Raw genomic sequence first — 221,283 nt, forward strand, 5'->3', positions numbered from 1 at the left:
CCACGTCGGTAATGTCGACGGAAGCGTATGAACCCCGGAAGCCGAACTCCTGACCGATAGCTCCGGTAACTAATTTCGATCACGACGCGACACAGTCGAATGACAGCTCCGATAGAGATTCGTGCGTAAGTTTGTATCCGTGGGCTAGTACGAGCACGTCTGTTCCAAACCGTGGGTCGGCATGCGCGTGTTGCGGCACCGTCCCGATCGTTCCCGTTTCCGACGCGAAAAGGAAAACATGACCGAGGCCAGTGGTGAGCGACCGTCCGTCGCTTCCTACGCGCCCCGTCACCGACGGGACGATCTCGCTGAGCCGAAGGCGTTCGAAGACCCCTTCGTTCGGCCCGACCCCGTCATGGAGAAGTTGCTTCAGTGGCGAGCCGAAACGGCCGGGCCTGCCGAGCCTTCCCTGAACGGGGACGACACGAGAGCAGACGGGGTCGATGCAGACGGGACGATATCGACTGCCGCTGCGACGTCAGAGGGCTCGGCGCCGAACGACACCGTGATGCTCTCCGAAGACTCGGCTCCCATGGATCGCGTCGGCGGCGGTGATCCCAAGAACGGTTGGGTGCTAGAAGGCGCCGCCCCCTCGACGTCAGTTTCCGACTCGGACCCCGCTGCGTCGGTGTCAGCGGAAGTGACCGCACCGCTGCAAGCTGTGAACCCTGTCTCGCTCTCGCCTGTGTCACCGTCTTCACCGATGTCGACGGCTCGGGCAAGAGACGCGCACCCCGCCATCGAGGCGAAAAACCTGCACAAGCGTTTCAAAGACATGGTGGCCGTCGAAGACGTGAGTTTCACCGTCGCGGCGGGCAGCATCGTCGCCCTGCTGGGGCCCAATGGCGCCGGCAAGACGACAACGGTGAACATGCTGTGCACACTGCTGAAGCCGGACGGTGGAGTCGCCACGGTCAATGGGCACGACGTGGCCAAAGAGGCCGCGCAGGTTCGTCGAAGCATCATGCTGACCGGGCAGTTCGCGGCTCTGGACGAGGCGCTGAGCGGGCGCGAGAACCTGATCCTGTTCGGCCGACTGCTCGGGATGAACAAGAAGCAGGCGCGATCGCGCGCCGATGAGCTCCTCGAAACCTTCGGGCTGACCGATGCCGCGGGCAAGCGTGTCGGTCAGTACTCCGGCGGGATGCGACGTCGAGTCGACATCGCCTGCGGCCTGGTGACCGCACCGAAGGTCGTGTTCCTAGATGAACCGACGACGGGCCTGGACCCACGGAGTCGCCTCGAGGTCTGGTCGCTCGTCAAAAGGATGCGTGCCACCGGCATCGGCGTCCTCCTGACGACTCAGTATCTCGAGGAGGCCGATTCGATGGCCGACGAGATCGTCGTCATCGACAAGGGTCGGGTAATCGCCAAGGGAAGTGCGAACGAACTCAAGGCAGCAACGGGCGAAGCCTACTGCGAGGTGACACCGTCGGACCCGTCCGAGCTGCCCAGGTTGCGCGAATGTCTGAGCGACCTCGTCGGACGCTCGGTTCGCGAGGACGCCGCTCGATCGGTGTCCGTGCCGGCGCCCCACGGTCCGCAGACGCTCTCCGAGGTGATCATTCGCACCGAAGCGGCGAACATCCACCTCTCCGACATCGCGCTTCGGCGTCCGTCGCTGGACGAGGTATTCCTGGCCCTGACCGGGCCCGACGGGTCGTCGACGTGACCCAGGTCTTGCCATCAGACCAGGAAACAGACAGGGCTTCGCAGACCGATCCGGTCGCAGATGCTCCATCGGTGCGTGTCCGTCCGATTCATCAGTGGTGGGTGCTGACCGCACGTGGAATCGGCAAGATCGCCCGCAACGGTGAGTTTCTCCTGGCGTTTCTCTCACCGGCACTCCTCGCGGTGTGCTTCTACCTGCCTCTACGAAAACTAGTGGACACCACCGGTTTCGATTACGCGCAATTCCTGATGCCGATCGTCATGTTGCAGTCGGTGGCTTTCGTGGCCTCCACCGCGGCGATGCGCTCGGCTCTGGAACGTGACCGCATCCATGACCGGTTCCGGGTGCTTCCGATGCCTGCGGTGATCCCCTTCCTGGCTCGAACGTCCACGAACGTGGTGATGCTGACCGTTGCGCTCCTGTGTGGTCTCACGGCCTGCCTTCTGATGGGTTGGCGGCCGGACACGGAGTACGGGGCCGGTCTCTGGGGAACGGTCGTGGTCCTGGCCGTGGCGGGTGGTTTCGGGATGTTGCTGGCGTTGACCGCGGACGCGATCGGCCTGGTGGCTTCGTCTCCCACGTCGACGAGTCAATTGATCGCCTTTCCGACGCTCATCCTGGGGATGCTCTCGACGGGATTCGTCCCTTTGTCCGCCTTTCCGGAGTGGATTCAGGGCTTCGTCGAGAATCAGCCGATCTCACAGATCACCACGGTCATGCGATTTGCGGAGAGTGGAGATCTCACATGGGAGATCGTCTTGCCGTCCTTGTACTGGAGTCTGGGACTCGCGGTTCTGGCCTTCTCGCTTTTCGCACTGTCGGTGAGGAGGTCGAGACGATGAGCGTTCAGACCACGGAGAACGCTGGGCTGCATTTTCCGACCGTGACTGCGCCTGCGGAGAATTCGGCGCGTGCCTGGTGGTGTCAGACCGCCGCACTCACCGGCCGGCAGTTGCTGGTCATCTGGCGCGATGTACCGACGCTGATCCAGATCATCGTGTTCCCGATGCTGACCATGCTGATGTTCAAAGTGGTCCTCGGCGACATCGTGGGCAAGGCGACCGGGCAGAACAGCGCCTTCGGGACCGTTCCGCTGATAGTCCTCGTGAGCGCGATGTTCGGGTCGGTGGCCGCGGCCACACGTCTGAACGAGGAGCGGCGGACAGGGCGCCTGTCGCGGATGTGGGTGCTACCGGTGAACCGGACGGCGGACTTCTCCTCGCGGATCATCGGCGAGGTCTTGCGCGTCTGCGCTACCACGACAGTGATCTTCGCGGCGGGTCACCTGATCGGGTTCCGATTCACCCAGGGCGTGATTCCCGCGGTCGCGATGTTGTTAATCGCGATGGCATACGGGGCTTGTTATGCGATGTTCGTTCTCGCCTTGGCGGTCAACGTCAGTCCCGGGGCGCCTTTGGTGCCCTTTCTCGGCCTGCTGTCCAGCGTGCTCATGTTCTTCAATTCTGGATTTTCTCCCATCGATGCTTATCCTGGATGGCTGCAACCGATTGTCGCCCATCAACCCATGACACCGGCGATCGATGCCATGCGCGCCCTCGCTGTCGGCGGGCCGGTTGCGTCGGACTTGTGGGAGGTGGCTGTTTGGACGCTCATCATCGGTGGCCTTTCTTTCTATCCCGCGCTGCGCGGATATCAGCGGACGGCGGTGGGGCGATGAGTGTCCTGACGAGTGACGTCTGGTCATCGGCGGGCGAAAACGCCCGACCGGATCAATGGAATCCGCCTCGATTGACGCCGTGTGACATCGGGTACGACGACCATCTGCGAGAGGGAAAACAACTGTGACACGCCGCGATGACCAGAGCCAGTCGTCTCGGAGCGAAACGAACATGAACGGGAGCATGATGGCGGACGCTGGTGATCGTGTGCCGGAAGGCGCATACCCGTTGTCTGCGGCCCAGTTCGGGCTGTGGCTCTCGCAGCAGCTGAACCCCGACGTGCCGATCAACATGGCGCAGTACGTCGAACTGCGCGGTGAACTCGACGTCGATCTGCTGGAACGTGCCATGATCGGCGTCGGCAAGGACATGGGATCGGGGTATCTCCGGTTGCTCGATGTGGACGGCACGCCGTACCAGGTCGTCGACCCGGAGCTCGAACAAGCCGTAGTCCGGCTGGATTTCACCGATCGAGCCGATCCCAGGGCCGCTGCACACGAATGGATGCAGGCGGAGTATCAGGCCCCGCTCGACATGCTGTCGGATCATCTGTTCCTCTGTGCGGTTCTGAAGATCGACGAGAACCTGCACTATTGGTATTCGCGTGTGCACCACATCGCTCTCGACGGCGTCGGCGCGATCACGCTGATGAACCGCACGGCGGAGCGGTACACCGCGGCGCTCGAGGGCACCCCGCTGCCCGAACCAGGCGACGACGGCTTGCTGGCCCTCTACCGGGCAGAGGAAACCTACCGGAACTCAACGCGTTTCGAGTCCGACCGTGCCTACTGGACCACCATCGCGGCAGACATGCCCGAACCGGCCACCTTCGCGCCTCGACACGCCCCGGCGCAGGCGAAGAGTGTCGTGGCGAGTACCCCTCTGCACGCGGAGACGGTGTCGGCTCTCGAGTCCACCGGCTCTTCCTTCGCGCCTGCGACCATCGCGGCTTTTGCCGCCTATCTGTCCCGGATGACCGGGTCCGAGGACGTCGTGCTCTCCCTGCCCGTCTCGGCGCGCACCACCGCGGCGATGCGACGTACCGGCGGCATGGTGTCGAACGTGGTTCCGCTGCGTGTCTCGGTCGACTCTCGGACGACTGTGCAGGCTCTGATCGATTCGGTCGGCGTCCAGCTGATCGGTGCTCTGCGGCATCAGCGCTACCGCACCGAGGACATCAATCGCGATCTGGGGCTCGCCGGGCCGGACCGCAGCCAGTTCGGTCCGCTGGTGAACATCATGATCGGGCTGGGCAACCTCCGACTGGGCGCCATCACATCTCAGCTCAACGTCCTGTCCTCCGGTCCGGTCGACGACCTGATGCTCAACCTCTATGAGACCGGTACCGGTGGACTACACATCGACTTCATCGGCAATCCGGGGCGCTACACCGACCAGGAGCTTCGACGGCACCACGATCGCTTCGAGGGCTTCTTCACCCGATTCGTCAGCGCGGACGGCGACACGCCCGTCTCCAGGGTCGAGGTCCTCGACGCTGCCGAACTTGCCTGGCTGACCGGTCGGGCCCCCGAGTCCCGCTCCGCCGAACGTACTTTCGCCGATATCTTGGCGGGCACCGCGGACTCCTTCGGCGATGACATCGCGATCACCTACGGCGGGGTGGACTGGACCTACCGCGAACTCGACGAGCGGTCGAATCGGTTGGCTCGCCTCCTCATCGCGCGCGGGATCGGACCGGAGTCGTTCGTGGCCCTCGCGGTGGCGCGATCAATCGAGTCGGTGTTGTCGATCTGGGCTACGGCGAAAACGGGAGCCGCCTACCTGCCGATCGATCCGAACTACCCCGACGAGCGCATCAGCTACATCGTGTCGGATGCTGCTGTGACGCAGGGCATCACCGTAGGCAAGCACACGGAGTCGCTGCCGCAGTCCGTCGACTGGATCGTGGTGGATTCGGACGAGGTCGACCAGGCCTGCCGAGGGTTGTCCGCGGCGAGGATCGGCGACGCCGAACGTTCCGGGCCGATCCGTTTGGACAACCCGGCGTACATGATCTACACGTCGGGCTCGACCGGCCTGCCGAAGGGTGTCGTTGTCACCCATCGCGGCCTCGGCAACCTGGTGGCCGAGCAGCAGGATCGCATGCGCATCGAACCGCGTTCGCGGACACTGCATTTCGCATCGCCGAGCTTTGACGCCTCGGTCTTCGAGATGATGATGGCGTTCGGTAGCGGATCGACCCTCGTGGTGGCTCCGGCCGAATTGCTCGGTGGCGAAGAGCTGTCGGACTTCATGCGTGAGCAGCGCGTGACGCACGCCTGTGTGACGCCGGCGGCGCTGGCGGTGGCGGACCCGGCGCATCTGGACACATTGCGGGTGCTGACCGTGGCCGGCGACGCGTGCCCGCCCGAGCTCGTGGCGCGATGGGCACCCGGGCGCACCATGCTCAACCTCTACGGCCCCACCGAGGCAACCATCTGGTCGACGGTCTCGGCGCCGTTGCAGGTGGGGGAACCGGTCACCATCGGCGCACCGGTCAGTGGCGTCACCGTGCTGGTGCTGGACAGCCGGCTGCGGCCGGTGCCGATGGGCGTCACCGGAGAGCTCTATCTAGCGGGCCCGGCGCTCGCGCGGGGATATTTCCGTCGCGAGTCGCTGACCGCGGGCCGCTTCGTCGCCGACCCATATGGTCCGGCGGGGGAGCGCCTGTACCGGACCGGTGACGTGGTCCGCTGGACCTCTGCCGGGACCCTCGAGTACGTGGGACGTTCGGATTTCCAGGTCAAGATCCGTGGTTTCCGCGTCGAGCTCGGGGAGATCGACGACGTTCTGGCCTCGCACGAGTCGGTGGATTTCGCAACCGCCCAGGTGCGGTCAGGAGCTGCCGGCCAAGATCGGATCGTCGGTTATGTGTTGCCGAAACCCGGGGAAGCGATCGACGCCTCGGACCTGTTGGTCCATGCGGGCCGTTCGTTGCCCGCCTACATGGTGCCCAGCGCGATCGTCGTGCTCGACGAGATCCCGCTCACCGTCAACGGCAAGCTCGACCGCGATGCGCTGCCCGACCCTCAGGTAGTACCGGTGTCGTCGACGCACCGCGAACCGCAGACGCCCCTCGAACTGCGTATCGCCGCAGTGGTCGAGGAGACCCTCGGCGTCGAGAACGTCAGCGCAGACGCCGATTTCTTCGAGATGGGCGGCGACAGCATCGTATCGATGCAGCTCGTCTCGCGGGCCAAGGCCGCCGGTGTCGTGTTCACCGCGCGCGACGTGTTCGAGCGGCGGACGGTCGCCGGCCTCGCTGAGGTGGCGCAGACCGCCGATGCGCAGCAACAGGATGACAAGCGTCTCACCGAACTCCCAGGAGATGGCGTCGGCGAGATGCCTCTGACGCCGGTGATGCACGAGATCCTCTCGCTCGGCAACTTCGATGCGTTCGCTCAGTCGCTGGTGCTGGTTCTCCCGCAGAACGCGGAGCAGAGCGCCGTGCTCTCGACCGTGCAGGCTGTGCTCGATCGACACGACATGCTGCGGGTCCAGCTCGTCGACGCGGACCCGCGTGATGCCACCCCGGCCGACGAGACCCACACGCCCGTGCTGCTCACCCGTCCCGTCGGTTCCGTGTCGGCCGAAGACGTGGTGCGCGAGGTCCAGGCAGTCGCCGTACCGGGCACCGACGCCTTCGCCGCCCAGGTCGCGGAGGAGACGCGAATCGCAGCGGAGTCGCTCGACCCGCGCGCGGGGGCGGTCATCCGCCTAGTCCGCTTCACCGGCGGACGGCGGGCCGACGACGGCGACCGGGTCCTCGTCGCTATCCACCATCTCGCCGTCGACGCCGTCTCGTGGCGCGTACTCGTACCGGATTTCGCGATGGCGTGGGCTCAGGTGGCCGCCGGTGCCGAGCCGGTGCTCGGCGCGATGGGCACCTCGATGCGGCGCTGGACCCATGGGCTCTACGAATCGGCGTCGGCCGCCGGACGTCTGGATGAGTTCGAGACGTGGCGTGCGATCGCCGCGCAACCCGATGTGGCCGTGGGCTCGCGTTACCTCGACCACGAGGTCGATGTCGCGGGAACCGAGCGGACCGTCGAGATCACACTCGATGCGCGCACCACCGACGCCGTTCTCAACACCCTCCCGTCCCAGTTCCGTAGCAGTGTCAACACCCCTCTGCTCACGGCTCTCGCGGTGGCCTTGGCCGCCTGGCGACGCGGTCGCAACCTCCCTGAGCACGCGTGTCTGATAGCGCTCGAGGGGCACGGACGCGACGAGGCCGCGATCGGCGGCGCAGATCTGTCGCAGACCGTCGGCTGGTTCACCACAGTCCACCCGGTGCGCCTCGACGTCGCCGGTCTCGACCTCGCCGACGCGCTCGCCGGCGGGGAGTCGGCCGTCGAGGCACTGAAGTGGGTGAAGGAGCAGCTGCTCGTCGTCCCGGGCAGCGGGATCGGCTACGGCCTCCTGCGCGAACTCAATCCCACGACCGCGGAGGTGATGCGCACCTGGCCGCAGCCGCAGATCGCGTTCAACTATCTCGGTCGACTGTCGTCCGGCGACATTCCTGCCGAGTTGCGCGAGGTCGGGTGGCTGCCTGATGCGGAGTCTCTGGGGACCGGTGCCCATCGCTCCCCGGACATGCCGCTGACCGCAGCGCTCACCATCGATGCGATCGCGACTGTCGACGACGGCCGCACGCACCTGACCGCGACCTTCGGCTATGCCTCCGAGATCCTCGACGATCTGGCGGTGCGCGAGCTCGCCGAGCTGTGGAAGCAGGCTCTGCAGGCCCTTGCTCAGCACGCCACCCGGCAGCGCCGAGGTGGCTTGACCCCTTCGGACCTTCCGCTCGTGACGGCGAGCCAGAGTCAGATCGAGGCATGGGAGGCGCGCTATCCCACGCTGGCCGATGTCTGGTCGCTCTCGCCGCTGCAGTCGGGCCTGCTCTTCCACACCCAGCTCGCCGATCAGTTCCTCGACGTGTACACCGCGCAGGTTGTCGCCGATGTGGACGGTGTGGTGGACGCCGATCGAATGCGGCGCGCGGGTCAGGCACTCGTCGACCGGCACGACAGTCTCCGCACAGCATTCGTCTACGACGCCGACGGCGTGCCCGCCCAGCCCGTCGTCGTGGACGCACCGCTACCGTTCACCGAGGTCGATCTCACCGGGCAGGGTCTCGACGACGACGACATCGCGGCACGCGCCCGGGCGCTGATCGAGGCCGACCGCATCGCGAGGTTCGACCTGACAACGCCCCCGCTGGTGCGCATGTTGCTCATCAGGACCGGACCGCACCGGTACCGACTGGCGATCACCAACCATCATCTGCTCGCGGACGGTTGGTCTCTGCCGCTCATCCTGGCGGATCTGCTGCAGCTGTACGCCACTGCGGGAGCTCGCGCCTTCACTCCTGGACGCTCGTACCGGACATTCCTCGAATGGCTGGCCCGCCAGAATGTTCCGGAATCGCTCGATGTGTGGACGCGTACGCTCGACGGTCTCGAGGAGCCGACACTGTTGGCGTCGGTCTCCCCAGACGGGGCGCTGCCCGTTCCCGAAGAGCTGACCGTCGATCTCGGCGCCGAGATCGAGAGCGGAATCGTCGCTCTCGCACGCGAACTGGGCGTCACCGCGAACACACTCGTCCAGGCCGCCTGGGGTGTGCTTCTCGCGCGCACGAGCGGACGTACCGACGTCGTCTTCGGCGCCACCGTCTCGGGACGCCCCCCGGCGCTGGCGGGCATCGAGGCGATGGTCGGACTCTTCATCAACACTCTTCCCGTCCGGGTCCGTTTCGATGAGAACGAGTCGGTAGCCGCACTGGTTCGACGCCTTCAGGGCGAGCAGGCCGATCTGCTCGACCACCATCTCGTCGGACTGACCGACATCCAGCGCGCGACCGGTATGGGTACGCTTTTCGACACACTGACCGTCTTCGAGTCCTATCCGGTCGATCGCAGCGCCCTCTCCGAGGCCCTCGACCTCGGCGGGTTGAACGTCCTCGATGTCGACGTCCACGACGCCTCGCACTACCCGCTGACCCTCATCGCCCTGCAGGACCCAGCCCTGCGCTTCAAGGTCAAGTACCTGCCGAGTGTGTTCGCCGCCGACGAGGTGGGCGTCCTGATGTCCCGGCTGACGAGGATCCTCGCAGCTTTCGCCGCGCGGCCCGACGAGGCGGTCGGCTCGATCGATCTGCTCGACCCCGCCGAGCTCGGGCGTCTCGCGCCCGCCCGCGGTCTGCCCGCAGTCGGCGCCGAGTCCGGGGTGGAGTTCTTCGCCCGAGGTCTTCGGATCCGGCCCGAGGGGACAGCTGTGTCCGCTTCCGGGCGGTCCTGCACCTACCGGGAGCTCGACGAACACTCGACCCGTCTCGCTCGCGCACTGATCTCTCAGGGCGCCGGCCCGGAGACCTTCGTCGCCCTCGGGATGACACGGTCCATGGAGTCCGTGATCGGTGTCTGGGCGGTGCTCAAGACCGGTGGCGCCTTCGTGCCCGTCGACCCGAACTATCCCGGTGAGCGCATCGGGCACATGCTCACCGACTCCGGCGCGGCCATCGGCCTCACGGTCGAGTCCGAGCGTCACCTGCTGCCCGACAACGGGATCGAATGGATCTCGATCGATGGCGCAGAATTCGCCGAAGTGCTCGCGCAGCAGTCGACGGTCGCGATCACCGATGCCGAACGAGTGCACCCCACCCGGGTGGACAACCCGGCCTACATGATCTTCACCTCGGGGTCCACCGGCACCCCGAAGGGTGTGGTCGTCACCCGCTCCGGCCTCACCAACTTCGCGGCGGAACAGCGCGAACGCTATGAGGTCACACCGGATTCACGTGTCCTGCACGTCTCGTCACCGAGTTTCGACGCCTCGGTGCTCGAGTACACGATGGCCTTCGGTTCCGGGGCCACTCTCGTGGTCAGCCCCGCCGCTGTCTTCGGTGGGACCGATCTCCACGACCTCATCGCCGCCGAACGGGTCACCCACGCCTTCATCACGCCGTCGGCGCTCGCGTCGGTCGATCCGAGGGGTCTCGACTGCCTGCAGCACCTCGTCGCCGGCGGGGAGGCCGTGCCCGCCGACATCGTGAACCGTTGGGCGCCGGGCCGATTCCTGCACAACGGCTACGGGCCGACCGAGACCACGATCATGGTCGCCATCAGCGACCCCATGGAGCCCGGTCGCACCATCACGATCGGTGGGCCCGTCCGCGGAAGCCAACTCCTGGTTCTGGACGACCGGATGCGGGTTGTGCCGCCGGGCGCGACGGGCGAGCTCTACATCGCCGGAGTCGGCCTGGCGCGCGGCTACCATGCGCGCCCCGCGCTCACCGCTCAGCGATTCGTCGCCAGCCCGGTCGATCCCGCCGCGCGGATGTACCGCACCGGCGATCTCGTGCGCTGGCGGGAGCACCCGACGACCGGGGCCCTCGAGATCGAGTATCTGGGCCGCAGCGACTTCCAGGTCAAGATCCGGGGTCTGCGCATCGAACTCGGTGAGATCGATGCGACCCTCAGCGCACACGATGCGGTCGACTTCGTCGCCACGTTGGGCGTCGACAACGATCAGGGTCAGACCCAGTTGGTGGCGTACGTGTTGCCGAAGGCCAATATGGCTGTCGACCCGGCCGAACTGACCGAACTCGCCGGGCGCACCCTGCCCGCCTACATGGTTCCGTCGTCGGTGATGGTACTGGACGAGGTTCCGCTGACCCCGGTCGGCAAGCTCGATCGTCGCGCGCTTCCGCGGCCCGAGTTCGGTTTCGAGAGCACCGAATACGTTGCACCGGTCACTCCGACGGAAGAGCTCGTCGCGAACATCTATGCCGATGTGCTCGGTGTGGACCGAGTGGGCGCGAACGACGACTTCTTCGCCTTGGGTGGGGACTCGCTCGTCGCAACCCGCATCACGGCCCGTGTCAATTCCGAGCTCTCCGCGTCGATCGGCGTTCGAGACCTGTTCGAGGAGCCGACCGTCAGCGGGCTGGCGCAGCGCGCCGAGCAGTCGGTGGCCGGTGCCGTGGACCGTCCGGCTCTGGTGGCGGGGGAGCGGCCGAACCGCGTTCCGCTGTCGTTGGCGCAGCAACGGATGTGGTTCCTCAACCGGCTGGTGCCCGGCGCGGGTACCTACAACATCCCGTTGGCCATCCGGCTGACCGGAGAGTTGGACATCGAGGCCATGCGCGAGGCGCTCCACGATGTGCTCGACCGACATGAATCGCTGCGCACGGTGTTCCCCGCCTCGGCGGATGGCCCGGAGCAGGTCGTACTCCCGATGTCGGAGGTCACGGCCGACCTGCCGGTCATCGAACTCGCCGAAGCCGATCTGCCCGGCACCGCGCTCGAACTCGGCTCGGCCGGGTTCGACGTCACCGCCGAGATCCCGGTGAGGGCCCACCTCGTCCGGATCGTCGGAGACGATCGGTCCGCGATCACCGACGGGCCCGACCAGTATGTGATGGCCTTGGTGATTCACCACATCGCCACCGATGGTTGGTCGCTGGCCCCCTTGGCGCGAGATCTTGTCGTGGCGTACTCCGCACGGACCCAGTCGGTGCCGCCTGCCTGGTCACCGCTGCCGGTACAGTACGCCGATTTTGCGATCTGGCAGCGCGTGGTCCTCGGAGACGAATCCGATCCCGAATCCCTCGCCGCACGCCAGATCGCATTCTGGACTCGGGAACTGAGCGGGCTGCCGGACCTGCTCGACCTCCCGACCGACCGCCCGCGCCCCTCCACTCCCAGCGGAATCGGTGGGCGCGTCGACTTCGCCCTCGACCACGAGCTGCGTTCAGAAGTCGAAGCGCTCGCGCAACGGCACGGCGCGACACCCTTCATGGTGCTGCACGCGACTCTTGCCATACTGCTGTCGCGGCTGGCGGGCGAAACCGATGTCGCCATCGGCACGCCGGTCGCCGGCCGGGGCGAACGGGCGCTCGACGACCTCGTGGGAATGTTCGTCAACACCTTGGTGCTGCGGACCCAGGTCGACGGCGGGGACGCCCTGTCGGACCTGCTTTCGCAGGTGCGCGCCACCGATCTCGCCGCCTTCGAGCACGCGGACATCCCGTTCGAGCGCCTGGTCGAGGTCATCAACCCCGTCCGGTCGACCTCCCATTCGCCGCTCTTCCAGGTGCAGTTCTCGCTCGAGAACTTCAGCGAACCGGTCATCGATCTACCCGGGCTGCGGGTCGCGGCGGAGGGCATCCAGACCGCGATCTCGAAGTTCGATCTGGAGGTCACGGTCACCGAACCGTCCGATGGCGGCTACGGCGTGACGTTCCTGTACGCAGCGGACCTGTTCGACGACGCGACCGTGTCGCGTTTCGGACGCTGGTACGGAGCGCTGCTCCGTCAGATCGTGGTCTCGCCGGATACCGCTATCGGCGACCTGACCATCGCCGGCGAGGATGACCTCGCCGTCATCGGTGCCGCGAACGCGACCTCGCACCAGGTCGACGACGTCACCCTCGTCGACCTGTTCGATGCGCAGGTGCGGCGTACACCCGACGCGGTCGCGCTGACCTTCGAGGGTTCCGGCCTCACCTACGCTGAATTCGACGCGCGCGCAAACCAGTTGGCTCGCAAGTTGATCGGCGCCGGCGTCGGACCCGATGTCTGTGTGGGCCTCGCGGCCCGTCGGTCGCTCGATCTGATGATCGCCATGTACGCGATCCTCAAAGCGGGCGGTGCGTACGTTCCGGTCGACCCGGACCATCCGGCCGATCGCACCCGCTACGTCCTGGAAGCCGCTGATCCGGCGGTGGTGCTGACCGGGCCGGGCGTCATCGTCGACGTGCCGGCAGGAACGCCGACGTGGGCGCTGGACACCGTCGATGCCACCGACCACGCCGCAGACCCGTTGACCGATGACGATCGTCGCCGTCCGCTGCGTACGACCAACCTGGCCTACGTCATCTTCACCTCGGGTTCCACCGGTCGGCCCAAGGGCGTGGCGGTGCCGCACCGCGGCGTCGTGAACCGTCTGCGTTGGGGCCAGTCGCGCTACCCGTTGGGCTCCGAAGACGTCGTGGTGCAGAAGACCCCGGTCACTTTCGATGTGTCGGTGTGGGAGTTGTTCTGGCCGTTGCAGGTCGGTTCCCGGTTGGTGATCGCTCGTCCCGACGGTCACCAGGATCCGCTGTACCTCGCCGGCCTGATCGAAGCGGAAACGGTCACGGCCGCACACTTCGTGCCGTCGATGCTGTCCGCGTTCACCGCGGTGGTCGGGCCGGGCCGAGTGCCGTCGCTGCGTCGGGTGTTCTGCTCGGGGGAGGCGCTGACCCCGCAGGCCGTCGAATCCTTCACCGCCCTGAGCACGGCCACCGTCCATAACCTGTACGGCCCGACCGAAGCCTCTGTCGAGGTCACCTACCACGACTACTCGCCGGCCGACGTCACTGCGATACCGATCGGTGCGCCGGTGTGGAACACCAGGCTGCACGTGCTCGATGACCGTCTCCATCCGGTACCGGTCGGCGTCGCGGGCGAGCTGTACCTGGCCGGTGTGCAACTCGCACGCGGTTACGTGGGTCGGCCGGATCTGTCGGCGGACCGTTTCGTCGCCGACCCGTCCGGCTCCGGCGAACGCATGTACCGCACCGGAGACCTGGTCAAGTGGGTCGTCGGGGCATCAGGCGGGCTCGAGCTGGAGTATTTCGGACGCACCGACTTCCAGGTGAAGCTGCGTGGTCTGCGCATCGAGCTGGGCGAGATCGAGAGCGCGTTGCTCTCGCAGAGCGGTGTCGATCAAACCGTGGTGCGGGTCCACAGCGATCCCCACACCGGGGATCAATTGATCGCCTACGTCGTAGGTGCTGAGACCGATGCCGGTCGCCTCCGTCACGACCTCGCCGATCTCCTGCCCGGGTACATGATCCCGGCTGTGTTCATCGCGCTCGAGGAGATGCCTCTCAACGCGAGTGGCAAGCTGGACCGTCGGGCATTGCCTGCTCCGCACATCGAGATGGACGAGTCCGCGTTCGTCCCCGCCCGGGGGCCGGTCGAGGAGATCATCGCGGGTATCTTTGCCGAAGTCGTCGGTACCGACCGTGTCGGGGCGAACGACAATTTCTTCGAACTCGGCGGGAACTCGCTGATCGCCACCCGCGTGATAGCGCGGGTCAACGAAGCGCTCGACGCCGACCTGGGTGTGCGCGAGATCTTCGACTCTCCGACGGTCTCCGAACTCGCAAGGCGCGCAGAGGTGCCCGGCGTAACTCAACGCATTCCGCTCACGCGCCGCGCCCGCACGGCGCAGACGCCGCTGTCACTGGCGCAGCAGCGCATGTGGTTCCTCAACCGTTTCGACAGCCAGTCGGCCGCGTACAACATGCCGTTCGCGATCCGGTTGTCCGGTGACCTCGACGTCGACGCCCTGCGTGCCGCGATGGCCGACGTGCTCGAGCGGCACGAGGTCCTCCGGACTGTGTACCCGGACTCCCCGTCCGGCCCGCACCAGATCGTGCTCGACACGGCCGGCGCCGCCGAGATCGCGGGCCTCGAGATCGGGCGGGTGGCCGAGGCCGAACTGGAACGCGAGGTCATCTCGCTGGCAACCGGCCCGTTCGACGTCACCGCCGCGCCCCCGATGAGGGCGAGACTGCTCTCGACCGCCGACGACGAGCACATGCTCGTCTTCGTGCTGCACCACATCGCATTCGACGGCTGGTCGTCGGCGCCCCTGGCGCGCGATCTGATGGTGGCCTACACCTCGCGGCTCACCGGAGGAGCGCCTGACTGGGAACCCCTGCCGGTGCAGTACGGCGACTTTGCCGTCTGGCAGCGAGAGGTCCTCGGGGACGAGGCAGACCCGGAATCCGGTGCTGCCCGCCAACTCGCGTACTGGCGCACGGCCCTGGCCGATCTTCCGGACGTTGTCGAACTGCCCACCGACCGCCCCCGTCCCGCCGAACAGTCCTTCCGCGGCGGGGAGGTGCACATGCACGTCGATGCGCAGGTGCACGCCGCCCTGCTCGACGTCGCGCGAACCACGAACTCGACCCTGTTCATGGTCGTCCATGCCGCGATGTCGGTGTTGTTGTCGCGCCTGTCGGGTAGCGAGGACATCGCGATCGGGACCCCGGTCGCCGGTCGCGGGGACGCTCGCCTCGACGACGTGGTGGGGATGTTCGTCAACACCTTGGTGCTGCGCACCGAGATCGACGCCCGACAGCCGTTCACCGAACTGCTCGGGCAGGTGCGAGAGCGCGATCTCGAGGCGTTCACCCACACCGATCTGCCGTTCGAGCGGCTCGTCGAGGTCCTGAACCCCACGCGGTCGACGGCGTACCACCCACTGTTCCAGGTGTCGCTGTGGTTCCAGAACGTGACGCGTGCGAGTCTCGAACTACCCGGTCTGACCGTGACACCGGTGGAGTACGAGACGGGTCTTGCGCGTTTCGATCTCCAGCTCACCGTCACCGACAGCGTCGACGCACAGGGCGCACCGGGTGACATCGGCCTGGTCCTGACCTACGCCGACGACCTGTTCGAGCGGGCCACCGCGGAGGCCTTCGCCACCCGGTTCACCAGCCTGCTCGAGACGGTCGCCGAACGACCGGACATCGTCGTGGGCGACATCGAGTTGACCTCGACGGCCGAACGCCACCTGCTTCTCGACACCTGGAACGACACCACGCATGTCGTGCCGGAGGTCGCCGCAGGCGAGGACACCCTCGTCGCACTGTTCGACGCGCAGGTGGGCCGGACGCCGGATGCCACCGCCCTCATCTTCGAGGGCGAACAACTGACGTACCGGGAGTTCGACGCGCGGGCCAATCGCCTGGCGCGGCATCTGATCACGCTCGGCGTGGGCCCGGAATCAGTTGTGGGATTGTCCATCCGACGTTCCGTCGATCTGCTCGTCGGCATGTACGCCATCGTCAAGGCCGGCGGCGCCTACGTGCCGCTCGATCCCGATCATCCGGCCGAGCGCAACGGTTACGTCCTCGACAGTGCGTCGCCGATCTGTGTGTTGACCACGTCGAGAGACGCAGATGGGCTACCGGACTCGGCACCCGTCGTGGTACTCGACCAAATCGACACGAGTGCACTGGATTCGGCTCCGGTCGCCGATGCCGACCGCGTCTCCCCGCTGCGTCCCGAGCATCCGGCGAACCTCATCTACACGTCCGGCTCGACCGGGCGGCCGAAGGGCATTGCGGTTCCGCATGCGGGTCTGGTGAACCAGCTGCGCTGGATGCAGGCGGAGTACGAACTGACCACCGCCGATGCGGTCATGCTGAAGACTCCTATGACGTTCGACGTATCGGTGTGGGAGTTCTTCTGGACCCTGCAGACCGGGGCCCGCCTGGTCATCGCCCGTCCCGACGGACATCGGGATCCCGAGTATCTCTCGCAGGTGATGGTCGACGAGAACGTCACCGTCGTGCAGTTCGTCCCGTCCATGCTGGCGATGTTCGTGACGAACTCGTCCGCGCAGATCCCGGACTCCGTCCGCGCCGTGATCGCGATCGGTGAGGCATTGCCGATCGAGACCGCCGAGCGGTTCCGCGCGTTGTCGTCGGCCCCGCTCGACAACCTCTACGGCCCGGCCGAGGCGTCCCTCGCGGTCACCTACTGGCGTCACACCCCCGCGGACCATGGGGTCGTGCCCATCGGTCTGCCCATGTGGAACACCCGTGTCTACGTTCTGGATTCGCGTCTGCGACCTGTTCCGGTCGGTGTCGCGGGTGAGCTGTATCTGTCGGGCGTCCAGCTCGCGCGCGGGTATCACGGACGGTTCGACCTGAGCTCTGACCGATTCGTCGCGGACCCATTCGGTCCCGAGGGTGCTCGCATGTACCGCACCGGCGATCTCGTGCGCCACCGCCCGCAGGGCGACGGTAGCGATGACCTCGCCGGAGCCGGTCGATCCGCAGGTGTCCTGGAGTACATCGGCCGAACCGACTTCCAGGTGAAGGTGCGCGGCAACCGCATCGAGCTCGGCGACATCGAGGCCGCCCTGTTGTCGGCCGAGGGCGTGAGTCAGTCGGTAGTGGTGGTCCGGACCGACCCGCACACCGGAGATCAGCTGGTCGGCTACGTGGTGCGCACCGAGGGCGCCGAGGTCACCGCAGCCGCGGTGACCGCCCACATCGCGCAGTCTCTGCCCTCCTACATGGTCCCCGCATCGGTGGTCGTGCTCGATGAGTTCCCCCTCAACGGAAGTGGCAAACTCGACCGAAAAGCACTGCCGGATCCTGTCTTCGAAGTATCCGTGGTCGACTTCGTCGCGCCACGCGACCCGGTTGAAGAGGTCGTCGCCGGCATCTTCGCCGACGTGATCGGCGTGCCGCGCATCAGCGTCGAGGAGAGCTTCTTCGACGCCGGGGGCAACTCGTTGATCGCCACACGACTGGTCTCTCGGGTCAGCGAGGCGCTCGGGACCCGGGTGGCGGTCCGGGATCTGTTCGAGGCGCCCACGGTGGCGCAGCTCGCCGCGCGGGTGGAACTGTCCGGTGACGGCTCCCGTCCGCCGCTCGTGCCGCAGGACCGCGGCAGCGCAGTGCCGTTGTCGCTCGCACAGCAGCGGATGTGGTTCCTCAACCGTTTCGATCCGTCGTCGCCCGCGTACAACCTGCCGCTCGCCGTCCGCTTCGTCGGTCCACTCGACGTCGATGCGCTGAACGCGGCCGTCGCCGACACCATCGAACGCCACGAGTCGCTGCGCACGATGTTCCCCGATTCCGATGACGGGCCGCACCAGGTCATCGTCCCCGCGAGTCGGGTTGCGCCCGACCTGACGGCGGCCCCGGTTGCCACCTCAGGTCTGGAACGGTTCGTCGCCGATACCGTCACTCGCGGATTCGACGTGACCGCCGAGGTGCCGCTGCATGCACGTCTGGCCCGCGTCACCGACGGTGACGAGCGAGGCGAGCACGTCTTGGTGCTCGTGCTGCACCACATCTCCGGTGACGGGCTGTCGATGGGTCCGCTCGCCCGCGACGTGATGATCGCCTACGGCGCGCGCAGCGCCGGAGAGATGCCGGGGTGGTCGCCGTTGGTTGTCCAGTACGCCGACTACAGCGTCTGGCAGCGAGCGGTCCTCGGCGAGGCCTCCGATCCGGAATCGGCTGCGGCACGCCAGATCCAGTACTGGCGACGGACCCTGGCGGGTCTGCCCGACCGCATCGAGCTGCCGACGGATCGTCCGCGTCCGGCAGTGCAGTCCGGGCGTGGCGCCGATCATCGCTTCGATTTCGGTGCGGAGCTCTACGCCGAGGTCAACGACTACGCACGGCGCAACGGCGTGACACCGTTCATGGTGCTACACGCGGCCTTCGCCGGCATGCTCTCGCAGCTGGCCGCGACGGAGGACATCGCCATCGGTACGCCGATCGGAGGCCGCGGTGAACGCGCCCTCGACGACCTGATCGGCATGTTCGTCAACACGCTCGTGCTGCGTACCCGGGTGAGCCGGGGGCAGAGCTTCGACGATCTCGTCGAGGAGGTGCGGGCCATCGATCTCGCTGCCTACGAGCACGCCGAGATCCCGTTCGAGCAACTCGTCGACGTCCTCGACGCGTCGCGCTCTACGTCGCATGCGCCGCTCTTCCAGGTGGCACTGGCCTTCCAGGCGTCGAGCGACACCCGCTTCGAGCTGGCTGGCCTCGAAATCGAGGCACTCGACCTACCCACCAGCACGGCGAAGTACGATCTCGGCCTCACCGTCGTGGAGGATGTCGAGAACGGTGCGCAGGGCGTGTTCAACTACGCCACCGACCTGTTCGACGAGTCCACCATCGTATTGTTCGCAGAGCGGTTGCTGCGCCTGCTCGCCGAGGCCCTGGCCGAGCCCGCACGCGCCGTGGGCGAGCTGTCGGTCCTCGACGACGACGAACGGACCGAACTCTCCGGAGTGCGAGGTCTGCCCGCCGACCCGCCGCGCACCTTGGCGGGCATCTTCTCCGCGAGCGCCGCCGAGTTTGCCGAACTCACCGCGATCGAGTGGGCGGGGGAGAAAATCGTCTACGCCGAGCTCGCCGAACGCGCGAACCAGCTCGGCCGAGAACTCATCGAGTTCGGCGTCGGCCCGGATGACATAGTGGCGATCGCGCTGCCACGGTCAGCCGACGCGATGATCAGCATCTGGGCGATCGCGATGGCAGGCGGGGCCTACCTGCCGATCGATCCCAAGTTGCCGGTCGACCGGATCGCCCACATGGTGCGCGACTCCGGTGCCAAGGTCGGACTCACCCATTCAGAACTCGTCGCCGAGGTGCGTTCGGCGGCGACGCCGGTCCACGGTTGGCTCGAACTCGACGATCCCGAGGTCGCCGCGCGGATCGACAGGCGCTCGGTCCGGGTGATCACCAACTCGCACCGCACCGTACCGCTGACACCGGATCATCTGGCCTACATGATCTATACGTCGGGAACCACCGGTCTGCCCAAGGGCGTGGCGATGTCGCATGCCGGCCTCGCCTCGCTCACCTCCGATCTGCGCCACTACTATTCGACGTCGACGCGCGCCCGGATGCTGCAGTTTGCCGCAATCAGCTTCGACGCAGCCGTCGGCGAGATACTGGCGACCTTCGGGGCAGGCGCCACGATGGTGATCGCACCGACCGATCTGTACGGCGGCCGCGAATTGGCCGACTTCATCGCCGAACAGCGGATCACCGTCTTCGTCGGCACGCCCACGGGCGTGCAGACCATCGACGCCACCGGTCTCGATCATGTCGAGCGCGTGGTGGTCGGTGGTGACGTGTGTCCGCCGGAACTCGCGGCGCGCTGGACCGGCAGGTTGCGCAATGCCTACGGCCCGACCGAGACGATGGTGATCGTCACGATCACCGATCCGCTCGCGCCCGGTGCAGCCATCACCATCGGCTCGCCGATGAAGGGCGTGCACGTATTGATCCTCGATGCCGCACTGCGTCCCGTCCCGGTGGGGACGCCGGGTGAGCTCTACGTCACCAACGCCGGGTTGGCGCGCGGTTATCACCGGCGTCACGCCCTGACCGCGGAGCGGTTCGTCGCCAATCCGTACGGCGCTCCGGGCGAGCGCATGTATCGCACTGGCGACGTGGTGCGCTGGGCGTCACCCACGCGCGACGGCATCGATGCCGAAGCCGATGCCGCTGAGATCGTGTACGTCGGCCGCTCGGACTTCCAGCTGCAGGTGCGAGGCTTCCGCGTCGAACTCGGTGAGATCGACAACGCCCTGAACGCCCATCCGTCGATTGCCTACGCGGTCACCGTGGGCACCGCCGGTCCGGCCGGCGACATCGCACTCGTGGCCTACGTTCAGCCGGTGGCGGGACAATCCGTCGACACCGCAGATCTCGCCGCTTTCGTCTCTCGGACCCTGCCGTCGTACATGGTGCCCACCTCGATCATGGTTCTCGACGAGGTGCCATTGACTGCACTCGGCAAGGTCGACCGCGCGGCACTCCCCGAACCCGAGTTCGTCGGGGCCGCGGTCCATGTACCGCCGGTAGGTGACCTGCAGCGCGGCGTCGCCGAGATCATCGGTGACGTACTCGCTGTCGAGCGGGTCGGCGCCACAGACGACTTCTTCGATCTCGGCGGCAACTCGCTGGCCGCCACCCGCGTCATCGCCCGCATCAATCAGATGTTCGGCGCCTCCCTGGGGGTGCGCGACATCTTCGATGCCCGCTCGGTGGCCGAGCTCGCAGACCTCGTCGAACACGGTGCAAGCGATGCACGTCCGCGCCTGTCGCCGCGAGCGAGCGACTCCGAGGTGCCATTGTCGTTGGCGCAGCAACGTATGTGGTTCCTCAACCGTCTCGACCAGTCCTCCGCGGCGTACAACATCCCGCTCGCGATCCGGCTGAGTGGCGACCTGGACGTCGAAGCGTTCCGGTCCGCGCTCCGCGATGTGGTCGACCGTCACGAGGTGCTGCGCACCGTGTACCCCGAGACCATTGACGGCGGGCGGCAGCACGTTCTCGACGTCGACGACTCCGGCGTCGAGCTACTGGCGGAAACCGTTGCCGCAGAGGAGGTGTTCGCGCGCGTTTCCGAGCTGGCAGTGGGCGGTTTCGACGTGACCGAGTCGGTTCCGGTCAGGGCAGCGCTCCTGACGATCGAAGGCCGAGGCGACGAGCACGTCTTCGTGCTGATCATGCACCACATCGCCTCGGACGGCGGCTCGCTTCGTCCGCTGGTCTCCGACCTGGTGACGGCTTACTCGGCACGCGCCGAGCACCGTACGCCGGAATGGGCGCCGCTCGCGGTGCAGTACGGCGACTATGCGATCTGGCAGCGAGAGGTTCTCGGGGATCCGGCCGATCCCCAGTCCCGCGCCGCGGCACAGCTGCGGTACTGGGTCGCGGCGCTGGCGAACCTGCCGGATCAGCTCGACCTGCCGACCGATCGACCCCGCCCCGCGCGCGCGTCGATGAGTGGCGGCCGGATCGATTTCCGCATCGACGCGGAGATCCATCGCGGTGTCGCCGAGATCGCTCGCGCTCAGGGCGCGACGGTGTTCATGGTTATGCACGCCGCGCTGGCGACGCTGCTGTCGCGGTTGAGCAACACCTCGGACATCGCCATCGGTACGGCCATCGCCGGCCGCGGCGAACCGGAGATCGACCCGTTGGTCGGCATGTTCGTCAACACGTTGGTGCTTCGCACCGAAGTGGAGCCCGAGACCGACTTCGCCACACTGCTCGAGCACACGCGGACCGTCGATCTCGGCGCCTTCGCGCACACCGAGTTGCCGTTCGAGCGCCTAGTCGACGAGCTCAGCCCGACACGTACCGAGTCGCACCATCCGCTGTTCCAGGTGGCCATCGACTTCCAGAACGCCACCGATCTGCGACTGGAGCTCCCGGGACTCACGGTCACGCCTGAGTCGGTGGAGGCCGAGATCGCCAAGTTCGATCTCCAGCTCACCCTCGGTGAGCGCGTCGACGACGACGGTCGTCCGGATGGAATGCTCGCATCGTTCGGTTACGCCACAGATCTCTTCGATGCGGAAACGGTGCAGACGTTCGCCGACCGCCTCGTGCGGATCCTCTCGACGGTGGTCGTGGATCCGACGGTGCCGGTCGGGGACATACCGATCCTCCATCCGGTGGAAGAGCATGAACTGTCCAATGCCGTAGGGCCGAACAGCCTTCCGCCACGCACGTTGGCCCAGATCTTCGCTGACGCCGTGGCGGTCAACCCCGGACAGACCGCTGTCGAGGCCGGCGACGCCCGGATCACCTACCGGGAACTCGATGCCCGTTCGAATCAGTTGGCCCGGGTGCTGTTCGACCGTGGCGTGCGCGCCGGCACCTTCGTCGCGATCGCGATGCCCCGGTCGATCGACACGATCGTCGCGGTATGGGCGATCGCGAAGACCGGTGCCGCGTTCCTGCCGGTCGATCCGAACTATCCGTCCGACCGCATCGAGCACATGCTCACCGACTCGGCGGTCGCCGTCGGGATAACGACGACGACCCACCGCACTGCGCTGTCCGATCAGGTGAACTGGCTCGCACTCGACGGCGCGGCCGAGATGCTCGCATCCGTGCCCGACTCGCGGATGGATGGCACCCGGCGTGCGACGCCCGACGATGCCGCCTATGTCATCTACACCTCGGGTTCGACGGGCGTACCCAAGGGCGTCGTCGTCAACCACCGTGGTCTCGCCGACCTCGTCGCCGAGCAACAGGCGCACATGTTGATCGAGCCCTCCTCGCGCACACTGCAATTCGCCTCCCCGAGCTTCGATGCCTCGGTCTTCGAGATGATGATGGCGTTCGGCAGCGCCGCGACCCTGGTCGTCGCCCCGCCGGATCTACTCGGCGGACTCGAACTGTCGGACTTCATGCGCGTTCGCGACGTCACCCACGCGTGCGTCACACCCGCCGCCCTGGCGGCCGCGGACCCCGCAGGTGTGGGCCTCAGTGTCCTGGCCGTGGCCGGTGACGTGTGCCCGCCGGAGTTGGTGGCACGCTGGGCCCCCGGTCGGGTGATGCTCAACCTCTACGGCCCCACCGAGTCGACCGTGTGGGCAACGGTGTCGGCCCCTCTTGCGCCGTCCGGTCCGATCACCATCGGTGCACCGATCCGTGGGTTCCAGGTGGCAGTGCTCGACGGGCGTCTGCGACCGTCCCCGGTGGGTGTCACAGGTGAGCTGTATCTGTCGGGGCCCGCACTTGCTCGCGGCTATCACGCCCGTGGCCCGCTGACTGCCGAACGATTCATTGCGAGCCCCTTCGGCGTGCCCGGGCAGCGGATGTACCGCACCGGTGATGTGGTGCGGTGGAGGTCCGACGGCAACCTCGAATACGTCGGCCGTTCGGATTTCCAGGTGAAGGTCCGGGGTTTCCGAATCGAGCTCGGCGAGGTGAGCGGCACTCTCGCGTGTCACGACAGCGTCGGATTCGTGACCACCGAGGGCGTGGTCGCCCCAGACGGCGGCACGGTGCTGGTGGCGTATGTGCTGCCGGCCGCCGGCCGCAGCGTCGACGAAGGTGCACTGCGGTCTTTCGCCGCGGAGTTCCTGCCCGCGTACATGGTCCCGTCTCATGTCATCGCCCTCGACGAGGTCCCTAGAACGCCCGCCGGCAAACTGGATCGTCGCGCGCTGCCGCTGCCCGATTTCGTCACCGAGCCAAGCGAGTACGTGGCGCCGCGAACGCTGACCGAGGAGATCGTCGCCGGTGTCTTCGCCGAGGTTCTCGGCGTGGACCGGGTCGGCGTGACGGCGAGCTTCTTCGACCTCGGCGGTAACTCGCTCTCGGCGACGAAGGTCACGGCGCGCGTCGGTGCAGCCCTCGGCGTCCGGGTCGGCGTTCGTGACCTGTTCGAGGCTCCGTCTGTCGCAGAACTCGCTGCGCGGATGGAGAATTCGGCGACCCTACAGGCACGTCCGCTGGCGGCCGGACCTCGACCGGAGCAGCTCCCGTTGTCGCTGGCGCAGCGTCGGATGTGGTTCCTCAATCAGTTCGACACGACCTCGGCGGCTTACAACATCCCGATGGCGGTCCGGCTTTCCGGCGACCTCGACACGAACGCGCTCGAGCATGCCGTCGTCGACGTACTCGAGCGCCACGAGATCCTGCGGACCGTGTACCCGGAATCGGCCGGGGGGCCCGTGCAGAAGATCCTGCATGCCTCCGACGTGCCCGTCTCGCTGGCGCCGGTACGGGTGCGCGAGGACGAGGTCGTCGACAGGACCATCGAGATCGTCGCGTCCGGCTTCGATGTCGCGGCGGCGCCACCAGTGCGCGTCGCGCTGCTGGAGGTTTCGTCGACCGAGCGGATCTTCGTCGTGGTGATGCACCACATCGCCTCCGACGGTGCGTCGGTGGCGCCGCTGGCGCGCGACATCATGGTCGCGTATGCGTCCCGGACACAGGGTAATGCGCCACAGTGGTCGGCGCTGCCGGTGCAGTACGCAGATTACGCCCTGTGGCAGCGAGAGGTCCTCGGTTCGCCGGACGACCCCAAGTCGCTGATCAGCGCGCAGGGCTCATATTGGCTCAACCAACTCGCCGGTCTGCCCGAGGTCCTGGACCTACCGACAGACCGTCCCCGCCCGGCGATCCAGTCGACCGCGGGTGCCAAGGTCGAGTTCGTCATCGACGCCGGCCGGCACGCCCGTCTGCTCGAACTCGCCCGCGCCCGGGGCGGAAGCCTGTTCATGGTGTTGCACGCGGCCTTCGCCGTGCTGTTGGCCAAGATCGCACGGGAAACCGACATCGCGATCGGTACTCCGGTAGCGGGTCGGGGCGAGCAGTCGCTCGATGACCTGGTGGGCATGTTCGTCAACACCCTGGTGCTGCGGACCGCTGTCGAGTCCGACTCGAGTTTCGCCGATCTGCTCGACGCAGCACGCGAGACCGACCTGTCGGCGTTCACCCACGCCGACATGCCGTTCGAGCAGCTCGTCGAAGCCCTCGCCCCGGCTCGGTCGACCGCGTACTCGCCGCTGTTCCAGGTGATGTTCACCATGCAGAACAACCCGTCGGTGGACCTCGAACTTCCTGGCCTGACGGTGTCAGGCCTGACCTCCGATTTCGACGTCGCACGTTTCGATCTGCAGCTGACCGTTGTCGATTCGCACACCGACGCCGGAACCCCCGGGGATCTGGTGTCGTCGCTGACCTATGCCGTGGACCTGTTCGACGAGCAGACCGTCCGTGCCCTCGGCGATGCCTATATTCGTGTTCTCGACGCGGTTGTCGCCGACCCTGCCCGCCCCGTGGGTGATGTCGAGATCGCCGATGCCGCCGATCTCGGGGCCATCGCGCAGGTCAACGACACTTCGCAAGCTGTCGTCGGTTCGACGTTGGTGGAGTTGTTCGATGCGCAGGTTGTGCGTACGCCGGATGCTGTCGCTGTGGTGTTCGAGGGGGAGCGGCTTACTTACGCGGAGTTCGATGCGCGGGCGAATCGGTTGGCGCGCAGGTTGATTGAGGCGGGTGTCGGTCCGGACGTGTGTGTCGGAGTGGCGGTGCGTCGGTCCTTCGAGTTGCTCGTCGGTATCTATGCGGTGATGAAGGCCGGCGGCGCTTACGTGCCCGTCGACCCTGATCATCCGGTTGAGCGGACGAAGTATGTCCTGGAGGTTTCGGCTCCGGTCGTCGTGCTCACCTCTGACGGCGTGCAGCTTGATATCCCTGCCGGGGTGGAGTTGTGGAATCTCGATTCGGTTGATGTGTCGGCGTATTCGGCGGACTCGGTTAAAGACGCGGATCGGGTCGCGCCGCTGCACAGTTCGAACACCGCCTATGTGATCTTCACTTCTGGTTCGACGGGTCGTCCGAAGGGTGTTGCGGTGCCGCATGTCGGCATCGTGAATCGTTTGGTCTGGATGCAGGCGCAGTACGAACTATCCGGTGATGACGTCGTCGTTCAGAAGACGCCGGTGACGTTCGATGTGTCGGTGTGGGAGTTGTTCTGGCCGTTGCAGGTCGGCGCGTCGTTGGTCATCGCGCGCCCCGATGGTCATCGCGATCCGCTGTACCTCGCCGACCTCATCGAGGCTCGCGGCGTCACCATCGCGCACTTTGTGCCGTCGATGTTGTCGGCGTTCACCTCGGTGGTCGAACACGGGCGGGTGCCGTCGTTGCGGCAGGTGTTCTGTTCGGGTGAGGCACTCACCGCGCAGGCGGCGCGTGCGTTCGCAGCTCTCAGTGGTGCGGTGTTGCACAATCTGTACGGTCCGACCGAGGCGTCGGTGGATGTCACGTTCCACGAGTACTCCGCGGCTGACACTGTTGCGGTGCCGATCGGTGCGCCGGTGTGGAACACACGCCTCCAGGCGCTTGATGAGCGTCTGCATCCGGTGCCGGTGGGTGTTGCGGGTGAGTTGTATCTCGCGGGTGTGCAGTTGGCGCGTGGGTATGTGGGTCGTGCGGATCTGTCAGCGGATCGGTTTGTGGCTGATCCGAGTGTCACCGGCGAGCGGATGTATCGCACTGGTGATCTGGTCAAGTGGGTGCACACCGGGTCGGGTGCTCTGGAGTTGGTTTATCTAGGTCGTACCGATTTCCAGGTGAAGTTGCGTGGTCTGCGTATCGAGTTGGGTGAGATCGAGACTGCGCTCGTGGAGCAGCCGGGTGTGGGTCAGGCTGTGGTGCTCGTTCGTGAGGATGTGCCGGGCGTTCAGCAGTTGGTGGGTTACGTGGTGGCCGCGCCGGGCGGGCTGATCGAGGTCGATGCGTTGGGGGCCGTACTCGCGACCAGGTTGCCGGAGTACATGGTGCCGGCGGTGTTTGTGTCTCTGGATGCTCTGCCACTCAACGCTTCGGGCAAATTGGATCGTAAGGCTTTGCCTGCTCCCGACATCGCCGAGAGGACGCAGACGTACCGCGCGCCGGGTTCCGTTGCCGAGACGGTCCTCGCGGGAATCGTCGCTGACCTTCTCGGTGTCGAGCAGGTCGGTGTGGACGACTCGTTCTTCGCCCTTGGTGGCGACAGCATCATGTCGATCCAGCTGGTCTCCCGGGCCAAGCGCGAGGGTATGGTGCTGCGTCCGGCAGATGTCTTCGAACACAAGACCATTGCCGCGCTCGCCCGTGTCGCCGAGATGGGTGCCGCGGCGACCGTTCTCGACGAGCTGCCCGGCGGTGCTGTCGGTCAGTTGCCGCTCACGCCGATCATGCACTGGATGATCGAGGACCTGCGCCGCTACGACGAGTTCGCGCAGTCGGTGCTTGTCACCGTGCCGGCCGGCGTTACCGGATCACGCTTGCAGTCTGCCGCGCAGATTCTGCTCGATCACCACGACATGCTCCGATCCCGGCTGGTGCGCTCCGACGACGGAGCACATCTCGAGGTCGTGCCGGCAGGCGAGGTCTCCGCCGAGGATCTCCTCACCCGGGTCGGCACCGAAACGCTCCCGGGGACCGACGCCTTTGCCAGCCTCGCGCAGGAGCACTTGCGCCGTGCCGCAGCGGCTCTCGACGTCGAGCGCGGTGTCACCATCCGGTTCGTGTGGTTCGATCTGCCCGGTGATGTACCGGGCAGGCTGCTCGTCGTCGCCCACCACCTCGTCGTCGACGGGGTGTCCTGGCGGGTACTGCTCCCAGACCTCGCGCTCGCGTGGTACCGCGTCGCCGACGGTGCAGCCGTCGAATTGTCCTCGGGTGGAACAAGTTTCCGGCGCTGGGCAACCGGACTGGCGGATGCTGCAGCGGGTCGGTTCGCCGAACTGCCGCTGTGGCAGGGCATTCTCGCCGACCCCGATCCGATACTGGGATCGCGGGCCCTCGACCCCGAACTCGACACCGTCGCCACAGTGCAGGACCTGCGGGTCGAGCTCGAGGGCCCTGTCGCCGATACCGTTCTCGGCCGCCTGCCTGCGGTCGTCCACGGTTCGGTCAACGACGGCCTGCTCGCCGCGCTGGCCCTCGCCGTCGCCCGCTGGCGCCGCGATCGCCGGAGCGATGCCGATTTCGTCCTGGTGACCCTCGAGGGTCACGGCCGCGAGGAGCAGGCCGTGCCCGGGGCGGACCTGGCCAACACGGTCGGCTGGTTCACCACCTCGTTCCCGGTGCGCCTCGACCTCGACGCCGTTGACATCGACGACGCCTTCGCCGGCGGCCGGGCCGCGGGATCGGCGATCAAGCGCGTCAAGGAACAGCTGCACGCGATCCCCGACCACGGCATCGGTTACGGCATGTTGCGCTACCTGGCCGAGGACTCGGCCGCGGCGCTCCGCGGTCTCGCGATGCCGCAGATCGGCTTCAACTACCTCGGACGCGTCAACACAACGGGTGACCAGACGGCGGACTGGATGCCCGACACCTCTGTCGCCGATCTCGGCGGCATGCGTGATGAGGACATGTCGGTGCCGGCGATCCTCGACATCAACGCATCGGCTGTCGACACCCCGACGGGTACCCGGCTCGGCGCCACCTTCTCCTATGCAGCCGGCGTGCTGACCGGTGAGCAGGCGCGCGAGATAGCCGACCTATGGGTCGAGGCGCTGACCGCGCTGGCGACATACGCCGACACCCCCGGTGCCGGTGGACGCACGCCGTCGGATCTGCCACTGGTCGCCATCGACCAGGCCGGTGTCGAGCAGCTGGAGGAGCGGTACCCGGATCTGACAGATGTCTGGTCGCTCTCGCCGCTGCAGGAAGGACTGCTCTTCCACGCGCAGTTCGCCGGGGAGCATCTCGACGCGTACATGGTGCAGACGGTTCTGGACCTCGAGGGTGCGGTCGACGCGCAGCGCCTTCGGGCTGCGGGCCAGGCCCTGTTGCGCAGGCACGCGAACTTGCGGGTCGCCTTCGACACCGTGTCGGGTGAACCCGTGCAGGTGGTGCCCGCTGACGCCGAACTCCCGTTCCAGGAGATCGATCTCAGCGGTACCGACTACATCGAAGCCGCCTTCGATCAGCTGCTAGCCGCCGATCGCGCGCGTGGTTTCGACATGGCGAACCCCCCGCTGGTGCGGTTCACCCTCGTCGATCTCGGTGGCGGACGGTACCGGATGGTGTCGACGAACCATCACGTGCTCCTGGACGGTTGGTCGACCCCGCTGTTGCTGAAGGACCTGCTGTATCTGTACGCAACCCGCGGCGACGCCTCGGCGCTTCCCGCGCCGGGTGAGTATCGCGACTTCCTCGCGTGGCTGGCCACGCGGGACCGTGAGACTTCGCTCGCCGCCTGGCGCGACGCGTTCGACGGACTGGACGAGCCGTCGTTGCTCGCCGCCGGGGAAGGTGACGGGTCGGTCGCGTCCGCAGACACTTCCCGGTACGCCTCGGCGGGATTGACGGCTGAACTGTCGGCACTTGCGCGTGATCTCGGCGTCACCATGAACACCCTGGTGCAGGCCGCGTGGGGTGTCGTCATGTCCGCGCTGACCTCGCATCGGGACGTGGTCTTCGGGACGACCGTCTCCGGCCGGCCCGCTGACCTCTCCGACGTCGAGACGATGATCGGCCTGTTCATCAACACCCTGCCCGTCCGGGTGACCGTCGACCCCGGGCTGACCCTCACCGAGCTGATCACCCGGGTCCAGTCCGAGCAGGCGGCCCTCCTCGACCACCACCATCTGGGGCTCGCGGAGATACAGCGTTCTATCGGTGCAGCGGCCTCCTTCGACACCCTGACGGTGTTCGAGTCGTACCCGGTGGATCAGGCTGCGCTGGCGCAGGCCGCCACCGACATCGACGGGATGCGGGTCACGGGTCTGCGTGGATTGGACTCCACGCACTACCCGCTGACACTGGTCGCGAGCATCGGTGACCGGCTGCATCTGCAGGTGAAATACCTCACCGGCGTGTACAGCGCCGATGAGGTCGACGCACTACTGGGCCGCGTTCTCCGGGTTCTCACCGCTTTCGTGGAGACCCCCGGACAACGCATCGCCGCGGTCGATGTCCTCGACGCCGCCGAGCGGGACGCGGTCTTGACCGGGTGGCTCGACCCCGGTGTCGAAGTGCCCCCCGCGACTCTCGCCGCGGTGTTCGCCGACCGCGCGGGGCACCATGCCGACCGCACAGCCGTCGTCGCGGGCGGCGAGAGGTTGACCTATGGAGAGCTCGCCGATCGGGTGAACCGGCTTGCGCGCATCCTGATCGACGAAGGGGTCGGGCCGGAATCGATGGTCGCCGTGGCGATGCCGCGCACCGCCGACCTCGTCGTCGCATTGCTGGCCGTCATCACCGCCGGCGGTGCCTATGTCCCGGTCGACGTCACCTACCCGCAGGACCGGCTCGCCTACATGCTGGCCGACTCGAAGCCGGTCGTGGTGCTGACCACCGGTGAGGATGCACAGGCTCTGCCGGACAACAACATTCGTGTTGTCCTGCTCGACTCTCGGGAAACGGTCGAACGCCTGGCTCAGGTGTCGGGCGCGCCCGTGACCGACTCCGAACGCACGGGCGGGCTCTCCCCGCAGCACCCGGCCTACGTGATCTACACGTCCGGTTCCACCGGCCGCCCGAAGGGTGTCGTCGTTCCGCACGTGGACGTCCTCACCCTCATGATGAACACCCAGACAAAGTTCGGTTTTGATGAGACCGACGTGTGGACGATGTTCCACAGCTACGCCTTCGACTTCTCGGTGTGGGAACTCTGGGGCCCGCTGCTCCACGGCGGGTCGCTCGTCGTCGTCGACTTCGCGACCTCGCGGTCGCCGGAGGACTTCCTGGCGCTTCTTCGTCGGGAACGGGTCACCGTGCTCAATCAGACGCCGTCGGCGTTCTATCAGCTCGCCGAAGCCGACCGGGTAGCAGGGGAGGAGTCTGTCTCCGTCTCCAGCAACGGGTCCGGACCCTCTGCTCTGAGCCTGCGATACGTGATCTTCGGCGGGGAAGCGCTGGACTTGGGTCAGCTCGACCGCTGGTACACCCGGCACGCGGAGGATTCGCCGCGATTGGTGAACATGTACGGCATCACCGAGACGACGGTCCACGTCAGCTATCTCTCGTTGAACCGCGAGTTCGCCCGTGAGTCCACGGCTAGCGTCATCGGCCGCGGATTGCCCGGAGTCGGCGTCTACGTCCTCGACTCCCGGCTCCGCCCCACCCCGGTCGGCGTCGAGGGTGAGATGTACGTCCACGGGGGTCAATTGGCCCGCGGCTACCTCGGCCGTCCGGACCTGACCGCCGGCCGGTTCGTCGTCGACCCCTTCGGGGCGGCTGGTCACCGGATGTATCGCACCGGCGATCTGGCTCGATGGAACGCCCATGGGCAGCTGGAATACCTGGGGCGCACGGACTTCCAGGTCCAATTGCGCGGATTCCGAATCGAGCTCGGGGAAGTCGAGTCCGCACTGCTGCGGTACTCCGGTGTTGCCGCATCGTCGGTGCAGGTGCGCTCGCACGAGAGCCTCGGCGACCACCTCGTCGGATACGTGGTACCCGAGACCGGCACGGCGATCGAGGTCGACAGCCTGCTCGCCTTCGTCGGAGGCTTCCTGGCGTCGTACATGATCCCGTCCGCGATCGTCGTGCTCGACGAGTTCCCGCTGACCGCCAACGGCAAGCTGGACCGGCGGGCACTTCCCGCGCCCGACTTCCTGTCCGGCGCAGTCGAGTTCGTTGCTCCGAGGACTCCGGTCGAGGAGGCCGTCGCCCAGGTGTACCGCGACGTCCTCGGTGTGGAGCGGGTCGGGGTGCATGACTCGTTCTTCGACCTCGGTGGCAACTCGCTGGTCGCCACCCGGGTGGTGGCGCGTGTCAATGCTGCTCTCGATGCCCGGCTGGGTGTCCGCGCATTGTTCGACGCGCCCACGGTGGCCGAACTGTCCACACTGTTCGAACACGCCGCGACCGACGAGTCGGATCGGCCGGCGCTCGTCGCAACGCAGCGCCCCGATGTGGTGCCGCTGTCGCTTGCGCAGCAACGGATGTGGTTCCTCAACCGGTTCGATCCCGAATCACCCGCGTACAACATCCCGTTGGTGATCCGGCTGACCGGCCATCTCGACATCGGGGCCCTCAGGTCGGCCTTGCGCGATGTCGTGGCGCGGCATGAGTCGTTGCGCACCGTGTACCCGGACTCTCCTGCCGGACCTGCCCAGGTGATCCTCACGCCCGAGGACATCGACGTCGACCTGACACCGTCGGCAGTGTCCGAATCCCAGCTTGCCGCCGCCGTTTTCGGTCTGGTCAGTGCAGGTTTCGACGTGACCACAGCGCCTCCGATCCGCGCGGGCCTGCTGAGTGTGGGGACCGACGACCACGTGCTCGTCGTGGTGGTGCACCACATCAGCGCCGACGGGATGTCGACGGCACCGCTCGCACGGGATGTCATGCTGGCCTACAGCTCTCGTGTCCACGGTGTGGGTCCCCAGTGGCCGCCCCTGCCGGTCCAGTACGCCGACTTCGCCGTCTGGCATCGCCGGGTCCTCGGCGACGAGGACGACCCCACCTCGCTGATCTCACGGCAGATCGACTTCTGGCGCACCGAGCTGACGGGACTGCCGGACGTTCTGGCCCTCCCGACCGATCGTCCTCGACAAGCCGAGCGGTCCAGGCGGGGCGGACGCCATTCGTTCCGGATCGACGAAGACCTCCGCGGTCGGGTGAACGCGCTGGCCCGGGCCCACGACGCCACGCCGTTCATGGTGTTGCACGCCGCGCTGGCGCTGATGCTGGCGCGGATCAGCCGGGAGTCCGACATCGCCATCGGCACGCCGATCGGCGGTCGCGGCGACGAGGCGCTCGACGACCTCGTGGGGATGTTCGTCAACACCCTGGTGCTGCGCACAGAGGTGGACCTCGACGTTCGATTCACCGATCTGCTCGCCCAGGTACGTCGTCGCGATCTCGCGGCGTTCGAGCACACCGATGTGCCGTTCGAACGTCTCGTCGACGTCCTCAGCCCGGTCCGGTCGACCTCTCATCACCCGTTGTTCCAGGTCTCGCTGTCGCTGCAGAACCAGCAGCGCGCGGAGCTCGCTCTGCCCGGCCTCACTGTCTCCGGCTTCGATGCGGGCAGTGAGGTGACCCAGTTCGACCTGGGCCTGACCCTCGGCGACGCGATCACCGAAGACGGCCGGGCCGACGGGATGTACGCGTACTTCACCTTTGCCGTCGACCTGTTCGACGAGTCGACGGTGGCGGGCTTCGCCCGGTGGTACGTGCGATTGCTCGAGGGGGTCGTGTCTGCACCCGACCTCGCGGTGGGTGACGTCGCGTTGCTCGGCATCGAGGAAGAGGCCGCAGTCGCCGTTCTCGGCTCGGCTCACCATGTTCCGGCTTCACCCGGGCTGTTGCTCGACGACTTCCATGCCCAGGTCCGGCGCACACCGGATGCGGCGGCAGTCTCCGATGATCAGGTGTCGCTGACCTATGCGGAGTTCGAGGCACGGGTGGCACAGGTGGCTCGTGAACTGGTCGATGCAGGCGTGGGGCCGGAATCGTTCGTCGCGGTGGCGATGGGACGTTCGGTTGAGTCAGTGGTGGCAACCTACGCGGTCGTCGAGGCCGGCGGTGCGTACGTGCCGGTGGATCCGGAGCAGCCAGCCGACCGGAATTCGTATGTGCTACAAGCCACGTCGCCGATCTGCGTGCTGACCACCGCGGTCGACGAGGCGTCGTTGCCATTGGCCGGGTATCGGGTCCTCCGGCCGGACCAGCTGGGCCATCGACGGTCGGCAGCACCGCTCACCGACGCTGATCGGTTGGGCGTGCTGCGGCCCGAACACGCTGCCTACGTGTACTTCACGTCGGGCTCGACGGGTCGTCCGAAGGGTGTTGTCGTAGCTCACCATGCGGTGACCGCACATCTACGCTGGGTCCGCGACGAGCAGGGCATGAGCGCACACGATGTGCTGCTGCACAAGTCGGCGCCGACCTTCGACATCTCCGTGTGGGAGATGTTCGGCGGACTCCAGGGCGGGGGCCGAGTCGTCGTCGCGCGTCCGGGTGGGCATCGGGACGTGGACTACCTTTCGGCACTGATCCAACGGGAGCGGATCACGGCCGGTCACTTCGTGCCGTCGATGCTGGACGTCATGCTCGGCGCCGACCGGGACTTCGCGTCGTCGCTGCGGCTCGTTCGAGTGGGGGGCGAGGGGATCTCGTACGCGCTCGCGGTGCGCGCAAGTGACGCAGGACTGTCCGTCCGCAATGGTTACGGTCCGACGGAAACCACTGTGACCGCCACTGCCGCACCCATCTTCGATCCCACAACGATGGTTCCGGGAGGGATCGTCCCGATGGGCGCGCCCGGCCGTGGCGTGCGTGCGCATGTGCTCGACGACCGCTTGCACCCGGTCGCGGTGGGTGTCGCGGGTGAGCTCTACCTGTCCGGTGATCAGGTGGCACGCGGCTACCTGGGTCGACTCGACCTGACGGCGGAACGATTCGTCGCGGACCCGTTCGTCGACGGCGAGCGCATGTACCGTACCGGTGACCTGGTCCGTTGGAATGCGTCCGGAGAGCTGGAGTTCTTGGGCCGCACCGACTTTCAGGTCAAGCTGCGTGGCCAGCGCATCGAGCTGGGAGAGATCGAGTCGGCGTTGCTGGCGCAGCCGCAGGTCTCGCAGGCCGTGGTCGTCGTGCACCGTGACCCCCACACCGGTGATCAGCTCGTGGCGTACGTGGTCGGCGAAGACGCCGATGCCGGTGTTCTGCGACGGCAGCTCGGACAGGTACTGCCCGCTTACATGGTGCCCACCGCTTACGTGGGGCTGGCGGTCATGCCGCTCAACGCGAACGGCAAGCTCGACCGGCGGGCTCTGCCCGAACCGCAGATCGAGGTCGACGCCGCACGTTTCGTGGCGGCTCGTGGTCCCGTCGAGGAGATCATCGCAGGCATCTACGCCGAGGTGATCGGTGTCGAGCGCGTCGGAGCAACGGACAGCTTCTTCGAGCTGGGCGGTAACTCCCTGGTCGCCACGCGGGTGATCGCCCGGGTCAATGCGGCGCTGGGTACCGATCTCGGGGTCCGCGAGATCTTCGACTCGCCGACGGTCATGGATCTCGCACAGCGTGCCGAGAGCGCGGTCGGACGCAGCCGCGTCCCGTTGTCGCCGCAGCCGCGTCCCAGCCGCATCCCGCTGTCGCTGGCGCAGCAGCGCATGTGGTTCCTCAACCAGTTCGACCAGGGCTCGGCGGCGTACAACATCCCGCTGGCGGTCCGGCTGACCGGCGACCTCGACGCCACTGCCATGTCGGCAGCGGTGCGTGATGTCGTCGCCCGCCACGAGTCGCTGCGGACGGTGTTCCCCGACTCGCCTGACGGACCGCATCAGGTGATCGTGGACGTCGGCGACGTCATCGGGGACCTCACCCCGATCGACCTCGCCATGGACGAGATCGCCGAGACCATCCGCGGTTTCGTCCTGGCACCGTTCGACGTCACCGACCGGGTGCCGCTTCGTGTCGCCCTCTACCGCGTCTCGGCGCAGGACCATGTGCTCGCCTTCGTCGTCCACCACATCAGCGGCGACGGTGTCTCGACCGCGCCGCTGGCACGCGACGTGATGACGGCCTACCTCGCCCGGTCCGCGGGCGAGGAGCCGGGGTGGTCGTCGCTGCCGGTGCAGTATGCGGACTACGCCCTGTGGCAGCGCACCGTTCTCGGTGCCGAGTCCGACCCGACATCGATCGCGGCGAACCAGGCCGAGTACTGGACCAGAGCGCTCGCCGGGCTGCCCGAGGTGCTGGCACTGCCCACCGACCGGCCGCGCCCGACGAATCGCACCCAACGCGGCGCGACCGTCTCCGTCGAGATCGACGGGGCCGTCCACCAGGGGCTCCGCGCGTTGGCATCCGAGCGCGGCGCGACCCTGTTCATGGTCATGCACTCGGCACTGGCGACCCTGCTCGCTCGCTTGTCGGGAACGACCGACATCGCGATCGGCACGCCGATCGCGGGCCGGACGGAGCCGGAGCTCGACCAGCTCATCGGCATGTTCGTGAACACCTTGGTGCTGCGCACCGAGGTCGATCCGGAGGCCGATTTCGCCGGTCTCCTCGATCGTGCCCGTGAGGTGGACCTCGACGCGTTCGCCCACGCGGACCTGCCGTTCGAACGCATCGTCGACCTCCTGCAACCGGTCCGGTCCACGTCGCACACCCCGCTGTTCCAGGTGGTCTTGGCGAGCACCGGAACGGGCGAGGACCGCTTCGAACTGCCGGGGCTGACGGTCAGCGGCATCACCGACGAGACCCACATCGAGAAGTTCGACCTCGAGTTGTCCTACGCGGAGAGCCTCGACGGCGCCGGTCACGGTGCCGGGATGACACTCACCTTCGGGTACGCGACGGACATCTTCGACGAGAGCACGGTGGCATCGTTCGCTGCCCGCATGGCCAAGGTGCTCGAGTCGGTCGTCGCCGAACCGGCGCGCCCGGTCGGCGACATCGTCCTGCTCGACGACATCGAACGTGCGGCCCTCGTACCGGTGCGTGGTGCGCCCGGCGGGCCCCCCCGTACCCTGGCCGCCATCTTCGACGCTGCGGCGCATCGGGATCCGTCGGCGACCGCGCTGGTCGCCGAGACGGGCGAGTTGACCTACGCCGAGCTCGACGAGCGGTCCAACCGTGTGGCGCGGGTGCTCATCGAGCGGGGAGTCGGTCCGGAGAGCTCGGTTGCACTCGGTATGTCCCGCTCGATCGAGTCGATCGTGGCCGTCTGGGCGGTCGCCAAAGCCGGCGGCGCCTTCGTGCCCGTCGACCCGAACTACCCGGCGGATCGGATCGAGCACATGCTCACCGATTCCGGGGCTCGCGTCGGAATCACCCTCGAAGCGCATCGCGGGCTGCCCGCGGGCTCCGTCGAGTGGCTGGTCCTCGACGACGAGACCGACGCTCTCGACGTGGCCCGGCAGTCGGGTGCGGCCGTCGGCGACGCCGATCGTCGGGCGCCACTGCGGCCCGAGCATCCGGCGTACCTCATCTACACGTCCGGTTCCACCGGCGTGCCGAAGGGTGTCGTCGTCACGAACGCCGGTCTCGGCGACTTCGCCGACGAGCTGCGCGAGCGGTGCGCGGTGCCCTCGACCGGCCGCGTACTGCACTTCGCGTCGCCGAGCTTCGACGCGTCGGTGCTCGAGTATCTGCTGGTCTTCGGTTCGGCGGCGACCTTCGTCATCTCGCCGCGGTCGATCTACGGCGGTGCGGAGCTGACCGCACTGCTGCGTGAACAGTCGGTGACGCACGCGTTCATCACCCCGGCGGCGCTGGCTTCGGTCGACGACACCGATCTCCCGTTGCTGCGGATGATCGCCGTCGGCGGTGACGTCTGTCCGCCGGAACTGGTCGCCAGGTGGGCGCCGGGTCGCACGATGCTGAACATGTACGGCCCGACCGAGGCGACGATCTCGGTGACGATCGACGGGCCGATCGACACGGGCTCGCCGATCCGGATCGGTACGCCGAACCGAGGGGTGGAGGCGCTGGTCCTCGACACCCGTCTGCAGCCGGTTCCGGTCGGGGTGCCCGGCGAACTGTATGTCGCCGGACCGGCGCTGGCGCGCGGCTACCAGAACCTGGTCGGCCAGAGCGCGGAGCGCTTCGTGGCGAATCCGTTCGGCGGCGCCGGTGCGCGGATGTACCGCACCGGCGATGTGGTCCGCTGGGTTGCGGGTGGCGCGCTGGAATACCTGGGCCGCTCCGACTTCCAGGTGAAGGTCCGTGGTTTCCGCATCGAACTCGGCGAGATCAGTGGTGTGCTGGCGCGTCATGACAGCGTCGGCTTCGTGACGACCGAGGGCGTGACCGCGCCCGACGGTGGCACGGTGCTGGTGGCCTATGTGCTGCCCGCGAGCGGGCACCCGGTTGCCGAGGACGCACTGCGTGCCTTTGCCGCGGAGTCCCTGCCCGCCTACATGGTTCCCACGTACGTCGTCGCATTGGACGATGTCCCGCGGACACCCGCCGGCAAGCTGGATCGTCGTGCGCTGCCCGTCCCCGAGTTCGTGAACGAACCCGAGGAGTATGTCGCCCCGCGGTCGCTGACCGAGGAGATCGTGGCGGACGTGTTCGCCGACGTGCTCGGGTCGGCGCGGGTCGGGGTCACGACGAGCTTCTTCGATCTCGGCGGTAACTCGTTGTCGGCGACGAAGGTCACTGCTCGGCTGGGTGCCGCGCTCGGGGTCCGCGTCGGTGTGCGCGAGCTGTTCGACGCGCCCAGTGCGGAGATGTTGGCTGCCCGGGTGGAGAGCCTGTCCGCGGTCGAGGGCCCCGCACTCGTGGCGATGGAACGTCCGGAGCGGATTCCGTTGTCGCTGGCGCAGCGTCGGATGTGGTTCCTCAACCAGTTCGACACCGAGAGTGCCGCCTACAACATCCCGCTCGTGGTGCGGCTGTCGGGTCACCTCGACGTGACCGCGCTCGAGCAGGCGGTGACCGACGTCGTGTCGCGTCACGAGGTGTTGCGCACGGTCTACCCGACCGGGCCCGAGGGGCCCTACCAGGAGATCTGTGCGACATCCGATCTCGACCTCGCGTTGTCCCGGATTCCGTCGGGGGAGGACGAGGTCGTGCGGACGGTGACCGAGTTCGCCCTGCGCGGCTTCGACGTGACCGTGGCGCCGCCGGTACGGATGGCCGTTCTGGAGATCTCGGCGACGCAGCACGTGCTGGTCCTCGTGATGCATCACATCGCCGCCGACGGGGCCTCGGTGGCTCCGTTGGCTCGGGACATCATGGTGGCCTACAGCGCCCGGTCGCTTGACGGGGTGGCGCCGCAGTGGTCGCCGCTGCCGGTGCAGTACGCCGACTACGCCCTGTGGCAGCTGGCACGGTTGGGGACACCCGACGATCCGGAGTCGTTGGCGCGCAAGCAAGCCGACTACTGGCGGGCCCAGCTGTCCGGCTTGCCGGACGTGCTGGACCTGCCGATGGACCGACCCCGTCCGGCCGTGCAGTCGACGGCCGGCGCAGATGTCGAGTTCATCATCGACGCGGGCCTCCACGCCCGCCTGCTGGAACTGGCCAAGAGTCGCGGCGCGAGTCTGTTCATGGTGTTGCACACCGCGTTTGCGGTGACGCTGTCCCGGTTGTCGCGCGAGTCGGACATCGCGATCGGTACACCGGTCGCCGGCCGGGGCGAACAGGTCCTCGACGATCTGGTGGGCATGTTCGTCAACACCCTGGTGCTACGCACTGCGGTCGACGCCGGCGCGTCGTTCGAGACCCTGCTCGAGGCTGCGCGCGACACGGATCTGTCGGCGTTCACGCACGCGGACATGCCGTTCGAACAGCTGGTGGAGATGCTCGACGTGGAACGCTCCACCTCGTACTCGCCGCTGTTCCAGGTTATGTTCACGATGCAGAACAATGCGCAGGCGCAGTTCGAACTGCCCGGCCTGACCGTCAGCGGTGTGCGATCGGACTTCGACGTCGCCCGGTTCGATCTGCAGCTGACCGTGATCGATTCGCGTGCCGCAGACGGTTCCGCAGCCGACCTGGGTGCGACGCTGACCTACGCGAGCGCGCTCTTCGACGAGTCGACGGTGACGGGCTTCGCGGAACTGTTCGTGCGTGTACTGTCGGCGGTGGCGGCCGATCCGGCTGTCGTCGTCGGCGATGTCGGCATCCTCGGGGAGGCCGACACGAGGGCGATCTCGACGCGGAATGCGACCGAGCGGGCGGTCGTCCCGGCGACGCTGGTGGACCTGTTCGACGCGCAGGTCGCTCGCACACCGGACACGCTCGCCCTGGTGTCGGAGGACGTCCGGCTGACCTACGCGGAGTTCGATGCCCGAGTGAATCGGTTGGCGCGCAGGCTGATCGAGTCGGGTGTGGGTCCGGATGTGGCGGTGGCCGTCGGTGCCCGTCGGTCGGTCGCGATGCTGGTCGGCATCTACGCGGTCCTCAAGGCCGGTGGCGGATATGTGCCGGTGGACCCGGATCATCCGGCCGAGCGGACCCGCTACGTGTTGGAGTCGGCCGCGCCGGCGGTCGTGTTGACCGCCGGTGGGGTCGCGCTGGATGTTCCCGCCGGTGTGCCGGTGTGGGATCTGGATTCGGTTGACGTGTCCGGATATGCGGACGCGCCGATCGTCGATGCGGATCGTCGTGGTGCTCTGCGGGATTCGAACATCGCGTACGTGATCTACACGTCGGGGTCGACGGGGCGTCCGAAGGGGGTTGCGGTTCCGCACGCGGGGATCGTGAACCGGCTCGAGTGGATGCAGGCGGAGTACTCGTTGACCGCCGACGACGTCGTGGTGCAGAAGACGCCGGTGACCTTCGATGTGTCGGTGTGGGAGTTGTTCTGGCCGTTGCAGATCGGTTCCCGGCTGGTGATCGCGCGGCCGGATGGACATCGGGATCCGCTGTACATGGCGGATCTGATCGAGTCGCACGGTGTCACGACCGCACACTTCGTACCGTCGATGCTGTCGGCCTTCACCTCGGTCGTCGAGGTGGGTCGGGTGCCGTCGTTACGGCAGGTGTTCTGCTCCGGTGAGGCGCTGACCCCGCGCGCCGCGCGCGCATTCGCCGACCTCGGCGATGCCGCACTGCACAACCTGTACGGGCCGACCGAGGCGTCGGTGGATGTGACCTACCACGAGTATTCGGTCGCCGACGCGGTGTCGGTGCCGATCGGTGCGCCGGTGTGGAACACGCGATTGCACGTGCTCGACGATCGCCTGCACCCGGTGCCGGTGGGTGTGGCCGGCGAGTTGTATCTGGCCGGTGCGCAGCTGGCGCGCGGGTATGTCGGACGCGCGGATCTGTCGGCGGACCGGTTCGTGGCGAATCCGTTTGCTGCGGGTGAACGGATGTATCGCAGCGGCGACCTGGTGAAATGGGTTCACGGGGTGTCCGGTGCCCTCGAAGTGGAGTACCTGGGACGGACCGACTTCCAGGTGAAGATGCGTGGTCTGCGTATCGAGCTTGGTGAGATCGAGGCAGTGCTGCTCGAGCAGCCGGGGGTGGCGCAGGCGGTCGTGCTCGTCCGCGAGGACGTCCCGGGTGCGCAGCAACTGGTGGGCTACGTGGTGGCCGAATCCGGTGCGGTCGTGCCGGTCGACGAGTTGACCTCGGCCCTGTCGGCGCGGTTGCCCGAGTACATGGTGCCGTCGGTGTTCACGGTGCTCGATGCCCTGCCGCTCAACGCCTCGGGCAAGTTGGATCGCAAGGCGCTCCCGGCGCCGGACCGCTCGGTCGGCGAGCACGCCTACCGGGCACCGGGGACTCAAGCCGAAACGGTGTTGGCCCGGTTGGTGGCCGAACTGCTCGGGGTCGAGCGGGTCGGCATCGACGACTCGTTCTTCGCGCTCGGTGGGGACAGCATCATGTCGATCCAGCTGGTCGCGCGGGCCAAGACGGCCGGGATCGTACTGACGCCGCGAATGGTCTTCGAGCACAAGACGATTGCGGCATTGGCCCGGGCTGCCGGGGCGGCCGAGGACGCGGCGGTCCTCGACGAGCTGCCCGGCGGTGGGGTGGGTGAGGTCCCGCTGACACCGATCATGCACTGGATGATCGAGCACGGTCGTAGCTACGACCGGTTCTCGCAGGCGTCGGTGCTCGCGCTGCCGCGCGACATCGATCCGGTCCACCTCGTCGGCGCGGTGCAGGCCGTACTCGACCATCACGATGCCCTGCGCGCACGACTGGTCCCCGGACCCGAACAGCGCAGCGCCGACGGTGCCCGTCTCGAAGTGCTGGGAGTCGGCGCGGTCGACGCCGCCGACCTGGTCCGGACGGTGCGCTACGACGGCGAGTTCGTCACCGTCGCCGCAGCCGAGCTCGACGCGGCCGCGGACCGCCTGGACCCAGCCGGGGCCGTGCTGCTCCAGGCGGTGTGGTTCGTTCCGGCCGACGACCGGGAAACCGGCCACCTGCTGGTCCTCGTGCACCACCTCGCCGTCGACGGGGTGTCGTGGCCGGTCCTCGGCGGTGACCTCGTCACCGCGTGGGGGCAGCTGGCCCACGGCCAGCCGGCGGCGTTGGCCCCGGTCGGCACGTCGTTCCGGCGTTGGGCGCACGGCCTGGCCGACGAGGCGCGGTCCGAGCGGAGGATCGCCGAACTCGACACCTGGCGGCGAGTCCTCGACGGGCCGGATCCGGTTCTCGGCAGACGCCCGCTCGATCCCGACCTGGACCTCGTCGGTTCCGTGGCGGACCTCCACGTCGAGGTGCCGGCGCAGGTCGCCGAGGCGGTGCTCACGGTCCTGCCGGAGAAGTTCCACGGAACCGTCAACGACGGTCTGCTCACCGCTCTCGCCCTGGCCACCGTCGCGTGGCGGTCCGAACGCGGCGTCGCCGAGCCGACCGCACTGGTCACCCTCGAGGGTCACGGTCGTGAGGAGCAGATCGTTCCCGGAGCCGACCTGTCGCGGACGGTCGGTTGGGTCACCAGCCAGCTGCCCGTCCGGTTGGATCTGTCCCAGGTCGATGTCGCCGCCGCACTCGCGGGGCGGGATGACCTCGGATCGGCGATCAAGGCGGTCAAGGAACAACTGCTGGCCCTGCCGGACCGCGGGATCGGATACGGACTCCTGAGGCGACTGAACCCGGAAACCGCGGGAGTCCTCGAAGGGTTCGCCGCGCCTCAGATCGGGTTCAACTACCTCGGTCGACGTGGCGCGCCCGATCAGCGGCAGGATTCGGTTGCCGATGAGAACCCGGTGAACCTGGCAGGTGCCCGCGACGACGACATGGTGGTGCCGGCAGTGCTGGACATCAACGCGTCTGCTGTCGGCAGCGTCGGTGCGTCGAAACTCATCGCGACGTGGTCGTACGCCACCGGCATCCTCGACCGCGCCGAGGTCGAGCGGTTCGCCGAGTTGTGGGTGGCCGCGCTGACCGTGCTCGCCGAGTACGCCGGCCGGCCCGGTGTCGGGGGCTTCACGCCGTCGGACTTCGAGCTCGTCGACGTCGACCAGCACCAGGTCGACGTCTGGGAGGCCCAGTACCCGACGCTCACGGACGCATGGTCGTTGTCGCCGTTGCAGGAGGGCCTGCTCTTCCAGTCGCGACTGGCCGGTGACGCAGCCGCCGGCGGGGCGACGGACTTCTACCAGGTCCAACTCATGCTCACGCTGATCGGAGTCGTCGACGCCGAACGGATGCGGGCGGCCGGTCAGGCAATGCTCGATCGCTACCCGAACCTGCGGGTCGCGATCAGCTATGCCGGCGGGGTCGGCGCCCAGGTCGTCCATGGCGACATCGAGTTGCCGTGGCGAACGGTCGACATGAGTACGGTCCCGGTCACCGACCGGGAGAGCGAACTCGCGGCGCTGCTCGAGGCGGATCGCGCCGAAGGGTTCGATCTGGCTGCGGCTCCGCTGATCAGGTTCACCATGGTGCGCCTGGCCGACGACGAGTTCCGGTTGATCGTGCTCAACCACCACGTGCTGCTCGACGGCTGGTCGATGCCGTTAATGTTGCGGGAGTTGTTCACGCTCTACGCCACACGAGGCGACACGACCCACCTCCCGCGGCCGAGGAACTACCGGGACTTCCTGGTGTGGCTCTCGCAGCAGGACCAGGCCGAGTCGCTGGAGGCGTGGCGCGCGGCCTTCGACGGCAGTACGGAACCGACGATCGCACTCGGCGACACCGGCGCGGACGCCGGCGAGTCGCGTGAGCTCGAGGTCCACCTGGATGCCGAGGTCACCGACGCGCTGGTCTCGCTCGGCCGGCAGAACGGGTTCACGATGAACACCGTCGTGCAGGCCGCCTGGGCCATCGCGGTGTCCACCCTGTCGAGTCGCTCCGACGTGACGTTCGGGGCGACCGTCTCCGGTCGGCCTCCGCAGATCGACGGCATCGAGGAGATGCTCGGCCTGTTCATCAACACCCTGCCGGTGCGGGTCCGACTGGACCCGGCGGAATCCGTGACCGCACTCCTTCGCCGGGTACAGGAGGAGCAGTCGGCGCTGCTCGACCACCACCATGTCGGGCTACCCGACATCCGTGCGGCCGCGGGGCAGGGTGCGGTGTTCGACACGCTCGCGGTCTTCGAGTCGTATCCGACGTCCGGCGCCGAGGGCGGGGCCGACATCGACGGAATGACCGTCGCCGGTATGTCCGGCAACGACGCCGTGCACTACCCGCTCGCGCTCGTCGCAGCTCAGGGGCGCACGTTGGCGCTGCGACTGAAGTTCCTCGACGGTGTTGTGGACGCGGACCGGGCACGCGACGTGCTCGGGCTCGTGGTGCGGGCGGTCGAGGGGTTCGCGCGTTCGCCGCGCTCCCCGCTGGCATCGATGGACCTGCTCGACGCGCACGTCCGTGGCGAATTGGTCCCGGCGCGCGGCGGGCGGGACAACGGATTCCGCAGCCTACCCGACATGCTGTCCGATGCCGTGGAAACGAATCCGGAAGCGACAGCCCTCATCTCGGGTGAGACCACCGTGTCCTATCGAGAACTCGACGAACGGTCGAACCGTCTCGCGCGGTTGTTGACGTCCCGAGGGGCAGGACCCGAACAGGTGGTCGCCCTGGCGCTGCCGAGGTCGATCGAGTCGATCATCGCGATCTGGGCGGCGGCCAAGACCGGAGCGACGTTCCTGCCGATCGATCCGGGATACCCGTCCGAGCGCATCGAGCACATGCTCACCGACTCCGGCGCGGTTCTCGGACTGTCCCTGGGCGCGCATCGGTCGTCTCTCGGTTCGGCCCTTCCGTGGGTCGACCTCGATTCCGCCGACGTCGTCGAAGCCCTCGCGCGCGAGTCGGCCTGGCCGGTGGGCGATTCCGATCGCGCGCATCCGATCCGTCCGGACTCGGCGGCGTACATGATCTACACCTCGGGATCGACCGGGCTGCCGAAGGGGGTCGTGGTCACCCAGCGCGACCTCCTGAACACCGCCCGCGACGCAGTCGAGCGCTTCCGCCTTGCAGCGGGCGACCGCGTCACCCACCTGGTGTCGCCGAGCTTCGATGCGTCGGTCCTGGAGTTCCTGATGGCGTTCGGGTCGGCGTCGACGATGGTCATCGTGCCGCCGGAGGTCTTCGGTGGCGTCGACCTCGCGGAGCTGCTGCGCACTCGACGCGTGACGCACACGTTCATGACCCCGGGCTCTCTGGCGTCGATGTCACCGGATGGTCTCGACGACCTCCGCGTCGTCGGGGTCGGTGGCGAGGCGTGTTCGCCGGACCTCGTCACCCGGTGGGCCCCGGGCCGCAGGTTCGTGAACGCCTACGGTCCGACCGAGACCACGATCTGGGCGACGGCCAGCGATGACCTGCAACCGGGCGACCGGGTCGACATCGGTGAGCTGCTGTCCGGTGTGCGGGCCGTGGTGCTCGATACGCACCTGCGACCGGTTCCGGTCGGTATGGCCGGCGAGTTGTACGTTGCCGGCCCGTCGCTGGCGCGCGGCTACCATCGACGCCTCGGACTGACCGCGGAACGATTCGTCGCCGATCCATACGGTGAGCCGGGTGACCGGATGTACCGAACCGGTGACGTCGTGGCATGGCGCCGTGATGCAGAGCGGTGGGTCCTCGACTATCTCGGTCGCTCGGATTTCCAGGTCAAGGTCCGTGGTTTCCGCATCGAGCTCGGTGAGATCGAGTCGGCGCTGCTCGCTCATCCGGATGTCGAGTTCGCGCATGTCATCGGGACCGATGGGCCGGGCGGTGCCACCGCCCTGGCGGCATACGTGGTGCCCCGCGACGGTGCCGAGGTCGACCCGGTCGTGCTCGCCCGCTTCGTGGGTGAGTCGCTGCCGGCGTACATGGTCCCGGCTGCTTTCGTCCCGATCGACTCGGTTCCGCTGACCGGTGCGGGCAAGATCGACCGGTCGGCCCTTCCGGTGCCCCGATTCTCCGCGAGGGCGGCCTACGCGGCTCCGTCCACAGCCCTGGAGCAGATCCTGGTGGAGGTGTTCGAGGAGCTGCTCGAGGTCGAGGGCGTCGGCGTCGACGACAACTTCTTCGATCTGGGAGGCCAGTCGCTGATCGCCGCCCGACTGGTGTCCCTGGTCGGGGAGCGAACCGGTCGGAGTTTGCCGCTGCAGACGGTGTTCGCCGATGCCTCTCCGCGTGCGCTCGCGGCAGGTCTCGCCGCTGACGGCGACGAACCCGCCCCGGCGGACGACGGTCTGGGGATACTGCTTCCCCTGCGTCCGAGCGGTGCGCTGGCCCCGGTGTTCTGTATCCATCCGTTCACCGGTCTGGGGTGGTCGTACCGAGGCCTCACCGACCACCTCCCCGCGGATCGGCCGCTCTACGGCATCCAGTCGCCCGCGTTGTCGGGAGGTGAGATGCCGGCGACGATCGCAGAAGCAGCCGCTTTGTATGTGCGGTACGTACGTGCCGTACAGCCAGACGGTCCCTACCATCTGCTGGGCTGGTCGTTTGGCGGCGTGATCGCCCATGAGATGGCGGTGCAGCTGCGTTCGGCCGGGCATCATGTGGCGTCGCTGGTGCTCCTCGACAGCCACCTCGAACTGTTCGAGGTGGGTGAGCACGAGGTGGCCGTCAATCTCGTCGAGATCCTCGACGGGATGGGAATCGACCTCGATGTGGAGGCCGACGAGAACGTAGTCGATCGGTTGCGGGAACTGCCGGGTCTGCCCGAGGGGTTGGCAGGCGATGGGCTCGACCGCGTGATCGACGGCGCGAGCCGGGCCGGGGAGATGATCCGTACGCACGTTCCCGGCTACTACGACGGACGCGTGGTCTACTTCGCCGCCCGCCTGGGCCGAAACCTGCGGACGGCGCCGGAGGCGGACTGGCGACCGGTGGCGGCCGCCGTCGACGTGATCGACACCTGGGCGTCGCACGACAACATCACGTCGACGCGGGCGTGGGCGCAGATCGGACCAGTGGTCTCGCGGGTGGTCGACGGAGTGGCCGACGGCGGAGTGGCCGACGGGGACTGAGCGCGATGCAACGCCGAGAACCCGAGTACCGACTTCTCCCGGAGGCGTTGCATCGCGCTCGGACGGTGACCGTCACTGTGGCCACACGGTTATCCGATCGCAACATCAGTAACATCAGTAACAGGTTCGGCCCTGGTAGCGTCGGTTTTGGGTGTCGCGGACGCGGTGCTCAGGGAACGGCGTCGCGGCTGGACGCACGGTGGGTCACGGAGCCGCGGGCGCGCACCGGGCCGACACGGCCCTGGATGTTCAACGTGAGGACCGGCACACGTTGTTTACAAACAACTTCGCGGCCAGCACTTCCCGAAAGGCCACTCATAGGGGAGTATCTACCCAACGTCATCCGAATGAATGACGTTGCTCGTAGGGGGGAGAAAGATCGGGCATGGACATGAATGACTTACTCGCCGACATCGACCACCGCGGTTACACCACGCCGCGAATGGTTGCCGTCCGTCTCGCCGGCCATCCGGTGACCTACGGCGTGTTGGCAGAGCGGTTGTCGGAATTCGGCGCACAGGCGGATTCGTCCGCCGTGCTGTACACGGCCCTGATGTCGTTGCTGCCGTATGACCTGAGGACTGCCACGCCCGTAGAGGATCTACGCGTCGTCGGTGACGCGATAGCGTGGCTGGGTCGCCACGTGGAGGTTGGGTCCGGAGCCGGTCTGCATGATATGCCGCGTCTGAGAATCGCGGGCTGAGCATCTGTCTGCTCGGTGACCGATCCGCACCGGGGGACGGTGTAGCTCGTCCGGATGGGTGGTCGCGTGTGATTGGCGCCGCTCGTAGGTGCCACGCTAGTGTGAACCAGCGGTGAATGCGGGTAGCATCACTGACCCTGACCCTACGGAGAAAAGCAGCCGACGATGACCAACCCATTCGATGACGAGAACGGCGAGTTCTACGTGCTGGTCAACGACGAGAACCAGCACTCACTGTGGCCCACTTTCGCCGACGTGCCGGCGGGGTGGAAGCAGGTCTTCGGCCCTGGTAGCAGACAGGACGCCATCGACTACGTGAACGAGAACTGGACCGATCTGCGTCCCGCCAGCCTGATCAAGGCGATGGAAGAGGATCAAGCGACCGGTTAGTCCGGCACCGAATACAGCCGAATGAGGCCCGTGTCCGCATGCGGACACGGGCCTCATTCGGCTGTGGGTCCCGCGTCACTCGCCAACCCGGCCAACGACGTCACCGTCACCATCTCGGCCGGAACTGCACGATGGAAAGTCACTGCAGGTCGCGCTCGATCATGGGCCAGGTCCTGCGCACATCGTCCTGCCAGTAACCCCACGAATGGGTTCCGGTCGGTCGAAGGATCGTGGTGGTGGGGACGCCCAGCTCGCGGAGGCGTTGGGCCATCTGCCTGGTGCAGGTGTCCACCGCGGCCTCGACCACCCCACCGATCACCGCTTGGTCTCCGAGACGGATCGCGTTGCCGTTGATCAATTCGTCGTCGAGCCGATCATGGGCGCCGGGGCGTCCGGTGCCGGTCGTCATGTACACCTTTGTGTTCCCCAGCTTGTGTGCGTTCAGATACGGATCGTTCGCCCGCCATCCGGCACGGTCGAACGGACCCCACATGTTTCGCGCATCGGCACCGCCCCGACCCTCGACGACGATCCGGACATAACGTTGGCCCAACGGGTCGCTGGTACGTGCACAGCCGCTGTAGGCGCCGATGGCCCGATACAACCCCGGCGCAGCGATCGCGAGATTGAACACGGACGTCCCCGACATCGATATCCCGGCAGCAGCGTTGTTACCGGTGGTGTCGAACTCGTCGTCGATGAGCGGCGGGAGTTCCTTCGTGAGGAACGTCTGCCACTTGGCGACGCCGAGTTTCGGGTCCGTGTGGATCCAGTCGGTGTAGTACGAATGCTCGCCCTCGAGAGGTGTGACGACGAAGACCTTGCGGTCGGCGAAGTACGCGTTGTACGCGGCGCGGGCGCGCGAGGTCGGTGAGTCCTCGCCGGCTGCGCCGTTCAGGAGATAGAGCGTAGGGCTGGGACTCGAGGTGTCTCGTGGCGTGCGCACCGAGACCGTGATGGCGCGCTTCATCGATGCCGAGTACACATGCAGCTTGGTCTGCCGGGGGTCATCGACATCGACCACCCGGGAGACGACCGAGGAGCTCCCGATGGGCGCGGCCTCGGCGTACACCGGGGCAGCCACGCACGAAATGGCCAGTGCCAGTAGCGCCATGGCTCCGACAGCACTTTGTCTGATTTTCTCCAAACCTCCGCTTCTCACTCATCCGAAGGAACAGCCGACCTGGATCACACATGCGAGATACCGCGAAGAGCGTGGAGTACGCGTCGCCAGACCCCTCGTGGCTCGATACGACTGCACCCCCGTAAACGCCGGGGATTCGTGCTCACCACGGCGCAGATGCACCGCAGACGCCGAGGGGCGCAGTCACGCTGGAGTGTACGGACCGCTACCTGGATGTGCTCGACCTGCGCTTGTGCAGTCACACATCTAGCGTGGATTTGTCGTGCAACTCGACTCGAACGCGGTGCGACGCGACGTCCCGGCGAGCGGCCGACCTGTCGTCGTGGCGGTCGTGTGTCTCAGAGGGAGGAGATGAGAACGACGAGCAACAGGATCGGGCCGCCGACGATCACGCTCCCGGCGCCGGTCACGATGCCCGTGATCGCGCGACCGGTGCCCTTGCGCTCCGCGGGGGCGCGTCGAACCTGCCTGACGCCGACCGCGCCGGCGACGACGGCGATCAGTCCGAGGATCGCGCCCAGCCCCAGCAGGAGGGTCAGGGGTATGGAGATCAGCCCGGTGGTCAGCGCCAGCGAGGCTGCCGGTGCGACGGAACGGCAGCCGACGGGCCGGGTCAGGTACGGTGCCGAGCGCACCGGAAAGGTCCGCGCGGGCAGCGGCATAGCGGCAAGGGGTGCCCGTCCGGCGTTCTCCAGGTCCCAGAAGTCGCCCACCGGTGGTAGTGCGGCATGCTCTCGTGCCGGCAGCCGGCCCGCGTCGCGCGTCACCATCCGCGGTGACGATTCTGCCGCGGGCTCGACCTTGGTCGGCAGCTTCGGCGACGCGGGTACCGCAACGTGCAGGTCGACCCGCGTGCCGGTCGGTTCGGCCGCAGCCGGCAACTCGGTGTCGTCGAGATCGTTGACGAGCGGCCACCGCGCGTGCCGCTGGGTCACCGGCGGAGCGAACGGTTGGGTGGGTTGATCGGTACGCACGTACACCTCCTCGCCGCCCGGCTCCGGGTCGGAACCGCACCCGTCCGAGTGTAGGCGAGGAGGCGACGTACGCCGTGGGTCTAGTTGCCCTCTTGCTGGCCGCTGCCCATGCTGATCAGCTGCTGAATGGCGTCACCACTGAGCTTCCAGTCGCCGTCGACCTTGACGAAGCCGAGCTGGATGTCAACCGGCGTCGAGGAATGCGGGCTCTTCACCGCGACGGTCGCGGTGGCCTTGTCGCCGTCCTCGGTGACCTCCTTCACGGAGAACGCGTCGGGGGTGTATCCCGCGGCGGAGGCGCCCTTGGCGAAAGCCATCGCGGCCGGTTTGGTGGCCGGGTTGGTGACGTCGATGACCTGGTCGAGCTCCTCGGAGGAAGTGTTCGGGTCGATGGCCTGGCGCAGGGTTTCCTGTGCGTCGTCATTGCTGAGCCCGGTGACCTCGTCGACCGCGTCGCTGGCGGCGGTCTCGACCTGGCTCGCCGCGGACTCGACGGCGGTGGACACCGCGCTCGTCGCCTCGTCGACGGTGTCGGTGGACTCCGAACAACCGGTGGCGACGAACAAAGCGGCCCCGGCGAGGGTGACGGCAGCGACGGACTTCCGGATCTTCATGCGACTCTCCTCGATGCAGTTGTCTATCCGCGGCGCTTCTCCGCAGTGAGCCAACACTAACTCACCGGCCACCGGAATTAATCGGACCGCGGTCCGGTTATGCTCGATGTAACCATCACAAGGAGGCGCGACATGCAGTTCGGACTCTTCAGCGTCAGTGACATCACCACCGACCCGACCACGGGCACGACGCCCACAGAACACGAGCGGATCAAGGCGATCGTGCAGATCGCCAAGAAGGCCGAGGACATCGGGCTCGACGTGTTCGCGCTCGGTGAGCACCACAACGAGCCCTTCTTCTCGTCGTCGCCCACCACGACCCTGGCCTACATCGCGGCCCAGACCGAGCGCCTGCAACTGAGTACCGCGACCACGCTGATCACGACCAACGACCCGGTCAAGATCGCCGAGGACTTCGCGATGCTGCAGCATCTGGCGGACGGGCGTGTCGACCTGATGCTCGGGCGCGGCAACACCGGTCCGGTCTATCCGTGGTTCGGCCAGGACATCCGCCAGGGGATCCCGCTGGCGATCGAGAACTACCACCTCCTGCATAGGTTGTGGACCGAGCATGTGGTGGATTGGGAAGGACAGTTCCGGACCCCGCTGACGTCCTTCACCTCGACGCCGCGCCCGCTCGACGGCGTGGCACCGTTCGTCTGGCACGGTTCGATCCGCAGTCCCGAGATCGCCGAGCAGGCGGCCTACTACGGGGACGGGTTCTTCGCGAACAACATCTTCTGGCCCAACGAGCACTTCCAGCGGCTGATCAACTTCTACCGCGAACGGTACGAGCACTACGGCCACGGCAAGGCCCACCAGGCCGTTGTCGGGCTCGGCGGACAGTTCTTCATCCGGCCGAAGTCGCAGGACGCGGTGCGCGAGTTCCGCCCGTACTTCGACAACGCGCCGGTGTACGGACACGGTCCGTCGCTCGAGGACTTCACCTCGCAGACGCCGCTGACCGTCGGCAGCCCGGCCGAGTTCGTCGACAAGACGCTGACCTTCCGGGAGACCTTCGGCGACTACCAGCGTCAGCTGTTCCTCGTCGATCATGCGGGACTGCCGCTCAAGACCGTGCTGGAGCAGCTCGACCTGCTGGGCGAGGTGCTACCGGACCTGCGCGCCGGGTTCGCGGAGGGACGTCCCGACGACGTTCCCGACGCGCCGACGCACGCCTCGCTCGTCGCCGCCCGCCAGGAAGCCGATCAGGATGTGGAGGTGTCCTCGTGACCGCCCTGCGGATCGTCGCGGTGAACGCCGGTCTCTCCGAACCGTCGTCGACGCGACTGCTCGTCGACCGGATGGTCGCCGCCGTCACCGAAGGACTCGGGGCGGGCCGCGCGGACGTCGAGATCGTCGACCTGCGTGACCTCGCCGCCGACCTGGGACAGGCGATGACGGTCGGCTTCGCCTCGGGCCGGGCACGCGCGGCACTCGACGCGGTCGAGGGGGCCGATGCCCTGATCGTGGCGACCCCGATCTTCAACGCGTCGTACAGCGGACTGTTCAAGATGTTCTTCGATCTCGTCGACATCGACGCCATGTCGGGCAAACCGGTGCTGATCGGGGCGACCGGCGGCAGCCAGCGCCACTCGATGGTGCTCGACCACGCGCTGCGACCGTTGTTCGCCTACCTACGTGCCGTCGTCCTGCCGACCGGCGTCTACGCCGCGTCGGCGGACTGGGCGGGCGCCGGTGGGGACACCGCATCGTTGAACGACCGGATCGGCCGTGCCGCAGCCGAACTCGTCTCGCTCCTCGGACCGAGGGGTGGCACGGGGCCGGGGAATGCCGCCGACGGGGAACCGCCGCGCGCGGCCGTGGCCGACGGCAGGCAGCAGGCGGTCGAGGCCGCGGGGATCGCGAACTTCGCGAGGTTACTCGGAACGGCGTGACGCGTTCTCACTCGGGGGCGGCGCGCCCCGGGGTGTTGGCCCGGGCGCGCAGCCGTGAGTGCGGCAGCGGCGGCGCGGGCAGGTGCTGCGTCGAACCGACGTAACCCTGCACCTGCCCGAAGCGTTCGCTGCGCGCCTCCCACTGGTCCCGGAAGCCGACGATGTCGTCGTGTGTGCGCCCGATGAAGTTCCACCACATGACGATGTCCTCCGCCAGCGGTGCGCCGCCGAGGAAGATCACCCGGGCGTCGGTCTCGGCGACGTTGGTGAGCGTGATCCGCTTTGCGCCCAAGCCGATGTAGCCCAGCTCGGTGCGGGCCAGCGGTGCGGCGTCGGCGCCGGCGACCTCGACGGTGCCGGTGTCGACGAGAACGCCGTGTTCGTGTTCGGGGTCGACGTCGATGTCGATGGCGGCGCCGGGTGCGAAGTCGAGCTGGGCGCCGGTCAGCGGCGTGAACGTGTGCACCGGCGAGCGGGTGCCGAACAGTTCGCCGAGAAAGACCCTGGCGGTGACCCCGCCGAGGTCGAGAGCATCGGGCCGGTGGTGTGCGAAGTCGCGTGCGGTGTCGGCGTTCTCGGCCGGCAACGCGACCCACAGCTGCACCCCGTGCAGGGTGGTGGTGTCGAGTGTCGAGACCTCGGTGTGCGCGATGCCGTGCCCGGCGGTCATGAGGTTGATCTCGCCGGGGCGGACCATCGCGTGGTTGCCCATCGTGTCGCGGTGCTCGACCTCGCCGGTGAACAGCCAGCTGACCGTCTGGAGTCCGGTGTGCGGGTGTGGTGGCACGTCCATCCCGCCGCTGCTCGCGACGTCATCGGGGCCGTAGTGGTCGATGAAGCACCAGGCTCCGATCAGCGAACGTGACCGCTGCGGGAGGGTCCGGTGCACCGTCATCGCGCGTGGGCCGCCGAGCGGTACGTCGCGCGCGGTCAGGACGTCCATGTGGAGGAGGCCCGAACCTGCGGCGACGCCGGCATCGGCATGGCACTCGACCTCGACCGGGTCCGTCTCGAGATTGCTCATGGAACCATTGTCCGCGACCGCGGCACGGACGTCCGCGAACCCGGCGGAGATCGCGGTCAGACCAGCGTGGGGTTCTCGAAACGCATCGTGATCCGATCGACCGAGCTCGACATCAGGGCGTGCCGCCCCAACTGCAGGGATCGGAGTTCGTCGGCGATGGGGTGGTCGCCGAGGGTCAGGCGCGCGCCGCCGATGCGGGTGCGGGTCCCGGTGGTCGAGGTGAGCCGCCACGGTGTCATCCGCGTGATCCCGTCCAGCTGCGAATAGGCGTGCAACACGGTGTCGGCGGTGGAGTCCGGGACCTTGAGCCCCGGCTTCACACTCAGGTCGGCGACGAGTGCGCCGTCGGACACGAGGCGGCCGCGTCTGGTGGCGGAGGAGTGATCGACCTCGAACTCGGCGAGTGTCTTCGGGAATCCCCAGATGCCGCGCCCGGCGGCCAGGGTGAAGTCGCCGTCGACGGGGAGCCGGTGCACCAGCGCACGCGCGTCCCCCTTCAGCAGGGAGCGCAATGCCCGGATCGGTGAGGCGGGTGGGGTGGTCGGATCCTCGACGAGGAAGCACACGCCGAACTCGTTGTACGGTCCGAGGTCGCCGTCGACGTAGTCGACGAACACGAGCATGCACATGGTGCGACCCGGTCGGATGCGCAACGGGCGAAGCGTCCCGGGCTGTGCCGATTCGGCGTCGATGGCCCGTGCCACGGCCCGGGTGTCGGCGGTGAAACCGGCGACGAAGCACCGTGCGTGCCGGATCTCGACCGGCATGGTCACCGGGGTGCCGAGTACATCGTGCGTCGAAGGTGCGCTCACCTGTTCTGCTCCTGCGTGTCGGGTCGGGTCTGGTCGGGGGGGGGCTGGTCGGTTTGTCGCCGGCTGGCGCCGGCACGATCACCCTTTTTAGAACATGTTCTAGTCTTGCATGCCTTCGCTCCCGGCGGGACCCATCCGGGTGGTGTCCCCAAGAATGTGGACACGCCAGCTGTCAGATCGGGACCAGTTGATGCAGTTTCGCGCTCCGACGGGTGATATGTCCGACTCGGCACGTAGCTTTGGTCGAGGTTTCAGTAACGTGAAGCTGAGTAAAGGCTGAGAGTCTCGCATGTGCCTCGTGGGGGTGTTGGTGAACGACGAGCAGACGACCTTGATCGACGAGGATTCGTCGGAGGGTCATGCAGCGATCCGGGTTGGAATGGTCGACGACCATCGGTCCCCGATCTGGGGAATCGAACGAGTGTTGGACCCAGTTTCGGACATCTCGTTGGTCTGCTCGGCGACGACGGTTGCCGGCGTGCTCAGTGTCATGCAGCTCGACGTGGTCCTGCTGGACCTCCGTCTCGACGACGGAACCACGCCTCGCGAGAACGTCAACGCATTGTCGGCGGCCGGAGTGGCCACCGTCGTGTACACCTCTGGAGAGCATCCGGCGCTGTTGAGATCGGCGGCGCGCGCCGGAGCGCTCGGCGTGGTGCTCAAGTCGGCGGACGAGTCGGTCATCATCGACGCCATCCGGGCGGCCGCCGACGGCCGGGCGGTCCTCACCACAGAATGGGCTGCCGCCATAGACGGCGACCCCGAACTGGCGACTGTCGACCTGTCGCCTCAGTTGCAGAAAGTGTTGGCGCTGTACGCGTCCGGCGAGACGTCGGCCCGAGTCGGGGCTGCTCTCGGGGTCTCCGCGGAGACGGTCAACGAGTACCTCAAGCGAATTCGCCAGAAATATGCGGACGCCGGGCGGCCGACGCGCACCAAGGTGGATCTCTTCAAGCGTGCCGTCGAAGACGGATGGCTCCCGGTGCCGCAGCGGTACCGGCACGAGGGACGGTCAACACCTGACGGGGCCTGGGGGCGAACGAAACATGGCTGACGGCATGGCAGCGGGAGTCGAGTCCCCATTTCTGGGTCTACCGACAGTTACTACGCCGTCTTAACGTTGGAACAGATTGATTTGGGGCGTCGGGGACACACGAGATAGCGCCGGTCTGAACAGGGGATGGGAACAATGACGGTCACTTCAGATATCTTCCGAGCCAGGACGGCGGCCGCACCGCGGCACGGAGTCGTGCCACGGCAACGTTCCAAGCCGGTTGATTACCTGGTTCCCGTCGAGCGCTCAGCGGCAGTGACACGTCCGAGTCTGTCGGACCGGGAGGTCGAGGTTCTGCTCGCCTGGCTAGCCGCCGAGTCCAAAGAAGATGCCGCCGCACGACTCTTCATCTCGGCGTCCACGGTGAGCACGCACCTTGCGCGCATCCGGGCGAAGTACACCGCGGTCGGGCGAAGTGCGCCGACGAAAACCCACCTTTTCGCGCGAGCACTCCAGGACGGTTACACCGGTCTCGACCAGTGGTGAGGCCTGGCCCTCGAATACTGAGCGCTCAGCGCAGGTCGCGTTCGATACGCGGCCAGGTCTGGTACAGGTCGTCCTGCCAGTAACCCCATGAGTGGGTGCCGGTCGGGCGGAAGTTCACCTGGACCGGGAGGTCGAGCGCACGCATACGCTCGACCATCTGGCGCGTGCAGATGTCGATGGCGACCTCGATCCCGCCGCCCACGATCGCCTGGTTCGCCAGCGTGAAACCGTCGCCCGCGATACTCGGGTCGGTCAGCTGCTCGTGGACACCCGGTGCTCCCGTCCCGGTCGTCATGTAGACCTTGCTGCCGCGCAGTTTCGCCGCGTTCAGGTACGGATCGTTGGCTCGCCAGCCGGGACCGTCGAGCGGGCCCCACATGTTGGTCATGTCTGCCTGACCGCGGTCCTCGACGACCAATCGGATGTACTGCTGGCCGGCCGGGTCGCTGGTCCGAGCGCACCCGCTGAAGGCGGCGACGGATCGGTACAACCCGGGGGCGGCGATGGCGAGGTTGAGCACCGATGTCCCCGCCATCGAGATCCCCGCGATCGCGTTGACGCCGGTGGTGTCGAATTCGTCGCTGACGAGGGGCGGCAGTTCTTTCGTGAGGAAGGTCTGCCATTTGTTGCGCCCGAGAGCGGGATCGTCGCGCTGCCAGTCGGTGTAGTACGAGTAGGCGCCACCGATCGGGGTGACGACGTAGGCGTGCCGGTCGGCGAAGTACCGCTTGTAGGTGGTCCGTGCGTCCCAGGTCGCGGAGTCCTCCCCGCCACCGGCGCCGTTGAGTAGGTACAGGGTGGGTGCCGGCCGGGTCCGATCCCGTGGCGTGAGCACCGTGACCGGGACCGTGCGGTTCATCGAGGCGGAGTGGACGAGCAGCGTCACCTGCTGCGGGTCATCGGTGTAGGAGTCGACGACGCGGGAACCGTCGGGGGACGACGGGGTGGCGGCCGCCGGCGCCCCGGGAGCGGTCGCGAGGCCCGCGATGACCGCACCCACCGTCAGCAACCCGGCGAGGACTCGCCACCCGCCGAGATGTCGCTGCCGCTGTTCCCGACGACCGATTCCGTTCACATCGCACCTACTCGTTCTCGAGATCCCGTCGGATCGGACGCGCCGACGTGCCGGCCCCACAGTCTATGGATCGCCCGCACACAGAAGAACGATACGAGCGGAGATCGCCAGGGCTGTCACCCGAAGGATCGAATTCTCGCCGGCCTAGAGGGCGACCTGGGCGAGGATCGGTGTCGTCGGCTGCGGCGAACCGCCGGCCGGTTCGATGGTGACCGCGAGCACGCTCGACCCGCGCACGTCGTCCACCACCACCGGGGCGGTGTCGTCTCCGGGGATCAGCCCGGCCGGCACCGGCTGCGGTGCACCGCCCACCAGCCACAACTGATACGTGCTGTCGGCCGGGATGGGCGTGCGCAGGTCCCGCAGGAGCGCGACCGCCTGGTCGGCCGATTCGGACGTCACCACCGCGATGGTGCCCCGGTCGTCGGCCAATGGCGCGACGCTCACGGACGCGTCCGCGGCCGTGAGTACCCCGAGCACCTCACGCTGGGAGTCGCTGAGCGCCGTCGACGAGGTGGACGACTCGGGGGCGGTGGTGCGACCGATGAGCACGCCTGCCCCCAGCGCCACGGCCACGGTCACCGCCGCGGCCGCCAGGATCGCCGTTGCGCGTGCCGGGCGCCGCGCGGTTCCACCCGATCGATGCTGTCCGTGGCGCGAGTCGCGGGGCCGCAATTCGACCGGCGGCGGCGGCGGCGTGAGGTCGCTCTCGCCGGATCGGCCCGTTCCCGCGGGTGCGACCGGCGGGACGGGATCGACCGCGGCGGCCGGGTTCTGCGGGCCCGGATCGATGCCCGAGGGTACGTAGGCCTCCGGGGTCAGCGCCGCACCCTCGAAGACGTGCTGCAGCACCCGGTCCCGGAGTTCGGGCGGTGCGTCGAGCGCATAGGTCGTCGCGAAACCCGCCATGGCCGCCTGGATGTCGGCGATCTGGGCGTCGTGTTCCGCCCGCTCGTGGGGTGGAAGTGCGGCGAGTTCTGACTCGACGCGTCTGGTCTCGTCGGGGGTCAGCGCGCCGACGGCGAACAATTCGACGTGGTCGTCGAGCCAGGTGGCCCCGCGGTCCCCGGTCGTATCGGATGTGGTCATTGTGGGATCAGGCGTCCTCGTGCGTCCTCAGGCAGGTTCTCAACCGACGCAGGCCATCTCGAATCCGAGATTTGATGGTGGGCAAGGGGGTATCGGTGTGCCGGGCGACCTCGGGATAGGTCAGGCCCCCGAAATACGACATCTCGATGCAGCTCCGTTGCAGTTCCGTGAGCGTGCCGAGACATGTTCGTAGCGTACGCGCCTCGTCGGTCTGCACAACGACCTCGAGCGGTATGTTCCGCGGTGTCTCCACCGAGACCGCGCCGTACTGCGACATGCGCTGTTGCTGCAGCTCCTCGGATCGGACGCGGTCGACGGCCCGCCGGTGGGCGATGGTCATCATCCATGTGATGACCGAACCGCGCCCGGGCTGGTACTCGCCGGCCTTCTGCCAGTACTGCAGGTACGCCTCCTGGACGATCTCCTCCGCGTACTGACGGTCCCGCACGACGCGGAACGCGAGTCCGTAGATCCGTGAACTCGTGCGGTCGTACAGCGTGGAGAACGCGGTCCGATCGCCTGTCGCGGCTGCGGCCAGCAACTCCCGCAGCATCTGTGCTTCGCCCCCGCGTCCGTGGTGCGCGTCGGTGGCCGCGCTGCCATCGTCCGGTGTCACGGTTCCACGGTAACGAAGACGTAGGGATTTCTCGGGTGATCGTCGATCCCGGGGCTACCGATCGCGAATCCATGGATCACTGACCTGCAGATCACCGGTTGGCGGCGCGGCGGTACAGGATGAGCGAGGCGGGTATGCACACCGCCAGTATGACCAGTGCCGATCCCACCGAGTATCCGACCGCGTGGTCGGCGACCCATCCGGTGGCCTCGGGGAAGGTCGGCGGTGCCTCGTTGCCGAAGAGCTGCCGGGACGCGGTCGCCACTGCCGTCACCGGATTCCACTCGGCGATCGCGCGCAGCGGACCCGGCAGGCTCTGGGCGGAGATGAACGCGCTCGACAGGAACGTGACCGGGAACATCCACAAGAACCCGATGCTCTGTGCGGCTTCGACATTCGGCGCGGCGAGACCGGTCACCGCACCCACCCACGCCATGGCGAGCGCGAACAGTCCGATGATGCCGAAGGCGAGGGCGGCGTCGCCGGCACTGCCCTGGACCCGCCAGCCGATGGCGAGCCCGCACGCGACCATCACCGCGAGGCCGACGACGCCCAGGAGCATGTCCGAGGTGACACGGCCGCTGATGACGCCCAACCGGGACATCGGTAGCGACCGCAGCCGGTCGACGATGCCGTCGGAGGTGTCGTTGGCCAGGCCGACCGTGGTGAAGGCCGCGTTGAAGACGACGGTCTGCGTGAAGATGCCGGCCATCAGGAATTCCCGGTAGGAACCCCCGCCGAAGGTCGCGCCGAAGACGTAGGCGAACAGGAACACGAACATCAGCGGCTGGATGGTGGCACTGATCAGCAGGGTGGGAATTCGCTTGACGGTGAGCAGGTTTCGCTCGACCAGCACTGCGGTGTCAGTGAGCATGGAGTCGATCCGTTCGGGTCGTCGGGGCGTGGGAGAGATCGGGATCGGCGTCGGCCACCGTCGGGATGACGGTGGTCTCGGCATCGGCCGTGGCCGATGTTTCGCCGTGGTCACTGCCGCCATCGTTGTCCGGCGTGTCCCGCTCCGTGAGGGCCAGGAACACATCGTCGAGGGTCGGCGTCGCGACGGTGGCGTCGACGACGACGATTCCGACGGCGTCGAGCGCCCGGACGGCGGCGACCGCGCTGCGGCTCCCGTCGCTGACCGGCAGGGACCACCGTGAGTTGTCGGTGTGTGCCGGGTCGGGGCGATCCGACTCGTCGAGTCGTTCGGGCATGCCGAGTCCGACCTCGGCGAGGGTCGTGGCGACCAGCTCGTCGTGAGCGGTCCCGTCCGAACGCACCTCGATGGTGAGGATCGACGCACCGGTGGAGGCCTTGAGGTCGGCGGCACTGCCCTGGGCTCGGATCGTCCCGTGGTCGATGACGGTGATCTCGTCGGCCAGGGCGTCGGCCTCTTCCAGGTACTGCGTCGTGAGCAGGACCGTCGCGCCGTTCGCGACCTGTTCGGTGATGACCTCCCACATCTGGCGTCGCCCACGGGGATCCAGCCCGGTCGTCGGTTCGTCGAGGATGACCAGGGACGGTCGGTTGATCAGGGCGCCGGCGAGATCGAGCCGCCGGCGCATGCCGCCGGAGTAGGTACGCATCGGGCGGTCCGCGGCGTCCTGCAGGGCGAGGTCGGCGATCAGTTCGCGCGCCCGTGCCGAGGCCTCGCCCCGGGAGAGGCCGTACAGCTGACCGACCATCCGCAGGTTCTCGAAACCGGTCAGGTTACCGTCGACGGCGGCGTACTGCCCGGACACGCCGATGATCTTGCGGGCTGCGCCGGGCTCGGCGAGCGCGTCGACACCGTCGACCACGACGCTGCCCTCGTCGGGCTTCATCAGCGTCGCCACCGCGCGGACGGTGGTGGTCTTGCCGGCTCCGTTGGGGCCGAGCAGCGCGTGCACGGTGCCGGCGGGCACGGTCAGGTCCAGGCCGTTGAGGGCATGGACGCGGCGACCCCGGCCGAACAGCCCGGTGCGGAACGTCTTTCGCAGGCCGCGCAGCTCGAGGGCGTTGCGGGCGGGGGAGACGCCATCGGTGGACGTCTCGCCGGGAGTCGTGACCGGACCGGACGGCGACGCCGTGGTCCCCGGAGTGGTTTCGGCCGACGTGGTGTCAGCCATACTGTGCCGCCCCATGTGTGACCTCCCTTTCACTGTTCTGCGAACGTTCCATCGCGCGGATCAGGCTGGCGGGCCGCATGTCTCGCCAGTTCTCCTCGACGTACTCGAGGCACTCGTCGTGAGCCGACGGACCGAACACGACGGTCCAACCGTCGGGGACGGGGGCGAAGTCCGGCCACAAGGAATGCTGGTTCTCGTGATTGACGAGGACGCGGAAGGTCCCCTCGGTGTCGTCGAACGGGTTCATCATGATTCCTCCTCCTGTGCTGCGATTCCCGGTGTGCCCGGGTCTGATTCGATCGGGCCTGATTCGATTGCGGTCAGCCACTCGGAGACGTTCTCCGGCAGCAACATGCGTGCGTGGGTGCTGGTCGCCTGGACCTCGACGACGCGACCGGTGACCTTGCTGCGCCAGTCGGCGACCGCCGGCGGGCCGTCGTGCGCGTCCACGGTCGCGGTGACGAAGGTGAGGTCGCCGTCGAAGACCCGGGGTCGCCAGTTCCGGGCGAGTGGGGACGCGTGGCGGAACACCTCGTGCACGGTCGTGAGCGTCTCCTCGGACAAGCCGCCGAGCGCGCCGCCCGCCGCGGAGATGACGCGGAACGCGTCCGCGACCGAGGGCTCGGTGCCCTCCTCGCCACCGTCGGGGACGTCGAGTCCGAACTCGCGCATGAGTTCTGCGATCGACGCCTCGGTGTCGAGGTCGGGCCGTTCGGCGACGACGTAACTGTCGAGCACGACGAGTTGCTCGACGGTTTCGCCGGCCTCCTGGAGTTGCACGGCCATCTCGTGGGCGATCAACCCGCCCAGCGACCACCCGAGCAGGTGGTACGGCCCCTCCGGTGACACCGTGCGCAGCTTTGCCACGTACACCTGGGCGAGGTCGGCGATCGTCTGCGGGCACGGATCACCGGCGAACGCCGGGTGCTGTAGGCCGTAGACCGCGCGGTCGGCAGGCAGGTGGGGCAGCAGGGAGGTGAAGCTCCAGGACAGTCCGATCGCCGGGTGGACCACGAAGAGCGGTGCGGGAGCATCGCTTCCGGCGTCGCTGCTGGTGCGGCGCAACGGCAGGAGGGTGTCGAGACCGGAGGCCGACGGTCCGGTGTCCCCGTCGGAGTGCGCCCCTCCGTCGAGCAGCTCGGCGAGTTCGGCGGGACTCGGGGCCCCGAACAGCGACTGCGCCGCCAGGTGCTGTCCGGTGAGCTCGCTCAGCTTGCCGGTCACGGCGGTGGCCATCAGGGAGTTGCCACCCAGGTCGAAGAATCCGTCGTCGGCACCGATGGCATCGAGGTCGACCTCGAGCACCTCCGCGAAGACGCGGGCGATGGTCGTCTCGGTCCCGGGGGCCGGCGCTCGGCCCGAGGCGGAGACGGCCGGGGTCGGCAGCGCCGCGCGGTCGAGTTTGCCGGTGGGGGTCAGCGGAATGTTCTCGAGCACGGAGACGGACACCGGCACCATGTGCCGCGGCAGCCGTCGTCCCACCCGGCGCCGCAGGTCGGCGGGATCGGGTTCGTGCCCGCGCGTCGCTGTCACGTAGCTGCGCAGGATCGCCTGGGCCCCGGTGCCGTTGACGAGTGTCACGGCGAAGTCGACGTCGGGTTCGGCGGCGAGCGCGTCGTCGATCTCACCCAGTTCGATGCGGAATCCGCGGACCTGCACCTGGGAATCGCTGCGGCCGACGTAGAGGAGCTGCCCGTCGCCGGTCCAGCGGACCAGGTCGCCGGTGCGGTACATCCGTTGGCCGGCGAACCGGGGCCCGGTGACCATCGGAGCCGGGACGAACCGGACCGCGGTGAGGCCGGGCCGACGGTGATAGCCGCGCGTGAGCTGCACGCCGGTCAGGTACAGGTCGCCGGTGACGCCGGGCGGCACCGGATGCAGCCGATCGTCGAGGACGAGCGCGCCGACGCCGTTGTTCGGCGTGCCGATCGTCAGCGGCGTGTTCGGGGTCAGCGACCGGCTGCCGGTCGTGATGATCGTCGTCTCGGTGGGTCCGTAGACGTTGATCATCGTGCGACCGGGCGACCAGCGCCGCACGAGGTCGGTTCCGTAGGCCTCGCCACCGACCGCGAGTGCGCGCAGTGACGGCACGGCGGCGGGGTCCATGCTGGCGACCGCGGCGGGGGTGATGAACGCATGCGTCGCCTGGCGCGCCCTGATCACGTCGCTGAGCGCAGTGCCGCCGTAGACGTGGGGTTCGACGATGGTCAGTGCCGACGAACCGGCCAGCGCGAGCAGCATCTCCAGCACGGAGGCGTCGAAACTCGGTGAGGCGAAGTGCAACACGCGGGACGTGGGTCCGGGGGTCATCCGTTCCGCGAGTTCGTCGTGCACCGCGCGCAACCCGCTGTGCGGGACCAGGACGCCCTTGGGCTTACCGGTCGATCCCGACGTGTAGATGATGTAGGCCAACTGATCCGGGCGGATCGTCGACGCCCGCTCGGCGTCGGTGATCGGCGCCGGCGAGGAGTGCTTCATGCGGGTCCGGGTCGACGCGGCGTCCAGGACGAGGGTCGGTACCTCGCTCCCGGCCGAGCTCTCCGCGATGCGTTCCCACGACGACGAGGTCGTCACGACCAGCTGCGCGCCGCTGTCGTCGAGCATGTGCGCGATGCGGTCGGCGGGATACTCGGGGTCGATGGGAACGTATGCGGCGCCGGCCTTCACGATCGCCCAGATCGCCACCAGGGAGTCGATGGAACGGCTGATCGCCATCGCGACCACCGGTTCGCGGGACGACCGGACGTCGGGACCCTCGGTCCCCGGCTCGTCGTCCGAGCGCGAGTAGGCCCCCACCCCGCGGCCCAGGAGGACCCGGGCCAGCCGGTTCGAGCGGGCGTCGAGTTCGGCGTAGGTGAGCGTCTCGGGGCCCTCGCCGTCCGCGGTGGGCTGCCCGATCGCGGCGAGCCCGTCGGGGTGCCGCCGCACCGCATCGGCGATCAGCACGTCCAGCGTCGTCGGTGCGTTGCCGCGCGGTCCGAGAGCGGGGGTGCGCTCGGCCACCTCGAGGGGGTCGGTGATGCGGATGTCGCCGATCGCGCGTCCGGGGTCGCCGAGCATGCCGCGCAACACGCGCATGAGCCGCGTTCCCAGCATCTGGGCGTCGTCGTGGCCGTATCGCGCCGCGTCGTAGGTGATCTGGACCGCGGCGTCGGTGTCGGAGTCGGTCGCGCCCAGGCCGGTGACGGTGAATTGCAGGTCGAACTTGGCGGCGAGGGACTCGAATTCGGCCACCTCGGCCATCAGGTCGTCGTCCATCGGAACGGCGGTCCCGGCGAGGGAATCCGCACCGCCCACCGGGGTCGGCGCGCCCCCGGCGAAGTCGTGCACCGACAACGCCACCTGGAAGAGCGGGTGTCGACCGTGCGCGCGTTCGGGATTGAGCGCGGTCACGATGTCGTCGAAGGGCACCCCGCGGTGATCGAGGGCGTCGATGTCGGTGTCGCGGGTCCGGCGGACCAGTGCGGCGACGGTCTCCGCGCTGCGCAGGTGACTGCGCAGCGGCACCATGTTGACGAACATGCCGACCACACCGCTGTAGTCGCGGTCGACGCCGGTCATACCGGTGCGGTTGTCGACCGGACTGCCGATGACCAGGTCATCGCCGACGCCCAGACGGTGCAGCAGGATCGCCAGTGCGGTGTGCAGGACGGAGAACGGCGTCGTCGACTGTTCGCGGGCGAAGGCGGTCAGTCCCGCCCGGGTGTATGCCGGGAGCGGCAGACTCACCGACCGGGCACCGGAACCGCGTCTGCCGCCGCCGACCGGTTCGACCGTGCTCTCGGCGGGCGCACCCGCGAGGTGTTCGGTCCAGAATCCCAGCTCGTCGGTCGCCGCGGGCGCCGTCGCACTCTCGACGGCGTGGTCGCGATAGTCGAGAGCGGCCGCATCCCAGGTCTCGGCGCGGCCGGCGCGTCGTTCTCGGTAGGCCTGCGCCAGGTCGCCGACGAGGGTCGGCAACGACGCGCCGTCGGCGGCGATGTGATGGACGACGAGCAAGAGGGTGTGCGTGGCGGTCTCGCCACGCACACCGGGGTCCGCGACGACCGTGGCACGCAGCGGCGCCTCGGTGGTCGGGTCGATGGGCGTCGATGCGAGGCGCGCGATCTCGCTCATCAGCGCGTCGGGGTCCGCGGGGACGACGGGGGTGAGCGGGCCGACGACGGCCGCGGGATCGTCGAGCACCCGGCCCGTCGGTGTCCCGTCGACCGCCTCGAAGACCGTCCGCAGGCTGGTGTGCCGGGCGACGACATCGGTGAGTGCGCCGCGGAGGGCCTCGAGATCGATGTCCCCGGTCAGTCGCAGGACGAAGGGCATCAGGTACTCGGTCGACCCGGGGTCGGCCGCCGCCAGCGACCACAGGCGGCGCTGGACCGGCGCGAGCGGGAATGTCTCCCGTCGGACCGGGCGACCCGACGACTCGTCGGACTCCGCGGTCGGTACCCAGTCGGCCGGCAGGCTGATCAGGTCCGCGAGGGCTTCGGCGGTCGGGTGGTCGAAGACGTCCCGGACGCGGAGGCGACCGTCGGCCGACACCCGGTTGATCCGACTGACCAGGGTGGTCGCCTGCAGCGAGGTGCCACCCAGCAGGAAGAAGTCGTCGGTGGCTCCGATCTCCTCGCGGGCGAGGCCGAGCACGTCGGCGACGATGCCGACCAGTGCGGTCTCGGCATCACCGCGCGGTGCGCGACCGACGGACGACATGCTGCTCGCCGACGGCTCCGGCAGTGCCCGATGGTCGAGCTTGCCGTTGCCGGTCAGCGGGATCTCGTCCAGCACGACGATCGCGGACGGGACCATGTGGCGCGGCAGGCGGCTGCGGACCGACTCCAACACCTTTGCGCTGTCCAATGTTTCCGGGGCGTCTGCAGTGCCGGCCGCCCCGCCCGACCGCGTCACGTAACCGACCAGGGTGGCCGATGCGCTCTCGCCGCGGACGACGGTGGTGGCGAAGTCGATTCCGTCCACGGCCGCCAGTGCCGCACTCACCTCGTCGAGTTCGATGCGGAAACCGCGGACCTTCACCTGGTTGTCACTGCGACCGTGGTAGGTCAGCGCGCCGTCGGCGTCGCGGTGCACGATGTCACCGGTGCGGTACATGACGGCGCCGTTTCCGTCGGGGGAGGCCACGAACCGGCCGGCGGTCAGACTGCGGCGCCCCAGGTAGCCCCGTGCCACTCCCGGCCCGCTGAGGTAGAGCTCGCCGGGGACGTGGTCGGGCAGTCGCCGCAACCGGTGGTCGAGGACGAGTGCGGTGCACTCGTGGACCGGCGTGCCGATGGTGATCGGCTCACCCGGGTGCAGCGGCGCCGACATCGTCGCGACGATGGTCGTCTCGGTCGGCCCGTAGGAGTTGATGTAGCGACGGCCGGTTCCCCAGCGCGCCACCAGTTCCGGGGTGCTGGCCTCGCCGCCCACACCGAGGGTCCGCAGGTGCGGGAGCGGATGGGGTGCCGCGGCGGCGAGCGCCGACGGCGTGATGAACGCGTGGGTCACCTTGCGCTCGTCGAGGAACTCGACGAGTTCGTCGCCACCGTAGATCGTCGTCGGTGCCACCACCATCGTCGCGCCGGACTCGACGGCGAGGAGGAACTCCAGCATCGATGCGTCGAACGAGGGGGAGGCGAACAGCAGGGTGCGATCGCCGGGGCCGACCTCGTACCGCTCCCGCTGGGTCTGGGCGAACGCGGCCAGGCCGCGATGGGACACGCTCACGCCCTTCGGTTTTCCGGTGGAGCCGGAGGTGTAGACGATGTAGGCGATCGAGTCCGGGTGCCGGGCCGGGGGCCGGAAGCCTGCGCGCTCGCCGGTACTCAGATCCTCCGGGGTCAGCCACCAGATGTCGTGCGGCACATCGCGACGGTGGTCGGAGCTGCTGATGCCCAGGATGGCGCCCGAATCGGCGATCATGTGGGCGATCCGCTCGGCCGGGTAACGCATGTCGACCGGCAGCGCGGCCGCGCCCGCCTTCGTCACGGCCCACGTGGCGACCACCGACTCCAGGCTGCGATCGACGGCGATCGCGACCACGTCCTCGGTGCCGACCCCGAGATCGCGCAGGGTGAGTGCCCAGCGCGTGGAGATCCGATCGATCTCGGCGTAGGTCAGCGTGCGGTCTCCGTCCTCGACCGCCACGCGATCGGAATGGTCGATGACGGTGTCGGCGAGAATGTCGGCGAGATGCCGCGGCTCGATCGAGCGGTGGTCGCGCACAGCTGGATCGGCGGAGTCCGCGAGATCGGCGGTCCCGGCGGTGTCCACGAGATCGGCCGTCACGGCCAGGTCGTCGAGAGGTGTCGACGGATCCGCGGCGACCGCGCGTGCGAGATCGACGAACATCCGGGCCAGTTCGCTGACGCGCTCGCGCGTGTGGACATCGGTCGCATAAGTGAACCGCGCGCGCCCATTGCGGATTCGCAGTTCGAGGTCGAACCGGGCGGCCGCGGTCTCGATCTCCTCGGCGACGACCTGCAGGCCGGGCAGATCAACCCTGGTGTGGTCCGGTTCGAGGGTGTCAGAGACCCCGGCGTCGAACGCCAGCGCGATCTGGAATATCGGATGCCGGTCCGTGCGAGGCGGATTGAGCATCGAGACGATCTGCTCGAACGGCATGTCGGCGCCCGCCAGCGCGTCCAGGTCGCGGCTGCGGACGGAGTCGAGCAGGGCCGCGAACCCCTGGCTCCCGTCGACCGGGGTCCGGAGGACGACCGAGTTCACGAACATGCCGACGATGTCGGCGAGCCGGGGATCGGCGCGTCCGGCGACGGGGGTGCCGATCACGATGTCCGACGCCGAACCGGCGACATGAACCTCCGGGTCGGCGTTCAGCCGATGCAGCAGCGCGGCGAACACCGCATGCACGCACATGAATTCGGTCGCCCGGCCGCCGCCCAGTGCGGACAGGCGGCTGCGCAGTTCGGCGTCGAAGTCGACCTCGACCACGCCCGCGGTGCGGGCGGACCCGCTCGGCGCGTCGGGCACGAGGATCGGACCGACATCGATCCCGTCCAGGTCCTGTCGCCACCGGTCGGCCAGATCGGTCCGGGTCTCGAGGTGATCGGCCTGCCAGCGCAGGTAGTCGCGATAGTCCAGGGCCGGCGGAGCGGCGGTGACCGCGGCTTCGGTACCGTTCTCGGCCGCCGTCCGCAGTTCGGCGTAGGCGGTGGTGATGTCGCGGTGCAGCGGCACCATCGACCAACCGTCGGCCGCGATGTGGTGGATGACGAGGGTCAGCTTGTGATGCGCGGTGTCACTGTCGATCCGGTGCAGCGCGACGCGCAGCGGTACGTCGACGGTCAGGTCGAACGGACGACGCGCCAGCGCCTGCGCCTGGGCCGGCCACTCCGCCGAAGTCGTCTCGACGACGGTGAGTTCGGTCTGCACCTCGTCGGTGGGACGTACGTCCAGGTCGGGGCGCCCGTCGTGCTCGGGATAGACGGTGCGCAGCATCTCGTGGCGGTCGACGGCGTATCGGAGCGCGCCGGAGAGGGCGTCCACGTCGAGATCGCCACGCAGATCCAGCGCGAAGGCGATGGCGTAATCGGCTGTCGACGAACCGTTGTCGGAGTCGGCTAGACCCGGATCGGCCTCGGCACCGCCCGCGAGCTGGTTGAGGAACCAGAGCTGCTGCTGCGCGGGTCCCGGTCGCGCCGGGCTGTCCGGATCGTGCCGGAGGTCGGCGAGCGTCCGCGCCTCGACGAGGGCGGTGTCACCCTCGTCGGCGCCGCCGAGCCGGGCGATGCCGGCGACGGTCGAGTGGTCGAAGACCTCGCGGACGGGGATTCGTCGCCCGGTGAGACTCTCGAGTGCGCCGACGATCTGGGTCGCCAGCAACGAGTTGCCGCCGAGATCGAAGAAGTCATGATCGCGGCCGATGGTGCCCGGCTCCAGCTCGAGACGCTCGGCGATCAGATCGGCGACTGCCTGCTCCAGGGGGTTGCGCGGCGCGACGAACGCCACGTCGCCGTCCACCGATCCCGGCTCCGGCGCGGGCAGTGCCCGGAGGTCGACCTTGCCGATCGGGGTCGTGGGGATCTCGTCGAGCTCGATGATCGTCGACGGGATCATGTGCCGCGGCAGGCGCTGTGCCAATCGGTCTCGCACCGCAGCGGCCTGCCCGTGGGCGCCCGCGGTCACGGTCACGTAGGACACGAGATGGGCGCGGTCGCCCTCGCCGTGCGTGGTGGTGACCGCCGCCCGCACCGACTCGTCGGCGACCAGGGCGGCGTCGATCTCACCGAGTTCGATGCGATGCCCGCGGATCTTGGTCTGATGGTCGGCCCGCCCGCGGAACTCGAGTTCGTGATCGGAGGTCCACCGGACGAGGTCGCCGGTTCGGTACATGCGCTCGCCGGGATCGCCATAGGGGTTGGCGATGAAGCGTTTGGATGTCAGCGGTCGGACGCCGTGGTACCCGCGGGCGAGATGCTCACCGGCGATGTACAACTCGCCGATCGCGCCGGGGGCGACCGGACGCAGGCGCTCGTCCAGGACCAGCGCGGAGATGCCGCGGATGGGCCGGCCGATGGTCAGCGTCGTGTAGTCGGGACTGATCGGCGGCGACACCGCGGCCACCACGGTGGTCTCGGTGGGACCGTACGCGTTGAACAGCTTCGGGCCGGTCGACCAGGTGCGGACCACCTCGGAGTTCGGGTGCTCGCCGCCGATGACGAGTGCCTCGAGATCGGGGACGTCGTCCGGGGACATGGTCGTCAGCACCGACGGGGTCAGGAACGCGTGCGTGATCCGCGCATCGCGCATCAGCTCGGCGAGTTCGGTGCCGCCGACGATCCCCGGCGGCACGATGTGCATGGTCGACCCGGCGGAGATCGCCATCAGGATCTCGAGTACCGACGCATCGAAACTCGGCGACGCCATGTGCATCGTCCGACTGGTGGGCGTGATCCCGTACTGCGTGACCTGTTGCGCGCCGAAGTCGGCGAGTCCGCGGTGGCTGACGACGACGCCCTTGGGCGTGCCGGTGGTCCCCGATGTGTAGATCAGGTAGGCGGGCTGGTCGACGTCGAGGACGCCTCGTCGCTCCGAGTCCGCGATGGGCTCCGTTGATTCGGCTTCGACCCATTCGCGGATCGCGGGGTCGTCGAGGACGACTGTGCTCAGAGCGGGCCCGGCGCCGGGATCGGACGACCGATCGGTGACGAGCAGTCGTGCGCCCGAGTCGGTCAGCATGTGTTCGATGCGGCCGGACGGATACGCGGGATCGACCGGGAGCCAGGCGGCTCCGGTGCGGGCGATCGCCCACATCGCGACAATCCACTCGACACTGCGCGGAAGTGCCACGGCCACATGGTTTTCAGGCCCGGCGCCACCGTCGATGAGCGCCCGCGCCAGCTGGTTCGACGCCGCGTCGAGTTCGCGGTAGGTCAGCGACCGGGTGCCGTCGGTGACCGCGACGCGGTGTGGCGAGGACTCCGCGGCCGCCGACAGCAGCCGGGTGAGGTGTTCGACCGGACGGCGGCCTTCGCCGACTGCCGGGACGAGATCGAGACGCTCGTGCAGGTCGAGCACCGGCAGGTCGCCGATCGGGGCGCTCGGGTCCGCGGTCGCCGCCTCCAGCATGCGGACCAGGCGCGAACCGAGTCCGGCCACCGTGTCCCGGTCGAAGAGAGCGGTGGCGTAACCGATCTCGAGGGTGAGGCCGGCGGGCTCGCCGGTCGCCCCGCGCACCTCGGTGAACGTGAACTGCAGATCGAAGGTGGTGCGACCGGTGTCCACGCGGGATGCGGTCGCCGAGAGCCCGGCGAAGTCGAGCCGGATGGCGGAACGGTCCTCCAGGGCCATCGACACCTGGAAGTACGGGTGGACATTGCCCGAACGGGCCGGGTTCAGTTCGGTCACCAGCCGGTCGAACGGCATGTAGGCGTTGTCGAACGCGTTCAGATCGGTTTCCCGGACACTTGCCACCAGGTCGGCGAACGGCAGGTCCTTGTCGACGACGGTGCGCAACGCCAGCGTGTTGACGAACATGCCCACGAGATCGTCGAGGTCGGCGTCGCCGCGTCCGGACACCGGTGTGCCGATGATGACGTCCGAGGACTGCGCGAGGGAACGGAGCAGGACCGCCACCGAGGCGTGGAGCACCATGAAGACCGTGGCGTCGGCCTCGGTAGCGATGGTCCGGATCGCGCCGTAGGTGTCGGGGCCGATGGTAGAGGTCACCGACGATCCGGACCGGCCGGTCACCTCTGAATCCCGGCTTCGGGGACGGTCCAGGGGCAGCTCGGTCTCGCTCGGCGCCCCGTCGAGGGTGTCCCGCCAGAACTCGAGTTCGGCTGCGGCATGCGGACTCTCGTCGAGCCATGCGTGACGTGCGGCGCTGGTCTGCGAGTAGGAGACCGGCAGCTGCGTCCATTCGGGCTCGATGCCGTCGCGGCGGGCGCGGTAGGCCGTGGCCAGGTCGCCGGCGAGGGGGGCCAGCGACCAGCCGTCGGCCGCGATGTGATGGATGACCATCGTGAGTCGATGATCGTCGTCGGCGGTTCGGACGAGGCGCGCACGGACGGGGATCTCGGCGGCCAGATCGAAGGGGAGCGAGGCGAAGTCGCGGTCCGCGCACTGGGCGACGTCACCGGTCGCGAGGACCGGCAGGTCGACGTCGACCGCGTCCGGGTCGATCGCGGAGATGCACGCCACACCGTCGATCTCGGTGACGACGCTGCGCAGCGGCTCGTGTCGCCGGACGACGTCGACCAGGGCCGTCCGGAGTGCGTCGGTGTCGAGTGCGCCGACGAAGCGGACGGTGAACGGCATGTTGTAGGTCGCCGAGGACGCGGAGTCCAGCCGTGTCGCGAGCCACAGCCGATGCTGGGCCGGGGACAGCGGCACGGCTCCGGAGACGGTCCGCCCGGCGGTGTCGTCGGAGGGGACCGAGGCGGAGCCGACGGCCGGCTCATCGGTGTCGACGCCCAGGTCGGACAGGGCCGCGACGAGGCCGGCGAGGTCGTCGGCGTCGAACACCGTACGGATCCCGATCCGATGGCCGGTGGCGCGGGACAGCCGCGAGGCCATCCGTGTCGCTGAAAGTGACGTCCCGCCGATCTCGAAGAAGTTGTCGCTTAGAGAAATCGACGCCGGAGCCGTGGCGTGGGCCTCGTTCGCCACCTCGTCGGACGTGTCGTCGTGCAGGTCGAGCACATCGGCGACGGTCGCCACGACGAAGCGTTCGAGCGCGGTGCGGGCCCGGACGAACTCGCGGTGGGTCCGCAGGTCGGGCCGAGGCAGCGCACGGCGGTCGAGCTTGCCGTTGGCGGTGGTGGGCAGCGAGTCGAGGACCATGATCGCGGTGGGGATCATGTGATCCGGTAGCGCGGTTCGGAGTTCGGCTCGCAGGTCCTTGTCGGTGAGTCCGGTGCCGGTGACGTAACCGACGATCGTGGGCTCACCGGCGACCAGATCATCCCGGATGACCACGCCCGCGGCGGTCACGCCGTCCAGCCGGCTGAGGGTCGACTCGATCTCGCCGAGTTCGACCCGCTGGCCGCGGATCTTGACCTGTGAGTCGGTGCGACCGAGGTATTCCAGCTCGCCGGCGGCGTTCAGACGGACGAGATCGCCGGTGCGGTAGAGCCGTTCGCCCGGCGCCGCGGGCGAGGCGACGAACCGCGATGCCGTCAGGTCCGCGCGGCTGCGATAGCCCCGGGCCAGCTGGACGCCGCCGAGATAGAGTTCGCCGATCGCGCCGGGCGGTTGCGGCCGCAGGCGGTGGTCGAGCACGTGGACACCGGTGTTCCACACCGGGGAGCCGATCGGGATCACCGGGACGTCGGCGCGACAGTGGTCGTGGTGGGTGACGTCGATCGCGGCCTCGGTGGGGCCGTAGAGGTTGTGGATCGGAGCGGACGTCAGCGACGCGGCGGCACCGACCGTCGCGGGAGTCAGAGCCTCACCGCTGGTGAAGATGCGGCGTAGGCTCGTCAGCTCCGATGCATCGTCGGCGTCGAGTGCCGCGGTGAAGGCGGCGAGCATCGAGGGCACGAAATGCAGTGTCGTGACGCGGTGTTCGGCGATCACGTCACGCAGATACCAGGGGTCGCGATGACCGTCGGCAGTCGGTACGACCAGTGCCGCGCCGGTGGTGAACGGCCAGAAGAACTCCCAGACCGACACGTCGAAGGTGGACGGGGTCTTCTGCAGCACCCGGTCGTCCGGTGCGAGCTCGTAGCGGGCCTGCATCCACGCGAGGCGGTTGACGATGGCGCGGTGGGTGATGACCACGCCCTTCGGCTTGCCGGTGGAACCGGAGGTGAACAGCACATAGGCGGCCGTGTCGGGGCTCGGGGGCGTCGGTGCGGCTACGTCGGAATCGTCGTCGGCGCGCAGTTCGGCGAGCACCGACTCGGTGATGACGAGGTCGGGGGCGGCCACCTCGAGGATGTGACCGAGCCGGTCGGCCGGTTCGGCCGGATCGATCGGCAGGAACGCGGCACCGGCCCGGACGACGCCGTGCAACGACACGACCTGGTCGGTGCTGCGGGGCAGCTGAACGCCGACGACGCTCTCGGGGCCGATCCCGCGACGCGCGAGCGCGGATGCGATCTGTGTTGCGGCGCAGTCGAACTCGCGGTGGGTGAGCGAGTGTCCGTCCTGTGCGTCGGTGATCGCGGTCTCGTCGGGGTGGGCCCGGGCCGCGTCGTCGAGCAGGTCGACGAGGGTGGTGTCGCCGTGCTCGACCTGCTCCCCGGTCATGCGCTCGGGGAGTTCGGCTCGTTCGGCATAGGTGAGAACGTGCAGGTCCGACACCTTGGTCTCGACCGGCGCGCCGACGAAGGCGGTGACGAAGTCGACCAGGCGCCGGTGGTGGGTGGTGATCTCCTCGGCCGGGTAGATGTTGGGGTTCGCCTCGAGGTCGAGGGTCATCCCGCCGTCGAGGCTGTCGTAGACGTTCACCGACAGGTCCTCGATGGGGCCCGTGGACAGGACGTGCAATTCCCCCTTGAGCGGACCGAAGTCGATGTGCTGGAAGAAGAGCATGACGTTGACGAGCGGTCCGAAGAATCCTCGTCGCGCACCGGCCGCACCGAGGATCTGAGAGGTGATGTCCTCATGCCGGAACTTCTGATGCCGGACGGCGACCTTGATCTCTGAATTGGCCGACTTCAACAGATCGGCCAGGGTGGCGGTGTCGTCGTCGAGCGCGATGCGCAGCGGGACGACGTTCGAGGTCAGGCCCGCCGAGGTACGGAGGACATCGCGATCGCGGGCGGCGACCGGCAGGCTCAGCATCGCCTCGTCGCGATCGGTGTAGCGCGCGACGTAGGCGGCGACGGCGGCGGTGATGACCGAGGCGGGCCGGACCCGCTGGGTGCGGCCGAGATCGCGGATGCGCGCGACGAGCGTGTCGTCCAGCACTGCCGACCGTACGTCCGACAACGGCGCCGCCGAGGCCGAAAGGCTGGTGAGAGTGGTCATCTCGGGCATGTCGGCCAGATGCGACGCCCAGTGTTCGCGATCCTCGACGAACTTCGCGGAGGCGCGGTACTCACGGTCGAACTCCGCGATGTCGACCATCGACGCGGTGTCCGCGATCGGGGGCGGGGTCCCGTTCACGATCGCGGTGTAGTGCGAGGCGACCCGCAACATCATGTACATGGCCGCGTAGCCGTCGAAGCCGATGTGGTGACCGTGGCAGTACCAGATCGAGTGCCCGGGACCGATCTTGAGCAGGTGGGTCTCGAGGATGCGGTCTTCGAACACGTCCGAACTCGCGCTTCGCCGGCGGTCGATCCAGGCCAGCGCTGCCGCGCGCGGGTCGTCGGCGTCGGAGAAGTCCTGTCGCCCGAGTACCACTCCCTGCGACCGGTCGAGCACCATCATCGGTTCGCCGTCGTCGGTCGGGATCAACCGCAGCAGTGGGGCTTCGGTCTCCCGCTCGGTCAGGGTGACCGCACGTTGCATGATGTCCGGATCGACGTCGACGAGGGGGTCGTCACCGTGCTCGGCCTGCGGACCCGATGTGTCGCCGCGGAACTCGACGTACGCGTCGATGGTCATCGGCACGTCCGGCTCGAGTTGCTGAGCGTAGAAGATGCCGCGTTGTGCGGCGGTCATCGGGATCGTCAGGCCGGCGTCGATGTCGGTAGCAACGGTGTTCCGGACCGCGTCGTCTGTGGTCACGCGTGCCTCCCCTGTGAATGCGCCCGCACGGCAGCGTCGAACCCGGATCGAGCGTGGGGATTCGAACTCGGGTCCACGAACTCGGGGCGGGTGGCCCGGAGTCGAGGACTCGCCGTCAGGCCCGCGGTTGTCGGACTGAACTGCGGAGCCGGGGAGCATGGTGATCGTTCGGCTCACGATCGGCAGCCGAGAGTTACCCCCGGCGCTGACACGCCCCCGGTGTTTCGCTCCCTTCCGGCTCGCACTGATTGCTCGCCGGACGGGCTTGTGTCTGGTCGATCTCGTCTCATGGGTGCTTCGCGTGGCGGTGCACCCCAGATGGGTCAGTGCGCGAAAAACTTTCCCGGCCCGGCGTCCTCCGAAACCCCGCGCGGTCGCCGGGGCCATCGATTTGGCCCGGACCTGGGCATTCCCCTACACTTGTGGGGTTGCCTGCGGCACCGCTGTGTCGCGAGTCGGCTCACGAACCCACTGGGGCGGACCGCTCAGGTGTCACAACCTGGTCAAAACCCCAGGCAGGCGTGTGTTCGATGGCAACGGACCGTGTGCGTCGGGTCGGAAATCCGCCGTACATAAGAAGCCAGGTCAAGGAGACTAACGAGTGATTCAGCAGGAATCCCGCCTGCGAGTCGCCGACAACACCGGTGCCAAGGAGATCTTGTGCATCCGCGTGCTCGGCGGTTCCTCGCGGCGCTACGCCGGCATTGGCGACGTCATCGTCGCCACTGTCAAGGACGCCATCCCGGGCGGCAACGTCAAGAAGGGTGAGGTCGTCAAGGCCGTCATCGTGCGCACCACCAAGGAGCGCCGTCGTGCGGACGGAAGCTACATCCGCTTCGACGAGAACGCCGCCGTCATCCTCAAGGGTGAGAGCGACCCCCGCGGCACCCGCATCTTCGGCCCGGTCGGCCGCGAGCTGCGTGAGAAGAAGTTCATGAAGATCGTGTCGCTGGCACCGGAGGTGATCTGACATGAAGGTCCACAAGGGTGACACCGTGATCGTCATCTCGGGCAAGGACAAGGGTGCCAAGGGCAAGGTCATCCAGGCCTTCCCGAAGACCCAGCGTGTCCTCGTCGAGGGCGTCAACCGAATCAAGAAGCACACCGCCGCGTCGGCCAACGAGCGCGGTGCCTCCTCCGGCGGCATCGTGACCCAGGAAGCCTCGATCCACGTCTCGAACGTGATGGTCGTGGACTCCGACGGCAACCCGACTCGCGTCGGCTACCGCGTCGACGAGGAAACGGGCAAGAAGGTCCGGATCTCGCGCAAGAGCGGGAAGGACATCTGACATGACCTCTACTGAACCCAAGATCCAGCCGCGCCTGAAGACTCGCTACCGCGAGGAGATCAAGGACACGCTGAACAAAGAGTTCGAATACCCCAACGTGATGCTGATCCCGGGCGTCGTGAAGGTTGTCGTGAACATGGGCGTCGGCGACGCCGCCCGTGACGCGAAGCTGATCAACGGCGCTGTCGAGGATCTGGCCAAGATCACCGGCCAGAAGCCGGAGATCCGTCGCGCTCGCAAGTCCATCGCACAGTTCAAGCTGCGCGAGGGCATGCCGATCGGTGCGCGCGTCACCCTCCGTGGCGACCGCATGTGGGAGTTCCTGGACCGTCTCGTGTCCATCGCCCTCCCGCGTATCCGCGACTTCCGCGGCCTGTCGGACCGTCAGTTCGACGGCAACGGCAACTACACGTTCGGCCTGAACGAGCAGTCGATGTTCCACGAGATCAACATCGACAACATCGACCGGCCCCGCGGTATGGACATCACCGTCGTGACGTCGGCCACCACGGACGACGAAGGCCGGGCGCTGCTGCGTGCCCTGGGCTTCCCGTTCAAGGACAACAACGTTAAGGACAACTGACATGGCAAAGAAGGCTCTGGTCAACAAGGCCAACAAGAAGCCCAAGTTCGCCGTGCGGGCCTACACCCGGTGCAACAAGTGCGGCCGCCCGCACTCGGTGTTCCGCAAGTTCGGCCTGTGCCGTATCTGCCTGCGCGACATGGCGCACGCCGGCGAGCTGCCGGGCGTGCAGAAGTCCAGCTGGTGATTTTCACCCGACGGATTTCGTAGCAGGAATGCGCTCATGGAGCGCATTCGTGCTACCGATTCCCCAGCGGCCCCATCTCGCTTCGGCGAGGTGGGGCCGTTGTCGTGTCACTGCTGAGCGAGCCACTCCTCGATGAGGTCGGGGACGCTCTCGATCGACGCGGTGAGCGAACGCTGATAGATGCGGTTGACGATGGGATCGGCCATCTTGCCGAACACCCCGCCGAAACCGGTCGAGGACGTGATCCGACACGTCACCCGGACGCCGTCGGAGGTCTCCTCCAAAGAGATGTGCGTGGTGAACGGGAACGGCGCTTCGACGGTCTGGAACTCCGTCTCCTTACAGGTGTCGACGCGGGTGAACTCTCCCCGCCAGTCCACCGTCCGACCGAGGACGGCCGTCTTACCCTTCCACTGTGAGCCGACGGCGAGTGGCCCATCGGACAGCGGAGTGACCTCGACGGTTCCCGGTAGGTAGGCGGTGGTGTGTTCGGGAGCGGACATGTACTCCCAGACGATGTCGAGTGGTTGCTGGACTGTGACGGATGCGCTGGATTCGGGCATGACGGAACCCTTTGTGTGCGAACGATTGTGGGTCGGCAGGCCGGAGCCACGCCGCACACCGTCTCGGGGCGGGTGGTGCACGGTCCGAACGAGATGCATCCGCCGGTCAGAGTACTCCCCGTCGGCCGCGAAGGCTACGTCCGAATTGTCCCCGATTCGTATGTCTAACAAAGACTTTCATGACCGTCGTCCTCATGGATTTCTCCGTCGGAGATCGATCGCTCGTGGCTGATGCCGACATCGCACTCCTCGGACCGCGTCGTCGTCAGCGGGTGGCGGCCCATTCGTCGACCAGGCGCGGCAGCTTCTTCGCGTTCGCGGCGAGCGACCGCTGATACGCGCGGATCGCCAGCGCGTCGGTAAGCTTCCCGACCGCCCCGCCGACGCCGGCGTTGCGGATGCGGTAGGTGAGTTCGACGCCGCGACCAACCTCCGCGAACGTGGCCGAGATGGCGAACTCGAGCGGTGACTCCGTGGAGGAGAACTCGGTGGCGGTGTGCGCATCCACCCGCGTGAACTCGCCGGTCCAGTCGACGGCGCGGCCGAGCCCCTTCATCTGGCCGCGCCAGACGGTCCCGACCGAGACCGGCCCGTCGGTGACGGTCTCGACGCCGATCACGCCGGGCGTCAGCGCCGCGACGTGCTCCGGGATGAGGCAGTACTCCCACACCGTGGTGAGGGGTTGTCGGACGAGGACGGTCGCACTTGCTTCGGGCATGACGTCGACGTTACCCGCCCGCCGGACTGCATGGCGAAAAGCGAACTATGGCAGCGTTTCTCGTTACGAGATCCCGTTGGGGCTCAGCGCCCACGGATGCCACCCAATTGCGACGTCGACTTGCCGGTGTGCCAGAAGTCGAGCTGGTGACTTCGCACTGGCCTGACAGTCGCGCTGTAAGGCCCCACCCCCCACCAGGGAGGTGGGGCCTTACGCAGTTCACCCGCACCACAGGTCGGGCGTGAACACTATGAAGTTCTCAAAGGGCATGCGCGCTCCGACGGATCGGTGCGAAAAGGTGCTACGCGGGGCGTCGTCTCTCGACGGATTCGCCTTCAGAAGTATCAGGCGCTCGGGCTCTCCGGCCGTTCGCCGATACGAGTCGGTCATCGACCACCGAGGTGGATCAGGCTGCGGCCCGGTCATCGAGAGTCATGGTGCGGCGGTTGTATGCCGGCAATGGCGTTCGGATCGGATCGATCGATGCGGGTGGGACCAGCCACGGGTGGCGGTCGCGCCCCATGATGATCTCCCACTGGCCGGCATGGATGTGGGCGTGGCAGGACGGGCAGAGCAAGCACCCGTTGTCGATGTCGGTGGAACCGCCGTTGCTCCAGAACTGGATGTGGTGGACGTGGGTGCGGCCCGCAGGCGCACCGCATTTGATGCAGCACCGGTCGCGGATGATGATCGCTCTACGCAGATGCGTCGGGAACAGTCGTCTGGAAGTGCCCATCTCCAGGGGGACGGTGTCGCCGTCGATGACCACGTCGGTGACAGAGGAGTCGCACGCAAGCAAGGACGCGGTGGTGGGGCTGATCGAACCCAGCCACAACAGGCTGGCCTTGTCGGGAGCAGCCGCCGGCAGGAGCACGCTGACGTGGGTCTTTGGTGGGGTTGCAAGGGTGATGTCGGCCACCGCCGCGGCATCGAGGATGAGTTCCAGAGCATCCGCGTTGCGGGCCCCGGTGGTCCGTGAGTCGTCGGTGCCGTCGGGCTCAGGCCTCGGAGTGTTCAGAGATTCGATTGCCGCGGTCAGCTTTTCGCCGATGACTGTGTCGAGATCGCCGCGTACGCGGACCCGGCCTTCCCCGGTCGGGGAGACGGTGAACTCGTTGATGGTGCGGTCCTCGCCAGCATGCAGGCCGCCGGACTCGACCGCATACTCGTTGCCCAGTTCGCGCGCCTTCTGGGCGATTTCGGCAGGGGTGGCGCCGGACATCGCCTGCGCGATAAGGGTCTGCTCGACCTCTGCTCGTTCCTCGGCGCAGACACCCTCGGGTGCTCGACGCGCGACATGAACTATGCCGTTCACGACGGCATCGGCGTGTTCCCCGGGGATCGCGCCGTCGGCAGTGTAACCGGGCAACCGAGAGAGCCATGCGTGTGCGTTGCCGATCCGCAACCAGCGGTGCGCGATTGCGGGTGCTGCGCCCATTGTGATCAGCAGGGCGGACGTCTTGCCGGTCGACTGTCGGGCCACACCGAGACGGTCGAGGGTGGCAGCTCCGACGGCGGCGTGATGGTCCAGGATGGAGCGCAGTTCGATCAGCAGAGACATCGCGGTGCTCGCTTGACGGCCGGTCGGCTCCGCGCCGCCAGGGGGCAGATCCCACAGCGCCTCGCGAATCGCAGTCAACACGGCGAGATAACCCTCACCGCCGGAGTGTTCGACACTGTCGGTCTCTGGGCGCAGCATGGTGGCGAGTGTTGTTGGCATGACGGACCTTCCACATCACAGGACGGAACTGGAGGCAGGGCTTCTCGTCATCGTTGGTTCGACACCGGCGTAACCGTCTGCCGATATGCGTCTTTCATCTGTGGCCTGTAGAAATCACTGTATCCGGGGGCACCGACAAGAACCGAACGGTTGAGGCCCCCGCAACTCAGGCTGATCACCTGGCCGCTCGCCTGCTCAGCGTCGGCGTCGGCGTCGGGCCGCCTTGCGCCGCTGGGCCCGGTTCATTCCGGGGTGCGGGTAGATGACGCGCGGACTGTCGCCACCGGTCGCTCGCGGGTCGTGCACGCCCATCACGAATTGGTGTTCCGGTGCAAGGGTGTAACCCTCTTCCCACGGATAGCTGCCCAGATCGTCAGGCCACACCGCCTGCAAGACCGGAGCGTCGGGGTAGAGGACGTTGGTGACGATGAGATCGGATTTGTCCACCAGTTCGATGACGGTGACCGGAACCTCAAGCGAATCCAGTTGTATGGGAACCGAATTCGACACGATCGAGTGCCAGTCATAGGTGTGAAACACGCTGCCCAGCTCGTTGAGAACCGATGCACTCGTTCTTGCATCCAGTCCGTACACCGCCAACTCGGGGAGGTCGTGTAAGCGCAGGCCGGTGGTGTACGCGAAAGAGCAGTCAGGTGCTTCGCATTCGGGAGAGTGACACGTGCACTCGTCACTGACGGCCGTCACCGCCCAACCGTAGCGCCGGATGCGGTCGAGCGTCTCGCGTACCAGCGGGTCGGGGTGCCAGCGGGGCAGACCCCGCAGATCGGAGAAGTGGTGGGTCATGCTCGCTCCTGTTGTTCGAAGGTGGAGCGTAGTAGAGCAGTCGGCACCGACAGATTCGGGCGACGTCCGAGTTCCGCCTCGTCAGCGCCCGAGGATGCCACCCAACACGCCGCCGGCCCCTGACCCGGCCGACCCGCCGCCACCGGTCCCGCCGACGAACCCGCCGGGCGGGAGTTCGGACGGCTGCACGACGACGAACCCGCGGCCGGAGAACTCGAGGGTGAACCGCTCGCCGGTGCTGCGTCCCATCAGGGTGCCGAGGTTGAACGAGTCGTTGGACTTCACCGAGGTGCGCAGGCTCGACGACCACGCGACCGCGGCCTGGGGGTCGGCATAGGTCGCGGCGTCGACGTTGAGGACGACCGGGGTGCCGTCGGTGGTGATGGCGATCCGGCCGCGCCCGGTGAAGACGCAGTTGAACAGTCCGGCGTTGCTCATCGCGCCGGCACCCTGCACACGGGCGATGTCGTAGGACAGCGAGGAGTCGAAGGCGAGGACGTTGGCGCCGTTGATGGTGAGGCCGTCGGAACCGTCGAGGTCGATGAGGTGCACGTCCGACGCCGCATCGGCGAGGAACAGGTCGCCCTGTCCGGTGACCTTCATCAGCGGAACGCCCTCGCCGGTCATCGCCTGACGCATCATCCGTCCGAGGCCGCCCGAGCCGAGCGCCTCGAACTTCAGGTTGCCCTGGTAGGCCACCATCGAGCCGGTGCGGGCCATGACCTCACCGGCGAGGCCGACCCGGCACATCTTGCTGCCCTGCTTCTGGATGCCCTGCCCGGTGACCTCGGCGTGGGACGGCGCGAACAGATCGCTGTGCATGGGAACTCCCTGTGGTTGGGCGGTGACCGGGGGCCGGGGCGAAGGCGGCGGTGCGGACGATGTATTCCATTGCGGGGCTGGTGGTTCGGGTGTCGACGGCGGCGCGGTTGGCGTCGACGCGGCCGGCGGCCAGGGCTGCGGATCGGTGACTCGCGGAGGCCGACCAGGAGGCGGCGTCGCGGGCTCGTCGTCGACCTCGATGCCGAAGGCGGTGGCGAGGCCCGCGAGACCGGCGGCGTATCCCTGGCCGACGGCACGGACCTTCCAGACGTCGTTGCGCCGGTAGATCTCGAGGCACACGACGGCCGCCTCGCTGGTGAGACCGGAGGGGCTGAAGACGAGTTCCGTACCGCCGCCGGTCAGCGTCGCGCTGAGGGCGCCGGCGGTCGCGAAACTCGTGGGCCCGGTCCCGTCGAGGCTCGCCGCGACGACGACCGTCGCGATCTCCCGAGGGAGGGCGGCGGTGTCGACCGAGATGATGTCGGCCGAGCCGGCAGAACGGTATCCGACGCCGGGGCCGCTGGGCTGGTTGTAGAAGATGAGGTCCGCGTCGGAGCGGACGCGACCGGCATCGGTGAGCAGGATCGCCGAGGTGTTGACCGGAGATGCCGAGCGCACCGAGACGGTCACGGCCGTCGACGGCAGCGGACGGTTCTCTCCGGCGGTCAGCGTGAGCACGGTGTCCATTGTGCCAACCATCGTCTTCGGTCGTCGGCGAAGTCGGGCCCGGCCGTCACCGTGGACGCGGTGTCGTGGAGCGCGCCAGCTCGATGACCTCGTCCTCGGTCGGCGGACTCGCCGGGTGGTAGGTGAGACAGAGCGGCGTCTCGGCCTTGGCGAACCGCCCGCCCTCGCTCGCGATGTAGAACGTCCCCGCCGGGAGCTTGCCGATGTCGGGAATCCTGCTGCCCTTGTTGGCGGCGAGTTCCTTGGCGCGTTCGATCTGCGTCGGATGATTGAGCAGTCCGAAGATCTGGGTCGAGGAGTTGGCCGAGATCTTGTTGTCGATGCCGGTGGGCGACTGGGTCGCGAAGATGAGCCCGAGGCCGTACTTGCGAGCCTGCGACGCCAATGCGCTCGTGCTCTTCGACGCCGCGGTCATCCGGACGGACGGGGCGAAGTTCTGCGCCTCGTCCATGACGAGCAGTCCGCCGAGTGGCCGGTCGGCGGCCGGATTCTTCTTGATCCAGGCGAACAGGGCCATCTGGAGCTGATTGACGAAACCGGCCCGCCGGTCGTCGGTGCCGAGGCCGGCGAGGTTCACGACCGACACCCGGGCCCGGAAACCCGGTGAGGGAGTGAGCAGGTACCCGGGGTCGGCCGGGGCGGCGTCACCCCCGAAGACGGGATCGATCGCCATCGAGGCCTTGAGGTTCTCCGCGAGTTCGGCGGCGAGCTTCGGGGCGTCGGCGAGGGTGCTCGCGTCGTCGGGCAGTTCGGTCAGCAGTCCGACGTAAGCCTGCAGGGCGCCGCCGCCGCGTCGTCCGAAGGCCTCCATGGACTGCTGCAGGACTGCTTGCTGCCGATAGGCTTTCGCGCTGGTCCCGATGGCCCGGGCATGCGGGATCAGGGCGCCGACGGCGGAGTCGACCGCGGCACGGAACTCGTCGGGGTTGCCGACCACCGTGCTGAAGTCGGGTAGCGGCTGGAAACTCAATGGCCGCCCCGATGCCCGACCCGGGGTGAAGACCGCGACCTCGGTGTCGTGCAGGTAGCGCTTGGCGCGCTCGCGGTCGTCGGGCGTCCACGGACGCGGGTCGGCGTCCGGCCACGGTGTCCCCAGGCGTGCGAGGTCGTTGTTCACGTCGAGGATGATCGACGAAACTCCCTGCAAGGCAGCCTCTTCGACGATGCGCCGAATCAACACCGTCTTCCCCGAACCGGATCCGGCGAACAGCGCCACATGCTTGCGCAGGGCGAGCAGCGAGACGGTCACCGCCTCGCCGGTGGCCACACTTCGCCCGAGGGTGATCGACTGTTCGCTGGCGGGGGTGGTTCGCGACGACGATTCGGCGGTGTCGGACCCCGACGTCCCCGACCGAGGGTCGGTCGACCGGAACTCGTCCGTCGTCGGCTCGCGGGGTGGCGTCGTGGTCGAGCGTTCGTCCGCGGTGCCGGGCTCGTGGCGTTTGGCAGGCGTGTCCGAAGTGGTTGCCGCGGAATCCGTTGACTGCACGCGTGGCGCCGGCGCCTCGAGTGCGGGGCCCAGGATGTCGGTGAGAAAGGCGATCTCGGCAGCCGGGTTGCGGTCGGAGATCCACTCCCGGAGATGCGAGGGCCGTTCGGCCCGCAGTTGTGCCAGCGCGCTCAGCCGTTTGATGTCCTGTTCGGTCCAGGCGACGACCCGCCCGCCCCGATCGTGCAGTTCCTCGACCATCTGCCGGGTCTTGGGCCCCGTCGGCCAGGGATCTCGCCGCAGGATCACCAGGGTGCGTTCGATGTCGCCGAGGGTGAAACCGGAGGTCGTCGTCGCGCTCGACAGGCGCGTCTGGACCGCACGCGCGTTCGATGCCGCGATGGCACGGAAGCTCCAGGACTGCTCGATGTCCCGGTTCGGGTCGACGAGTTGCCGGATCCGCCCGTGCAGCGGACTCTTCGGTCCCGGCCGGGCATCGAGCTGCCAGCGGTCGGCGTCGCGGGACAGTGCCTGGATCCACGTCGCCAATCCGGCATGGAGCAGCGAGGGGACGATCCGGTCCTCGGTGTCGGGTACCAACGCGGGTAGCGGGTCGGCACGCCGGATCAATTCCGCGTACCGCTGGTCGAGCTTCGCGAACGCGGGATTGTCCGAGGTGGTCGTCGACGACGAGTCGGTTGACGACGACCCTGCAGACGACGATCCCGCAGACGACGACCCCGCAGACGACGAGCGCCCCCGAGCGGACGCTCCCGTGTCAGGAACGTCTGTCGTGGTGCGGGATTGGGTGATCAGGGCGAGTGTGCCCTGGCCGGCGGAGGTCTTGGATGTGGCGCCGGAGAGGTCGGTGATCTCGGCGAACGTGTCGCTGCGGAGCATCGCGGCGATCTGGCGGTCCACGGTCACCATCAGCTCGCGCGGGGTGTAATCGGTGGCCGCCGTCAGTGCGGTGTCGGTGACCGGCCAGGTGGGATGGGGCGGCGTGAATCCGACGCCGGCGAAACCCGGCGCGAAACGCCGGGCGAGCAGGAGCCGGCCGAAGTCCGCACTCGCGGGTCGTTGCAGGGTGGGTGGCAACCGGAACCGGTCGACCGCTGATCGCATGACGTGTCCGGCGAGGTACTCCCATGCGGCGGTGATCGAGGAGACCACACATGTGGTTCGACTCATGGTGTCGCGCACCGACATCAGGCCGTGCGCCAGTTTCTCCACCTGTGATTCCTCGCCCGGCTCGGCGGTCTTGCCGGCCTCGATCAGGGTGTCGATCTGGTCGATCGCGAGAACCGCCGCATCGTCGAATGCGATGATCCGCGAGATGTTCTCGACGATTTCCTGATAACCGAGACGGGCATTGCGGATTCCCCAGGCGGCGAGTTCCTCCGCGTCGTCGATGTCCAGGTGCAGAAACGCCTCGCCGAGGTCTTTGGCCGCGAAGTCGTCGGACTCCAGCAGTACGAGCGCACGCAGGATGTGCTGTGACCGGCGCCGGTGCCGAGAGTGGCGGGTGTAGACGCCGTGGACGAAGTCATCGAGGGCGGCGGGTGTCAGCGGCGCGCCGCCGGTCACGGCGTCACGTGTCCCGTCCGCGACCCCGGCGTCGATCGCGAGGCGGTGGAGGAGCTGATTCAGCTGCGAGCGGTGGCGGGGCGTCGGTCGGCCGAGATCCTCGATGATCGCCACGAGCACCGAACGCCAGAAGTCGGTGGCGTCGAGCAGCTTGACGAGGAAGAAGTACCCGCCCTCCTCTTGGACACGATGCCGGACCCGGCCGAGGAGATGGGTCTTGCCGGATCCGGCCGGGCCGCGCACCGTGACCCCGATCGGACTCCCCGACGGCGAACGACGGGCGTCGTCGAAGGAACGGATGATGTCGACGATGGTGTCCTCGTGCAGGCCCCCGACGTGGAAGGGGTCGGCGGTGCCCCACACGTCGTCGGGGGTGTCGGCCCAGTTGAGGCGGATCGATTCCAGTGCGTGACGGCCGTCGGCGTCCATCGGATCAGCTCTCCTCGATCGCGAACAGATGGCACGGTTGCGTGCCCACCGTCACCGCGGCCGCCCGGTCGGCCGGAGTCAGCAACGCCTGGTCTTCCTGCGGGATGAGGCTGACCCCGGGTGCGCGCTGGAACTCCACCATCGTGGCGTCGAAGACCTCGTCGCTCATCCCGGGCAGGTCGGCGCGCAGATCGGTGACGAGGACGAAGTCGCCCGCCGTGACGGCCCGGGCGCGGTAGGCGGCCGCGATCTGGTCCCGGGGATCGACGGTGGACGACGCCGGGTCGGACGTAGCCGTTGCGATCGGGGTCCCGGGCTCCTCGTGGGTGGGGCGTCGGGGACGGCCGAACACCTCGTGGAGACGGAGGTCCTCGTCGTCGAGGTACCGGGCGAGGCCGGCGAGGACCGCGTACATGGCCTTCGTCGGTGCGGTCGACCTCTTCGGTGGCTCGGATGTCAGTTCGGCCGCGCACCAGGCCCACCCGCGGTCGGTCAGGGTGTGGAAGTACGCGCGGCGCGCGCCGAGTCGAGAGTCGACGAGGCCGAGGGCGTTGAGATGGTTGCGAGCAGGCTTGTCCAGCGCGGCACCGAACTCCTTCAACTCTGGGTTGGAGAGCTCTCGGGACTCGGCCAGCAGGACGAACAGCGCCGCACTCTGGATCGGCGTCAGCTGGGCGTGGTCCACGGATGCTCCTCGCGGGTCGAAGGGGGTCGGGCGGGCGTCGGTCGGGACGGTGCCGGTGGTCGGGAGCGCTCGGCGATCACGGCGGCCAGCTCAGCGACGACAAGGGACGTGTCGTCGAGAACGTGGTCGTTCGTGTAACGCAGAACGAGGTACCCGGCACGCTGAAGCATGTTGTCGCGACGTCGATCTCGCGCGTACTTTACCGGGCCGCGATGATCCGCGCCGTCGACCTCCACGACGACGCGTTCACTCGGCCACAGCAGGTCGACGATCACCGCGGGGTGGAGCGGATCGAGGTCGCGCGGACTCCGGTTCCACTGTCGGTCGCGAGCCCACGGTGCACGCGCGAGGGCGCGTTCGAGGGTTTGCTCGGCCTCGCTGTGCGGTGCCGGTCTCCCCGACGGACGCGAGGCGACGAGGACGGGCCTCGCCGAGGCCGACGACGGATCGGGCAGCGCCTCCACCGGACCGGGCGGCGGGAATCGCCGCCCCGCGGGTACTCCGATCCGGATGGCCGGCACCCTCGTGACCGCGGGCAGGGCGTCGGCGATGAGCCACACGGTGAGGTCGGCGTGGTCGGCCAGCCATTCGTACGCGGCGGCGGCCGCGTGCTGGGCCCGCTCGCCCAATGTGGTGTCGGCGCGCACAGCCAGGACCACGGAACCACGTCCGTATCCCCGTCGTAAGAGAAACGTCAGCGCGGCCGCCCGGGCGTCGTCGGCGGGGCCGGGGCCGGGACGTCCCGCGCCGGCGGCCGCACGGGCCAGATGGATGACGGCGGGCGAGGGGAAGCCGGCGTCCCGGCACAGCAGGCGCGCCGTGGCCTCGGCGTCGTCGGCGTCGACCGGCCGGCCCGGCTCATGGCCCGGGAGCCAGACCGGGAAAAGGGCGACGACGATGTCCTCGAGCGCATCGAGGACCTCCCGGACGACCTCCCGGGCGGTGCGATCGCCGGGTCCGCGATGGTCCAGGAACACCGGTAGGTCAGCCGAGACCGAGTCGACGAGGTCGGCCAGGGCGAGGCCGTCGACGTCATCGACACGGAGCACGTGCCCGGGACGCACGGCCGCGTCGAGAGCTGACGGGCGGATGTTCATCGACGCCGACGATATCGCCCGAACCCGACAGCCGCCCGGTGGTCACGGGTGATCTGCGGACCGCCACCACCGCTCGACGGCAGTCCACCGACCGCGGATTGGACCTTGTGGTGCCCGCGGGCACTGCGTTTGACTGGACGGCGACGGCCGCAGGGCGTCGTTCGACCCTGTCGGCCGGTGAGGAGGATTCTGTGGGTGCACCGCGAGCCATCGGCCGGCCGGTGGCTCGCTCGAACCTCGGGGTGAAGCAACTCGTCACGCTGCTCGGTGAGTGGGAGAGCGGCGACGCGGCCTACGCGGCCCTCGCCGCCCGCATCCGACTCCTCATCGACGACGGCCGGATCGCGACATACACGCGGTTGCCCGCCGAGCGAATTTTCGCCGATGCGCTCGGGCGGAGTCGGACCACGGTGGTGTCGGCGTACGGAGCGCTGCGCGCGGCCGGCTATCTGGTCAGCGTCCGGGGATCCGGCTCCGTCGCGATGCTCCCGCGGAGGGGGCCGGGCGCGGTTGCCGAGATCGACTTCGCGCACGCCGTTCCCGAACCGGTGCCCGGTCTCGAGGCGATCATCGAGCGGGTCACGGGTAACGTGCCCGACCTGCTGCGCAGGCCCGGACTCGACCTGGTCGGCGATCCGCTGCTACGCCGACGAATCGCCGAGCGATACACCGACCGCGGACTGCCCACGACCCCGGCGCAGATCGTGGTGACCCTCGGTGGGCAGCACGCCATCGCACTCGTCGCGCGGACCCTGCTCCGACGAGCCGACCGGGTGGTCGTCGAGACCCCGACCTATCCGCACGCCTACGAGGCGATCGCCGAGGCCGGCGGACGGCTCGTGTCGACGCCGGTCACCGCGGCCGGCTGGGACATGGACCACTTCCTCGAGGTCCTCAGCCGGTTGCGACCCGAGATGGCCTATTGCATACCGGATTTCCAGAACCCGACGGGTGCCTCGATGCCGTCCGCCCACCGAGAGCGGCTCGCCGACGCGGCGCGCCGGGCCGGGACCGCGCTGCTCGTCGACGAGACGACTGCCGAGCTCGACATCGATCGTCGGACGGACCATTTCCCGTTCGCCGCGCATGCGCCGGTGAGGTCCTCGGTGCCGGTGGTGACGATCGGATCGCTGGGCAAGACGGTGTGGAGTGGATTGCGGGTGGGATGGATTCGTGCCGACGAGGACATCGTCGACCGGATCGTCCGACGGCGACCCGCCGGTGACCTCGGTTCGCCGATCATCGACCAGCGGATCGCCGCCGAGGTCTTGGCCGGTTACGACGACCTGCTCGCCGTTCGTTCCGCGCAGCTTCGTACCGGCCGGGACACGCTCACCGAACTTCTGCGAAAACATCTGCCGGAGTGGGAGATTCCCGACGTGAACGGTGGGTTGGCGATGTGGGTCGGACTCGGGGCGCCGCTGAGTTCCGCGCTCGCGGCCGCCGCCCTGAACCGAGGTGTGCGGATCAGCGCCGGACCGAAGTTCGGCGTCGACGGGGCGCACGAACGCTACATCCGCGTTCCGTTCACCGAGGATGCCGACGACCTCGCCGCCGGCGTCGACGTGTTGCGGGACGTATGGACATCACTTGATCGCCCGGGGGCGCCGGACGCGTTGACGCGCCCGGCGTGAGAGGTACCGACCGTCGAGGACTGCGTGTCGTTGCCGCACCGGACTTCTCGGCGGTGTGCCGGATGATGCTGTCCGTCGGCGATGCCGTCGCCGGACCCCGGCACCGGCCGGCCGGAGAAAATCAGTGGCGCCGACCGGCGGAGTCGCGTCACCATGGGCGGGCAATTGAGTCCACGGATGCGCGGTTGGCATCTACCACCAGGTCGTGATCGGCGATTGAATGCCGGCACACCATGTTCCGGCGTCAGGAGGTCGTCATGACCGCACTGCTCCTCGCGATCGTCAGCGGCATCATCCTGCTCGTCGTCGTCGCCCGCACGTTGATCGTCACCATCCGCGACGAACGGGGACGGGTGCCGTATCGCCCCGCGTACGACACCCGACGTCCGACGATGTGACGACGCGGGTGGGTGGCCGCGGCTACTCCGCCCGTTTGAGCACCGCGAGCACGGTCAGGAGCAGGATCTTGACGTCGAGCCAGAGTGACCAGTTCTCGATGTAGTAGTTGTCCCACTCGGCGCGGTCGGCGATGGAAGTCTGACCGCGCAGGCCGTGCACCTGCGCCCAGCCGGTGACCCCGGCCTTCACCCGGTGGCGTTCGCCGTATCGCCGGATCTGCACCTCGAACAGCGAGACGTACTCGGGACGCTCCGGGCGTGGACCCACGAGACTCATGTCCCCGCGGATCACGTTGAGCAGCTGGGGTAGTTCGTCCATCGACGTCGAGCGCATGATCTTGCCGATCCTGGTGCGGCGGTCGACGCCCTCGACGCCGCCGGGTGCGCTGCCCTCGGTCGGCCGGAACTTCTCCGCGGCGGGGTCCTCGGGCCGCATCGAGCGGAACTTCAGGCAGTTGAACACCCGCGCGTCGCGACCCACTCGCGGCTGGGCGAAGAAGATCGGCCCGGGCGAACTCAACCGCACCAGCAGCATGAGCGTGAGGAACAGCGGTGAGATCGCCGCCAGGATCAGGGCCCCGGCCACCCGGTCCCCGATGTGCTTGGTTCGGAACTGCCACCCCCGCGGGTTGGTGTGCGGGACCGACATCAGGGGCAGCCCGCCGATGTGGTCGACCCGGCTGCGGCGTCCGACGACGTCGAACATGCGCGGCACGATCCACACCTTCACCCCATGCCGGTGGGCGATACGGACGGCGGCGGTGAGCCTTTCGACATTGGTGACCGCGAAGGCCACGACCAGGACCTCGGCCTTCGTCGCCCGGATCGCGTCGTCGAGTTCGTCCACCCCGCCGAGCTGCGCGATCTCGTTGGTGGGTCCCTCGTCCCGATCGGCGCGGGGTGGCGCGCCGGCGGCCAGGATGCCGACCGGCCGGAGGCCGTGCTCCGGCGCGGCCACCATGCGGCCGACCACCTGTGCGGTGATCGGCCCGTCGCCGATGATCAGCGTGGGGGACAGCAGATGACCGTTCTTGCGCAGGCTCCGCTGGATGATGTCGCGGATGAGACGACCGAACGGAACCCAGAACAGCGCCGACACCCACACCTTGGTGACCGCGGCGCCGGGTCTGTCGTCGGAGTAGGAGAGGAGCAGGGAGCACAGCAGGATCATCGCGGTGATCGTGCATCCGGTCATGACCCGGCCGACCTCGTCGAGGAACCGGCGATTGAGCCCCCGACGGTAGACCCCGCGCAAGGAGAAGACGATCACGAGGATCGGCACGAAGGTGGCGAGTGTCCACAACGGCGGGTTCGCGCCGCTGCCACTCCTCACCCACCAGATCCCGGCGGCCACCGCGATCGTCGCGGACAACACGTCGATCGACACGGTCACGATCGTGCTCAGGGGATCGTCGCGGATCAGCTCGTGAAAGGTGCGCCGACCGTTGGGCGACGAGTACACCGGGGTGCGCCTCGTGGTCTGCGGGAACTCGGCCTGCGATACACGGGTCGACAAGTCCACTCCATCCGAAAGAACAGCCCCCCGTCCCGACGATTGTAGGTGTACGCGGCGGTCCCGCGTGCGCCTACCGGCCACGTGTTGGGTACCGAATGCTCACCGCCAGGTCACGAGGGCACGCGCCCGTGTCAACGCCCGAAGATGAGCTCCTGGACCAGGATCGAGAGATCGGACATGAGCTGGACCTCCGCGGTGGACCAGTGATGCGCCTCCGAGTCCCAGGCGCAGAACGTGCCGATGACATGTCCGTCGTCGTCGGCGAGCGGGAGGCCGAGGTAGGCGGTCACCTCCCCGCTGACGGCGGTCGGGTGGTCGGCGAGGAGCGCGTGGTCGGCGATGTCGTCGATGATGAGGGGTGAACCGCTGACCACCGGGAGGACGCAGAGGGAGTTGACCAGCGACCGGGTGCTGGGACCGTCGGGACTCCCGGACCGGAAGGCGATTGCGGCGGTCGCCTGCTCGTCCGGTGTGATGAGGTTGACGGCGACGTGCGGGACGCCCACGGCATCGATCGTGAGCCGGATCGTCTCGTCGAGGCTGTGGGTCGGCGGGTCGTCGAGCAGGCCGCTGTCCTTCAGCGCGCGCATCCGCTCCGGATCGGACAGGATCGCGCGGAGCGACCGGGCCATGTCGGGGTTGCGCCCGCGCACCGCTTCGAGGACGGCGTGTACGCCGGCCTCGGGTGACGTGTCGAAGAGTGCGGCGAGCTGGGCGGGGTCCGTGGTCGCCTCGCCATCCGGAGTGGGGTCGTCGACGGGGTTCGCGGTGTTGGCACCGTCCTCGGTGTTCGAACTCATCGTCACTCCTCTCGCTGCCCGGGTCGACCCGGTCGGCACACAGCTCACGCGCAGGTGTTCGGCGGACGCTGTCCTGACCGCACGGCCCGGACCCAGTCGGTCGCCGCGGAGCCGATGTCGAGTATGCCGTGCGGCTGACCGCGGACCTCGATCGCGGTGATCGCATCGCCCAGCCGGCATCCCCGATCGATGGCTCCCGCGGTCCACGGGGCCGGGATGACGTCGTCGGCGTCGCTGTAGGCGACGAGCATCGGGGCCGAAGCCCGCCCCTGGGGCAGACTCACCTCGCGCAGCCACGTCCGGAGTCGGTCGGTGGCCGCGTCGTCGACCGGGTGATAGTCCTCCGGTCGTACCTCCTCGGCGATGGCCTGCTTCTGGACCATCGCGGCGTCGTTGCACTCCAGGAGCACGCCGAACGCCTCGCGCAGCGGTCCGTGCACGTAGTCGTCGATGACGAGTTCGGGATGGATCGCCTTCAATCCCGTCAGGACCAGCGGGAGAAACGCGATCTGCTCCGGGGTGAGGGTGCCGGCATCCATCGCATCGGCCAGCGGCGCGACGTCGAGCGCGGGACTCATGCTCACCGTCCCGCGCAGTCGTAGACCGCGACCGTAGGTCGCCGCGATCTCGTTGGCGTGGAACACCGCGTGCCCGCCCTGCGACACCCCGAAGCCCCACCACTGATCGCTGGTGCCGTCGACGATCATCCGCGTCGCACGCACCGAGTCGATGATGTCGTTCGCGGCGGGCGCCGGGTCGAGATACCGGTGGGGTCCTGGTGTGCCGAGTCCTCGATAGTCGGTCTGTACGACGACGAATCCCTGCTCGAGCAGCGACGCGATGAGCCCGACGGTGCCCAGCAGGTTGCCGTACAGCGACGGGGCGCAGTTGCCCGCGATGCCGGTCGTCGGGTGTCCGACCGCCAGGATCTGCCATCCGCCCGCCGGTGTCCGGCCGCGCGGCACGAACACGGCGGCCGAGACGGGGACCAGCTCACCGCTGACCGGGTCGGTGGACAGGTAGCGGAACCGCACGGTGCGGTCGACGATGCGCCGCAGCGAGATGTAGGCGTCGGTGGGAGTGGGTGATCCCACCAGATCGCCGGCCGACGCCCCCGGCGGTGCCGAAAAGCTCTGCGACGCGTCGTCAGACGCCGGGCCGGCGGAGGCCGAACATGCGGCGGTCAGCAGTGCTGTGACGAGCAGGACGGCCACGAGCACGGTCGCAGGCGGGCGCCCGACGCGCCGCGACACCGTCCTCATGAGCGCGCGAGCAGCCGATCCAGCAGGGACACCGGATCTTCGCAGAGGTGGTCGAGAGCCGCCTCGATGACCGGGCGACCGACGAAATCGCTGCAGAACGTCGCGGTGAAACTGCGCGAACCGTCGATCTCGCTGACGAGCATGCTCGCCGCATCCGGGCCATCGGGCTCGACATAGGCGAACAGGTGATGCGAGGCCGCCGCCAGATCCCACGGCAGATCACCGAAGATCCCGATCCGCCCGAGGTCGCTGACCGACAGTCGTAACCGGTCGGGCACCTCGACCCGGCGCGGGACGGGCGGCTCCTCGGGTGACGATCGACGCAGGCGCGCCCGGAGTTCTCCCGCAGCCAGAACGGCTGCGGGCCAACCGGATTCGGCGACCGCTCGGATGCGGTCCCCGATCTCCATCGGCGTCGCGTCGCGTGGGAAGCGCAGGGGTATGCCCACGGCGAAGTTGCCGTGGTCCTCGGCGTGCCCGGCGTCGAGATAGCGGCGGCAGTCGAAGAGGATCTGCGTGCGCTCGTCGAGCGAGACACCTTGCGCGGACAGGGCGGCGCGCCACAGTGCGACGGTCACCGCCGCCGAGGACATCCGGACACCGGTGTCGGCGATCGCACGCTTGAGTTCGTCGGTCTGCCCTGGGCGCATCGCGGCGGTGACGGCGCAGCGGGTGGCATGCCAGTCCTCGATGACGCGCGTGGGTCCGTGGGTCGGCGGCGAGACGTTCGCAGCGCGCAGGCGCATGATGTCGCGCAGACGTCTGGGGTGTCGCAGGACGTGACGACGCAACGCGTGCCAGGCGGCGTCCGGCGGCAGCGAGCGTTCGAACCGCTCGGCCATCGGGAACTCGTGGTGGCTGGCCAGACCGGCGATCTGCTCGATGCCGAGGCGGCCGTCGCCCATGCCGTGGGTGTGGTCGATGACCAGCCACTGACCACACACGAGCACCTCGAGTCGGGGCAGCGGCTCGGGACGGTTCCGCAGGCGCGTCATGATGTCGCCGATCGGCAGGTCGGCGAGGTCGGGCCGCTCGACGACCCGCGGCAGGGTCGCCACGTCGTGGGCCCAGCTCGCCGACGCCGGATCGGGGACGAGACTCAGTCTCGACGTCGGTGTCCACGCCCGGGTCAGGCGAGCCCGGATGAGGTCGAGATCCGGGGCCGTCATCGGGCCGGTCACCGAGATCGTGCGGGACGTGGCCAGTGCACGGTCGAGGACGGAGGCACGCTGCGCCCCGGCGGTTGCGGCGTTGTCAGAGCGCGGCATCGACGACCTCGCGCATCTCGTCGCGGAACCGTTCGCGCCGGAAGCGCTCGGCCCAGGCGCGGATCTCGGATCGGTCGTAGTCGTCGACGGCGAAGTCGCGCAACGACGCGGCCAGCCGCTCGACGATCTCGTCGTCGGTCCCCGGTTCGATCAGCAGACCGGTCGACCCGGGTACGACGGTGTCGAGGGCGCCGCCTTCACCGAGCGCGATGACGGGCGTGCCGGTGGCCATCGCCTCGACGGGCACGATGCCGAAGTCCTCGATCCCGGGCATCAGGACCGCGCGGGCGCTGCGATGCAGGTTCAGCAGGGTGTCGTGGGGGACGCGGCCGAGGAACGTCGTCTTCGGCCCGGCGAGCTCGCGACACTGCGGCATGGCCCGTCCGTCTCCCGCGACCACGAGCCGGACGTCGGCGCGGGCGGCCGCCGCGATCGCGAGGTCGGGTCGCTTGTAGGGGACGAGTCGTCCGGCGAGGAGGTAGAAGTCCTCACGGGGCACCGCGGGATCCGGTGTGAAGCCGTCGAGGTCCACCGGCGGGTGCACGACGACCGACTCACGTCCCCAGTGCTCGCGGATGCGCTCGGCGACGGCCGAGGAGTTCGCGACGACGGTGTGCAGACGGGGCGCGGCGCCGACTTCGCAGCGCCGGGCGACCACCGACAGCGCCGACAGGATCGCGGCGCCGGCTGCCCCGCCGCCCTCGCCCGCGCGCAGCGACGGATCCCATGCCCAGCGGGCCGGACTGTGTACGTAGGCGATGACCGGGGCGTCGGTCGCGTGCACCGCCTGGGTGGCGAAGGCGTGATGGCTGGTGACGACCGCGTCGGCATCCCGCAGCGGCATCCGCCGGAACGCCAGTGGCATCAGCGGGAGCAACGGGGCGTAGCTGCGTTCGCCGAGCAGGCGGTAGGCGCGATTGAGCGACGAGGTGATCGGCGGCTCGGCCAATCCGGCCGGTACCCCCTCGGTCCGTGAGATCGGCGCGTGTACCTCGACCGTCGGCCACGTCGCGGCGAGTTGTTCGACGACGTGCTCGGACCCGGCGATCTCCGTGAGTCGTTCGTGGACGACGGCGACGCGGTCACCGGGCATTGCTGCCCACATCTCCCGGCGCGGTGCGGAACCGGTCGGAATCGAGTGTCGCGCCTCGTCGATCGTCAGACGGCGGCTGGGGTGTCATGGGTGTGGCAACCTCGGCTCTCGATGCGGCTGTGGCCCCGGCACTTTCGCCCCCGGCACGATTGTCGGGGACCGGGTCCGCGGCGGTGGACAGGGCAGGCGCGGAAGGCTGCTTCCCCGTGCGCTGCACGATCAGATGACGGGTCGACCCGATGGTCGCGAGCTGGGACAGCGCCCGGTCGGCCGCCTTGCGATCACGTCCAGAAGACGAGACGACCACAGCCGCGAGCGCGACGTCCCCGGGATCGACGCTCTGCCACCAGGGCTCGGTGAGAGGGAACCGGACGATGCGCAGACGGTGCCCGGTGGTCGCGTCGTCCTCCGGGTGACGGATGTCGTCGATCGCGCGAGCGGCGTCGATGTGGTCGCCGGTGAGGATCAGCGCGACCTGGGCGCGGCGATGGCGTTGCGCGAACGCGGGCAGCAGATTCGCCGGCAGCGCCGGCTCGCCCCGCTGTCCGTAGGTGAGCTCCGCGCCGTACCGGTGCGCCGCGCGGCGGGCCCAGATCGGGTTCGGTTTCCGGCCGACCCGCCCACGGAGCAGTGCGAGCAGCTCCGCCGCGATGATCGTCGCGGCGATGCCGGCGACCGCACCCTCCTGGGCCGGTTTGGGGCTGACAGGCACCTCGCTCGCCGACGGTGCCGCGAGGATGGTGAGCGTGTCCGACGACGAGTTCTGCAACCGGGTGAGCTGGGAGTCGAGATCGGCGAGGGTCGCATCGGATTCGACCTTCGCCTCGCTGCGGTCGGGCAGTGCGCGGTTGCGGACGCGCTCGGCGGTCACCTGCGCACGCAGTTGATCGATCTGCCGGGTGATGTCGCGGGCATGGGTGGACAGCGACGCGGCGGAGATGGCGGTGACCATCGCGCGGGCGACGTCTTCGGCCTGGGTACTCGTCGGCGCCGTGGCGGTGAAGTCCATCAGTGTGGGAGCCGTTCCCGGAGTCGTGGTGACGTGCGAGCTCAACTCGCTTGTCGTCCATCCGGTGTCGACCTGGGTGAGCACCTGTTGCAGGACGTTCTCGTCGGTGGACAGCGCCACGAACGGGGCACGCAACTGTTCGACGAAGGCGTCGCCCGGAATGATCGTGCCGGCCGGCGTGATCTCGGTGACGACCGTGGCCGAGTACTCCTTCGGGACCAATGCGGTCCGCAGCGCGAACACCGAGGCGCCGACGAGGATGCCGATCAGGATCGCGGGGACGGCGACACGGACGAGATCACCGAAGTGCCCGAACAGGTCGACCGAGGGCGGCGCATCACGTCGCCCGGCGGCATCGAAGCTGGAGGTCACGCCTAACTCCTGTGGTGTCGGATGCCCCCCGACCATCCCCGGACATTGCAGTGTCGATCAGCTGTCAGTTCACCATAACGAAGGAAGCGGGCAATCGTGGTCGGCACCGGCGGGCGTGGCGTGTGCGAGAAACGATTTCGGAGGTCACCGCGAGGCGAGCATCGAGTACGCCTGCTTCGGTGACCAGTCGCGGCGCACCAGGCCGAAGTTGTGCTCGAGATTGTTCGGGTCGGTGCCGGCGTCTCGCAGCGAGTACACGAACAGCGGTCCGAGCCAGGGCGCGTCGCTCTGGGCGCCGATGGCTATCGCGATGCTCTGTGCCTGGACCTCCTCGGTGACGGCGTTCGTGCCGGTTCCGGTCGGTGCGCCGAACTCGGTCATCCAGATCTTCTTGTCGCCGTCGCCCGCGGCGACCATCACGTCGCGCATGTCCCACATCCGTGCCGCGGTGCTCCACGATGCCGCGGCGGGGTCGTTGGGCAGAGCCGGATAGGTGTAGGGATGCACGCCGAGTGCGTCCAGCGAGCGGTTGAATCCGCCCTGATGCAGAGTGCGCACGAAGGTCAGCGGTGCGATGTCGCGGCCGTTGTCGGTGCCGGGTGCGAGCCCTCCGGAGATCACCGCGACGCCGGGGACCGCGCGTTTGACGGCCGCGTAGGACGCAGCGAGCAGGCGGCCGTACTCGGCCGAGTTCGCCCTCGGCAGCCAGTAGTTCGCCAGGTTGGGCTCGTTCCAGATCTCCCAGACCGCGATCGATTCGGCGTACCGTTGCGCCGCGGCCGCGGCAAAGGATGCGAAGACGTTGGGGTCGGCGGGCCGGTAGTGGCTGTTGCGCGGGAAGTCGGACGCGCGTGCCGCCCACAGCGGTGTGTAGGTCACCAGCCCCAGCGGACACATCCCGTGGGCGACCACGGCGTTGACCACCCGGTCGATGGGCGCCCAGTTCCGTTGTCCGCGCCGGGGTTCGACGACCGACCAGTCCACGTCGAGTCGCACCGCCCACATACCGAGGTCCTGGGCGACCGACAGCTCCCGATTGAGGTCCTCATCGGACGCACCGAGCAACGAGGCACCCGGCGACGCCGCGACCTTGTGGTCACCGGCGGCGAGCGAGCATGCGGCCGGCGCCGAATGGGCGTCGCTGCGTACCCACACGATGGCGGCGAGGGTTGCGACGAGGATGCACACGTACGCGAGGGCCGACCGGGTGGCCCGACCGTGCAGGGACCGTGTCATGGATGGTGCCTATCTGACGAGACGCGCGTTGCGCGCGGCAGGTGCCGACGGTGGACTTCTCCTCAGCCGGACAACAACTCGTCGAGCATACGCGGTAGGGTCGCCGACTTGTCGTGTCCGTCCGCGATCCGACGACGCGCCTCCGCGGTCAGCGAACGGCGCAGGTCGGCGTCGTCGAGGACGCGGCTGATCGCCGCGGTCAGCGCGGCGGGATCCGACGGCGGGACGAGGACTCCGGCGCCGTCCCGCAGGAACTCGGTGGTGCCGCCGTGATCCGTGCCGATGACCGGTGTGCCGTAGGCCATCGCCTCGAGGACCGAGAGCGGTCCGGCCTCGGGCGTCACACTCGCCGAGAGCACGACATCCCATCGCTCCAGGGCGGCGCGGAGATCGGTGTGGCCGAGGAACCGGACGCGCCCGGCGAGGTCCGGTCTGGCGGCCCGGGCATGCAGTGCGGCAACGTGATCGGCGTCCCCGGGAAACGAGCCCCCGGCGAACTCCAATTCGACGTCCGGCAACCCGGCGACCGCGTCGAGCGCGACGGCGTGCCCCTTCCAGGGCGTGAGCAGTGCCAGCATCCCGACGACCGGTGGGTCGTGGAGTTGGGTGGGTAGGGCGGGGACCGGCCAGGTGACTCCGTTGTGGGCCACGACGACCGGCAGACCGAGGTCCGCGAGGGGGACCGACGTCGCCTCCGACACCGCCACGGCGCGCCGGATCACGGGTGCGCTGACGCGGATGACGGCGCGCTGCCGCCCCGACGAGAGGGTGTCGTGCACGAGCCAGGAGACGCGGCCCGTCGGTTGCGCGACGCGTGCGGCGGGGAGTGCGAACAAGGAGTTGACGATCGTCGAGGTGTCGGACCGACGTGTCACCCGGCGCAGGGTGCGACCGGCGCGTACCCAGTCGAGCACGAGGCGACCGGCGCCCGCGAGGCGCGCGACACCGCGCTCGCCACTCAGGCCGAGGGGCGGGATGGGCACGTGGTCGACCGGGGCCGGGAGTCGTCCGGCCAGGGGACCGTCGGGACTGACGACCCGCACCGGGTGGCCGCGCTCGAGCGCGACGTCGATCAGATCGAGCATCACCTTCTCCGCCCCGGAGACCTGGCCGGTGTGCGCGACGAAGACGATCGTGCACGGGTGCTCGGAATCGGTCATCGGACCACCTTCGTGTGTCGTCCAGGCGGCGTGGTGACCGCCCGGGTGAGCAGTACCGCGGGTCCGGCGACGATCAGTGCGGTACCGGCCGAGACGACCGGCCAGGGAATCGAATCCGCGAGCCAGACCCCGATGGCGCACGCCGCCACCGTCAACAGGGTCAACGTGGTGAGTGCGCCCAGTGGGAGCAGACCCGTGATGGGCAGCGTCCGACCGATGACGACCCACAGTGCCACCACCGCGAGGGCGAAGGTGATGACGGTGGAGAAGGCGGCCCCGTCATAGGAGTACCGCGGGATCAGGATCAGGTTGAGCACCACGTTGAGTGCCAGGCCGCCGACCGCGATCCACGGGTAGCGATTCGCCCGACCGGTCGCCGCGAGCAGGAAGATGCCGAGCACGATGAAGGCGGTGAGCGCCGCGCCCAGAACGAGCAACCGCGCGGCGTCGGCCCCGACGACGAACCGGTCGCCGTACAGGAGTCCGATGATCGGGCCGGCGCTCGGCCAGAAGGCGGCCACGGCCACGGCACCGCCCGCGGCGAACACCACCGCCGCACTCCGGCACCGCTGGCGCAGGACCGCCGACTGGCCGGGCCAGGCGGCGACCAGCAGGGTGCTGACGGGTCCGATCGCGGCCAGGATGAAGGTGTCCATGATGTCGGAGAACTTGTACCCGATGCTGTAGATGCCGACCGCGTCGAGCGAATCGAGCAGACTCAGCAGCAGGACGTCGACCTTCTGCAGCGCGATGGTCAGGGCGAGGCCCAGTGCGAGCGGAAGGGCATCGGAGAGCATCGGTTTCCATCGCGACCATTCGACGACCCGCGACGGCCGCAGTCCCGACGACCGGCGCGCGATCCCGACGACCTTGATGATCAGCGACAGGATCTCGTTCGCGACCGGGGCGAGCACGAACACCAGCAGTGCCGGCGCTACGAGCACGGCGGCGATGGTCAGCGCCAGCTGCAGAACCTGGCCCAGGCTCTCGGCGATCGCGGTGAGCAGGAGGCGGTGCCGGCTCTGGAAGATGACCGTGAGTGCCTGTGCGGGCGTGGCGAACACGACGACGAGTCCGGCGATCGCGGTCGCGCGGATCACGTCGCCGGGATACTGCAGCACGATCACGTAGGCGACGGCGATCAGGTAGCCGAGAAGGCCGAGCACCACCCGCAGGGCGATGAACGCCGAGGACGTCTTCGCGACGTCGTCGGGGTCGTCGGAGATGAGCCGGGCCATCACCGCCCGGCCGACCCCGAGGTCGGTGAAGATCGCGGTCAGACCGAGCAGCGCGAACACGAAGGAGTAGGTGCCCCAGTCCTCCGGGGACAGGGTGCGCGCGATGAGGACGCTCCCGGCCCAGCCGAGGGCGGCGATGACCACGCGACTGGTCAGCATCGCGATGGTGGCACGGGTGGCGGCCCGCGCATCCGAGGCCGGGTGCGCGCCGGGCTCGGCGGCCGGCGCAGTCGTCGGCCCGCTCGCTGCGCTCCCGGCGCCGGTGGTGTTCGGCCCGCTCGCTACGCTCCCGGCGCCGGTGATTCTCGGCCCGCTCGCTGCGCTCCCGGCGCCGGTGGTGTTCGGCCCGCCCGCTGCGCTCCCGGCACCGGTCGCGCGGGCCAGCAGCTCGGCTTCGGCCTGCTGATCCACCAGCGCATCGGACGGCAGCGGGCCGGTGACGTCAGGGCTCACGGCGCCCCGCACCGGGTATGTCGATGCCGCCGGCCCGGTAGGCCTCGACCGTCCGGCGGGCCGTGGTGTCCCAGCTGAGGGCTGACGCCACCGAGGTGCCGGCGGCGACGAGTTCGGTGCGCGCCGAGTCGTCGCGCACGAGGGGTTCGAGGGCACGGACCCAGTCGTCCTCGTCGTGGCCGTGCACCAGTGTCGCGCCGTCACCCACGACCTGGGGAAGCGCGCCCACCGCGCTCGCGACGACGGCACCGCCACAGGCCATCGCCTCGACGGGCGGAAGGCCGTAACCCTCGTAGAACGAGGCGTAGGCGGTCACGGTCGCCGCGGCGTAGAGCGCCGGCAGGTCCCCGACATCGACGTAACCGAGCCCGACCGCCGACGACGGGGCGCCCGGGCCCGTCGAACCCGCGCCGCCGAGCACGCACGGAATGTCGAGGCGCCGGGCGACCGCCGCGACGAGTTCGACGTTCTTGCGGGGTTCGACGGTGCCGATCTGCATCACGAAGCGTTCCGGCAGATCGTATTTCGCCCGAACCCGTTCGACATCGGCCGGCGCGGGTGGGCGGGCCCAGTCGGCGGGCGCGAGTTCGGTGACGTGGGCATCCCGTCCGCAGGTCTCGCGGATTCGTTCGGCGGTGAACTCGGAGACGGCGATCAGCACGTCGGCCCGACGGAGGGTCGTGCGGACGAGTACGGATTCGCCCGCGGCGCGAAACCGGCTCGACGCGGACGGCATGTCGAGCACCGACAGGTCGTGCACGGTCGCGACCGTGGTGGCGGGGCCGGCGACTGGTAGGTCGACGTCGAGACCGTGGAACACGCCGCCCGAGCGGGTGGGGAGTACGCCGAACACCGCCCGTCGGACACCGTCGGCGACGGGACGCTCCACCGGGGTGATCGCCGGGGGCAGTTCGCCGACCGCGTCGGTCTGCACGACTGCGGACAGGGCGGTGCCGTCGACGTGGCCGGGCAGTGCCCTCAGGAGTTCGCGGATGTAGGTCTGGACGCCGCTGCCTCCGGGACGAAGTGCAAGCGCACCGTACGTGATTCGTGTTGTGCCGTCGCGCATCCAGCAGCTCCCAACAGTAACCAGAAGTAGAAGTCGAGCGGGAAGATCTCGAAGTAGGTGGCGACCAGGCAGGCCACCATCGCCGCGACCATGGACGCACTGACACCCAGGACGAGGGCTCCATCCGGGTCGGGCATCCGGCGCGAGTACTGCACGCACCAGATGATCGCGGTCACGATCAGGGCCAGGAACAACCACAACCCGATCGGCCCGAGTTCGATGAGCAGCTTCACGTAGTAGTTGTCCGGCTGGTAGTTCTTCGACAACTGCTGCACGGTACCGCCGGCGCCGGCGGTGATCGTCCGCGTCGTGTCGCCCTGGGCTGCCGACATCGCGTCGGCCGCCGATCCGCTCGACGCCAGGCCGGTCCCGAGCGGGTGCACCCAGATGCTCGCGAAGATCTCACCCCACCCGGAGCCGCGCTGACTCAGGCTGCTCGACGAGAAGAACACCTTGGTGATGTTCGACGGCAGGAACGGCAGCGAGATGACGGCGACGACCCCGACTGCGAGCAGCGGGGCGATGAGGCGGCGGAAGCGAAGGGCCGCTAGCCAGATCACACCGACGATGAGGCCGAGGATCGCCGCCCGCACCACCGACGTGGACATCGTTATCGCCATGACCGGCCAGTAGACGAGGAACAACCGGTTGCGCCGGCGGGCGGTGTCCGACAGCGCCACTGCTCCGCCGACGAGCAGGGCCAGCATGACGAAGAGTCCGAAACCGAAAGGCTGATTGAACGTGCTGAACGTCCGGAACAGCGGACCGCTCGTCCGCACCTGCTCGCCGAAGGTGTAGCCGAGTTCGACCAGCCGCGCCGGACCCAGGAGCTGCTGGCCGATGCCCACGAGGGTGGTGAGCACCCCGAGCGCCATGATGATCGAGACCAGTCGGTCGCGGTCGAGCGCGTCGAACGGCGTCAGCCAGAGCGCGAGGACCACGAAGAGGTAGAAGAAGGTGACCTTGACGCCGTACAGCCCGATGGGGCCGTAGACGTAGAGCGCCGACACGACCCCGAACGCGACCAGCACGGCCGCGGCCGGCCACCACGGCAGCTGCAACGGCGGGTCCGTCCGGTCGGCGGGCCGGACCCGGCGATTGGCCGCGCAGATCAGCGTGAGCGCGAGGACGCCCTCCTTCCACGCCGAGGCGACGCCGGGCAACGGGGCGATGTCGAGGAGACCGTCGAGGGGGGTGAGCGCGGCCAAGACCAGGAGACCGCGTTGCGGACGCCGGTAGATGACGGCGACGAAGGCGACCGCGAGGACGAGGGCGACGAGTGCAGCGACCACGACCGGGAGGTGCGCCACGCCGACCTGCCTTTCCACGTGCCCCCGTGGTCTGTTCGAGCCCCCAGACCAACCATGGTGGCATCTCCGGGCTCCGTTTGTCCGGGGCAACACGGACACATGTCGCCCCGGACACGCCGGGAGGCCGCCGGCCGCAGGTCAGTGACCCGAGATGCGACGTGCCCGTCGCGGGCGGGTTCGGTCGGGCCCGGATTCGGTTGTGAGAAGGCGTGGTTGCGGGCGCGGGGGATCCAGGAGTTGCGGCATCCCCTTCACCGGCTGGTGCATCGGGAGCAGGGTGTAGCCGTCTTCCCACGGGAGGTGGCCGTGGTCGTCGGGCCAGACCACCTGCAGTTTCGGGTGGTCGGGGAACAACAGGTTCGCCAGGAGCAGCTCGTCGTGGTCGAGTTGCTCGATGAGTCGGACGGTCACGGCGACCGTCTGCAACGGGATGTCGGACTGCGCGGCGACGAGATCACGCCAGTCCTCCTGGTGGAGTAGGGCGCCCAGTTCGTTCAGCACGTGTGTCGCGGTCAGGGGATCGACGCCGTAGATCGAGAGCTCCGGGATCGAGTGCAGCGAGAGTCCGGAGGTGTAGGAGAACCCGCACTCGGTTCGAGCATCTGCAGGCGGTGCGTCGAACTCGGCGTCCGCCTCGCCGACCGAGGTCACCTGCCAGCCGCAGCGCCGGATGGTCTCGATGGTGGAACGGATGAGCGGATTGGGATGCCACCGGGGCAGACCTCGGATCGCGGCAGCGTGGTCTGACATGGATCGCTCCTTTGTTCGACGGGTGCGAACATCAGAACACGAGGCCCCGACAATTCTCCCGACGCCGCAGCCGAGGAGGTGGGCGTCAGGTGTTCGCCGTGCGTCGGATGCCGAACACGGTGAACAGGGCCGCGCACGTGGCGAAGACGACCAGCAGCACGAGCCCGATCGTGTAGCTGTGGGTGGTCGCGTCGTAGGTGGCCCCCATGACCATGGGCGGGAAGAAGCCGCCGAGCCCGCCGAGGGCACCCACGATCCCGGTGACCGAACCGACCCGCTCGGCGGGCGCGGCCTGCGCGACCCAGCTGAAGACCGACCCCGAACCGAGTCCCATGCAGACCGCCATCAGGACGAAGTCGAGACCGGCGGGTATCTCGAGGGGCGGCTTGGTGATCATCCACACGGCGAGCACGGCGGCACCGCCACAGGAGATCACGGTGATGATGCGCGGTCCGAAGCGATCGGACAGGACACCGCCGACGGGCCGGGCGATGACGGCCGCGATCGCGAAACCGGCGGTGCGCGTGCCGGCCGCCTGGAGGTCGAAGTCGTAGACGTCTTTGAGGTAGGTCGGCAGGTAGGTGCTGAAGGCGACGAAGCCGCCGAACGCCGCAGCGTAGAGAAAACCGAGCTGCCAGGTGATCGGCAGTTTGGCCGCACCGATCAGTTTGGGGACCACCGAGTCGTGGGACGCGGCCCACCTGGGTGAGTCGCGCATGAACAACCAACAGACCACGGCGACCACCGCGAGCGCGACGGCGATGATGATGTGCGTCGCGATGTATCCGAACCACGACACGAACCGGGGGGTGAAGAAGGCCGACAACGCCGTTCCGCCCATCCCGGCTCCGAAGACGCCGGTCGCGAACCCGCGCCGGGACTTGTCGTACCAGGCGTTCACGAAGGGGATGCCCACGGCGAACGTCGTCCCGCCGACGCCGAGGAAGAAGCCGGCGACGAGCAGCAACGCGTAGCTGTCGAAATGTCCGGCGGCGGCGACCAGCAGGACGAACGGAATGGTGGCGACCAGCAGAACGGTGAACATGAGGCGGCCGCCGAAGCGGTCGGTCAGTGCGCCGGTCAGGATTCGCCCGAGCGAGCCGACCAGGATCGGGATGGCGACGAGGATCGACTTCTGGGTGGCGCTCAGGTCGAGTTGGTCGGTGTAGACGACCCCGAGCGGACCGATGAGGTTCCAGGCCCAGAAGCTGATCGTGAACGCGAGTGTCGCGAGAGCGAGGTTCGTGGTCTGCGCACGCGAGCTGATGGCGGGCGTCGTGGTGTCGGTGCTCATCGATCACGGTCCTTCACTCCGACGGGCGCCCACCCCGGCCGATGGGGCTGGTTACCCGGCGCGACACGTCGGTCGCGGCTTCGGTACACGATGTAGGGACGGAAGAGGTAGTGCACCGGCGCGGTGAAGATGTGCACCAGCCGGGTGAAGGGGACCATCGCGAAGAGGAGCATCCCGATCAGGATGTGCACGTGGAAACGCAAGGGCGCCGCCGCCATCGCCGTGACGTCCGGTTGCAACACGAACAGTGAACGGAACCAGGGCGAGACGGTCTCGCGGTAGTTCACGCCGGGCGCGTGCGGGTCGAGCGTGCCGATCAGCGTGATGTAGGTGCCTGCCACCAGCGCCGTGACCAGCACCAGGTACATCGCCTTGTCGTTACGCGTGGTGGCCATGAACACCGGGCCGACGGTCCGCCTGCGGTACACCAGCATCGCGACCCCGACGAGGGTGGCGACTGCCGCCAGGATCCCGAAACCCCCGGCACCCCAGTGGTACAGCGTCTCCGAGACGCCGATGGCCTCCGTCCACGACTCCGGGATCAGCAATCCGATCGCGTGGCCGATGATCACCACGAGCACGCCGTAGTGGAAGAGCGGCGACGCTATCCGCAGGAGGCGGGACTCGTAGAGCTCGGATGACCGCGTCGTCCACCCGAACTTGTCGTAGCGATAGCGCCAGATGGTTCCACCGATGAGCAGTCCGAGCGTCGCGTAGGGCACCACGCCCCACAGGAAGATGTCCACGGGTCACCTCACGCTCGGGTCGGGTTGATCGGAAGCAGGCGGGGATCGAAGGGTTCCAGTCCCACGGTCTCCGTCGGTGCGGGTGCACACATCGCCATGGCCGTGGCCCGGTCGGGTGGGGAGGGACTGGGCAGGGTGGCGCACACCGCCGCCACCGCCCCGGCGTACGGCGACTCCGCGTCGAGCAGGGCGAACCGGATCAATTCCAGTGCTGCACGGTGCTTCTCGAGCAGCTCGACGCCGCGGCCCGGATCGGCCCGCGCGCTGAACTCGAGAACGATCGGCAGATGGTCGGGCAATTCACCGCGCAGGTCCACGAGAAATCCACTGTCGCGGTAGGCCTGCTTGAACTCGCCCAGCGACGCGCCCCGACGCCGGGTGTCGCCGTCGGACCAGTACGACAGGTAGAGCGTGTGCCGTTTCGAGAGATCGAAGAGCTCGATGTACTCGCGGCGCAGCGCTGCCGGATCGCCGTCGGCGAGGTGATCGGTGATCTGCCGCAGCAGATGTGGGGTCTGTGCGTCATCCATCTCGGCGAGGGCGGCCCGCATCAGATCGACGCGGCCGAGGACCTCGTCGTCGGGATAGCTCAGGCACCAGGACGCGATCAACCGTATGACGGTGCCCTCGTCGGTCGCCCGCGAGCGACGTGCGAACAACCGTGGTCCCCTCATCGTGCCTCCTCGTCGGGAGTCGATCCGGGTACGCGTTCGGGGAACAGGCCCGGCGGGGCCCCGTTGCCGTCCCAGTTGAGCAGGTTGGTCCGGCCCGCCATCGTGTGCTCGCCGGCCGCCGTGTCAGTGGTCTGACGCTGACGCAGCGCATGGAACGTCTCCACCGACACCGGCGCGGGACGACCGCTGGCCTCGCCGAACGGCGACGAGTCGAACATGCCGGGTCCGTCGTCGTAGTCGAGCGAACATCCCATCTCGTCCAGTTTCTCGGCCTGTTCGAGATGAGCCGTGGGGATCACGTACCGCTCTTCATATTTCGCGATCGCCATCAGGCGGTACATCTCGTACACCGCCTCCTCGGTCATCCCCACCGCGGCCGGTATTCCGGCGTCGGGTTCACGGCCCAGGGTCACGTCGCGCATGTACGAGCGCATGGCGGCCAGGCGGCGCAGCACCGTGTCGATGACGACCGTGTCACCGGCGGTGAACAATTCGGCCAGGTACTCCACCGGAATCCGAAGGGCCTCGATCGCGCCGAACAGTGTTCCCGCGCCCTCGGCGTCGTGACCCTGCTCGGCGAGCAGGTCGACGATCGGCGACAGCGGTGGGACGTACCAGACCATCGGCATCGTGCGGTATTCCGGGTGCAGCGGGAGCGCGACACGGTACTTCTTCGCCAGCGCGTAGACCGGCGATCGGCGCGCGGCCTCGAGCCAGTCGTCCGGGATGCCGTCGCGTCGAGCGGCGGCGATCACCGCCGGATCCTCGGGGTCGAGCATTAGATCGAGTTGCGCCTCATACAGATCGCGATCATCGGGGACCGAGGCGGCCGCAGTCACGGCGTCGGCGTCGTAGAGGAAGATGCCCAGGTAGCGAAGCCGGCCGACGCACGTCTCGGAACACACCGTCGGCTGCCCGACCTCGATGCGCGGGTAACACAGCGTGCATTTCTCGGCCTTGCCGGATTTGTGGTTGAAGTAGATTTTCTTGTACGGGCAGCCCGTGATGCACTGCCGCCAGCCGCGGCAGCGGTCCTGGTCGACGAGCACGATGCCGTCCTCGCTGCGTTTGTAGATCGCACCGGAGGGGCACGACGCCATGCATGACGGATTGAGGCAATGTTCGCAGATCCGCGGCAGATAGAACATGAAGGTCTGCTCAAAGCCGAACTTCACCGCGTCTTCGGACTCGCGCCGGAGCTTTTCGACGATGGGGTCGCGCTCGGCGAGTTCCGGTGCACCGCCGAGGTTGTCGTCCCAGTTCGCCGACCAGGTGACCTTGGTGTCCTTGCCGGTGAGCAGGGACTTGGGACGGGCGACCGGGAAATCGTCGCCGAGCGGGGCGTCGATGAGGGTCTGGTAGTCGTAGGTCCAGGGTTCGTAATAGTCCTCGATGGTCGGCTGGACCGGACTCGCGAACAGGGTCAACAGCTTCCGCACGCGGCCGCCGGCGCGCAGGCGCAGCCTGCCGTTGCGGTTGAGGACCCAGCCGCCCTGCCAGGTCTCCTGGTCGTCGTACCGTCGCGGATACCCCTGTCCGGGACGGGTTTCGACGTTGTTGAACCACACGTACTCGGTGCCGGACCGATTGGTCCACGCCTGCTTGCAGGTCACCGAGCAGGTGTGGCACCCGATGCACTTGTCGAGGTTCATCACCATCCCGACCTGGGCCATGACCCGCATCAGTACGTCACCTCCTGGCTGCGTTTGCGGATGGTCGAGACCATGTCGCGTTGATTGCCGGTCGGTCCGAGATAGTTGAAGGCGTAGGACAACTGGGCGTAACCGCCGATGAGGTGGGTCGGTTTCACCAGCAGCCGCGTCGGCGAGTTGTGGATGCCGCCCCGGCGGCCCGTCGCCTCCGACTTCGGGACGTCGATCGTGCGTTCCTGGGCGTGGTGGACGTAGCAGACCCCGGCCGGCATGCGATGGCTGACGATTGCACGGCACACGAAAACGCCGTTGGCGTTGGTGCATTCGATCCAGTCGTTGTCGGCGACGTCGATCGAGGCGGCGTCCTGGGGACTCAGCCAGGCGATCGGCCCGCCGCGGGAGAGCGACAACATGAACAGGTTGTCCTGGTACTCGGAGTGGATCGACCACTTCGAGTGTGGCGTCAGGTACCGCACCGTGATCTCCCGGGCGCCGTCGGGTCCGAGCTTGGGTTCGCCGAACAGGCGGTGCATGTCCAGCGGCGGCCGGTAGATCGGGAGCGACTCGCCCATGTCGATCATCCAGTCGTGGTCCAGATAGAAGTGCATCCGTCCGGTGAGCGTGTGAAACGGCTTGAGCCGCTCGATGTTCACCGTGAACGGTGCGTACCGGCGGCCGCCGGTCTCCGACCCGGACCACTCCGGCGACGTGATCACCGGCACGGGTGCCTTCTGGGTGTCGGCGAAGCGGATGCGCTTCTCCTCCGAACCGCGCGCGAGGTCGTCGAGGCGGAAGCCGACGCGTTGCTGCAGCTGTTCGAAGCCGGCCACCGCGAGTTCGCCGTTCGTGGTGCCCGACAACGTCAGGATCGCCTCGGCGAGTTTCTCGTCGGTGTCGATGGCCGGTCGTCCGTCGCCGGCGCCGCCGAGCATCACGCCGTTGGATTCGGCGAGTGTGCGTGTTTGTTCCTCGAGCGGGTAGGTCACGTTCTTGACGGTGAAGCCGAGGGTGTCCGCGAGCGGTCCGATGGACGCCAGCTTGTCCGCGATCGCGGTGTAATCCCGTTCCACCACGGTGAAGTTGGGCATGTTCCGGCCTGGCTGTCCGACAACGCCGTCGTGTCGCCAGTCCAGAATCCGGCCGTGCGGTTGTGCAACCTCGCCGGGGGTGTCGTGCTGCAGAGGGACGCTGACGAGATCGCGCCGTGTACCGAGGTGGGTGCGTGCCAGGTCCGACAGCTTGCGTGCGAGCCGGTGGAACAGGTCGAAGTCGGACTTCGCCTCCCACGGCGGGTCGATCGCCGGTGTGAACGCGTGGACGAACGGGTGCATGTCCGTCGAGGACAGGTCGTGCTTCTCGTACCAGGTCGCAGCAGGCAGGACGATGTCCGACAGCAGCGTGGTCGATGTCATCCGGAAATCCGCCGACAGCAGCAGGTCGAGCTTCCCCTCCGGAATGTCGTCGTGCCAACGGATCTCGGCAGGCCTCGGGGTCTCGGGTTTCTCGGCGCCGAGCACGTTGTGGTGGGTGCCGAGCAGGGTCCGGAGGAAGTACTCGTTGCCCTTCGCCGAGGAACCGAGCAGGTTGGATCGCCACAGCACGAGTGTCCGGGGCCAGTTCTCGGGTGCGTCGACATCGGTGATGGCGGATGTCAGTTGGCCGTTCTGCAGACGCTCTGCGACGTAGGACGCCGGATCGGCGGCGTCACCGCGATCCACGGCGGCGGTCGCCTCGTCGGCGACGTCGAGAGGGTTGGTGGAGAATTGGGGATAGAAGGGCATCCAGCCGAGCCGCGCCGACTGGGCGATGGCGTCGGCGGTGTGCTCGTGGTCCATCGTGCCGCGCGACAGCGGAGATGCGAGTGAGGATGTCGAGTACCCGTCGTTGCGCCATTGCCCGGTGTGCATGTACCAGTACGAGGTCCCGGTCATGGTCCGCGGCGGGCGCGTCCAGTCCAGCGCGTTCGCCAGCGAGATCCAGCCCGTGATCGGACGACACTTCTCCTGCCCGACGTAGTGCGCCCAACCGCCGCCGTTGCGGCCCATGCATCCGGTGAGGATGAGCAGGGACAGGATCGCCCGATAGGTCGCGTCGCCGTGGAACCACTGGCAGATCCCGGCGCCCATGATGATCATCGAGCGGCCGCCGGATTCCTCGGCGTTGGCGGCGAATTCGCGCGCGACGCGAATCGCCGCCGCGGCCGGCACGCCGGTGATCTCGGCCTGCCACGCCGGTGTGTACGGCGCCGATGTGTCGTCGTAACCGGTGGGCCACTCGCCGGGGAGCCCGTCCCGGGTGACGCCGTACTGCGCGAGCATCAGATCGAAGACGGTCGTGACGAGCCGTCCCCCGATCCGCCGCGCGGGGACACCTCGGCGGACCACGGCGCCGCTGCCGTCGGGGGCGTCGAAGACCGGGAACGCGACTTCGACGAATTCGGCCGCATCGCTCATGAGTGTCAGCGCGGGTTGCGCGCCACCGAGATCGAGATTCCATCGCCCCGCACCGGAGTCGGCGTACCGGAACCCCATCGAGCCGTTGGGCACCACCGGCTCATCGCGTGCCTCGTCCCAGCACACCGTCTTCCAGACGTCCTCGGAGGCAACATGTTCCGCGCCGGGCAACTCGTCGGCGGTCACGAACTTCCCAGGGACGAGTTTTCCGGGGACGTCGGTGCCGGTCGAGTCACCGTCCGGCCCGCCCGGTTCCTCGTCCAAGTGGATCAGGAACGGCAGGTCGGTGTAGCGGCGCACGTAGTCGTCGAAGAACCCGGTCGAGCGCCGGACGAAGAACTCGGTGAGGATGACGTGTCCCATCGCCATCGCGAGCGCCCCGTCGGTGCCGGCCTGCGCGGGCAGCCATTCGTCGGCGAACTTGGTGTTGTCGGCGTAGTCGGGGCTGACCGAGACCACCTTGGTGCCGCGGTAGCGCACCTCGGCCATCCAGTGCGCGTCCGGGGTCCGCGTCACCGGGACGTTGGAACCCCACATCATCAGGTACGTCGCGTCCCACCAGTCCCCGGACTCCGGGACGTCGGTCTGGTCGCCGAACACCTGGGGACTGGCCACCGGCAGATCGGCATACCAATCGTAGAACGAGGTCATCACCCCGCCGATCAGCTGGATGAACCGGGTGCCGACGCAGTGGCTGACCATCGACATGGCCGGGATCGGGGAGAAACCCGCGCACCGGTCCGGGCCGTGGGCCTTGATCGTGTGGACGTGCGCTGCCGCGGCCATCTCGACGGCCTCGTCCCAGGAGACGCGAACGAGCCCGCCCTTGCCCCGTGCGCGCTGGTAGGAGCGTCGGCGCAGCGGGTCTCCGACGACGTCGGCCCACGCCAGCACGGGATCGCCCAGCCGGCGCTTCGCCTCGCGGAACATCTCCACCAGCACGCCCCGGGCGTACGGGTGTCGGACCCGGGTGGGGGAGTAGGTGTACCAGGAGAAGGCCGCGCCCCGCGGGCATCCGCGGGGTTCGTACTCGGGCCGGTCCGGGCCCACCGAGGGGTAGTCGGTCTCCTGGGTCTCCCAGGTGATGATCCCGTCTTTGACGTAGACCTTCCACGAGCAGGAGCCCGTGCAGTTCACGCCGTGTGTCGAGCGCACGATCTTGTCGTGGCTCCATCGATCCCGGTAGAAGACGTCGCCCGCCCGACCGCCGTCCCGGAAGACGACACGACGATCGTCGGTCTCGTCCCATCGGGTGAAGAACCTGCCGATGTCCAACAGTGCGGTGGCTGCAGAACCCTGTACATCTTCTGACCGGGCCATGAGCGACACCATACGGAGGGTCGGCAATTGTTTCTTCCCGAATCGCAAAGTCGATCAGATATGCCGAAAACGTTTGTGGGAAATACACCCGTCGGTCATTCGGGAAACAATTCGGTCGCTTAGGTCAACGCGTGGCAACCGTCAACAGGATCGCCGAGTCCTCTTGTGCGGTCAGGCCGTGACGCGTCGACGGAATGGTCACCAGGTCGCCGGTGGCGCCCTCCCACCGGCCGGCCGGGTCGCCGTCCGCCGAGGTCAGGACGACATGCCCGCGCAGGACCTGCAGCGTGGCCTCGGTGGGACTGTCGTGATCCGACAGTGCCGCGCCCGCGACCAGTGCGATCACCGTTTGTCGAAGATGGCGAGAAGATTTGCCGTGCAACGTATGAGAGGCCCGTCGGCTCGACGCTTCGCGGGCCGAGGACAGGAGCTCGTCGACGAGCTCGGGCAGATGAGTCGAATCCACGTGTTCCACCATGACATCGCGGCGCGGCGACGAGGTGATGTTCGGCGGATCGAGGCCAGTTCGTTGTTCCGCTGTCGACCGACGCGGTGATCCTGCCGCCTGGAACAGGCCACACAATCGTTGCGAAAACACCCTGTGATGACGGGCTCGCACCCATGAGAGTCGGGCGATGAGACGATTTCGGAAAATGGTTCCGCGAAATGGTTTGAGAATCGAACTGTCGATTCCGGACAGAACCGATCGGCGCCCGTCGGATGGCTTCGGGTCCGCGCGCCGAACTGGGGTCAGCCGAGCCGCATCCGGAGCAGACGATCGTCGCCGTCGGCCGGCCGGCCGCGTCCGTCGGTGTTGCTCGTGCCGAACCACAGTGAGCCGTCGGGCGCGGCGGCCACGACGCGCAGCCGGCCGAACTCGTCGGCGTACCTGCTCACCGGCTCGCCGGCGGCCGACTCCGTGAGCGGTATCTCCCACAGCCGCCGGCCGCGGAGCGCGGCCATGTAGGCGCGGTCGCCGATGATCGCCAGCCCGGCCGGGGACGCCTCCTGCGTGGTCCAGGTGGCGGCCGGCGCGACGAATCGCGGATCATCGGAATCGCCTTCGACCTCCGGCCACCCGTAGTTGCCACCCGGTCGGATCAGATTGAGCTCGTCACGACGGTTCTGTCCGAACTCACTGGCCCACAGCCGGCCTGCGCCGTCGAAGGCCAGGCCCTCGACGTTGCGGTGCCCGTACGAGTGGACCTCGTTGCCGAACGGGTTGCCCGGCCACGGACGGCCATCCCGGTCCACCCGCAGGATCTTGCCGTTTAGTGCGCGGACGTCCTGGGCGACCTCGGGTACCGCGGCATCGCCGACCGAGACGAACAGGCTTCCGTCCGAACCGAAGGCGAGGGCGCCGCCGTGATGGTTGTAGGCCGCGTCGAGTCCGGTGATCAGCGGTCGGGGACGGGTGAGCCGGTCGCCGTCGAAGTCCAGGCGCACCAGCCGGTTGTCGGTGGCGGTCGTGTAGTAGACGAACACTGCGCTCTCGTCGCCCGGCGCCACCGCGATGCCCTGCAACCCGCCTTCGCCGCGCGGAGCGGCGTCAGCGAACTCGCCGACGGTCCGGACCTCGCCCCCAGGGGACACCCGCACGACCGTGGCGTCGTCGCGCTGGGTGACGAGGGCATCGCCGTCACCGAGGGAGGCCAGCGCCCACGGCACGTTCAGCCCGGATGCGACGGTCTCGACCGACGCGGCGTCCGCGGACGTGCCCGTCGGACCCGAGCCGGATCGATCCCGCGTCGGCGGATCGTCGGTGGCGCACCCGGTCACCAGCGACGTACCGGTGATGCCGAGCAGCCCGGCCCCGAGCAGGCCCGTTTTGAGGAGTTTGCGTCGATCCATACCCTCGATGGTGCCTGATGATCGCCACTGCCGACCGGTGCCGATTTGGGTCTACGCTGCGGATTCCCTACACTAGACCGGTTGCCTGTGCACCTCAGGTGTCCGGGACACAACTGAATAGTCTCCGGTGCCGGCGAAAAGCCAAGGGCATCGGCGGCGAGAACCTTCTCCAAACAACTATCCACTTCGTGGAAGGCCCACCGCAGGTCGCCGGGATTTTTCCGGCCACCGGCGCTGTATGGGAACCGCTACGAGAAAGGTTGACGGTCACCCATGACCATGACTGACCCGATCGCAGACTTCTTGACGCGTCTGCGTAACGCCAACTCGGCGTACCACGACGAGGTGACACTGCCCTCGTCGAAGATCAAGGTGAACATCGCCGAGATCCTCAAGCGCGAGGGCTACATCACCGACTACCGCACCGAAGACGCGGAGGTCGGGAAGAACCTCGTCGTCTCCCTGAAGTACGGCCCGAGTCGCGAGCGCTCCATCGCCGGTCTGCGCCGCGTCTCCAAGCCCGGCCTCCGGGTCTATGCAAAGTCCACCAACCTGCCCAAGGTTCTGGGCGGCCTCGGCGTGGCCATCATCTCCACGTCGTCGGGCCTGCTCACCGATCGCCAGGCAGCCAACCAGGGCGTGGGCGGCGAAGTCCTCGCCTACGTCTGGTAGGGGAGGTAACAACACATGTCGCGTATCGGAAAGAACCCCATCGAGATCCCCGCGGGCGTGGACGTCACCATCGACGGCCAGAACGTCACCGTGAAGGGCCCCAAGGGTGAGCTCTCGCTCACCGTCTCCGAGCCCATCTCGGTCGCCAAGGAGGACAACTCCATCGTCGTGACCCGCCCCAACGACGAGCGGCGCAGCCGCGCGCTGCACGGCCTGAGCCGTTCGCTCGTGAACAACCTCGTCGTGGGCGTCACGCAGGGCTACACCAAGAAGATGGAGATCTTCGGTGTCGGTTACCGCGTGCAGGCCAAGGGCAGCGACCTCGAGTTCGCGCTCGGTTACAGCCATCCCGTGCCGATCGAGGCCCCGGCGGGCATCACGTTCGCCGTGGAGTCCCCGACGAAGTTCTCGGTCTCGGGTATCGACAAGCAGCAAGTCGGCGAGATCTCGGCGGTCATCCGCCGCCTGCGTCGTCCGGACCCCTACAAGGGCAAGGGCATTCGCTACGAGGGTGAGCAGATCCGTCGCAAGGTCGGAAAGACGGGTAAGTAAGCCATGAGTGATTCAGCTACCAAGACAGTGCGCAAGCCGATCGGCAAGGACGTCTCGACGCGTCGTCGCAAGGCGACCGGCAACCGTCACTTCCGCCTCCGCAAGAAGGTCAGCGGAACCCCGGCCCGTCCGCGTCTCGCGGTCAAGCGCAGCTCGCGCCACATCCACGTCCAGTTGATCGACGACCTGGCCGGCAAGACGCTGGCCGCGGCATCGACGATCGAGGCCGATGTGCGTGCGGCCGGCGGCGACAAGTCCGCGCAGGCCCGCAAGGTCGGCGAGCTCATCGCCGCCCGCGCCAAGGCTGCCGGCGTCGACGCCGTCGTGTTCGACCGTGGCGGCAAGGACTACCACGGCCGGATCGCCGCGCTCGCCGACGCCGCCCGCGAGGGAGGCCTGAGCTTCTGATGACCATCTCGAACAGCTACACCCACATGACCGGAGGAAACCTCTGATGCCCGGACGTCAGCGTGACGGCGGAAACGGACCCGCCGGTAACGACAACAACCAGAACAACCAGGGCGGCGGCAACGACCGTCGCGGCGGTGGCCGCGGCGACCGTCGCGATCGTGGCGGCCGCGACCAGGACCGCAACCAGCTCGAGCGCGTGGTGACCATCAACCGCGTCTCGAAGGTGGTCAAGGGTGGACGTCGTTTCTCGTTCACCGCTCTCGTGGTCGTCGGCGACGGCCAGGGCATGGTCGGCGTCGGCTACGGCAAGGCCAAGGAAGTCCCGGCCGCGATCCAGAAGGGTGTCGAGGAAGCTCGCAAGAACTTCTTCCGCGTGCCCCTGATCGCCGGCACCGTGACCCACCCGGTCCAGGGTGAGGCCGCCGCCGGTGTCGTCATGCTCCGCCCGGCCAGCCCCGGTACCGGTGTGATCGCCGGTGGCGCGGTGCGTGCCGTGCTCGAGTGCGCGGGCGTCCACGACGTCCTCGCCAAGAGCCTCGGCTCGGACAACGCCATCAACGTCGTGCACGCCACCGTCGCGGCACTCAAGATGCTGCAGCGTCCCGAAGAGGTCGCGGCCCGCCGCGGTCTGCCGATCGAGGATGTCGCTCCGGCCGGTATGCTCCGCGCTCGCGCAGGACAGGGGGTCTGATCATGGCTCAGCTGAAGATCACTCAGGTCAAGGGCACCATCGGTACCAAGAGCAACCAGCGTGACAGCCTGCGGACCCTCGGACTCAAGGGCATCCGCCAGACCGTCACCCGCGAGGACACGCCGATCAACCGCGGCCTCATCAACGCGGTTCGTCACCTCGTGACAGTCGAAGAGGTTCAAGCATGACCATCAAACTCCATCACCTTCGCCCCGCTCCGGGGTCGAAGACCGACAAGACCCGCGTGGGTCGCGGTGAGGGGTCCAAGGGTAAGACCGCCGGTCGCGGCACCAAGGGCACCAAGGCACGCAAGAACGTGCCCGCCGGCTTCGAGGGTGGCCAGATGCCGATCCACATGCGGCTGCCGAAGCTCAAGGGCTTCACCAACCGCAACCGGATCGAGTACCAGGTCGTCAACGTCGGCGACATCGCCCGCCTGTTCCCGCAGGGCGGCACCATCGGCGTCGACGAGCTCGTCGCGGCCGGCGCCGTTCGCAAGAACAAGCTGGTGAAGGTTCTCGGCGACGGTGACCTGTCGGTCAAGGTCGACATCACCGCCGACAAGTTCACCGCCTCCGCCAAGGAGAAGATCGCCGCTGCCGGTGGCAGCGTCACCGAACTCTGACGGACACACACCGCGGTCGGGCGGCAGCATCGCTGCCGCCCGACCGGGGCGTTTCGGTGTGACTGTTAGAGTCTCAGAGGTTGTCCTGCCGGACACGCCCAAGACTGCCGCATCCCGAAAGATCATCGTCGATTGCCGAGCACACGGGGGTCGGGTCGCACCGACCCGGAACGTAGACCTCGCGTGGTCGTTACTAGGAGGAGTTAGTGCTTTCCCCCCTCTTCGCGGCCATTCGGACGCCGGATCTGAGGAAGAAGATCCTCTTCGTTCTCGGCATCATCATCCTGTATCGGCTGGGAGCGACCGTCCCGTCGCCGGGTGTCGACTACCAGGCCGTGCAGGCGTGTCTCGACGAGGTCTCGTCCGGTGAGTCGAGCTCGGTCTACTCCCTGATCAACCTGTTCTCCGGCGGCGCGCTGCTGCAGCTGTCGGTGTTCGCGATCGGCATCATGCCGTACATCACGGCGGCCATCATCGTGCAGCTGCTGACCGTGGTCATCCCGCGCTTCGAGCAACTCCGCAAGGAGGGCCAGGCCGGCCAGGCCAAGATGACGCAGTACACCCGCTACCTGGCCGTGGCACTCGCACTCCTGCAGTCGACGGGCATCGTTGCCCTCGCCGACCGTGGCCAGCTCCTTCCGCAGTCCTGTGCGCAGAGCGGTGAAGTCCTCAACGACCAGAGCATCTTCGGTCTGTCGATCATCGTGCTCGTCATGACCGCCGGCGCCTGTGTCGTCATGTGGTTCGGTGAGCTCATCACCGAGCGCGGCATCGGCAACGGCATGTCGCTGCTGATCTTCGCCGGTATCGCCGCGCGTATCCCCGCCGAAGGTCGCACCATCCTCAACAGCCGCGGCGGACTCGTCTTCGCCCTCGTCTGTGTCGCCGCGCTGATCATCGTCGCCGGCGTCGTGTTCATCGAACAGGGCCAGCGCCGCATCCCGGTGCAGTACGCCAAGCGCATGGTGGGCCGCAAGATGTACGGCGGGTCGTCGACCTACCTGCCGCTGAAGGTCAACCAGGCCGGCGTCATCCCGGTGATCTTCGCCTCGTCGCTGCTGTATCTGCCGCAGCTGATCGTCGAACTCACGCGCAATCCCGATGGGACGCAGTCGACCTGGCAGGAATACGTCACCAGGTACCTGACCGATCCGAGCAACGGCGTCTACATCGCCGTCTACTTCCTGATGATCATCTTCTTCACGTACTTCTACGTGGCGGTGACGTTCAATCCGGAGGAGCGCGCCGACGAGATGAAGAAGTACGGTGGATTCATCCCGGGCATCCGTCCGGGAGCGCCCACGGCCGAGTACCTCGGGTATGTGCTCAGTCGTATCACTCTGCCGGGCTCGATCTACCTCGGTATCATCGCGGTACTCCCGAACCTGTTCCTCGAGATCGGTAACAGCGGCAACGTCCAGAACCTGCCGTTCGGTGGTACGGCCGTACTGATCATGGTCGGCGTGGGTCTGGACACGATGAAGCAGATCAACAGTCAGTTGATGCAACGCAAGTACGAAGGATTCCTGAAGTGAGACTTGTTATTCTCGGCCCGCCCGGAGCAGGTAAAGGCACCCAGGCGGAGCTTTTGAGCGAAGCACTCGGGATCCCCCACATCTCGACCGGCGACCTCTTCCGCGCCAACATCTCCCAGGGCACCGCCGTGGGTGTGGAGGCCAAGAAGTACCTCGACGCCGGCAACCTCGTCCCGTCCGAGATCACGGTGGACATGGTCCGCGCCCGCGTCGGCGAGCCGGATGCGTCGAAGGGTTTCATCCTCGACGGTTTCCCGCGCTCGACCGAGCAGGCCGACGCGCTGAACGACATCCTGGCGAATCTCGACGCCTCGCTCGACGCCGTGCTCTCGTTCGTCGTCGACACCGACGTCGTCGTGGAGCGCATGCTGGCCCGTGGCCGCGCCGACGACACCGAAGAGGTCATCCGCAACCGGATGGACGTCTACACCCGGGAGACCGCGCCGCTGCTCGCGTACTACGGCGACCAGGTCAAGACGATCGACGCGGTCGGTGACATCCAGGGCGTCCATCAGCGCGTCCTGAGCGCGCTCGGCGCCGGCGTCTCCTGACCCCGCTGGGTTCTGATCGCACAGTCTCCGACAACCGAGGAATCGCTGTAGGGCATGGGTTTTCGTAAGCGCAAGCGCGTCGTCCCCTTCCGCACTGCGGGCGAGCTCGATGCCATGGCCGCGGCGGGAGCGGTCGTCGGGGCCGCGCTCGTCGCGGTGCGCGATGCGGCGAAACCGGGGGTCAGCACCCTCGATCTCGACGAGGTCGCCGAATCCGTGATCCGGGGGGCCGGGGCGGTGCCCTCGTTCAAGGGCTACCACGGCTTTCCCGGATCCATCTGCAGCTCGGTGAACGACGTCGTCGTCCACGGCATCCCGTCCGCGGACGTCGTTCTCGCCGAGGGCGATCTGGTGTCGATCGATTGTGGCGCCATCCTCGACGGCTGGCACGGGGACTCGGCCTGGACCTTCGGGGTCGGGGAACTGTCCACCGCCGACGAGGAACTCTCCGAGGCGACGCGGTTGTCGATGGAGGCGGGCATCGCGGCCATGGTCGACGGCGCGCGCCTCACCGACATCTCCCACGCCATCGAACTCGGCACGCGCGCCGCGGAGAAGAAGTTCGGCCGGCCCTTCGGCATCGTCGACGGTTACGGCGGCCACGGCATCGGCCGCGAGATGCACATGGAACCGTTCCTGGCGAACGAGGGTGAACCCGGCAAGGGGCCGACGCTCGTGATCGGCTCCACCCTGGCCATCGAGCCGATGCTGACGCTGGGCACCACGGACACCACCGTCCTCGACGACGACTGGACAGTCGTCACCGACGACGGTTCGCGTTCCGCCCATTGGGAACACACCGTCGCGGTGACCGCCGACGGACCCCGTATCCTCACCCCGCGCCCGGTCTGACTCCACGCCAGTGCGGGATTCGTAACGGGAACCGATACGAATCCCGCACTGTAGGGCTTGAAGTTCTTGGGTGCTGTCCTGTTGTTGCGCGGTCAGTTTCGTACCAGAAGTTCGGCGAGACACGCCTCGACCGGCGTATAGGTCTGGCCCGGGCGCAGTGGCGGGAGGGCCGCTGGCCAGTAGTCGACGATCGGCCATACGGGTTGTTGCTGGGGGCGTGTCTGATCGCCGGACGTGGTGCGTCCGTGGATCTCTCGCCGCACTTGTTCGAGGTGTGCCTGCAACCGCTTGGGTATGTCGGGTCGGCGGTTGATGTGTTCGGGGTTGGGTGGGGCGCCGGGTTCGGCGTTGAGTCGCCAGAGGCAGCGGCCTTCGTCGGGTCCGGACCGGACGATCCGGGTGGTGTACTGGCCGGGTGCGTCGCCGACCATCCGGTTGTGGCGCGGGCAGGCGGGTGCGAGGTCGTCGATGTCGGTGAGTCCGCCCTTGGCCCAATCTTTGTGGGCGTGATGAAGCTCGATGTGGGTGGCGGGCTGATCGCAGCCGGGTGCCGAGCACACTTCCCCGTCGGGGCGGGCGAAGGAGACGAGTCGTTGTTCGCGGGTGGCCAGACGTTTACCCCGCCCGAAGTGCAGCGGCACAGCGGTGGCGTCTTTGAAGATCGCCAACCACGGCTGGACGTCACCGGCCATCGCGATCAGGTCCCGGATGGGAAGCAGAGTGCCGGTGGCGGTGGTGGCGAGTCCGGCTTCTCGGATCAGGTCCCCGAGGTCGGCTTTGATGATCAGCTGCACGGGCAGGCCGCGATGCGAGGTGCCGAGTGTTCCGTCGGCGAAGCCTGCGGCCAGGGCGGCGTCGAGCGCGTCGTGATTCGTTTGGGCGAGGGTGCGACCGTCGCGGTCGGCTGCCGAGGCCAGGGCGTCGGGGTCGGCGGTGCCGGCCGGTCCGGACGGTGAGGCGGGGTCGTCGGGGTTGTTGAGTCCGGGTTTGCCCCACACGGCGAACATCATGGTGAGCCGGGCGGCGAGTGCGGGGGTCAGGGTGCCGGAGATTTTGGCGGTGCCGTCGGCGCGTTGTCGGCCGATCCACAGGCCGCGGCGTCGTTTCTGGTCGGTGTCGTCGGTCAGGGTGCCGTCGGGGTCGAGGTGGGCAAGCAGCCGCGCACCGAGCTGGGTGATCTCGGCGGGTGTGTGGTCGGTGGCGATCTCGGCCATCTGTCGCTCGGCGGCGACCTTGATGTCGTGGTCGATGGTGCCCGGGATGCGGTCGAGGACGTCGAGGACGGCCTGCACGTGCGCGGCGCCGACCGCGCCTTGTGCGAAAGCTTCGGCGAGGCAGGGGTGTTCGGGTGGTAGGACCTCGCCGCCGAGGCTGGTGCGGGTGGCGGTGGCGTCCATGTGCTTACGGCGCCGCATCGGGTTCGAGACTCGTAGCCGGTGTGTCATGTACTGCATGAGTGTTCGGCACCCGGCTTTTCGGGGCAGGTCGCGGGCCTCGGCCTGATCGATCTGCCGGTCACCGGCCACGGTCAGACGCGCGATGGCGCGTTCGGTTTCCGCGGCCACCTCGGCGAGTTCGGCATCGGTACACGGCGACAGATCCACGGTCTGCAACTTGTCCAGGGTGCGATGCAGATCGGCAACCAATTCGACCGCACGAGGGGTCGGCGCGTCGGTGCCGACGTCTCGTTGGGAATCGAACACGACCTCACCCCCCCGTGGTGAATCGGATGTGATTTCCACTCTACCGGCTATTCGGTTGGTGTGCAACGAGTTTCGTCATCTCTTGGGTGGCGAACGGTTGTCGGTGGGAGATGGTAAGGCGGTTCGCGCCACAGCGCGGAGTGCATCATCTCAGCGGTCTGGTAAGCCGCGAGCACCAATCCGATGGCGTGCGGCATCCGGCACCGATACCGGCGGCGAGATGGCCCGCACCCTAGAGATCCTCGCTACGCGACGCGGACGATCCCTCTGCGCGAACATGTCATTCCGTTACGCCACGGGGAACGGGTCGATCAGTATCGGCGACCTCGGACATCTCCAGATGTTCGGGCCGCGATTCGGAGCGTCGACGTCGAAGGCCTCGTGGCGGCGGATGAATCGGAGCTCCTGGGTGCACTCGGGTACGCGGTGGACTTCGCGCGGCACTGGCAGCCTCCCGACGAGGAGGACATCCGCTATGCCGCAACAGAAGTCGTTGCGGTGCTCGAGCTGATAGCGGGGGTGCTGCTCCGCCATCCGGTCTGTGAATGATGGGACGACCCGGTCGATCTCGCGCTCCAGCGCGTGATCGCCTACCCGTTCGGAAACGAGGCGCTTCCGGAGTCCGCCCTGCCGTGCCGGAGCGAGTGCGTGCGGTGGGATGAGTGGCGGGCCCACGTCGAAGCCGGCGAGGCGCGCTCGCGTCGGGAGTTCGAGCGCAATCCTCACCGCGCGTTCAGTGACGAGTGGTGGTCGACGCCGTAAGCCGCGGGGACGGTGCAGACGACGCGTGCCCGCCCGGGCCTCGGCGCGTTGCAGCTCGTCGCCGAGGAAGACACCTCGATCGGAGAGGAGGCCCGAGTCTGGACGGTGTCCGTCGGCGAACCCGCGCGGGTATACGAAGTCGCGGCACCCGCGGACTGGGCTCGGCTGGTCGACCGCTACCCACTCGAGGTGACCGCGTCGAGGAGATGGGACTGGTACAACACCACCGGACGGCATCGCCGCTGGTTCGTGCCCGACTGGCAAGCCGTCGCCGCCGACCTCGATGCCGTCCACGTGAGCGTCAACGGTTATCTGACGAGTGCGGGGATCGAGATCCCACTCCCGGAGCGGGACGGGGCCACGGTGCTGGCCGGATGGGGCCCGGACGTGACGTGGTGGCTCGACCCCGGTTCCATCCGCATCGACGATGTGCCCGTCTTGTGGCGTCGTGACGACGAATGGTGGGTTCCAACGCTGGCGGGTGACCGATCAACCAGATGACCGTGTGCGGCGGGTCGTGTCGTCGTACCGTTGACCATGCATTCCGACGTCTCCTGGCTCACCGTCGTGCGGCGGCTTCCGTTCACCGTCGCCCTCGCGGCGGCCCTGCTGATCGTCGGCGCGACGACCGGATCGCTGTGGGGTAGGGCGAACGACAAGTCGTGGTATCACGAGGTGGCCTTCGGGCTTCCCGCCCTTCGGGAGGGCAAGTGGTGGACGCCGGTCAGCTCCGCGTTCGTCGAACCCGGGCCCTGGCTGTACCTGCTGGCGCTGGTGGCAGTCGTCGTCGGAATGGGTTGGGCCGAGTGGCAATTGGGCACCGTGAGGGCCGTTCTGGTCGGTGTGGGCGGCCACCTGATCGCATCCCTGCTGACGGTATTGCTGCTGTGGTTGCTTTCCTCCGAGGTCACGTCGTGGCGGTGGGCGGAGCAACTCGCGGAGTCGCGCGCCACCGGGGTGGGGGCGTTGGTGGTCTCGGCGGTCGCGGTGGCCTCGGCGACCGTGCGTTCGCCCTGGCGGCTACGTGTCCGGGTCCTGTTGGGCGCCATCGTCTCGGTCGCGTTCCTGTTCGAGGGGACCCTCGCCTCGGTCGAGTACGTCCTCGCCGCGATCATCATGCTGATCGTGGGGGAGAAGTTCTTCGCCACCAACGAACACGGTTGGGTGCCGCGTACCCGGCGTGAGGTCCGCATGCTGGGTTGCGCTGCCCTGCTGGTCATCGCGGGCGCGAACCTCCTGGTGTTCCTGTTCCCGGGCAGCGGGCCGCTCGGGCCGACCGACGCCGGGGACGACTCGGTGTTCACGATGCTCATCGGCCTCGCCGTCAACGTGCTCATCGCCGATCAACTCCGGCGGGGTAAGCGGTGGGCGTGGTGGGTAGCCGTCGTCCTCGGTGCGCTCAACGTCATCGCGACCCTCCTGGCGGTGATCCTGGTGGTCTTCACCGACGTGTCGTCGGAGGGCGCCGTGACGCTCGGAACCACGTTGCTCTGGGTGCTGGTCCTGGCCATCCTGATCCCCGGCCGGTTCGCGTTCGCGGTGCCGTGGCGCGTGCGTCAGGTCGGTGCGTCCGGTTCGGACGACGATCCGGTCGGCCGCGTCAAGGAACTGCTTCGGGTGCACGGCGGCGGCACGATGTCGTGGATGACGACCTGGCCGGGCAACAGCTACCAGTTCACCGGCGCTGCGGGCGATCTCGACGACCAGTCCGTCGTGACCTACCGAAAGCACGTCGGGACCATGGTGGCCCTGGCCGACCCGGTGTGCGCACCCGAGCGGTTGGCCGACGCCGTCGACGCCTTCGTCGACCTCGCGGAGAGCGCCGGCGCGACTCCGTGCTGGTTCTCGATCGGCTCGGCGACCTCGGAGATCGTCACCGGACGCGGATGGCTCAGTGTGCAGATCGCCGAGGACACGATCGTCGACCTGCCGGGTCTGGAGTTCAAGGGCAAGCCCTGGCAGCACGTGCGATCGGCGATGAACAAGGCCACCAAGCAGCACATCTCGATGCGAATGGTCTCGCTGGCCGACGAGTCGTTCGCCGTCAAGACCCAGGTGCGCGCGATCTCGGAAGAGTGGGTGGGGGACAAGGGCCTTCCCGAGATGGGGTTCACCCTGGGCAGTGTCGAGGAGGCGATGGACCCCGCGGTCCGGGTGGCACTCGCGGTGGATCCGACGGGCAACGTGCACGGCGTGCTCTCGTGGCTACCGGTGTACGCGCCGGGTGGCGACGTCGCGGGATGGACGCTCGACATCATGCGACGCCGTACGGACGGGTTCGGGCCGGTCGTCGAGTATCTCATCGCCTCGTCGGCAGTCGCCTTCAAAGACGAGGGTGCGCAGTTAATCTCGCTGTCCGGAGCGCCGCTGGCGCGAACGGGCGACTTCGACGCCGAGCCGCTCGACAAACTGCTCGACACGCTGGGCGCCGCGCTCGAGCCCTATTACGGATTCCGCTCGCTGCACACCTTCAAGAAGAAGTTCAATCCCCGCTACGAGCCCGTCTACCTGGCGTTCCGCGACGAATCCGACCTGCCGCGTATCGGTGTGGCCATCTCCAGGGCGTACCTGCCGGATGCCACGACTGGTCAGCTGGTCCGGCTGGCGGCGTCACGAGGGGACTGACCCGCCCGCCCCGGCTGTGAAGGCATCGTTCACGGGAATCGCCGCCTGAGTTCACCATCCGGTCGTCTCCTACGGCGAGACTTCGCCAGTGTCATCGGTCGACGAACATGTGCTGCCCGCAACGGGGCGGCGTCCCTGGCGAAGCTATGGGCTGTTCCTCCTGCTCGTCGTGCCGAACCTCGTCCTCCTCGGCGTGTTCACGTATCGACCGCTCGTCGAGAACATCCGGATGTCGTTCTACGACTGGAACATCGCCGAGGCGGGAGCGACGTTCGTCGGGATCGACAACTACCTCGAATGGTTCACCCGTGCCGATACCCGGGTGATCGTCGCCAACACCGTCATCTTCACGGTCGCCGCTGTCGTCGGCAGCATGGTCATCGGCCTGGCGCTCGCACTGTTGCTCGACCGTAAACTGCGCGGCCGAAATCTGGTGCGATCGGCAGCTTTTGCTCCGTTCGTGCTGTCCGGGGCGGCGGTCGGCATCGCTTTTCAGTTCGTCTTCGACCCCAGTTTCGGCCTCGTCAACGACGTGATGGTGCGCCTCGGACTGGGCTCTGCACCTGACTTCTACCAGCAGCCGTCGTGGGCACTGTTCATGATCACGGTGACCTACATCTGGAAGAACCTCGGCTACGCCTTCGTCATCTATCTGGCTGCGCTGCAGGGTAAACGGACCGACCTGGACGAAGCGGCCGCGATCGACGGAGCCGGCTGGTGGACCTACTTTCGCAAGGTGCTGTTGACGCAACTGCGGCCCACGACCTTCTTCCTGTCGATCACCGTGCTGCTCAACTCGTTACAGGTGTTCGACATCATCAACGTGATGACCCGGGGCGGCCCGTTGGGCAATGGCACCACCACGATGGTCTACCAGGTCTACGAAGAGAGTTTCGTCAACTTCCGTGCCGGCTACGGCGCCACCGTCGCGACCGTCATGTTCGTCGTCCTGCTGGCCATCACGGTGATCCAGGTGCGCATCATGGACAGGGGAGCGCGATGAGGCCCGTCACCACGAGTCCGGCGTCCAGACGGGTTGCCGAGCCGGGCCACACAGAGGAGTCCGGACGTCCGCCGGCGGGTCCCGGGCAGAAGCGACGGCGCCCCGGCGGTGAGGCGATGACGCCGGCCACCCGCCGACGACTGGCGGATGCGTGCGGGTACGCGGCGATGACGGTCGTGCTGGTGATCATTGCGCTGCCCCTGGTGTGGATCCTGTTGGCGTCGTTCAAGGATCGCACCGAGATCTACGTGCAACCGGCCGTGTGGTGGCCGTCGACGTGGCGTCCCGAGAACTACGTCGAGGCCACGACGTCGGTACCGTTCTGGGACTACCTGCGCAACTCGGTCATCGTGACCTCGATCCTCGGCGTGGCGAAATTCCTGCTGGGCGTGCTGAGCGCGTACGGGCTGGTGTTCCTGCGCTTCCCTGGCAAGAACATCGTGTTCGTCGTCATCATCGCCGCGCTCATGGTGCCCAACCAGATCACCGTCATCACCAACTACGCCCTGGTGGCCCAACTGGGACTGCGGAACACCTTCATCGGCATCATCCTGCCGCTCGCCGGTGTCGCATTCGGGACCTTCCTGATGCGCAACCACTTCCTGTCCATCCCGCCCGAGATCATCGAGGCGGCGCGGATGGACGGGGCCGGTCACTTCCGCCTGCTCACCAGAGTGGTGCTGCCGCTGTCGATCCCGACGATGGTCGCCTTCGCGACAATCACCCTCGTCAACGAGTGGAACGAGTACCTGTGGCCGTTCCTGATGGCCGACGACGCCTCGGTTGCCACGCTGCCCGTGGGATTGACCCTCCTGCAGAACAGCGACGGTCTCACCAACTGGGGCCCGGTCATGGCGGCGACCGTGCTCGCGATGCTGCCGATGCTCGTCCTCTTCCTGGCCCTGCAACGGCACATGATCAAAGGCCTCACCTCCGGGGCGGTCAAGGGCTGACCGGCCGGCACCCCACCAGCCAGAACACCTGGCGCGAGAACACCCCCGCGCGAGAACGACTGACACACAGACGATCGAAGGAGACGACAGATGATGAACATGTCCCGGCGCGGGTTCCTCGCCGCGTCCGCGACGGCCGCGGCCGGTGCTCTGGTGGCCGCATGCGCCGGAACCTCGGGTGACGGCGGTTCGTCGTCGGGCGACGCCTCGAAGCTGAGCTTCTGGTCGAATCACCCCGGCAAATCCATCGAGGTCGAACGAGAACTCATCTCTCGATTCCAGGCGGCCAACCCGGGCATCACCGTGCAGCTCGTCGACGCCGGCAAGAACTACGAGGAGGCGGCGCAGAAGTTCAACGCCGCGCTGTCCGGCGGCGCCGTGCCCGACATCATGATCCTGTCCGACGTCTGGTGGTTCAACTTCGCGCTCATCGGCGCGATCAGCCCCCTCGACGACCTCTTCGGCCGTGCGAACGTGAATACCGCCGACTACGTCGATTCGCTGGTCGGCGACTACAAGTGGAACAACCAGACGTGGGCGTTGCCGTACGCGCGGTCGACTCCGCTGTTCTACTACAACAAAGACGTGTGGCGCCGGGCCGGCCTGCCCGACCGCGGCCCGCAGACCTGGGACGAGTTCGACGACTGGGGCCCGCGGATCCAGACCGTGGTCGGCGGCGACAAGCGCGCGCACGGCTGGGGCAACGCGACCGACTACCTCGGATGGACCTTCCAGGGGCCGACCTGGACATTCGGCGGCGCCTACTCGAACGACTGGGAGCTGAAGTTCACCGATCCGAAGACCGTTGCGGCCGCGCAATATCTGAGCGACTCGATCAACACGAAACGGTACGCGAAGATCTCCAACGACATCGCCGGCGACTTCAGCGCCGGCATCATCGCCTCGACCATCGCCTCGACCGGCGATCTGTCGGGCATCAAGGAGAACGCCGCCTTCGACTTCGGTACTGCTTTCCTGCCCGCGCCGCAGGGGGTCTCGGGTTGCCCGACGGGCGGTGCCGGTCTCGCGGTCCCGGCCAAACTGTCCGACGAGCGCAAGGTCAACGCGCTGAAGTTCATCGAGTTCATCACCAACACCGAGAACACCGCCTACTTCTCGCAGAATGTCGGCTACATGCCGGTGCGCAAGTCCGCGCAGGACGACCCGTCGATGGTCGCGTTCTTGGAGAAGAACCCGAACTTCGCCACCGCCATCGAGCAGCTTCCGCGGACACAACCGCAGAACAACGCGCGGGTCTTCGTTCCCGGCGGCGACAAGATCATCGGCACCGGTTACGAGCGCATCGGCCTGCAGAACGCCGATGTCGCCGCGACCCTCGCCGACACCCAGCGCCAGATCGCGCAGATCTACGAGGCGCAGATCGCGCCGAAGCTCCCGTCATGACGGGCGACGTGGCGGGGCCGGTCGTGGGCCGGCGACGAGGGGGCCGGTCGTGGCATCGGTGACCTTCGACGGCGCGACCCGGCGCTTCGCCGACGGCCAGAAACCCGCCGTCGACTCGCTCGACCTGGCCGTCGACGACGGCGAGTTCATGGTCCTCGTCGGACCGTCGGGATGCGGGAAGTCGACGAGTCTGCGGATGGTCGCGGGTCTGGAGTCCGTCGAGTCGGGGGCGATCCTGATCGACGACGTCGACGTCGTCGGAAGGGCGCCGAAGGCCAGGGACGTGGCGATGGTCTTCCAGAACTACGCGCTCTACCCGAACATGACGGTCGCCAAAAACATGGGATTCGCGCTGCGCAACGCCGGGATGAGCAAGGCGGACACCGCGTCCCGGGTCGGTGAGGTCGCCGAGATGCTGGAACTCACACCGCTTCTCGACCGCAAACCGGCGAAGCTGTCCGGTGGGCAGCGACAGCGGGTCGCGATGGGTCGTGCCATCGTGCGACGTCCCAAGGTGTTCTGCATGGACGAGCCGTTGTCGAATCTCGACGCCAAGTTGCGGGTGAGCACGCGTGCCCAGATCGCGGCCATGCAGCGGGAACTCGGCATCACGACGCTCTACGTGACCCACGACCAGGTCGAGGCGATGACCATGGGGCACCGGGTCGCCGTGCTCGATCACGGTGTGCTGCAACAGGTCGGGAGTCCGCGCGAGATCTACTCGCGGCCCGCGAACCTGTTCGTGGCGTCGTTCATGGGCTCACCGCAGATGTGTCTGATCGACGCCCGGGTGGACGCGGGCATCGTACGCCTCGGTGGCGCCGAGGTCCGGGTTCCGCCGTCGGTGCTGTCGTCGGCGTCCGCGGGCGACGTCGTCGTCGGTCTGCGTGCCGAGTCGTGGCAGGTGTCGGCTGCACCGCAGGCCGGGAACCTCACCGCAACGGTCGATCTCGTCGAGGAGCTGGGGGCCGAACAGTTCGTCTACTGCAGCGCGGACGTCCGGTTGCGCGGGAGTCGCATCGTCATCCGTGTCGATCATCGCCGGACGATCGAGGTCGGTGACGTGATCGGGCTGACCCCGGAGGTCGACGAGACGTACTGGTTCGATCCGATCAGCGGGGTCGCCCTCGACGACCCGCGTCGTCACGACCTCAGCGCGGGACCGAAACCTCTTCGGTGATCGCGGCTTCGGGCAGGGAGATCCGATCGGGACGGCTGTAGATCACCATCGACTCGCCGCGAGAGAAGCCGACGAGCGTGATGCCGAGATCGTCGGCGGCGTCGGCCGCCAGTGACGACGGCGCGGAGACCGCGCACAGCATCGGGATTCCCGCCATCGCGGCTTTCTGGACGAGTTCGAAGCTCGCGCGGCCGGAGACCTGGAGGACGGTGCCCGACAGGGGTAGTCGGTCGGCGAGAACCGCCCACCCGATCACCTTGTCCACGGCGTTGTGCCGACCGACGTCCTCCCGGACGGCGAGCATGCGACCATCCGCGTCGAACAGCGCGGCGGCGTGCAGGCCACCGGTCTTGTCGAAGACGCTCTGTTCGGCGCGCAACCGGTCGGGGAGGTCCAGGACCGTCCCGGCGGCCACGGTCATGGTGTCGGCGGCGGGATCATGGACCGACGCGGTGTGGACCGCGGCGATGCTGTCCTTGCCGCAGATGCCGCATGCACTCGTGACGGGGTTGGTGCGGACCAGCTCGGAACCGGGTGGCGGCACATGCGGGGCGAGCGTCGCGTCGATGACGTTGTAGGTGTTGGCGCCCTGTGCGTCGGTGCCTGCGCAGTAACGGGCCGTCGAGTAATCCGCGCCGGTGGTCACCACACCTTCGGAGACCAGGTAGCCGGCGACCAGTTCGAAGTCGTGGCCGGGAGTGCGCATGGTGACCGCGAGTGTGCGCCCGCCGACCCGGATCTCGAGCGGCTCTTCGACGGCCAAGGTGTCCGCGCGCTGTGTCGGCTCAGCGCCGCGTCGGACACGGGTGACGCGGCGGCGTGCGGTGATTCGTCCCACCGGCACCACGGTAGTCCTGCGACTGTTCGTGGCTGCGGTCTCAGACGTCGAGCACCAGGGTGACCGGGCCGTCGTTGACGAGACCGACTTCCATGTGCGACCCGAAACGGCCGGTGGCCACCGTGGCGCCGGCGGCCCGGAGGGCGTCGACCACCGCGTCGACCAGCGGTTCGGCGACGGGCCCGGGCGCGGCGGCATTCCACGACGGGCGCCGACCCTTCGCGGTGTTGGCATAGAGCGTGAACTGGCTGATCACCAGGATCGGGGCGTCGAGGTCGGCGGCAGCGCGTTCGGGACCGTCCCCGCCGTCGAAGATCCGCAGGCGCCAGATCTTGTCGGCGAGCCGGACCGCGTGGTCGGTGGTGTCGTCGTGCGTGACACCGACGAGCGCGACGAGACCCGCGCCGCCGGGCGGGATGTCGAGCTCGCCGACGACCTCACCGTCGACGCTCACACTCGCTCGGCTGACGCGCTGGAGAACGGCGCGCATCGATCCTCCTTCTCGGTATCTGCGGCCTGACGGCCGTCGTGGACTACGAAAGAACCCGTTGTGCTCGGCGCGAGCCCAATCACTGCTCCCTGAGGAGGCCGGAGCTTGCGGAGGCCGTCACGAAGGGTCCTGGTGAGTCGGTTGCGGAGACCCTTCGTGACGCGCCCTCCGCAAGCTCCGGGCGCTCCTCAGGGAGCAGGGGGCAGGGCGTTCTTTCGGATCAGGTGTGGAGGTCATCGTCAGGGTGTGGAGGTCCGGGTGCGGTGCACGGACGGGGTGTTCAGTCCAGCGCGAACGTGACCGTGACGGTGAAGGTGAGTTCCTGCTGGCCGGGCTCGACCGGTACGGGCGCGGCCGCCACGTCGCGTTCGAAGGTACCGGGCGAGACCGGCTGTTCCTGGCCGCTGGTGCTCTCCTTGATGGTCAGCACGTCGCCGAGCGAGTCGCCGGCGAGACCGGCGTACTGCTGCGCGCGGCCCCGGGCGTCGGTGAACGCGGCTTCGCGCGCCTTCTCGAGGAGTTCCGAGTCGTCGTCGATGGCGAAGGCGACGTTGTTGATGCGCGTGTTGTCCCCACCGGCGGTCGCGGCGGCGCTCAGCACGGTCGACGCCGTCGAGATGTCGCGGATGGTCACGCGGATGGTGTTGGTCGCGGTGTATCCACTGATCTGGCTCGAACCGCCGGGTGCGGGACTCGAATACTGCGGGTTCACCGACACCTGCTGCGTGGCGACGTCCTTGCGCTCCACTCCGGCCGCGACGACCGCGTCGGTGACCGCGGTGACCTTGGCGCTCGTCTCGTTCAGCGCGGTCGTCACATCGGACGCGGTCGCCTCCACGCCGATGTCGGCGCGCAGGGTGTCCGGGGTGCCGCTGACCTGGCCCGACCCGACGACGGTCACCGACCGTGGCTGCCCGCCGGTGTCGCTGCCGCACCCGGCCACCACCAGGACCACGGCGGCGAGCGCCGCGAGGACCGATGTCGTCCGGAGTGCGGGGCGCAGTGTGTCGGCGCCGCGTGTTCTCGTCATCGGTCGACCGGGTCGCGCATCAGCAGGGCCAGGAGCCACCCGACCACCGACACGACGATGGCGCCGAAGATCGCCGACCAGAAGAAGTCGTCGACCTCGAGCCCCCAGTGCGTGGTGTTGCGGGTGATCCACGCGGTGAGCTCCAGCATCAATGCGTTGATGACGATGTGGATCAGACCGAGCGTGAGGATGTAGAAGGGGATCGCGATGATCTGCACGATCGGCTTGATGATCGCGTTCAGGACGCCGAAGATCACGGCGACCACCAGGGCGATACCGACCTTCTCGGCGGTCGTCGAACCGCCCACGAAGTCGATGCCCGGCACGATCAGCGTCGCGACCCACAGGGCCACCGCGGTCAGCACGGTGCGGACGAGGAAGGCAAGCATGGCGACAGTGTGCCAGCACCCCTCGCCTCAACCATCGATCTGATCGCGACGGAACGTCATCATGGCGCGGATCGCGTCGTCTGACGGAGGGGCGTCGGGCTGGAAACGTACGGTGCCCTTCTGGACGTCGAATCCCGCGAGGAACGGCCGCCCGGCGTCGACCGCGTCGGGGCTGAACGGGTACAGCCCGATGTGCTTCTTGGTGCGCATCACCGACAGGAGCGGGCTACCGCGATACGTCAGGGCCGGCATCCCGTAGCCCTTGCCCTGCGCGGTGCCGGGGACCGTGTCGCGGGAGACGTCATAGAACCGGGAGATGACCGCGCGGTCGTCCGGGTCGAGCCCGTCGAGATAGTCGTCGACCGTCCCCATCCGCTTGGACCTCCTTGCGACGCCGCGCACGCATTTGGCCTGGCCTGCCTGTTCGCGTAGCATGGACCGTCGGTGCGCATCGCGCGCCGGGCCTCGGCGTGTCAGCACGTGGGTCCGGTCGGCGCACACCGGGTGCAGGTCCTCGCGGACCGGTGCCCACACCCTAACGGACAAACACTGATTCAACCCGGCCAATGGGCCGCGACGTCGCCCGTATGTCGTGGTCACGGCCAGGATCGCGGAGGACATGGCGAAGAAAGACGGGGCCATCGAGGTCGAGGGTCGAGTGATCGAACCCCTGCCCAATGCGATGTTTCGTATTGAGCTGGAGAACGGACACAAGGTTCTCGCCCACATCAGCGGCAAGATGCGGCAGCACTACATCCGCATCCTGCCCGAGGACCGGGTCGTCGTGGAACTCTCGCCCTACGACCTGGCTCGTGGGCGAATCGTGTACCGCTACAAGTAGGACTTTCCCGGCGTCGCCGGGGACAGACTTCCCGGACATCCGTTCGGGAGGAGACCGACACCCACGTGTACGGCCGTTTCGGCGTGCGCGCGGGCGAGCCGAGCAGGAGAGATTGACGTGAAGGTTCAGCCGAGCGTCAAGCCGATCTGCGAGAAGTGCAAGGTGATCCGTCGTAACGGTCGGGTCATGGTGATCTGCGAGAACCTGCGTCACAAGCAGCGTCAGGGCTGATCACGCGCACCCTCCGGGTCGCTTGAGTCAGAACAACTGAAGATCAACAACTCAATACACAAGGACCTCCCAACACCAGCGGTGACAGACGCGTCACCGCCTACCTCCGGATCAGAGGCCGGAGCCCACGAGGCCGGACACACGGTTCGGCACCAGCTCGCGGGACGGACTGGGAGCAGACCTCTGAAAATCGAAAAGGAAATCCGCCACATGGCACGTGTTGCTGGTGTGGATCTCCCCCGCGAGAAGCGGCTGGAGATCGCACTGACCTACATCTACGGAGTTGGGCGCACCACCTCCAAGGAGATCCTCGAGGGAACGGGCCTGAGCCCTGACCTCCGAGCGAAGGATCTCACCGACGCAGACGTCTCGAAGCTGCGTGAGTACATCGAAGCCTCGGTGAAGGTCGAGGGTGACCTCCGTCGCGAGGTGCAGGCCGACATCCGTCGCAAGATCGAGATCGGCTGCTACCAGGGTCTGCGCCACCGTCGTGGCCTGCCAGTTCGTGGACAGCGCACCAAGACCAATGCCCGCACTCGCAAGGGCCCGAAGAAGACCATCGCCGGGAAGAAGAAGTAATGCCTCCGAAGTCACGTAGCGCAGGCCCCAAGAAGGGCACCCGCCGTCGCGATAAGAAGAACGTCCCGCACGGCCACGCACACATCAAGTCGACGTTCAACAACACCATCGTGTCGATCAGCGATCCCAGCGGCAACATCATCAGCTGGGCATCGTCGGGCCACGTCGGTTTCAAGGGCTCGCGCAAGAGCACCCCGTTCGCGGCTCAGCTCGCGGCCGAGAACGCTGCGCGCAAGGCCCAGGAGCACGGCGTCAAGAAGGTCGACGTGTTCGTCAAGGGACCGGGTTCGGGTCGCGAGACCGCCATCCGCTCCCTGCAGGCAGCCGGCCTCGAGGTCGGCACCATTTCCGATGTCACCCCGCAGCCGCACAACGGTTGCCGTCCGCCCAAGCGGCGTCGGGTCTAGCGGGAAAGGGAGGAACAGAGAAACATGGCTCGTTATACCGGCCCCGCAACCAAGAAGTCTCGTCGTCTTCGCGTCGACCTGATCGGTGGAGACGCTGCCTTCGAGCGTCGCCCCTACCCGCCCGGCCAGCACGGCCGTTCGCGGATCAAGGAGAGCGAGTACCTGCTCCAGCTGCAGGAGAAGCAGAAGGCGCGCTTCACCTATGGCGTCCTGGAGAAGCAGTTCCGTCGCTACTACGAAGAGGCGAACCGTCGCACCGGCAAGACCGGTGACGAACTGCTGAAGATCCTCGAGACCCGTCTCGACAACGTGATCTACCGCTCCGGCATCGCGCGTACCCGTCGCCAGGCCCGCCAGCTGGTCAGCCACGGCCACTTCACCGTCAACGGTGTGAAGGTCGACGTGCCCAGCTACCGCGTCAGCCAGTACGACATCATCGATGTCCGCCCGAAGTCGCTGCAGACCGTCCCGTTCCAGATCGCCAAGGAGCTCGTCGGCGATCGTCCGGTTCCGGGTTGGCTCCAGGTCGTGCCGTCGACCCTGCGTGTTCTCGTGCACAGCGTGCCCGAGCGTGCCCAGATCGATGTCCCGCTGACCGAGCAGCTCATCGTCGAGTTCTACTCCAAGTAGTCCTTCGAGCAACACCCGCCCGACAGCAACAGCTGTTCGGTACACCCCTCGAGGCCGTCATATAGCGGGCGGCCAAAGGAGAGATCCACAGAATGCTCATCTCACAGCGACCCACCCTCACCGAGGAAGTCCTCGCCGAGAACCGCTCGAAGTTCGTCATCGAGCCGCTCGAGCCGGGCTTCGGCTACACCCTCGGCAACTCGCTGCGTCGTACGCTGCTCAGCTCGATCCCGGGTGCAGCCATCACCAGCATCCGCATCGACGGTGTCCTCCACGAGTTCACCACCGTGGCCGGGGTCAAGGAGGATGTCACCGACATCATCCTGAACCTCAAGGGCCTCGTGGTCAGCTCGGACGAGGACGAGCCGGTCACCATGTACGTGCGCAAGCAGGGTCCGGGCACCGTCACCGGTGCCGACATCGTGCCCCCGGCCGGTGTCACCGTGCACAACCCCGATCTGCACATCGCCACCCTGAACGACAAGGGCAAGCTCGAGATCGAGCTCGTCGTCGAGCGGGGCCGCGGCTACGTCCCGGCCGTGCAGAACAAGGCGTCGGGTGCCGAGATCGGCCGCATCCCGGTCGACTCGATCTACTCGCCGGTGCTCAAGGTGACCTACAAGGTCGAGGCCACGCGTGTCGAACAGCGCACCGACTTCGATCGACTGGTGCTCGATGTGGAGACCAAGAACTCGATCAGTGCGCGTGACGCGCTGGCATCGGCGGGCAAGACCCTGGTGGAGCTGTTCGGGCTCGCCCGGGAGCTCAACGTCGAGGCCGAGGGCATCGAGATCGGGCCGTCGCCGGCCGAGGCCGACCACATCGCGTCGTTCAGCCTGCCGATCGAGGATCTCGAGCTGACCGTTCGTTCCTACAACTGCCTCAAGCGCGAGGGTGTGCACACCGTCGGCGAGCTGGTTGCGCGGACCGAGTCGGATCTGCTCGACATCCGCAACTTCGGTCAGAAGTCGATCGACGAGGTCAAGGTCAAGCTGCACGCGCTCGGTCTGTCCCTCAAGGACAGCCCGGCCAGCTTCGATCCGTCGCAGGTCGCGGGTTACGACCCGGCCACCGGCACGTGGTCGGAAGACGCGTCCTTCGACGCCGATTCCGGTGAGGATTTCGCGGAGACCGAGCAGCTGTAGTCGCTACGACGCGGCGGTAGCTGTCACTGCCCAACCCTGACTTCCGCATCGAGTGATGCGGGGTCCTCCTAGGAGAAGACAATGCCCAAGCCCACCAAGGGTGCCCGCCTCGGCGGGTCGGCCAGCCACCAGAAGGCGATGCTGGCGAATCTCGCCACCTCGCTCTTCGAGCACGGCCGCATCACCACCACGGAAGCCAAGGCCAAGCGCCTGCGTCCGTACGCGGAGAAGATCATCACCCACGCCAAGGCCGGCAAGCTGGCCAACCGGCGTGAGGTGCTGAAGGACATCCGTGACAAGGACGTCGTGCACACGCTGTTCGACGAGATCGGCCCGTTCTTCGCCGATCGTCCCGGTGGCTACACCCGCATCATCAAGACGCTGCCGCGCAAGGGCGACAACGCCCCCATGGCCGTGATCGAGCTGGTGCGCGAGTCCACCGCGTCGAGCGAGGCCAGCCGCGCGACCCGCGTCGCCGCCTCCAAGAAGGCCGCCGAGGACAAGCTCGACGCCACCGAAGAGGTTGTCGCTGATACCGATTCGGATGACGCGAACGTGGTGGAGGCAGTCGAGGCCGACGCCACCGATGCCGAGGTCGCCAACGCCGAGGCTGTCGCCGAGGCCGTCGATGACGAGTCCACCGCCGCGACCGCTCCCGATGCCGAGGCAGCCGGAGCCGACGTCGACGGTGAGAAGAAGTAGTCGACTGAGTCGAGAACCGCAGACCGAACCCGTCGGCGCCGATTCCGGTGCCGGCGGGTTCTGTCGTCTCCGCTTCGACATCTCGTACGACGGCACCGACTTCGCCGGATGGGCACGGCAGGTCGGCCAGCGCAGCGTGTGCGAGGAACTCGAGACGAGGTTGTCGACGGTCCTGCGGGTGCCGGTGCGTCTGACCGTGGCGGGGCGCACCGACGCCGGTGTGCACGCCACTGGGCAGGTCGCGCACGCCGAGGTTCCGCGGTCGGTACTGGAGACCCGATCGATCGCCGGCGATCCCGCGACGCTCGTCGGGCGTCTCGCGAAGATGTGTCCCGATGACGTCCGGGTGACGGCCGTGCGCGTCGTCCCGGAGGAGTTCGACGCTCGGTTCTCGGCGCTGCGCCGGCATTACCGCTATCGGTTGACCGATGCACGGTGGGGTGCCGAACCGGTGGTCGCGCGGACGACCGCGACATGGCGTCGGCCGCTCGACGTCGACGCGTTGAACGCGGCATCGTCGGAGTTGCTCGGCCTGAACGACTTCGCGGCGTTCTGCCGTCGGCGGGAGGGTGCGACCACGATCCGGGAATTGCAGCGGTTCTCTTGGACTCGGGACGCCGAAGGAGTCCTCGTCGGCGAGGTGAGCGCGGACGCGTTCTGCTGGTCGATGGTGCGGTCGCTGGTCGGCGCGGTCGCGAGTGTGGGCGACGGCAGGCGCGACATCGACTGGTGCCGTGGGCTTCTCGAGGAGCGGGAACGCAGTAGCCAGGTACCAGTCGCGGAGGCCCGGGGTCTGTGCCTGGTCGGCGTCGACTATCCCGCCGACGACGAACTCGCCGCACGCAACACGGTGACCCGCGACGTGCGCGGGTCGACCGGTTGCTGTGGTGGGTGACCACCCGCCGTCTCGACGGCGACCCCGGAGTTGTTGTGACACAAGGAGGCCCCGGGGACAGATCCCCGGGCCTCCTCGAGCGCAGCGGTCAGTTGCCCAGCTTGAGGCCGTTCTTGTCCCGAACACTGCCGGTCAGCATCATGATGCCGTCGACGAGCGCCCAGATGGCGACACCGAAGATGATGACGAACCCGATCAAGAAGATCGCGGTGATGTAGCCGAGGATCGTCAGGCCGAGTTGGATCGCGCCGGTGGTGTTGTCGCCGATGTAGAAGCGGCCGACGCCCAGGCTGCCCAGGAAGATCTGCAGCAGGCCGGCAACCAGCTTCGACTTGTCGGACAGCGGCTCGCCGGTGGCCGGGTCACGGCCGTAGGGAGCAGTGGGGTCGGGTGCGCCGCCGTAGCCGTAACCGGGCGCCGCGGGATACCCGCCCTGCGGAGCCCCGTACTGCTGGGGTGCGCCGTACTGCTGCGGTGCCCCGACCTGCTGGCCCCCGAACTGCTGGTCGCCGTACTGCTGGGGTGCCCCGTACTGCTGGTTCCCGTATTGCTGGTCGCCGTACTGCTGGCTCCCGTACTGCTGGTCGCCGTACTGGGGATTGCCGACGCCGGGCTGCGAGGTTCCCGCGGTGCCGAACTCCGAACCCCCCGGCTGCTGGCCGGGGTCGGTGCCGTACGACGGCGAGGCGTCGGCCGGTGGCTGCTTGACGAACGGGTCGTGGGGCTTGTCGCCCGGGTTGTCTGGTGTGGTCATCGGGTGGTCCTCCTCGTGACTGGATGGAGCGGCGTGCTCATCTCGAACGTGCGGGCGGCTCAGGCGACGGTAGCCAGTTCGCGTGCGTAGTACACGCGACCGGACACATCGCTCATCGTCCAGGGCGACGTGGCGGGGATGTTGGTGACGTGCATCGCGCCGCCCGCGCCCCGGACCCGTACCTGGATGAAGCCCGTTGTGCGCCGTTCTTTCATCAGCAAGAACAGCAGACTCAGAAAGCAGATCAGAAAGAACCCGACGAGCGCCAGCACCAGGCCCGTCTGCGACATCTGTTCGGAGGACACGGACATGTCGGTGACCTCCCACTGCGAACCCGCGAGCGGGAACGTGCCCGACGGCGTGATCACGTAGTGCTGGGTGCACGTGATGTCACCGATGACCACGAGCGGCGGCTCGGGTAATGCTGCGGCACCCGCGTCGAAGAACGGCCCGGGCGGCGCGTAACCCATGCCGGGGCCCGGGAATTGGGCGGGAGCGGGCACGAAGCCGGGACTGGAGTCGTAGGCGTTCGGCTGATGGGGCAACGGACGGGTGCCGTCATTGCCATTCCCCGGGTACGTCATCCCGCAATGGTGGCATACGCGTGTGTGTTTCGGGTCAGGTGGCGTTGCGCTCGTCTCCGAAGGCCTCGAGCACCTCGTCGACGGTCTCGTCGTCGCCGACGAACTGCTCCGGATGGGCGCCCTCGGACATCAGATGCCGCCAGTTGAGCGGATCGAATTCCACCGGCGCGTGGCGCGCGATGAAGTCGATGACGATCCGGCAGAACCGTTCGGGGTCGTCGTGGAACGGGAAATGTCCTGAGCCGGAGAAGGTCTCGAACTCCGAGTGTGGGATCGCCGAGTGCGCCAGTTCGCCGTGGTGATGGGGGATCACGATGTCCCGGTCGCCCCACACGAGCAGGACCGGCAGGCGTTCGGTGAGGTAGCAGCGGTCGAGCATCGTGACGGACTGGCCGCGCCAGTCGACGACGGCGCGCAGGGTGCGGAGGAAGGCGGCCGACGCGGTGGGGTCGGCGAGCCCACCGAGGACCCGCATGAGGTCCTCGTGGTCGGCCAGTAGATGTTCGGGCGTGGCCGAGGACGGGAACAGGGGCGGCACCGGCGCGGCGACGATCGCTTTCGCGAGCGTCGTGAGACCAGGGATCACGCCGGGGACGCGGAGTACCGACAGCACCTGCGGGACGACGGGCAGCGAGAACAACCGCAGGGCGGGGTTGACGTCGCGGGTGACCCCGCCGGCCGCGACCAGCACCAGGCGCTCGACGAAGCGCGGGAACTGATAGCAGAACTGCATCGCGACGCCGCCGCCCAGGGAGTGGCCGACGACCGTCACCTTGCTGATCCCCAGGACGACGAGGAGGTCGCGCATGCCGTTGGCGAAGGCCGGCACCGAGTAGTCGGCGCGTGGCTTGTCCGATTCCCCGTGGCCGAGCAGGTCGGGTGCGATGACGGTGTAGTGCTGCGCGAGGATCGGGATGACCTCGTCCCACGTCGACGAGTTGTCACCGATGCCGTGGATGAGCAGCAGCGCCGGACCGCTGCCGGCGATCCGGTAGGCGCGCCGGTAGCCGTGGATGGTGTGGTACTCGATGCGGACGTCGGTGTCGGAGACCGGACGCAGCGTCGGACCGGACGTCGTGGTCGGGGACGGATCCCGGTGCTTGGTGGGCACTGTCTCTCCCCTCGGTGTCGCTCGGGCGGTGTCGGTCGCGTCCTCGCGACGGAGCGGTGGATGGCAACGGGCGTTGTCCCGCTAGGCGTCGAGTAAACCGCATCACCGGTCGTCGTGCGCGTCGGGTGCCGGGGTGCCGGCCGGACCTGGGTTGCCGGGATCTGAATGGTTGCCGACGCTTTGCCACGTCGCGACGGTCACCGGGCCCCGGCGGGTCGCTGCGCCACTAGTGTTGGATTCGATGAACCCCTTCGACATCGAGTCCTTCGTGGCCACCGGTGGCCTCATCGGACTCTGCGTGCTGATCTTCGTGGAGACCGGCATCCTGGTCGGGTTCATCTTTCCCGGCGACTCGGTGCTCTTCACCGCCGGCGTGTTCGCTGCGCAACCCGATCCCTTCGCACCGCTGTGGCTGTTGTGCCTGGCTGTGCCGCTGGCGGCGATCGTCGGCGACCAGTGCGGCTACTTCATCGGCCGCCGTGTGGGGCGCGGGGTGGTCGAGGGCAAGCTGATGCGCACCATCGGACCCGAGTATCTCGCCAAGACGAACCACTACTTCGACCGCTTCGGGCCGCTCACCGTGTTCTTCGGCCGGTTCATCGGGATCGTCCGCACCCTGACCCCGCTGGTCGCCGGCTTCAGCGGCATGCCACATCGGACGTTCACCCTGTTCAGTGTGCTCGGCAGTTTCACCTGGGCGGCCGGGATCATCCTGCTCGGCTACTTCCTCGGCAACATCCCGGTCATCCGCGACAACATCGAGATCTTCATCATCGCCTCCGTGTGCACGATCGTCATACCGACATTCATCCACTTCGGTCGGCGCTGGCGGATCGCGCGGCGCGATCGGCGCGCCGAGACGCCCTGAGGCGAACCGCCGGTCCCTGAGGAGCGCACGGAGCTTGCGGAGGGCGTGACCAACCCCCGGTCCCTGAGGAGCGCCCGGAGCTTGCGGAGGGCGTGACCAACCGCCGCTCCCTGAGGAGCGCCCGGAGCTTGCGGAGGGCGCGTCACGAAGGGTCTGCCCCGCGTCTCACCAGGTCCCTTCCGCCGCTCGGGATCAGGGGTCGGTCAGCGGAGGAACGGCTCCTCCCGTTGTCCGGGGGCACCCGAGAAATCGTCGGCGATGGTCGCGGCGAGTTCGATGAACGATCGCTTCGTCGGCTTCGACATCAGTTCGAGGTCGACGTCCGCGCCTTCGGCGAGATGGTCGTCGAACGGGATCTTGTGCACGGCGCGGCACCGCGTGAGGAAGTGCTGACCCAGCTGGTCGGTGTCGATGGTCGACGACCCGGGTCGCGACGAACTCAGGACGACCACGGCGCGCGAGACGAGGTGTCCGAAACCGTGCGCCTCCAGCCAGTCCAGGGTCGCGCCGGCGCTGCGTGCGCCGTCGAGAGCCGGGGAACTGACGAGGATGATCGTGTTCGCGAGGTCGAGGACCCCGTTCATCGCCGAGTGGCTCAGACCGGTGCCGCAGTCGGTGATGATGATGTTGTAGAAGCGCTGCAGCACGGTGATGACGCCGCGGTACTCCTCCTCGTTGAACGCCTCGGCCATCGCCGGATCTCGTTCGGAGGCAAGGACTTCGAGGCGACTCGGGGCCTGCGACGTGTGGGCCCGGACGTCTGAGTAGCGGTAGACGTTCTCATCGGCGAGCAGGTCGCGGACGGTCGACCGGGTCTGCTGCGGAATGCGCTGTGCGAGCGTACCGAGGTCGGGATTGGCGTCGACGGCGATCACGCGGTCGCCCCGCAGGGAGGCGAACGTCGAGCCGAGGCCGACGGTGGTCGTCGTCTTGCCGACTCCGCCCTTCAGCGACAACACGGCGATCCGATAGTCGCCCCGGACCGGCCGGTTCACCCGTTCGAGCAGCTGCTGGTATTCGATGTCGCCCTGCGACTCACCGGGATTGATCGCGCCGGCCGACAGCGTGTGCACCGCACGACGCCAGCCGCGACTCGGTGCGCGACGGGCCTTTCGGATGAGGGCCACCTCGTCGAGTGAGGGGCCTCCCGACGGTGGCCCGTACCCGTGCTGCATCGGCTGCCCGGGAAAGGCGGGGGCGGGACCGGGGCCCATCGGAGCGGGGCCCGCGTACGGCGGAGGTTGATGGCCGGCGACCGGAGTCGGTGGCATCCCCGGCTGGGCGGACCACGCGGGAGCGGACTGGGGAGCCGGCGGGGCGGGCGGCACGATCTGCGGCGAGGCGGGGTGCGGCGGCATTCCGGATGACGGTGCCGGGCCGGTGACGTGCCCGGGTCCGAGGTTGTGGGGTCCGAAGTGGTCCGGCCCCGGGACGGGAGGGGCCTGCGGCGGCCACGGGGGAGCGACCGGGTTCTCGGCCGGTGAGATCTCGGGACGCGACTCCGGCGGAGCGGGCCCGTCGTGAGGATGCGGACCGGCGGGCGTGGGCCCGGGGCGGTCGGCGGCGCCGGCATGGTCGGCGGGCGGACGGACGGCGGCGGGATGGTCGGGCGGTGGCGCGGACCGGTTTTCGAAGTCCGGCCGCGGGGGCATCGTCTCGCGGGCCGGTGATGCGCTGTCCGGACGTGCGGACGGTCCCCGGGGTGCGGGCGCCGCGGGTGCTGCTGCCGGCGGCTGTTGTGGAGCGGCGGTCGGCGGGGCGAACTGCAGCCAGGGCGGCGGCGCCGGGGCGTCGGCATCAGGGCTGCCGGGCCCGGTTCCGTCCGGTCTCGTCGGGTTCTCGTACGTCATCGGGGAATCCTCTGGTCAAGCGGCCGGGCGCCGATCGCGTTGCGGCGAGTTCGGCGAGGCGTGCAGCGATCCACCCCGTTTTGTCGATCGACCCCGGCTGCGTCCTGCGGCAGTCTACCCAAGGTCCTCGACCTGGTCCGGACGACGTCCACAGGGCCGTCTCGAGGACACGCGTTCGGCATAGTGCATCTCTGGTGTGGTGGGGCCGAACCGAGTATGGCACTATGCAGGCACTCAACACATGTGCGCAGCGGGGTGCGCGGTTCCTCACGGATCCGTATGTGGGAGGTCTGGTTCCGTCGAACGAAAATTCGATGGAACCGGAAGGGGCCCCGGCTGCGTCATATTCGGCGTGAAGGGGGTGCAGCTTTCCATGACCTACTCCGACGATCCTCGGGATCTCGTCGACGGTGATCCCGACGACCCGTGGGCGGTGTTGCACGAGTTCGTGACCGCGCGGTCCCGATCCGGCGGTCTCGGCGTCCGGACCACCGCGCAAGGTCTTCCGGTGGCGGTTCGTATCGAGGCGTCCGAACTCGACAAGGATCCGGCTCTGCTCGCCAGCGACATCCTCCGACTCTGTCAGCAGGCGGCGATGTCCGCCGGTATCCGGCTCCGCGAGAACCTGCTCGCCGCCGGCATCGACCGAGACCTCGTGCAGGAGATGCAGTTGCCCCGCCCGGACGATCTCGCACGAGCCGAATGGCGCGACGACGAGGAAGCCGACGCGCCCGCGTCGTGGTTGCAGCGATGACCTGGGGGATGGACGAACTCGAGGCGCGCGCGCAACGGCAGCTCGACGGCCTGCACGGGTTTCAGGAGAAGCTACGCGCGATCTCGGTCCGGGAGACGTCGTCCGACGGGCTGGTCACCGCCGAGGTGGACGGCAAAGGCGCGCTCATCGACCTCGAATTCGCATACGGCGCCAACGAACTCGGCGCGAGCCGGCTGGCCGACCAGGTCGTGACGACCGCCGCGCTGGCCGCACAGAAGGTCTACGCCCGGATCGCCGCGGTGACCGAGGAGTTCAACGAGTCGTTCGGCGACATCCTGGCCGCTCGTCCGGCCGAATGACGGACCCGGCCGACATGACACCGATCCATCAGACTGACACCCACGAGGGGGTTCGAGAATGACGAACGTCAAGGTGACGCCGGAGGTGCTCGAGGGCTTCGCCGCCACGAACGCCGCGATGGCGACCGCCGTCGGCACCGCCGGGTCGATCGACGCCGCGGCCAACACCGCGGCGATGGTCCCCGTCTTCGGGCTCATCGGGCAGGAGTTCCTCGCCGCGTTCATCGCTGCGCAGGCCAGTCACCTCATGTCGGTGGGGCAGCTCGCGGCCGTCCATGCCGCCACCGCGGCGTCGACTGCGGCGGGTCTCGCCGAGTTCGAGGGCACCGATGCCGCCAGTGCCGCAGCCATCCGTTCGGTGCTGTGACGGTTCCACCGCTACCGGGCATCCCGGATGTGCCTGCCCTGAATCACATGACTGTGCAGGAGATGATCGAGGCGACCCCGCTCGGCCCGATCCTCGACCGCACGGTCGCCGACGTCCTGGGCGGACTGGGTCTGCCTCCGCTGCCGGTGCTGCCCCCGTTGCCGCCGATGCCGGGACTGCCACCGCTGCAGCCACCGAACCTGGACATGTTCATCAAACCGATGACCGACCTGCTGGGCGGTTTCGGCACCGGTGACCTCTCGGGTGGCGGCTTCGACCCGACCGTCATCTTCGAGAGCCTCACCAAGGTGCTCGAGACGTCGATGACGATGGGGCAGAGCGCACTCAAACTCGCCGACCAGCTGTGGGCAGGGCAGGGCGCGGTGAGCGCCGGCGCCAAGACCGCCGAGGCGGGGGCGAACAGTTCGGCTCTGGCCACGCAGGGGTCGGGGATCTCGTTGGATACCAAGACGGCGGCCGCGATCGTGGCAAAGGGACTCGCAGTCGTGCAGGGGATCATCGCGGCGACGGTCGCGAAGATCACCGGCTTCGCGGTACCGATGATGATGGGACCGGCGGTCGGCGCAGGCTTCGCAGCTGCGGCCGGGTTCGCCTCCGTCGGACTGTCGCAGGCGACCGCCGCGGTCGCGGTGACCCGGGCCGAACTACTCGGCCCGACGACGGCGATGGCCGTGAACGGTGCCCCGGTCGCCGTCACCGGTGCACCCACCGCGGGCGCGGGACAATCGCCGTTCACGCTGGCCAGTTCGATCCTCGACGTCGTGTCGCCGGCGATGTCGACGGCCACCGAACTGCCCACCTCGCTGATGCAACCGATCAGCAAGATGCTGAACGTCGAACACGGTTCACCTGCCGTCGTCCCGGCTGCGCTGTCGCCGAAGTCGAAGGGCGCGGGCGGCGGTGGTGGTGGCGGGGGAGGAGGCGGTGGCGGTGGCATCGGAGGCGTGGGCGGAATAGCGACGCCGCTGGGCGCTTCTCGACCGACCGTCCCGACGAACTTCAACCTCGGCGAACCCGCGCTCGGTGCATCGACGACCGCCAGGCCTGTGACGGCGCCCGCCGCTATGCCGATGGGTGGCGCACCGATGGGCGGTGCCCCGATGGGTGCCGCGGGCGCGCGGGGCGCGGGCGCCGCGGACGACCAGCACTCGGTACCCGACTATCTCGTCACCGAGGACAACGGCCGTCGCGTGGTCGGTGAGTCGCCCGAGGTCGCGCCAGCGGTCATCGGCCATGAGGAAGCCGCAGAACCCGATCCCAGCCCGGACATCGAACTGCGACTGGGCGTGCCCGGTCCGAAACGAAACGAGGAAGTATGAGCAACTCGCAACTCCGCGTCGAACCCGCCGAACTGGTCTCGGCGGCAAGCGACCTCGACCGGATCGCCGATCGCCTGGAGCACGCGCTCACCGCCGCCGGTCGGGCGTTGCCCGTGGCCGCGCAGGGTCGCGATGAGGTCTCGACCGCAGCTGCCGAGAGTTTCACGACGGTGGCCGAGAAGTTCGAAACCGACGCGGCGACGGGAGTTCTGGAGATGCGGAAGATCGCCGCCGTACTCCGCGCGCAGGCCGCCGGCTTCATCGAGGGCGATGCCGAGGCGTCGGACGCCTTCCGGGTGGCGCTGTAGCAGAGCGCGAACCGCCTGCGTAGCAACATCATTCCGCTCACACATCCACAATCCGCCGGCATCGAAGGGAGGCGCTCGTGATCGGCTTCACCGGAGTCAACTGGGACACCCGCCCGACCGAACAGCTCGCCGCCGACCTCGGCGCCGGTCCCGGGCCCGCGCCGCTGGCGGAAGCTGGCCTGGCCTGGGCCGCTCTCGCCGCGGAGGTCGGGGAAGCCGGTGTCGAGTACGCCGCCGTGCTGGCACGCCTGGGGGCACATTGGCAGTCCGCCCACACCAGTGCGGCTTTCGAGAAGCTGACCCGGCTGGCCCCGTGGTTCGCCGAAGTCGCGACCGAGGCGGCCGAGAATGCCACACGCGCCGAAGCCCAGGCCGCGGCGATCACGGTCGCGCGGTTGAACATGCCCGACCTCGCCGAGGTCGACGTCGTCGAGAAACTGCACGAGATCGCAACCACCGCCACCGCGGTCGCACCGATCATCGCCGGTGCGGCCGCCCATGCCGAGCGTGCGGTCGCGCACCAGCGAATGCGGGCTGCCCGTGTGATGCAGACGTACGAGAATGCCACCGAACCTGTTGCCGCGCCGTGGGAATCGGCGAAACCCGCACCGGGGCTCGTGTCCGGTGACGCGCTCGCCGCCGAGCGGGCGGCGGCGGCCCGCGCGGCCGCCGCGCCACCTCCGACCCCGGCGCCGGCCGCGCCTCTGGGTGCGGCGATGCCCGCGGGCATCGGGGGAGTGTTCCTGCCGCCGCCCGAGAAGCTGGAGTACGCACCGACGATCGTCGCGAGCGGACCATCGCAGGTCCCCGCCACGACGTCCGGCGGCGCTCCGGGGGCGTCGGCCCCCGGCACCGGCCCCGGCGTACCGCCGCCGGTGGCCCCGGGTGTCGCCACGGCGGACCGCGGTTCGGTCGTCCGCACCGTCGGCGCCGACGCCGCCGAACTGGACTCGTCCGACCCTCCGCCCTCGGTGGCGACCGAATCCACGGAACAGACGACCTGGGCCGAGCTGGCCACGTCGGATCGTCCTGCTGCGCATTATGTATCGGCGCCAGACGGGCACGGAATGCCCGACGTCGATCCGCGCTACCTATCGGAGACGCTGATGCTCGGCAACCCGGGTGAACGCCGATGATGCCGATCGTGCACGACGCCGGGATGACGTTCGATGCCGCAGTCCTGTGCCGGCTCGGCGAACGTTTCGGAGTCCAGACCTGGCCGGTCGTCCTCGACCTCGGGAACGTTGCCGCGGAGTCCGACACCGGGAATGACTCCGCCAACGTCACCCAGGCCGATCCCGACGCGGTGATCGCGGCGCTCGAACTCGTCGAGCACGGTGAGCCCACACCGTGGGCGTCGACGGTGCTACGGGTGCTGGCGCAACCGCAGCGTGAGATCGAGATCCGCTCCTACACTGACGACGCGGTTCGCCGAATCTGTGTGGCGCGCAACGGCCACGACCACGTACTCGTGACGCGGACGGGCCGTCGCGTCGACGTCACGGTCGTCGATGTCGCCGACGTCGAGGCCCTCGCCGCGGTCGTGCGGGCTCAGTTCGACGCTCTCGAATCCGCCGCGGAGCCGGCTGAATTCACGGCCTTCTCGGCTCCGTCCGACGAGGTCGTCGACCGGCTCGGCCGTTGTCGGGCCGGCACCGAGACGACCGACGCCCTGCACGCGCTCGGCGCCGCACCGGCCGATGCCGTCGTCGTCTCGGCAGGGTTCGCGTCGTGCCGGACCCGCACCGAGGTCGTCGCCTCGATGAACGAGGACGGACGATTCGCTCAATCTTCTGGAGCTGTCGCGATTTTCGACACCGAACGGGGTCGAATCGTGTCCAGTCCCAGCAAGTCCCCGGACGGTCGGGTGTGGACCACCTTCTCGCCGGGAACGGGTCATCGAATCGCACAGGCGGTCAGCCTGTTGATAGAGACCCTGCCCGACGGGAAATGGATGCCATGATCCGCATCGGGGGATTCCGCGGAACAGACCGCCGCGGGAATCAACTGTCAGGGGTATCTGTGTCACGGATACCAACGGGGGCATCGCCAAACGGTGCCGTTACACAGGAGGAGCACTCATGCTGAACTTGCCCGGAGCAGGCGGCGGCGCCGGCGTCACCGTGAACGTCGCGGACGGACAGGCCACCGCAGCCAAGGTCGGCAGTCTCGTCGAGGACATGAAGGCCGTCATCAACCAGATCGCCCAGCACGCCGGAAACGCCACACCCACGTGGCAGGGCTCGGCCGGTGTCGCGTTCGACGGCACGCACACCGACTGGAACAAGGCCGCGCTGACCATGAACCAGCTGCTGGAGCAGATCAAGACCCAGCTCACCAACGGCTTCGCCGGCTACGAGGACCAGGACGCGGCTGCCGCGCGCGGACTCAACACCAGCGTCTGACACCGGTCCGCATCCCGAACCTCACGTTCTGCGAAAGGAACCCACCATGAACGGCTCCATCAATTACGACTTCGCCGCTCTCGGCGATCTCAGCGGCGGCCTCCGGGCTGCCTTCACCCGGCTCGAGGACCTGAACTCGCAGCTCAAGGCGCAGGTCGCCGCCCTTGACGGGAACTGGAACTCCCAGCAGGCCAAGGCCGCCTACGTCGACGCGCAGGGTGCCTTCGATCGGATCTTCACCCAGTCCCGTGACTCGCTGACCGCGCTGGAGCAGGGTGTCAGCAACGCCAGCCGCGTCATGCAGGACACCGACGCAGCGATCGGAACGGGTTTCCGCGGTCTCGTCTGACCGCCGACCGATACGTAGCCCGACGTCAGGACGGGGACCCCACGGCCGTGCGCCGGGGTCCCCGTTCGCGTTCGGGCGCGCCGTCTGCCAACGCCCGCGGGAGTCCCGCTTCGTGCGATAGCGTCGACGTCTACAGACCTCGCGGCACCCGTGCCCCGAGGGCGCAGATCTCGACGAGGAGGTAAGCGGTGGCATCTGCCAAGACCGTCGGAGGTGGTCGGGAGCAGTTCACCCGGAACTCCGGCTTCATCTTCGCCGCAATCGGTTCCGCAGTGGGCCTCGGCAACATCTGGCGCTTCCCGGGCGTCGCGTACGAGAGCGGCGGTGGCGCGTTCCTCATCCCGTATCTGGTCGCCCTGCTGACCGCGGGCATTCCCGTGCTGTTCCTCGACTACGCGGTCGGGCACCGCTTCCGCGGCACCGCACCACTGTCGTTCCGACGCATCAAGAAGCCGGTCGAGGCGCTGGGCTGGTTCCAGACCGGTCTGTTGTTCGTCATCGGCGTCTACTACGCGGCGGTCATCGCGTGGGCGGCCAGTTACTTCGTCTTCTCGTTCAACCAGAGCTGGGGCGACGACCCGGCTACCTTCTTCACGCAGGACTACCTCCAGGTCGGTGATCCGGGTGTCTCGACGACCATCGTCGGCGGCGTCGCACTGCCCCTGGTCATCGTGTGGCTCGCGGTGCTGGCCGTCCTGGCGCTCGGTGTCGCGAACGGCATCGAGAAGGTCAACATCGTGTTCATCCCGTTGCTGTTCATCGGGTTCACCGGTCTGGTGATCCGGGCGATCACCCTGCCCGGCGCCGCCGACGGGCTTAACGCCCTCTTCACCCCGCAGTGGGCCGCTCTGAAGGACCTCGACGTGTGGATCGCGGCCTACAGCCAGATCTTCTTCTCGTTGTCGATCGCGTTCGGCATCATGATCGCCTATGCGTCGTTCCAGCGACGCAGGGCCAACATGACCAGCTCGGGTCTGGTCGTCGCGTTCGCCAACTCCTCGTTCGAGATCCTCGCCGGCATCGGCGTGTTCTCGGCGCTCGGATTCCTGGCCTACCAGCAGCAGGTGGCCGTCTCGGATCTCGAGGGCCTGACCGGTCCGATCCTGTCCTTCGTCACGTTCCCGGCAGTCATCTCGGAGATGCCGGGCGCCGCGTTCTTCGGGGCCTTGTTCTTCGGCTCGCTCGTGATCGCGGGCTTCACCTCGCTCATCTCGCTGATGATCGGTGTGTCCGGTGCGCTCCAGGACAAGTGGGGCATCAGCCGCACCAAGGCGGCGGTCGGCGTCTCCGGCATCTGTGGCCTGATCTCGATCGCCCTGTTCTCCACGACCTCGGGCCTGATCGCCCTCGACACGGTGGACATGTTCGCCAACAACGTCGGCGTCGTCGCGTCGGCGATCATGATGACGGTCATCCTCATCTGGGTGCTCCGCCGCGGAGACATGCTGCGCCAGCACCTGAATGCCGTCTCGACGTTCAAGGTCGGCAAGATCTGGCTGGCGCTCGTCGGGGTCGTGGCGCCGATCTTCCTCACGATCATGCTGGTGCAGAAGGTGTGGTCGGTCATCGACGAGGGATACGAGGGATACCCGACGTGGTACCTCGGCGTCTTCGGCTGGGGCACGATCGCGCTGGTCGTCGTGGCTGCGGTGCTGCTCACCCTGCCGTCCTGGAAGGGCCGGGATCAACCGGACTTCCTACCGTGGCCACCGCTGGCCGACACCGGCCGCACTTCCGGCCCGTCCACGAAGGAGACCGTCCGATGAGCGGTATCGCCATCGTCATGCTCATCGTGTCGATCACCATCGTGTGGGGTGGGCTCGTCGCGAGCATCGTGTTCCTCCGTCGTCGGCCCGAGGTGGAGGACTTGGCAGAGGATCCGGACATGGTCCGGGAGGACGCCGACCGCGCGGCCCGGCCCCACCCCTCGCGCGACACCTGAGGCCCCGGAGCACCTGCCCCTCGGAACCGCCCGGTCGTTCGGTTAGCCTGGATCGAACGCATTCGCGCCCGCATCGACGGGCGCCCGACGCGAACGACAAGGGGATCAAGTGACGACTGCTCAGGACGAGCTGAAGGCCGACAGCCGCAACGGAATCGACTACAAGGTGGCCGACCTGTCCCTCGCGGACTTCGGCCGCAAGGAGATCGAGCTCGCCGAGCACGAGATGCCCGGACTCATGGCGCTTCGACGCGAATACGCGGACGTGTTGCCGCTCAAGGGAGCTCGTATCTCCGGCTCGCTGCACATGACCGTGCAGACCGCGGTCCTCATCGAGACCCTCACCGCGCTCGGCGCCGAGGTGCGATGGGCGTCGTGCAACATCTTCTCCACCCAGGATCACGCGGCCGCGGCGATCGTCGTCGGGCCCAACGGCACGCCGGACGAGCCGAAGGGTGTGCCGGTCTTCGCCTGGAAGGGCGAGACCCTGGAGGAGTACTGGTGGGCGGCCGAGGAGATGCTCACCTGGCCCGGTGAACCGGCCAACATGATCCTTGACGACGGTGGCGACGCCACGATGCTGGTGCTCCGCGGCGCCGAGTTCGAGAAGGCCGGCGTGGTCCCGCCCGCGGAGGACGATCACCCCGCCGAGTACAAGGTGTTCCTCGAACTGCTGCGCAACCGGTTCGAGACGGACAAGGGCAAGTGGACCGCGATCGCCGAGTCGGTCCAGGGCGTCACCGAGGAGACCACCACCGGTGTGCTGCGGCTGTACCAGTTCGCCGCCGCCGGCGACCTCGCGTTCCCGGCGATCAACGTCAACGACTCGGTCACCAAGTCGAAGTTCGACAACAAGTACGGGACCCGCCACTCGCTGATCGACGGCATCAACCGCGGCACCGATGTCCTCATCGGCGGCAAGAAGGTGCTGATCTGCGGCTACGGCGACGTGGGCAAGGGATGCGCGGAGTCGCTGGCCGGCCAGGGCGCCCGCGTCCAGGTCACCGAGATCGACCCGATCAACGCGCTGCAGGCGCTGATGGACGGCTTCGACGTCGTCACCGTCGAGGACGCGATCGGCAACGCCGACATCGTCATCACCTCGACCGGCAACCTAGGCATCATCACCCTCGAGCACATGCGGGCGATGAAGCACCAGGCGATCCTGGGCAACATCGGCCACTTCGACAACGAGATCGACATGGCCGGCCTCGAGCGGTCGGGTGCCAAGCGCATCACCGTCAAGCCGCAGGTCGACCAGTGGATCTTCGAGAACGGCAAGTCGATCATCGTGCTCTCCGAAGGCCGTCTGCTCAACCTCGGCAACGCGACCGGTCACCCCTCGTTCGTCATGAGCAACAGCTTCTCGAACCAGGTCATCGCGCAGATCGAACTCTGGACGAAGAACGACGAGTACGACAACGAGGTCTACCGCCTGCCCAAGCACCTCGACGAGAAGGTGGCCCGCATCCACGTGGAGGCGCTCGGCGGCAAGCTCACCAAGCTCACCAAGGAGCAGGCCGAGTACATCAACGTCGATGTCGAGGGGCCGTACAAGCCCGAGCACTACCGCTACTGATCGAACCCCCGGTCATAGAAAAGGAGCCCCACCTCGGTGGGGCTCCTTTTTCTATGACCGGGGGTTCGAAAGCCGGGTCCCCGAGGTCAGGTTCCGATGTCGGGTTCGGCGTCGGGGCAGTAGATCCACGAACCCTCCTCCTTGAGGAAGCGCTCGTTCGACTTCTCCGATGCCGTTCTCTCCGTGCCCTTCTCGAGGTGGGACACGACCTCGGACTGGGCGACGTCGCCGTCGAAGACCGTGTCGAGGAAGCCGTCGAGAACGATGTCTCCGCCGTCGGCAGGGGGTACGCCGGTGATCCGGTCGCGGGACTGGGTGCACACCGCGGCGCGCATTCGCGCGATGTCGCGCTCGTTGCGGGCGGTGATGTAGGCGAGCAACGCCGCCCGGATCTCGGAGAGGGCGGTGTAGTCGGTCGATCCCGGCTCCGACCCGCTCTCACTCGGCGACGGGTCGTCGGAGGCGGAGGTCGGGCCCGATGTCGCGCTCGACGAACCGGCGACCACGGTGTCGTCCGACGACGATCTGGTCACCACCACCGTGAGCACCAGGGCTATCACCGCGACGATCGCGACGCCGCCGAGCACCCAGGCGACGATCACCCCGGTGTTGCCACGCGGCGGCGGGCCGGGCGGGCCTCCGAAGCCGGGAGTCCCGGACGCGGAGGGACCGTACTGTCCCGGGGCGAACGGGGGGCGGCCGTACGGGGCGGGCGGAGGGCCGTATCCCCCCGGGCGATGCGGACCGGGCACTGGTTGCCGACCCGGGCCGTACTGCTGACCGGGACCCTGTTGACCGGGGCCCTGCCTGCCGGGACCCGGCGGGCCCGAACCCTGAGGACCCGGGCCCGGCCGGCCGGGGCCCGGCGGACCGTACGGCGGCGGTCCACCACCTGGTGGCGGTGGCTGATAGGTCATGAAACGCCCTTCAGAATCGGTGGTTCAAGGCTATCGAAAGGGCGCCGCGAGGTCATCGGACGCGTCATTCGGTCGGTGCTGTCCGGTCGGTACGGAGGTCGTCGGCCAGGCCCGCGACATCCTCGCCGTCGAACAGGTACCAGGGCGACATCCAGCCGTCCCCCGCGAGTTCGCGATAGACGGCGTCGACCCGGCGCTGCAGGGCGTCGTCGCGTTCGTAGGCGTCCCGGGCTCGCGCCGCGTCCTGGTCGGCGCGCGACGCAGCACGCTGCATCGCGACCTCCGGTGGCACCCCGAGCAGGACATGGCGATCGGGGACCGGCATGTCGAATCGGCCGAACTCCAGGTCGACGACCCACCGCACCATCTCACCGCCGGCGCCCTGCTCCAGACGTGCGGCGTTGTAGGCGGCGTTGGACGCGACATAGCGGTCCAGGATCACGATGTCGTGGGCTTCGGTGGCGGCGTGGATGTCCCCGACCGCTCCGGCCCGGTCGAGCGCGAACAGCAGTGCCATCGCGTAGACGCTGTCGCGTAGGTCACCGTGCGAACCGTGGAGCGCTTCGGCCGCGATGTCGGCGGTCGCCGACCGGCCGTAGCGGGGGAAGGTGAACGTCGCGACCCGGAGTCCGACCGCTGACCATCGGTCGATCAGACCGGTGACCAAGGTGTTCTTGCCGGCGCCGTCGAGTCCTTCCACGGCTATCAATTGACCCACGCGGGGGAGTCTAGGTGGTGGATCCAAACGGGTCAGAACGTCCGTCCCGGCGCGTCGATCACCACGGTTTCATCACGGTGATGTCACCATTGACAACATGAAACCCCGCATCCTCGTCGTCGACGACGACGCCGCACTCGCCGAGATGCTGACGATCGTGTTGCGCGGCGAGGGTTTCGAGCCCTTCGTGGTGGGCGACGGCACACAGGCTCTGACCGCGGTCCGGGAGATCCGTCCCGATCTGGTGCTTCTCGACCTCATGCTGCCCGGCATGAACGGCATCGACGTCTGCCGTGTGCTGCGTGCCGATTCGGGTGTGCCCATCGTGATGCTGACGGCGAAGTCCGACACCGTCGATGTGGTGCTGGGCCTGGAATCCGGCGCCGATGACTACATGGTCAAACCGTTCAAGCCGAAGGAGCTGGTCGCCCGGGTGCGTGCGCGCCTGCGCCGGACCGACGAGGAACCGGCCGAGCTGCTGTCGATCGGCCCGGTGGAGATCGATGTGCCCGCGCACAAGGTCACCCGCGACGGCGTGCCGATCTCGCTGACCCCGCTCGAGTTCGACCTGCTGGTCGCGCTCGCGCGCAAGCCCCGTCAGGTGTTCACCCGCGACGTCCTCCTCGAACAGGTGTGGGGATACCGGCATCCGGCGGACACTAGACTCGTCAACGTGCATGTCCAGCGGTTACGCGCGAAGGTCGAAACCGACCCGGAGAATCCCGAGGTCGTCCTGACGGTGAGGGGGGTCGGCTACAAGGCCGGCCCGCCGTGATCGGTCGATCTCGACGACGGGTCAACAGCACTCTCGGACGCTTCACCCGCACCGCCGGCGCTGTCGGACGTGCCTTCGGGCACATCTGGCGGCGCTCGCTGCAGTTGCGGGTCGTGGTGTCCACGTTGGTGCTGTCGGTCGTCGTTCTCCTCATTCTCGGCTTCGTCCTCGTCACCCAGATCACCGACCGGTTGCTCGACGTCAAGCTGGCGGCGGCGACCGAGGAGATCGATCGCGCCCGCATCTCGGTGGAGCGCGATCTGTCGAGCGGCGCGGGCAACATGTCCGTCCAGAACCGTTTGCGTCAGACGCGGTCCCTGCTCACCGACCGGGACGCCGACACCGGGCAGGCGTCAGGTGCCGTCGGTGCCTTCGACACCGTCCTGCTGGTGCCGGGCGGGTCCGACAACGGGGTCGCGAGCGGCGTCGGGCCGACGGCCGAGGTGCCGTCGAACCTGCGGGACATGGTCCGCGGCGGTCAGGTGGCATACCAGTACACCCAGGTCCCCGACGGGACGGGGGGTCGGGCGCCGGCGCTGATCGTCGGCAGTCCCACGAACGCCTCGGTGCCCGGCCTCGAGTTGTACCTGGTGTTCCCGCTGACGGCGGAACAGAACACGCTCGACCTCGTCCGCGGCACGCTGCTGACGGGCAGCATCGTGCTACTCGGTCTGCTGGCCGCGATCGCGTGGCTCGTGTCGCGTCAGGTCGTCATCCCGGTGCGGTCGGCGTCGCGGATCGCGGTGCGGTTCGCCGACGGCCGGCTGAAGGAGCGAATGCCGGTCCGCGGTGAGGACGACATGGCCCGGCTCGCGATGTCCTTCAACGACATGGCCGAGAGCCTGTCCAAGCAGATCACCCATCTCGAGGAGTTCGGCGGACTGCAGCGGCAGTTCACCTCCGACGTCAGCCACGAACTGCGCACACCGCTGACCACCGTGCGGATGGCCTCCGACGTGCTCTACGAGGGCCGCGAGGATCTCGACCCGGTCCGCAAGCGGTCGGTGGAATTGCTGGACAAGGAACTCGACCGCTTCGAGACGTTGCTCAACGAGCTCCTGGAGATCTCGCGTCACGACGCCGGCATGGCCGAACTGGCCGCCGAGCGGATGGACATGGCCATCCCGATCGACGGTGCCCTGGCCACCGTCGGTCACCTCGCCGAGGAGACCGGCACCGAGCTCGTCCTCGATCTCCCGGCCGAACCCGTCCTGGCCGAGATCGATCCGCGTCGCGTCGAACGCATCCTGCGGAACCTGCTCGCCAACGCCATCGATCACGGCGAACGGAAACCGGTGACGCTCACCATGCGTTCGGATGGTGACGCGGTGGCCATCACCGTGCGCGATCAGGGCATCGGACTGCGGCCGGGGGAGGAGAAGCTGGTGTTCAACCGGTTCTGGCGATCCGACCCGTCGCGATTCCGGCGTTCGGGCGGTACCGGCCTCGGCCTGGCCATCAGCATCGAGGACGCCCGCCTGCACCAGGGGCGCCTCGAGGCGTGGGGTGAACCGGGCAAGGGCGCGTGCTTCCGGTTGACGTTGCCGCTCGTGCGCGGGCACAAGGTCCTCGGTTCGCCGCTGCCCCTGAAGTCGGTGGGCACCCTGCAGCGCACATCCGCGCCCAGGACGGGTGGGCGCGCCGCGGGCCCGGGAGCGGGTGCCGAATGATGCGGTCATCCCGGTCCGGCCGCGCCGTCCTGGCGCTGGCGCTCGGCATCGCGGCGCTGCTGCTGGTCACCGCGTGCGGGGCGATCCCCAACGACTCGTCTCCCCAGCCGATCAAATCGTTCGAACGGGAGGGCGCGACCAACGCCGTCCCGGTGCCCCAGGCCGACATGGATCCCGAGGCCCTGGTGCGGGCCTTCCTGAAGTCCACCGTCGATCCCGACTCGGCGCACCGCTCGGCGCGCGCCTTCCTGACCTCGGTCGCCTCGCAGCAGTGGGACGACCGCGGCGATGCGCTGATCGTCGACGAGATCAACACCTTCGTCGACCAGCGCAACGAGGACTCGGTGCGGATGCGGCTCATCGGCGACAACGTCGGGACCCTCAAGTCCGACGGTCAGCTGCTGCCGGCCTCGGGACGGGTCGAGACCAGCATCAGCCTCACCCGCTCGGGAGACCAGTGGCGCATCGACGGGCCCCTGCCGAACGGCACGATGATCGACCGGGACCAGTTCGACAGCACCTACCGGCCGGTCTCGCTGTACTACAGCGACCGCACCGGGCGCCGGCTCGTCCCCGACCCGCGCTGGCTCTACGCGGGACAGGCGACCGACCCGACCGTGCTGGTGAACCGGTTGATCGCGGGACCCGCGTCGGACCTCGCGGCGGCAGTGGACAGCGGCTTCCCCAACGGAGCCGCGCTGCGGGGTCCGGTCGTCGGCCTCGCCGGGGGCGGCGTGCGTGTGGATCTCGACGGCATCGGGAGCGCCCCCGCGCGGGATCGCAACCTGCTGGCGGCGCAGATCATCTGGACGCTCGACGGCGCCGACATATCCGGGCCCTACGTCATCGACGCCGACGGCGCGCCGCTGGCCGCCGAACGCGCCTCCGGATGGCAGACCACCGACGTGCGGGCCTTCGATCCGAACTCTGTGACGACCACCGATGTCGGGCTCAACATCGTCACGGGCGGCGCGTTGCGAGCGGTGACCGACACCGCGACCGTGCCGGTGCAGGGGCCGCTCGGGTCGGCGCGCGATCTGCGGTCGGCGACCATCTCCGACAACGGGGCGCGGGTGGCCGCGGTCCGGAGTCTGTCCGGACCCGAGCGCAGGCTCGAACTGGTGATCGGCGACTACGGCGGCGACGTCGGACCGATCGTCGGCGGGTCGTCGATCACCCGGCCGTCGTTCGGCTCCGACGAGAACACCGTGTGGGTCGTCGTCGACGGCAAACCGATCCAATGGCAACGCGACGACGACGGCACCGCCACCGTGCCCGTCGAGGCTTCGGCGATTCCTACGGTCGCGCGAGGCGCGATCACCGAGATGCAGGTGGCCCCGGACGGTGTGCGCACCGCACTGGTGGTCGGCGGACAGATCGTCTTCGCGGTGCTGTCGACCAACACCGAGGGCCAGGTGTCGCTGACCAGCCCGCGGATCGCGGCCTACAACATCGGCAACCGCGCGGTCTCGGTGGACTGGGCGTCGCCGACGACGCTGATGATCGCGCGCGAGGCACCCGAGTCGCCGGTCGTGCAACTGTCGATCGACGGCACCCCGGCGGTTGGCCTGCTGAGCGGCAACGTGTCACCGCCGGTGCGGGCGGTGGTCGCCAACGCCTCGACGATCTACGTGGGCGATCAGCGCGGTGTGCTGCGACTCGGCAGCAGCAACGGCCAACCCGACCAGTACTGGACCGAGGTCGAGCCGGCGATGATCGAGGGCGCGATCCCGGTCCTGCCCTGAAATCCGAGCCGCTACCGTCAGGCAGCTGCGAGCACGACGACCGCCGCGACGTCGACGCCGGTCTCGGCGAGCACGCGCACCGATTCGGTCACGGTCGCGCCGGTCGTCAGCACGTCGTCGACCAGGATCGCGCTCGCCCCGGGGGCCGGGACGGCGCCGGAGCGCAGCCGGACGGCGCCGCGTAGATTCCGGGCGCGGGCCCGGGCGTCGAGTCCGGCGGAGTCCCGTGCCGTCGCCGACGTCACCAGCAGCGGTGCGACCCGTACCCGTCGGCCCAGTGCGGGCGCCGCGTTCGCCGCCACCGCCGTGACGGGGTCCCCGCCGCGCCGCCGCGCCGTCATCCGGCGGGTCGGTGCCGGGATCAGCAGCATCCGTTCGGCGTCGGGGAGCTCACCCCACCGGGCCAGCACGCGGACACCGAGCGCGAGAGCGGTGCCGAGGGGCCGGGCGAGATCGCGACGGTCGTGTTCCTTGAGCGCGATGATCGCCTGCCGATGCGGACCGCGGTACCGGCCCAGCGCCCAGACCGGGACGCCGGGCGCGACCCGCGGGTGGGCCGCGATCGGGGCGTCGGACAACGCGCGCTCGCATCGTCGGCACCACCGGGTACCTGGGCGACCGCACCCGCCGCAGACCATCGGGAACATCAGATCGGTTCCCGCCTCGAAGACCTGCCGGCGCCACGTCACGCGCCGACGGTAGTGCACCTCGCACAGGTGTGCGGGGCGGTGGGCGAGGCTGTGCACAACCGGGGCACGGGTGCTCGCGGGAGGATCTCGTGCCCGTTCGTCCCGACATGCCGACGCCGCGCCGCAAAACGTGGCCGATACCGGAACTTGCGGCTACGGTCGGGGGTACAGCAGGTTGCCGGAGGCCGTCGAGGTGTGCCGGCCACGACCGCTTTTGCCGGGAGGTGATGCCCCTGTCTTTGAGTGTCAGCTGTCAGCTGACATGGACACATCCTCGGTGCCGTTCGAATCGCCAGTGCGACAACAGATCACGGCGATTCAACCGGCTTCGGGACAATTCAGGAGGTAGTTGAATGTCCACAGTCATCCACCGCAAAGGCCAGCGCGAACCGAAGACCGCCGACCCACGGCCGACCGTGGAGGAGGGTCCCGTGCCCGACCGCCGATCAACCGAGAACGATTCCTACGATCCGGAGTTCGCCTTCGTCCGCCCACCGGGAACGGTGGACGCCGACGAGCCGGCCGAACCCACCGCGAAGGTCGTGTTCAGCGGCCGCAACGTCGAGATCCCCGACCACTACCGCATCTACGTCGGCGACAAACTCGCTCGTCTCGAGCGATTCGATCCGACCATCTACCGATTCGACGTCGAGCTGAACCACGAGCGCAACCGGAGACAGTCCAAGGTCTGTCAACAGGTGGAGATCACCGCGACGGGCAAGGGGCCGATCGTCCGGGCGCAGGCCTGCGGCGAGAACTTCTACGCCGCCCTCGAACACGCGCTCGACAAGGTCGAGTCCCGGCTGCGCCGCGTCAAGGACCGCCGCCGTGTCCATCACGGCAACCGTCGGCCGCTCTCGGTCGCCGAAGCCACCGAGATCGGTGCGCCGCCCCTCCGCGACAACCAGCTCTCCGTGGACGGTTTCGTCGGTGATTCGAACTCGACGGCGGCCGACTCCGCCGAACAGTGGGACGACGGCGTGGAGGAATACACACCCGGTCAGATCGTCCGCGTGAAGGAGCACACGGCCGTGCCGATGACCGTCGACGACGCGCTCTACGAGATGGAACTGGTCGGCCACGACTTCTTCCTGTTCCACGACAAGGAGACCGACAAGGCGTCCGTCGTCTATCGCCGGCACGCCTTCGACTACGGGCTCATCAGGTTGACCTGACGCCCGAGCGGGCCCCGCAGGCGGTCATCCGGTCGATGTCCGACGATCCGATCAGGGTCTGCTCAGCTCACCTCGGTACCATGGGATCCGGTCTGTGCGTTCGCGCGGGCCGGATTCCGTGTGTTTTCTACAGGTGAGGGACTCGATCCACGGTGCTGAACAAGCTGTTGCGTGTCGGCGAAGGCCGCATGGTCAAGCGACTCGATGCGATCGCATCGCACGTCGAGACGCTGTCCGATGACGTCGAGGCGTTGACCGACGCCGAGTTGCGTGCCAAGACAGACGAGTTCAGAGAGCGCATCGCCGACGGGGCGTCGCTCGACGAGCTGCTGCCCGAGGCCTTCGCGGTCGCCCGCGAGGCGGCGTGGCGAGTGCTCGACCAGAAGCACTTCCACGTGCAGATCATGGGCGGGGCGGCGCTGCACTACGGGAACATCGCCGAGATGAAGACCGGTGAGGGCAAGACGCTCACCTGTGTGCTCCCGGCCTACCTCAACGCGCTCTCCGGCGACGGCGTGCACGTGGTCACCGTCAACGACTACCTGGCCAAGCGCGACTCCGAGTGGATGGGCCGCGTGCACCGGTTCCTCGGTCTCGACACCGCCGTCATCCTCACCGGCATGAGCTCGGCCGCGCGGCGCGAGGCCTACGCCGCCGACATCACCTACGGCACGAACAACGAATTCGGCTTCGACTACCTGCGCGACAACATGGCGCACTCGCTCGAGGACCTCGTCCAGCGCGGCCACTCGTACGCGATCGTCGACGAGGTCGACTCGATCCTCGTCGACGAGGCCCGTACCCCGTTGATCATCTCCGGCCCCGCCGAGGGGTCGAGCAAGTGGTACACCGAGTTCGCGCGGATCGCCCCGCTGCTCGAGCGCGACGTGCACTACGAGGTCGACATCAAGAAGAAGACCGTCGGTGTCCACGAGGCCGGCGTCGAGTTCGTCGAGGACCGCCTCGGCATCGACAACCTCTACGAGGCCGCCAACTCGCCCCTGGTCAGCTACCTGAACAACGCGATCAAGGTCAAGGAGCTGTTCCAGCGCGACAAGGACTACATCGTCCGCAACGGCAACGTCATGATCGTCGACGAGTTCACCGGCCGCGTGCTCGACGGGCGTCGCTTCAACGAGGGCCTGCACCAGGCCATCGAGGCGAAAGAGGGCGTCGAGATCAAGGCCGAGAACCAGACGCTCGCCACGATCACACTGCAGAACTACTTCCGCCTCTACGAGAAGCTGTCCGGGATGACCGGTACCGCCGAGACCGAGGCCGCCGAGTTCGACCAGATCTACAAGCTCGGGGTGCTGCCGATCCCGACCAACAAGCCGATGATCCGCAAGGACCAGGGTGACCTGATCTACAAGACCGAGGAGGCGAAGTTCGCCGCGGTCGTCGACGACGTCACCGAGCGCCATGCGACGGGTCAGCCTGTCCTGATCGGTACGACCAGCGTCGAGCGTTCGGAATACCTCTCCCGCCAGCTCAAGAAGCGCGAGATCCCGCACAGCGTCCTGAATGCGAAGTTCCACGAGCAGGAAGCGCAGATCATCGCCGAGGCGGGTCGGCTCGGCGCGGTCACCGTGGCCACCAACATGGCCGGTCGCGGTACCGACGTCGTGCTCGGCGGCAACCCCGACATCATCGCCGACACCCGGCTTCGCAAGGCCGGTCTCGACCCGGTGCAGACCCCCGACGAGTACGAGGCCGCGTGGGACGAGGCCATCGAGGTCGCCCGCACCGACGCCGCGAAGGAGGCCGAGGAGGTCCGCGCGGCCGGCGGTCTGTACGTGCTGGGCACCGAACGCCACGAGTCACGCCGTATCGACAACCAGCTGCGCGGCCGTTCCGGCCGCCAGGGCGACCCGGGTGAGTCGCGGTTCTACCTGTCGGTCGCCGACGAGCTCATGCGTCGATTCAACGGCGGTGCGCTCGAGGCGATCATGAACCGGCTGCCCGACGACGTCCCCATCGAGGCGAAGATGGTGACCAAGGCGATCCGCAGCGCGCAGACGCAGGTCGAGCAGCAGAACTTCGAGATGCGCAAGAACGTGCTCAAGTACGACGAGGTGATGAACGAGCAGCGCAAGGTCATCTACGCCGAGCGCCGCACCATCCTCGAGGGCGAGGATCACCACGAGCAGGTCAAGCAGATGGTCGACGACGTCGTCGGGGCCTACGTCGACGGTGCGACCGCCGAGGGTTACGCCGAGGACTGGGATCTCGACGAGCTGTGGACCGCACTGCGTGCGCTGTACCCGATCGAGCTCGATCCGAAGGATGTCGTCGGTGAGTCCGAATACGGTGAGCGCGATGACATCTCGGCCGACGAGCTGCGCGAGAAGCTCGTCGCCGACGCGCGCGCCGCGTACGACACCCGTGAGAAGCAGATCGACGCGATCGCCGGCGAGGGCGCGATGCGACAGCTCGAACGGAGCGTGTTGCTGAGCGTGCTCGACCGCAAGTGGCGCGACCACCTGTACGAGATGGACTACCTGCGCGAGGGCATCCACCTGCGTTCGATGGCCCAGCGAGACCCGGTCGTCGAGTACCAGCGCGAGGGCTTCGACATGTTCCACGGCATGCTCGAGGGCTTGAAGGAAGAGACGCTGAGTATCCTGTTCAACGCGCAGGTGCAGACACAGCAGCCGGCGGCCGAGCAACCGCTCCCGAGTGCTGCCGACCTGCGCGCGGCCGTGGGCGCGGGTGCCCCGGCACCGGTGCCCGCTCCCGCTCCGGCCGCCGACTCTGGTGCTCAGGCCCCGGCCGCCCTGCGGGCCCCGACTCAGTCGGCGGACGCGGCGGTCACATACTCGGGCCCGGGCGAGGGCGGCGGTACGGTCGTGCACTCCGAGGAGGAGGAGCTCTCGGGCGCCGCGGAATCCGCCAGCCGTCGCGAGCGCCGCGCCGCGGCCCGCGCCACCACCAAGGGGTCCCGGCCGAAGCCGCCGAAGTCCAAGAAGCAGCGCCGCTGACCGGCGCCCCAAGCGGGTGCCGCCACCAGCAGTGACCGCCGACGGTCGGTCCCGGAGATGTCCGGGACCGACCGTCGACGTTTTTCTCGGATTCGATGGAACCGGGACGCCGCCCCGTGCGTCCAAATCCCATGCGTCCACTCCTGGCGGGTCCTGAACTCGCACCCACGAGCACGTCGCGGCCGCACGGATCGCGGCCGTCGCAGCAGACACCGCGGGTCCGGGTTCGTCCGGCGCCGCCGTACGAGCCCGCCGGTCCGGTGGTGGCAGCACCGCACGGCCTCGCGACTCCGACGGCCATCCGGCCGTTCCCGGGGTCGGCTCCGGGTGCCGGTTCGGCGCGCAAGACCGCGGTCGCCGCGGCCGAGGCCCGCCGCTTCACCGTTGCGGTGTCCCGGCTGCTGTTCGAGGTGGTCGATCGGCGTCGCTCGGTCGCGCACCTCGGCGACGTCGTGTCGCCGGCGATCGCCGACCAGGTCGCAGCCCTCGTCCGGCACGACGCCTTTCGGATTCCGGAGCCGACCGGAACCGGGACGCCAGGGACCGCATCGACGCCGGCGGCGACGCAGATGTCGACCGGGAACGTGCTGCGGCGCGTGCACGTCCAGGTGTGCGATCCCAGCGCCGCAGAGGTGTTCGGCTCGTACGAGGGAGGTGGGCGGACCCGGGCGTTCGCGGGCCGCATCGAGCGCAAGCCGATCCGGGTCCGCGGCGCCGCGGACCCGGGCCGGCGATCGTTGGGTCGAGTGGAATACCGGTGGCAGCTGGTGGCCCTCGAGTTCGGCTGACGGGTAGCTCCAGCGCAGACCACGGAAATCCGCGTCGGCGGCTACGATCGGCGTCGTGGTCACCCGTCTGTCGCCCCGCGACGCGATGTACTACTTCCTCGACGATTCGCGGTCCACGACCCACCTCGGGGCGTTGCTGATCGTCGATCCCGCGGCCGCGCAGGCCACCTCGGAGAACGCCGAACCGGGCGACACCGGATCCGAAGCGTCCGACGCGGCCAGGCGAGCGTCACGGCAGTCGACGCTCGACTACGCGGGCCTGGTCTCGCTGGTCGAGAACCGCCTCCAACTCATCCCGCGGTATCGCCAGGTCGTCCGTGAGGTGACGCTCGGGCTCGCGCGCCCGGTCTGGGTCGACGACCCCGACTTCGACATCAACTTTCACATCCGTCGCGCGGGTCTGCCGCGGCCCGGTGGAGCCGTCGACGTCGACGAACTCGTCGCCCGGGTGATGTCGCGGCCGCTCGACCGCACGCGACCGCTCTGGGAGATGTATCTCATCGAGGGTCTCGCCGACGGCCGACTCGCGATCCTGACCAAGTCGCACCGATGCCTCATCGATGATGCGGGCAGCCGGGAGATCAGTGAGGTCATCTGCGACGACACCGAGACAGCGGAACTGCTGCCGGAGGAGTTGTGGATGCCGGGCAGGCCGCCGGGCGGCACCCATCTCGTCGCCGGTGCCCTCGCCGAGGCGCTCGCGCGTCCGGGCGACCTCGTGGACACGGTGCTCCACGGCAACGGAATCGTGTCCGAGATGCGGTCCGCCGTCGGCACGACCGTGCGGCGCGTGGGGGACGTGGTGTCGCAGCTGACCGACTCGGCGCCACGCAGTCCGTTGAACAACGCGGGTACCACCACCCGGTCCTTCACCACCGTCGCGCTGCCGCGACGGGGCTGCGCAAAGGTCGCCGAGCATCACGGTTGCACCATCAACGACGTCGAGCTGGCCATCATCTCCGGGGTCATGCGCAGGTGGATGCTGTCGTTCGATCCGGCCGAGGTGCCCGCCGACACCGTGCGGGTCGTCGTGCCGCTGTCGGCACGCGACCCGGGTGTCGAGCGCGCGGCCGAGCCGGAACCCGGGTGGATCGGGGTCGGCAAACCGAGTTTCGTCACCGATCTGCCGGTGGGGGAGAGCAATCCGGCCGTTCGGCTGGCGCAGGTGGCCGGTCTGGCCGACCGATATGCGCAGTCGCCGCGCCGGATGACTCTCGGTCCCAGCCCGCTCTTCCCCGAACTGGGTGTGGTGCCGTTCCCGGAGATCAGCTCTCGGGCGTTCCGGTCGCTGAACAGCCGTGCCTACAACGTGCCGGTGGCGATGAGCACGTCGCCGGTGCCGGACCGTTTCGTCCTCGGCGCACCGGTGCGCCAGGTCTTCTCGATTCCCACCCTCGTGTCGCAGCGTGCGCTGGCGATCAGCGTGGTCGAGTACCGTGACCATCTGCACTTCGCCTTCGTCGCCGACCGCGGGGTCATCGCCGATCTGCCCGCGATGGCCGACTACGTCTTCGAGTCCCACGAAGAGCTGACCAGATGAGCTGACCCAGCCCTACCGCTGGCCGAACGGGAGTAGTTGACGAATGAGGGTGTACCTGCCGGCGACGTTGGCGATGCTGTTGCGGCTCGATACCGACGGCGAGTTCCGTCCGCTGGGCGGCACGGGTTTCGCCCTGACGCCCGCGCTGCGTGAGGCCTTCGTCTCCGGGGATGACGAGGAGCTGTCCGAGGTCGCGCTGCGCGAGGCCGCGCGTGCGTCGTTGCGCCTGCTCGCCGGGGAGGCCCCGGAGGCCGGCGACCGCGAGTCCGAGTCCGAACTGGTCGCCGACGAGGCGGTCACCGACCCCGCGGACACCCCGCGTCTGCCGCCCCGGCGCGTGGTCGTCGCGGCCGACGTGGAGGACGTGACACTGCGTCCCGACCTGGACGACGCGGTGGTCAAGATCGCCGGGCCCGTCCCGGTGTCGGCGATCGCGTCGGTGCATGTCGACGTCGCCGAGGCGGAGCCGAAGGTCCGTGCGGCCGTGGTGGTCATCGACGCCGCCGACATGGGTGACCTCGATGCCGAACTCGCGGTCGGCGACGTCGAGGACTTCGATCTCGCGTGGTACGCGACTCAGGAACTGCCGTTCCTCCTCGAGCTGCTCTGAACCGAACCACTAACCTACGGTTGCGTAGGTTATGGTGGCTCCGACACGTTCCCCGACGTCGAAGGCGGTAAGTGAGATGGGTTTGCTCGAGAGGTTCGAGGAACCGGTTTCCGGCGTCGCGGCCCGCAGCCGCGGCTCGCAGTGGGCCCGCGCCGCGCTCACCCGGATCACGACGCCGCTCCTGCCCGACGACTATCTCCACCTGGCGAATCCGTTGTGGTCGGCCCGCGAGCTGCGGGGCAAGGTCGTCTCGGTGACCAAGGAGACCGAGGACACCGCGACGATCCGCATCCGGCCCGGTTGGGGCTTCTCGTTCGACTACGCCCCGGGTCAGTACATCGGCATCGGCGTCCTGATGGAGGGCCGCTGGGCGTGGCGTTCCTATTCGCTGACCTCGACCCCCGACTCGTCGGCGAACGACAAGACGATCTCGATCACGGTCAAGGCGATGCCCGAGGGCTTCTTGTCCAGTCACCTGGTGAACGGTCTCCGGCCCGGCACGGTCGTCCGTCTCGCCGCACCGCGCGGGGAGTTCGTGCTGCCGGACCCGTTGCCGGCGAAGGTTCTCTTCGTGACCGCCGGAAGCGGACTCACGCCCATCATCTCGATGCTGCGCACCGCACGACACCGCGACCAGCGCACCGACATCACACTCGTGCACTCGACGCCCACGCCGGCCGATCTGCTCTTCGCCGACGAACTCCGGGACCTGGCGGACAGCGGCGTCGTCGACCTGCATGTGCAGTACACGCGAACCGACGGGCAGATCACTCCCGACGTGCTGCCGTCCCTCTGCGCCGACTGGCGCGAACGTCAGACCTGGGCGTGCGGACCCGCCGGGTTCCTCGACGGCCTGCAGCGCCTCTATGCGGAGGCGCACCTGACCGAGCAGTTGCACATCGAGCGGTTCGCCCTCGAACGCGGCGTCGTCGGGGCACAGGGCGGTACGGTCACGTTCTCCCGGTCCGGGAAATCGGCGGTCGTCGACGGCGCGACCACGCTGCTCGAGGCGGGGGAGGCCGCGGGCGCGATGATGCCGTTCGGATGCCGGATGGGGATCTGCCAGAGCTGCGTGGTCATGCTCGACAAGGGATGCGTGCGCGACCTGCGTTCGGGCGTCGAACACGTCGAGGGCGAACGCATCCAGACCTGTGTTTCCGCCGCGGCGGGGGACTGCACCCTCGCCGTCTGAGCAGCGTCTTCGTCTCGTGTGGCTCGCGCCCATCGGTGAGCCGGTAGGGTGAACGACGTGCGTGGCGAGAGGAATCTGTTCTGTGGAAACGCCGGCGAAGGCACCAGTGACCGCTGAGGCTCCGGCCCCCAGCGAGATCCCCGTCCTGAGTGACGGAGGCGTCACCCTGCGGCCGCATGAGCCCCACGACCTCGACCGGATGGTCGAACTCGCGGCGGATCCGGCCATGATGCGGTGGACCCCGATCCCGGCACCGTACAGCCGTGCGGCAGCCGAACGCTTCGCCCTCGACTATGCGCCGCGCAGCTGGGCGAAGGGCACCCGGATGCTGTGGGCCGTCGAGTTCGACGGCCGGTTCGTCGGCACCGTCGACATCGAGGGCGAGGGCCCGCTCACCCGACTCAGCTACGACCTGCACCCCGACGCCCGCGGGTGGGGCGTGATGAAGCGCGCCGTCCTGCTGGCCGTCAACTACGCATTCACCGAAGCGGACAAAGAGGTCGTCCGATGGACGACCGTCGCCGGCAACATCGACGCGCTGCGGGTGGCCCACTCCTGCGGATTCCGTCTCGACGCCGCGGTTCCCAACGGCATCGAGGTCCGCGGTCACATCCGCGACGCCTGGGTCGGATCGCTGCACGCAGGCGATCCTCAGCATCCCAAGACCGATTGGCGGACAGACATTTTCGAGACCGAGCGGTTCCGCCTGCGGCCGCTCGCGGAGACCGACGACCCGCGCATCCGGGAGACGCTCGACGACCCGGTGTCGCGCAAGTACCTGTTCGCGCGCCCCGATCCGCTGGAACTCGAACACGCCGCGGCCGAACGCCTCCGCAAGTGGTGGACGGCTGCGCAGGGCACGACATGCACCTGGGCGGTGGCGGATCGCGAGACCGACGACTACCTGGGCGACATCACCCTGCTGCACATCGACGAGGTCACCGGCGCCGAGGCGGGTTTCTACACGCACCCCGAGGCCCGCGGCAAAGGCGTTCTGGGCGAGGCATTTCCGGCTGCGGTCCGGTACGCCTTCGACAAGCTGGGGTTCCGCCGCCTCACCCTCTTCGCCGCCGACAGCAACGAGGGCAGCAAGAAGCTCGCCCGCATCGCCGGCTTCCGCGAGTTCGGCACACAGAAACTCGCCGCCCGGTCCGACGGCGTCTTCGAGGACCTCGTGGGATTCGAGCTGTTCCGCGACGACTACGAGGCCGACCGCAAGGACTGACTAGTCCCGCCCCGTCGACCATTCACTGTCTCGCGTCGACTGTGCAGCTTCCTCGCCGGCACGGAACCCGTTCCGTTGATCGGTTGAGTCCCGGTTCGTCACACTCACTGGACACGACGCCGTCGCCAACCTACGCTTGCGTAAGTTACGGAAACGTAGGCGTAGGCAGCGGTTGACACGCGCACCTCGAAGTCGCGCCATCGACCGACCACCGGCGAAGGGAACCACACGTATGGCGATCTCCGACATCCCCGAATACGCGCACCTGACCGAGTCCGACGTGGCCGCTCTGGGAGCCGAACTCGACGCGATCCGCGCCGACATCGAAGCCGACCGTGGTGAGCGGGATGCGCGGTACCTGCGCAACACGATCCGATTCCAGCGCGGGCTGGAGGTCACCGGCCGCGCCCTGCTGTTCGGTTCGACTCGGAAGTCGGCCTGGTGGGCGGGTGCGTGCGCCCTCGGCGTCGCGAAGATCGTCGAGAACATGGAGCTCGGGCACAACGTGATGCACGGGCAGTGGGACTGGATGAACGACCCGGAGGTGCACAGCACCACCTGGGAGTGGGACAACACCGACCCGTCGGCGCACTGGAAGCACACCCACAACTACATCCATCACAAGTACACGAACGTGCTGGGCATGGACGACGATGTGGGCTACGGACTGCTGCGCGTCACGCGCGATCAGCGGTGGCGTCCGTTCAACTACGGAAATCTCGTGTACAACACGATTCTCGCGCTCGCCTTCCAGTACGGGGTCGCCGTGCAGCACCTCGAGCTGGGCAAGAAGCGCAAGACCCCGGAGGCCCAGGAAGAGTTCCGGCGCAATCGCAACGAGGTCTTGTCGAAGATCGGCAAGCAGGTCGCCAAGGACTACCTCGCCTATCCCGCGCTGGTCAGTGCCGCGACGGGGCACAAGGTCGGCTACGGCCGCGCGTATGCCAAGGCTGCGACCGCGACCGCGCTCGGCAACGTCATCCGCAACGTGTGGAGCAACGCAGTCATCTTCTGCGGGCACTTCCCGGACGGCGCGGAGAAGTTCACCAAGCAGGACATCGACAACGAGACGCAGGCGGAGTGGTACCTGCGCCAGATGCTCGGCAGCGCCAACTTCGACGCCGGATTCCCCCTGGCCTTCATGAGCGGGAACCTGTCGTACCAGATCGAGCACCACATCTTCCCCGATCTCCCCAGCAACCGGTACGCCGAGATCGCGGTACGTGTGCGCGCGCTGTGCGACAAGTACGACCTCCCGTACACCTCGGGTCCGTTCCCGGTGCAGTACGCGAAGGCGTGGCGGACCATCGCCAAGCTCTCGCTGCCGGACAAGTACCTGTCGGCGACCGCGGACGACGCACCCGAGACCGCTTCCGAACGCCGCTTCAAGCAGGGCCTGCCCGAAGGCGCGCGTCTGCAGGCGACGATTGACGAGACCACCGGCGCGCGCCGGGGACTCCGCTCGGCCATCGCGTCGCTCCGCTCCCGGCGGCGCGACCGGACTGCGCCTCGCTCGCTCCGCTCCCGGATCGGCGCCGATTCGTCGGCCACCCGCTCCGACGAGCAGGCCGCCTGATCGGCGCAGGTCAGACGGCCGGCACACATCGAGACCAAGGCAGTGGCCTCGACAGGGGCATAATGAGGCGCAATGGCAATCACTGATATCAACGAGTACGCGCACCTGACCGACGCCGACGTGGAAGCACTCGGTGCCGAGCTCGACGCGCTCCGCCGCGAGATCGAGGCGGACCGCGGCATGCGCGACGTCCGGTATCTCCGGCGCACCATCTTGGCGCACCGTGCTCTCGAGGTCGCAGGCCGCGCGGCTCTCATGGGCAGCCGTTCCCGGCCGCTCTGGCTGCTGGGCACCGGAGCGCTCGCGCTGTCGAAGATCATCGAGAACATGGAGCTCGGGCACAATGTGATGCACGGGCAGTGGGACTGGATGAACGACCCGGAGGTCCACTCGACCACCTGGGAATGGGACATGGTGTGCGCCTCGCCGCACTGGAAGCACTCCCACAACTACATCCATCACAAGTACACCAACGTCCTCGACATGGACCACGACGTCGGTTACAAGACCCTCCGGGTCACACGGGACGAACCGTGGAAGCCCAAGCAGCTCCTCCAGCCGGTCACCAACATCCTGCTCGCCGCGCTGTTCGAGTGGGGGATCGGTCTGCACGACCTCTCCATCAAGGACGTCATCTCGGGGAAGAAACCCAAAGAGGTCGCGATCCCGCAGCTGAAGGTGTTCGCGCGCAAGGTCGGCAAGCAGTTGGCCAAGGACTATGTCCTGTTCCCCGCGCTGTCGGGACCGAACTTCAAGCACACGCTGACCGCGAACCTCAGTGCCAATCTGATCCGCAACGTTTGGGCCTACGTCGTCATCTTCTGTGGGCACTTCCCGGACGGCGCGGAGAAGTTCACCGCGGAGTCGCTCGAGAACGAGACCCAGGGCCAGTGGTACCTGCGCCAGATGCTCGGCACGGCCAACTTCGACGCCGGGCCCGCGATGGCCTTCTTCAGCGGAAATCTCTGCTACCAGATCGAACACCATCTCTACCCGGACCTGCCGAGCAACCGGTACGCCGAGATTGCGGTGCGGGTACGCGCGCTCTGCGACAAGTACGATCTGCCCTACACCACGGGATCGATTGTGGTGCAGTATCTTCAGACGCTGCGCACGATCAACAAGCTGGCCCTGCCCGACTCGTTTCTGCGCGACACCGCCGACGATGCCCCGGAAACCGCGTCGGAGAAGCGTTTCGCCGGGATGACCCCCCGCGCCGCCGGCCTCAAGACCGCGATCCGCGAGCTGCGCGCCCGGCGTCGCCGGCGGTAGCACGCGCGCGGTCACTCCGCCGTCCGTGGCTCCTCGGCCGCGTCACCCTCGCCGCCGCTGACCGCCACCAAGAGGTGGCGCACGGCCATCGCGCGACGATACGAGTGACCGGTCAGCTCGTCGAGCTTGCACTCGGGATCGGCCGGTGGGCCCAGATGTGTACAGCCGCGGGGACATTCCTCGATGGCGGCGTGGAGATCGTCGAAGGCGGCGACGATGTCGTCGGGTCCGACGTGCGCGAGTCCGAACGACCGGATGCCGGGGGTGTCGATGACCCAGCCACGCGGGCCACCGTCATCGGGCAGGGCCAACGCCACCGACTGGGTGGACGTGTGCCGGCCCTTGCCCACTCCCGACACCACGCCGGTCGCCCGATATGCGTCCGGGACGAGACGATTGACCAGAGTGGACTTGCCGACCCCGGAGTGGCCGATGAATGCGGTGATCCGACCGCGCAACGTCGACAGGATCTCGTCGAGCGGGTCGTCGCGGCCCGCGCACACCACCGGCAAGTCGAGATCGGCGAAGGCCGCGGTGAATTCGGCGGGATCGGCGAGATCCGATTTCGTCAGGCACAGGATGGGGGACAGGCCGCCCACATAGGCCGCGGCCAGTGCGCGTTCGACGAATCCGGTGCGCGGCGGTGGATCCGCCATGGCGGTCACGATGAGGAGCGCATCAGCATTCGCCACGACGATCCGCTCGTAGGGGTCGGAGTCATCGGCGGTGCGGCGCAACACCGTTCGACGATCGGCCACCCGGACGATGCGCGCCAGCGTGTCGGGCCGGCCGGACAGGTCGCCCACCACCGACACGTCGTCGCCGACGACGATCGGGGTGCGACCCAGTTCGCGGGCGCGCATCGCGACGACGCGCCGATCCGGGTCGCCGTCGAGCACCACGCCCCAGCGACCGCGATCGACCGAGACCACCATGCCCTGCTCGGCGTCGTCGTGGGACGGTCGCGTCTTGGTGCGCGGTCGGGTGCCCTTCCCGGGACGGACCCGGACGTCGGATTCGTCGTAGCTCGCCGCGCGGCGACTCAACGGCGCGCCTGTCCTCGAGAGCTCATGCGCGCCCCAGCATCTGCTGCCACATCCCCGGGAAGTCAGGCAGCGTCTTGCTCGTCGTCTCGATGTCGGCGACCACCACTCCGGGTGTCACCAGGCCGACGATGGCTCCGGCGGTGGCCATCCGGTGGTCGGCGTAGGACTCCCAGGTCCCCCCGCGTAACGGGGAACCGGCGGTGCCGGTGATGCGTAGTCCGTCGCCGGTTTCGGCGCATGTCCCACCCAGGCGGGTGATCTCCGTGGTGAGCGCGGCGAGCCGGTCGGTCTCGTGGCCGCGGAGATGGGCGATCCCGGACAGTACCGACTCCCCGTCGGCGAGCGCGCACAGCGCGGCGATGGTGGGGGTGAGCTCGCCGATGTCCCGGAGGTCGAGGTCGACGGCCTTGAGTACCGCGGGTCCGCGCACCGACAGCGTGCCGTCGAGATGCTCGACGGCGCAACCCATCGCGGCGAGGACGTCCGCGATCCGTGCACCGGGCTGGGTGGTCACGGCGGGCCAGTACGGCACCCGCACGGTACCGCCGGTGACGGCTGCCGCGGCGAGGAACGCGGCCGCGTTCGACAGGTCGGGCTCGACCGTCCAGTCGACGGCCGCGATCGGCCCGGGAGCAACGCGCCAGACATTCGGTTCGGAGGTGTCGACGACGACGCCGGCCGTCGCCAGCATCTCCACGGTCATGTCGATGTGCGGGGTCGACGGGACGGCCGCGCCGACGTGCCGGACGACGACGCCGGCCTCGAACCGGGCCGCCGACAACAGGAGCCCCGACACGAATTGCGATGACCCGGATGCGTCGATGGTGACCTCGCCGCCGGGCACGGTGCCGGTGGCGTCGATGGTGAACGGCAATCGATCGCCGTCGACGGCGACACCCAGCCCGCGCAACGCGTCGAGGATGGTGGTCTGCGGCCGTTTGCGCGCGTGGGGATCGCCGTCGAAGATCACGCGCCCGGTGGCCAGGGCCGCGGCCGGCGGCAGGAACCGCATCACGGTCCCGGCGAGGCCGCAGTCGATCGCGGCACCCCGCAGGGGTCCGGGCACGATCGAGACCGTGGTCTCGCTCGCGGGGTCGATGCGGATCTCGGCGCCCAGGGCCTCGAGCGCGGCGAGCATCAGGTTCGTGTCGCGGCTCCGGAGGGTTCCACGGACGGTCGACGGCCCCTCGGCGAGGGCGGCGAGGACGAGAGCGCGGTTGGTGATCGACTTGGAACCCGGCAACTCCACGGTTGCATCCAGGCCGCCTCCGGCGGTTGCATCCAGGCCGCCTTTGGTGATCGTCGGCGCGTTCCAGGAACTCATGGCGTCCAGTCTGTCATGGGGTGCTCACGTTCCCCGGCGCCGATGGGCCGTCCACGGCGGTGGGTTCCCGATCTATCGCGTGTCCTTGCGCAGCGGGTGATCGGCGGGGATCTGGACGACGATCAGGGTCCGGCCGTCGGGATCGGTCGCGTGCATCTCGATGAGACCCCACGGCTCGGTGTGCGGTTCGCGGGTCACGGGAACGCCGCGGTCGCGGAACTCGTCGGCGACGGCCTCGGCATCCCGGACCTGAAGCCAGAGAACCGAATCGCTGGACGGGGCCGGCTCGTCGGTCTTCATGTGCGACGAGATCTCGATGAGCCCGTTGCCGGCGAAGAACACGACACCACCCGGATACTCGCGGTGGATCGGCAGCCCGAGCCGGTCGCGGTAGAACGACTGCAGGCGTTCGGGATCGGCCGAGAGCAGGAGCACCCGGCTGGCCACGACCTCCATCTACTGCCCCTCGGTGGTGCCGGCGGAGCCGCCCAGGGCGTGTCCGCGGTTGAGGTCGCTCCCGTGGCTCGCGGCCTCGTACGCGGCCCGTTCGCGGGCCAGCCGTTCCGTCTCGCCGATGGGCGTCGAATCGCCGAACGCGAACGCGGAATCGTGCGGCCACTCGTGCGGGAGGTCGGGGTCGACGATGCGCCCGTCGTCGTCGATCGGCTCGGGATCAGAACTGGGGGACATGGGTTCCACGATAGGCCGAACCGGGCGCGGTGCGCGGGATTCGGGAGCGGCCCGACCGTTGCGCGATCGTGCGGTCGTCGCAGTACAACCGCAAGATCAGCGGCCTAGCGTTGTCGTGGTCGGGCTACCGCACGATCACCGGGAGGGAATATGACCAGCATCGAGCACCGGACCGAGCACCGAGACTTCGCCGAACCCGACGAGGTACGCACCTTCGGGCACGGGCAGGTGGAGCTACTCACCGTTGGGACGTCGGACATCGGCCGGCTGACCCTGGAGCCCGGCTGGCGATGGTCGGTCGACGTCAAACCGATCGCCGGTACCGAACTGTGTGAGGCACCGCATTTCCAGTATCACGTCTCCGGGGTCCTGCACATCGTGATGGCCGACGGCACCGAGTTCGACGCCGGGCCGGGATCGATCACGTCCCTGCCGTCCGGCCACGACGCCTGGGTGGTCGGCGACGAACCCGTGGTGCTCGTGGACTTCTACGGCGCCAGCAACTACGCCAAACAGCAGACCGGGTGACGACCGACCACGGTCCGAACCGAGCCCGTCACGAACCGCGCCGCGAGAACCCGCCCGAGGTGTAGCCGTCCCAGGTGTCGAAGAGCCGCAACACCTTCGGGTCACCGAGGCACTTGATGTGATCGGCCAGGTCCTTGGGCGTGGCCGGATTGGTGACGATGAACGGGTGCAGCGACGAGTCGTGGTCGGCCAGGTAGCGAAGCGTGTCGGGCGGGGTGTCGGGGTCGGCGGCCGCCAACGCGTCACGCGGGTCGAAGGCGGCGGCGCGCACGCCGTCGGCGCCGGAGAGGTCGGTTGATCCGTCGGGTGCACCGACCACCGCGATGTCGCCGGTGTTGTGGTAGTCGACCGGATCGGCGGAGACGCTGCGCGTGTTGAGCAGGAGGTTCAACACGATCGCGGTGAGCGCACCCGCGGAGATCCCCGAATGGAAGATGGTCTGGAACCAGTCGGGGAACTGGGCGTAGAGATCCAGGACCACGTTGACCGGCGCCTCGCCGAGTTCGCGGTCGGTGTAGTAGATCTTGGCCTCGGTCAGCATGGCGACACCGACCGAGATCGCGACGACCAGGATGTTCGTGTTGTTCAGCTTCGCCTTCGCGAGCGTCCGGATGCCGCTGGCCGCGACCATGCCGAACAGGGCGACGCCGGCGCCGCCGAGTACCGGCAGCGGTATGCGCTCGACGACGGCGGCCATCTTGGGCAGCAGGCCGAGGACCACCAGGATCACGCCGGCGCAGGTCGCGACGTGGCGGGTCTTGACCCCGGTGATCGCGACGAGGCCGACGTTCTGCGCGAAGGCCGTGTAAGGGAACGTGTTGAACACGCCGCCGAGTGCGGTGCCCAGGCCGTCGGCGCGCATTCCGTCGGCCAGCTTGCGCGGGGTGATCTTCTTGTCGACGATCTCGCCGACGGCGACGATGTCGCCGGTGGTCTCGGTCATGATCACGACGCCCACGATGATCATCGAGATGATGGCGCTGACCTCGAAGGTGGGTGCGCCGAACTGGAACGGCTGCGGGATGCCGACCCACGGGTACTCGCCGACCTGATCCCAGTGCGTCATGCCGAACGGGATCGCGATCAGGGTGCCGACCGCCAGGCCGAGCAGGATCGACACCCGGCGGATCGCCGCGGGGGCGAATCGTTCGATGCCGATGATGACGGCCAGGGTGAGGAATCCGAAGGCGATGTTCTTCGGGTCGCCGAAGTCGGGCCCCGCGGCGGTGCCGCCGCCGAACCAGCCGGCCGCCACCCGCATCAGCGACACCCCGATGATGAGGATGATCGTCCCCGTGACCAGCGGCGGGAAGAAGCGGATCAGTCTCCCGACGATCGGTGCGACGGCGATCATGAACAACCCGCACGCGATGACCGACCCGTAGATGGCGGTGATGCCGTACGAGGTCCCGATGGTGATCATCGGGCCGACCGCGGCGAAGGTGACGCCCTGCATCAGCGGGAGTCGGACCCCGAACCGCCAGAACCCCACGGCTTGCAAGATCGTCGCGATGCCCGCCACGAACAGGTCCGCCATGATCAGGTGGACGATGTCACCCTGCTCGAGTTGGCCGGCGCCGACCATCGCGCCGCCGACGATGAGGGGTACCGCGACGGCCCCGGCGTACATGGCCAGGACGTGCTGGAGGCCGAGCGGGAACAGCTTGATGAACGGCGGGATCTCGTCCACCGGATGTGCGGCGGACCTTCCGTTCTTGACGACATCGAGAACCGACATGGTCGTCAGTTCTACGGTTCGCACGTTTCCGCGAAGGCGCGAGCGTGTATCCGCGACGTTTCCGCCAAGATATATCCGTGATGGCCACCGCCTCCCGCCGTAGCGCGGGAATCCTGCTCTATCGCCGGACGACGTCGGCCGACGGTGCCGCTGCCGTCGAAGTTCTCCTCGTGTTCCCCGGGGGTCCGATCTGGGCGCGTAAACCGGACGCGGGGTCGTGGTCGGTGCCCAAGGGGCTCGTCGAACCGGGCGAGGACGAGTGGGCCGCCGCGCGACGTGAGTACGCCGAGGAGATCGGGAGCCCGGTGCCCGACGCCCCGCCGATCGAACTCGGCGAGGTCAGATTGAAGAGCGGTAAGCGGGTCATCGGGTTCGCCGTGGAAGGCGACCTCGACGTCGTGTCGGTCGTCAGCAACACGTTCGAGCTGATGTGGCCGCCGCGGTCGGGACGGATGCAGGCGTTCCCCGAGATCGACCGCGCCGAATGGTGTTCCGTCGATCTCGCGCGGACCCGGCTCAACCCCGCTCAGGTTCCGTTCGTCGACCGTCTGCTCGAGGCGCTGGGGTCCGCGGACCCGGCGTCACCGAGGAGGTAGGTGCGCGTCAGGTCTCGCCACAGCGGGAGATGCGGGTCGGTCAGCGGGTCGCGCCGGTCGATGAGGTAGGTGGTCGCCGCACCGCGCATGCTCGTCAGGAGCAGCGGGTAGAGGGCGGCGTAGCGCGGCGACGCGGTCAACTCGGGACCGAGGAACCCGGCGACCGCGCGCCGGACGGTCTGGCCGATCTCGCGTTCGGTGGGGAGCAGGGCCGTCCGCAGATTGGCATTGGTCCGTGCCGCGACCCACAACTCCATCGACGCGACGAAGTACGGCTGGTGGAACGTCGACCAGCCGACATCGGTGGCCAGCGCGATGCGCTCGACCGGATCGGCCGGCCACTCGACGTGGCTGGGCAGTTCGGCGATGCGGGTGCGGGCGAGGTGTCCGACGGCCGCCATCAGCAGGACGTCCCGCGACGGGTAGTGGTGCAACAGCCGGCCCCGGCTCACGCCCGCCTCGTTCTGGATGGCGACCGTGCTCGCGGCGGCGTATCCGCGATCGACGAGGACTCGGATCGCGGCATCGAGGATGCGGGTCTGCGTGACCCCGCTGCGTTGCTGCCGCGCGCGCGGGGCGCCGGGAGAGGTGGTCACACGAGGATCGTAGTTCGGCGCGGCGCGGATGACCCGCGGCCTCACACGTCGAGGATGTGCGGGAGGCCCGCGCGGTAGCGATCGCGGTCGATCTGCTTGAGCGGCTCGAGCATCGGCAGTTCCCAGAGCGGGAAGACGGTCGCCGCGCGGGCGGGGCTGTCGGCCGCGGCGATGATCGCGTTGGTCACCCGGCGGCCGGATTCGTTGGCGCCCTCCATCGTCGCGAGATCGATGTTGCTCCGGACATGGTCGCCGCCGATGAACAGATTCGGAATCGACGTGTAGGCGTTCGGCCGGTTCTTGTACGAGCCGGCGGTGTTGACCATGAGCGGTGTGGCGTTGGCGATGGACGGCGACCAGGTGATCCCGGGGTCGAGGGACCAGGTGACGATCTCCTCCGAACGCAGGAGCTTCCGGGCCCCCGAGTTCATCGCTCGGCTCATCTGGGCCCACACTTCCCGCGCGATCTCTTGCCGGGTGCACTGTTTGGCGGGTTTGCCGTAGAGGATGCCTGGCTTCTCCCACTCCGAGATGTCAATGGACAGACAATCTTTCACCCGCCCGTCGCCGTAGGTGCGCGCGAAGTCGACGTTCCAGGGGCGGGCCTGGAACAGGCCGGTCAGAGCCCAGGGGGTACCCAGCGCGGCGATGTGGCTCGGCGGCATGTCGGCGCGCCGGGACAGGAAGTACTGGATGCCGACCATCCAGTCGTCCTTGAGAGCGTGGATACCGGCCAGCGACGGGTCGGCCGTGACCAACTCGGGCGACAACAACGGACGGAGGCGATCGATGGGCATGGCGGCGACATACCAATCGGCATCGACCGGAGCGCCGGAGGTGAGTTGCGCTCCACTGATCCGGCCGCGCGCCAGATTCAGTCGCGCCAGGCCGGTCCCCATCTCGAAGCGGACGCCGCGACCGCGGAGGTGGGCCACCCACGGGTCGATCCACGCATGATTGGTGGGGCGGTTGAGGATTCGGTCGACGCCGCCGTGCACGAGCCCGGCGTCGTATCCGCTGATCAATCCGGTCGCCGACGTGGCCAGTGCCAGTCCGATCTGGCCGATGGTCCGTGCCGAGGCGGTGTCGGGTTTCGCGGCGACAAGCGCTCGCGTGAGGGCGCCCACGAGATATCGCTGATACGCCCGTGACTTGCCCTTGGACTTCACGAACTGCATCCAGGACTGATTCTCCCACTGGCCGATTCGACGTTCGGTGCAACTGGTCGCGATGATCAGCTCGCGGGTGACGAAGAACGCGAGTTCGGGAGGCGGCACATCGACGACGAACTTGAGTCCGGTCATGAACGCGTTGCGCAGGTTGTCCAGCGTCACGATCTCGTTCGCGTGCTGGACGAAACCCATGATCGATGCCGGAGCGGTGGTCGGGGCATACCCGGCGTCGTCGAAGGCGATGACCGCCGACTCGACGTCGATGAGGTGACGGTCACGAACGTTGCTGTTGCCGACGGGGATTCGCTCCATGGTGTCCGGCACGTGCTGGTAGCAACCCGGGAAGAACCGGAAACCGTGCTCGCCGGGGAGTGCGAGGCGACCACCCCGTGCGGTGCCGGGGACGTCGTGGCTGTAGGCCTTGCCGCCGAGGCGCGACGGCTCGTAGACCGTGACCCCGAAGCCGCGCTCGACGAGTTCGTGCGCGGCGGACAAGCCGGCCATCCCGCCGCCGAAGATCGCGACGTCGCGGCCGCGGCCGGCGCCGGAGCGGGGCACCGCCCGCGCCGAGGGGACCGTGACGCCCGGTAGGGCCACTGCGGTACCGGCCAGGACTGCGGCGGCAGCCGATCCGCGCAGCATGGACCGGCGCGGAAAGCTGTTCGGCGAGTTGCTGTTCGAAGTGGAAGTGGCGTCCGACATCCCCATGACCCCTTTGTCGACGACTGTCCGCGGCGATGGAGAACAGTCAGCGTTGACTAATCTGCTGTGATGTCTACCACAGCGTCAAAGTGGGTCGGACGGTTTTGGCGAATCGTCTCACGGGGTGCTCCGACGCGCCCCGCGGTTGCCTACGACGGTTCGCGGCCGGTGAGGGTGCGTTGGCGAAAGTACTCGTGCAAACCGTCGAAAACGCATCCGAGACCGACAGCGTGTGTTCGTCGTCGCCGATGAGGGAGAGGCCGCGCAACACGACATCGAGGCCCGGCGCTTCCGGAGCGTCGTAGCGGTCGTCTTCGATGTCGGCTTCGTGGATGATCTCTGCGATCGCCCACAAGACCGGGTCGCCCACCTCACGACGGCCTCGCCGGTTCGGTCTCGAGGAGTCGGTCGGCCAGTGTGCGAAGTGCTTGTCGGGCGGTCTCGCGCGACTCTGTCGGAAAGTGGTCCCGTCGGGTGATCTCACGGAACCTGCGACGTAGGACGCCGAGCTGTTTCGCGGGGTCGGCATGGTCGTCCGCCTGCTGCGCCTCGTCGACTATGTCCGCGTACTCGGCTTCGCGGGCCGACTGGAGTTCGGCGCGGATGCGTTCGAACTCGGCCGGGTTGGTGGGCGCGGCCGACCCGACCTCGTGGTTGCATCTGCTGGGAGCCGCACGACCGCGGCGACGTGGGCACGTTGGTGCGTGGTGGAAGGGGTGCGAGTGGTGATGTCGGAGAGATCCGGTCGACCCGGGAGTTCGGATGCGTCGAGACGTGCGGACGGTCCGCCGGAGACCGAAGGGACGGCGGCCGTCGAGTCGGGTGACCACGTCGACCCGACCGCGGGGGTCTCGCTGCGGACCGCGACCCGCGCGTGGTTCCTGATCTCGCTGCAGACCTTCGGGGGTCCCGCGGGTCAGATAGCGGTGATGCAGCGGGCACTGGTCGACGACCGGCGCTGGATCGGCCAGCGCCGGTTTCTCCACGCCCTCAACTACTGCATGCTGCTGCCCGGGCCCGAAGCCCAGCAATTGGCCATCTACGTGGGTTGGCTGCTCAACGGAACCGCCGGTGGGCTGATCGCGGGCATCCTGTTCGTCCTGCCCGGGGTGATCGCGATACTCGGGTTGTCGGCGATCTACGTCGCCTTCGGCGCGACGACCATCGTGGCGGCCCTGTTCGCCGGCATCGGCCCCGCGGTGCTCGCCATCGTCGCCCAGGCGGTCACGCGGGTGAGCAAACGGGCGCTCACCGGGCCGGTGCAGATCGCGATCGCGGTCGCTGCGTTCATCGCCCTGGCGGTCTTCGCTGTCCCGTTCCCGATAGTCATCGCTGTGGCCGGCGTCCTGGGCTGGCTGACCGGCCGCCGTGTCGTCGCCGCCCAGAAGGAGGTCGCCGACGACGGGCCCGCGCCGATCATCGCCGACGACGCGATCCACACGGCATCCCCGAGCTGGCGTCGCGCCGGGTTGGTGCTCGGTGTCGGTGCGCTGGCCTGGATCATCCCGATGGGCATCGTCGTGGCGACCACGGGGACGGGCAGTGTGTTCACCCAGCAGGGCACGTTCTTCACGTGGACCGCCCTCATCACCTTCGGCGGCGCCTACGCCGTCCTGGCCTACATCGCCCAGCAGGCGGTCGAGGTCTACGGCTGGGTCACGCCGGGTGAGATGGTGCGTGGACTCGGACTCGCCGAGACGACCCCCGGCCCTCTCATCATGGTCGTCCAGTTCGTCGCGTTCCTCGGCGCCTATCGCGATCCGGGCGGTCTCGACCCCTGGGTCGCGGCGACCATCGGCGCACTCCTGACCACCTGGGTCACGTTCGTGCCGAGTTTCGTGTTCATCTTCCTCGGCGCGCCGTTCATCGAGAAGCTCCGCAACAACCGGCATCTGACGTCCGCGCTGAACGGCGTCACCGCCGCGGTGGTCGGCGTGATCGCCAATCTCGCACTGTATTTCGCACTGCACACGCTGTTCCGGGACACCACGGTCGTCACCGCCGGGCCGTTGCACCTCGCGGTCCCGCATCTCGACACCCTGCGTCCGTTGGCCGTGGTGATCACCGTGATCGCCTTCGTCCTGATCTATCCGCTCAAGCAGTCGGTGCTCCGGACCCTCGGCATCTGCGCGGTGCTCGGCCTGCTCGCCGCCGCGGTCGGCCTGCCCCTGACCTGAACGACCCTGACCTGAACGACCCTGACCTGAACGGGTGTCGTCAGGGCACGAGGAACGGGCGGATCCAGTCGGGCGAGACATCACGGGCGACGCCGGCCGCGGTCTCCTCGTCGACGTCGACGAGAGGGTAGTGCTCGGCGCCCGCTGCGGTGGCGAGGATGAGTGTGGTGACGCCCGCCCGGCGCTGGAAGAGCGACGTACGGCTGGCCCAGCCGATCACACCGTCCCGGTCGACGACGACGCGTTGCCGCGCGACGCTCGGCGGTGCGATAACCACCGAGCGAGAGGTCAGTCGATGCCCGAGGTGCCGGGCGCGGACGACACCGAGCGCGGTCGAGCCGAGAACGGCGACGACCCCCACCGCCAGCCATGGCGCCGGCAGGGCGCGCGTGAGTACCGCGACGCCGATGGCGACGAACACGACTGCGCCGGAGGAGAATCCGCGGTTGATTCGACGCCGCCCGGCGGTGACGCCGTGTCCGACGAGCGGCGTGGTGAGCTCGGTGCGTTCGTCGGTGACCAGACCGGCGACGCGCATCGCCTCGTCGATCGGTGCCGGTGGCAGCAGTAGCGGGTGCTTGGTGCTGCCGGTGGCGATCGCCTGCAGGCGAGCGCCTTTGAGTGGGCGCATGAGGACCGGCTCGGTGAGGTGACTGCCGCGGATGCGCCGTTCGTCGAAGCTGATCGCGTTGGTGGTCAGCAGTCCGCGTTCGGTGCGCAGGGTCCCGTCGGGGGAGCGGAGGAGCCGGAAGTTCCAGTAGTTCAGGACGTACCCCAGGACGGACAGGATTCCGCCGACGACGATCACGAGCAGACAGGCACCCAGCACGACGAGTCCGATCGCGGTCTCGCGGATGGAGTCGACGGCGTCGCGCGCGAATCCGATCCCCTCCGCGAAAACCCCGGCGTCGTTGGCGATCTGCACGGCGAGGCCGGCGGCGCCCGCGGCCAGTGCGAGCCCGGCGACGGAGAAGGGGGAGTAGCGCAGCCACGAGGTCTGGAACCGTGCCAGGACCGTGGGGTCCTCGGCCGCCACCGGGGCGGTCGGGTCGTCGGGGTCGGTGCCGGCGGGCGCCGACGGTCCCCGCAGGGTGCGCGTGGCCATCAGATTGTCGTGCAGCGCCCGCGCCTTGTCGACGGTGAGTGCGGTGAGGACGACCGCCGACGACTCGTCGTCCCCTCCGGTGCCGATCTTGACCTTCTGCAGTTTCAGCACGCGGTGAACCGGGGACGCGGTGAGGTCGACGCTGCGGATGCGGTCCCGGCGCGCGGTCGCGACCTTGCGTGTGACGAGCCCGCTGCGCACCCGGACGTGCTCATCGGTGACCTGGTAGCGCGTGGTCAGCCAGGGCACCACCGTCACGAACGGCACGATGACCGCGGTGGCGATCAGGGTGAACAGCGGCGCGCCCGAGCCGGCGAAGACCAGCGCGATCACGACCGGGATCAGTGAGGGCAGGAGCTCGACGGGTTTGACGGCCATCATCCACGGCGACAACCGGTGCCAGTCCTCCGGCCCGTCGACGGCGAACGGCTCAGGTCGCGTCATCGGTGAAAGCCTGTGTGCGGATGGTCAGATCGGCGGCGGTCGTCCGTGCGACCTCCGCGTCGAGACCGGCGATGTGGATCGTCCCGGCCGACGACGCCGTGGTCACGGTGAGGGTCGCCAGCCCGAGGAACTGTTCGATCGGCCCGGCCTCGGTGTCGACCACCTGGATCCGGGCGATCGGGATGATCACGCGGTGCCGGACGAACCAGCCCGATTGCGAGTACACCGCGTCGTCACTGACCTCCCAGCGGTGAAAGCGGTAGCGCCACTGCGGAACAACCGCGACCCAGGCGACGGTCACGACGACCACCGCGACCGCGGCGAGCACCGCGATCCATCGCGTCTGGTCGACGACGACGGCCACCACGACGGCGGCGACCACGCCCAGGACCCCGAGGACGAGCGGGCCGATGCGCCACAGGGTCTTGGCGCGTGGATCGACACTGTTGACCGGGTCACGCAGGGTCGGGTGCACCGGCACGGTCGGATCAGATGAGGGCTCCATTGCCGCCAGTCTAGGGGTGGATTCCCCGATGCTAGGTGACGGTGATGCCGCCGTCGACGGGCAGCGTCTGGCCGGTGACGTATCCGGCTGCGGCCGAGGACAACCAGATCGCGGTGGCGGCGAGTTCCTCGCCGTGTCCGGTCCGGCCGAGGAGTACCCGGGGCATCTGGGAGTCGAGATATCCCGGTTGGTAGGTGTCGGTCATCTCGCTCTCGAAGAATCCGGGGGCGATGGCGTTGACGCGAATGCCCTTGCGCGCGCCCCATTGCTGGGCCAGGTCGCGGGTGAGGCCGATGACGCCGGCCTTGCTCGCGGCGTACGCCGCCTGCGGCAGCCCGGCGGTGGTGATGCCGAGGATCGACGAGATGTTGATGATCGAGCTACCCGGTTGCATCACCCGCCCGCAGGCCTGGGCCATCCAGTAGGAGCCGTTCAGGTTGACGTCGATGACGCCGCGGAACTGTTCGGGGGTCTCGCGGGTCGCCGGGTACGCGGTCCCGACGCCGGCGTTGTTGATGAGCACGTCGACCTTGCCGAAGGTCTCCATCGCGGCGTCGACGACCCGCTGACACTGCTCGGGGTCGGCGACATCGGCGGGGACCACCAGCGCCTTGCGGCCGAGTTCCTCGACGGCGGCAGCGGTGTCGGCGAGCTTCTCCGCCCGGCGCGCGGCGAGTACGACATCCGCGCCCGCCTCGGCGAAACCGCGGGCGAACGAGACCCCCAGCCCGGACGAGGCACCGGTCACGATGACCACCTTGCCGGTGGTGTCGAACAGATTCATCACGGACATCGTTGTCTCCCTTGAGTACTCAGCACGGTGACCGACGCGGGGCGCCGGTCGAGTCGGAATCGGCGTCAGAACCAGGACGGTTCGACGTCGAGGGTGGTGCGGTCGAGTGCGGTCAGCAGATCGAGCTGTGGGCCGGTCTTGGGTAGTTCATACCGGAAGAAATACTGTGCCGCAGCGCGTTTGCCGTCGTAGAAGTCACCGGTCCGGCCGTCGGCGGCGAGGAGTTGTTCGAGCCAGATCCAGGCGATCACGATGTGGCCGGCCGTCTCCAGGTAGATCGTGGCGTTGGCCAGCGACAGCTTCGGGTCGCCCGCCGACCAGATGTGCGCGGTCACCTTCACCAGCCGGTCCACCACCGCGTGCAGCGTGTCGGCAAGGGTGTCGAGTCCGTCGACAGTCCGTGCGCGGGCGACGGTGGCCTCGATCGTCTCGGCCAGCGCGGCGAGACCGGCCCCGCCCTGCATGATCACCTTGCGCCCGAGCAGGTCCAGGCCGTGGATGCCGTGGGCGCCTTCGTGGATCGGGTTGAGCCGGTTGTCCCGGTAGTACTGCTCGACGTCGAATTCGCGGGTGTAACCGTATCCGCCGTGGACCTGGATCGCGAGGCTGTTCGCCTCGAGACACCACTGGGAGGGCCAGCTCTTCGCGATCGGGGTGAGTACCTCGAGCAACAGGTTCAGCCGGTCGCGTTCGGCGGGGTCGGCCGTGGTGGCCGCCTCGTCGACTAGGGTGCTGCAGTACAACCCGAACGCGAGAGCGCCTTCGACGTAGGACTTCTGGGCGAGCAGCATCCGACGCACGTCGGCGTGTTCGATGATCGGGACCGGTTTGGTCGACGGATCCTTGTGGTCGACGGGTCGGCCCTGCGTACGCACCTTCGCGTAGTCGAGTGAGGCCCGGTACCCGGCGTAACCCAGTGCGGTGGCGAGGAATCCGACGCCGATGCGCGCTTCGTTCATCATGTGGAACATGTAGGACAGGCCGCGGTGTTCGTCGCCGACGAGGTAGCCGACAGCGCCGGGAGCGGAGCGAGCGGGTCGATCGTCCACAGCGCCGGGAGCGGAGCGAGCGGGCTGATCGTCCACAGCGCCGGGAGCGGAGCGAGCGGGCTGATCGTCCACAGCGCCGGGAGCCGTCTGGGTGGAGTCGGCGGGGAAGGTGCCGTCGCCGAAGTTGAGCAGGGTGTTGGTGGTGGCGCGGTTGCCCATCTTGTGGTTGAGGCCGACGAGCGCGACGTCGTTGCGTGTTCCGTCGGCGAGGTATTTGGGCACGATGAACAGCGAGATGCCCTTGACGCCGGGGCCGCCGCCGGGGATCTTCGCCAGGACGAGATGGACGATGTTCTCGGTGAGTTCGTGGTCTCCGCCCGAGATCCACATCTTGGTGCCGGTGATGCGGTAGGTGCCGTCGCCGGCGGGTTCGGCCTTGGTGGTGATGTCGGCCAGCGACGAGCCGGCCTGTGGCTCGGACAGGCACATCGTGCCGGAGAAGCGGCCTTCGACGAGGGGACGGACCCAGGTGTCGCGTTGCTCGGGGGTGGCGTACTCGGCCAGCAGGTTCGCGTTGCCGACGGTGAGGAAGTTGTACGACGACATCGCGGCGTTGGCGGCCTGGAACCACACGGCGGAGGCCTGGCGGATGACGGTGGGCAGTTGCATGCCGCCGAGTTCGTCGTCGAAGGAGGCCGAGATGAGACCGGCCTTGCGGTACTCGGTGAGGCCGGCGACGATCTCGTCGGGCAGGACGACCTTGCCGTCGTCACCGATGTAGGGCTCGTTGGCGTCGCCGATCTTGTTGGCGGGTGCGAAGCACTTCATCGCGATGTCGGCGCTGAGTTCGAGCACGGCGTCGAAGGTCTCCCGCGAGTGTGCCGAGAAGCGTTCCCGCGAGGTCAGCGCCTCTACATCGAGCCATTCGTAGAGCAGGAACTCGAGGTCCCGCCGGGACATGGGTGTGGTCATCGCACTTCCTCGTCGGTCAGGTGGGCGGACGCTGGTACGCGGATGTCCGTCGCCCGTCCATCATGCCCCGGCATCAGGGCCTGCCCCGACCCGGGTTTCGCCAGTGGGTTGTCCCGAGCGGCGACACGGCCGGCGTGGTCAGACGTCGATACCGAATTCCTTGATCTTGCGATAGATCGTCGCGCGCGAGATGCCCAGCGCGTGGGCGGCGGCGAGTTTGTTGTGGCCGTTCTCCTCGAGACTGCGCACGATGGCGTCGCGTTCGAGGGCCTCGATGCGGGTGAGGGTGTGACGGCTCTGCGCCCGATACGTCGGGGGCAGTTGCGTGACGGTGATCGTCCCGGAACGGTGGTGGGTGACCACGTCGCGAAGGGCCTGACGCAGTTCGGCGACGTTGCCCGGCCAGGTGTATTTGCTGAGCTGGCGCATCGCGTCCGGCGCCACCGGCAGTTCCTTGCCGCGGGTGAGCTGGCGCAGGATCGCGGGCACCAGGACCTGTAGATCTTCGATGCGGTGCCGGAGGGGTGGCACCTCGACGGTGTGGGAGAAGAACGGAAGCAGCGTCGCGCCGAGCGCTGGCAGTGTGTCGACGGTGCTCAGGGTGATGCCGAGCCAGCCCGCGTGTTCGCGACCCTGCAGCACGTCGGCGACGTCGAACAACATGTCGTCGTCGAACTCGTCGATGTCGCGCAGGATGATCGCGAAGTCGTCGCGTTCGATCTCGGCGGTGAAGGTGTCGAGGGTGTCGGCGTCGGAGAAGTCCTCGGCGGAGAAGACGCGGATGGTGCCGCGGCGGTACTGGCCGGCGGCCGCACGCAACACCGCGGCCCGGCCGCTCCCGCGTTCGCCCGATACCGCGATCCATCGGCCCGCGCCGACATGTTGGGCGATGCGATGACAACACTCCCGCCACGACGAACTGCGGCCGACGATGCCGGGCAGCGTCGCCGCGGCCGTCGGACGGCGTCGCGGTTCCGGAGCCGGACCGGGATCCATCAGGTGTACGTGGAAGACCGCGATGCCGGCGTCGGTGTCGGAGAACTCGACGACCGGCGCGAGTCGGACCGCGCGTCCGCTGGGCAGGGTGTTGACCCGGCGGGTCGACGAATTGTCCAGGGTCTGGTCCACGGCGTGCTCGAGCATCGACACCTGGTCTTGCGGATCGATGCTCTGGCGCAGTCGCCGGTTCATCAGCACGACGTCGGCGGCCAGCGCCAGGACCATCATCTGCGGCGCACGGCGGCAGGTGGCGAGATACGCTGCGAGCAGCCGGGATTCGCGCTCGCTGGCGTTCGTCAGCATCTGCTGCTCGATCTGGACGGTGGCCGACTTGGCCAGGGAGAGCAGCAGTGAACCCCCCTCCTCCACCCATCCGGTGAGATCGAGTGCGCCGACGATGCCGCCGGAGAAGGGGTTTCGGATCGGGACACCGGCACAGCTGAGCTGAGCGAGGCAGCCGGCGTAGTGCTCGGCGCCGGTGACGAGTGTGGCCTGCCGGGTCTCGAGTGCGGTGCCGATCCCGTTGGTGCCGGCGTGTTCTTCGCTGTAGCTGTACCCGGGAGCCAGGGAGACGGCATCGAGTTGGCCGAGGAGTTCCCGGCTGCCGGTGGCGCGCGACAGGACCACGCCGTCGGGGGAGGTGAGGATGATGCTCACCGGTTCCGCCGAGAGGTCGACGGCGAGCTGGTCGAGCACCGGACGGGCCGCGCTCATCAACGGGCTGTCCGTGTTCGGTTCGCGGACGAAGGGGAGTTCGAGTCGGTCCGCCTGCACCTTGAACGACCGCGACCGTCTCCACGAGGTGGAGATCGCGTCGCGGACGGTGCCGCCGAAACGGTCGTCGGCTACGCCGTCGTCGCTGAGGAAACGTTCGCGCGCCCGCGCGACGTAAGCGATCGAATTCCGGGCCTGGGCTGAGGGCTGATGATTCACCGGGGTAGACAACTCCCTACTGTGATGTACGTCTCACATCATCAGCAGTGTACAGAACAACGGGCTGGTGGCGGGGGTGGGTCGAGCCGGACGAAACGGACCGTGCTGACCCGCCGGGATCCGCCTGTCGGGACGGCTCGGCGGTGGGCCGGCCGCGATCGACGCCGAGAACGAATTCCGATCGCGACCGGCCCCCGTCACCGTCGTGCGGTGACGTCCCCGCCGGGGTCGATGGCCACCGGCCGGTGTGGGCCGGCCGGTGGCGGCCTGATGAAGGCCGGCCTAGTAGATGTTGGAGGGTCGGACCATGCCCTCGGCGAGGTCGCCGAAGCCGGGCGCCTCGATGGCGCCCGGGTGGGTGAGGACCTCTTCGACCACAGCCGTCTCGGTGGTGATCAGCAGGGCGGCGATGGACGCGGCACTCTCCAGTGCCGCCTTGGTGACCTTCGCCGGGTCGATGACACCTTCGTCGAACATGTCGCCGTAGCCACCGGTCATCGCGTTGAAACCGTGCCCCAGCGGCAGGCCGCTCACGACCCGGACCACCTCGTCGCCGTCGAACCCGGCGTTGGTGGCGATCCAGAAGAGCGGCTCGGCCATCGATCGACGCACGACGTCGATGCCGACGCCCTCGTCACCGGACACCTCGGCGAGCGACTCGAGCGCCCGATGTGCCTGCGCAAGAGCCGTTCCGCCGCCGGAGACGATGCCGTCCTCGACCGCCGCGCGTGTCGCTGCCAGCGCGTCCTCGACGCGGAGCATGCGCTCCTTGAGTTCGACGCTGGTGACCCCGCCGACCCGGATCACGGCCACCCGGCCGGTCAGCCGCGCGATCCGCAGTTCGAGGCTGTCGCGGTCGGCGTCGATGCGGGCGCGGGCATGCTGGGCCTCGAGTTGCGCCACCCGCGCGTCGACGAGACCCTGGTCGCCACGCGCGCCGACGATCGTCGTCGCATCTTCGGTGATGGTCACCCGGTCGCACTTGCCGAGCTGCTCGACGGAGACCTCCGACAGTTCCAGCCCGGTGTCCTTCGCGATCACCTGACCGCCCAGGGCGACGGCGAGATCCTCGAGTTCGGCCACCCGCCGATGTCCGAAGCCCGGGGCCCGGACCACCACCGACTGCATCGTCTTGTGCATGTTGCCGCCGACGAGGAGCTGCAGGGCCGGGCCGTCGACGTCCTCGGCGAGGACCAACAGGGGTCGATCGGCACGCTTGGCCGCCTCGATGCTGGGCATGATCTCCTGAACGGTGGTGATCTTCTTGTTCGTCAGCAGGACCACCGGGTTCTCGAGAACCGCTTCCATGCGTTCGTGATTGGTCACCATGTAGCCGGAGATGTACCCGTGGTCGAACTCGATGCCGTCCACCACGTCCACGCCCAGCCCGAGCGTGTCGCTCTCCTCGGTGGTGATGACACCGTTACGACCCACGTACTCGACGGCCGCCGCGATCGCCGAGCCGATCACCTCGTCGTCGCTGGCGGCCAGCGTGGCGATCCGCTCGAGGTCGCTGCGCCCGCCGAGTGCGACGGACTGCTCGGACAGCGACTCGATCACGGTGGCGATGGCACGCTCGATGCCTCGACGCACCCGCATCGGGTTGGCGCCCTGTTCGACCGCCCGTAGACCTTCACGGACCATTGCTTGCGCCAGCACGGTCGCCGTGGTGGTGCCGTCGCCGACCACCCCGTTGGTCTTCATCGCCACTTCTTTGACGAGCTGGGCGCCCATGTTGGCGAACGGGTCGCGCAACTGGATCTCGCGGGCGATGGTCACCCCGTCGTTCGTGATGGTCGGAGGGCCGGTGAGCTTCTCCAGGACCGCGTTGCGTCCCTTCGGTCCCAGCGTCACCTTGACCGCGTCGGCGAGTGCGTTGACCCCTCGCTCGAGCCGCAGCCGCGCTTCGGCGTTGTAGCGCAACTCCTTGGCCATGGTCGTCCTGCCTTTCGTTCGGTGTTCTCGGCTGTGTACTGCGGTAAATCTGTTGTGCTGCTCGCCCTTTGCTCGCACCTCGACGGCGCGGCCCACCCCTGCCCCCTGAGGAGCGCCCGGAGCTTGCGGAGGGCGGCCAACCCCCTGCTCCCTGAGGAGCGCCCGGAGCTTGCGGAGGGCGCGTCACGAAGGGTCTTCGCAACTCGTCTCGCCAAGACCCTTCGTGACGCTCGCAAGCTCGCTCCTCAGGGAGCGGGGGTTGGCTCGCAAGCTCGCTCCTCAGGGAGCAGGGGGGTCGCCGTCCTTACTCCCTGAGGAGCGCAAGCGGGCTGCCTTCTCTGCTCCCTGAGGTGCGAGGAGCGCAAGCGGGCTGCCTTCTCTGCTCCCTGAGGTGCGAGGAGCGCAAGCGACGAGCCTCGAAGGGTCGGCGACCTCAGGGCACGAGGATCGCCCGCCCGCGGACCCGGCCGGCGTCGAGGTCGTCGAGCGCCTGCTGGAAGTCGTCGAGGGCGTAGGTGCTGGTGTGCAGCTTCACCTTTCCCCGCGCGGCGAGGTCCATCAGTTCCCCGAGGTCGTTGTACGACCCGACGAGGTTGCCGATGTAGTTGATCTCCGTGGAGATCACGTCGATGGTCGGCACGTTGATGTTCTCCCCGTATCCGACGACGAAGAAGCTGCCCGCGCGCCGCAGCATCGCGGTACCCTCGGCGGTGGCCCCGCCCTCGCCGACGAAGTCGAGCACTGCCTCGGCGCCGTGCCCACCGGTCAGCTCGAGAACCTTCTCGACATGTGAACCGTCGGCGACGATCCCGATGTCGGCCCCGATCTGCTGGGCGAGTTCGACGGCGTCCGGATTACGGTCCACCACGATGAGCCGGACCGCCGAGATGGCCGCGAGAACCTGAATCCCGATGTGCCCCAGTCCTCCGGCGCCGATCACCACGCAGGTGTCCCCGGGACGCGTCATGCGCGCGACCTTGGCGGCGGCGTGATACGCGGTGAGTCCCGCGTCGGCGAGTGCGGCGACGTCGGCGGGTTCCAGGGAATCGTCGATCCGCACGACGCTGCGGGCGGTGGTTTTCAGGAATTCGGCATATCCGCCGTTGGTGTCGATGCCCGGGAACTGGCTGTTCTCGCAGTGGACGTCGTCGCCGAACCGGCACGCCCGGCAGAGACCGCAAGTGATGAGCGGATGCAGGATCACCTTGTCGCCGACGGCCACGTTCGTGACCGCGTCCCCGACCGCGTCGACCCAACCCGCGTTCTCGTGGCCGATCGTGTACGGCAGCGCCACACCGGATTTCTCCTCCCACTGGCCCTCGAGGATGTGCAGGTCGGTGCGGCACACGCCGGCGCCCCCGATCTTCACGATGACGTCGAAGGGACCGGTCACCTCCGGTGCGGGAATCTCGTTGAGTTGCAACTTGTCGTGGTAACCCACGACCTGGACTGCGCGCATGGTCTACTCCTGTTCCGTTCGGGTGATGGCGTCGCGGGTGGTCCGGAGGTCGGTGATGACGGGTCCGCTCCGGCCGTCGCAGGCCGTGTCGTCGGCGTAACGGGTGGCGAGCAGGCCGCGGCAGAAGTGGCTGTTCCCCTCCATCGAGATGCGCACCGAGCGCGCGAAGCGCAGGCGCATCGGCACCTGTTCGGCCGGCAACGGGCGGCCCTCCTCGTCGACGACGACGAGGCTGTTGGGGCACACGCTGAGCCCCAACTCCATCCGCCGTCGTAGCAGCGCCGACTTGCGGTGGCCGCGCGGGAGGTCCCGCAGGGCGAGGCGGTCGACCTCGGACACGAGCACGCGTCCGGCGGTGAGCTCGGCCGCGACGCAGCGCTCCATCGCGGCGGTGTGTGCTTTGCGCCGGAACGTGAGTCGGAGCTCGTCGAGGCTCTCGAGTGCCTCCACCCCGAACGTGCTCTTGTAGCCCGCGTGCGCGTCGAGTCCGGTGTTGATCTTGTCGCTGTCGTGATGATCGTCGAGCAACACGCGGACCTGACCGATCCCGTCGATGTCCTCGAGCGCATCGAGGGCGTCCGAACCCATGAGGTAGGCGAAGTTCGGCGAGCAGAACGAGGTGGGAAGTCGCAGATGGACCGTCACCCCGGCGTCCTCGAGGAGGATCGACCGGACGAAGGCGAGATCGGTGATCGGCTCGTCGAGTTCGGGATCGAGGACCGTGTCCAGCGCAGCGAGTACGTCGCGCTCGAGGCGGCTCGCCCGGTCGACGCCGAGTGCCGGCCGATCGTCCAGGGCGGTCATGCGTTCACCACGTCCTTCGCCCCGGCCGCCACCTCGGCATCCGGATCGGCTGCGCTGGTCGGCAACCGCAGCTCCTCGGGCACCTCGATGTGCGGGTACAGCGCGGCCGCGTTCAGGCCGAGGATCTTCTTCTTCTGCTCGATCGTGATCGGTGCGTACTCGGTCATGTCCTCGGGGATCTGGAAGTCGACGAACTTCTCGACCAGCCACTGCGGTGTCCACAGCGCGTAGTCGCTGGCGAAGAGGATCTTGTCCTCGCCGATCCAGTACAGGAGCTCGCCGATGATCTGCGCGAAGTATCGCGGCCGCGTGTGGATGAACGGGATCGCCACGGCCAGACCGCCGAACACGTTGGACTCCTGGGTTGCGATCCAGCAGAAATCCTCGAGCCGGGGCAGGCCGACGTGCTCGATGACGAAGTTCAGGTCGAGGTAGTCGGTGGCCACCTTGTCGACATCGGCGACGTCGAAGGCGTCACGGTCCAGCGGCCGGATGGTGGGGCCCTTGTGGATGTGGACGTTCTTGATGCCGAGTTTGATGCACTCCTCGAGATAGCGCCGCGACCAGGCGTCGTCGAGCTTGTATCCGCGTGAGTCGCCGAACCATTCGGCCGTGTAGAGCTTGACGCCCCTGAGGTTCATCGTCTCGGCGTCGCGCCGCAGCTGCTCGAGACCGGCCTCGCCGTGGCGGGGATCGTAGGCGTGGTTGTAGGTCAGCAGGCCGGGATTGTCCTCGCACAGCTTGAGCGAGTCGTCGACCTGGGCGAAACCGTTGACGTAGAAGTCCTTCAGGATGGTGGCCTGGAAGATGGCGTGGTCGGCCGGCCCCTCCTCGAAGAGGTCTCGCATCAGGCGGTCCGGGCCGTAATAGGTGTACGTGTCGTAGTCCCACACCTTGTCCTCGGGGCTGAGGTTGCGGTGATAGTCGTAGAAGCAATCGATGAACTGCTTGCCGTGGATGTTCTTCTGATTGGACTCGCGTCCGTCCCAGAGGTGGACGTGGGCGTCGACGATGAAATACTTGTCGCCGTTCTTCTCGTACATCGTGTGCTCCTGACGATCGTGGGCTGTGGTCTCGGCGGGCGGGGCCGGGTTGTCTCGGATGTGATGGGCGGGGAGGTGTTCTCGGTGGTGGGAGGGGTGGTGCGGGGTTGGTGTACGTCGTGGCCGCCGGGAACGGGCCGCCGGCGGCCACGACGCATGCCTGGTGGGCTCGGGTTCGAGCGTCAGCCCTGGGCAGTGAGGTCGAACCCGATGTACTCGGCGGCGTCCTCCGGACTGGCGAACAGGAAGGTCCGGTCGTCGAGGTGCACCATCCGTCCGTAGTGGGTGGAGCTGATCTCCTCGAAGATCGATCCGTCGAAGTCCTGGCCGAGTGCGTCGGTCAGCTCGTCGTAGTCGAACTCGAGCCGGTTGACCCCGTCCACGCGGATCATGGACGGGTATTCGGTCAGTTCGACCCCGTCTTTCGCTCCCATGACGTCGGCGACGACCCGGCCGATCGGGGTGTTCATCAGGGTCACGCCGCACATGTTGGAGAACTCGGTCTCCGCGCCGAATTGCATGGTCACTTGCTCAACTCCTCGGGGATGGCGACATCGATGGATGTCAGCAGGTCGGTGAACTTGGCGGTTGCCGCGTCCAGGCTGGTGGCGAACGTGATCGACTTGTCCGCCGGCTGCGACCAGATCGGTTGCAACGCACGGGCTGCGTCGAGACACCGGGGGACCCACACGGCGAGCCACTGGCCGAACAGCTCCTTGTTCTCGTCGCCGAACTGCTCGTCGCGCGTGAGGATTCGGAAGAGGCTGCGTGTGTAGGCCAGGTCGCGGTCGTAGTCGTGCTCACCGGTGCCGACGATGGTCGGGGTGATGTAGTCGCCGTTGCGCGCGGCGACCTGCATGACCAGCTCCGAGCGGAAGAGCGATCCGACGAGCTGCTCGAAGACGATGTTGGTGGCGAACAGCAGCTCGCACCAGTCACCGACCGCCGTCAACCGTTCGACCACCTCGCGGGTCGGCTGCCACTCCGGTGCTGCCTGCCACACCTCTTTGTGTGCCTCGCCGTCGAATTCCTCCTCGGCTTCGGACAGGTCGAGGTTGAACAGCGCGAGATCCTGGGCGAAGCGCATCTTGTGCGCGGCGTTCACGGCCACGGCGGTGTTGATCATGTTGGTCGGGCCCGACCGCTGGATGGAGGTGAACACGTGGAGTGCCAGCCCGTTCTCGGCGTGCATCCAGGCTCCGAGATTTCGCTCGATGAACTTGAGCCACGGCGAATTCCACGAATCGTACGCGCGTGCCCGCTTGGCGTTCTGCAGGCACAGGTCGACCTGGTGGACGACCGCTGAGTTGTTCCGGTAGATCGTCTGGTCCCACTCCTCGTTCGGGTCGAGGAAGGCGTGCCAGTTGCTCGACTTCGCCGTCGTCCACTCCTGCGGGTAGCCGCCGGGACCGTTGCCGAAGCCGTAGATCCAGCCCTGACTCAGGTGCCGTTCGGGATCGGGCTGTACGTCGACGGTGACGTCCTCGTACATCGTCGCGCGCTTCTTGGCCGGCTGATAGTAGCTGTACTTGCGGCTCTTGGAACTCGGGAAATCCTTGGCGCCGGCTTCGGCGTCGGTGAACTCGATGGACGGGAAACTGCGTTCTCGCTGGTTGGATCTGGGGGCTGTGGGTGCGGACATACTGCGCGCTCCTCCTCGTTCGGCGGCTGTCAGGGGTTCGGCGGCTTGGGGTGTCGAGCTGGCTAGTCGAATGCCGGGCTGGTGAAACTGTCGTAGAAGATCTGGTCACGGGGCACCGAATGTTGTTCGGCGAGAGCCAACGCCGCGTCGACCATGGGCGGGGGTCCGCAGAAGTACACCTCCGTTCGGGACAGATCGGATTCGCATCCGTTGACGATGTCGGTGACGTTGCCCTCGGCCACGGCGACGCCTGCGGGTGCGTCGGCGGCGGACTCGGACAAGCATGCGGTGAAGCTGAAGTCGGCGATCTTCTCGCCGAGAGAGGCGATCTCGTCGAGGCAGAAGAGATCGGCCGCGGTGCGGGCACCGTAGTAGAAGCGCACCGGGCGGACGATCTCCGACTCGCTGATGTGCCGGAGGAGGGACAGCAGCGGTGCCATTCCGGCGCCGCCGCCGATGCAGACGATCGGGAGCACGTGCCCGTTGCGGAGGGTGCATGACCCGTACGGGCCGTTGACCATGATCTCGGTGCCCGGTTCGAGTCCGTTCTCGAGCATGCCGGCGAACACTCCGCCCGGGTACTTCTTGATCAGGAACTCGAGTTTGTCGGGGGTCGACTGGGTGGTGGCGATCGAGAAGGACCGCTTCTCCTCGGTACCGGGGATCGAGAGGTCCACGTACTGACCGGGTTTGAACTCGAAGGTGGCCGGCTCGACCACGTCGAGTCGCAGGGACACGATGTCCTTGGTCATCGGCTCGACCGCGGTGACCCGCGTGCGTACGTCCTGGATCGGTGCGCCGCCGAGCAATTCGTCCTCGTCGAAGTTCAGCAGTTCGATGTCGCAGTCGCTGTAGGCGTACGTGCGGCAGAGCAGGACATACCCTTCGGCCTCCTCGGCGTCGTTGCAGGCGAAGGTCGAGTAGTCATCCATCTGGACGTCGCCGTCGAGCATGTAGGACTTGCACGCCGAGCACCGGCCCTCCCGGCACCCGTGCATGAGGTGGATGCCCTGCCGGAATGCGGCGTCGAGGATGGTCTCGTCCTCGCCGACCTCCATCTCGATGTCGACGGGGGCGAAGTTGATGCGATGTGTGTCGGCCACTGTTTCTCCAGTTCGGACTTCGGGTGCCGGGACCCTTCGTGACGCTCCGCTGCGCTCCGCTCCTCAGGGAGCAGGGGTGACGCTTGGCTCCTCAGGGAGCAGGGGGATGGCTTGCGGGACATCACCCGCTCCCTGAGGAGCGCTCGGAGCTCGCGCTGAGTGCGTTTCCTTCTGCTCCCTGAGGAGCGCTCGGAGTTCGCGCTGAGTGCGTTTCCTTCTGCTCCCTGAGGAGCGCTCGGAGTTCGCGCTGAGTGCGTTTCCTTTTGCTCCCTGAGGAGCGCTCGGAGCTTGCGGAGAGCGCGTCACGAAGGGTCGACGCGACTCAGGCCGGTACGGCCCCGTTGGTGTTGGCGCGGTACGCCGCGATGTGGGCGTTCCGTTCCTCGTCGGACATCTCGTTGAGCAGCACGTTCGGGCTGTTGAAGACGTTGCCGCGGACATCGTCGAGCGTCCACATCTTCTTCGGGTCCAGGTCGAGGTGCGGCTGCGGGATCAGCGTCTTGCCGTCATCTCGGACGTAACCCAGATCCTGGATGATGTCGGCGAGATCCTTACCGTGGTGCAGGGTCTCCCATTCGCGGAAACCGGTGAGGCGACCCATGTTCGGGGTCTCTCGACCCTCGTACTCGCCCCGGAAGGCCACGGCATCGGTCCAGTAGCAGGTCTCCGAGCAGTAGGTACGCCACTGGTCGTCGACCTTCTCGGTGACCATGTCCTCGCGGATGATGGCGGGCACCATGCAGGTCCAGCACCGGTGCGGGTACTCGTAGCCGACCTCTTCGAACGCGATCGGCTTGTTACGGCCCGGGTAGGCGAGCCGGTTGTAGTTCTCCCACCACTTGCCGAACTTGTTGTACCAGCCGGGGTACTTCTCCTCGAACCACTCGAAGTCCTTGTCGGTCATGGCGTCGATGCGCCAGTAGTTGACCGGCCAGCCGGTGGCGAAGAACCGCGCGACCTCATGGACGTAGTGCTTGTCGACGATCCGCTTCCACGCCTCTTCGACGAGGTCGTGCGGGATGGTCAGCCCGTACTTCTCCAGCGGCAGAAGGTAACTGCGGTAGTAGTCGTCGTAGATCCAGCGACGCCACATCTCGGCGTAGCTCTCGCGGTCCTTGCGACGGTCTTTCGTGCCGTACTCGATGAAGGTGCCGATCGCGGCGTCGACGACGCAGTGGTTGTTCCACCATGCGTACCGCAGATCACGTTCCAGTAGTGGGCGATTGCGCTCGTCGGCGAGAGCCATGAGCAGAATCGAGTAGCCGTTGGAGATGTGCCGCGACTCGTCGGACTGGACGGAGTGGAACACGGTGGGCAGCAGGTAGTCGCCGTTGGCGGCGGCCTCGTCGGGCATCGCGACGAAAAGTGTGTTGGTGAAGGCGGTTTCGGCGACCACGGTGAGGTAGATGTTGGCCGCGGTGATGGCGTCACCGGTGATGAACCCCTCGCCGAACTGGCGGCCGATGGTGCCGGCGTAGTTGTTGGCGAACGCCTTCTCGGTGATGTCGAAGCCGGCCGGGTCGATGTAGTTGTTCATGTACAGCTTCTTGAGGTTCATCTGGATCGTCGAGTGACGAACCTCGTCGATCATCTGCACGGCCAGGCCGTTGTGGATCTCCGGGTTGGGCACGGCGTCGATGGCCATCGGCATCGCGCGGGCCGCGGAGATCTCGGGGAACGGGATGATCGACAGGAACAGCTTCTGCCATTCCAGCCAGCGTTCCTGCACCTGGCGGAACATGTTGCCGCGGATGGCGCCGTCCATGGCGCCGTATACGCGGTTGTCTTTTTCCTCCTCCATCGGGAAGTACGACCGCATGATCTGCTTCAGCGGATCCTTCTTGGGGGCCTTCTCGAATGTGTAGTCGGTACCGAACCGGGTGGCCGGGGTGGCGAAGGTGGGCTCCCAGGACAACTCGGTGATCTTCGCATGGGCTTTTGTCAAGCTCTGCCTGCTCAAAGTGCGCCTCCTCGGTGGAGAGCCGGCGGATTGCCGGCCCGCATGGACTGGAGCGACTTCGATACAACCCTGTGACGTGGATTACAAACGTCTCACTGTGAGACGACGACAGAGAACCCGCCCGGTGCGGTGCGCACGGGGCGGGTTCGGAGGTGGTGAGGGACCGCTACAGCTCGCGATCCGCGGCGGCGAACGACCCGGACGGAAGCAGCGGATCGTTCAGACGCTGGGCGTACTGGTCGAAGTAGATCCGCGCGATCAGCTCGCGCCGGCTGCGGACGCCGGCCTTGTCGAAGATCGATTTCAGGTGGTCCTGCACGGTGTAGGCGGAAACGTGCAGGGCGGTGGCGATGTCCTTGGTGGCCACACTCTGCAGCACCATCTGGGTGACGTCGCGTTCACGGGCCGTGAGCCCGAAAGCCTCGACGACCAGCGGGATGATCTCGGGCGGGCGGGCCTCCTCGATGGTCACCACGACCTCGCCGACCCGGCCGTCGGCCGACGACAGCGGCGACGCGTGGATGACGAGCCACATGCCCGACGCCCCGCGCACCCGGAGGCGCGGCGGGACGGAGGACTCACCCGAGCCGTAACGGCGTGCGGCTCCGATCAGGCCGTAGATCGGGTTCATCACCGCCGCGCCGTTCGGACCGGACGCGAGGTCGGCGATGCGCTCCTGGCTGCCGGCGCTCATCTGCACGATCTCGTTGCTGCGGTCGATGATCAGCACCGCCGGGCCGTGGCCGGTCGGCGGTGGCGGACTCGGCGCGTCGACGGCGGCCGAGGCGGCGGCACTCGTCCCGCCGGCGACCACACTGCTCAGCAACCCCACGCGGACGCCGTAGGCGAGAGTGCGCGACAGCGAACCCAGGAAGTCGATCTCGTCGGCGTCGAAGGGCCGGCATCCGGCCCCGCTGCGGAACATCGCGATCCCGGCCCACGCCCGGTCCCCGTCACGCAGCACCAAGCGGGCCTCGTCGTGGAAGCAGTATTCGGGAATCATCAACTGCGACATCCGATTAGACCGTTCGGTGGCGCCCCGGTTGAGGAGGTTGAGTCCGACCGCATCGCGTTTGGCGGCCACCATCTCGCGGTATGCCGTCGGCTCGACCTGCCCGTATTCGAGGAGACCCCAGTCCGGGTCCCGGTGATCCTCGCCGAGCAGTGATCCGTACTTGCGGGCGCTGGTGAGCAGGACGGTGTTGGGATCGAAGGTGCCGATGCAGACCGCGTCGACGGGCACCGCGCGGCTCAGGGAGGCGACGGTCTCGGCGAAGAAGTCGTCGAGACCGAGGCCGGCGTGGGCCACGACCTCGATGTCGCGGCGCACACGCTCGGCGGTCAGACTCGATGTCATTCGACAATTGTGGGCATGAGCTGCACGGATGTCTATCCCACAATAGTGGGGTCCCCCGGACGGAGGACACCGGCCGGATCGTGGCGTCGTCGGATGGTCTCCAGGCGCGTCCGCTGGTCGGTCGACCACAGCGCGTCGCGTTCGGTTGCCGTCCGCCCGGAGAAGTTGAGCAGCGCTCCACAGGAGTGGGCGGCCACCGCGTCGGTGACGGCCGCGAGATGCTCACCGACCTGTTCGCCCAGCGGGCCGGCGGGTACGCCGATGGCGAGGACGGAGAACGCGCCATCGCGTCCCACGACGGCGTTGGGTACGCGCTGCGGCGACCGCAACCGGCCACCCAGGAGACGGACCTCGACGATGGCCAGCGGGCTCGCGACCTGCGGCCCGGCTACCGCGAGCAGCGCGTCCACAGCAGACGCCGGGAAGTCGGCGAGTACGCAGCCGCGTTCGGCACTCGGCATCGGCCCGGGCGGGTCCATGTGTACCGCGTCGAGCGCAGCGGTCGGGAGGACGTCGATGTTCTCCAGGAGGATCGGACCCGCCGACCGCATCGGTGCGAGCAACGCGGCGGCGGTGGCCGGGTCCCCGGTGTGGGTGTAGCGGACGTGCACGGCGAGCTGACCCTGTAGGGGCGGGGGCAGGTTGGGGTCCGGCGGGAGGCGGAGGATCGCCACCGAGGTCCCGGCCTCCTCGGGCAGGGAGGGCGCCCATTCGCGCCAGGCGTGCAGGACGTCGGCGGCCGCCGAGCCGGCGAAGAAGATCCCGCCGCCGTAGACCGTGGGCAGATCGAAGAGCTCGAACTCGAGTGCGGTGACGAGGCCGAAGCCGTCCCGTCCGCCGAGCAGTGCCCAGAACAGGTCCGAACCCGCGGATGCGTCCACCATACGGACGAGACCATCGGCGGTGACGAGTTCGATCGACCGGACATGATCGGCGGCATAACCGAACTGACGACCCAACGGACTCAGCCCGCCGCCGAGTGTGTACCCGACGACACCCACCGACGACGACGAGCCGACGAGCCCGGTGAGGCCGTGCGGAGCGGTCGCGGCGACCACATCGCGCCACCGCGCACCGGCTTCGACGCGCGCGGTCCTGGTCACCGGATCGACACTCACCCCCGCCATCCGGGACGTGGTGACGACGACCGTGCCGCGCCCCTCGATCGGCGATCCGTGCCCGGTCGCCCGCGCACCGACCCGCATCCCGTTCGAGCGCGCATATCGCACGGCGGCGGCGACGTCGGCAGCGTTCGTCGCCCCGACGACCACGTCAGCGGCGGGTATCGCCGCGAGGTTGAAGCCGGTCAGTTCGGCGGTGTAGCCCTCGTCGGCCGGGGTCAGAACGGGACCGCTGACCGCGGAGAGCAGGGCGTCGAAGTCGGTGAAGTCGATGGGTTCGGAGGTGATGGACACGATGCTTCCTTCGTAATGATCTGGGGATGAACGGGTTCGAGCGTCGGTGCTGCTGTGGTGGGCCGCCGGACTCGGCAGCTCCATGGGACTCAGAGTGGCCGACGCCCTTTTGTTCCCGCCATCCCTCGAACGCGGGAAATGCTCGTGCCAGAGTTCTGGGTTCGTGTGCGTCCCAGAAGTCTGGGGGGCGTCAGTCGACCCGACCCCCGCTGGTTGAGCCGGCACCGAGCGGAGCCGCCGGGCCGAGCAAGCGACGAAGGAGCGCGTCGAGGTCGAGGCGCCGAGTCGAAGCCACTTGGTGACCCGACGCCGCTGCACAACCCCTGCGGACCCAGCCCCACACGCCCGGCGGGTTGCGGATGCGCCCCGGGAGAGCGAGTTCGCGGGATCTTCAGTCCACTTCAGACTCGCAACTTTTCACCCAGAATCCGTAACAGATGTGACTGAAGTTCACCTCTGTCAACGATTCACGCACAATCAACGCGAATCGACGCACAGTCGACGAAAAACGCTGCACAGTCGACAGTTTCGAGATTTCTGAGCCTGTGGAAACTCCTCGTAGTCGAACGAATGTTCCGTTACCTTGGAGTCATGCCAGAGCTCACCACGCTCCTCGATCAACTCATCGAGACCACCCCACCCACCGACGACCCGACGGGCAGAGCAACATTCGACTCCCTCGACACGTGGCGCCTGATCCGCAATCTTGCCGATCATCAGATCGTCGCGCACGCAGCGCAACTCGACGAACTCGGTGTCGCACAGAAGGCCGGGAGCACCACCAAGAAACTGCTGATCGAGTCAGGCCACGCACCGGCCGCCGCGCACCGCACCATGCGAAGCGTCGATGCGTTGCCGGGGTTGCCTGCGCTGTCTCGTCATGCCGCTGACGGGCGGCTGTCCGGCGAGGTCGTCGATGCCATCGTCCGCGGCATGAGCGAGATCGAAAAACGGTGTGGTGAAGCTCTTTCCGAGGGAGAACGCTCCCGGTATGAGATCGAACTCATCGCCCAAGCACTATCCGGTGCTACGCCGACCGAAGTGCTCAAGCATGCTCACGCCATCAGCAACGCCCTCGCCGACGCCTCTGACGCCGGAACCCCAGCGTCGGACGATGCACGCTTGAACTCGGTGAACGCGCACACCACCGACGACGGCCGCGTCGAGGTGCGTGCCGACCTCACCCAGGTCGTGGGTGAGAAGTTCCTGGCCATGATCGACGAACGGTCCTGCCCACGGCCCGAACCCGACGGCGCCGAGGACCGTCGCACCGCCGAGCAACGCCGCGCCGACGCCTTCGAACTGATCCTCGACCAAGCCGCGATCGGCGCGAGCATCGACACCGTCGGAAGCCCACGCACCCAGTTGATGCTGACGATCCCCGCGACCGGAGACCTCGCGACACTGCCGTGGACCGGGACGGTCAGCCACGCCACCGCCAAACAAGCGTCGTGCGACGGATCGTTCACCGAGATCATCCTCGACCGTGAGGGCGTGCCGCTGCAGATGGGCCACACCCACCGCTTGTATCCGGCACACCTCCGCAGAGCAATCATCGTCCGCGACACCTGCTGCATCAAATGTGGTGCGCCACCGTCCCATACGCAGGTGCATCACATCAAGTCGTGGGCCGACGGCGGACCCACCGACCTCGACAACGGGTGTCTGCTCTGCCAGCGCTGCCACACCCAGGTCCACCACCACGGCTGGGACATCGTCATCGGTTACGACCGCCACCCCTGGCTCGTCCCACCCGCCAGTATTGATCCGCAACGCCGACCACTACCCGCCTACAACAGACGCACCATGCGACTCGACGACGCCGCCTGACCGGCCCTCCGTCACACTTTCGCGTAGCACCTTCTGCACCCGGACCGTACCCGGGACCGCGTCCGTCCCTTGACAACTCCACAGTGCTGCCCCTCCGTACTCCGTTACCGCAGCGGATCACCGTCGCGGGAACGGGGTGTCGGACGAACACGCAACGCCCCCGTTCGGCAGCAATCGGGCCCTCGAGCCACACTCCGCGGAACTTTCGGGGCGTGCCCTGGCTGAGTCCGTCGTCGACCACCGATGAGGGAGCACTGCGACGGGCCGGGGCGCGGTTGAACCGCTCGACCGCGACGGTCGAGCAGCGGGCGCCCGCCACCATGGATGGGGTGAGACCGGTACGACAGATCAGCCAGTGCCCCCGCCGATCGCCTACATCTACACCCTCGCGTTCATCGGTGGGGATCTCGGAGTGCAACGGACTGGAGTGCACCGGACAGGAGTGGTCGACGACGGCATGGTCGTCGGCGGCGTTGTGAGGTAGCGGTCTCTGCGTAATGCCGTTACCGGGTCGGTGCTTTCGCGATCTCACCGGGCAGAGCAACTGGGTACTGCTCGGCGTTGCCTGATGACGAACGCGCCGTAGGTCAGTCCACCAACGCTCGGTACGTCGCCGCCTCGAAGTCGCGGTACCCGTCGATCGATGCGGGGTCGACGAAGGGGAAGATCTGGGTGGCCCAGAAGCCGCCGATCCGGGTGTGGGGATCGATCCAGTAGTAGAGGTTGGCCAGCCCGGCCCACGACTGCGAGCCCGCCTTGCGGCCGGTGGGGGTGTCGGTGTCGTTCACCATGAACGGATACGACCAGGATTTCGGTGTCCCCGGATCGAATTCGACATCGTGGCTCAGCGGCGGGATCACACCGGGCAGCCGTCGCACCGCGAGATCGCCGATCTGGTTGCGCAACGCCGTGGTGACGGTCTCCGGGCGCAGGATCTGTTGACCGCGGTCGGAGCGGCCTTCGCGCAACCACATTCGCAGGAAGGTCAGATAGTCGGGGACGGTGGACCAGAGGCCCTGCCCGCCCATGTCGATCTCGGGATCGGCAGGCTGTTCCCAGCGGTGGTTGGGGACGAGCTCACCCCGCTTGCGCATGTGCAGGACCGCTCGCCGACGCCGGGCGCCGTCGGACAGCGCAAATCCGGTGTCGGACATGCCGAGTGGGTCGAGGACCCGCTCGTCCACCACCTCGCGGAGACGGCGTCCGGTGACGGCCTCGATGACCTGGCCGGCCCAGTCCACCCCGGAGCCGTACTCCCACTTCGTGCCGGGATCGAACAGCAGCGGGGTTCGCAACGAGGCCCTCGTGGCCGTGGCGACGGCGGGCACACCGTGGTCCGCGGTCAGTCGACGGTAGGTCTCGTTGAAGAAGTCGTAACCGAAACCGGCGGTATGCGTGAGCAATTGGTGAGTCGTGACATCGGAGGCGGGTGGCCGCAGGCGCGGCCGCCCGTCGTCGTCGAAGCCCTCGATCACCTGCAGCTCGCCGAGCGCCGGGACGTAAGTGCGGGCCGGTGCGTGCAGGTCCAAGGCGCCCTCCTCGACGAGCTGCAACGCGACCGTCGCGGTCACCGCCTTCGTCGCCGAGAACAGAGCGAAGACGGAGTCGACGGTCATCGGCTGCTCGTCGTCGAGCGCACGCACCCCCGCGGCACCGAGGAAGACCGTCTCCTCGTCGGTCGTGACGCCCGCGACCACCCCCGGCACCCGCGGCGCGCCCTCGGTCCGGGCGGTCAGGATCGGGGTCACCTCCTTGGCGAGGCGTTCGGCACGGACTGGTCCCGCAGAGGTCATGGAATGGTCTCTCCTCATCGAAGTGGAACGTGACCGGCCCCGACGAACGTCCGGAGTCGTTCGATGGCGAGGGTGAGGTCGTCGGTGGATGCGGCGTAGGACAGACGGACGTTCCGGTCCGCGCCCGCGACCCCGAAGTCGTGGCCCGGGGTCAGGGCGACATGGGCTTCGGCGAGCGCCCGGTCGCAGAACTCGGCCGACGTCAGGCCCGTGGAGCCGACGTCGAGGTAGACGTAGAACGCGCCGTCGGGGATGACCGGCACGTCGAGTCCGATGTCCGCGAGCCCGTCCACGACGAGTTGCCGGCGTCGCGCGAACTCACGACGGTTCTGTTCGGCCACCGCCAGGGAATCCGGCGTGAAGCAGGCCAGCGCCGCGTATTGCGACGGCGTGGGCGGGCACACGTAGAAGTTCTGCGCCAGCCGCTCCAGCACCCCCACGAGTTCCGCGGGCACGATGCACCATCCCAGCCGCCAACCCGTCATCCCGAAGTACTTGGAGAAGCTGTTGATCACCACCGTCTCCGCGACGCCCGGCGAGTCGGCGGCCAGGATGCTGCGCGGCGGCCGACCGTCCGGTCCGGGGTCGGACAGCCCGAGGTAGATCTCGTCGACGATCGACCAGCCGTCCCGGGCCGCCGCGAGCTCGCACATGGTCACGAGTTCCTCATACGGCATCGAGGTGCCGGTCGGGTTCGACGGGGTCGCCACGATGACGCCGCGGGTCGCGTCCGTCCACGCGTCGTCGACTTCGGCGGCGGTGAGCTGGAACCGGTTGGCGGGGCTGGTCGGCAGTAGCCGGACCTGTGCGCCGAAGGCGTGCGCGAACTGGCGGTTGCACGGATAGGACGGGTCGCCGATGAGGACCTCGTCGCCCGGGTCGATCAACGCCGCGCAGGCCATCAGGAGGGCCGCCGACGCGCCGGCGGTGACCGCCACCCGCGCGGGATCCACCGACGCCCCGAAATGGTGGCCGTAGAAGTCTGCGATCGCCTCGCGCAACTCCGGGAGGCCGAGGGCACCGGTGTAGGCGAGGGGACGGCCGGTCGCCTCGCGGGCGGCGGCGAGGACCGCCGGCGGTGCCCCGAAATCGGGTTCGCCGATGTTCAGCTTGACGACGGAATGACCAGCCGCCTCGAGTTCGGCGGCGCGCTTCGCGAACTCCATCGCCTGGAACGGGGCGATCCCTTCGGCACGTCGGGAGATCCTCATGGGTGACATTGTGCGCGTCGGGATATCTGGCACCCGACCCCACCTCTCCGGCGGCGACGCGCACCGGCAGGCAGGATGTGGGGGTGCCCATTCCCGAATTCATCCGCGATCTGCGTGCCCAGGTCGGTACCCGCGAACTCTGGTTGTCCGGCGTCAGCGTCGTCGTCTGCGACGACGCCGGGCGGGTGCTCCTCACGCGCCGCGTCGACAACGGACAGTGGGCCGTCGTGTCCGGCGTCCTCGAACCGGGAGAGGAGCCGGCGCGGGCGGCCCTGCGCGAGGTCCGCGAAGAAACCGATGTCACCGCCGAGATCATCAGACTGACCAGCATCGACGTCACGCCGCTGATCACCTACCCGAACGGCGACCGGACCCGCTATCTCGACGTCTGCTTCCTCGCGCGCCACGTCGACGGCGATCCCCGGGCCGCCGACGACGAGAACTCCGACGTCGCGTGGTTCGCGCCCGACGCATTGCCGTCCGACCTGACCGACACGTCGGCACTGCGGATCGAGAAGGCGCTGGCCGGCAACGCCGAGGCGTGGTTCCGACGGTAGGGGTTCCAGCGGTAGGGGCTCCCTCAGGGAAGTCCCTGAAGTTCGCCCCAGAAGTGCCGCCGAGCATCGCTTTCCGGCTTCGGCGGGCGCAGACTGGGCTCATGAGCACATCGACGAACAACACCACCGGCATGACCTTCTGGAAGGTCCTGGGCGTCATCGCGGTCGCGCTGATCGCACTGGCCGTCCTCGGCCCGCTGCTCGAGGGACTCTTCTGGATCGCCGTCGTCGCACTCGCCCTCTACGGCGGCTACATGCTGTTCCGTTCGAACAAGAAGAACACGCCCCCGACCACCTACTGACCGGGCGTCACCCGCCGAACAGCAGCCAGAGCCCGAGGAACGTGTAGAAGACCATCAGCACCATCATGGTGAGCTGCCCGGTCAGCTGATGCCGGCGGGGCAGGAGACGCAACGATGCGTCGTGCGCCGCGGCCACCCCCAACAGGTGGCCGCCGAGTACGAACGCCACCTTCAGGGTCACCGTGACCGTCGGGTGGTCACTCATCAGGTACACCGGATGAGCATCGCTGAGCCACAACACATTCCAGCCGCGTCCCAGCGGATCGCCGAGCGCGAGCACGGCCTCTTGTCCCTGTTCGACGAGTGACTGCAGGTAGTGGGCGAGGATGTAACCGATCACGATCGGGACCAGCGAGTGCGCCATGAGACCGGGGAGGCGGCGCCGGAGGTCGGGTTGCACACCGCCGACCGCGCGGGCCGCCGTCCAGAAGGTCACCGCGACGACGCCGATGAACACCAGCAGTCCGGCGGTCGAGTACACGGTCGCGACCACACGGCTGTCATTGGAGCCGTCGGCGACGAGGTCTTGCCAGAACGCGATCGCCGAGAAGCTGTCGAAAGCGGTGGAGCCGAGCAGGATCGCGAGAACGGTGACGGTACCCGGGAGCACCGGGAGCGTGGGCAGCGAGTTCATCGGACTGCGGAGGATCACCCGGCCGGCGCTGTTGCGCGCGAACGGGGACAGGCGTGACGCCACGGTGCTGTACACCGCGAACGGGTCGGCGTCCGCGGTCCACCGCAACCCGAAGACCACGCCACCGACGAGGGTGACGACCAGGTAGCAGAGCAGCCAAATCCGCACCGAAGACACCGAACTCGGGTCGGGCGACGCCAATTCGAGCCAGACGAAGGCGAACAGGCCCAACGCCGCGGGCCACCAGCCCAGCCGGCGCGGATACTCCCGCAGGCCGACGACCCGCGGGCCGCCGAGACCTCGGGCGGCCCGCAACAGGGTGCGGACCGGGGACAGCAGTCGCCACACCGGTCCGAGGAGCACCGACAGCACGGTCATGCCGACCCAGAGCAGCACATAGAACGCACCCGGTAGGGGGTTCTCGTCGTCGTCGGGGCCGACGGCGGCCACGATCAGCCATGCGGTGAGAACCACTGCGGCGCCGCTGATCACGCCGCGCACCCAACGGTTGTCGACGGTCGCCGTCACCCATCTCGGGAGCTCTCGGCCGGCGTCCGGCCGACCGAATCGTGGTGTACGCCAAGCGAACGCGATGACCGCGAACGAGATGGTCAGCGCCCAGGCGCCGCCGATCAACACCGCGGTCAGCGGGACGGGTAGGTACTCCGAACCACCCAGTCCGTGGGCGAGCAGAACGTCAGTCGACCTCGCGGGCGGGGTCATCGGCCTCGTTTCGGGTTGGGGGAGCGGTGGGATCGGGGTCGCCGCCTGCAGCGTCGGCGGCCGTGCGGCCGGCCTCGCCCGGGCGGCCTGCGACGTCCTCCTCGTCGTCCTCGTCCCCGCGTCGACGGTCGATGATCGCGATCGCGACGATGACGCCCACCACCAGGAATGCGGGGATCACGGCCGGCAGTGCCAGTACCAGCGGGTGCGTCGCCAGGTGGTGGACGCCGGGGTCGGATGCGAGAGCGATCACGGCTGCGGCTGGAGTTCAGGCTCCCGCGCGCCCGACGTCGCCTCCCGGGCGTTCACCCGGCCGGCTCCCCACGACAGCGCCGCGATGAGCAACAGCGAACACACGAGCACCACCAGGGATGCCGCGCCGAACAGCCACGACGGGTAGTCGAAGGTGCGCTCGCGCTGCAGGATCGATATCTCCGCGACGAACGGTTTCGTCGACGTCAGCTGAGCCGGCTCGCCCTCCGCGCCGATCGCCGGGTCGGCCGGCAGATACACCGGCACGCCCGCCATCGTGGTGCCGTCCTGTACGCGCAGGATGGTCTTCCATGATCCCGACACCGGCATCGGTTCGGTGGACCGGAAGTGGTTGGGGCCGACGCGCTCCAGCCGGTCGATGACGATGCCGCGGTCATTGTCGATCCCGCCCTGCCACGACATCAGCGTGACCCACTCGGGGTCGTCGCTGAGCGCGTCGGCCGGGTCGAGGAAGACCTCGGCCGTCACGTTCTCGTCGGCAGCCTCGTTCGGCCCGGCCGGGGTGAGGACGACGCGCGCGGTGGTCTCCGCGGGTACGGAGACGCGCAGGCCGTTGGCGACGGCACCGCCGATCACCAGCACGGACAGCACGACCGCGGTGACGCTGATCCAGCGACTGGGGAGACGCTCGCCGACACTGACGATGCCGAGCAGTCCGCCGCACACGCCGGCGACGACGCCCACCGGGATCGCCATCGCCAGCGCCTCACCCCACATTCCGGTGACCCACGGGAACGGGTAGGCCGCGGCGATCCACCAGGACTCGATCCACAGCCCGAGCGTCGCCACGCCCAGACCGGCCACCGCACCGAACAGCACGCGGCGTCTGACGAGCGGGGTCAGCGCGAGGAGTTCGATCACCACCGCGGCGCCCAGGTAGAGCGGGAAGACGTTGATCGGTGCGCCCAACGCCGGGCCGACGACGACGGCGACCACCCCGCGCAACGCGAGCGCGAACACCGCCGCGACCAGCGCGGCGCCCGGTCCGAGGCTGATCCGGGCGGCGACGAGAGCGAAGGCCCCGGCCCCGGCGATCATCATCGGCTGCAGCACGAGCCGGAACTGCTCGACGCCGAAGTCGTACTCGATCTGGAACACCGACATGCCGATCACCAGCCCGCCGAAGGCCAGGCAGCGCACGAGCCACTGGCTCCGGCCGTCGTCCGGGGCGTCGGGCCCCATGGCGGCCCGGCCCTCACGGTCGAGGATCACGACGGCGATGAGCGACAGGCCCGCGCCGCCGATGAGCATCAGGTGGGTCGGGCCCCAGAGGGTGACGTCCTGGCCGAAGATGCGATGCCAGACGTCATCCAGCGGGAAGCCGAGCAGTGCGTAGAAACCGCATCCCGCCAACAGGATTCCGCCGACCGGTGCATACCAGTGGCGAGTGATCCGGACTGCCGAGCGACCCGGTTTGTCGAACGGCAGGAACACCGACAGCATGCCCGAGATGAAGAGTAGGAACAGGCCCACGAGGATGAAATAGTGCGCGGGGTTCGCGAGCGGCCCCTCGTCGCGGCCGTCGCCGATGTGCAGGCTCACATCCCACAGGAAGCCGAACAGGGCGCAGATGATCGTGCTGGTGAACAAGAAGATCGGCAGGGCCGCCCACGGCGGCCGGTTCACGCGGCGCGCGGCCCATTCGGACAGCGTGGTCAGCCACGTGATCTTGCGCGTGCGATGCAGATAACCGATCCAGAGCAGGCCGACCGACACGACGGCGGCCACCGCCGACATCAGGAAGACCTGGTCGAGTGCCGCTCCACCACCTTCGGCGGCGAGATGGAGGCGCGTGACATCGCTTGTTGACATGGTCGAAGTATGCACAACCGCACCCGGGTCCCGGAAGTGCATTGGGCAAAACGGCGATCACGCGCGGTGAACGGCCCGCTCAGCTCATCCGACGGGGACGCACGACGACGTCGTGCAGATCTCCTCCGGCAGCTCGATCCCCGAGAGGCCGGGGATGTCGGGCAGGCCCGGGATGCTCGGCAATCCGGGCGCCGCCGGGGCCTCCGATTCCGGGGCCGGTGGCGTTGCCGCCCCGCCCGGCACGGTCACCCGCAGCGGCGCGGCGACCGTCGGGGTCGTCCCTGTCACCGGCGGGTTGGTGCCCCAGAACTCTTCGGCTGCTCCGGTGCCCGGTGGCAGCGTGATCGTGGTGCATCCCCAGTAGATGTCGTACGTGCCGTCCGGGATCGTCGTCGTCCCACTGGGTGTCGGCGGCGTGCCCTGAGAGATCCGCAGCGGCAACGACTTCGACGAGCCGGGGGAGATGAGCGCACCGAGCTCTTCCGGCGTCTGATATCCGAAGACGACATTGGTCGGGGCTCCGCCGGCCGGGACGCCGACGATCTCGCAGCCGATGCGCTTCGCGGCGTTGTTCGTCACCGTCAGGGTGACGGTATTGCCGGACACCGAGGGTGTCGCGGTCACATCGCTCGGCGCGGCGGTGGCGACGGGCGCGAGGGCGGCTCCGAACGCCGCTGCGGCGCACACCGCCAGGCCGACGGTGGCCGTCCGGACTCGGTTGCTCATACGGGTGTCCTTCCACATGGGTGTTCTGTTCCGACCAGGACAAACAAGTCGCACGGTCGTCGGGAAATAACGGCAGTTCGCATTCCGTTCGATTCTCGTCAACGATTGTCACATCGTTCTTCACCCGGCTGGTATTCACATGACCGAATCGACAGAAATCTCCGGTCAATGCTCGACTCGGCCATTCTTACAGATATGGGTAATGCCCGCAGAATGAGGGTGGAAAAGACATTCGGCGTCGGATTCGCCGGTGCGAGAGGCCGGGCGGCCGTCGTGGCGCCACCGAACACCCGGTGGCCTGCGCGCCGGCTCGGTAATCTACTCGGGACGCAGGACGTCCGAACAGCAGGGCGACCGAACAGACCGGGGACGCCATGCCGACGGTGATCGCGACCATCAGTCTCAAGGGCGGGGTCGGGAAAACCACGCTCATGGGAGGCCTCGCCGACTTCCTCGCCGGCGTCTTCGGCAAGAAGGTGCTGCTCGTCGACCTGGACGCCCAGACCAACCTGACGACGATGATGATCGGGCAGGAACACTGGCTGACGTGCAACGCCCGGCGGCACACCGTCGCGACACTCTTCACCGACCTGCTCGACGGTACGGAATCGTTCGACCTCGAGGGCAGCGTGCAGCGCGATGTCTCGACCGTGGCCGGGCTCACCGGGATCGACCTGCTGCCGTCGTCCCTGGACCTCATCGAACTGGCCGAGGAGCTCAGTGCTCACCGGGTTGCTGCGGACGACCATCTGGCGGCCGTGGAGGTACTGACGAACGCGTTGGCCCCGATCGCCGGGCAATACGACTACATCCTCGTCGACTGCCCGCCCAACGTCGGACCGTTCAGCCTCAACGGGCTGGCGATGGCCGCCGCATATCTGATCCCGACCATCCCGGATGTCCTGTCCACATATGCGATTCCGCACATCCAGCGTCAGGTCGCCGATTTCGGCACCGAATTGGGGCGGGAAATCGTCGAATTGGGGGTCGTGATCACCAAGTATCGGGCGGCGTCGACCCTCCATCAGGACACGGTGCGACGACTGAGACGGGACACCTCGATCCAGAACGTCCTGCCGACCTACCTGCACGAGGGCAACGCGATCGGTGCCGCCGCCGACTTCGCAACCTGGCCGAGCCTGCATGCAAAGTACGGCTACCACGGCCACTACGAACAGTTCCGCGATCTGACCCGCGCCGTGATGGTCGAGGCCGACGCCAAACTCGCACGGGCCGAACTCGCTCGGGCCGAACTCTCCGGGGCGGTTCCGAGTTCCCGTGGCCCATTCGATCGACCGACGCCGAACCGCAGCTCAGGCGTCTAAGTTCATCTCAGCCGCTGACCGGTGGCGCCTCGTTCGACTCCTCAGGAGCTCCATCATGCGCAAAGTGCACATCACCTCGGTTCTCGGCGCCGCAGCACTGGCCGTCGCCCTCACGGCGTGCGGTTCCGATGACTCGGCGTCGGGTGGTACCGACGCGGAGGCCACCGTGACCGTCGACGGTCAGGAACTGGAACTGGCGGACAAGACGGTCGGGTGCACCGACGCCGCGGGCAAGGTGACCATCGGGATCGGATCGGGTGGAGGCTCGGGTATCGGCGTCGTCCTGACGTCGGGTGACTCGCCCGAGGTGGAATCCGTGGGTCTGGGCTCGCTCGATGGCGTGGTGCTGGCCTATCAGAAGGGTGCCGGCGGCGGCAGCGGCGAGGTCACCAAGGACGGGGACACCTACACGGTCACCGGTGACGCATCCGGGATCGATCCCGCCAATCCGACCGAGCCGGTGACCAAGTCCTACGAGATCAAGGTGACCTGCCCCTGATCCCGGTTCCGCCGCTTGGTCTCGGTCCGGTGACCGGTCCGGTCTCGATGTGTACACATTTTCCTCGGACACTGTTTGACGCTCTGTCGGTCTGGGTACGTTCCGATTCGTAGCGATTCGAGAGGTCTTCGCGATCTCTAACGATTTGCACAACGGATCAACGACGACCCTTAGGAGCAGACATGTGGGCCATCCTCGTATGGATTGTGATCGGCGGGCTCGCCGGCTGGATCGCCAGCAAGATCATGGGAACCGACGCACAGCAAGGAATCATTCTCAACATCGTTGTCGGCGTCGTTGGCGGCTTGTTGGGCGGCTGGTTGTTGCAGGCGTTGTTTGACGTGGAAGGTGGCGGCATCTTTCTTACGTTCGTGACCTGTCTCGTCGGCGCATGCATCCTGCTGTTCCTCGTGAAGCTGGTGACCGGCCGCGGTCGTACCCGCGTCTGAGGTCTGCCGGACCGGTCCTCGTCTCCGCCCCGGCTCGACGTTCGCATCGAACGTCGGGCCGGGGCGGAGTCGCGTCGGGGCCGTGTCGGGTGCGAGTGCATGTGCGTACGTTGGATTGGGTACGAGAGTGGCGACCGCACAAGTGAGCAACCGAAAGTGAGCATCCAGTGACTCGAGTGGCGATCATCGGCGGACACGGCAAGATAGCGCTGCGACTGGCGCGGATTCTGTCGGAACGCGGCGACGAGGTGACCTCGATCATCCGCAATCCCGAACACGCCGAGGACGTCGCGGACACCGGGGCCGTTCCCGTGGTCGCCGACGTCGAGACCCTCGACACCACCGGCATCGCCACCGCGATCTCCGGCCACGACGCGGTGGTGTGGACCGCGGGGGCCGGCGGCGGCGATCCGAAGCGGACGTACGCCGTGGACCGCGATGCCGCGATCCGGTCCATGGACGCCGCCGTGCGGGCCGGAGTCCGCAGGTACGTGATGGTGTCCTACTTCGGCGCCGGACCCGATCACGGTGTGCCCGAGGACAACTCTTTCCACGCCTACGCCGAGGCCAAGGCGGCTGCGGACACGTACCTGAAGTCCACGGAACTCGACTGGACGATCCTCGGACCCAGCAAGCTGACCGACGAGAACGGCACCGGCAGCATCACGCTCGGCGGCGACCGGGTCGAGGGTGACCAGGTCAGCCGGGACAACGTCGCCCAGGTCGCGGCGGCCGTTCTCGACCATCCGGCGGCGGTGCACGAGGTGATCGAGTTCAACGACGGCGACACCCCGATCCTCGATGCCTTCCCACGGTCCTGAGGAGCCGGATTCCCCTCTTGCCGCCGTTATCGCGGCTTGTCGCGCGATCGTCGGCGACGCGCATGTCCTCACCGACCCGGACGCCACGGCAGGGTTCCTGACCGACTGGACCGGGCGGTATCGCGGAGCGGCGGAGGCGGTGGTCCGGCCCCGCACCACCGACGAGGTCTCGCGCGTGCTCACCGAATGCGACCGGTCGGGCATCCGGGTCTGCGCGCAGGGCGGCAACACCGGACTCGTCGGCGGCTCGGTGCCACCGGCCGCCTCCGTCGGCGAGCGCTGGATCGTGCTGTCGACGGTGCGGATGACCGACATCGACGAGGTGGACACCGTCGGTCGTTGTGTCGGCGCCCAGGCCGGCGCGACCGTCGAATCCATCGACCTCCGCGCCGCGGCGCACGGCCTGTCGTTCGGTATCGACCTCGCCTCCCGCCAGAGCGCGACCGCGGGCGGGGTTGTGTCGACCAATGCCGGTGGGACGCGGATGATCCGGCGGGGCAACGCGAGGTCGCAGATCGCGGGGATCGAGGCCGTCCTGGCCGACGGCCGGGTCCTCCGCCGGTGGACATCCCTCGTCAAAGACAATGTGGGATACGACCTTCCAGCTCTCCTGGCCGGCAGCGAGGGAACCCTCGCGGTGATCACCCGGGTCCTGTTCCGACTCGTCGCGCCGCCCTCGGCCGCCACCGTCGCGGTCGCCTCGATCGAGCGCGTCGAGGACGCAATCGGGCTGATCGGCGCCGCGTCGGCGGCGGGACTGACCGTCGAGGCCGCCGAACTGATGACCGAGGCCGGAGTCGCGCTCGTCGCCGAGTACGGGCACCGGCGCCCGACGGCGACGCCGGGACCGTTCTACGTCCTTCTCGAGGTGTCGGGAGCCGGGGACATCGAGACCGCGACCGCCGAGCTGCTCGGCGATGCGACCGGTATCATCGACGCCGTGCTCGCACGGGCGCCGGCTCGCGCCCTGTGGTCCGGTCGCGAGGGCCACACCGAGGCCATCGCCCGGTCGAGCGCGACGCCGGTCGTCAAGCTCGACATCTCGGTTCCGATCCGGGCACTGCCCGAGGCCTTCGCCGAACTGTCCCGTGTGGGTGTCGAAAACGAATTTTCCTGTCGGCCAATTCTTTTCGGACACGTCGGTGACGGCAACATCCACGTCAACCTGCTCGACGTCCCGCCGGCGCAGGCCGGCGCGGTCACCGACCACGTGTTCGGGATCGTGGCCGCCAACGGCGGGAGCATCAGTGCCGAGCACGGTATCGGCCGCGCGAAGTCGGCGTGGACGCACCTCGGCCGCGACGCCACCGACCTTGCGACCATGCGCGCGATCAAGGACGCGCTGGACCCGCGGGGAACCCTGAACCCGGGGGTGATCTTTCCGTGAGGACCGAACCGGTGGACCGAACCCGGCGGCGCGGGCGGCGGGCGCACGGAAATCCTGCGATCATGCACGGGTGGCTGATGTGAACCTCGATGGGTTGACCGCACTGGCGGATCGCTACGGCGTCGCTTCCAGCTATGTCGGCTGGGGTGACGAGCGGCACGAGGTGGACCAGGACACATTGGTCGCGGTGCTCCGGGCGCTAAACGTCCCCGCGGGTTCGCCCGAGGAGATCGAGAACTCGATTCGCGAGATCGACGAGCAACCGTGGCGTGAGTTCGTCCCGGCCGTGACAGTCGTGACCGAGGGCTCGGGAGCCACGTTCGCCGTGCATGTTCCGCACGGGCACCTGGTGAAGGTGTGGGTGGTCAGCGAAACCGGTGACGACGTCGCGGCCCCCCAACTCGATGTCTGGGTCGAGCCGCGCGAGGTCGACGGCATGCTGATCGGCCGTGCGACGTTCGCCGTGCCCGACGACCTCCCCACCGGATATCACCAGATCAAGGCGATCGATCTCGACGATTCATCGGCCTCGAGCGCGCCCCTGATCGTGACGCCGCGCCGACTGCACACCGCCGACCGGCTGATCGGCCGGAAGCGATGGGGACTCGCCGCGCAGCTGTACTCGATCCGATCGGCTGACTCGTGGGGCGTGGGCGACTTCGCCGATCTCGCCGGGATCTGCGAGGTGGCCGCCAGCGCGTACGGCGCCGACTTCGTCCAGGTCAATCCACTTCACGCCGCCCAGCCGAAGGCGCCGATCGAGGCGTCGCCGTACCTGCCGGTGACGAGACGATTCGTCAATCCGCTCTACATCCGGATCACCGACATCCCCGAGCTGGACGGGCTGTCGAAGTCGCAGCGCAAGTGGGTCAAGGCGTTGAAGCGCAGCTTCCTCGACGAGAAGACCGCGACCGACAAGATCCGGCGCAACAAGGCATTCCGCGCCAAGCTGGAAGCGCTCGAACTCATCTACGGCGTCCCGCTCGCCCCGGCTCGTGCGCACGCCTACCGCGCATTCCGGCGCCGGGAGGGGAAGGGCCTCAAGCGTTTCGCGACGTGGTGCGCGCTGGCCGAGCGGTCCGACGCCGACGACCCGCGCTGGCAGGGCAAGTTCGCAGACCCCGCGTTCATGAAGAAGAAGCGTCGGAAGATGGCCCGGCGCATCGACTTCCACATGTGGCTGCAGTGGATCTGCGACGAGCAACTGGCCACCGCCGCGCACGCGGCGCGATCGGCCGGCATGGAGATCGGTGTGATGGCCGATCTCGCGGTCGGGGTTGCACGGCACAGCGCCGATGCGTGGGCCCTCGGTGACGTGCTCGCCTCCGGTGCGACGGTGGGGGCGCCGCCCGACGGTTTCAACCAGCAGGGCCAGGACTGGGACCAACCGCCGTGGCATCCACGACGCCTCGCCGAGGCCGGTTACGAGCCCTACCGCGACATGATCCGCACCGTCCTCCGACACGCGGGTGGTGTGCGCGTCGATCACATCCTGGGATTGTTCCGGCTCTGGTGGATACCCGACGGCAGCAGCCCGGCACAGGGCACCTACGTGCACTACGACAGCGAGGCGCTGATCGGCATCCTGGCGCTCGAGGCGCAGCGCGCCGATGCGGTGGTCGTCGGCGAGGATCTCGGGGTGTTCGAACCGTCGGTGCAGGACTCACTCCGCGAGCGCGGAATCCTCGGCACGTCGATCCTGTGGTTCGAACAGGGGCCCGACGCCGCGACCCCGCCCGAGGACTACCGCGAGCTGTGTCTGACCTCGGTGACAACCCACGATCTGCCCCCGACCGTGGGATATCTGGCGGGCGACCACATCACGCTGCGATCGCGGCTGGGACTGCTCGCCTCCGGGGAGGACGCGGAGCGGGCGCGCGATGCGCGTGAACGCGACGCCGTCCTCGAACTCGCCTACGAACGCGGCCTGTTGTCCCGGGATACCCCGCTGACCGACCCGAAGGTCGTCGATGCGTTGTATGCGGTGATCGCCCGCAGCCCGTCGGTACTGCTGAGCGTGGCCCTCGTGGATGCGGTAGGGGAGCGGCGAATCCAGAACCAGCCGGGTACCGACAGCAGTCAGTACCCGAACTGGTGTGTCCCGCTGGCCAATTCGGAGGGCGACGTCGTGCTCGTCGAGGACCTCGTCAGCAGCGTGCGCTTCCGCCGCCTCATCTCGGTGCTCAACGAGTCGGGCGTGCCAGGTTCCTGACCGAGACGATGGTCAGTACGAGTGCGATGAGGGCCAGCACGGCGACCCCGATGTTGAAGGCGATCCCGGCGGGCCGGAGACCCCAGTGCTGCGCGGTGATTCCCTGGCCGACGATCGGGATCGAGATCGCGACGTAGGCGACGACGAAGTAGGTCGAGGTGACCTCGGCCTTGCGTCCCACCGGGGTCGCCGCCACCACCGACGCCAGTCCCTTGCTGAACGACATGCCCTGCCCCACACCGCAGATCACCGCTCCGCCGAGCAACGCCGGGGTCGATGCGGCGACCAGTCCCAGGATCGACAGGCCGGTCCCGAGGATGAGGATGGCGCAGCCGGCGATCAGGGCCGGTTCGGTCGGCATCCGGCGCACGACGATCTGGGTGACCGCCGAGGACGCGAACAGTACGAACACCAGGAAACCGGTGAATGCGTGGTCGTCGATGCCGAGGATGTTCGTGACGAAAGACGGCATCACGCCGGTGAAGGTGCCCATCACCGCGAACCCCGCGAAGGCCGCGATCGACGCCCGGACGAACACGCCGCGGATGTCGGCGGGGACCGACAGTCGCTGGATGCTCAACCGGGCGCCGGGGACGACCTCCACCGTCTCGGGCAGACGCCAGATGCCGATGAAGACCAGCACCAGTAGCGCCAGATCGAGTACGAACGGGGTGTGCAGCGGGGACGGGGCGTACTCCGCGAGAAGCCCGGCGATCAGCGGTCCGAGCCCCAGGCCGCCGATGTTGGCCGCGGTCGCCACGGCCGGAGCGCGTCCCCGCCACGACGCGGGGGCCAGTTCGATGACCGCGGTGGTGGCGGCGCCGGCGTAGATACCCGCGGACAGACCCGACAGCACCCGGCCCAGCAGCAACTGCCAGACCGGGCCCGCCGTGAGGAAGACGACGGCGCTGACCGCCGACAGGATCGCGCCGGCGATGAGCATCTTGCGCCGGCCGATGACGTCGGACCAGCGTCCGAAGCCGATCAGCGCGGCGATGACGCCGGCCGCGTACACGGCGAAGATCACGGTCGTGGTGGTCACGCCGAAATCGAGTTCCTCGCCGTAGATCGCGTAGAGCGGTGTGGGCAGCGTGGTGCCCAGCATGATCACGGCGAAGGCGTAGACCGCCGCGGCGAAGGATGCGCCGGTCGGCGCAGGGGAGGCGGGGGTATGCGAACGGTCAGACATGGCAGCTGACACGCTACCGCCGCGTCCGGGAGGGTTCGGCCCTGGTCTCCCGGCTGTGTGCTGGGTTACGGTAACTGTCGGTAACGGTAATTCAGGGTGAGCGAAGAGGGGGGTGTCGGATGCAACCAGAACTCGACGTCGTGATCGTGGGTGCCGGCTTCGGCGGGATGGGTGCCGCGATCGAACTGAAGCGACAGGGCTTGGACAACATCGCGATCCTCGAGCGGGAGGACGACCTGGGCGGGACGTGGCACGTGAACCACTACCCGGGACTCGCCGTCGACATCGCGTCGGTCACCTACTCCTATTCCTTCGAGCCCAACCCGTACTGGTCCCGGCTGTTCGCCCCCGGAGCAGAGCTGAAGCGTTACGCCCACCACGTCGCCGACAAGTACGACCTCAAGCGGCACATGGAATTCGGAACGGTCGTCGAGTCCGCGACCTGGGACCCCGACGAGCAGCTGTGGCGCGTCCGCACCGCGTCCGGCACCGAACGCACGGCGCGTTATCTGGTGACCGCGACCGGGTTCCTGTCCCAGCCGCACGTCCCGGAGTTCCCGGGCATCAAGAACTTCGCGGGCACGATCCTGCACACCGCGGACTGGCAGGACGGGTTCGACTTCACCGGTAAGAAGGTCGCCGTGATCGGTACCGGTGCGACCGCGGTGCAGCTCATCCCCGAGATCGCCGCCCGCGCCGAGGCCCTGACCGTCTTCCAGCGCACCGCGATCTGGGTGGTGCCCAAGATCGACTTCGCGATCCCGCCGCTCGTCCAGCAACTGTTCGGCCGGTTCCCGCTCACCCAGCGTGCTGCGCGACTGGTGAACTCGTCGCTTCTCGAACTGCTGATGGTGTTCGGCGTCCTGCACTACAAGCAGGTGAAGCCCGGCAACAAACTCGCCGCCCGACTGGCCCAGGCGCACCTGCGGCGCCAGATCGCCGACCCGGAACTACGGCGGAAGCTCACCCCGGACTACGACTTCGGCTGCAAACGCCCCACCTTCTCCAACACCTACTTCGCCAGCTTCGCCCAGCCGAACGTGACCCTGCAGACCAGTGGCATCGCCCGCCTCGAAGCCGGTGCGATCCTCGCCGCGGACGGCACCCGGACCGAGATCGACACCCTCGTTCTCGCCACCGGGTTCAACCTCTGGGACACCAACTTCCCGGCCTTCGACATCGTCGGCCGGGACGGGCGCAACCTCGGCGAGTTCTGGCGCGAGAACCGCTTCCAGGCCTACGAGGGCGTCACCGTCCCGAAGTTCCCGAACCTGTTGTCCCTCAACAGTCCTTACTCCTACAGCGGCCTGTCGTACTTCACGACCATCGAAGGGCAGATGAAGCATATCGCCCGCCTCTTCGGAGAACTGCGCCGCCGCGGGCAACGGACGTTCGAGGTGACCGAGGAGGCCAACGACGCCTTCCTCGACGAGGTGACCGATCGTCTGCAGTCCTCGGTGTTCTACAACGGGGACTGCGCGACGTCACGCAGTTACTACTTCAACCAGCACGGCGAGGCGACGCTGCTCCGCCCGGCCTCGACGCTGCGAACTCTCCGCGAGATGGACTCGTTCCCGTTGCGCGACTACGAGTTCAGCTGAGCGCTCCGCTCCGACAGCTCCCTGAGGAGCGCCCGGAGCTTGCGGAAGGCGCGCCCTCACCCCTTGCTCCCTGAGCAGCCTATGAGGGTTGTGTCAATGGGGTCCTGTGATGGGTGTGGGCGTGGGGGTGTGGCCCGGCGGCCGGTGGCCTGTCGGGATGGGTGTGTGGGTGGGTTCGAGCGGGCCGGGGTCGTGCCGGGCGCGGGCTCTACCTAGCGTTCAAACGGGTTGGTACCCAACAGCCTTCATTCGAGCTTGGTTCGCGCCGGTGGGGACTGCTCAGGCTCAGGGTCGGGCTTGTGTGCCCAAGGAGCAGCGAGCTTGTCCCGGCCGGAGGGTGTGAGGGGTCAGGCGGCGGTCCTTTCGGCGGGGCGGGTACGGCCGGCAGCGATGTCGGGGTTCCACGGCGTGGCGGTGGTGATGACGACGAACAGTTGCCGCAGCAGGGCGGCAGCGATCGCTACTCGGGCCTGGTTGGGGTTGAGCTGGTTGGCCTCTCGGCTGGTCAGGTGCCGGTAACGGGCGGCGTACACCTCGTTGTG

161 protein-coding genes are annotated in these 221,283 nt (G+C 68.0%); 78 read left to right on the forward strand and 83 right to left on the reverse strand.

Annotated elements, in window-relative coordinates; genetic code table 11:
• Positions 1-238 precede the first annotated feature (238 nt).
• From KB201_RS03245 to KB201_RS03270, 6 genes are all read left to right on the forward strand, one after another.
• A complete protein-coding gene (locus KB201_RS03245; protein ID WP_211538336.1) occupies positions 239-1,672 on the forward strand; it encodes an ATP-binding cassette domain-containing protein in 1,434 nt (477 codons plus the stop codon).
• A 71-nt stretch (positions 1,673-1,743) separates the two neighbouring features.
• Positions 1,744-2,514 carry an ABC transporter permease gene (locus tag KB201_RS03250; RefSeq protein WP_307848028.1) on the forward strand — a complete coding sequence of 257 codons (771 nt, stop codon included), beginning with the start codon at positions 1,744-1,746 and terminating at the stop codon, positions 2,512-2,514.
• On the forward strand, positions 2,511-3,350 hold the full coding sequence (locus tag KB201_RS03255; RefSeq protein WP_211538337.1) for an ABC transporter permease: 840 nt from the start codon (positions 2,511-2,513) through the stop codon (positions 3,348-3,350). The genes KB201_RS03250 and KB201_RS03255 overlap by 4 nt, the downstream gene beginning before the upstream one ends.
• Before the next feature lie 208 nt (positions 3,351-3,558).
• On the forward strand, positions 3,559-46,995 hold the full coding sequence (locus KB201_RS03260; protein WP_307848029.1) for a non-ribosomal peptide synthase/polyketide synthase: 43,437 nt from the start codon (positions 3,559-3,561) through the stop codon (positions 46,993-46,995).
• A gap of 385 nt (positions 46,996-47,380) precedes the next feature.
• A complete protein-coding gene (locus tag KB201_RS03265) occupies positions 47,381-47,698 on the forward strand; it encodes a hypothetical protein (protein WP_211538339.1) in 318 nt (105 codons plus the stop codon).
• 165 nt (positions 47,699-47,863) lie between these two features.
• Entirely contained in the window at positions 47,864-48,088 is a 225-nt protein-coding gene (locus KB201_RS03270; protein ID WP_211538340.1) for an MbtH family protein, read from the forward strand.
• A 139-nt stretch (positions 48,089-48,227) separates the two neighbouring features.
• Here the strand turns inward: KB201_RS03270 and KB201_RS03275 are convergent, their stop codons facing one another.
• From KB201_RS03275 to KB201_RS03285, 3 genes are all read right to left on the reverse strand, one after another.
• Positions 48,228-49,202: an alpha/beta hydrolase family protein gene (locus KB201_RS03275; RefSeq protein ID WP_211538341.1), complete on the reverse strand. Its 975-nt coding sequence runs from the start codon at positions 49,200-49,202 to the stop codon at positions 48,228-48,230.
• A gap of 368 nt (positions 49,203-49,570) precedes the next feature.
• The gene (locus KB201_RS03280) at positions 49,571-50,206 is read right to left on the reverse strand and encodes a DUF4190 domain-containing protein (RefSeq protein WP_211538342.1); all 636 of its coding nucleotides are present in this window, start codon (positions 50,204-50,206) and stop codon (positions 49,571-49,573) included.
• A gap of 80 nt (positions 50,207-50,286) precedes the next feature.
• Positions 50,287-50,820 (reverse strand): DUF4878 domain-containing protein, encoded by a 534-nt coding sequence (locus KB201_RS03285; RefSeq protein WP_006360231.1) that lies wholly within the window; start codon positions 50,818-50,820, stop codon positions 50,287-50,289.
• Between the two features lie 132 nt (positions 50,821-50,952).
• Between KB201_RS03285 and KB201_RS03290 the strand changes: the two genes are divergently transcribed.
• Positions 50,953-52,053: an LLM class flavin-dependent oxidoreductase gene (locus KB201_RS03290; protein ID WP_211538343.1), complete on the forward strand. Its 1,101-nt coding sequence runs from the start codon at positions 50,953-50,955 to the stop codon at positions 52,051-52,053.
• A complete protein-coding gene (locus KB201_RS03295) occupies positions 52,050-52,718 on the forward strand; it encodes a CE1759 family FMN reductase (RefSeq protein ID WP_211538344.1) in 669 nt (222 codons plus the stop codon). The genes KB201_RS03290 and KB201_RS03295 overlap by 4 nt, the downstream gene beginning before the upstream one ends.
• Before the next feature lie 7 nt (positions 52,719-52,725).
• Here KB201_RS03295 and KB201_RS03300 read toward each other — a convergent pair whose 3' ends face one another.
• Entirely contained in the window at positions 52,726-53,742 is a 1,017-nt protein-coding gene (locus tag KB201_RS03300; RefSeq protein WP_211538345.1) for a pirin family protein, read from the reverse strand.
• 56 nt (positions 53,743-53,798) lie between these two features.
• On the reverse strand, positions 53,799-54,554 hold the full coding sequence (locus KB201_RS03305; protein WP_058252004.1) for an acetoacetate decarboxylase family protein: 756 nt from the start codon (positions 54,552-54,554) through the stop codon (positions 53,799-53,801).
• Positions 54,555-54,933: 379 nt separating this feature from the next.
• On the opposite strand from KB201_RS03305, the gene KB201_RS03310 reads away from it, so the two are divergent.
• Positions 54,934-55,608: a LuxR C-terminal-related transcriptional regulator gene (locus KB201_RS03310; protein WP_065631886.1), complete on the forward strand. Its 675-nt coding sequence runs from the start codon at positions 54,934-54,936 to the stop codon at positions 55,606-55,608.
• A 135-nt stretch (positions 55,609-55,743) separates the two neighbouring features.
• Positions 55,744-56,094, forward strand: a complete 351-nt coding sequence (locus KB201_RS03315) for a response regulator transcription factor (RefSeq protein ID WP_374100826.1) — start codon at positions 55,744-55,746, stop codon at positions 56,092-56,094.
• A gap of 25 nt (positions 56,095-56,119) precedes the next feature.
• Here KB201_RS03315 and KB201_RS03320 read toward each other — a convergent pair whose 3' ends face one another.
• The 7 genes from KB201_RS03320 to KB201_RS03350 all read right to left on the reverse strand — a co-directional run bounded on the left by KB201_RS03320 (position 56,120) and on the right by KB201_RS03350 (position 75,112).
• Positions 56,120-57,169: an alpha/beta hydrolase gene (locus KB201_RS03320; RefSeq protein ID WP_374193877.1), complete on the reverse strand. Its 1,050-nt coding sequence runs from the start codon at positions 57,167-57,169 to the stop codon at positions 56,120-56,122.
• 144 nt (positions 57,170-57,313) lie between these two features.
• A complete protein-coding gene (locus KB201_RS03325) occupies positions 57,314-58,258 on the reverse strand; it encodes an anti-sigma factor (protein WP_211538346.1) in 945 nt (314 codons plus the stop codon).
• A gap of 7 nt (positions 58,259-58,265) precedes the next feature.
• Positions 58,266-58,874: an ECF RNA polymerase sigma factor SigK gene (gene sigK / locus KB201_RS03330; RefSeq protein WP_058252002.1), complete on the reverse strand. Its 609-nt coding sequence runs from the start codon at positions 58,872-58,874 to the stop codon at positions 58,266-58,268.
• 91 nt (positions 58,875-58,965) lie between these two features.
• Positions 58,966-59,748 carry an ABC transporter permease gene (locus KB201_RS03335; RefSeq protein WP_058252001.1) on the reverse strand — a complete coding sequence of 261 codons (783 nt, stop codon included), beginning with the start codon at positions 59,746-59,748 and terminating at the stop codon, positions 58,966-58,968.
• Complete coding sequence (locus KB201_RS03340; protein WP_211538347.1) at positions 59,738-60,994, reverse strand: ATP-binding cassette domain-containing protein; 1,257 nt, start codon at positions 60,992-60,994, stop codon at positions 59,738-59,740. The genes KB201_RS03335 and KB201_RS03340 overlap by 11 nt, the downstream gene beginning before the upstream one ends.
• Positions 60,972-61,229: an MbtH family protein gene (locus KB201_RS03345; protein ID WP_249145024.1), complete on the reverse strand. Its 258-nt coding sequence runs from the start codon at positions 61,227-61,229 to the stop codon at positions 60,972-60,974. The genes KB201_RS03340 and KB201_RS03345 overlap by 23 nt, the downstream gene beginning before the upstream one ends.
• Positions 61,226-75,112 carry a non-ribosomal peptide synthetase gene (locus tag KB201_RS03350; RefSeq protein ID WP_211538348.1) on the reverse strand — a complete coding sequence of 4,629 codons (13,887 nt, stop codon included), beginning with the start codon at positions 75,110-75,112 and terminating at the stop codon, positions 61,226-61,228. Before KB201_RS03350 ends, KB201_RS03345 begins: the two co-directional genes overlap by 4 nt.
• Positions 75,113-75,713: 601 nt before the next feature.
• Here KB201_RS03350 and rplN point away from each other — a divergent pair.
• The 4 genes from rplN to KB201_RS03370 are packed head-to-tail and all read left to right on the forward strand — an operon-like array spanning position 75,714 to position 77,171.
• Positions 75,714-76,082, forward strand: coding sequence for a 50S ribosomal protein L14 (rplN, locus tag KB201_RS03355; RefSeq protein ID WP_004019493.1), 369 nt, complete (start codon positions 75,714-75,716; stop codon positions 76,080-76,082).
• Position 76,083: 1 nt separating this feature from the next.
• Positions 76,084-76,401, forward strand: coding sequence for a 50S ribosomal protein L24 (gene rplX, locus KB201_RS03360; RefSeq protein WP_005197643.1), 318 nt, complete (start codon positions 76,084-76,086; stop codon positions 76,399-76,401).
• A 1-nt stretch (position 76,402) separates the two neighbouring features.
• Positions 76,403-76,984 (forward strand): 50S ribosomal protein L5, encoded by a 582-nt coding sequence (rplE, locus tag KB201_RS03365; protein WP_055475154.1) that lies wholly within the window; start codon positions 76,403-76,405, stop codon positions 76,982-76,984.
• A gap of 1 nt (position 76,985) precedes the next feature.
• Positions 76,986-77,171: a type Z 30S ribosomal protein S14 gene (locus KB201_RS03370; protein ID WP_004019490.1), complete on the forward strand. Its 186-nt coding sequence runs from the start codon at positions 76,986-76,988 to the stop codon at positions 77,169-77,171.
• A gap of 107 nt (positions 77,172-77,278) precedes the next feature.
• Here the strand turns inward: KB201_RS03370 and KB201_RS03375 are convergent, their stop codons facing one another.
• The 8 genes from KB201_RS03375 to KB201_RS03410 form a co-directional block, all read right to left on the reverse strand.
• Entirely contained in the window at positions 77,279-77,734 is a 456-nt protein-coding gene (locus tag KB201_RS03375) for an SRPBCC family protein (protein WP_211538349.1), read from the reverse strand.
• A gap of 265 nt (positions 77,735-77,999) precedes the next feature.
• Complete coding sequence (locus KB201_RS03380; RefSeq protein WP_211538350.1) at positions 78,000-78,452, reverse strand: SRPBCC family protein; 453 nt, start codon at positions 78,450-78,452, stop codon at positions 78,000-78,002.
• 406 nt (positions 78,453-78,858) lie between these two features.
• Positions 78,859-80,172 (reverse strand): HNH endonuclease signature motif containing protein, encoded by a 1,314-nt coding sequence (locus tag KB201_RS03385; RefSeq protein ID WP_249145026.1) that lies wholly within the window; start codon positions 80,170-80,172, stop codon positions 78,859-78,861.
• A gap of 195 nt (positions 80,173-80,367) precedes the next feature.
• Positions 80,368-80,976: a DUF4262 domain-containing protein gene (locus KB201_RS03390; protein WP_211538351.1), complete on the reverse strand. Its 609-nt coding sequence runs from the start codon at positions 80,974-80,976 to the stop codon at positions 80,368-80,370.
• 81 nt (positions 80,977-81,057) lie between these two features.
• Positions 81,058-82,485, reverse strand: coding sequence for an AIM24 family protein (locus KB201_RS03395; protein WP_211538352.1), 1,428 nt, complete (start codon positions 82,483-82,485; stop codon positions 81,058-81,060).
• A gap of 46 nt (positions 82,486-82,531) precedes the next feature.
• On the reverse strand, positions 82,532-85,930 hold the full coding sequence (locus tag KB201_RS03400; protein WP_211538353.1) for a helicase HerA domain-containing protein: 3,399 nt from the start codon (positions 85,928-85,930) through the stop codon (positions 82,532-82,534).
• 4 nt (positions 85,931-85,934) lie between these two features.
• Positions 85,935-86,615, reverse strand: coding sequence for a MarR family transcriptional regulator (locus KB201_RS03405; protein ID WP_211538354.1), 681 nt, complete (start codon positions 86,613-86,615; stop codon positions 85,935-85,937).
• On the reverse strand, positions 86,597-87,712 hold the full coding sequence (locus KB201_RS03410) for a DUF559 domain-containing protein (RefSeq protein ID WP_211538355.1): 1,116 nt from the start codon (positions 87,710-87,712) through the stop codon (positions 86,597-86,599). The genes KB201_RS03405 and KB201_RS03410 overlap by 19 nt, the downstream gene beginning before the upstream one ends.
• Before the next feature lie 191 nt (positions 87,713-87,903).
• Here KB201_RS03410 and KB201_RS03415 point away from each other — a divergent pair, with 191 nt between their 5' ends.
• Complete coding sequence (locus KB201_RS03415) at positions 87,904-89,346, forward strand: PLP-dependent aminotransferase family protein (protein ID WP_307848030.1); 1,443 nt, start codon at positions 87,904-87,906, stop codon at positions 89,344-89,346.
• 257 nt (positions 89,347-89,603) lie between these two features.
• On the forward strand, positions 89,604-89,744 hold the full coding sequence (locus tag KB201_RS03420; RefSeq protein WP_165629719.1) for a hypothetical protein: 141 nt from the start codon (positions 89,604-89,606) through the stop codon (positions 89,742-89,744).
• 22 nt (positions 89,745-89,766) lie between these two features.
• Here KB201_RS03420 and KB201_RS03425 read toward each other — a convergent pair whose 3' ends face one another.
• The 19 genes from KB201_RS03425 to KB201_RS03515 all read right to left on the reverse strand — a co-directional run bounded on the left by KB201_RS03425 (position 89,767) and on the right by KB201_RS03515 (position 114,270).
• Complete coding sequence (locus KB201_RS03425; protein ID WP_159371332.1) at positions 89,767-91,260, reverse strand: sugar transferase; 1,494 nt, start codon at positions 91,258-91,260, stop codon at positions 89,767-89,769.
• 131 nt (positions 91,261-91,391) lie between these two features.
• On the reverse strand, positions 91,392-92,060 hold the full coding sequence (locus KB201_RS03430) for a GAF domain-containing protein (RefSeq protein WP_137809571.1): 669 nt from the start codon (positions 92,058-92,060) through the stop codon (positions 91,392-91,394).
• 44 nt (positions 92,061-92,104) lie between these two features.
• On the reverse strand, positions 92,105-93,322 hold the full coding sequence (locus KB201_RS03435) for a lipase family protein (RefSeq protein ID WP_211538356.1): 1,218 nt from the start codon (positions 93,320-93,322) through the stop codon (positions 92,105-92,107).
• Positions 93,319-94,590, reverse strand: a complete 1,272-nt coding sequence (locus tag KB201_RS03440; RefSeq protein ID WP_211538357.1) for a hypothetical protein — start codon at positions 94,588-94,590, stop codon at positions 93,319-93,321. The genes KB201_RS03435 and KB201_RS03440 overlap by 4 nt, the downstream gene beginning before the upstream one ends.
• Entirely contained in the window at positions 94,577-95,683 is a 1,107-nt protein-coding gene (locus KB201_RS03445; protein WP_068972023.1) for a glycosyltransferase, read from the reverse strand. Before KB201_RS03445 ends, KB201_RS03440 begins: the two co-directional genes overlap by 14 nt.
• On the reverse strand, positions 95,673-97,064 hold the full coding sequence (locus tag KB201_RS03450; RefSeq protein WP_165629724.1) for a hypothetical protein: 1,392 nt from the start codon (positions 97,062-97,064) through the stop codon (positions 95,673-95,675). Before KB201_RS03450 ends, KB201_RS03445 begins: the two co-directional genes overlap by 11 nt.
• 144 nt (positions 97,065-97,208) lie before the next feature.
• On the reverse strand, positions 97,209-98,300 hold the full coding sequence (locus tag KB201_RS03455) for a cellulase family glycosylhydrolase (RefSeq protein ID WP_211538358.1): 1,092 nt from the start codon (positions 98,298-98,300) through the stop codon (positions 97,209-97,211).
• A 62-nt stretch (positions 98,301-98,362) separates the two neighbouring features.
• On the reverse strand, positions 98,363-99,460 hold the full coding sequence (locus tag KB201_RS03460) for a glycosyltransferase family 4 protein (RefSeq protein WP_211538359.1): 1,098 nt from the start codon (positions 99,458-99,460) through the stop codon (positions 98,363-98,365).
• Positions 99,457-101,151 (reverse strand): flippase, encoded by a 1,695-nt coding sequence (locus tag KB201_RS03465; RefSeq protein WP_211538360.1) that lies wholly within the window; start codon positions 101,149-101,151, stop codon positions 99,457-99,459. Before KB201_RS03465 ends, KB201_RS03460 begins: the two co-directional genes overlap by 4 nt.
• A complete protein-coding gene (locus KB201_RS03470; protein WP_083229461.1) occupies positions 101,141-102,097 on the reverse strand; it encodes a glycosyltransferase family 1 protein in 957 nt (318 codons plus the stop codon). Before KB201_RS03470 ends, KB201_RS03465 begins: the two co-directional genes overlap by 11 nt.
• A 32-nt stretch (positions 102,098-102,129) precedes the next feature.
• Positions 102,130-103,530, reverse strand: a complete 1,401-nt coding sequence (locus KB201_RS03475) for an O-antigen ligase (protein ID WP_211538361.1) — start codon at positions 103,528-103,530, stop codon at positions 102,130-102,132.
• A 138-nt stretch (positions 103,531-103,668) separates the two neighbouring features.
• Entirely contained in the window at positions 103,669-104,280 is a 612-nt protein-coding gene (locus KB201_RS03480) for a DUF4262 domain-containing protein (protein ID WP_211538362.1), read from the reverse strand.
• 85 nt (positions 104,281-104,365) lie between these two features.
• Positions 104,366-105,574 carry a NarK/NasA family nitrate transporter gene (locus KB201_RS03485; RefSeq protein WP_211538363.1) on the reverse strand — a complete coding sequence of 403 codons (1,209 nt, stop codon included), beginning with the start codon at positions 105,572-105,574 and terminating at the stop codon, positions 104,366-104,368.
• Complete coding sequence (gene narI, locus KB201_RS03490) at positions 105,571-106,320, reverse strand: respiratory nitrate reductase subunit gamma (RefSeq protein WP_058251983.1); 750 nt, start codon at positions 106,318-106,320, stop codon at positions 105,571-105,573. The genes KB201_RS03485 and narI overlap by 4 nt, the downstream gene beginning before the upstream one ends.
• Positions 106,321-106,328: 8 nt before the next feature.
• Positions 106,329-106,994, reverse strand: coding sequence for a nitrate reductase molybdenum cofactor assembly chaperone (narJ, locus tag KB201_RS03495; protein ID WP_165629733.1), 666 nt, complete (start codon positions 106,992-106,994; stop codon positions 106,329-106,331).
• Positions 106,991-108,676 (reverse strand): nitrate reductase subunit beta, encoded by a 1,686-nt coding sequence (gene narH / locus KB201_RS03500; RefSeq protein WP_068969973.1) that lies wholly within the window; start codon positions 108,674-108,676, stop codon positions 106,991-106,993. Before narH ends, narJ begins: the two co-directional genes overlap by 4 nt.
• The gene (locus tag KB201_RS03505) at positions 108,676-112,419 is read right to left on the reverse strand and encodes a nitrate reductase subunit alpha (RefSeq protein ID WP_211538364.1); all 3,744 of its coding nucleotides are present in this window, start codon (positions 112,417-112,419) and stop codon (positions 108,676-108,678) included. The genes narH and KB201_RS03505 overlap by 1 nt, the downstream gene beginning before the upstream one ends.
• Positions 112,420-112,543: 124 nt before the next feature.
• Entirely contained in the window at positions 112,544-112,885 is a 342-nt protein-coding gene (locus KB201_RS03510; protein ID WP_211538365.1) for a LuxR family transcriptional regulator, read from the reverse strand.
• A 284-nt stretch (positions 112,886-113,169) separates the two neighbouring features.
• On the reverse strand, positions 113,170-114,270 hold the full coding sequence (locus tag KB201_RS03515) for a sorbosone dehydrogenase family protein (protein ID WP_211538366.1): 1,101 nt from the start codon (positions 114,268-114,270) through the stop codon (positions 113,170-113,172).
• Positions 114,271-114,543: 273 nt separating this feature from the next.
• Here KB201_RS03515 and rpsH point away from each other — a divergent pair, with 273 nt between their 5' ends.
• The 9 genes from rpsH (at position 114,544) to map (ending at position 120,159) form a co-directional block, all read left to right on the forward strand.
• Positions 114,544-114,942 (forward strand): 30S ribosomal protein S8, encoded by a 399-nt coding sequence (rpsH, locus tag KB201_RS03520; protein ID WP_004023571.1) that lies wholly within the window; start codon positions 114,544-114,546, stop codon positions 114,940-114,942.
• A gap of 15 nt (positions 114,943-114,957) precedes the next feature.
• Positions 114,958-115,494: a 50S ribosomal protein L6 gene (rplF, locus tag KB201_RS03525; protein ID WP_058251979.1), complete on the forward strand. Its 537-nt coding sequence runs from the start codon at positions 114,958-114,960 to the stop codon at positions 115,492-115,494.
• 3 nt (positions 115,495-115,497) lie between these two features.
• Positions 115,498-115,902, forward strand: a complete 405-nt coding sequence (rplR, locus tag KB201_RS03530) for a 50S ribosomal protein L18 (protein ID WP_058251978.1) — start codon at positions 115,498-115,500, stop codon at positions 115,900-115,902.
• 46 nt (positions 115,903-115,948) lie between these two features.
• Positions 115,949-116,596, forward strand: a complete 648-nt coding sequence (gene rpsE / locus KB201_RS03535) for a 30S ribosomal protein S5 (protein WP_058251977.1) — start codon at positions 115,949-115,951, stop codon at positions 116,594-116,596.
• Positions 116,597-116,598: 2 nt separating this feature from the next.
• A complete protein-coding gene (rpmD, locus tag KB201_RS03540; RefSeq protein WP_058251976.1) occupies positions 116,599-116,784 on the forward strand; it encodes a 50S ribosomal protein L30 in 186 nt (61 codons plus the stop codon).
• Positions 116,781-117,221 carry a 50S ribosomal protein L15 gene (rplO, locus tag KB201_RS03545; protein ID WP_004023566.1) on the forward strand — a complete coding sequence of 147 codons (441 nt, stop codon included), beginning with the start codon at positions 116,781-116,783 and terminating at the stop codon, positions 117,219-117,221. The genes rpmD and rplO overlap by 4 nt, the downstream gene beginning before the upstream one ends.
• Before the next feature lie 206 nt (positions 117,222-117,427).
• Entirely contained in the window at positions 117,428-118,756 is a 1,329-nt protein-coding gene (secY, locus tag KB201_RS03550; RefSeq protein WP_058251974.1) for a preprotein translocase subunit SecY, read from the forward strand.
• Entirely contained in the window at positions 118,753-119,307 is a 555-nt protein-coding gene (locus KB201_RS03555; RefSeq protein WP_004023564.1) for an adenylate kinase, read from the forward strand. Before secY ends, KB201_RS03555 begins: the two co-directional genes overlap by 4 nt.
• A gap of 54 nt (positions 119,308-119,361) precedes the next feature.
• Positions 119,362-120,159 (forward strand): type I methionyl aminopeptidase, encoded by a 798-nt coding sequence (gene map / locus KB201_RS03560; RefSeq protein WP_211538367.1) that lies wholly within the window; start codon positions 119,362-119,364, stop codon positions 120,157-120,159.
• A gap of 92 nt (positions 120,160-120,251) precedes the next feature.
• Here map and KB201_RS03565 read toward each other — a convergent pair whose 3' ends face one another.
• The gene (locus KB201_RS03565) at positions 120,252-121,862 is read right to left on the reverse strand and encodes an HNH endonuclease signature motif containing protein (RefSeq protein ID WP_211538368.1); all 1,611 of its coding nucleotides are present in this window, start codon (positions 121,860-121,862) and stop codon (positions 120,252-120,254) included.
• 381 nt (positions 121,863-122,243) lie between these two features.
• Here KB201_RS03565 and KB201_RS24735 point away from each other — a divergent pair, with 381 nt between their 5' ends.
• From KB201_RS24735 to KB201_RS03595, 7 genes are all read left to right on the forward strand, one after another.
• Positions 122,244-122,411, forward strand: coding sequence for a hypothetical protein (locus KB201_RS24735; protein ID WP_249145030.1), 168 nt, complete (start codon positions 122,244-122,246; stop codon positions 122,409-122,411).
• A 225-nt stretch (positions 122,412-122,636) separates the two neighbouring features.
• Positions 122,637-123,125, forward strand: coding sequence for a hypothetical protein (locus KB201_RS24740; protein ID WP_249145031.1), 489 nt, complete (start codon positions 122,637-122,639; stop codon positions 123,123-123,125).
• A 36-nt stretch (positions 123,126-123,161) separates the two neighbouring features.
• Positions 123,162-125,249 (forward strand): bifunctional lysylphosphatidylglycerol flippase/synthetase MprF, encoded by a 2,088-nt coding sequence (locus KB201_RS03575; RefSeq protein WP_211538443.1) that lies wholly within the window; start codon positions 123,162-123,164, stop codon positions 125,247-125,249.
• An 88-nt stretch (positions 125,250-125,337) separates the two neighbouring features.
• Positions 125,338-126,252 (forward strand): carbohydrate ABC transporter permease, encoded by a 915-nt coding sequence (locus tag KB201_RS03580; protein WP_211538369.1) that lies wholly within the window; start codon positions 125,338-125,340, stop codon positions 126,250-126,252.
• A gap of 116 nt (positions 126,253-126,368) precedes the next feature.
• Positions 126,369-127,205, forward strand: coding sequence for a carbohydrate ABC transporter permease (locus KB201_RS03585; protein WP_211538370.1), 837 nt, complete (start codon positions 126,369-126,371; stop codon positions 127,203-127,205).
• A gap of 90 nt (positions 127,206-127,295) precedes the next feature.
• The gene (locus tag KB201_RS03590; protein ID WP_211538371.1) at positions 127,296-128,609 is read left to right on the forward strand and encodes an ABC transporter substrate-binding protein; all 1,314 of its coding nucleotides are present in this window, start codon (positions 127,296-127,298) and stop codon (positions 128,607-128,609) included.
• 49 nt (positions 128,610-128,658) lie between these two features.
• Positions 128,659-129,789: an ABC transporter ATP-binding protein gene (locus KB201_RS03595; protein ID WP_211538372.1), complete on the forward strand. Its 1,131-nt coding sequence runs from the start codon at positions 128,659-128,661 to the stop codon at positions 129,787-129,789.
• Here the strand turns inward: KB201_RS03595 and fdhD are convergent.
• From fdhD to KB201_RS03620, 5 genes are all read right to left on the reverse strand, one after another.
• A complete protein-coding gene (gene fdhD / locus KB201_RS03600) occupies positions 129,761-130,627 on the reverse strand; it encodes a formate dehydrogenase accessory sulfurtransferase FdhD (protein WP_211538373.1) in 867 nt (288 codons plus the stop codon). The genes KB201_RS03595 and fdhD overlap by 29 nt on opposite strands.
• A gap of 40 nt (positions 130,628-130,667) precedes the next feature.
• Positions 130,668-131,117 (reverse strand): D-aminoacyl-tRNA deacylase, encoded by a 450-nt coding sequence (dtd, locus tag KB201_RS03605; protein ID WP_211538374.1) that lies wholly within the window; start codon positions 131,115-131,117, stop codon positions 130,668-130,670.
• A 280-nt stretch (positions 131,118-131,397) separates the two neighbouring features.
• Entirely contained in the window at positions 131,398-132,147 is a 750-nt protein-coding gene (locus tag KB201_RS03610) for an SIMPL domain-containing protein (protein ID WP_211538375.1), read from the reverse strand.
• Complete coding sequence (locus KB201_RS03615; RefSeq protein WP_058251965.1) at positions 132,144-132,536, reverse strand: phage holin family protein; 393 nt, start codon at positions 132,534-132,536, stop codon at positions 132,144-132,146. The genes KB201_RS03610 and KB201_RS03615 overlap by 4 nt, the downstream gene beginning before the upstream one ends.
• Positions 132,537-132,563: 27 nt before the next feature.
• Positions 132,564-132,971: an iron chaperone gene (locus tag KB201_RS03620; protein WP_249145033.1), complete on the reverse strand. Its 408-nt coding sequence runs from the start codon at positions 132,969-132,971 to the stop codon at positions 132,564-132,566.
• A gap of 184 nt (positions 132,972-133,155) precedes the next feature.
• Here KB201_RS03620 and infA point away from each other — a divergent pair, with 184 nt between their 5' ends.
• The 8 genes from infA to truA all read left to right on the forward strand — a co-directional run bounded on the left by infA (position 133,156) and on the right by truA (position 137,966).
• On the forward strand, positions 133,156-133,377 hold the full coding sequence (infA, locus tag KB201_RS03625) for a translation initiation factor IF-1 (protein WP_004023539.1): 222 nt from the start codon (positions 133,156-133,158) through the stop codon (positions 133,375-133,377).
• Positions 133,378-133,494: 117 nt separating this feature from the next.
• Positions 133,495-133,608, forward strand: a complete 114-nt coding sequence (gene rpmJ, locus KB201_RS03630) for a 50S ribosomal protein L36 (RefSeq protein WP_005207978.1) — start codon at positions 133,495-133,497, stop codon at positions 133,606-133,608.
• A gap of 210 nt (positions 133,609-133,818) precedes the next feature.
• Entirely contained in the window at positions 133,819-134,187 is a 369-nt protein-coding gene (gene rpsM, locus KB201_RS03635) for a 30S ribosomal protein S13 (RefSeq protein ID WP_004023537.1), read from the forward strand.
• Complete coding sequence (gene rpsK, locus KB201_RS03640; protein ID WP_004023536.1) at positions 134,187-134,594, forward strand: 30S ribosomal protein S11; 408 nt, start codon at positions 134,187-134,189, stop codon at positions 134,592-134,594. The genes rpsM and rpsK overlap by 1 nt, the downstream gene beginning before the upstream one ends.
• 24 nt (positions 134,595-134,618) lie before the next feature.
• Positions 134,619-135,224, forward strand: a complete 606-nt coding sequence (gene rpsD / locus KB201_RS03645; RefSeq protein ID WP_058251964.1) for a 30S ribosomal protein S4 — start codon at positions 134,619-134,621, stop codon at positions 135,222-135,224.
• 92 nt (positions 135,225-135,316) lie between these two features.
• The gene (locus KB201_RS03650) at positions 135,317-136,369 is read left to right on the forward strand and encodes a DNA-directed RNA polymerase subunit alpha (RefSeq protein ID WP_058251963.1); all 1,053 of its coding nucleotides are present in this window, start codon (positions 135,317-135,319) and stop codon (positions 136,367-136,369) included.
• A gap of 81 nt (positions 136,370-136,450) precedes the next feature.
• Positions 136,451-137,071: a 50S ribosomal protein L17 gene (gene rplQ / locus KB201_RS03655; protein ID WP_211538376.1), complete on the forward strand. Its 621-nt coding sequence runs from the start codon at positions 136,451-136,453 to the stop codon at positions 137,069-137,071.
• A complete protein-coding gene (gene truA, locus KB201_RS03660) occupies positions 137,028-137,966 on the forward strand; it encodes a tRNA pseudouridine(38-40) synthase TruA (protein WP_078113314.1) in 939 nt (312 codons plus the stop codon). Before rplQ ends, truA begins: the two co-directional genes overlap by 44 nt.
• A gap of 88 nt (positions 137,967-138,054) precedes the next feature.
• Here the strand turns inward: truA and KB201_RS03665 are convergent, their stop codons facing one another.
• From KB201_RS03665 to KB201_RS03675, 3 genes are read right to left on the reverse strand one after another with little or no spacing between them, the layout of a single operon-like run.
• Positions 138,055-138,720 (reverse strand): TM2 domain-containing protein, encoded by a 666-nt coding sequence (locus KB201_RS03665; RefSeq protein WP_211538377.1) that lies wholly within the window; start codon positions 138,718-138,720, stop codon positions 138,055-138,057.
• Positions 138,721-138,779: 59 nt separating this feature from the next.
• Entirely contained in the window at positions 138,780-139,304 is a 525-nt protein-coding gene (locus tag KB201_RS03670; RefSeq protein ID WP_065631832.1) for a hypothetical protein, read from the reverse strand.
• Between the two features lie 34 nt (positions 139,305-139,338).
• Entirely contained in the window at positions 139,339-140,415 is a 1,077-nt protein-coding gene (locus KB201_RS03675; protein WP_065631833.1) for an alpha/beta fold hydrolase, read from the reverse strand.
• Between the two features lie 241 nt (positions 140,416-140,656).
• Between KB201_RS03675 and KB201_RS03680 the strand changes: the two genes are divergently transcribed.
• Positions 140,657-141,283, forward strand: a complete 627-nt coding sequence (locus KB201_RS03680; protein ID WP_068969975.1) for a DedA family protein — start codon at positions 140,657-140,659, stop codon at positions 141,281-141,283.
• 203 nt (positions 141,284-141,486) lie between these two features.
• On the opposite strand, the gene KB201_RS03685 is transcribed toward KB201_RS03680, so the two are convergent.
• The gene (locus tag KB201_RS03685) at positions 141,487-143,133 is read right to left on the reverse strand and encodes a MinD/ParA family protein (RefSeq protein WP_211538378.1); all 1,647 of its coding nucleotides are present in this window, start codon (positions 143,131-143,133) and stop codon (positions 141,487-141,489) included.
• A gap of 373 nt (positions 143,134-143,506) precedes the next feature.
• Between KB201_RS03685 and KB201_RS03690 the strand changes: the two genes are divergently transcribed.
• The 12 genes from KB201_RS03690 to ahcY all read left to right on the forward strand — a co-directional run bounded on the left by KB201_RS03690 (position 143,507) and on the right by ahcY (position 152,497).
• The gene (locus KB201_RS03690; RefSeq protein ID WP_065631835.1) at positions 143,507-143,887 is read left to right on the forward strand and encodes a hypothetical protein; all 381 of its coding nucleotides are present in this window, start codon (positions 143,507-143,509) and stop codon (positions 143,885-143,887) included.
• 8 nt (positions 143,888-143,895) lie between these two features.
• Positions 143,896-144,207, forward strand: coding sequence for a YbaB/EbfC family nucleoid-associated protein (locus KB201_RS03695; protein WP_065631898.1), 312 nt, complete (start codon positions 143,896-143,898; stop codon positions 144,205-144,207).
• 58 nt (positions 144,208-144,265) lie between these two features.
• Positions 144,266-144,574, forward strand: coding sequence for a type VII secretion target (locus KB201_RS03700; protein WP_058251955.1), 309 nt, complete (start codon positions 144,266-144,268; stop codon positions 144,572-144,574).
• A 47-nt stretch (positions 144,575-144,621) separates the two neighbouring features.
• On the forward strand, positions 144,622-145,914 hold the full coding sequence (locus KB201_RS03705; RefSeq protein WP_249145034.1) for a hypothetical protein: 1,293 nt from the start codon (positions 144,622-144,624) through the stop codon (positions 145,912-145,914).
• Positions 145,911-146,222, forward strand: a complete 312-nt coding sequence (locus KB201_RS03710) for a PE family protein (protein ID WP_065631837.1) — start codon at positions 145,911-145,913, stop codon at positions 146,220-146,222. The genes KB201_RS03705 and KB201_RS03710 overlap by 4 nt, the downstream gene beginning before the upstream one ends.
• A gap of 77 nt (positions 146,223-146,299) precedes the next feature.
• Complete coding sequence (locus tag KB201_RS03715) at positions 146,300-147,358, forward strand: PPE domain-containing protein (RefSeq protein ID WP_211538380.1); 1,059 nt, start codon at positions 146,300-146,302, stop codon at positions 147,356-147,358.
• Entirely contained in the window at positions 147,355-148,185 is an 831-nt protein-coding gene (locus tag KB201_RS03720) for an ESX secretion-associated protein EspG (protein WP_058251951.1), read from the forward strand. The genes KB201_RS03715 and KB201_RS03720 overlap by 4 nt, the downstream gene beginning before the upstream one ends.
• A 118-nt stretch (positions 148,186-148,303) precedes the next feature.
• Positions 148,304-148,627, forward strand: a complete 324-nt coding sequence (locus tag KB201_RS03725; protein ID WP_014927790.1) for a WXG100 family type VII secretion target — start codon at positions 148,304-148,306, stop codon at positions 148,625-148,627.
• A 46-nt stretch (positions 148,628-148,673) separates the two neighbouring features.
• The gene (locus KB201_RS03730; protein ID WP_058251950.1) at positions 148,674-148,976 is read left to right on the forward strand and encodes a WXG100 family type VII secretion target; all 303 of its coding nucleotides are present in this window, start codon (positions 148,674-148,676) and stop codon (positions 148,974-148,976) included.
• A gap of 188 nt (positions 148,977-149,164) precedes the next feature.
• Positions 149,165-150,742 carry a sodium-dependent transporter gene (locus KB201_RS03735; RefSeq protein WP_211538381.1) on the forward strand — a complete coding sequence of 526 codons (1,578 nt, stop codon included), beginning with the start codon at positions 149,165-149,167 and terminating at the stop codon, positions 150,740-150,742.
• Positions 150,739-150,918: a methionine/alanine import family NSS transporter small subunit gene (locus tag KB201_RS03740; RefSeq protein ID WP_065631842.1), complete on the forward strand. Its 180-nt coding sequence runs from the start codon at positions 150,739-150,741 to the stop codon at positions 150,916-150,918. Before KB201_RS03735 ends, KB201_RS03740 begins: the two co-directional genes overlap by 4 nt.
• A 109-nt stretch (positions 150,919-151,027) precedes the next feature.
• Complete coding sequence (gene ahcY / locus KB201_RS03745; RefSeq protein WP_159371312.1) at positions 151,028-152,497, forward strand: adenosylhomocysteinase; 1,470 nt, start codon at positions 151,028-151,030, stop codon at positions 152,495-152,497.
• A gap of 86 nt (positions 152,498-152,583) precedes the next feature.
• On the opposite strand, the gene KB201_RS24745 is transcribed toward ahcY, so the two are convergent.
• Entirely contained in the window at positions 152,584-153,099 is a 516-nt protein-coding gene (locus tag KB201_RS24745; protein ID WP_307848031.1) for a hypothetical protein, read from the reverse strand.
• A gap of 379 nt (positions 153,100-153,478) precedes the next feature.
• Positions 153,479-154,132 (reverse strand): dTMP kinase, encoded by a 654-nt coding sequence (locus KB201_RS03755; RefSeq protein ID WP_078113324.1) that lies wholly within the window; start codon positions 154,130-154,132, stop codon positions 153,479-153,481.
• Positions 154,133-154,220: 88 nt separating this feature from the next.
• Between KB201_RS03755 and mtrA the strand changes: the two genes are divergently transcribed.
• Genes mtrA through lpqB form a run of 3 tightly spaced genes read left to right on the forward strand, consistent with a single transcriptional unit; the run spans position 154,221 to position 158,322 of the window.
• Entirely contained in the window at positions 154,221-154,907 is a 687-nt protein-coding gene (gene mtrA / locus KB201_RS03760) for an MtrAB system response regulator MtrA (RefSeq protein ID WP_091344371.1), read from the forward strand.
• A complete protein-coding gene (mtrB, locus tag KB201_RS03765) occupies positions 154,904-156,577 on the forward strand; it encodes an MtrAB system histidine kinase MtrB (RefSeq protein WP_058251944.1) in 1,674 nt (557 codons plus the stop codon). The genes mtrA and mtrB overlap by 4 nt, the downstream gene beginning before the upstream one ends.
• Positions 156,574-158,322 carry an MtrAB system accessory lipoprotein LpqB gene (gene lpqB, locus KB201_RS03770; protein ID WP_078113325.1) on the forward strand — a complete coding sequence of 583 codons (1,749 nt, stop codon included), beginning with the start codon at positions 156,574-156,576 and terminating at the stop codon, positions 158,320-158,322. Before mtrB ends, lpqB begins: the two co-directional genes overlap by 4 nt.
• Positions 158,323-158,339: 17 nt before the next feature.
• On the opposite strand, the gene KB201_RS03775 is transcribed toward lpqB, so the two are convergent.
• Complete coding sequence (locus KB201_RS03775; protein WP_078113380.1) at positions 158,340-159,011, reverse strand: ComF family protein; 672 nt, start codon at positions 159,009-159,011, stop codon at positions 158,340-158,342.
• Positions 159,012-159,364: 353 nt separating this feature from the next.
• Between KB201_RS03775 and hpf the strand changes: the two genes are divergently transcribed.
• The 9 genes from hpf to KB201_RS03820 all read left to right on the forward strand — a co-directional run bounded on the left by hpf (position 159,365) and on the right by KB201_RS03820 (position 171,370).
• Positions 159,365-160,186, forward strand: coding sequence for a ribosome hibernation-promoting factor, HPF/YfiA family (gene hpf, locus KB201_RS03780; protein WP_078113326.1), 822 nt, complete (start codon positions 159,365-159,367; stop codon positions 160,184-160,186).
• A gap of 152 nt (positions 160,187-160,338) precedes the next feature.
• Positions 160,339-163,167 (forward strand): preprotein translocase subunit SecA, encoded by a 2,829-nt coding sequence (gene secA / locus KB201_RS03785; protein WP_068970072.1) that lies wholly within the window; start codon positions 160,339-160,341, stop codon positions 163,165-163,167.
• A gap of 263 nt (positions 163,168-163,430) precedes the next feature.
• A complete protein-coding gene (locus KB201_RS03790) occupies positions 163,431-163,955 on the forward strand; it encodes an Rv3235 family protein (protein ID WP_307814767.1) in 525 nt (174 codons plus the stop codon).
• Between the two features lie 55 nt (positions 163,956-164,010).
• Complete coding sequence (locus KB201_RS03795; protein WP_211538383.1) at positions 164,011-165,495, forward strand: wax ester/triacylglycerol synthase domain-containing protein; 1,485 nt, start codon at positions 164,011-164,013, stop codon at positions 165,493-165,495.
• 43 nt (positions 165,496-165,538) lie between these two features.
• Positions 165,539-166,105, forward strand: a complete 567-nt coding sequence (locus KB201_RS03800; protein WP_211538384.1) for a hypothetical protein — start codon at positions 165,539-165,541, stop codon at positions 166,103-166,105.
• 76 nt (positions 166,106-166,181) lie between these two features.
• The gene (locus KB201_RS03805) at positions 166,182-167,297 is read left to right on the forward strand and encodes a ferredoxin reductase (RefSeq protein ID WP_211538385.1); all 1,116 of its coding nucleotides are present in this window, start codon (positions 166,182-166,184) and stop codon (positions 167,295-167,297) included.
• Positions 167,298-167,379: 82 nt separating this feature from the next.
• Positions 167,380-168,522 (forward strand): GNAT family N-acetyltransferase, encoded by a 1,143-nt coding sequence (locus KB201_RS03810; RefSeq protein ID WP_211538387.1) that lies wholly within the window; start codon positions 167,380-167,382, stop codon positions 168,520-168,522.
• Between the two features lie 232 nt (positions 168,523-168,754).
• Positions 168,755-170,098 (forward strand): fatty acid desaturase, encoded by a 1,344-nt coding sequence (locus KB201_RS03815; protein ID WP_078113331.1) that lies wholly within the window; start codon positions 168,755-168,757, stop codon positions 170,096-170,098.
• A 72-nt stretch (positions 170,099-170,170) separates the two neighbouring features.
• Positions 170,171-171,370: a fatty acid desaturase gene (locus KB201_RS03820; RefSeq protein WP_211538388.1), complete on the forward strand. Its 1,200-nt coding sequence runs from the start codon at positions 170,171-170,173 to the stop codon at positions 171,368-171,370.
• Between the two features lie 11 nt (positions 171,371-171,381).
• On the opposite strand, the gene rsgA is transcribed toward KB201_RS03820, so the two are convergent.
• The 4 genes from rsgA to KB201_RS03840 all read right to left on the reverse strand — a co-directional run bounded on the left by rsgA (position 171,382) and on the right by KB201_RS03840 (position 174,430).
• Entirely contained in the window at positions 171,382-172,416 is a 1,035-nt protein-coding gene (gene rsgA / locus KB201_RS03825; protein WP_211538389.1) for a ribosome small subunit-dependent GTPase A, read from the reverse strand.
• Positions 172,417-172,438: 22 nt separating this feature from the next.
• Positions 172,439-173,740, reverse strand: coding sequence for a 3-phosphoshikimate 1-carboxyvinyltransferase (gene aroA, locus KB201_RS03830; RefSeq protein ID WP_211538390.1), 1,302 nt, complete (start codon positions 173,738-173,740; stop codon positions 172,439-172,441).
• A 72-nt stretch (positions 173,741-173,812) separates the two neighbouring features.
• Positions 173,813-174,196, reverse strand: a complete 384-nt coding sequence (locus KB201_RS03835) for a VOC family protein (protein ID WP_211538391.1) — start codon at positions 174,194-174,196, stop codon at positions 173,813-173,815.
• Complete coding sequence (locus tag KB201_RS03840) at positions 174,197-174,430, reverse strand: hypothetical protein (RefSeq protein WP_211538392.1); 234 nt, start codon at positions 174,428-174,430, stop codon at positions 174,197-174,199.
• 150 nt (positions 174,431-174,580) lie between these two features.
• Between KB201_RS03840 and KB201_RS03845 the strand changes: the two genes are divergently transcribed.
• Positions 174,581-174,958: a cupin domain-containing protein gene (locus tag KB201_RS03845; RefSeq protein ID WP_078113335.1), complete on the forward strand. Its 378-nt coding sequence runs from the start codon at positions 174,581-174,583 to the stop codon at positions 174,956-174,958.
• Positions 174,959-174,986: 28 nt separating this feature from the next.
• On the opposite strand, the gene KB201_RS03850 is transcribed toward KB201_RS03845, so the two are convergent.
• Positions 174,987-176,696, reverse strand: a complete 1,710-nt coding sequence (locus tag KB201_RS03850; protein ID WP_211538394.1) for a nucleobase:cation symporter-2 family protein — start codon at positions 176,694-176,696, stop codon at positions 174,987-174,989.
• An 80-nt stretch (positions 176,697-176,776) separates the two neighbouring features.
• On the opposite strand from KB201_RS03850, the gene KB201_RS03855 reads away from it, so the two are divergent.
• On the forward strand, positions 176,777-177,292 hold the full coding sequence (locus tag KB201_RS03855) for an NUDIX domain-containing protein (RefSeq protein WP_065631856.1): 516 nt from the start codon (positions 176,777-176,779) through the stop codon (positions 177,290-177,292).
• Here the strand turns inward: KB201_RS03855 and KB201_RS03860 are convergent.
• The 3 genes from KB201_RS03860 to KB201_RS24750 all read right to left on the reverse strand — a co-directional run bounded on the left by KB201_RS03860 (position 177,223) and on the right by KB201_RS24750 (position 180,291).
• A complete protein-coding gene (locus KB201_RS03860) occupies positions 177,223-177,888 on the reverse strand; it encodes a TetR/AcrR family transcriptional regulator (RefSeq protein ID WP_211538395.1) in 666 nt (221 codons plus the stop codon). The genes KB201_RS03855 and KB201_RS03860 overlap by 70 nt on opposite strands.
• A 41-nt stretch (positions 177,889-177,929) precedes the next feature.
• Positions 177,930-179,762 (reverse strand): FAD-dependent oxidoreductase, encoded by a 1,833-nt coding sequence (locus KB201_RS03865; RefSeq protein ID WP_139363037.1) that lies wholly within the window; start codon positions 179,760-179,762, stop codon positions 177,930-177,932.
• Between the two features lie 73 nt (positions 179,763-179,835).
• Positions 179,836-180,291, reverse strand: a complete 456-nt coding sequence (locus KB201_RS24750; RefSeq protein WP_247449881.1) for a chromate resistance protein ChrB domain-containing protein — start codon at positions 180,289-180,291, stop codon at positions 179,836-179,838.
• A 193-nt stretch (positions 180,292-180,484) separates the two neighbouring features.
• Here KB201_RS24750 and chrA point away from each other — a divergent pair, with 193 nt between their 5' ends.
• Positions 180,485-181,939 carry a chromate efflux transporter gene (gene chrA, locus KB201_RS03875; protein WP_078113385.1) on the forward strand — a complete coding sequence of 485 codons (1,455 nt, stop codon included), beginning with the start codon at positions 180,485-180,487 and terminating at the stop codon, positions 181,937-181,939.
• 40 nt (positions 181,940-181,979) lie between these two features.
• Here the strand turns inward: chrA and KB201_RS03880 are convergent, their stop codons facing one another.
• From KB201_RS03880 to KB201_RS03950, 15 genes are all read right to left on the reverse strand, one after another.
• On the reverse strand, positions 181,980-183,488 hold the full coding sequence (locus KB201_RS03880; RefSeq protein WP_211538398.1) for a PH domain-containing protein: 1,509 nt from the start codon (positions 183,486-183,488) through the stop codon (positions 181,980-181,982).
• Positions 183,475-183,993 (reverse strand): PH domain-containing protein, encoded by a 519-nt coding sequence (locus KB201_RS03885; protein ID WP_211538402.1) that lies wholly within the window; start codon positions 183,991-183,993, stop codon positions 183,475-183,477. Before KB201_RS03885 ends, KB201_RS03880 begins: the two co-directional genes overlap by 14 nt.
• A gap of 31 nt (positions 183,994-184,024) precedes the next feature.
• Positions 184,025-184,786: an SDR family NAD(P)-dependent oxidoreductase gene (locus KB201_RS03890; RefSeq protein WP_058251922.1), complete on the reverse strand. Its 762-nt coding sequence runs from the start codon at positions 184,784-184,786 to the stop codon at positions 184,025-184,027.
• Positions 184,787-184,851: 65 nt separating this feature from the next.
• Positions 184,852-186,747 carry an acyl-CoA dehydrogenase gene (locus tag KB201_RS03895; RefSeq protein WP_211538403.1) on the reverse strand — a complete coding sequence of 632 codons (1,896 nt, stop codon included), beginning with the start codon at positions 186,745-186,747 and terminating at the stop codon, positions 184,852-184,854.
• A gap of 138 nt (positions 186,748-186,885) precedes the next feature.
• Complete coding sequence (locus KB201_RS03900; RefSeq protein ID WP_078113339.1) at positions 186,886-188,691, reverse strand: helix-turn-helix domain-containing protein; 1,806 nt, start codon at positions 188,689-188,691, stop codon at positions 186,886-186,888.
• 270 nt (positions 188,692-188,961) lie between these two features.
• Entirely contained in the window at positions 188,962-190,614 is a 1,653-nt protein-coding gene (groL, locus tag KB201_RS03905) for a chaperonin GroEL (RefSeq protein ID WP_078113340.1), read from the reverse strand.
• A 433-nt stretch (positions 190,615-191,047) separates the two neighbouring features.
• Positions 191,048-192,073 carry an NAD(P)-dependent alcohol dehydrogenase gene (locus tag KB201_RS03910; protein WP_078113341.1) on the reverse strand — a complete coding sequence of 342 codons (1,026 nt, stop codon included), beginning with the start codon at positions 192,071-192,073 and terminating at the stop codon, positions 191,048-191,050.
• Positions 192,074-192,076: 3 nt separating this feature from the next.
• On the reverse strand, positions 192,077-192,877 hold the full coding sequence (locus KB201_RS03915) for an iron-sulfur cluster assembly protein (protein ID WP_078113342.1): 801 nt from the start codon (positions 192,875-192,877) through the stop codon (positions 192,077-192,079).
• A complete protein-coding gene (locus tag KB201_RS03920; protein WP_211538406.1) occupies positions 192,874-193,920 on the reverse strand; it encodes an amidohydrolase family protein in 1,047 nt (348 codons plus the stop codon). The genes KB201_RS03915 and KB201_RS03920 overlap by 4 nt, the downstream gene beginning before the upstream one ends.
• A gap of 182 nt (positions 193,921-194,102) precedes the next feature.
• Entirely contained in the window at positions 194,103-194,441 is a 339-nt protein-coding gene (gene mimD, locus KB201_RS03925) for a propane 2-monooxygenase effector subunit MimD (protein ID WP_176455943.1), read from the reverse strand.
• A gap of 2 nt (positions 194,442-194,443) precedes the next feature.
• Positions 194,444-195,562, reverse strand: coding sequence for an aromatic/alkene monooxygenase hydroxylase subunit beta (locus tag KB201_RS03930; protein ID WP_078113345.1), 1,119 nt, complete (start codon positions 195,560-195,562; stop codon positions 194,444-194,446).
• A 62-nt stretch (positions 195,563-195,624) separates the two neighbouring features.
• Positions 195,625-196,665 carry a 2Fe-2S iron-sulfur cluster-binding protein gene (locus KB201_RS03935; protein ID WP_211538407.1) on the reverse strand — a complete coding sequence of 347 codons (1,041 nt, stop codon included), beginning with the start codon at positions 196,663-196,665 and terminating at the stop codon, positions 195,625-195,627.
• Between the two features lie 322 nt (positions 196,666-196,987).
• The gene (locus tag KB201_RS03940) at positions 196,988-198,625 is read right to left on the reverse strand and encodes an aromatic/alkene/methane monooxygenase hydroxylase/oxygenase subunit alpha (RefSeq protein WP_211538409.1); all 1,638 of its coding nucleotides are present in this window, start codon (positions 198,623-198,625) and stop codon (positions 196,988-196,990) included.
• A 166-nt stretch (positions 198,626-198,791) separates the two neighbouring features.
• Positions 198,792-199,982: a helix-turn-helix transcriptional regulator gene (locus KB201_RS03945; RefSeq protein WP_211538410.1), complete on the reverse strand. Its 1,191-nt coding sequence runs from the start codon at positions 199,980-199,982 to the stop codon at positions 198,792-198,794.
• Positions 199,983-200,014: 32 nt separating this feature from the next.
• Entirely contained in the window at positions 200,015-201,397 is a 1,383-nt protein-coding gene (locus KB201_RS03950; RefSeq protein ID WP_211538411.1) for an FAD-binding oxidoreductase, read from the reverse strand.
• Positions 201,398-201,967: 570 nt separating this feature from the next.
• Between KB201_RS03950 and KB201_RS03955 the strand changes: the two genes are divergently transcribed.
• On the forward strand, positions 201,968-203,227 hold the full coding sequence (locus KB201_RS03955; protein ID WP_211538413.1) for an HNH endonuclease signature motif containing protein: 1,260 nt from the start codon (positions 201,968-201,970) through the stop codon (positions 203,225-203,227).
• Positions 203,228-203,814: 587 nt separating this feature from the next.
• Here the strand turns inward: KB201_RS03955 and KB201_RS03960 are convergent.
• Positions 203,815-205,020: a serine hydrolase gene (locus tag KB201_RS03960; protein WP_211538415.1), complete on the reverse strand. Its 1,206-nt coding sequence runs from the start codon at positions 205,018-205,020 to the stop codon at positions 203,815-203,817.
• A 14-nt stretch (positions 205,021-205,034) separates the two neighbouring features.
• Complete coding sequence (locus KB201_RS03965) at positions 205,035-206,231, reverse strand: pyridoxal phosphate-dependent aminotransferase (protein ID WP_211538416.1); 1,197 nt, start codon at positions 206,229-206,231, stop codon at positions 205,035-205,037.
• A gap of 83 nt (positions 206,232-206,314) precedes the next feature.
• On the opposite strand from KB201_RS03965, the gene KB201_RS03970 reads away from it, so the two are divergent.
• Positions 206,315-206,788, forward strand: coding sequence for an NUDIX domain-containing protein (locus tag KB201_RS03970; protein WP_211538417.1), 474 nt, complete (start codon positions 206,315-206,317; stop codon positions 206,786-206,788).
• A 101-nt stretch (positions 206,789-206,889) separates the two neighbouring features.
• The gene (locus KB201_RS03975) at positions 206,890-207,090 is read left to right on the forward strand and encodes a hypothetical protein (RefSeq protein ID WP_211538419.1); all 201 of its coding nucleotides are present in this window, start codon (positions 206,890-206,892) and stop codon (positions 207,088-207,090) included.
• Between the two features lie 7 nt (positions 207,091-207,097).
• Here KB201_RS03975 and KB201_RS03980 read toward each other — a convergent pair whose 3' ends face one another.
• The 4 genes from KB201_RS03980 to KB201_RS03995 form a co-directional block, all read right to left on the reverse strand.
• Complete coding sequence (locus KB201_RS03980; protein WP_211538420.1) at positions 207,098-208,447, reverse strand: hypothetical protein; 1,350 nt, start codon at positions 208,445-208,447, stop codon at positions 207,098-207,100.
• Positions 208,422-208,700, reverse strand: a complete 279-nt coding sequence (locus KB201_RS03985; RefSeq protein ID WP_211538421.1) for a hypothetical protein — start codon at positions 208,698-208,700, stop codon at positions 208,422-208,424. Before KB201_RS03985 ends, KB201_RS03980 begins: the two co-directional genes overlap by 26 nt.
• Positions 208,697-210,532: a hypothetical protein gene (locus tag KB201_RS03990; RefSeq protein WP_211538422.1), complete on the reverse strand. Its 1,836-nt coding sequence runs from the start codon at positions 210,530-210,532 to the stop codon at positions 208,697-208,699. The genes KB201_RS03985 and KB201_RS03990 overlap by 4 nt, the downstream gene beginning before the upstream one ends.
• A gap of 84 nt (positions 210,533-210,616) precedes the next feature.
• Positions 210,617-211,258, reverse strand: coding sequence for a hypothetical protein (locus KB201_RS03995; RefSeq protein ID WP_211538423.1), 642 nt, complete (start codon positions 211,256-211,258; stop codon positions 210,617-210,619).
• Between the two features lie 374 nt (positions 211,259-211,632).
• Between KB201_RS03995 and KB201_RS04000 the strand changes: the two genes are divergently transcribed.
• The 6 genes from KB201_RS04000 (at position 211,633) to malQ (ending at position 217,951) form a co-directional block, all read left to right on the forward strand.
• On the forward strand, positions 211,633-212,583 hold the full coding sequence (locus KB201_RS04000; protein ID WP_211538424.1) for a ParA family protein: 951 nt from the start codon (positions 211,633-211,635) through the stop codon (positions 212,581-212,583).
• A 55-nt stretch (positions 212,584-212,638) separates the two neighbouring features.
• On the forward strand, positions 212,639-213,082 hold the full coding sequence (locus KB201_RS04005; protein ID WP_058251911.1) for a lipoprotein LpqH: 444 nt from the start codon (positions 212,639-212,641) through the stop codon (positions 213,080-213,082).
• 182 nt (positions 213,083-213,264) lie between these two features.
• A complete protein-coding gene (locus tag KB201_RS04010) occupies positions 213,265-213,531 on the forward strand; it encodes a GlsB/YeaQ/YmgE family stress response membrane protein (protein WP_211538425.1) in 267 nt (88 codons plus the stop codon).
• Between the two features lie 167 nt (positions 213,532-213,698).
• Entirely contained in the window at positions 213,699-214,352 is a 654-nt protein-coding gene (locus KB201_RS04015; protein WP_165629752.1) for an SDR family oxidoreductase, read from the forward strand.
• Entirely contained in the window at positions 214,333-215,739 is a 1,407-nt protein-coding gene (locus KB201_RS04020) for an FAD-binding oxidoreductase (protein ID WP_211538426.1), read from the forward strand. Before KB201_RS04015 ends, KB201_RS04020 begins: the two co-directional genes overlap by 20 nt.
• Before the next feature lie 79 nt (positions 215,740-215,818).
• Positions 215,819-217,951 carry a 4-alpha-glucanotransferase gene (malQ, locus tag KB201_RS04025; protein WP_211538445.1) on the forward strand — a complete coding sequence of 711 codons (2,133 nt, stop codon included), beginning with the start codon at positions 215,819-215,821 and terminating at the stop codon, positions 217,949-217,951.
• Here malQ and KB201_RS04030 read toward each other — a convergent pair.
• Positions 217,923-219,140: an MFS transporter gene (locus KB201_RS04030; RefSeq protein WP_211538427.1), complete on the reverse strand. Its 1,218-nt coding sequence runs from the start codon at positions 219,138-219,140 to the stop codon at positions 217,923-217,925. The two genes, malQ and KB201_RS04030, sit on opposite strands and share 29 nt — an antisense overlap.
• Positions 219,141-219,259: 119 nt before the next feature.
• Between KB201_RS04030 and KB201_RS04035 the strand changes: the two genes are divergently transcribed.
• Positions 219,260-220,741, forward strand: a complete 1,482-nt coding sequence (locus KB201_RS04035) for an NAD(P)/FAD-dependent oxidoreductase (protein ID WP_078113360.1) — start codon at positions 219,260-219,262, stop codon at positions 220,739-220,741.
• Between the two features lie 347 nt (positions 220,742-221,088).
• Here the strand turns inward: KB201_RS04035 and KB201_RS04040 are convergent.
• The coding region (locus tag KB201_RS04040; RefSeq protein ID WP_211538428.1) for a hypothetical protein at positions 221,089-221,283 on the reverse strand (195 nt) is incomplete at its 5' end.

Source organism: Gordonia sp. SCSIO 19800, from assembly GCF_018132775.1.
GTDB classification, from domain to species: domain Bacteria; phylum Actinomycetota; class Actinomycetes; order Mycobacteriales; family Mycobacteriaceae; genus Gordonia; species Gordonia hongkongensis.

Coding starts and splice junctions, on each gene's coding strand:
- KB201_RS03955 (WP_211538413.1), top strand. CDS start 201,968: ATGTTCCGTTACCTTGGAGTCATGCCAGAGCTCACCACGCTCCTCGAT.
- aroA (WP_211538390.1), bottom strand. CDS start 173,740: ATGAGTTCCTGGAACGCGCCGACGATCACCAAAGGCGGCCTGGATGCA.
- KB201_RS03920 (WP_211538406.1), bottom strand. CDS start 193,920: ATGTACGAGAAGAACGGCGACAAGTATTTCATCGTCGACGCCCACGTC.
- KB201_RS03515 (WP_211538366.1), bottom strand. CDS start 114,270: ATGGATCGACGCAAACTCCTCAAAACGGGCCTGCTCGGGGCCGGGCTG.
- rplQ (WP_211538376.1), top strand. CDS start 136,451: ATGCCCAAGCCCACCAAGGGTGCCCGCCTCGGCGGGTCGGCCAGCCAC.
- KB201_RS03965 (WP_211538416.1), bottom strand. CDS start 206,231: ATGAGGATCTCCCGACGTGCCGAAGGGATCGCCCCGTTCCAGGCGATG.
- KB201_RS03445 (WP_068972023.1), bottom strand. CDS start 95,683: ATGCCCGGTGACCGCGTCGCCGTCGTCCACGAACGACTCACGGAGATC.
- infA (WP_004023539.1), top strand. CDS start 133,156: ATGGCGAAGAAAGACGGGGCCATCGAGGTCGAGGGTCGAGTGATCGAA.
- KB201_RS03990 (WP_211538422.1), bottom strand. CDS start 210,532: ATGTCAACAAGCGATGTCACGCGCCTCCATCTCGCCGCCGAAGGTGGT.
- KB201_RS03995 (WP_211538423.1), bottom strand. CDS start 211,258: ATGAGCAACCGAGTCCGGACGGCCACCGTCGGCCTGGCGGTGTGCGCC.
- KB201_RS03400 (WP_211538353.1), bottom strand. CDS start 85,930: ATGGACGCCGACGGCCGTCACGCACTGGAATCGATCCGCCTCAACTGG.
- KB201_RS03575 (WP_211538443.1), top strand. CDS start 123,162: ATGCATTCCGACGTCTCCTGGCTCACCGTCGTGCGGCGGCTTCCGTTC.
- KB201_RS03695 (WP_065631898.1), top strand. CDS start 143,896: ATGGACGAACTCGAGGCGCGCGCGCAACGGCAGCTCGACGGCCTGCAC.
- KB201_RS03315 (WP_374100826.1), top strand. CDS start 55,744: ATGACGGTCACTTCAGATATCTTCCGAGCCAGGACGGCGGCCGCACCG.
- KB201_RS03650 (WP_058251963.1), top strand. CDS start 135,317: ATGCTCATCTCACAGCGACCCACCCTCACCGAGGAAGTCCTCGCCGAG.
- rpsE (WP_058251977.1), top strand. CDS start 115,949: ATGCCCGGACGTCAGCGTGACGGCGGAAACGGACCCGCCGGTAACGAC.
- KB201_RS03275 (WP_211538341.1), bottom strand. CDS start 49,202: ATGGCGCTACTGGCACTGGCCATTTCGTGCGTGGCTGCCCCGGTGTAC.
- KB201_RS03910 (WP_078113341.1), bottom strand. CDS start 192,073: ATGCGCGCAGTCCAGGTCGTGGGTTACCACGACAAGTTGCAACTCAAC.
- KB201_RS03310 (WP_065631886.1), top strand. CDS start 54,934: ATGGTCGACGACCATCGGTCCCCGATCTGGGGAATCGAACGAGTGTTG.
- KB201_RS03610 (WP_211538375.1), bottom strand. CDS start 132,147: ATGACGAGAACACGCGGCGCCGACACACTGCGCCCCGCACTCCGGACG.
- KB201_RS04005 (WP_058251911.1), top strand. CDS start 212,639: ATGCGCAAAGTGCACATCACCTCGGTTCTCGGCGCCGCAGCACTGGCC.
- KB201_RS03420 (WP_165629719.1), top strand. CDS start 89,604: ATGACCGCACTGCTCCTCGCGATCGTCAGCGGCATCATCCTGCTCGTC.
- KB201_RS03855 (WP_065631856.1), top strand. CDS start 176,777: ATGGCCACCGCCTCCCGCCGTAGCGCGGGAATCCTGCTCTATCGCCGG.
- KB201_RS03850 (WP_211538394.1), bottom strand. CDS start 176,696: ATGTCGGTTCTCGATGTCGTCAAGAACGGAAGGTCCGCCGCACATCCG.
- KB201_RS03730 (WP_058251950.1), top strand. CDS start 148,674: ATGAACGGCTCCATCAATTACGACTTCGCCGCTCTCGGCGATCTCAGC.
- KB201_RS03335 (WP_058252001.1), bottom strand. CDS start 59,748: ATGCTCACTGACACCGCAGTGCTGGTCGAGCGAAACCTGCTCACCGTC.
- truA (WP_078113314.1), top strand. CDS start 137,028: ATGCCGAGGCAGCCGGAGCCGACGTCGACGGTGAGAAGAAGTAGTCGA.
- rpmD (WP_058251976.1), top strand. CDS start 116,599: ATGGCTCAGCTGAAGATCACTCAGGTCAAGGGCACCATCGGTACCAAG.
- rpsM (WP_004023537.1), top strand. CDS start 133,819: ATGGCACGTGTTGCTGGTGTGGATCTCCCCCGCGAGAAGCGGCTGGAG.
- map (WP_211538367.1), top strand. CDS start 119,362: ATGGGTTTTCGTAAGCGCAAGCGCGTCGTCCCCTTCCGCACTGCGGGC.
- rplX (WP_005197643.1), top strand. CDS start 76,084: ATGAAGGTCCACAAGGGTGACACCGTGATCGTCATCTCGGGCAAGGAC.
- hpf (WP_078113326.1), top strand. CDS start 159,365: ATGTCCACAGTCATCCACCGCAAAGGCCAGCGCGAACCGAAGACCGCC.
- KB201_RS03440 (WP_211538357.1), bottom strand. CDS start 94,590: ATGCCGCGCTCTGACAACGCCGCAACCGCCGGGGCGCAGCGTGCCTCC.
- KB201_RS03665 (WP_211538377.1), bottom strand. CDS start 138,720: ATGACCACACCAGACAACCCGGGCGACAAGCCCCACGACCCGTTCGTC.
- KB201_RS03300 (WP_211538345.1), bottom strand. CDS start 53,742: ATGAGCAATCTCGAGACGGACCCGGTCGAGGTCGAGTGCCATGCCGAT.
- lpqB (WP_078113325.1), top strand. CDS start 156,574: ATGATGCGGTCATCCCGGTCCGGCCGCGCCGTCCTGGCGCTGGCGCTC.
- KB201_RS03435 (WP_211538356.1), bottom strand. CDS start 93,322: ATGAGGACGGTGTCGCGGCGCGTCGGGCGCCCGCCTGCGACCGTGCTC.
- KB201_RS03480 (WP_211538362.1), bottom strand. CDS start 104,280: ATGTCAGACCACGCTGCCGCGATCCGAGGTCTGCCCCGGTGGCATCCC.
- groL (WP_078113340.1), bottom strand. CDS start 190,614: ATGGCCAAGGAGTTGCGCTACAACGCCGAAGCGCGGCTGCGGCTCGAG.
- KB201_RS03815 (WP_078113331.1), top strand. CDS start 168,755: ATGGCGATCTCCGACATCCCCGAATACGCGCACCTGACCGAGTCCGAC.
- rplE (WP_055475154.1), top strand. CDS start 76,403: ATGACCTCTACTGAACCCAAGATCCAGCCGCGCCTGAAGACTCGCTAC.
- rpsH (WP_004023571.1), top strand. CDS start 114,544: ATGACCATGACTGACCCGATCGCAGACTTCTTGACGCGTCTGCGTAAC.
- KB201_RS03265 (WP_211538339.1), top strand. CDS start 47,381: ATGGACATGAATGACTTACTCGCCGACATCGACCACCGCGGTTACACC.
- mimD (WP_176455943.1), bottom strand. CDS start 194,441: ATGCAATTCGGCGCGGAGACCGAGTTCTCCAACATGTGCGGCGTGACC.
- KB201_RS03245 (WP_211538336.1), top strand. CDS start 239: ATGACCGAGGCCAGTGGTGAGCGACCGTCCGTCGCTTCCTACGCGCCC.
- KB201_RS04000 (WP_211538424.1), top strand. CDS start 211,633: ATGCCGACGGTGATCGCGACCATCAGTCTCAAGGGCGGGGTCGGGAAA.
- KB201_RS03255 (WP_211538337.1), top strand. CDS start 2,511: ATGAGCGTTCAGACCACGGAGAACGCTGGGCTGCATTTTCCGACCGTG.
- KB201_RS03975 (WP_211538419.1), top strand. CDS start 206,890: ATGAGCACATCGACGAACAACACCACCGGCATGACCTTCTGGAAGGTC.
- KB201_RS03890 (WP_058251922.1), bottom strand. CDS start 184,786: ATGTCCGTGATGAATCTGTTCGACACCACCGGCAAGGTGGTCATCGTG.
- KB201_RS03980 (WP_211538420.1), bottom strand. CDS start 208,447: ATGACCCCGCCCGCGAGGTCGACTGACGTTCTGCTCGCCCACGGACTG.
- KB201_RS03585 (WP_211538370.1), top strand. CDS start 126,369: ATGACGCCGGCCACCCGCCGACGACTGGCGGATGCGTGCGGGTACGCG.
- KB201_RS03390 (WP_211538351.1), bottom strand. CDS start 80,976: ATGACCCACCACTTCTCCGATCTGCGGGGTCTGCCCCGCTGGCACCCC.
- KB201_RS03845 (WP_078113335.1), top strand. CDS start 174,581: ATGACCAGCATCGAGCACCGGACCGAGCACCGAGACTTCGCCGAACCC.
- KB201_RS03290 (WP_211538343.1), top strand. CDS start 50,953: ATGCAGTTCGGACTCTTCAGCGTCAGTGACATCACCACCGACCCGACC.
- KB201_RS04030 (WP_211538427.1), bottom strand. CDS start 219,140: ATGTCTGACCGTTCGCATACCCCCGCCTCCCCTGCGCCGACCGGCGCA.
- KB201_RS03740 (WP_065631842.1), top strand. CDS start 150,739: ATGAGCGGTATCGCCATCGTCATGCTCATCGTGTCGATCACCATCGTG.
- KB201_RS03385 (WP_249145026.1), bottom strand. CDS start 80,172: ATGCCAACAACACTCGCCACCATGCTGCGCCCAGAGACCGACAGTGTC.
- KB201_RS03960 (WP_211538415.1), bottom strand. CDS start 205,020: ATGACCTCTGCGGGACCAGTCCGTGCCGAACGCCTCGCCAAGGAGGTG.
- KB201_RS03285 (WP_006360231.1), bottom strand. CDS start 50,820: ATGAAGATCCGGAAGTCCGTCGCTGCCGTCACCCTCGCCGGGGCCGCT.
- KB201_RS03410 (WP_211538355.1), bottom strand. CDS start 87,712: ATGAACATCCGCCCGTCAGCTCTCGACGCGGCCGTGCGTCCCGGGCAC.
- KB201_RS03685 (WP_211538378.1), bottom strand. CDS start 143,133: ATGACGTACGAGAACCCGACGAGACCGGACGGAACCGGGCCCGGCAGC.
- KB201_RS03380 (WP_211538350.1), bottom strand. CDS start 78,452: ATGCCCGAAGCAAGTGCGACCGTCCTCGTCCGACAACCCCTCACCACG.
- KB201_RS03430 (WP_137809571.1), bottom strand. CDS start 92,060: ATGAGTTCGAACACCGAGGACGGTGCCAACACCGCGAACCCCGTCGAC.
- KB201_RS03705 (WP_249145034.1), top strand. CDS start 144,622: ATGACTGTGCAGGAGATGATCGAGGCGACCCCGCTCGGCCCGATCCTC.
- KB201_RS03485 (WP_211538363.1), bottom strand. CDS start 105,574: ATGAGCACCGACACCACGACGCCCGCCATCAGCTCGCGTGCGCAGACC.
- KB201_RS03395 (WP_211538352.1), bottom strand. CDS start 82,485: ATGGACACCGTGCTCACGCTGACCGCCGGAGAGAACCGTCCGCTGCCG.
- KB201_RS03325 (WP_211538346.1), bottom strand. CDS start 58,258: ATGACCACATCCGATACGACCGGGGACCGCGGGGCCACCTGGCTCGAC.
- KB201_RS03700 (WP_058251955.1), top strand. CDS start 144,266: ATGACGAACGTCAAGGTGACGCCGGAGGTGCTCGAGGGCTTCGCCGCC.
- KB201_RS03460 (WP_211538359.1), bottom strand. CDS start 99,460: ATGACCGATTCCGAGCACCCGTGCACGATCGTCTTCGTCGCGCACACC.
- dtd (WP_211538374.1), bottom strand. CDS start 131,117: ATGCGCGCCGTTCTCCAGCGCGTCAGCCGAGCGAGTGTGAGCGTCGAC.
- KB201_RS03915 (WP_078113342.1), bottom strand. CDS start 192,877: ATGACCGCCCTGGACGATCGGCCGGCACTCGGCGTCGACCGGGCGAGC.
- KB201_RS03820 (WP_211538388.1), top strand. CDS start 170,171: ATGGCAATCACTGATATCAACGAGTACGCGCACCTGACCGACGCCGAC.
- KB201_RS03945 (WP_211538410.1), bottom strand. CDS start 199,982: ATGACATCGAGTCTGACCGCCGAGCGTGTGCGCCGCGACATCGAGGTC.
- narH (WP_068969973.1), bottom strand. CDS start 108,676: ATGCGGGTCATGGCCCAGGTCGGGATGGTGATGAACCTCGACAAGTGC.
- KB201_RS03930 (WP_078113345.1), bottom strand. CDS start 195,562: ATGTCCGCACCCACAGCCCCCAGATCCAACCAGCGAGAACGCAGTTTC.
- KB201_RS03835 (WP_211538391.1), bottom strand. CDS start 174,196: ATGGAGGTCGTGGCCAGCCGGGTGCTCCTGCTCTCGGCCGATCCCGAA.
- KB201_RS04010 (WP_211538425.1), top strand. CDS start 213,265: ATGTGGGCCATCCTCGTATGGATTGTGATCGGCGGGCTCGCCGGCTGG.
- KB201_RS03680 (WP_068969975.1), top strand. CDS start 140,657: ATGAACCCCTTCGACATCGAGTCCTTCGTGGCCACCGGTGGCCTCATC.
- KB201_RS03270 (WP_211538340.1), top strand. CDS start 47,864: ATGACCAACCCATTCGATGACGAGAACGGCGAGTTCTACGTGCTGGTC.
- narJ (WP_165629733.1), bottom strand. CDS start 106,994: ATGAGGGGACCACGGTTGTTCGCACGTCGCTCGCGGGCGACCGACGAG.
- KB201_RS03885 (WP_211538402.1), bottom strand. CDS start 183,993: ATGGAGCCCTCATCTGATCCGACCGTGCCGGTGCACCCGACCCTGCGT.
- KB201_RS04020 (WP_211538426.1), top strand. CDS start 214,333: ATGCCTTCCCACGGTCCTGAGGAGCCGGATTCCCCTCTTGCCGCCGTT.
- KB201_RS03720 (WP_058251951.1), top strand. CDS start 147,355: ATGATGCCGATCGTGCACGACGCCGGGATGACGTTCGATGCCGCAGTC.
- KB201_RS03895 (WP_211538403.1), bottom strand. CDS start 186,747: ATGACCACACCCATGTCCCGGCGGGACCTCGAGTTCCTGCTCTACGAA.
- rplF (WP_058251979.1), top strand. CDS start 114,958: ATGTCGCGTATCGGAAAGAACCCCATCGAGATCCCCGCGGGCGTGGAC.
- rpsK (WP_004023536.1), top strand. CDS start 134,187: ATGCCTCCGAAGTCACGTAGCGCAGGCCCCAAGAAGGGCACCCGCCGT.
- KB201_RS03370 (WP_004019490.1), top strand. CDS start 76,986: ATGGCAAAGAAGGCTCTGGTCAACAAGGCCAACAAGAAGCCCAAGTTC.
- KB201_RS03840 (WP_211538392.1), bottom strand. CDS start 174,430: ATGTCCCCCAGTTCTGATCCCGAGCCGATCGACGACGACGGGCGCATC.
- KB201_RS03375 (WP_211538349.1), bottom strand. CDS start 77,734: ATGCCCGAATCCAGCGCATCCGTCACAGTCCAGCAACCACTCGACATC.
- KB201_RS03455 (WP_211538358.1), bottom strand. CDS start 98,300: ATGACACGGTCCCTGCACGGTCGGGCCACCCGGTCGGCCCTCGCGTAC.
- KB201_RS03620 (WP_249145033.1), bottom strand. CDS start 132,971: ATGCTACGCGAACAGGCAGGCCAGGCCAAATGCGTGCGCGGCGTCGCA.
- KB201_RS03710 (WP_065631837.1), top strand. CDS start 145,911: ATGAGCAACTCGCAACTCCGCGTCGAACCCGCCGAACTGGTCTCGGCG.
- KB201_RS03345 (WP_249145024.1), bottom strand. CDS start 61,229: ATGATGAACCCGTTCGACGACACCGAGGGGACCTTCCGCGTCCTCGTC.
- rpsD (WP_058251964.1), top strand. CDS start 134,619: ATGGCTCGTTATACCGGCCCCGCAACCAAGAAGTCTCGTCGTCTTCGC.
- rplR (WP_058251978.1), top strand. CDS start 115,498: ATGAGTGATTCAGCTACCAAGACAGTGCGCAAGCCGATCGGCAAGGAC.
- KB201_RS03590 (WP_211538371.1), top strand. CDS start 127,296: ATGATGAACATGTCCCGGCGCGGGTTCCTCGCCGCGTCCGCGACGGCC.
- KB201_RS03865 (WP_139363037.1), bottom strand. CDS start 179,762: ATGTCGGACGCCACTTCCACTTCGAACAGCAACTCGCCGAACAGCTTT.
- KB201_RS03505 (WP_211538364.1), bottom strand. CDS start 112,419: ATGGCCCGGTCAGAAGATGTACAGGGTTCTGCAGCCACCGCACTGTTG.
- KB201_RS03615 (WP_058251965.1), bottom strand. CDS start 132,536: ATGCTTGCCTTCCTCGTCCGCACCGTGCTGACCGCGGTGGCCCTGTGG.
- KB201_RS04035 (WP_078113360.1), top strand. CDS start 219,260: ATGCAACCAGAACTCGACGTCGTGATCGTGGGTGCCGGCTTCGGCGGG.
- KB201_RS03340 (WP_211538347.1), bottom strand. CDS start 60,994: ATGGGGCGGCACAGTATGGCTGACACCACGTCGGCCGAAACCACTCCG.
- KB201_RS03805 (WP_211538385.1), top strand. CDS start 166,182: ATGGGTTTGCTCGAGAGGTTCGAGGAACCGGTTTCCGGCGTCGCGGCC.
- KB201_RS03880 (WP_211538398.1), bottom strand. CDS start 183,488: ATGACGCGACCTGAGCCGTTCGCCGTCGACGGGCCGGAGGACTGGCAC.
- KB201_RS03800 (WP_211538384.1), top strand. CDS start 165,539: ATGAGGGTGTACCTGCCGGCGACGTTGGCGATGCTGTTGCGGCTCGAT.
- rplO (WP_004023566.1), top strand. CDS start 116,781: ATGACCATCAAACTCCATCACCTTCGCCCCGCTCCGGGGTCGAAGACC.
- KB201_RS03725 (WP_014927790.1), top strand. CDS start 148,304: ATGCTGAACTTGCCCGGAGCAGGCGGCGGCGCCGGCGTCACCGTGAAC.
- KB201_RS24750 (WP_247449881.1), bottom strand. CDS start 180,291: ATGCCGACCCCGCGAAACAGCTCGGCGTCCTACGTCGCAGGTTCCGTG.
- KB201_RS03690 (WP_065631835.1), top strand. CDS start 143,507: ATGACCTACTCCGACGATCCTCGGGATCTCGTCGACGGTGATCCCGAC.
- KB201_RS03670 (WP_065631832.1), bottom strand. CDS start 139,304: ATGACGTACCCGGGGAATGGCAATGACGGCACCCGTCCGTTGCCCCAT.